This is a genomic window from Herbaspirillum rhizosphaerae (assembly GCF_046025915.1).
Classification (GTDB): Bacteria; Pseudomonadota; Gammaproteobacteria; order Burkholderiales; family Burkholderiaceae_D; genus Herbaspirillum; species Herbaspirillum rhizosphaerae_A.
Genome location: NZ_JAQQFR010000001.1, coordinates 340,751 through 539,610, shown reverse-complemented (window position 1 = coordinate 539,610; position 198,860 = coordinate 340,751). Strand labels below are relative to the sequence as shown.

Genomic DNA, 198,860 nt, shown 5'->3' with positions numbered 1-198,860 from the left:
ATCGCCAACAAATCGTTTTGTTTGTCAGCAGCAGATCCCCGCCTAGCTCGCTGCGCCTTGCTTTTTGCTGCGTCGCTTCGTCAGCGGGGAGGCGAACTATAGCAAAGGTTTTCAGATCCGTGCAACTATTTTTGCCAAATTATTTAAACTTTTTACACCACCTTGCCGCAAACCCGCATCAGCACTGAATTTCGAGCCTAAAAAAATTTTTAAACTTCAAATGCATTCAGCCCACCCCTTGCGGGGTGGGCTGAATTTTTGTTTCAGTGCAGCAATCAATTCATCATGAGCGCTGCAACAAAGGGCTCAAATTAGCTCGCCTTGACGGTCAGAGCACTCTTCACGTCCTTCACGCCGTCGATGGCAGCGGCAACTTGCAGAGCATGTTGCCCGGCTTCGGCATTAGGTACGGCACCAGCCAAGGTAACGATACCCTTCTTGGTAGTGACCTTGATCTTCAGGGCCGACACCTGGCTATCTTCCACAAAGGCGGCCTTCACCTTCGCAGTAATGACGGAGTCGTCTACATAGGCGCCAGCTTTTTGCGTCGAACTGGAAGTCGACGAATCAGTAGAAGCGTCGGCGGCATAGACAGCTGGCGCGGCAACAGCGGTCAGGAAAGCGGCAGTAACCAGCGTCGAGATCGTTTTAGTGGTTTGCATAATGATGTCCTTATAGTGAGAAAGAAAGACAACGCTTTAAGCGCTACCTACCCTCTCCTTCGCAAAGGCCATGCCAGATCAGAAAACTTCAATGAATTCAGAGGCTTATAAAAATTCGTCGCTACCGACCCGCAATAAACCCGCCCAAAACGCCGATTTTCGTCGCCTGAGAGCGACACTATCCAGCTCACTTCAACTAAGTCACTGATTTTTAAAGGCTTATTCTTGTCGCTCTGCGGCGACACCCTCGTCATCTCCGCGGAAAACACTGGGATCGAGGCCGTTTTTCTGTAGCAGACGGTAGAACTCGGTCCGGTTTCTGTCTGCCAGACGGGCCGCATCCGTGACGTTGCCGTCCGTCAATTTCAGCAGCTGAATCAGATAGTCCCGCTCAAACCGCTGCTTGGCGTCGGCATAGCGCAGTACCTCCAACGCCGGTACACGCAGGGCGCGTTGCACCAGTGCCGTCGAGATCAAGGGCGCCGTCGACAATGCGCAGACCTGCTCAACCACGTTATAAAGCTGCCGCACATTGCCGGGCCAGGAAGCCATCATCAGCACTTCCAGCGCATCGGGCGCAAAGCCATTGAGCTTTTTCTGATACTTTGCGGCAATCAACTGCAGGAAATGATTCGCCAGCAAAGCGATATCTTCCCGGCGCTCGGCCAATACCGGCAGCACCAGCGTCACGACATTCAGCCTGTAATAGAGATCTTCGCGAAACGAGCCGTCCGCCATGGCGACATCCAGATCGCGATGCGTCGCCGACAATATCCGCACATCCACCGGCACGGCGTCGTTGGCGCCGACCTGGCGCACCGTGCGTTCTTGCAGGACGCGCAGCAACTTCACCTGAAGCGGCAGCGGCATGTCGCCGATCTCGTCGAGAAACAAGGTGCCGCCATTCGCTGCCTGGAACAAACCCTTGCGATGCTCCACCGCACCTGTGAACGCGCCTTTGACGTGGCCGAACAGTTCCGACTCCAGCAACTGCTCCGGAATCGCCGCGCAATTGACCGCGATGAACGGCGCCTTGGCGCGGCGGCTGGCACGATGGATGGCGCGCGCCAGCAGTTCCTTGCCGGTGCCGCTTTCGCCGCGGATCAGAATACTGGCGTCCGACACGGCCACCAGGCGTGCTTCCGACAAGACCTCCGCCATACGCGGACTGCGACTGATCAATTCTTCGCGCCAGGCGTCGTCGCCGACCCCGGCTGCGTCGCCCGCAACCTCGTCGCAAGCAGTCAGGCTCAGCGCCTGCGCAATCTTGGCGAGCAGAATCTTGGCGTCGTAAGGTTTGGTGAGATACGCAAACGCACCGCGTGTGGTGGCATCGACTGCATCGGGAATGGTGCCGTGCGCCGTCAACAGGATCACCGGCAAGGCCGGATACTGCGCGCGGATTTCATCGAACAGCGCCAGACCGTCCTTGCCCGGCAAGCGGATATCGCTGATCACGAGCGCCGGCAGCTCGATCGCCATTTGTGCCTGCGCCGCTTCGGCGCTACCCACCGCCGTCACCCGATAGCCATTGGCTGTCAGGCGCAACGACAACAACCGCAGCAGATCCGGATCGTCATCGACCAGCAGCAAATAACGCGGGCTGCTCACGGGCTTGTCCATCTATTTAAGTTGACCTGGCAAGGTGCGCTCGATGTTCTTGAGCGCTTCAAGCTTTTCATTCAGCTGATCCATGCGGCGCTGGCTCTCTTTGGCCTGCTGCCCCGCCTTTTCGGCGCTGTCGCTCAAGCGGCGCATCTCTGCATAGTTGCTCACCAGCAGTTGTGCCAGCGGCTTCAGGGCCACCGCGTCGGAATCCGTGGCATTCAACACCGACCCAAGCTGCACCTGCGCGCGCGCCAGATCATTGGCGTCATGCGTCAGGCCGAGCACCATGGCTTTTTGCATCGCCAGCATGGCGCCGCCCTGACGCGCATTGAGCGCCTGCAATTCACGACCCAGCTCCTGCTGCGACAAGCGACGCAAAGTCTGGTGATAGATCAGCAAATCGTCCATGCCGCCTACCGTCGTGACCAGTTTGACGGTCGTAGTCGGCGCTTCCGGTGGCGCCGGCGTCGCACACGCCGCCAACAGCAAACTCAGAAGACTCAAAAGTAAAGGAAGTATTTTTGTTTTCATGGAAGTGACTCTAGCTTTCATCCGGCAGCTCAATACGGAAATGTGCCCCGCCGCCCTCACGCGACACCAGTTGAACATCGCCGTTATGCGCCAGTACATACTCGCGCACGATCGACAAACCGATGCCGTTACCGTGACGCGCGCCTTGCGGCTGGTTCAGGCCCTGATAGAAAGGATCGAAGATCCGGTGTGCATCGGTTGCCGCCACGCCCGGTCCCTGATCGACGCAATCGATACGTACGCGGCCTTCGCTGCCCGACAGCACAAACCGTATCGTCCCGCCCTGCGGACTGAAACGCACCGCGTTCGACAGCAGATTGGCCAGCACGATCGCAAACTTGTCCGGGTCAAGCACCGCCGTCCTGGCGGCGCCTTCAACCTCGACTTTAAGACCGCGCGCTACCCATTGCAGCCGCTGGTCGTCAATTACCTTATATATGAGCGCGCGCAGATCAACCGGCAGACGGTTGATGCGCTGGGCGTCAAACGCCACCTCGTTGTAGCGCAGCAGATCCTCGATCTGGTTCTGCAACGACAGCGTGTTCTGACGCAGGATGCGCGAAATCTCACGCTGGCTGTCAGTCAGTTTGCCGGCCACTTCGTCGTCCAGCAGCGCCGCGCCTTCGCACAAGGCCGCCAACGGCGTCTTCAGCTCATGCGAAACATGGCGCAGGAAGCGCGACTTTTCCGCCTCCAGATCCGCCAGCCGTTGCCTCAGCCAGTCAAGCTGCTGACCGAGCCTGCGCAAGTCGGCCGGTCCCTTGACCACAATCGGCTGATCGAAACGATTGTCGCCAAGTCGCCCGATCGCCGCCTCCATGCGCGCCAGCGGCCTCGACAGCCACATGCCGAACCAGAACGCCAGCAGCACTGCCAGCACGATGGCGCCGATGACCTGGAAAGTCAGCATCTTGCGTTGCTGCTCCAGATCGTTGGACAAGGCATTATTGCGTCGCTCCACCTCGCGCTTGCTCTCGGCCGCCAGTTGCTCGTTGAGGGCAGGCAAATGCGCAAAGGCTTGGAACAAAGCTTGCTGATCAAGCTTGCGTTGGTTTTGTGCCAGCTTCTGCGCGGCAGTTTGTGCGGCATTCTGCGCTGAGTTTTTGCCCGGCACGGGCGACACCGGCAGAGTGGCCCCCTGATCCGACTGCAATACTGCCCAGGCTGCCTCGCCATAGGTGTTCCAAGAGGCAAACAGATCGGCAGGCGCCTGCGGCAGCGCTTGCTGCAATTCGGCCAGCGACGACTTGGCCTGCTGCCATGCTTCGGCATAGCGATCGCGGAAAGCAGAATCCTCCAGCACCAGAAATTGCCGTGCGCTACGCTCCATGGCCACCGTGCGTTCCGCCAGACGTTGCGCCTGCTCCGTCAATCGCACGGCTTGCCCGGCCGTCTCGCGGCTGTGCGCTGACATGCGTTCCAAGGTAAACAAAGCGTGCACGGAAGTACCGCTCAGCAGCGCGGCAATCAGCAGGAATGCGGCCAGCAACAGCTGGCGAAACGACAATCCCGGCAAGACGCCGGTCGGTCGGGAAGCGGGAGAATGAGATACCGGTTGTTGTAAAACAGCCTGCTTTAACATGAAATCGTTCTCGCTAGGATAGAGCGCCATTGTAAACACCGGCGCCATCGAATCAGAAATCTATCTTATATTCTTTAGAAAATACTTGAAATCAATATCGCCATGCAACTAGGACTGTGAACGGCTACAGAGGTGCCGTACGCCGCCGCAAATTCGCCCTCGCCTGCAGCGTCGGCGGTTCCCGTATATCATGGCCGAGGCTTTTGTCCGGGCGGTTCGGCCTATGAAATCTCAAATTTTTCGCGCTTTTCCCGCGATTTTGAGGCTTTCATGCCAGCCCCCTACCTTCTTCCTCACCTGCTACCCGACTACCGCTCCAATGGAACCTTCGAAGTCCACGGCTACCGCCTCCGCCCCACATCATCACATCGTCATTGCCGGAGAAGGGCTGCCGGACGACAAACGCACGCTCGCCATTATCACGCTGCTGATTGCCGTCGGCCTGGCCACGCTGGACACGGCCATCGCTAATACAGCGCTGCCGGTCATGGCCAAGGATCTCAACACCACGCCTGCCGCCTCGGTCTGGATCGTCACCGCATACCAGCTGGCGATGATGGTGTCGCTGTTGCCGCTGGCCGCGCTGGGTGAAATCGTCGGCTACCGCCGTATCTACATCGCCGGACTCGCGCTCTTCACCGCGGCATCGCTGCTGTGCGCGGTGGCATGGTCGCTACCCTCGCTGACGGTCGCGCGCTTCCTGCAAGGATTGGGTGGCGCCGGCATCATGAGCGTCAACACGGCGCTGATCCGCTACATCTACCCGACCCGTTCGCTCGGACGCGGTGTCGGTATCAACACCCTGATCGTCGCCATCGCCTTCACCGTCGGCCCCAGCGTCGCGTCGGGGATTCTGGCGATCGCACCGTGGCCGTGGTTGTTCGCGGTCAATGTGCCGCTGGGCATCATCGGCTTGTTGATGGCGATCCCTGCGCTGCCGCACACACCAAAATCCACCCACCACTTTGATATCAAGAGCGCCTTGCTCAATGCTGCCGCCTTCGGCCTGCTGATCCTGGCTATCGGCGAAGGCGCGCATCAGGCCGACACCACCTTAGTGGCGATGGAATTCATCGCGGCGCTGGTGTGCGGTTACCTGCTGATGCGTCGCGAGGCTTCCCATCCTGCGCCGATGCTACCGGTCGATCTGTTCCGCCGACCGATGTTCGCGCTGTCGGCAGTCACGGCAGTGTGTTCGTTTGCAGCACAAGGCCTGGCATTCGTCTCGCTGCCCTTTTTCTTCCATCACGATCTCGGCCGCAGCCAAGTCGACATCGGTCTGCTGATGACGCCATGGCCGGTCGCCGTCGCCATCATGGCGCCGATCGCCGGACGTTTGTCCGATCGTTATCCGGCCGGAATGCTCGGCGGCTTCGGTCTGGCGCTGTTATGTATCGGCCTGGTGCTGATGACCCTGATGCCGGCCAACCCGAGCGTGTTCGATATCTCGTGGCGCATGCTGGTGTGCGGCATGGGCTTTGGTTTCTTCCAGTCACCCAATCTGAAAGCGTTGATGACCAGCGCCCCACCGGAGCGTAGCGGCGGCGCCAGCGGCATCGTCGCCACCGCGCGTCTGTTCGGACAAAGCATTGGCGCAGCGCTGGTGGCACTCTGCTTCAGCGTGTCGGCCCTGCACGGTTCGCGACTTGCACTCGGCCTCGGCGCCGGCTTTGCCGGCGCTGCCTGTCTGGCGAGTTTCCTGCGCTTGTTGACCACCAACCCGGCAGCTTCCTACGCCAAAAAATAGCCGACGCAAGTCATGCCGTTTCGTCACCGCGAACAAATTGCAAATCAGATTGCAACTTGTTCGCGGTTCGCATTTTTGCGTGCCGTTTTTTCTTCGCAATTGTATAAAGTCGCAACAAAATACTGTCACAAACACCAGCCACATTCCGAGCAGGTTCTGCTACGATAAGCACATGCAATCGCCGTGCTGAGTCGCCTCAAACCCACGATTCATGCACCTTTCACAGCAGCAACCTTTCTAACGCCTCCAACGGAGACCGGCAGTGTTGAAGCGTATTGCACCCGATCAACTTCGTCTTGGCATGTATGTCCAGGAGATCCCAGGCCCGTGGATGAATCATCCATTCTGGCGGGGTTCTTTCAAGCTGGAAAAATACGAAGATCTGAAGACGCTACGTTCTGCCAAGATCGATGAAATCCTGATCGATACAACCAAGGGCCGCGACATCATTGTCGAAGATGCGCCCAAGCCTGCCGTTGCTACCTCACCCACGACTACTCCGGCGCCTGAATCTGAAGCCGAAACAGTCAAACCGCGGCAAGCAAAAATTTCCGTTCAGGTCGGTGCCGAGCAAGAGCGTGTCCAAGCCGCACGTGTATTGACCGGCTCCAAAAAAGCCATCATGACCATGTTTAACGAAACCCGCATGGGCAAAGCGTTAGACGTCAGACAAGCGATGCCGGTAGTGCAGGAAATCACTGCCTCGGTATCGCGCAACCGCGGCGCACTGATCAGCCTCGCGCGGCTGAAAACCTCTGACGATTACACCTACATGCATTCGGTCGCCGTGTGCGCGCTGATGATTGCTCTCGGCCATCAGCTCGGCCTGTCGCCGGAAGAAACCCGGCAAGCAGGTCTGGCCGGCTTGCTGCACGACATCGGCAAAATGGCAGTCCCTACCGACATCCTCAACAAACCCGGCAAGCTGACCGACGACGAATTCAATTCCATCAAGAAGCATGCGCAAGCCGGCCACGCCATCCTGCGCGGCGTTGACGGCATCGGCGACGCCGCGCTCGACGTCTCGTTGCACCATCACGAAAAAATCGACGGCAGCGGCTATCCCTTCAACCTCAAGGGCAGCCAGATTTCATTGATGGCGAAGATGGGTGCAGTCTGCGACGTGTATGACGCAATTACCTCGAACCGGCCCTACAAGCCGGGCTGGGAACCGGGCCACTCGATCAAGCGCATGGCCAACAACCAGGGCCACTTCGAAGAAAGTGTCCTTGAGGCCTTCATCAAGAGCGTGGGAATTTTTCCGACCGGATCCTGTGTGCTGATGCACTCGGGGAAGGTAGGCATCGTCATCGATCAGCATCCCGGTTCGCTGCTGACGCCAAAAGTGAAAGTGTTTTTCTCGGCGACGACGATGTCGATGCTGCCGATCGAGATCGTCGACCTTGCCACCACTCGCAGCGGCGACAAGATCGCCTCGTATGCAGACCCGTCCAAGATGCCGAACCTGCCGAATCTGGAAACCATCTGGGCTTCCAGCGGATTGAATTAAGCTGCTTTAGCTACTGAATTAGTCACGCACGGCAAACGCACCCGCCGCCGCCAACTCCTCCAGCAATGCCACCGTCGCACAGCCCGAGACATCATAGGGGTTGAGCACGCCGGTACTCGAATACTTCAGCAGCAGCGAACGATTGACCTTGTCCAAACGTACCTTGCCCATCGTCCACGACGAATACTGGCGTACGCCGATTTCTTCATAGCACAGCAAGACCACGTCCTTGTGCCGCTTGTCCTGCAACAAGCGCGCATACAGATGATTGATCTGATCACGTCCGCCTTCCAGCGCCTGCACGAAAACATCATCGCTGTGGCACAGCACGCCGGTGACGCCATTGGCGGGATTGTGACGGCGCGCCGTCGCCAGGACGGTATCGACCAGCTCCTGGGTGATGGGTTCACAGGCACGGCTTGCGTAGATCAGACGAACCAGCATGATGCTTCCTTTCGGCTTGCAGATTAATGGCGAATTGATAACGGAAAAAATTGCTTCCGCTTATTTCCTGATCAGCGCCAGAAACTCGCGGCGCAGGTTGGCGTCGCGCAGGAAAGAACCGCGCATGACGCTGTTGATCATCTTCGACTCGGTATCCTTGACGCCGCGCCAGTGCATGCAGAAGTGATCCGCTTCCATCACGATGGCCAGACCATCCGGCTGCAACTTTTCCATCAGCAGATCGGCGACCTGCGACACGGCTTCTTCCTGGATCTGCGGACGGCTCATGATCCACTCGATCAGGCGTGCATACTTGGACAAGCCGATCAGGTTGGAGTGCTCGTTCGGCATCACGCCGACCCAGACTTTGCCCATGATCGGACACAGATGATGCGAGCAAGCGCTGCGCACCGTGATCGGGCCGACGATCATCAGTTCGTTCAGACGTTCGATATTCGGGAATTCCGTCACCGGCGGCGGTGCCTGATAGCGGCCTCGGAAGACTTCCTGTAAATACATCTTGGCCACGCGCTTGGCCGTATCCTGCGTGTTGTGATCGCTCTCGACGTCGATCACCAGGCTCTCGAGCACGCCGGCCAGCTTGGCCTGCACCTCAGCCTGCAGCGCTTCCAGCTCGCCGTCCTGAATGAATTCAGCAATATTGTCGTTGGCGTGAAAACGTACGCCGGCAGCTTTGATGCGTGCGCGGATGCGGGCCGAAACCAGCTCGTCATGCACGTTTTTTCGTGGTTGGTCTGTTGCCATTGTGGAATTGCGCGCGACGGCGCAGTGCGAATGATATTGCCGACATTATGCCCCGAAACCGCACATTCATTTGCGAGCCGTGGCAATGCTACATCCGCGATAGAAATCCGCCGCATATCGTCATGCGGAAACAGTCGTTAATTTTGCGTCACGCCGGTGCTATCGTCAGCGCTCGTACTGTCACTCTCCGTTGGAAACCCCATGTTCATCCTCACTTTCAAGCGCGCCCTCGGCGTGCTGCTGGCGCTCACCTTGTGCCTGTTCGCCGTCTTCTCAGCCGCCCATGCCGCCTCGCCCGCCGCTTCCTACCCCAAGGAATTCCGCATCGGCTATCAGAAAGGCAACAGCCTGGTCATCCTCAAAGCCAGCGGTGAGCTGGAAAAAGCGCTCGCGCCCAACGGCGTCACCGTCAAATGGTTCGAATTTCCCTTCGGCCCGCCGATGGTGGAAGCGCTCAACGCCGGCGACATCGATCTCGGCTTCGTCGGTTCTACACCGCCGGTTTTTGCCCAGGCCGGCGGTGCGCCCGAGATTCGCTATGTCGGTTACGCCGCTGCATATAAAGACAACTACGCCGTCGTAGTGCCAAAAGAGTCCACTGCACGCCGCATGAAAGACCTGCAAGGCAAGAAGATTGCCGTCGCCAAAGGATCCGCCGGACAATACCTGCTGCTCAAGGCGCTGGAGCAGGACGGCATGAAGCCGGACGACATCGTCTTCGCCTATCTGCAATACAGCGAAGCGCGCTCGGCCTTTGAGCGCGGGGACGTCGCCGCCTGGGTGGTGCCCGATCCGCGTCTGGCAGATATCGAACAGAACATCGGCGCCCGCCCTCTGGTGACCGCGTCCAAACTGACGCCGCAGTACAGTTTTTACGTCGCGCCGGCAAAGTTTGCCGCAAGCTATCCGGCCATTCTGCGCATCACACTCGACAAGCTCAACGACACCGAGCAATACGCCAAAGAACACGCCGACGAAACCGCACGCTTCCTCGAAAAAGACACGCGCGTACCGCTGAAAATCTGGCAGCTCGCCCTGACACGCCAGGCCTGGGGTGTCGCCTACCCGCTGCCGCCCAATATCGTCGAAGCGCAGCAGGAAGTCGCCAACACCTTCTTCCGCTACAAGCTGATTCCCAAGGCCGTGCAGGTCAAGGACGCCTCGGTCTCCGTCAAATAATTCGCTGGATAAATCTTCATGTCTACCTCCCCATCCAAACAGATGCACCTCGGCGCCTTCCTCATGTCGGTCGGCCACCATGCGGCCGGCTGGCGCTTTCCCGGCGTCGATCCGGCCAACACCATGAACTTCGCCTATTACAAGAAGCTGGCGCAGACGGCTGAAGCGGGTAAGTTCGACCTGATTTTCTTTGCTGACCGGCTGGCGATTTCCGACCGCTTCGATAATCGCTTCGACACGACCGTGCGCTACCTCGCACAAGCGCGGCCTGAACCGATCTCCTTGCTCGGCGCACTCGGTGCGATTACGGACAAGATCGGTCTGGCCGCCACCGCCTCCACGACCTACAACGAGCCGTTTTTTCTGGCGCGCGCCTTTGCCACGCTGGATCACCTCACCGGCGGCCGTATCGCGTGGAATATCGTCACCTCGACCAACGACGGCGAAGCGCTCAACTTCAGCAAGCAGGAACATCTGGAACACGAGACCCGCTACGGCCGCGCGCACGAATTCCTCGATGTCGTGACCAAATTATGGGATAGCTGGGAAGACGATGCGCTGGTGCTCGACAAGGAGAATGGCATCTACGCCGATCCCTCCAAGGTGCACTACCTGCATCACAAGGGCGACTGGTTCGGCGTGCGCGGTCCGCTCAATGTGACACGTCCGCCACAAGGGCATCCGGTATTGATTCAGGCGGGTTCGTCGGACACGGGACGAGACTTTGCTGCGCAGACGGCAGAGGTGATTTTTTCATCGCAGCCGCAGATCGCGGCTGCGCGTGAATTCCGCAACGACATCCACGCGCGCGTCCTCAAATACGGCCGTACACCCGACAGCATCAAGATCCTGCCCGGCGTCATGCCCATCATCGGCGCGACGCAGGCCGAAGCCGAAGAAAAACTACGCCATCTGGAAGATCTGGTACATCCGCTGGGCGGACTGGCGCTGCTGTCCGACAGCATGAACCATGATCTGTCCGTGTATTCGCTGGACGAACCGCTGCCTGAACTGGAAAATATTCGCGGCAATCAAAGCCGCTACAAGCTGGTGCAGGAAATGTCGAAGCGCGACAATCTGACCTTGCGCCAGCTCGGCAAACGCTTCGGCGGCAGCCGCTCGCACCGGGTGGTGGCCGGCACTGCCGAACAGATCGCCGACAACTTCGCCGAATGGTTCGGCAGCGGCGCCTGTGACGGCTTCAACCTGATGCCGGCTTACCTGCCCGAATCGCTGACCGATTTCGTCGAACAGGTCGTGCCGATCTTGCAGGAACGCGGCCTGTTCCGCCGCGAGTATGAAGGAGATACACTGCGCCAGCATCTGGGGCTGGCGCGTCCGCAGAATCGTTTTACTTAAGCCTTAGAACGTTTCCCAATCGCCGTCGCCGGCCGGTACGCCGGAAGTGCTCACCAATGCTGGCGTCCGCGCTGGTGCAGATGCGGGCGCTCGCGCAAGCTTGCGCGCCACCGGTGCTGCAATGCGTGGAGCAGAAGCAACCGCCGAAGCCACCGGTTTCGCCAGGCGCGGCGCACCGTGCGCAAAGTCTTGAGAACCAAGACGGAACACGCCCACCACCTGCGCCAGATTGGCTGACTGATCCTGCAAGGATTGCGCTGCAGCCGCAGCTTGCTCGACCAGCGCGGCGTTCTGCTGCGTCACTTCATCCATATGCGTAATGGCTTGATTGACCTGCTCGATGCCTGAGCTTTGCTCCTGGCTGGCGAAGCTGATTTCACCGACGATGTCGCTCACGCGCTTGACGCTGGCGACGACCTCGTCCATGGTACTGCCGGCCTGTTCGACCAGCTTGCTGCCCATGTCGACCTTTTCCACCGAGTCGTCAATCAGCGCCTTGATCTCTTTCGCCGCGCCGGCCGAACGCTGCGCCAGACTGCGTACTTCGCTGGCGACGACGGCAAAGCCACGGCCTTGTTCACCTGCACGGGCCGCTTCCACTGCAGCATTGAGCGCGAGAATATTGGTCTGGAAAGCGATGCCGTCAATCACGCTGATAATGTCGACGATCTTGCGCGACGATTCGCTGATCGAACCCATGGTTGTCACCACTTGCGCCACCACCGAGCCGCTATGCGTCGCGACGTCGGAGGCGGTCGCCGCCAGTTGATTGGCCTGGCGCGCGTTCTCGGCATTCTGCTTGACGGTAGAGGTCAACTGTTCCATCGTCGCGGCGGTCTCCTCCAGCGAACCGGCCTGCTGTTCCGTGCGGCTCGACAAGTCGAGGTTGCCGGTAGCGATTTCACTCGACGCGGTAGCGATGGTATCTGCACCGGTGCGCACTTCCGACACGATGTTGGTGAGGCTGCCATTCATCTCTTTCAACGCCATCAGCAACTGGCCGATCTCGTCCTGCGAGGTCACTTCGACGTGACTGCTGAGATCGCCTGCGGCGACACTCTGTGCTACCTGCACCGCGTGATTGACGGGACGCGTGATCGAACGCGTGATCCAGTACGCAAAACCGCAAGCCAGCAACACGGCCACGGCTGCCATGCTCAGCATGATGACGGTCTTGCTGTGATAGAGATCGCTGGCCTCGACGCTGCTCTTGGCCATCACGATGGAACCGCCCTTGATGAAGCCTTTGACGCGGTTGATATAATTCTGCTGATCCGTGCGCAAGGATGTCAGCAGCAACTGCGACGCATCCATGGTGGCGCCGGTGGAAGCCAGCTTGAGGAATTCCTTCTGGCCTTTTTCATACGTCTCGCGCAGTGCGGAGATCTCGCCGAAAGACTTGCGCCCCATATCGCTCGACAGCATTTGCTGGAGCGTGGCGAGATTGGCGTTGATGCCCTTTTCACCGTCTTCGATGCGCTGAATTTCCTTGAGCAAGGTATCGTGATCGTCGATCAGCAGGATGTTGCGCATGGCAATGGCGTTGTCGCTAATCTGCAGCACGATGTCGTTGGCGACCACCACTTGCGGATAGCGATTCTTCACGATCAGTTGCGTGCCGTCATGCAGCGCGCCCAGACTCTGGATGCCGAGGCCTGTAATGCCGATCAGCAGCAATACCACCAGGCCAAACGCCAGGCCAAGCCGCGCACCAAGTTTCAATTTCGTCATCTTCTTCCCCCCAAAAACAAACCGGCGCCGGGATGTCGGTCGGCGCCGGGTTGCACTACTACATTGACTGCGACTTAGAACGAGTGATGCATGCCTAAGGTCGTCACCATCTGACCGGAACCACCGGACACGCCGGTTGCACCGCCTGCCCCCGTACCGTTCATGACGGCAAACTTCGCATCGCCGCCTGCACGTTGGTACGCCACTTGCGCGTACAGCTCGGTGCGCTTCGACAAGGCATGCACGTTGCTCAGGCTGACCGTGTTCCAGCGTGCGCCTTCCAGCTTGGACAAGCTGTAGCCGACGTTCAGTGTGTCAGCCGTTGCGTAGCGCCATGCGGCACCCAGATCGAAGTTCTTTTGTTTCGGTGTCCGGCCGGTAGGCAAGGCGATCTTGACTTGCGTGTAGTCGGTGTTCAGACGCACGTTGCCGATGGTGTAACCGATACCGCCGGCCGTTGTCGTCAGGCTGTTGAAGACGGTCGCTGCAGTACCCAGGCCGACGCTCGACAGGAAAGCACCTGCATAGCCGGCGGCGCGATTGTTCAGCTTGGAATAAGCGAACGCTGCGCGCAACGGACCATTGGTGTAAGTAGCGCCGGTGCTAATGTTGCGACCGTTGCCGCTGTCGCCCGCCACTTCGCCGAAGCCGTACATCGCGCTCGCCTGAAAGCCCGACCAGGTCGGTGTGGTGTAGCGCACTGCATTGTCGGACTGGTAGGTGTTGGCCAGGCTGTCCAGGTTACCCGGGTGGAACAGGTACCAGTTGGTCAGTTGATAGCCATTGGACAGCTTGCCGACGTAGTCGAACACGATATCAGGCATGTGGCCCATCACCACCGCGCCGAAGTCGCCGGACAGGCCGACGGTGCTGTAGCGGTTGAACAGCTTGCCTGCTGTCGGCTGGCTGCCGGTGTCGGTGTAAAAGCCGGTTTCCAGCTGGAAGTTGGCCTTCAGGTTACCGCCCAAGTCTTCACTACCGCGGAAACCAATACGGTCCGGCTGCATAGTGCCCTGATCCAGGCGTGTAACGGAACCGCCGCCGAGGTTGTTGATGTATGCCACGCCTGCGTCCAGACTACCGTAGATCGTCACGTTGCTTTGGGCAAATGCGCTTGCCGCGAAGCCGGTGGCGGCGACGGCAAAGAGTACCTTCTTCATGAAAAACTCCCCTTCAATTAAGCACGGCTGACGCCGCGTTCACTGCTCTCATCTGCCCCGCGCCGATGAAAGGTGAATCCTTTAACCTGCCCAATGTCCTACTGCGAGGCCATGATCTGGCGTCGTCCGGTGCTCAAAATCCTCGTGTACCCAAGTACACTCCGGTTTTTGCGCTCCGGGCGCCACCAGCTGATGGCCTCTCGCTACGGACCTTGAACAGGTTCGCGGAGCGTTGAACCAGGCCTTTGTTTCACCCATGAATCAACGTTCCACAAAATGTTCTGGCTCAAAAAAATGCCCGGCGCTTGCGCGGGCATTTCTAAGCACTACATAGAGGTGTCGAGAAAGTATCGATAGCAAGGCGCGCCGACGCAGACAGTGCGAATGCACGGCAAGTTGGCGCAACACGGCTAGCGATGCTTTATCGGAAGCTCCTTATAAATCGAGTACCAGGCGGCGTCCTTTACAGCCGGAGACGCACACCATCATCATCTTGTTCGAGGCTTTTTCTGCCTTGCTCAGCACGCCGTCGCGATGTTCCGGCTCACCTTCCAACACCTTGGTTTCGCAGGCGCCGCAGACGCCTTCGCGGCAGCTGTGGTCGACATCGAGACCGGCATCCAGCAGCGCATCCAGCAAGGATTTACCAGCCGGTACCGTGACCGACTTTTTGCTGCGCGCCAGTTCGGCGACGTATTCATCGCCTTGCACAGCTTCAACGTTTTCGGCGGCGGCGAAACGCTCGATGTGCACGTTGGGCAGATCGAGTTCGGCGCAGATTGCTTCGAAGGCGTTGAGCATCGGCGTCGGGCCGCAGCAGTAGAAATGCGCGTCCTTCGGCTTGCTCGCGAGGAAGGCGCGCAGGTCCGGCGGGCCGCCTTTCTCGGCGTCGAAGTGGCTGTTTACGTCCGACTGTTGCAACAGCTCGTTGGCAAAAGCTGCCTCTGCACGTGAGCGCGCGCAATACAGCAGCTCGGCCGACTTGCCTTTGCCGCGCAGGTAATTGAGCATGCAAGAGATCGGCGTGATGCCGATACCGCCGGCGACCAGCACCGAATGCGCGGCGCTCTCGTCAACCGGGAAGTTGTTGCGCGGCGCGGAAATCGTCAACGTCGCTCCGACACGCAATTGCTCGTGCACATAGCGCGAACCACCACGGCTGTTACGGTCGTTGAGCACGCCGACCACATAGCGATGACGTTCGGCCGGCGCGTTCAACAAGGAATAACTGCGCACGATGCCGTTGGCCAGATGCAGGTCGATGTGCGAACCGGCTTCGAAGACAGGCAACTCCACGCCTTCAGGCGACATCAGCTCGACGCTGACGATGCCCTGCGCTTCAAAACGCATGGCCTGGACACGGACGGAAAGAAGAGAGCTGCTCATACTGAACCTATCGAATTTATTAATTCACTGCTTGCTGCAAATCGATGTCGAGCCGCGCGAATGCATCGATCTCGACCGTCAATTCTGGAAACACCAGGCCGCTGACTTCCACCAGCGTCGAACATGGGAAAGGACATGGCTGCGGCGCGGCGAAGAAATCGCGGCGCGCACGGCCGACTTCATCCTTGTCCGCGATGTCCTTCACATAAATCACCAGCTTGTAGATGCTGCCCAATGTGCCGCCGGCCGCTTCCACCAGATCGCGCACCTTGCCCAGCACCACCAGCGTCTGCTCATAAGTCGATAGAACGCTGTTGCGCGAAGCCGGATGCGCGGTCATGCCCGACATGGAAATCTCATTGCCGATCACCAGGCAATTCGACCACGTCGCCGTGGCCAGCTCGGCCACCTTGTCGGTCTTGATATGCTTCACGTTCTGCATCTGGACTGTGGTCATCGACTTATGCGGCCTTTGCTGATTTGCTTTCCTGCGCGGCTTCTTCCTTCGCCAGTTGTTCCTTGGCGAGGTTGCGCATGTGACGACGCAAGCGGACGATGCCCATGTCGTGCTGGTACAGCATTTCGCGCTGGTTGGCGTCCGGCTCCATCACTTCCAGCACGGCACGGTCTTGCTCCAGCACGTTCCAGTGACGCGCTTCCAGACGATTGCGATAAAGGAAGCGCCAGGTGTCTTTTTGCCAGCCGGTCAGCTTGCGGCAACGCCAGTGGAAGACGGCGGCGATGTTGTCGACGATAGGCGTATAGCTACCAACAATGACGAAGCTGCCGCCCGGGCCGCCGGTCTTCGGATACGGGATCGCCAGACGCATCCAGTGCAAATCGGTGTCGGCCCATTCGGTCCAGTCGAAGTTGACGTCGCGCTGGCCTTCTTTTTCGAACACGAAACCGATATCGGTTTCGCGGATGCCGAACGAGGCGGTGTTGTCGCCTTCAGCCATCGAGTGCGATTGCTTGTGCAGGAAAGTGCCATGCATCGGATCCATGACGTTATCCAGCACGTAGCGGTAGTCGCCCTTCCATTCGGTGTAGCACAGGAAGTTGGAATACTCGGGGCTGGTCAGTTCTTCCGGCAGACGCAGCGGCGGCGGTTCGGCGATATCGCTGCTGGCATTGAACAGGAAGATCGCGCCGCAGGCTTCGGTGACGTGATACGAACGGGTGGCTTTTGCCCCTTCCAGTTTGCAGCCAGGACTGCCGGGCACGCTCATGACGACGCCGTCAAAACGCACTTGCACGCCGTGGTAGCCGCAGGCGATGCGGTCGCCCATGGCGATACCCATCGACAGCGGTGCGCCGCGGTGCGGACAGTGATCTTCCAGCGCGTGCAGGGCGCCGTTGGCTTCACGCCAGAGGACAAACTTCTTGCCCAGACGGCGCAGCGACACAGGGCGCTCGGCGACGAATTCGGATGGGCAAATCGGGTACCACAAATCTTTCAATCCAACGGCGAGGACCGCATCGACCGGATCATTGGCTGTCGTTCTCATTGACTATTCTCCTGAGGGTAAGCGGACTGTCGGCTTAGGCAGCCAGACGCGCGATTTCCTGTTGATAATTTTCTTCCGTCCAGACGCCGTTGTTGTACGGGCAGCCGGGGCCGGTGCGATTCAGATGCGCGACCAGCGCCGCCAGCTCGGTGATGCCCGAACCATAGGCACGCTCGATGGAATCGCCCAGCAGATCTTCATACTGGGTCGGCGCACGACGACGCGCCTGATGGGGATTGAGATAAACCTCTGGGACTGTTGCAACCATTATTGGCCTCCATTCTTGACGCGCTCGCGGATACGCTCACGCACAGGTACAAAATCGTAAGTCGGGTAGCATTCCGTGCGGAACACACCCCAGGCGGAGCGTTCCAGCTCCACGTTCACCAGCGGCAGCAAGGCCGGCGGCAGTTCCAGCGTGACAATCTGACCCAGGCCCATGGCCACGGTCCACGACACCACGCGCGTGCCTTCGACGGGAAACCGATCCCACCAGCCGACCTTCTTCATGTGCGCCTGGATGTCTTCCAGATTCTTCGACTGATCGTGCTTGAGCAGCACGGTCAGCAGCATCAGCTCAGACTTGTTTTCGGAATCACTCATGGCTCAGCCCCTCAGACCGTTTCGGCTTCGAGCGGAATAGCCCAGGCGTCGTAGCCGTACACCCAATCCGCATTGCCGCCTTCACGCAGCCAGTTGTTGCCGCGCGAACCGATCTGGATTTTGCTGGTGCGTTCCAGGCGCAGTTCCTGATAGGTTTTCAGCGCCTCATCGATGCCGTCGACGGTCGTCACTTTTTCCAGGCAACGCGCCAGCACCACGGCGTCTTCAATCGCCATACCCGCGCCTTGCGCCATGAACGGCATCATCGGATGGCTGGCGTCGCCGAGCAATGTCATGTGGCCCTTGGACCAGTGCGGCAACGGATCGCGCTCGTACAGCGCGGTCTTCAATACTTCATCGCAGGCGTCCAGCAGTGCAGTGGCGTCGGGATGGAAACCGGCGTAGCTGTCGCGCAGTTCCTGCACGCTGCCCGGCGTGGTCCACGATTCGAGATGCCAGGTTTCTTGCGCGGTGGTGGCGAAGATGAAAATGTCCTTGCCGCAGTTGAGCGGGAAGGTGACGATCTGACTCTCCGGATTCGGGCCCCACCATTTGGTGAAGGCTTGCAGGTTCGGCACCTGCGCCACGCTGTCGGCCGGGATCACGGCGCGGAAGGCGACCACGCCGGTGAAGCGCGGGCTTTCCTTGCCGAACATGGCGCTGCGCACGGCGGAGTGGATGCCGTCGCCACCGATCAGCACGTCGACCTTGTCGGTGGTGCCGTCGGTGAAGCTCAGTGTGATGCCTTGTGCGTCTTCAACAATCGCTTCGGCACGCTTGGCGAATTGCACGCGTTCGGCCGGGAAGACTTCCGCCAACGCCGCCAGCAAGTCGGCGCGATGGATGGTCAGTTGCGGTGCGCCGTATTTCTTTTCGGCGGTGTCGCCCATTTCCAGACGCGAGGTTTCTTCGCCGCTGTCCCAGGTACGGCTGATACGATGGGTCGGGCGCGCAGCGGTGCGGCGTACAGCATCCGCGATGCCAAGGCCGTCGAGTGCACGCACGGCATTTGGTGTGAGATTGATGTCGGCGCCGACGCGCAGGAATTGCTTGGACTGCTCGTACACGACCACGTCATGGCCGGCGCGATACAGCGCTATGGCGGCAGTCAGACCACCAATGCCCGCGCCGAGAATACCGATTTTGAAAGAAGACATCTGGCTTGCTCCAATTACTTGTTACTTGTGTGTCGGTTGACGGTCGGTCAGAAATTTTCCTGTCGGCCCTTGCGCATTCTTTTGACGGCGAGTGTTGCCATCGATGCCGCCGTCGATCGCCCATTCGGCAAACACTGTCGGACCCGGTTCGAAATCACGCGGCTCCCAGTCGGCGTCGAGCTGGTCTTCATCGGCGTAGTACTCGATCAGGCCGCCGGCAGGGTTTTTGAAGTACCAGAAATACGCCGACGAGATCGGATGACGACCCGGGCCCAGTTGCGTGTCCCAGCCCTTGCGCGACATGTGCATGCCGCCGCCGAAAACTTCGTGAATATCGCGTACGGTGAAGGCAACGTGGTTCAGGCCCGAACGTGCTTCCGGCGGTTGCAGCAGGAAGATGTCGTGGTGGCCGCCGACGTCAGCGCAACGCAGGAAAGCGCCGCGTTCCGGATAGCGGTCGGACGGTACGAAGCCGAAGTTCTCGCAGTAGAATTTTTCGCAGGCCTTGACGTCCTTGACGAAGAACACGACGTGGCCGACTTCGATCGGCGAGGCGTGGTCGTACACGGGGCTGCGCTGGTTGATACGGTTCTTTTCATTCCAGGTGTTCATGGTCGCGCACTCGACTTGCACGTCGCGCTTTTGCGAAACCTGAAAGCGCACGGCCAGGCCGTTCGGATCGGTACAGCCGACGCGCTTGCCATCATTGATGTAGCCCGGCAGTTCCTTGATGCGTTCTGCGAATTTCGGCAGCACGTCTGCCGACGACACGCCCCACACCACTTCACGCAAGGTCGGACCGGCTTCGATGGCCGGCGGCAAGGTCGGATCAGCGCTGTTGCGCACGATTACGCGGCAACCGTTTTGCGATTCGAACACCAACGCCTCGGCGCTCTCTTGCGCCAGCGTCATGCCCCAGTCGAGGAAGAACTGACGGCAAGCGGGCATGTCGTCCGCGCCGTAGGTGATTTCGTCGATTCCTAATACATCCATTTCTTACTCCTTGTTGCCACCCGACGCATGCTTCACGGTCGCGGCGGCGATTAACGCAATTAACGCGTTTAACGCATTTAACTTAGCCGGCCCACGGCAGCGGGTTCTCATTCAATCCCCAATACATGCTCTTCTGCTCCATGTATTGCAGGATGCCGAGGCGGCCTTTCTCGCGTCCCAGTCCGCTGTCGCGCCAGCCGCCGAATGGCGTCGAAATCGAGAACTGCTTGTAGGTGTTGATCCACACATTGCCGGCTTGCACCGCACGGCCGAAACGCCATGCCTTCTTGTAGTCACGCGTCCAGATGCCGGCTGCCAATGCGTACACGCTGTCGTTGGCTTGTGCGATCAAATCTTCTTCATTGTCGAACGGCATCGCCACCAGCACCGGTCCAAAAATCTCTTCCTGGCAGATGCGCTGATCGTTGGTGACGCCTTCGATGATGGTCGGCGAGTAGTAGTAACCGCGCGCAAACTGATCGCCTGCAAGACGCGTACCACCGGTGCGGATACGGCCGCCATCAGCGACACCGATGGAGACGTAGGATTCGATGCCTTCGCGATGGCGCGCAGTGATCAGCGGGCCCATTTGCGTGCGTTCATCAGCCGGATCGCCGACGCGCAATGCTGCCGCGCCCGCGGCCAGACGTTCCATGAAACTGTCGTAAATGCTACGCGCCACGAACAGGCGCGAACCGGCGATACAGGATTCGCCCGAGCTGCTGAAAATGCCGTACAGCACACCGGCCACGGCGTGGTCGATGTCGGCGTCTTCGAACACCATGGTCGGCGACTTGCCGCCCAGTTCCAGCGAGACCGGCATCATCTTGTCGGCGGCGATATGGGCGATGTGCTTACCGGTGGTGGTGCCGCCGGTGAAGGACACGCGCTTGACCAGCGGATGCAGCGTGATGGCGTCGCCGATCACGGAGCCTTTGCCGGGCAGCACGCTGATGAGGCCTTTCGGCACACCGGCTTCTTCGCAGATCTTTGCCAGTTCCAGCGCCATCAGCGGCGTGACTTCGGCAGGCTTGACCACCACGGCATTGCCGGCGGCCAGTGCCGGCGCCATCTTTTGCGCTTCGCTGGCGATCGGCGAATTCCATGGTGTGATGGCCGCGACCACACCCATGGCTTCGTAGACGCTCATGGTCAGGTTGTCGCCGCGCATCGGGGTAATGGTTTCTTCCAATGTTTCGCAAGCAGCGGCGAAAAATTGAAACGTTGCAGCAGCGCTACCAACCAGATTGCGTGTCTCGGTGATCGGCTTGCCGTTGTCGAGACGCTGACGTTGCGCCAATGCTTCGCCGCGTTCGCGGATCAGTTGGGCGACGCGGTACAGGACGATGGCGCGCTCATGCGGTTTCTTTTGCGCCCAGCCGCTGGTGCGGAAGGCCTTGTCGGCGCCGACGATGGCTTCTTCGACATCGGCCACGCTGGCGGCATTCAGATACGCCACCGCTTCGCCGGTAGCCGGGTACAGCGTGGCGTAGCGATCGCCGCCGCCCAGACGCCATTCACCCGCGATACAGATTGGCAATGAGATCGGCGATGTTTCGTTGAGATTCAGTTCGGTCATGATTTGTGGTTCACATCACTTAAATGGACAGTGCATGTGCACGATTACCGAGCGCACGCACCACACTGAATACGGTCAGCGCCGAGGTCTTCGGATTGGCGGCCAACGGCTTGCCGCGCATGGTCAGCTCGAAGCCGCCGAACTCGCCCTTGGCTTCGACGTGATGCACGTTTTCCGTTACACCCGGGTCGGCGTACAGACGCACTTGCGTGTGATCGAGGCCGAGACCGGCCAGCGACAAGGTCGCAGCGACGTTGGCGTTCTTCGGATACAAACGCGCGGCTTCGCGTGCAGTGCCTTCAAAGATCACCGTCGCAACCGTGAGATTGGCGAGGTCGAAAGGACCGTCGGCCGGCGTGTCTTTCCATGCGTTAGGCGGCTTGCGGCCGGTGTAGACCACCGAGTCCAGACCGCCGACGCGTGCAGCCGATAAAGCGTCGATGGCACCGATGGCGCCCGACAGCAATTGCACCTGGGTCTTGCCTTCGCGTGCCGCGGCTTCCAGCTTTTCGACCAGACCGGGTTCCGACAGCGCGCCGATGGACACCACCATGCAGGGGATGCCGCGCAGCAGCGCCGGGATGATGTGCTCTTCAATCGCGTGATGGCCGGCGCATTCGATCAGCAGATCGGGGCGATCATCACCGAGACGGGTCTCGACGCGGGCCTTGGGAGCCAGCGACGACACCACGGTGCGGGCGTTCGCCATGTTCGCTTCCGGAACGATGACGACATCGAAGGCGACTTCCGGATCGCTTTTCAGCAGCTCCATCACGCCGACGCCGATGGCGCCACAACCGATCATCGAAACATGCAACATGGGTTTCTCCTCAGTCTCTTCAGACTGCTGCAGCTGTAACTGTAGCTGCGGCAGTTTTGGTCGTGGCGATGGAAGCGGCTGCGGCTTCAGCCGCGGCTTTTTCCGTCACCGGCGGGCCCGCAAAAGCGGTCTTGAAGCTACCGATGGTCAGCATGTCGATTTCCAACAGGAAAGGACCGGACTCGGACAAGGCGTTCTTCAGTGCGCCTTCGACATCGGCCAGGTTGCTGACGCGGGCGTGGCGCAGGCTCAGTGCTTGCGACAGTTGTGCGTAGTCCGGCGTATGCAGGTCGACATAGTGGCGGCGGCCACCGTATTGCACGTCCTGAATGTTCTTGATGACGCCGTAACCCTTGTCGTTCATCAGCACGATGATCATGTCGGCCTTCTCTTGCACGGCAGTCGCCAGCTCACCCAAGTTGAGGATGAAGCCGCCGTCGCCGGCCAGGGTGAAGGTCTTCTTGCCCGATGCGGTTACCGCTGCGCCGATGGCAGCGCCGATGCCCATTGCCAGACCCTGGCCGATACCGCCGCCGAGTGCGTGAACGCCGGCCAGCGGATCAAAAATACGCAGGTAGCGATTGCCCCAGGTGCTGTTCGACACCGTGACGTCGCGCACCCAGTTGAACTTGCGGCCGGCGGCTTTTTGTACTTGCTCCACCAGCGCGCTGTAAGGGCCCAGACCATCGATCAAACCGGCAACAGCGGTGTCGCGTGCCTTTTGCAGGTCGCCCATGAAAGCCGGATCGATCTGGATGGCGCTCTTGCGTTTTTCGAGACGATCGGCCAGCCCTTCCAGTGCCAATGCAGCATCACCGCAGACGAAGTGGTCGCTGTTGTAGCAGCGGCCTTCCGCCGATGGATCGGCGTCGATGCGGTACAGCGGACGCGGCAGTTTCAGTTCGTATTTCAGTGTTTCGTTACCGCGCAGGCGCGAACCGATCACGACGACAGCGTCGCAGGTCTGGTAAAAATTCTCGACCGGCTTGTGCAGGTTGAAGGCACCCAGCGAACGTGCGTCGTCTTCCGCGACGATGCCGCGGCCTTGCGTGCTGGTGACCACGCCGAAACCGAGGTCCAGCAGACGTTGCACTTGCTTGCTTGCCTTGCGCGCACCGCCGCCCAGCCACAGCAGCGGACGCTTGGCTTTGAGCAGACGCTCGGCCAGTTCATCGAGTGCGAGTTCGGAAGGCGCTTGCACGGCGATCGGCAAGGGACGCAGATCGGACGGCATCGGGATCAGTGCAGCCTGGATGTCGATAGGAATCTCGACGCTGACCGGGCCCATCGGCGGCGTCAGTGCGGTCTGCACGGCCAGCTTGATGGTGCTGACGGCGGTCTCGGTGCTGCGAATACGGAAAGCGGCCTTGGAGATCGCTTTGAGCATCGACAGTTGATCCGGCGCTTCGTGGATGTAGGCCAGGCTTTGATCGAGGTAAGGCGTTTCGATCTGGCCGGTCAGGTGCAGCAGCGGCGTGCCGGCGGTCAGTGCTTCGACCATGGCGCCGGCGGCGTTGCCGGCGGCGGTGCCGGTAGAGGTCAGGCAAACGCCCAGACCGCCGGTGGTGCGTGCATACGAGTCGGCCATGTTGGCGCCGCCGGCTTCGCCGCGTGCCGGGATGAAACGGATCTTGCCGCGCTCGCCGAAGGCGTCGAGGATAGGCATGTTATGGATCGAGATCACACCGAATGCCGCCTTGACGTTGCATTGCTCGAGAAAGGCGGCGATGGCGCAGCCGACGGTGACTTGTTCTACGGGTTGATTTTGCTTAGGCATGGCGGGAAAGTCCTCCTGAAACATCGATGTGGCTGCCTGTTGTGTACGAAGAAAGCGGCGTCGCGAGAAAAACGATCGCGCGGGCGGCTTCCTGTGGATGACCTAGACGGCCGAGTTGAATATTCTTTTTTTGCGCCAGCGCCTGGGTCCATTGTTCCCAGCTCAGGTCGCGATCCGCACCGGTGCGGGCTTCGAAGCGACGGCGCCATTGGCCGGATTCCACCAGACCGATGAGGATGCCGTTGACGCGAATTTTGTGTGTGCTGAATTCCGTGGCCAGCGAGCGCACCAGATTGTGGATGCCGGCGCGGGCGGCGGAAGTCGCCACCATATGCGGCTCCGGCTGGATCGCCAGCAGCGAGTTGACGCAGACCACAGCGGCTTCGCCATGCGCAGCGCTCATGCGTTGCAGTTGCGGCTGGAAGGCACGGGTCGGATAAATCACCGAGAAAAATTTAAGGCGCAGCTCTTCAGTCCAGGCTGCATCTTCCGTATCGGCGAAGGTCGACACACGACCCTGACCGGCATTGTTGACCAGCATAGCGACCGCACCGAGCTTCTCTTCCACGGCGGCGGCAAAGGCTTGCACCTGCTCTTGCGACAACACGTCGCAGACGGACGAAAACAATTTTGCGGCAGGGAAGCGCGCGCGCAGTTGCGCTTCCACCTGTTGCAGACGTTCCTGGTTGCGGCCGCAGAAGGCGACCGCTGCGCCGGCTTCGAGCAACAGCTCGACAGTTGCCAGGCCGATGCCCGAAGAGCCGCCCGTCACGACGGCGACTTTGCCTTCGAGTTGAATCATGCTCATTGCTGTTACTCCCGCCACATGTTGACGACCTTGCCGGATTTCTCAGGCGCATGGTCAAGCAGACGCGCCAGTTCGCCGGCGGTGTCGCGCACCTTGAGCACGATCTGGTCGAGCTGGTCGGTGTCGATATGCGGCGATGGAATCGTCGCGCCCATTGCGGCCACCACCTTGCCCGAGTGATCGCGCACCGGTGCGGCGATGGTGGAGATGCTGGTTTCGAAGAAACCTTCTTGCAGCACATAACCACGCATCTTGTCGTTCTGCACCATGTCGAACAGCTCGACCACGGTCTTCGGTGTATTGCTGGAGAAAACTTCCAGGTGTTCTTCCGGATACAGTTCGCGCAGTTCGGCCAGGGTCAGGTCTTCCAGCAGGACGCGGCCGAGCACGGTAGCGTGTGCAGGCAGACGGGTGCCGACGTTGACGTGGCTGGCGAAGGCGGTTTGCGTAACCGACTTGGCGACATAAACAATCGAGCGGCCATCGCGCACCACCAGGTTGCAGGAGTAGCCGATTTCGTCGCGCAGGCGCTCCAGCAGCGGGCGGCCGATTTCAGTCAGTTCCAGCGAGGCCAGGTATTCAAAGCCGAGTCGCAGCACGGCCATGCCGAGGCGATAGTCGCGGCCGCCGTCGTTACGTTCGACGAAGCCCATGCGTTCGAGCGTGGTCAGCAGGCGGAACACGGTGGAGCGCGGCACGTCGAGACGGCGCGCCAGTTCCGGCGCCGACAGGGTCTTGTCCTGACGGCTGAATTCACACAGCAGGCGCAGGCCGCGTTCCAGGCCTGGTACGAGGTACTTCTCTTGCGATTCGTCTTCTGGCAGCACAGGTTTGTTCATGATCTTTTTTAGTTAAGTTTATAAAGGTGACCGCTGAGTTGGTGACGTATGGCTGCTGCTACCGCTCCCGGTTGCTCGATGTAGCAGGCGTGGCCCGCATTGTCGATCACGTGGAACGGCAAATTCAAATTCCAGGCCAGTTCGCGGCTGTCGTCCGGCGTGGTGACCACGTCTTCAGCGCCACAGTAGACTGTTGCCGGCACGTCGCCGAGGCTGTCGCGCGGCGCATAAGCACGCAGATGGTCGCCGCACAGCATGTGCACCGCCTGCGTGTAACCGACCGGGTTGAGCCATTGGATATTCCAGCGCACCCAGGCGCGTTCCGCATCGCCGGCCTGCGCCGACAGCATGCGCGCCGGGCTGCGCTCGGCCATGCCTTCGACGCCGATGGTGCGCAGTACATCGAGACGCTCTTGCGCAATCTTCAGGCCGCGTTCGCGCTTGGCCTCGCTGCCGTAGCCTTGCGCCGGACTGATCAGCAGCAGGCGCGACGCACGCTTGTAGCCTTTGCCGACATAGGCCGATGCCATCATGGCGCCGAGCGAATGACCGACCAGCACGCAGTTGGTGATGCCCAGCGCTTCCAGGAACTGCTCCAGACGCTCGGCATAATCGGCGGCCGTCGGCTGCATGTGCGGCAGCGACGTCGAGCGGCCGTAACCCGGTGCATTCCAGGCGATCACCTGGGCATCTTGCTCAAGACGCAACGCGCATTGCAACCACGATGCCGCGCCCGAACTGATGCCGTGCAACAGCACGATGACCGGGCCGCGTCCGCAGGAGCGGTAGGACACAATCTTGCCGTTGCCGATATCGACGGTACTTTCGGAAAAGCGCCCTTCGAGCAGGCTCAGCGAGTCCCTGAGCGTTTCGGCGCAAGTGACGGAAGCGGGTGCGTGCGGAGTCATGGCTGGTCTCTTTGTGCTTGCTTAGCTTGCTTAACCGCGCTTGATCGAAGCCAGCGGATGTTCCGGCGGATAGGTCGGCGTGATCGGCTTCTTCGCGCCCAGCATCACGCACATCAGCGCGTCTTCATCGCCGATGTTGATTTCTTCGCGGTACACGCCCGGCGGAATCGAGACAACGTCGCGGTCAGTCAGGATGGTTTCGAAACGTTCGCCGTCTTTTTCCAGCACCAGCTTGAGTTTGCCGCGCAACACGAAGAACACTTCTTCGACGTCGATGTGCAGATGCGGAGGACCTTCGTGACCGGCCGGAATGATCATGGTCGAGAAGGTGAAATGTTCCGAAGGAATCACGTTGGTGTCGACTGCAACGCCGGTGCCGCCGGTACCGATGTAGCGCATTTGCGCGCGGCGGTATTTCGGATCGTAGTCAGCCTGAAACTTCAGCGCATCCCAGTCGTACTTGCGGGTGGACAGGCGTGCCACGCGCGATTCCATCCAGTCGCCGAAGCTGCTGCCTTCAGGTTGATCCCAGCTGCGCTTGACGTTGTTTTGCTCAGACATATCGGTCATTCTTTTCTCCTTGGTAGGTCAGGAAACGTAATCGGTTGTAATCGGTTTTGATTCAGTTCATCACGAAGCCGCCGTTGACGGCCATGACTTGCCCTGTGTAAAACCGGGATAAATCGGACAAGGCAAACACCACAGCGCCGCAGACGTCTTCCGGCAACTGGTCGCGCTGAATGGCGCGGCGGTCGTGGTAAGTCTGGTGGCGTTCTTTCGGTACGTATTCGGTGGCTTCGACCAGCGTCAGGCCGGGTGCGACGGCGTTGACGGTGATGTTGTCGCCGCCCAGTTCGCGCGCCAGCGAACGTGTCATGCCGATCACCGCGCTCTTGCTGGCGACATAGGCCAGCAGGTTGGTGGCACCCCACAGCGGCGTGTCGGACGACAGATTGACGACGCTGCCGCGGCCTGACTGGCGCAATGCCGGCAGGCAGGCGTTGGTCATGAGCCAGGTGCCGCGCACATTGACGTCCATGACCTTGTCCCACATCTCGATGGACAGTTGCTCGCTAGTCTTGCCGCCCGAATTGGTGATCGCTGCGTTGTTGACCAGACCGTCGAGACCGCCGAGCCATTGCGTTGCTTCTTTAGCGCAGGCGTCGATGGACAGCGGGTCGGCCAGGTCGACGATGAAGCCGGCGACTTTCAGGCCACGCTTTTGCAGGTCGGCGACCGCGCCTTGCAAGGTGTCTTGCAGGATGTCGGCCATGGCCACGCTGGCGCCGGCTTGCGCCACCGCAGTGGCGAAGGCCAGACCCAGGCCGCGTGCCGCCCCGGTGATCAGGATGCGGCGACCGGCCAGTAGCTGATGAGATAGTTGCGGTGAAGGGGTCATGTCTTGTTGTTCCATCAAACCGTGCTGGTGTGCACTTTAGGCAGGTAGTGCAGCACGCGGCGTTCAGCCCAGACCACAAAACCGTAAGTCACGATACCGATGAGCGTCAGCGCACAGATGGCGACGAACACAGCAGCCGTATTACCCTGGCCTTCGCCGTCGACCAGCAGATAGCCGAGGCCTTGGTTGCCACCGACCAGTTCGCCGACGGTCACGCCGATGACGGACAAAGTCGATGCGATGCGCAGACCGGAGAACAGCGCCGGCAAGGCCGAACGGAACTCCACCAGGTGGAAGATTTGCCAGCGGCCTGCGTTGAGCGTGCGCACCAGGTTGACCATGTCAGGATCGACCGTACGGATGGCCGACAACACGTTGATCATGATCGGGAAGAACACGATCAGCACGGCGACGATGATCTTCGGATAAATGGTGTAGCCCAGCCACATCACGAACAAGGGTGCAAACGCGACCTTCGGTGCAATCTGCAAGGCCAGGATGTAGGGCGACAGCATGGCTTCGGCGCGTGGCGACAAACCCAGTGCAACGCCGACCGCGAGACCCAGCAAGGCACCGAACAGGAAGCCGAACACCACTTCTATGGCGGTGATGCCGAAGTGCGTCAGGAGGTCATTGTGGTTCCACATGACCACCGATTCCTTGAGCACATGCGACAGGTTCGGCAGGATGTATTCCGGCATGCCGAGCCAGCCCGGGCCCCATTGCCATGCGGCCAGGAAGATGACCAGTACCACCAGGCTGCCGCACACGGTACGAGTGCGCTCGCTGAGCAGCTGGCGCTTTACTTTGGTAACTGGCATGGTGTTGTCAGGCGTGCTCATGTGGTTTGCAGTCGCAGTAGTAGAGGTATCCATTTATCTTGCTGTTCCAACGAATTGATTGGTGAAGAGTTCGTTGACCGGTGTGGCCTTGGTCACGATGCCTTCGCTGACATAAAACTTCTGCACGCTGTCCATGCGTGCGGCGTCGATCTGACCCAGTGTCTTCTGACCGGCGTAGACGTATTTGCGATACATCTCAAAGGTTGCTTCGATGCTGGCTTCCTTGCCTTTGTAGGCGGGCAGCGCGGCAACGTAGTCGTTGGCGGCGGCTTTCGGATCCTTCATGATGTCTTGCATGCCGCGCAGGGTGGCGCGCACCAGGCGCTTGAGCAATTCAGGCTTGTTCTTGATGGTGTCGTCGGAGGCCAGGATCGCTTGCGCCATGCTCTTGAAACCGCCGTTGTCGAGCAGATCCACCTTGGCGCCGGCATCGGTCGAGTTGACGACCCAGTCAGGCACGCCGGCAAATGCCGATGCCTTGCCTGCGGTGAAGACCTGCCACACGCCTGCAGGACCGGCAGCCTGGATCTGCACGTCGGTCTTGGACAGGCCGGCGGTGCGCAGCGAACCGAGGAAAGCGTAGTACGTGGTGTCGGTGTACGACATCACGGTGACGGTCTTGCCCTTGAGGTCTTTCAGCGACTTGATGTTTTCGTTGGCGTTGGCGGCGACCATGGTGATCGAACCTGCGCCGAGAACCGCGATGGCCTTGACCGGGATACCGTTGGCGCGCACCACGATCGGTGTGTCGCCGATCGCGCCGCCGATGACGGCATTGCCTGCACCGATTTGCTTGGCGACGTCGACGCCGCCCTTGGCGACGATGAAGTTGATCTTGAGGTTTTCGTCAGCGTAATAGCCCTTGTGCTGCGCCAGCACCCATGGTGCGAAGGCCGGGGAGTTCGGCGGCGCGGGCAGCAGGTAGGTCACTTCTTCAGGCGCGGCGTGGGCAATGCCCGGCACCAGCGCGGTAGTGGCCAGTGTCGTTGCAACGGCGGCGCTCAGGACCAGTTTGCTACAGAAAGAGGCGAGAAATTTTTTCATGCTTGCTTCACTCCTATTGTTCGGTGGTGATCAGGTTGAATGTCGGGATGTGTCGAGTGTGTCTACTGAATCAGTGCAGCTCTGCTGTCTCTTTACCGACTTTGAGCAACTCCATCAGGCGACCTTGCAGCGGGCCGATTTCCGGCAGCTTGCGGCGCTCCAGCGGGTTGTCGCGGAAAGGCAGGTTGACTTCGATCTCTTCGATGATGGTGCCTGGACGCTCGCTCATGACCAGCAGGCGGTCGGACAAGGCGATCGCTTCGACCAGATCGTGGGTGATGAAGAGCGCGGTCTTTTTCTTTTCGTAGAGCATCTTGGCCAGATCCTGCTGCAAGACCATCTTGGTCTGCGCATCCAGTGCCGAGAACGGCTCGTCCATCAGTAGCACTTGCGGATCAACCGCCAGCGTGCGGGCCAGCGCAGCGCGTTGGCGCATGCCGCCGGACAGTTGGTAGGGATAGTGCTCTTCAAAGCCCTTGAGGTGACACTTGGCCAGCAACTCATCGGCCACGCGCTTACGCTCGGCGGCGCTGACGCCGTCGATTTCCAGACCGAGGGAGACGTTGGCGCGGATATTGCGCCATGGCATGAGCAAGTCTTTTTGCAGCATGAAGGCGACGTTGCGAACCGGCTTGGTGACGCGCTGGCCGCCGACGATGACTTCACCGGAGGTCGGCAGGTACAAACCCGCTCCCATATTCAGCAGCGTGCTCTTGCCGCAACCGGAAGGGCCGATGATGGAAACCACTTCGCCGCTGCGAATCGACAAGTTGACGTTGGTGACCGCGGCGCGGGCCTGGGAAGTCTGGCGGTCGACGAAGCTTTTGCCGACGTTGCGAAATTCGATTTCGATCATGATGCCTCTTGGTTGGTTACTTATTACTTGTTGCTTTAGCGCCCTCGCGCCTAATTACATGACGTTTGTTGAAGCCGGCGACCGGTAGGTGGCGGGTGCGGCACAAACATCAGTTGTCTCATATATAAAACTACAAACCAAATGTGAGATATACGAATCAAATATAGCAGATATTCGGCAAAAAGATAGCTCTTTTTGTTTCATATATGGTTTGATGGTTTATATAAGAACTGTTTTTCACTTATTGCATAATGTGTGCCACGCCAAAATCACGGCTTCCATCGCATTTCTGTCTCATATTTCAGACACCTGTTCACCAAAGAAACGCGCTGGCGCGCTTTGGCGGTGCGGCTTGCACCAATTCCAGACGATCCGGCAGCCGACCGAATCGGAGAGAAATTACTAATGAGCAATTTTCTCTTGCCGCAGCCCTTTCAAAAGTCGCCCCAAAAATAGACGACACAAACCGTCTTGATATTTCTTGAGCTTCCTTCACGCTTCTTGAGATTGGTTTTCCCTGATTTACGAGGCGTTAACGCCCGCTTACAGACTTTGCCCCGATGATGGCCGCGAGGGCCTCTCGGTTGCGGGCCTATCTGTCAGCCAGCTATCGATTGTCTTCGGGGGAAAATCATGATTCAGCAGCGCATTGCTTATGTGGCGTATGGAGCGGGACTTCTGTGTTTACTGAGCGCGTGCAGCAGTCCGCCGCCAATGGTGCAGGGGCCGACCAGCGTGCGTCCGGCCTTTCCGGTCGCCAATGTAGAGAACAACGGCGCGATCTTCCGCGTGAGCAGCGCCCAGCTGTTTGAAGAATCGACCACCCACTATGTCGGCGACATCCTCAAGATCGACATCTCCGAATCGCTCACCGGCAGCAACAAGTCGACCACCAGCAACAGCCGCGACACCGCCTTGAAGCAAGTCGGCCCCGGCGCTGGTTCATCCATGAGCGGTTTGCTGGCATCGGTCTTCAATATCAATGCGACGGCGTCAGGCAGCGACTCGTTCAAGGGCACCGGTCAGACCGACAATTCCAACAGCATGACCGGCAGCCTGATGGTGTCGATCATTGAAGTGCTCCCCAATGGCAACTTGGTGGTTGCGGGCGAAAAGCGCATCGGGATGAACGGCTCGATCAATACCTTGCGCTTCTCGGGTGTGGTGCGGGCGCGGGATATTCGCGGGGGGAATGTGGTTTCTTCCAGCAATGTGGCGGATGCGCGCTTGGAGCAGGTTGGGGGCGGGACGGTGGCGGATGCGAATTCGCAGGGGTGGATGCAGCAGTTTTTCAGGAGTATTTTGACGTTTTGGTGATGGGTGGTGGTTTTTGGTTTTGTTCCGACTACCGTTTGTTGTAACTTGATCTTTTCTTGCCTCGATCAACCTTGCCGGGGGTGGCCCGGCAGCCACTCACTTTTCTTGCTTCGCCAAGAAAAGTAAGCAAAAGAAGGCGACCGCTGGGTCGTAGCCCTCTTCGAGGGTCCCCGGCGCCGGCAGGCTCAAATCGGGAAGGGAAAACAACTCGCTGCGCTCAGACATTTTTCCCTTCTTTTTCCGATTTGACCCCGCCGTCACCGGCTACTCTCAAGCGGACTTCGAGACGGACTCGCTTCGCATCGCCTGGGTACTGCGATGGTTTTACATTTCTCTGGCCTTATTTACTCTGTCGTTCCAACGAAAGTTGGAACCCAGAGTCGTGAAGACGGATGAGTAAGCGCAAACGTCACTGGATCCCAGCGTTCGCTGGGACGACGAAATAAAAAAATAGGATTGAAGTTGCAGCATCAGCAGCGCTTGAAGCTACGATGCCGAAGGCGAGCCACCCCAAGGCAAAGCGAAGCGAGCCGGTCTCGAAGTCCGCTTGAGAGTAGCCGGTGTCAGCGGGTGAAAATCGGATTAAGAAGGGAAAAATGTCTGAGCGTAGCGAGTTGTTTTCCCTTCCCGATTTTCACCCGCTGGCGCCGGGAACCCCGAAGGGGCTACGACCTAGCGGTCGCCTTCTTTTGCTTACTTTTCTTGGCGAAGCAAGAAAAGTGAGTGGCTGCCGGGCCACCCCCGGCAAGCTTGATCGAAGAAAGAACAATCTAAGCTACCAACACAAGCAAGGTAGGAACAACACACCGACAACCTCAAGACCCCCCAAACACCACCGGCGCCCCCGCCGAATTATTAGCCTCCACAACCGGATTGCTAATCAACAAAGCATCCACAACCGGCCCCAGCTTACTGCTGGTAGAAGACCACTTATCCTGAGCAATGGAGCCGATCTTGTAACTGGCGCTACCCACCACACGCCCATCCTTGCGCAAGGTCACCGACGCAAAGGTCAGATAGGGCGTGTAAGCATTGCTGAAAGTCCGCATGTCCCACTTGATGTAAGCGCTGTAGACCAGCGTCATCGGGCAACTGCCGGGTTGCGTGCCGGCGTCATACACGCGGCTCGGCACGCCGTGGCGTTGCAGCTCACCTTGCAGGCTCGGTACGAAGTCGCTCAAGGCGACGGCGCCGTTCCACTCGATGCAGACTTCCTTGATCGGCGCGTGCGCAAAGACAACAGGATTTTGTGGCGTGGCCGGGGTCATCGACGATACGCCGGTGATGGCCGAACCGAGCAGATTGGCCGCCTCGACAATCGGACTCGGTGACAGAATGACGCAACCGGAAAGGGAGGCGATACTGGCAGAAGCGATGAGAAGTTTGATCATGATGGCGACCGGTTCGACAATGATTGAAATTCATCATATCTGCCGATGTTCCCGAATTCGTCCGGTTTTACGCTGATTTACGCCAACACGGGCAATACTTTACATATGTACTTTTCTGTAGGCGACGCCTGCAAACAAACGATCCCCACAGCACGAATCCTGCAACAAAGGCACAATCACGGCGGTCATACGTTTTTTCCAGGAGATCGCATCATGCGCACTTTGCTGTCCACCATTGCCCTCGCCGCCTGCGCGTTGACGGCGTCGTATAACGCCGCCGCCGATACGCTCAAGAGCGAGGCGGAAGTTCGCCAGCTGACCGACAAAGTCATGGCCGCCGCCGGCAAGGGCCGAACCGACGATGCTTATTCTGCGATGACGCCGTATGCATTGGCGGACGTCAATACGCTTGATCGTGCTCGCGTCAGCGCGCGCAACTCGCGCATGCAACTGGAGCAGTTCATCGGGTCGTCGGTGGGTTACGAATTTATCCGCAGCGAAAAGGTGGGGGACTCGCTGCTCAAGCTGGTCTATATAGAGAAGGCGGAAAAACAGGCCATTCCCTGGCAGTTCATCTTTTACAAGACCGGTGCGGGCTGGGCCCTGAGCGCGTTCAGCAATAGCGATAACATCAATACCGTATTCAGTCGCTAAACCTGTTCCCGCCGCAAAGCCGGAACAAGTCCGCGAGCTACGTTATTGGAACGAGCGCAACGGACTCAGATCATCGCTGGTGATTTCCGTGGCAACACCGGCAATCTTGTCGGCAATCAGCCGGCTGGAACCGCACGCGGTAGTCCAGCCGTTGGAGCCGTGACCGGCATTCAGATAGAGATTGGAATAAGACGTGGCGCCGATCAGCGGTGCCCCGTCCGGCGTCATCGGGCGCAGGCCGGCCCAGTACTCGATCCTGCCAAGATCGGCGCCACGCGGGAATAGCAGCTTGAGCGACTTGATGGCGGTAGCGCAATCGCGCGGCGTCACCTTGGTATCCCAACTGCCGATCTCAGCCGTACCGGCGGCGCGGATGTTGGAGCCCATGCGGGTAATCGCCACTTTGTAATACTCATCCATCACACCGCTCTTGGGCGCTGCATCGGGATCGCTGACCGGCACGGTAATGGCGTAACCCTTGACCGGATACACTGGCAATTGCAAACCCAGCGGCTTGACCAACGCCACCGAAGCGCTGGCGCAGGCGACGACATAGGCGTCGGCCTTGAGCACGCCAGTCGCGGTACGCAAGCCGGTGACGGCGCCGCCGGCAAATTCAATCTGCTGCACCGTAGTGCCGAGGACGAAGTTCACACCTTGCGACTTCAGCCAGTCGGCCAGTGCGCGCGCGAACAAGGGACAATTGCCGGTTTCATCCTGCGGCAACAGCATGCCGCCGACCAATTGGTCACGCGCATCGCGCAGGGCGGGATCGAAGGCGACGCAACCATCTCCATCCAGCAACTCGTAGGCGACACCTGCTTCGGCCAGCACCTTGGCGGCGAGTCCGGCGTTGTCCATGCCTTCTTGCGTGCGGAACAATTGCAGGTTACCGACCGTAGTTTGTTCGTACTGAATGTCGAGACGCTCGCGGATCGCCTTCAACTGCGTGTGGCTGTAACGCGCCAGCCGGCCCATGCGCGCCTTGTTGACGGCATAGCGTTCGGCATTGCATTGGGACAGGAACTGACTCAGCCAGCGCCATTGGTGCGGATCCAGACGCGGTGTGAAACGCAGCGCCGCTTCCATGCCCAGCCAGCTTTGCACCGACCACTTGAGCGACTTGCCTTTCATGCCCGGGGCCGCCCACGGCGTGGCGTAGGACGGGCAGACGTGACCGGCGTTGCCGACGCTGGTCTCGGCAGCGACGTCGGGCTGGCGGTCGACCACTGTGACGGTATAGCCCTTTTCGTGCAGAAAATAGGCAGTGGTTACGCCGACGATGCCGGCGCCTAGGACGATGATGTGCATGATTGCTTCGCTTAGTACAGCTGATTAATTGTTTATAAAGTTAAGCCACCATCGATATGCCAGATTTGTCCCGTCACGTATGAAGCGGCGGGACTCAGCAAAAAGGCGATGACGTTGGCGATTTCTTCCGGCTGGCCGAGGCGGTGCATGGGGATGCGTTCCAGCGCGGCGGCCCAGGCGGCGGGGTCGATGGCGGATTTATTGGGGTCAGACTTCTGGACGTAGCCGGGCGCAACCGCGTTGACGGTGACGCCGGACGCCGCCAGCTGTACCGCCAGCGATTTCACCAGCGCTTCAATGCCGGCCTTGGCTGCGGCTGACGCCGGAAAGCCGGATTCACCCAGTCGGTAGACGTGCGCAACAAACGAGCTCACCGCCACCACGCGACTGGCGGGCGACGCTTGCAGAACATCCTTGCATGCCGTCACCAGCTGGAAGAATCCCCCCAGCAAGGCGTCGATGGAACGTGACCAATCCTGCGCCGTCAGTTCGCCGATGCGCTTGCGGTCGGCAAAGCCGGCGTTGGCGACCAGCGCGTCCAGACGACCGTAAGTATTAAGCGCGACGTCGCGCAAGGCGGCGGCAGTACTCACGTCGGCCATATCGCCGAAAGCCGTCACGCAATGCGCACCGCGCTCGCGGCAGGCCGCAGCGGTCTGTTGCAACTCCGGCGAATCGCTGCGCGCGTGCAGCACCATGCCCATATCGGCGGCGGCGGCCGCTTTTGCGGTGGCTGCGCCAATGCCGCGGGCGGCGCCGGTAATCAGGATCACGCGCTGCACAGTCTTGGATGGAGTCATTGGCGAAGAGGAAACTGAAGAAGAAACAGGTGGAAGGCGGATCAAGGCCGGAGGAAAAACAGTGGCGCTATTTTAACCAATAAGCCGCAAACCCTGTCAGGCGGCTGTCAAAAACCCGTCGCAACAGCGCTGCAGAAGCGCTGCACAACAGCTTCTGCTACATCCCCGAGGGTATTCTCCATTACAATTGCGGGGTTTTCGGGAAGGGGAAATTGGTCAGACCTACCGTCCATTTCACTTCAACCGGCACGCTGCCGGCAGGCTATTGGCACGCTTCATGCTGCCTTCACGGCAGATATTGAGGCATACAAGAATTCAGACACATTCACAGGACTTCCGCCGCGATTGCTCTCGCCATGCCCGCACAGGCGGCATGCGCAGGTTGGTTTTACGCAGGTTCTGACACTAAAGAGTAAAAAGGAAACACGATGTATCACTGGGACTTCGCCGCGCTATGGCAATTCCGTAATGTCATTGCAGTGGGCTTCGGCTACACGCTGGCTTACACCATCGCCTGCGTTTTGCTGGGACTGTTGATCGGCTTGCTGGTCGGTCTGGGCCGCTTGTCGACCAACCCGTTTATCTCCGGCCCGCTGCGCGCTTATGTCGAAGTATTCCGCTGTACACCAGTGCTGGTGCAACTGGTGTGGTTCTACTACGCCCTGCCGGTGCTGGTCGGCATTGAAATGTCCGCCGGCACCTCGGCCTTGCTGGCGCTGGCTTTGTATGGCGGTGCGTTCTATTCGGAAATCATCCGCGGCGGCATCGTCTCGATCGATATCGGCCAGAGCGAAGCCGGCTGTGCATTGGGCATGACGCGCTTCCAGCTGATGCGCCGCGTGATCCTGCCGCAGGCATTCAAGCGCATGACGCCGCCGCTGGTCAGCCAGTCCATCATGCAGTTGAAGAACACTTCGCTGCTGTCGGTGCTGGCAGTACCTGATCTGCTGTATCAAGGCCAGATCATCGCGCACGAGACCTATCGCCCGCTGGAAATCTACACCATGGTTGCGGTGATTTACTTCCTGATCCTGCTGCCTGCGACGATCTGGGCCAAGCGCCTGGAAAACCGCCTGAACGCGCAACAGGGAGTATGAGATGAGCAATCCAACAAACGAAGTCATGATTGAAATCAAGAATCTGAAGAAGGCTTTCGGCGAGCACGTCGTGCTCAAGGATATTTCGCTGCAGGTCAACAAGGGCAGCGTGGTCGCCATGATCGGGCCGTCCGGTTCCGGCAAGTCGACGCTGCTGCGTTGTATCAACCTGCTGACCGTGCCTGAGCAAGGCAGTATCCGCGTCGGTGCGCAGGATTTCAGCTTCGGCAAGGGAGACAAGGCATCGAAACCGCTGAAGGATCGCGAGCTGGCCAAGTTCCGCACCAACACCGGCATGGTGTTCCAGCATTTCAACCTGTTTCCGCACATGACCGCGCTGGAAAACGTCATGGAAGGCATGCTCACCGTGCTGCGCAAACCCAAGGCGGAAGCACGCGCTTATGCATTGGAACTGTTGCAGAAAGTCGGCCTGTCCGATCGCGCCGACATCTATCCTCAGCGTCTGTCCGGCGGCCAGAAGCAGCGCGTGGCGATTGCCCGCGCGCTGGCGATGCGTCCGAGCGTGATGCTGTTCGACGAAGCCACCTCGGCGCTCGATCCGGAACTGGTGGGCGAGGTGCTCAACGTGATCCGCTCGCTGGCGGCCGACGGCATGACCATGATTCTGGTCACGCATGAAATCGCCTTCGCCCGCGAAGTCGCCGATCAGGTCATCTTCATGCGCGACGGCGTCGTGGTCGAAGCCGGCCCGCCATCGCAAGTCATCGACAATCCACAACAGGCGGCGACGCAATCCTTCCTGACCCGCTTCAACGGCTAAGCAACACACCCCATGACCGCCCGCCTCGATCTGCTCGACGACACCGACCGCAAACTGATCTCGCTGTTGCAGCAATCGGCGCGGGAGAGTGTCGCCAACCTGGCGCGCAAGCTTGGCGTGGCGCGCACCACGGTCGTCGCGCGGCTGGCGCGGCTGGAAAAAAACGGCGTCATCGCCGGCTATACCGTCAAGCTCGGCCAGGAAGTATTGGATAGCGGCCTGCACGCCTACGTCGGCATCACGGTCGAAGCCAAGACCGCACGCGACGTCCTCAAACGCTTCAAGCGCATCCCCGAGATTGAACAGCTCTGCTCCGTCAGCGGCGAGTTCGACTACGTCGCCTGGCTACGCGCCGGCTCGGCGGAACAACTCGACAAACTGCTCGATGAGATCGGCGAGATTGACGGCGTGATCAAGACCACGACCTCGATTGTGTTGTCGCGCAAGATTGATCGCTGAGCCACCTATCTCGCGCTGTTATTACTCGTTACGGTTCAGGTAGCGGCAGCAATCCCATTTGGTCTGATGCCTTTTGATCCGATTTGTCAAAGGCAGGAGAGCGTTATCACTTTCCAATTCCTAACGCGACCAGATCCGCTGCGAGAATCATCCTAAAAATTCTCCATGTTCAGAGGCACGCGAAAGTGACTTCCGAATCGCTCTCCAGCCATCGCATATATTTGAGGAATCGTTGCCCCGATTATCTTGGTGCCTATCCAATTGCACGAAGCCGGCAGGTGTTTGAGAATTTTCCTATATAGCTCTGCCTTTACTGTCTTCATACTCCCCCCTTCCCTCTCTCCACACACCTGTCACTAGACCGAGTGCCTGTGGCTAAAGGTCGTACAGAAAAAGTGAGAATGAAGTGATGAAAATATCGTCTTTTTGCCGGCTGGTTTTGTCGACCTTGCTGTTGATGATGGCCCATAGCGCGTGGGCGCAATGTTCTGCGACGCAACCAAATTTTAACTTTGGCGCGGTTCGGTCAAGCGACAACGGGGCGAGAGGTGACATATTGGCGACCAACAATCAATCGATTACGTTTACCTGTAGTGCGGCAACGATAGCCGGCCCTGAAGGTACGGGGCAGCGAATTAGCGATATCGTGTTTCAGCTTTTCCCTCTCAATACACTGGCCGATGCCAGCGGCGTGTATGCGACAAACGTCAGTGGCGTCGGAATCCGATTTACCGAGACGAATACTGGTGCAGTTTTGCTTGGTCGTGGCGTGACAACCCCGGCAGGCGGAACAAACAGCTTTTGCTGGCGATATATGCCGCAAAACGGTGGATGCGCAACGCTTCCCCCCGGACTCTGTACATTGCCTGGATCATGCACGCTGAATCTGAAAGCGGAGCTGGTAAGAACCGGGAACGTGACAGGCGGAACCATGAGTGGAAATCAGTTATCAAGCTCTTACTACGCACCAGGGGCAACTGGCAGCTTTGAAACCGGCAAGGGAAGCGTTTCCGCTGTCGTGACCGTGTCAAAGACAACATGTCGTCTCATCCTCATCAATAACTCTGTTGATCTGGGTTCCGTGCGCTCAAGCGATCTGAATAACAACGCAAGGTCAGCGCCTGTTCCTTTCTCCATCGGCATCACGCGCTGTACAGACGTTCCGCGCAACGTCACCTATAGCATGAGGCCTGCCACAGATCAGATTGGGGGGCCCAGCGCTGGAAAAATGAAAAGCAGTACCCTGGCAGGCGTCGGCATTGAAGTAAAGGATGCAACCGGAACTCCCGTCAACTGGGATGTTGACAATCCGGTGCCGCCAGCCGTCAACGACTACGCTCGCGGTGCAGTACTGCGTTTTACTGCATCGATGTTCAAATACAGCAGTACAGCGCAAGCAGGATCCGTGGGAGGATTTATTGCGTTTTCCATCAACTACAACTAACAGCATTCCACCCATGCTTACAACCTCGACGCGGCGCTTCTTCGGCAGTGTCACGGTTTAGCAGGGGCCCATAGCTGCCCCATCGCAGAGTTACTAGCCCTCAGTTGCTGAGTCAGCGGCGTGATCAAAACCACGACCTCGATTGTTTTGTCGCGCAAGATTGATCGGTAATTCTGCAAAGCAGGGAAGCACATTACTCGCGCCAATCGCAACGGGCAGGCGAGGAATGAAAAAGAGCCAACAGCGGCTCTTTTTTGCTTCAAGGTCGAGCAGAGAGAATCTTCCCGTCTAGTCTGTGGCGGTACTCCTCCAGACGAGCACCTGACAGCTTCTACAAGCTTTCCGGCGCATTGCCCTTGATCCTTCAACGGGCGGTCAAACGCATGAGGTCACCGCTGGTCAGCCAATCCATCGTGCAACTGAAAACAGCCCTGCTCCTTCAGCAGCGAATTGGACCACCTCGCCTAGCTACGTGCCGGCTCGCCAGAACAGTTCGACAAACTGCTCGATGAGATCGCCGAGTCATTCGAAACGATTGGAAATAGTGCCTTTCATCGCATCAATGCCCTTGCTAAGGGCGAATTCTGATCGAATTCGGTCACCTTAATCTCCTTCGCCGATCCAATTTCTCAAAAAAAATTGATGTGACGACCTTGATCAGAACGTAGAAAACCGCTGCGATTTTAGGAATTCTCCCATGTTTTTGTGGGCAAAAAACATCGATACTCACCGCTTCATGTGCCCGTGGTACAGAATAAAACAGTCGATGCATTCTGGTAACTGATAAGACGAAAGCAAAAAATATGTCAAAGAAAACCGCTGTGCCATTTCTGGCACTCGTCAAAAGGCTGACAGCGATGGTTTTACTTGGCCTGTTCAGTCAGGCCGCCCATGCTGCATGCTCGGCAGACGTTAGTCGCGGAGAGCAGCAAATCGGATTTACTTTTCCGTCCAGCTTAATTAATGCCCCTCGTGACGCCCCCATAGGAACGGTATTAGCATCAGTAACGACAAATTCCGAGACTCGGTCCGGAGGAGCATGGTGTCAGCAAGGTCGTACTACGGTTACCCTTAGTACTCCCCTTACAAACGTGATCGCTCCAACATCAGCTGGGACGTCAGGGTTAGATGGCGTCTTCATTTTACTGAATCCAAATGGATCAAACTCCGGCCTTGGTTTCCGCATCGTGAATACCAGGAACAACACTTCAAACATAACCGGGTCTACTACCTTTACCTTCGGCGCATGTAGACAGCCCGGAACTTCAGCCGCCGGTGGTTCTAGCTACTGCTGGGGAGTATTCACTCCATTAGGGAAAAGGCTGGAAATCGTCAAAACTGCCAATGGCGGCGGCGCACCAAGGCTCTCGATAGGCGCTACCTTATTGACTGGTCAAGCCGAGGGGATAGAGTACGTTAGCTTTAATCTTTTGAACTCCTCGTTGTCCGTCGTTCCACAGACCTGCACAGTGACGCAGCCGGGCGCGGTCAATATGGGAGCCGTTCCGAGCAAAACCTTTAGCGGCGTCGGCTCGACCTCCGGCTGGGGGCCTGACTTTACGATTGGCGTCAATTGTTCCGGCGTCGCCGCCAAGGTATTCATGGTCTTGTCTGATGCGCAAAATAGCGCCAACACCACATCGACGCTCCCCTTGTCGTCTTCATCGACCGCAACGGGCGTGGGCTTTCAAATCCAGCGAAAGAACGGCAGCGGTCCAATTCGCTTTGGCCCGGATTCTTCGCTCGCCGGGACGACCAATCAGTTCTTTGTTTTTTACAGCGCTGGGAACGCAACCGGCCCTACGTCGCTCGTCTTTGCTGCGCGCTATATCCAAACCGATGCCACCATCAAACCCGGCACCGCTAACGGACTCGCGACATTTACGATGTCATATCAATAAATATCAGGGACATCAACAATCAATAAAAAGGCGCCGACATCGGCGCCTTTTTCTTTTGAGATTTATCTTGTTTGACTGACGCAGTCAGATCCTTCGATTGACTCTGGCTCCTTTAGTAGAGGACATTTCCAGGCGCAAGGAATAGAAACATGAATAGACAAACGTAGAATATTTTGAGAGTTTTCCCATATCGTGAGTTAGATCGAATACGTCACACTCTGTGGCTTGATACGAATGCCGGCACGGGATAGTGAGTCGCTATCTTCCAAGCCGACAGTCGATACATACAGAGAAAACTCAAAATGAAAAAATCGAAATCACACGGGAAAACAATTGCAGTTTTTGGTGCTTTACTGCTACTGGGTGCAGAAACGCAAGCGGGAAATTGCACGTACGACGGCGGTACGACATCGCAAGCGAGCTATGCATTTTCAGTGCCGTCAACAATTACAGTGACTGGTTCGGAAGCACCCGGAACGGTGCTGTGGACGTCGTCTCCGGTTAACGGTAACAAGATTGCGCAAGTCAGTTGTCCTGGTGGGGCGGGATCAGCAGGGCTGCAAGATTACTGGGGAACGACCTCGTCCTCTGTGGGCGGTTATAACGTGATGCCAACCAACGTCCCGGGTATTGGATCTGCGATATTGTGGAACCTAGGTTTGGCAAATGGAGTGCGCGGATATCCAAATAATCCTGACGGCCCGAGTCCCAATAACGCAAGTAACGCCGCCCAAGCCACGCTGATCTTCGTCAAGACCTCCAGTCCCTATTTTTCAGGTACCAGCAGTGCGACTGACCGTGCCGGTGATTTCACCACGTGGTACTTAGGCACCAACAGGCTGAGGTTCGCCAACTTCACGGTATCGAATACAACCACCTTTACCAAGTCTGGCGGTGGTGGTGGTGGTGGTGGTGGTGGTGGTGGTGGTGGTGGTGGTGGCGGCGGCAGCAGCGGTGCTACATGCATCATAGACCATGCATACGTCACTCTAGGAACCACTCCAGCCAGCACATTTTCCGGCCCCATTGGATCAAGAGGAAGAATCGTGCCAGTTGGGTTGAGCATTGTTTGCACCGGAAGGCCGACGAGGATGACGCTGTCGTTTGCCTCGGCAACGGGGGCTGTTGCCGGCATGGATGGCGTCGCGACCTTATCCAGCAGGACTAATTCAGCAAAGGGGGTAGGAGTACAGCTGCTTACCCCGGACAACACTACGCCCGTCAAATTCCAGCAGCAATATCCGGTGGACTTAATACCATATGGAAGCGGCGATTCCTACACCTACACGAACTATGCTGCGACCGTCATCAAGATAGCCAACTCGGTCAGTGGAGGCACGATCGACAGTCAAATGATCGCAACCATCACGTATAACTAACCAAAATAGACCGCATCGACCGGACGACCAAGGGCCGTACTGTGTACGGCCCTTGGTCACGAAAGAGGTAATCGGCGAGGCGAAATCCAGGCCGATTCTTCAGCTTCGCTGCCTGCGGTGTAAGCGATAGGAGCATCGTCAATGTCAAATTCCTTACGCACTATCTGCAAACCGCTGGCACTCCCACAGCGGATAGCACCATCGCGTTAACAAGCTTGACGATGTCATACCAATAAAAATGCTGGAGGGTGCTTTTTTCGACACGGCATGACGACGTATTTTGAGAGTTTTCCTAACGAATTTCGCGAGCGCTTTCACTAAGATAGCGACTTCCCTGCGTGGCCGAAGGCTCGCGTCCCGTTACAGTCGACGTTGTCGATGGCAATTACTCTTAAAAAAGGTCATGACCATGCCTGCTTATTTTGTTCGTCTGCTTAGCCTTGTCGGCGTCTTGTTCATTTTGCTGGGCGGCGCTGACGAGGCGCATGCGCAAGCTAAAGAACCCTGCGTATCTCAGGAATTGAACTTCCCCACTTCACCACTTCGCATACCGCCCAATGCCAAGGTTGGCGATGTCCTCTATGAGTCTACGTTGACTTTTCCTCTTGCTCCTGGAACGGCATGTCACGCCCGCTATTACGGCGGCTCTTCCCCTTACATGATGTGGACATCTTCGAATCTTCCTTACAGGTATGGAAATCGAACCTACAAAGATTCCTGCACAGAAGACTGTAGGACCAACAACCTCACAATTGACAGCAGGTTGACGCTGGAGATCCAAGACTCTCCCTCCATGCTCAGTTCCATGGACGGCCACGAAGCTATCCAATTTACGCTACCGGATGACCGGACCCGAGCTTTGATGGTAAAGGCACGTCTTCAGTTTATTATCCGGTACCTCCCTGTTGAGGGCCCGGCCATCGAGGCTCGTCCACATTGGATCGTGGCTCGGACTTACGTGAGCCATACTACCCATTCTACTTACGCGATCCCGTTTTACTTGAGCTACGGCGCGATGCAGATCATTACCCCTACCTGCAATATCCCCGTGGTACCGACCGTGATGTTGGATGCGGTGAGCGCCAACAGTTTCTCGGGCACGGGTTCCGTCTCGCGCGATGCACCCAAGCACTTCATGATCCCTCTGCAATGCGCCGGCAAGTCCGGTGCAGCGCAGATCGGAGTGTCGTTTTCATCAGCCTATCGGGATGCATCCGGTGCGCCGGGTGTGATCAAGACCGATCAGGGCGCAAATCGGGCGTCGGGTGTGGGACTGAAAATCGTCAACGAAACAACGCGCCAGCCTATCAGCTTCGACACGCTGGAGCCGGGGCCGACTCCATTTAAGACAACCGGCACCAATAACTTCCCATTCTCGGTGAATTACTTTCAGACCGGCGCCAAGATCACACCGGGCAACGTCACTGGCCGCGTAGAAGTATCGATCGCGTATCAATAGTGTTGACGTGGCGGCGCTGTCGGCAGCAATCTGTCGCCGATAGCGACCAGCATCCTCCTCGTTACTCAACACTCACTGTCCTTCCCGCCACGTAAAAACGCCGCCGCCCCGGGACATACCAGAACGGCGGCGTTCAAGACAAACCGGCGATTACAGCGGAATCTGCGGCGGCACGTCTTCCGGACGCACACCTGACAGCTTCTGCAGGTTTTCCAGCACGGTGGCCTTGATCTTGCCGGCCGCGCGTTCTTGCACGATCCATTTGTTGATGTATTCCAGCCAGGCCTTGTCGTCTTCCTTCGGCACACCAACGTTGGTCGAGGTCGCTTCCAGCGGCATCGGCACGATCATGGTGCCCAGGCTTGGGTTCTTCTTCAGCACGTTCAAGGCCAGCAGCCAGACCAGCACCTGTACGTCCACGCGGCCGGTTTGCAGGGCCAGGGTAGCGTCGTCGGCTTTTTCCAGACGCACGATGGTGGCCTTGGGGCAGACGCGGGTAATCATGGCGTCGTGCGACGAACCGATGTCGACGCCGATCTTGACTTCAGGCTTGTTGAGCTCTTCCCAGGTCTTCGGTGCGAAACCCTTCTTGGAAACAATGGTGAACGCGTTGTTGAACAGCGGCTCGGAGAAGCCGACGGTTTCGCGGCGTGCCGGTGTCGGGTTGAGGCCGAAGAAGACGTCGATCTTGCGGGTCTGCAGATCAAGCACCGAATTGCCCCAGGTGGTTTCCAGCACTTCCAGCTTGACGTTCAGGCTGGCAGCCAGGTTCTTGGCGAAGTCGACCATGAAGCCGACCCATTCGCCGCTGGCCAGATCCTTGTTGTAGTAAGGAGCCTGACCACGTACACCACCAATGCGCAGCACTTTGGTCCGCTTGATGCGGGCAAACGTGCTTTCACCGGCTGGCGCGCTTTGCGCGAAGGCGCCGGGCAGATAGCTGGCGGCGGCGAGGCCTGCCACGTTGGTGATGAAACGGCGACGATTTTGCATTTGCTTCTCTCCCTGATGATTTAAGTGGCACGGTGATGGCCGTTTGCTTTACTGGTTGGCAGTTGCAGCGCCCGGACTTCTGGCCCGGGGCATCCGGCAATTTTAATACTAAGCGGTATGCGATGTTCAGCTTATTGCACATTCCCGCTCTCCGGGAACGACGTCCGAAGCCCGACGCGCGGATGCTTTTTTGGCATATCCGTCAATTTACATTACTTACCACTACAAAATGACCAAAATATCGTCATATACGCATCAATTTTGGTCTTTTTATCGGTTTGATCGTTTCCTACAATGGATGCAAATGCCGTCACATCCTCATCACATCCATTCAATTCAGGGAGCATCGCCATGAAAATCGTCCTGCTCGGCACCGGCCACATCGGCTACGCCATCGCCCGTTTGCTGCACCTCCATGGCAGCGGCGACTATGAGGTCATTGCCGCCGACCGCGATGCCAAAGCACTGGCCGCGATGGAAGCGCTGGGCGTACGTACTGCGCTGATCGACTTCAACGATCACGATGCCTTGTGCAATCTGCTCTCGGGAAACGACGCCTGCCTCAACGCGCTGCCGTATCACATGGCGACGGCTGTGGCCAAGGCGGCCAAGCTGAGTGGCGTGCATTACTTTGACCTGACCGAAGACGTGCGCGCCACCAAGGCCATTGCCAAACTGGCCGCCGGCGCTGACACCGCTTTCATGCCGCAATGCGGATTGGCGCCGGGCTTTATCGGCATCGCGGCACATCATCTGGCCCGCGACTTTGACGAGATCCACGAGGTCAAGATGCGCGTCGGCGCGCTGCCTGAATTTCCAACCAACGAGTTGAAATACAACCTGACCTGGAGCGTCGACGGTCTCGTCAACGAATACTGCCATCCCTGCGAAGCCATCCGCGACGGCAAGATGCAAGACATCCAGCCGTTGGAAGGGCTGGAACACTTTTCGCTGGACGGCGTCGAGTATGAAGCCTTCAATACCTCGGGCGGACTCGGCACGCTGTGCAACACGCTGGCCGGCAAAGTACGCAATCTGGACTACAAATCGGTGCGTTATCCCGGCCATCGCAATCTGGTGAAATTCTTGCTGGAAGAATTGCGCCTGCGCGACGATCAGGAGCAGCTCAAGACCATACTGCGCAAGTCCGTACCGTCGACGATGCAAGACGTGGTGCTGGTGTTCGTGACGGTCAGCGGCATGCGGCGCGGCCAGTATGTGCAGGAAGTCTTCAGCCGCAAGATCTTCGCGCAGACGACCGCCGACGGCGTGCACGAGAGCGCAATCCAGATCACCACCGCAGCGGGCATCTGCGCCGCGCTGGACTTATTCCGCGAAGGGAAATTGCCTGCACGTGGCTTTATCCGGCAAGAACAGATTGCGCTACCGGACTTCCTCGCCAATCGCTACGGGCGTGCTTATGGTGGACAAGGCGGCGGCACGCGCACCGGTTCGCAACAACGGACGCAAGACGTGTCAAACTATCCGGCGAAGGAGACCATCGAGGCGGCGCTGGCTGTACTGGCAGTCTGATGGTCTGATCCATTTTTGATCAAACTGAGCCATCCCGGAGAAAGCCATGAGCACCAATCTGAACACCTTGCTGGAACAGACCAGCAGCGCCGACACCACGGCCCGCTTGTTTCAAATGCTGGACATCCCGGCCGGCACGCTGCAGCCCGCCGGGCCGACCGTGACGCGTCTGGAACTGGCGCAGGCGCTCAACATGCTGCTGTTCGACAAATTGCTGCACGAGGTGCCGGAAGGTGCCGCCTATGTCGGCGACGCGGTGCGCGACGGCCGCAAGATCTGTTTTGACCATGGCGCGCTGCGTACCGTACTGGGCGCACAAACTGGCGCCCTGCCGGCAGGCGAAGCGGCGTTCACCCGTATCTTTCTGCCGCTCGGTTACGAGCTGGCCGGCCTGTATCCGCTGGATCGCATCAAGATGACCGGACGCGTCTACGCGCATGCTGATGACGCCGAAGGGATCGCACAATTTTTCCTCAGCGAGTTGCATCCGGAGCGCTTCTCGGACGAGTTCCAACGCGTCGTCGCACGCGTACTGTCGACCTCGGTCGATCCGCTCGACGCGCGCAGCAAGGCATCCCTGGATCACCTGACGCAACACAAGACGCTGCCTTACGACGATGCTGCGGCGTTGCTGCCGGTACTGCTGGGATGCTTCGAGCGTCAGCATGCGCTACCGACATTGGCCGACTACGAGAGCCTGTTGCAAGAGTCCTCGGAAATGGCCTGGATCGCGACCGAAGGGAACGTCTTCAACCACGCCACTGACCGCGTCGCCGATGTCGAAAGCCTGGCGCAGTTGCAGCGCGACCTCGGCCGCCCGATGAAGGACAAGATCGAAGTCTCGCGCAATGGCCGCGTGCGCCAGACCGCCTTCCGCGCCACCACCGTCGTGCGTGAAATGGCCGACGAACACGGCCAGCCGGTGGCGCGCAAGGTGCCGGGATCGTTTTATGAATTTATTTCGCGCGACCACTTCGTCGACGAAAAGACACATCAGGAAAAGCTGGATCTGACCTTTGACAGCGGCAACGCGCAGGGGATTTTCAAAATGACAGCCGGCGCTGCCGCCGCTGAATGTTGACCACACTCGTCTAGAAACGGATTCACCATGGACATCGCCAGCCTCTACGCCGAACTCGGTGTCGACCTCTCCGCGCAATCGGGTCGCGACCTGCACAGCCGCTCGCCGCGTGACGGCGCCACGCTGGCGCTGCTGCGCAATCACAGCGACGCCGAAGTGCAGCAAACCATCGCCGCCACACGCGAAGCGGCATTGAGCTGGCGTACCGTGCCAGCGCCGGTGCGCGGCGAATTGGTGCGCCTGCTTGGCGAAGTCCTGCGCGAGAAGCGTGCAGCATTGGGCATGCTGGTGTCGCTGGAAGCCGGCAAGATCCGCTCCGAAGGCGTCGGCGAAGTGCAAGAGATGATCGACATCTGCGACTTCGCCGTCGGTCTGTCGCGCCAGTTGCACGGCCTGACCATCGCGTCCGAACGTACCGGCCATCGCATGATGGAAACCTGGCATCCATTGGGCGTCTGCGGCGTCATTACGGCATTCAACTTCCCGGTCGCGGTATGGGCGTGGAATGCTGCACTGGCGCTGGTATGCGGCAACAGCGTGGTGTGGAAGCCCTCCGAAAAAACACCGATCACCGCACTCGCGGTACAGGCTCTGATGCAGCAAGCCATTGCACGCATGGAGAAACAACGTCCCGGCACCGTGCCGTCGCAGTTGTGCACGCTGCTGATCGGCGGCGCCCATGTCGGTGCAGCGATTTCCGCTTCGCCTGACATTGCTTTGGTGAGCGCCACCGGTAGCGTCGCCATGGGACGCAAGGTCGCCGTCACAGTAGCGCAGCGTCTCGGGCGCAGCCTGCTGGAGCTGGGCGGCAACAACGCCATGATCGTCGCCCCGAGTGCAGACCTGAACCTGGCGTTGCGCGCCATCGTGTTCTCCGCCGTCGGTACAGCGGGTCAGCGCTGCACCAGCCTGCGCCGCGTCTTCATCCATCGCAGCCTGTACGCCAAACTTTGCGGCGACATCGAACGCATCTATGCAGGCATTGCCGTCGGCGATCCTTTGCTGACGGAGACGCTGGTCGGCCCGCTGATCGACGGCGGTGCTTACGACAACATGCAACAGGCCTTGGCACAGGCGCAAAAAGAAGGCGGCGCACTCAGCGGCGGCGAGCGTATAACCACGTTTGGCGGCGACAAGGCCTGGTACGTCAAACCCGCGCTGGTACGTATGCCGCGCCAAAGCGCCGTGATGCATCGGGAAACCTTCGCCCCCATCCTGTACGCCGTTGCCTATGACAACTTCGAAGACGCCATCGCGATGAACAACGCCGTACCGCAAGGCTTGTCGTCAGCCATCTTCACCAACGACATACGTGAGAGTGAGTTGTTCATGTCGGCCCAGGGCAGCGACTGCGGCCTGGCCAACGTCAACATCGGCACCAGCGGCGCGGAAATCGGCGGCGCTTTCGGTGGCGAGAAAGAGACCGGCGGCGGCCGCGAATCAGGTTCGGACGCGTGGAAAAATTACATGCGCCGCGCCACCAATACCATCAACTACAGCCGTGTGCTGCCGCTGGCGCAGGGCGTGCAGTTCGATATCGACTGAGCAAATTACCCGATGCTACGGTTGCCACTGTTGCGTCGGCATGCGCGAACTCGAGAAATGACGAGGCATCTCTCTTGATAATTTCAAACACAAGTAAAGTTTGATCAGGATGGTGTAATAGTTTTTCGCCCGGTTCTACACTGATTGTGTGACTAATCAGGGGGGGAACCATCATGCGCACACCAACGATTTCTGCGGCCGCAAAGACCGGCGCACGCGCCTTGCTCATCGCTGCCGCAGCCTGTTCGCTGAACGCCTGCGCCAACTACAGCCAGGTGATTTCCGAAGGCGATGACGGTTCCTACAATCTCACGGCGACCGGCATCAGCTACACCATGTCGATGCCGGCGCTGACGGCCGCCAGCCATGAAAAAGCGCTCTCCTGGTGCGCCGCCCAGGATGGCGATGTGCAATTGCGTCAGCAGACACGTGGCTGGAAACCGATCCAGGTAGAACTGAATTTCCGCTGCGTGGCGAAACAGATCGGCCAGCTGGATCAGTCTGCATCGCTGCAGACATCGGTGCCGACCTCACTGCCGATTATCAAATAGGTGTGCGAGCCCTGGGGTAGGGTATCGGTGTCAGCCAGCCATGATGATATGGCCGCCTGATCCGTGGAATTGATGCGCGTCTGACAAGCGATGTGATGTTTGAGATGATCGACGCCACACTGGTAGCGGCGCGCGCAATGGGCGCGCCGGATACGGTGGCTTTGCTGCCGGCGCGTCAGCCGACTTATTGGCTACCCTCAGTTGCCTTCGGCATAAGGCTGGACGTTGACGGCATTGCCGTCGGCGTCAAACTCTTCCGCCAAGGCGACCGACTGCACACCGAGCGTCAGTACGGCGTCGCAGGTGTCGTCCAGTTCCACTTGCAAATCTCGTGCGGCATCCAGCGGCTTTTCTGCCGTGGCGACGATTGCATCGCCTTCGCCGTACAAATTCACCCGCAACACCACATCGCCATCCGTATGGACAGGGCCCATGACGGCACGCGTCTGCGTTCCCGCCACGCCGCTTTCTTGCAGGCCGTGATCCAGTTCGGACATCATCTGCAGCATGAAGTATTCGGCGATGCCGCGCTCCTTGCCGCCGTGGAACAAATCCTGATACAAGAAATGCACATCGAAGTCTGTGCTGCGGCCGTCAGTCACCAGGCAACGCTGCACCAGCGGCACGACCTTTTCGCTCCAGGCCTGGAAACGCTGGGCGCGCACGGCAAAGTAGGCATCCATCGCGGCTTCGTCCTTGGGAATGACATAGAACGGATCGTCGGCTGTCTTGAGCGTAAAGCCGAGCAGGAAGCGCAATTCCACCGCCGTGTCTTCGGCGCCGAAACGATTGGCCGGCCAGGTGCTCATGCTGCGATTGATGGCCGCCGTTTCGGTGATCTTCTTGTCGGTCATGGCGGCGAAGGCATCGCGCACCATGGCTTCGAGATGGCTGTAGGTAATCGCGTCGATTTCGTCCAGATGGTAGGCATAGCTGACCAGCACGACCTTGGCGTCAGCGCTTTCCAGCTGGGCTTCCTTGATGCTGGCGGTCAACTCGGTGAAGGCATCGGCATCGCGGAAGTTCTGCTCGGCATCGAGACCGCCGATGGTGCGCACGAACATCGGGATGACGAAGGCGTTGACTTCATAGCTGCGCTCGTTGCGGGTGAAGAAGACGATCTCGGCGGCTTCTTCGATGATTTCGCGCAGGTAAGGATAGGCGTCGGCCTCTTGGTCGCGCGCGCGCTCGAGGGCTTCGTACAACACGTCGTCCTGTTGCTGGCGCAGGCTCTTGCCGATCATGCGGCGCAGGTCGCGTTGCTTGCCCGGCAACTCCGGCGAGGCTTCATCTTCCGTAGCCAGTTCAACCGCGAGGTTGGCAATCTTGTCGATCAGCGCTTCGTCGAGTTGGTATTCACCCGGATCGCCCGCGTCGAAGACCGGCGATGGCGACGGTGAGTTGGAAAGTGTGGGAGCTTTGCCGGAGGCCGGACGCTTGCTTTTGGACATGATTGGATGTGCTCGGAATAAGCAGAAAAACAGAAGAGGCGGACATTGTAACAAGTCCGCCTCTTTTACCGTCCCGTTCTGCCAAGCGCAGGGTATCGATCTCTCACTGAGTTCCTGCATTGGCCGTCGTCCTGACGAAAGTCAGGATCCAGCGTCGTCCCAACGGGCGTCAAGACACTGGGTCCCAGCGTTCGCCGGGACGACAACCAAAAAACACGGGATCAGACGACCGCCGCCTTCTTGCCTGAAGTCCGCGCCAGGAACACCAACCCCGCAGCAATCACCGACGCCACCGCCAGCGCATACAAACCGCCCTGGATCGAACCGGTCTTTTGCTCCAGATAGCCGAAGGTGGCCGGCGCAAAGAAGCCGCCGAGGTTGCCGATGGAATTGATCAGCGCGATCACCGCAGCGGCGATGCGTGCATCCAGATAGGCCTGCGGAATCGGCCAGAACAGCGAAGACGCCGCCTTGAAGCCGATACCGGCGAAACAGATCGCCACAAACGCCAACACCGGGCCGCCGGTGGTCGAGGCGAACATACCGGCGGCCGCGATGATCAGCGTCGCCGCCACCCAGGCTTGCTGGTGCTTGAAGCGCGTCGCCAGGCTGGCGAAGATGTACATCGCGATGATCGAGATGATCCACGGAATCGAGTTGAACAGGCCGACCTGGAAGTCGTTGAAATGGCCCATCTTCTTGATGATGCTCGGCAGCCAGAAGGTCGCGCCGTAGATGGTCAGCTGGATTGCGAAATAGATGAAGCAGAACAGCAGGATTTGCGGATCCTTGAGCAAGCTCCACGACGACACGTGTACCGGCTTGCTGGCCTGGCGTTCGCGCTGCTCATGCTGGATGATCGTAGCCAGACTGTCGCGCTCGGCGTCGCTGAGCCACTTGGCGTCTTTGGGCGTGGAGTCGAGGCGAGTCCAGACCACGAAGCACAGCGCCACCGAAGCCAGGCCTTCGATGATGAACATCCACTGCCAGCCGTGCAGGCCGCCGCCTTCGATCTGCAACAGCGCGCCGGAGATCGGGCCGGACAAGATCGATGCAATCGCCGAACCGCTCAGGAAGATCGCCATGGCTTTGCCACGCTCGCTATTGGGCAGCCACTGTGTGAAGTAATACACCACGCCCGGGAAGAAGCCGGCCTCGGCAACACCCAGCAAAAATCGCAGAACGTAGAACGAGGTCTCGTTATGCACGAAGGCCATCGAGGTCGCGACCACGCCCCAGGTCAGCATGATGCGCGTGAGCCAGGCCTTGGCGCCGAACTTTTGCAACAACATGTTGGACGGCACTTCAAAGATCGCGTAACCGATGAAGAACAAACCCGCACCCAACCCGAACGCCGCTGAGCCGATGCCAAGATCCGTCGCCAGATGCGAACGTACAAAACCGATGTTGACGCGGTCGATGTAGTTGGCGATGAACATGATCACAAACAGCGGCAGGATGCGCCACTTGACCTTGTCGATGGCGCTGGCCAGCGGCCCGCTTGCCGGGCCGTCGGGATTGGCGGCATAGGCTGCTATATTTTGCTCACTCACGATTGATCTCCTTGATGTTGTTGGCGCTGCAGGCTGCCGATGCAGCCTGCGCAATCTTTTTTCTTATCGTTCTTCCATGTCGGTGCGGCAGTTCTACAGGCAGCTCCAAGACTGCGCACGATGCCTTCGTATTAACGGACGAGGCAGGGTTTTTTATTGTCGAATTTCCAGCCCGGAATCAGGTATTGCATGGCGATGGCATCGTCCCGCGCGCCGAGTCCCTTGGACTTGTAAAGCGCGTTGGCGGCCATGACCTGCTCCATGTCGATCTCAACGCCGAGGCCCGGCGTCTTAGGCACGTCGACCATGCCGCCGACGATCTTGAGCGGATCGCGCGTCAGGCGCTGGCCGTCCTGCCAGATCCAGTGCGTATCGATCGCAGTGATCTTGCCCGGCGCGGCGGCGGCAACCTGCGTGAACATCGCGAGAGAAATGTCGAAGTGGTTGTTGGAATGCGAACCCCAGGTCAGGCCCCATTCGTTGCACATCTGCGCCACCCGCACCGAACCTTGCATGGTCCAGAAATGCGGATCGGCCAGCGGAATGTCGACCGATTGCAGCTGAATCGCGTGGCCCATCTCGCGCCAGTCGGTGGCGATCATGTTGGTGGCGGTCTGCAAACCGGTAGCGCGGCGGAACTCGGCCATCACTTCGCGGCCGGAGTAACCGTTTTCGGCGCCGCAAGGGTCTTCGGCATACGCCAGCACATCATGCTGATCGCGGCACAGACGGATCGCATCTTTCAGCAACCAGCCGCCGTTGGGATCCAGCGTGATGCGCGCCTGCGGGAAGCGCTCATGCAAGGCGGTGACGGCTTCGATTTCATCTTCGCCGCGCAGCACGCCACCCTTGAGCTTGAAATCGTTGAAGCCGTAGCGCTGATAAGCCGCTTCAGCCAGCCGCACGATGGCCTTGGAGTCCATGGCTTTTTCATGGCGCAGGCGCTGCCAGTCGTCGGCGGCGTCAGGTTCGCTGTGGTAGTCCAGATCGGTGGCACTGCGGTCGCCGACGTAGAACAGGTAACCGAGCATTTCCACCTTGTCGCGCTGCTGGCCTTCGCCGAGCAAGGCCGCGACTGGTACGCCGAGGAATTTGCCGAGCAGATCGAGCATTGCCGACTCCACTGCCGTCACGGCGTGGATGGTGATGCGCAAGTCGAAAGTCTGCAGCCCGCGTCCGCCAGAATCGCGGTCATTGAAGACTTGGCGCATGCGGTTGAGGATGGAATGATACGTGCCGATGGATTGGCCCTCGACCAGCGCGCGCGCGTCTTCCAGGGTCTGGCGGATGCGCTCGCCGCCCGGCACTTCACCGACGCCGGTGTTGCCGGCGCTGTCGGTCAGGATGACGATGTTGCGCGTGAAGTAAGGGCCGTGCGCGCCACTCAGGTTTAGCAGCATGCCGTCGCGCCCGGCAACCGGGATGACTTGCATGGTTGTGACGACAGGCGCGCCGGCGGCGGTGTTCTGAATTGACATGATGAGCTTCCCTGAGTTGATCCGAGGTAATTCAGGAACTGGCGCATCCGTTGAAAGCACCGTTGGTACCGCTACCAATTCCGATTGATGCTGATGGTAGCGGTACCGTTTTAACGTGTCAACCGGTTTACGAAGAGTTGATTTTCAGGAAATATTGCTTAAAGGAACTGCCGGCGATCTGAAAAACAGCCAGCTAGACGCTTTCGCGCTCAATGATGGTGAAGCCGATGTCATGCACGCGATCAGCCACTTGCAGGCCGTCGGCACGATCAATGATGAACTGCGCCGCCACCTTGCCGATGCCGGTGCCGTCAATGCGCACCGTCGTCAGTTGTGGGTGCAGGTCGCGTGAAAAACTCAGGTCGCCGAAACCCATCACCGCCAGTTGCCCCGGAATGGAAATGCCGCGCACCTGCGCCTCGATCATGACACCCATGGCGAGGACATCCGAGCTGCAAAATACGCCGTCAATGGCCGCGTCCTGGCCCAACAGATCGGATAGTCCGGTACGGCCGCTGCCCAAGGTCGTCGGCGCCGGCACCATGCACAGCGGGATTTCGGTCACACCGCCGGCAGCCATGCCCAGGCGCACCGCTTCATCCGAGAACGATTTGGCGCGGCGGCGGCTGCGTTCATCCACGCCGGCAATCACGGCCACGCGGCGGCGACCGGCAGCGTGCAAGTGACGTGCGACGGCGATACCGATGTTTTCATGCGAGAAGCCGACCAGCATGTCGATCGGCGTCGGCGTCAGATCCCAGGTTTCCACCACCGGGATGCCGCTGGCCAGCAAACGCTTGCGCGACTCCGGCGAGCGCATGATGCCGGTCAGCACCACGCCGTCGGGACGACGGCCGATGATGGCTTCGAGCAAGGCATCTTCACGCGAGTTTTCATAGCCGCTCTGGCCCAGCATCAGCTGATAGCCGGCGGCGGCCAGCGATTCGGTCAGCGACTGCACGGTTTCCAGAAAGATCGGCCCGACAATCGTCGGCACCACGGCGGCGACCAGGCGGCTCTTCTTCGAGGCCAGTCCGCCTGCAAGGAGATTGGGAACATAGCCGGTGCGCTCAACCGCTTCACGCACTTTTTTCAACACGGTTTCGGAAACCGCATCCGGTGTATTCAGCGCGCGCGAAGCCGTAATCGGCGCCACGCCCGCCAACTTGGCGACATCGCGCAAGGTCAGTCCGGCGCCTTTGCGACCTTTACGCACTTTTTCAAGGACAGGCTGGGGGTCAGTCATTGAGGCGTCAGGTGCGGGTGCTGAAATGATGGGATCGGCAGGATCGGTGGGAGGGGAAGGCTTCTTCATGGCGCGATTTTAGCATTGCCAAAATGGTACCGATACCACCCGGCATGCTCGCGCGACATTGCTCCGTCACCAAATTCGCGTAAGCTCGCGCTTGCCTATTGATGAACCAGCCAATCGAAAGCCCCTTTGCGACCCTCTCTGCTTTGCTCACTGGTAGCACTAGTCTGGATGACCGGCAGCAATGTCGATGCACAGACCATCGACCAACCCGACATCGATGTCCGCATGACCCGCGCCAAGGGCTATCCGCTCTTTGAAGTGACCGCAAAGATGACGGTCAACGCCAACGTGGCGCGCAGTTGGAAGGTGCTGACCGACTACAACCGGCTCGCGGAATTCGTCCCCAACCTGTCGCGCTCACAAGTCACTTCCAGCGAAGGCAATGAGCGCGTGGTCACCCAGAATGGCTTCGCCAAATTTCTGTTCATCCGGCAAAACATCGACCTGGTGCTGCACGTCACCGAACAGCCGATGCAGGTCATCGATATACGCCTGATCAGCGGCAACATGCGCGAATACCAGGCACGCTGGGAACTACAACCTCAGCAGCCGCAGCAACCGGGCGACGACGGCCACACCCGCATCTCTTACGCGGGAATCATCGCGCCCGATTTTTACGTGCCCACGCTTTTTGGTGCAGCGCTCATGAAAAGCGATCTACGCCACATGCTCAACGCCGTGAAAGCCGAAATAGAAAAAGGCAACGACGCAGAAAAAGAAAAGCGGCCCTGAGGCCGCTATCGTTACGCTACTACTATCGTTGAGAAATACTGATCAGCTCAGACTATCCCAAGTATCGAATACCCTCCTTCGCATACCGCGTCGTAGCAGCGTGTGCATTGCCCGCAAAACAAGTGCGAGCGTTTGACATGATGGCGGCGCAACACGAGTTGCAACGCCACGCCCTCGCAATGCGGACAAACCTCGCGCATCGTGCCCACAGGTGTCGGATCAGGCGCAAGGAACATGCCGTTCTCAAGTAGGACGCCATCCACCACATCGCGTGGATCAAGTTCCATCAAGGTAACGGCAAGACGTTCGCGGCGACGTTCAGGGCGGGGGGAAATACCAACGCCGAGTGATCCGGCATAGGCTCTTGCAGAGCGTTCTTCCAATACAGCAGATGTAGCAGGACTCATTACTGTGCTCCTCGGGTGGACAGTTAAGTACGCTGTTTTCGCTGGCTGTGATGACTAGCTGTTCTTCTGGTGGAATACCCAATCTAGTAAAGATGAAGGGCAAGCGCAAGGAGGGAATGAGAATAGTTTTTCGAGTCTTGATATGTTCACAACTATATCAATAAAGATTCTATGCCGCTTTCAAAACAGCGATTTTCATTGTCAACATACGACGATGGATATTGCACTGTCCATTTGTTTTATTGGGAGAGCCTTGAACCAATCTTTTCTGCGCGACATTATCTGGGGAGCGCGAACAATTTGCTTGCATTCGGTTTGTACAAGAGAATGTGATGACGACAAATCACGTCAAGCACATTGGACATCAACTGAGCATGCAACTGCTCCTCACTCGTACCTACCTCGTCCATGATTAAATTCCTACGCTCAGTCCTTCGAGCTTGCCTTTTGCCTGCGATATTTCTGGCTGCGTTGGCGGGCGCGAGTCTCGACGCCCATGCCGCTGATTTTACCTTTCTGCGTGTAGGTAACTTCACATGTCCGCAAGAAAACGTACGCATGCTGGAACATATCCTGGATGCCGAAACGCCGAAGGAGCGGGACGCCATGGTCATCGCCGCGGTGTTCTCGGGTTCATGCAGTGGTGCCTCAGCGGTGATGACTGAAATTGCCAATGTCGTACATCGACGGAGTCCTAAGGGCAACGACTATTCCTGCTTTCATCTGTACGATGAAGACGGTCCGCTGAACTGCACCCTCAATCAGTATGTGACGGATATTGAAACTGAGATTGCACAGCGCAGTGGTGATTACAGGATTCGGGGTGAAGGGTCGACCGGAGTCGCAGTAACTTGCCTTGAAGGCGGCACGGTTTCCATGCAGACGAGCCCTTCAGGATGGCTAAGGCTTTCTTTAATTTTTCCGAAACAAATTGAAATGCCTCCCGCCCTGCCCGTTGATCGGGATACCGCTCTACGCGAGGGATGTAGGGGTTTTGACTACCGCTGATGCTCGTCTGCCCGACGCTCTTGCAGAATCCAGATTCCCTGACCCTGCAAGAGCAATATCATCACCGCTCGATCGTACGATTCCAACGCGTGTTCCATACCGCGCGATTCTTGTTGACCTCATCCCAGTCGACGTTGCGTGAGTTCTTCACGTAGTCGTTCAGACGCTTCTGTTCCGCCGCCGCTGCGCCGGTCACTTGCACCTTGGTGTTGGTCGGATTGAAGCTGCCGTTTTCGAGTGCCTTGCCTTGTGCTTCCGGGCTCAGCAGATACGCGGCCAACTCTTGTGCCAGTTGCGGCTCGCTGTTGTTGGCGATCACGCATTGCGCCACCATCAAGACCACGCCGCCTTCTTTCGGGTGCACGTATTCGACCGGGATGCCCTTGCTCTTCAGGATCGTGACCTGGGTCGGCGTGTAAGGGAACAATGCCGCTTCGCCGGTTTGCGCCATTTCGGAAATCTTGGCGGAGCTGGCGATATATTCGACGACGTTGGGGCCGACGGTCTTCGGCCAGGCGGTGAAGCCGGGCTCGACGTTGCTGTCGGTGCCGCCCTTCAGTTTGTTGAAGGCGAGGAAGGCGTGCAGGCCGAAGGTCGATGACGACAGCGACTGGAACACGACCTTGCCTTTCAGCTTGGGATCGGCCATGTCCAGCCACGACGTCGGTGGCGCCCAGCCCTTGTCGGCGTAGACCTTGGTGTTGTAGGCCAGACCGGTCATGCTGATGGTGACGCCGGTAGCCATGTCGCCCTTGATGTGCGCTACCGGGAGGATGCCGGCGAGGTTGGGATTGGGCTTTTGCTTCTCGCACAGGCCCATGCCGATGGCGCGGTACATGACGCCGTCGTCGAGAAACATCAGGTGCATCTGCGGCTTGTCTTTGGCGGCTTGCGCCTTGGCCAGGATGTCGGAAGAGCCGCCCGGCACCACCACCACCTTGACGTTATTCTTTTGCTCGAAGGGACCGAACACGAATTGCGTGTAGGTCTTCTCCATGTTGCCGCCGTTCATGCCGATGTAGAGCGTCTTTGGATCGGCGGCGTGCGCCGCGTTGCTCATCGCCAGCAGCGAGAGTGCAGCAAGGCTTGATGCCACCGCGGTAGTACAGGTATGGCGGACGAAAGAAGATGAAAGCGAAATCATTGAATTTTCCTTTCTGGTTCGGAAGCGAGGTTGAAATCTGCAACGGGAAGAGTGGATTGAAAACGTCGGATCGAAAATGCATCGATGGGTATGTCGCTGCGGCCATGCATGACCAGATCGGCGAGCACTTCGCCCGCCGCCGGTCCGATCTGAAAACCGGCGCCGCAAAAACCGAAACCGTGGAACAGGCCGTCCTGCGTGCTGCTAGCCCCGAGGATCGGCTGGCGGTCGGGCAGGTAGCCTTCGACGCCGCTCCAGGTGCGGATGATGTGCACGTGACGCAAAGCCGGGAGCAAGTCGACGGCTTGCGGCAGCAGCGCGAGGATGGCGTCATGCGATGAGCGCGCGCGGTTTTCGTCCTGCGCATAGCCACGACCGCCGCCGAGCACCACGTTGCCGCGGCTGACCTGACGACAATAGATCGATCCGCCTTCCACGCCCAGGCTCCACGGCAGGAAGTGCGGAATTGGCTCGGTCACCGCCATGTTGGGATGGCCGCTGAACATCGGCACGGTTTCGCCGAAGGCTTCGGCCAGCTTGCCGGCCCAGGCGCCGGCGCAGTTGATCAGCGCAGCAGCGCGCACCTGCAGCGACTGGCGACCTTCGCCGGTATTCAGTTCAGCGCGTACCGAAAACGCCGTGCCATCGTAACCGGCTTCGCGCACCTCGCACCGTTCGATGATGTGCGCGCCGGCACGTTGTGCGGCCTGCGCAAAAGCGGGCGACACCAGACGCGGATTGGCCTGGCCGTCTTCCGGACAAAGCGAACCACCGACCACCGCACCGCCCAGCCATGGGCATTGCTGACGCAGACGTTCGCCGCTGATGAGTTCAATGCCGAGTCCAAAAGGTTTGCTGAGTTCGGCATAGGCTTCCAGCGCTTGCATGTCGGCAGCGCTGCGCGCCAGCTTGAAGTGGCCGCTGCGCACGTATTCGCCATCGATGCCGATGAGATCGCTCAGGCCTTCCCAGATGCGGTGCGCGCGCTGCGCAAGCGGTAGTTGCGATACCGAGCGGCCTTGTCGGCGGACGCCACCATAGTTGATGCCGCTGGAGCGCGAACCGCACAGGTCACGTTCCAGCAAGACGACCTTGCGTCCTGCCTTGGCGAGCGCGAGCGCGGCCGAGGTACCGACGATGCCACCGCCGATGATCAACACATCAGCGGACAGCCTTTTGGGGCCGGAGTTGATGTCGGTGGTCACGTGAGATGTCATTCGTCCTCCCCGGCCGCGAGGGCAACGTGGAAGACCGAAGCCGTCTGCTGCGTGGAAGGCGATGCCGAGACCGGCGCAGGCGCAGATTTCAACGCATGCATGCCGATCGGCACCGGCTTGATCGGTGCCTGTCCGCGCAAGCGGCCGACTTGCGCCAGCGGGATGCTGCAAGCCTGCGCCAGAATCTCGCCCGCCGCGCTGCTGCACATGCGGCCCTGGCAGCGGCCCATGCCGATGCGGGTGAGCGCCTTGAGGCGATTCATCTCTTGCGCGTTGTTGTCGCGCGCAGCCTGGCGTAATTCACCGGCGCTGATTTGCTCACAACGGCACACGATCAGTTTGTCATCCGCCAGTTCGGCCCATTTGTGCGGGAAAGGGAAAGCGCGTTCCAGTCCTTTGCGGAATGCGCCGATGCGCGCCAGGCGATGTTCCAGCTTGTCGGCGCGCGCGATGTCGATCTGCACGCCACGATCTTGCAGCAGTGCCAGCGCGGCGCGTTCACCGGCCAGCTCCGCCGCATCTGCACCCATGATGCCGGCGCCGTCGCCTGCGAGATAGACGCCGGGCACGCTGCTGCGTCCGGCGTTGTCGCGTTCAGGCAGATGGGCGCGCTGTACGGCGTCGAAGCCGAAGCGGCAGCCGAGCAGATCGGCCAGTTGTGTTTCGGAGCGCAACGCGTAACCAAATCCGAGCGCGTCGCATTCGATTGTCTGCTCGGGGCCGATGGCGGGTTCCTCCGCCGTCATGCTCTCGCGTCGCCAGACAACGGCGCGCACGTGTTCATCGTGTTTATTTTGTCCTTCGCCTTCAACCCGCAGCAAGCGCGCGTGCGTCTTCAGCGGAATCCGATGCGCCATGAGCCAGGCCATGTAATACATGCCCTTCATCAGCAACGCCGGCTGGCCGAGCATACCGGGCAGCGCAGCAATGCGGTCGGACAGACTGCTGCTGTCGAGCACAGCCATCACCTGCGCGCCGGCTTTGGCGTATTGATAAGCGACCAGATACAGCAGCGGCCCCGTACCGGCCAGCACCACGCGACGGCCGATGGCGCAGCCCTGAAATTTGAGCGCGACCTGCGCGCCGCCCAGGGTGTAGACGCCCGGCGTGGTCCAACCCGGCACCGGCAACACGCGATCGGTCGCGCCGGTGGCGACGATGATGTCTTGCCATGCGATGTTGTCGGCGGCCAGCGTGGTGGTGTCCATGATATCGAGCACATCCGGCTGCGCATTCCACACCAGTGTTTGCGGACGATAGTCGATCTGCTGCGCCAGCGCGGCGAAATCCTGATGGACGCTGTCGGCGCGGCCTGCTTCAAAACCGTAAAGTTTCTTTTTGTTGCGATAAAAGCCCGGCGGCGGCTGGCGATAAATCTGACCACCGGCGCGCGGTGCTTCGTCCAGCACGATGGGACGCAAACCGTGGGCGACCAGCGTCTGTGCCGCACGCACGCCTGCAGGGCCGGCGCCGACGATGACGGGGCGGAGTTTGTTCATGGCTGTTCTCCGCATTCTCCGCATTCTCCGGCTTCGGTCAGCAATTGCATGCCTTCACGGATAAAGGTCGAACAAGCGCGCAGTTTTTCACCACTGATGGTTTGCACCCAGCAGTCCTGGCAAGCGCCCATCATGCAAAAACCGGCGCGTGGTTTGCCGCTGAACTCGTTGTGGCGTACGTGACCGGCATTCAGCAAGATCGCCGTCAACACGGTGTCGCCTTCCAGGGCCGTCACCGGCCGGCCGTCCAGAACGAACGCAACCGGCGTGCGCGCCTGTTCGGCAACGCGGACAAACTGCGGGCGGATTGCGGTTGACTTCATGAGCGCCCCACCAATACACGATCCAGTCCGTAGACACGATCCAGAATGATCATCGCGCCCGCGGTGATCGCCACCATCAGCGCTGATACGGCAGCCATCATCGGATCGATGGACTCGGTGGCGTACATATACATGCGCACCGGCAGCGTAACGGTCGACGGCGAGGTGACGAAGATCGACATCGTCACTTCATCGAAGCTGTTGATGAAGGCCAGCAGCCAGCCGCCGGTGATGCCGGGCAAGATCATCGGCAGGGTTATACGCAGGAACACCGTGGTCTTGCTCGCCCCCAGCGACATCGCCGCGTGCTCCGCGCTGCGGTCAAAACCGATCAGCGCCGACATCACCAGCCGCATGGTGTAGGGCGTGACCACCAATGCGTGCGCCAGGATCAGCCAGCCGAAACTGCCGGCACCGCCGATCAGCGTGAACAGACGCAGCAGCGCCACGCCCAACACCAGATGCGGAATGATCAGCGGTGACAGGAACAAGCCCTGCAGCAAACCGCTCCAGCGGTTGGGATAACGGATCAGCGCCATGCCGGCCGGCACCGCGATGACGGTGGCGATGGTCGCGGAAGACAGTCCCAGCCACAGGCTGTTCCAGAACGAGCTGACGAAATCGGGATACTCGAACACGGCCTTGAACCAGCGCAGCGAGAGTTCCGGGCCATGGATGGTGAGGGTATTTTCCGGGGTGAAGGCGATCACGCACACCACCAGAATCGGCGCCAGCATGAAGCTGATCACCAGCGCATTGAACAGCAATGCAATCGGTCCGTTCTTGGTCATGTGCTCACCCCAATGCTTTCTTGTAACGAAGCTCGATCATGCGATTCCAACCGAGCATGATGGCAAGGTTCGCCAGCAGCAGCAGCAAGGCGATGGCGGCGCCGAGCGGCCAGTTGAGTTCGTGCAGGTATTCGTCATAGATCAGCGTGGCCATCATCTTGAGGCGGCGTCCACCCAGCAGGCCGGGAATCGCAAACGAACTGGCCGACAGGCCGAATACGATCAGGCTGCCCGACAGCATGCCCGGCATGATCTGCGGCAGGACAATACGGCGCAGCGCAGTGGTCGGCGAAGCATTGAGCGACAACGCGGCGTTGACGACGCCGGGATCAATCTTCTGCAGCGACGTCCAGACCGGAATCACCATGAACGGCAGCATCACGTGCACCAGCGCGATGACGATGGCGGTCTCGGTATAGAGCATCTTGAAGGGGCCGATGCCGAATGCCGACAACGCGCCGTTGACCAACCCTTCCGGCCCCAGCAGCATGCTCCAGCCGAAGGCGCGCACCACCACCGAGATCATCAGCGGCGCCAGCACCACCAACAACATGATGGAGCGCCACGGCTTGCGCATGCGATTGAGGATGTACGCTTCGGGCGTGCCAATGACGATACAGATCAGCGTCACCAGGCCGGAGATCCAGAAGGTGCGCCAGAAAATCTCGTAGTAATAGGGATCGGTCAGCACCGCACGGTAATGTTCCAGCGTGAAGGTGCCGGCCTTGGGCCCGGTATCGGCGTCGAAGGCGTTGAAAGACAGCAGCACGGTTAGCAACAGGGGCACCAGCAGCATCACACTGCACAACAGGATGGCCGGTGCTGACATGAACCATGGCAGGCTGCGATTGCTGATCGCCTTCTGGGCCACGGAAGATGGCGCAACGGAAGTAGTCGAAGCGGCGCTCATCAGGCAACCTCTGCCGCACTGATTGCGGTGGCTGCGGTAGTGCGGTTGGCAGAGACCAGTCGCAGGTTGTGATCGTTCCAGTCGATGCCGACGCTCTGTCCCGGTTCCAGCATATCGGCGCCGTCATTGGCGATCAACACGGTGAGTTCTCCCAGCGGCGTGACGATGCTGTACATCCACTGGCTGCCGAGGAAGAAGCGCTGGCTGACCTGGCCGTCGCAACGTCCCTTGCCCGCGGCGACGCATTTGATTTTTTCCGGACGCAGACCGAGCAACACCTGTGCGCCGGAACGCAGACCACTGTCGACCGCTTCCAATGTCAGCGTCATGCCGCCGGCGTCGATGTCTGCGTGGTCGCCGGCCTGGCGCAGCACGCTGCCTTCCAGCAAATTGGCTTTGCCGACGAAGGTCGAGATGAAACGATTGGCCGGATGCTCGTACACGCTGAGCGGACGATCGACTTGTGTTACGTGACCGGCTTCCATCACGACCACGCGATCGCTGATGGACATCGCTTCGCTCTGGTCATGCGTGACCATGATGGTGGTGGTGCCGACCTTGCGCTGGATATCACGCAGCTCGAATTGCATTTCTTCACGCAGTTTGGCGTCGAGGTTGGACAGCGGTTCGTCCAGCAACAGCACCGGTGGCTGGATCACCAGCGCGCGTGCAAGCGCGACGCGCTGACGCTGGCCGCCGGACATTTCGCGCGGATAGCGTTTGCCGTGTTTTTCAAGATGGACCAGAGCCAGCGCCTGTGCAACTTTGTCGCGGCGTTCGGCGGCGGGGATCTTGCGCATTTCGAGGCCGAAGGCGACGTTCTGCTCGACCGTCATGTGCGGAAATAAGGCATACGTCTGGAACACGATGCCGAGGCCGCGCGTGTTGGGCTTGGCGTGCGTGATGTCGCGACCGTCCAGTTCGATGCGGCCGCCGCTGACGCTTTCAAAGCCGGCGATCATCTGCAGGGTGGTGGTCTTGCCGCAACCGGAGGGGCCGAGCAGCGAAATGAATTCGCCCTTCTCCACGCTCAGGTTGAAAGACGATACCGCCTGGGTATCTCCGTAAAACTTGCTGACATTGGTCAGCGTGAGGAACGACATGGCAAGTCCTTTCCAGAATGATCGACCTTGATGCTCTCCGGCTACATTGAGCGGGTATCCGAATTGCTTAGGTAACGCATGAGTTATTGCAATCGTCATGCAATTTCCTTGCCAATTCTGCTATCGTATTTCATCAAACAGGATATTTTTATTACTTATTCCGTTGAGTGAAATACCTTGCTCAAGACGGCTGCAACCATTCCATTTATCGACATGAGCAACGAAACCACTCTTCCCGCCAACGGGGTGCAACGCACCTTTGCGGTTTTGCGCGCACTCGCGGCTGCACCAGCACAAGGCACACGCGTCACGCAAATCGCCAAGGACATCGGGCTGACACAAGGCACCACGCATCGCCTGCTGCAATCTCTGGTCAATGAAGGCATGGTCGAACAGGATGAGCGCAGCAAGCTGTACCGGCTCGGCATGGACTTGTTCAGCCTGGCGGCGCGCGCCGGCAACGGCTGGGATTTGCGCGCACTGTGCCGGCCGGTGTTGCTGCGGCTGTGCGGCAGCCTGGGCGATACCATGTTCCTGCTGGTGCGTTCGCGCTTCGATGCCGTCTGCGTGGATCGCGTCGACGGCCCCTTCCCTATCCGCGCTTTCACCGGCGACATCGGCGGACGGGTGGCGCTGGGCGTGGGACAAGGCGCATTGGCGATTCTTGCTTTTCTGCCGGAGGCGGAACGGGATGAAGTGATTCGCTACAACTTGCCGCGCATCCGCGAGTTCGGCGTATTTGACGAGGTCTATCTGCGGACTGAAATTGAACGCGTGCGCCAGAACGGCTACGCTGCGCGCAATGCCGGCCTGCTTGACGGCATGGCCGGACTGGCGGTGCCGATCTTCGATGGCAGCGGACAAATCGTGGCGGCGCTGAGTATCGGCACGCTGACGTCGCGTCTGAGCGATGACCGCCTGCCGACCGTAGTGCAGATTCTCAAACGTGAAGCCGATGCCCTGAGCAAGCGCATCAATCCTTTCGATCCGGCGTTGCGGCGGCCGATGCATGTCCCGAGCGTAGCTGGAGAATCCACATGAGTCAGGTGAGTAATTCACATCGTCCAGTCCTGCTGGTCAAATCGGGCGGCGTCGACGCCGTGGCGGAGTGGCAGAAAAATTTCGGCGAGTTTGCGCCTGACGTGGAGGTGCGCTGGTGGAATGATCCCGGCATCGACCCGCTCGCCGTGGAATATGTCCTGGTCTGGCAACCGGAAGCCGGACGCATTGCCGGCTATCCCAACCTGAAGGCGGTCATCAGCAGCGCCGCCGGCGTCGATCATATTCTGGCCGATCCGCGACTGCCTGCCACGGTGCCCATCATCCGCATGGTGACTGACGACACGGTGCAGCGCATGGCGGAGTTCACCGCGATGAGCAGCCTGATGCTGCTCAAGGATATGCCGCGCATGATCGCGCAACAGGCGCGGCGTGAATGGAGCGAGTTCGCTACGCCGCGCACTGCGGTGGAGACGCGCGTGGGCATCATGGGATTGGGTGCACTGGGCTTGGCGTGCGCGCAGATGCATGCACAACTTGGCTTCATCACCGCAGGCTGGGCACGCTCGCCGCGCAAGGCTGAACGTATCGAGTGCTATGCCGGTGAGGATCAGCTCGGCGCTTTTTTGGCGCGTACCAATATTCTGATCTGCCTGCTGCCGGACACCGAAGACACACGCGACATCATCAACGCCGATCTGTTGCGGCAACTGCCCGCTGGTGCGGCGATCATCAACGTCGGACGCGGCACGCATGTGCACACCGAAGACTTGCTGGCGGCGCTGGACTCGGGTCATGTTTCATCGGCCTTGCTGGACGTCTTTGCGGTCGAGCCACTGCCGGATGATTCACCCTTGTGGAATCACCCACGCATCATCGTCACGCCGCACGGTGCGGCGACGCCGTCACGCCGCGAACGTGCGCGCCAAGCGGCGACTGTGATCCATGCAGTGGAAAATGGCCTGCCCGCACCGCATCTGTACGATCGCGAGCGCGGATATTGATTTGCAGGATTATGACTTGACGGTGCGTTTGACCAGCAGCGAGATGCTGAAGCAAATCACAAAGTAGACCGCGCCGGCAAAGAACAGCAATTCGATGATGCGGCCATCGCGCTCGCCGATGGTGTAGGCGCGCCCGAAGAAATCGGCCAATGCGCTGACATAGACCAGCGAGGTATCCTGAAACAGAATGATGCCTTGCGTCAGCAGCAACGGCACCATGTTGCGGAAAGCCTGCGGCAGAATGACCAGACGCATGGTCTGGAGGTAAGTCAGCCCGAGTGCAAACGATGCCGCCAGCTGACCTCGCGCCACACTCTTGATACCGGCACGGATGATCTCGGAATAGTAAGCCGCCTCGAACAGCGAGAACGCCACCAGCGCCGAGGTCATGCGCAAATCATGGGAGGCCGACAGCTTGAACACCTTCTGCAGCAACTGCGGCACGATCAGGAAGAACCATAGCAATACCATCACCAAAGGTATCGAGCGAAACAGATTGACGTAACCCGTCGCGAACCATTGCAGCGGCTTCGACGGCGACAGCCGCATCATCGCCAGCAACGTGCCCCAGACGATGCCGAAGCAGATCGCCGTCGCGGTGATCTGCAAGGAGATCAGCATGCCGTGGCCGAGCACCTGGACGGCGGCCGGGGTGATTGCGCTGAAGTCGAATTGGTAGCTCATGTGTCGCGTCTCCTGAGATCCTTATTTGCTGCCGACAAAACCGGGCAAGGCGACACGCCCTTCCAGCCAGCGCATCAAGGTCATGACCGTGATGTTGATCAGCATGTAGGTCAGCGTCACGGCGATGAAGGCTTCATACGGCTGCGCGGTGTAGTCGACCAGCTGGCGCCCTTGCGCGGCCAGTTCCAGCAGACCGATGGTGGAAGCGACGGCAGAGTTCTTGAAGATGTTGAGAAACTCCGACGTCAGCGGCGGCAGGATGATGCGAAACGACATCGGCAACAATACGTAGCGATACGTCTGACCCAGCGTAAAACCCATCGCCAGACCGGCGTTCTTCTGTCCCGGTGGCAGAGCGCGAATTCCCGAACGCACCTGCTCGCACACGCGCGCTGCGGTGAAAAATCCCAGGCACAGCATCGCCGTCGTGAACTGCTGCGCCAGCGGACTCATGGACTTGATCGCATCACCCATACCGAACGGCAGAATCTCCGGCATGGCGAAATACCAGATGAAGATCTGCACCAGCAGCGGCACGTTGCGGAACAACTCGACATAGGTAGCCGCGATACCGCTGAGCCAGCGATTGGGCAAGGTGCGCATGATGCCAAGCAAGGTACCGAGTGTGAGCGCGATCAGCCATGCCGACAAACCCAGCGCCAGCGTGATCGACAGGCCCGACAGCAGCCAGTCGACGTAGGTCTGGTTGTCAGCAGCCTGATGGAGAAAAACGCTCCAGTTCCAGCGGTAGTCCATGATGTGTTTTCGGCTTCTCTGAAATCAAGTAAAAGTCAGGTGTTCAAGCTTGCGGTGGCTCGGGAAAAGGCAGCGACGTCTGGCCCTCGGCGCGCATGCCGAAGACATTCAGCGTCATCGCCACCAGCGCGTAATAGCCGAGCAGGCCGATCAGATTGACCACGATCTTGAGACCAAACAACTCCACCGCACGCGCATAGGTCGCGTCGGTGACGCGTTTGTGGTGATACAGCTCGGTGGCGAACGACCAGACCACGCGCTCGTCTTCTTTCTCAAACACAGGCGTCTGCCCGAGACGAATCTGCTCTGCAACTTCTGCCGACAAACCCGCATCGACGGCGATCGGCAGATGGATGGCCCACTCCGCCTGCGATTGCCATTCGCGCGCCGTCGCCAGAATCGCCAGCTCGGACAACCGCAGCGGCAGGCCGGTGTCGTAGCGGCAGTAAACACCCAGCTTCTGCGCTAGCTGGCCCAGCTCCGGGCTGTGGATCCAGCTCACGAACGGCCCGTTGAGATTGCCGCGCGGGCCGGACAGGATATCGTCCAACAGCGCTTTCTGTTCCGGCGTGGCGTGGGCCGGATCGAATACCGGCAGGCGTGCTTGCGTCATGTTCTTACTCCAACTCGTTGCGGGTCTTCAGTATAGGGGCTGCAGTCAGGCCGGATGTCGTACCGGCGTTCGCCGGAATGACGGTTTAAATTGCGAATGTTCTTCCGGCCTCAAACACCATCGTCGTCCTGACGAAAGTCAGGACCCAGCGTCGTACCGACATTCGTCAAGACACTGGATCCCGGCTTGCGCCGGGATGACGGCCAAGGGTTGGTTTGAGTAAGCGACCTATTCTCGCGGCACATCAGTCCATTGGTTTGTCGCTTGGATTGGCGTAGAGCTTCTTGACATCTTCCGGCATCGGGAAATTGAAGCTGACATTCTTCGGCGGAATCGGGAAGGTGAACCACTTGGCGTACATGCGGTTGATCTCGCCGCTCTTCATCAGGCCGCTCAGTGTGCCGTCGACCAATTGCTTGAATTGCGGATCGTCCTTGCGCACCATGAAGCCGTAAGGTTCAGCGCCGAACGGTGTGCCCGTCAGCAACCAGTCATTGGGCTTTTGCGCCGTAGTGCGCGCACCGGCCAGCAGGATGTCGTCCATCACATAGGCAGCGACGCGTCCCGATTGCAGGATCAGGAAAGCTTCGCCGTAATCCTTGGCGCTCTGAATCTGCATGTTCATCTTGCGGCGTTCATTGAGCGTACGCAGCAAACGTTCCGACGTGGTGCCGGCATTGGTCACGACTGCCTTGTTGGCGAGATCCGGGAAGTCTTTGATGCCGCTGTCCTTGCGCGTGAGGATGCGGCTGCTGGCGACAAAGAAAGTGGTGTTGAAAGAGACCTGCTGCCAGCGATCCTTGAGATTGCTGGTGACGCCGCACTCCAGATCGATGGTGCCGTTTTGCAGCAGCGGCGTGCGGTTTTGCGAGGTCACCGGAATCATGCGCACTTCCAGGTTGGGCATGTTCAGCCTGGCTTTGACGCTGTCGATGACCTTGTTGCAGAGGTCTTGCGAATAGCCGACGACCTTCTGGTTTTCATCGTAATAGGAGAACGGAATCGAGCTGGTGCGATGGCCGATGGCGATGACATTGCCCTCCTTGATCTTTTGCAGCGTCGGGCCAATACCGCTAGCGGCATCGGCGGCGTTGGCGCTATGGAGTCCGGTCAATGCGGATAGCAGTGCAAGCAGCGGTAGGGTGAATCGTTTCATGTCGTTTCCTCTCCTGATGAATTTGATAGGTGCGCCGGTATATCTTTAGATGGGTAGCGTCAAGCCAGTGCAGCATCGACTGCCGGCACCAGCCGTTCGACGATGCGATCAATATCTGCTGCGGTACTGATGAAAGGTGGTGCGATCAGGATGTGGTCACCCTGCCGGCCGTCGACGGTGCCGCCCATCGGATAGACCAGCAGGCCGCGCGCCATGGCCTCGCTCTTGACGCGGCTGTGAGTACGCTTAACCGGATCGAGCGGCTGCTTGCTGTCACGATCGGCAACCAGCTCCACACCGACGAACAAGCCACGGCCGCGCACATCGCCGACGTGTGGATGATTGGCGAAAGCGCTGCGCAGTGTGGCGCGCAACTGCTCGCCACGCGCCAGCACGTTGGGCAGCAACTGCTCTTCCTTGATGGTCTTTTGCACGGCGAGTGCGGCGGCGCAGGCGGTGGCATGGCCGATGTAGGTATGGCCGTGCTGGAAGAAGCCGCTGCCGCCGACCACCGCGTTGTAGATGCGGTCGCTGGAAATCATCGCGCCGATGGGCTGGTAGCCGGCGCCGAGACCTTTGGCGATGACGAGGATGTCGGGCACGATGCCATCTTCTTCGCAGGCATACAAATAGCCGGTGCGGCCCATGCCGGACATCACTTCATCGAGAATCAGCAGCACGCCGTACTTGTCGCAGACGGCGCGGATCTTCTTGAAGTAATCGCCGACCGGCGGCACAGCGCCGGCGGTGGCGCCGACCACGGTTTCGGCAACGAAGGCCGCAACCTCGTCGGCGCCCAGTTCCAGAATCTTTGCTTCCAGTTCGTCCGCCAGGCGCTGCGTGTATTGCGCGTCCGATTCCCCGCGCAGTTGATCCCGATAGGCATAGCAAGGTGCGACGTGATGCGACGGCACCAGCAAGGGCAGGAATGCTTCGCGACGCCAGGCATTGCCGCCGATGGCGAGTGCGCCGAGCGTATTGCCGTGATAGCTCTGGCGGCGCGCGATGAAATGGCGACGGCTCTTTTGTCCGGTTTCCACATGGTATTGGCGCGCCAGTTTGAGCGCGGCTTCAATCGCTTCCGAACCGCCGGACAGGAAGTAGACGTGATTGAGATCGCCGGGTGCTGAGGCGCTCAGATTGTCGGCCAGTTCTTCCGCTACGTCGGTGGTGAAGAACGAGGTGTGGGCATACGCCAGTTGGTTGATCTGCGTGCGGATCGCTTCGATCACGCGCGGATGGCCGTGGCCGAGGCAGGATACGGCTGCGCCGCCGCAGGCGTCGATGTAATGCTTGCCGTTGCTGTCGATCAGCTCCATGCCGATGCCGGCTTTAGCGACGGGCATGGTTTGTTTGGGATAACGATGGAAAACATGTGTCATGGAGCTGGCCTCAGGCAAAGATTCAACGTACGAAAGTTCGACAAGCAAACGATTCGCCGTGCAGGAATTCAAGTTGGGCCAACTATAGATTGAATAAAATGCTTTTGCAACGTTTGTTGCATAAATATTTTATAGTGCATTTTTTGGTGCATTGCGGCACATGCGCGCACCAAATCGGACAGCGAATGAATTTGTCGGGAAATACTCTGAAGCCGGATGATCTGACGGTGCTCGCGTTTATTGCAGAACGCACACCTTTCCTCTGTCATCCCAGCGCACGCTGGGATCCGGCGTCTTGGCGAAATACCGGATAAACGACAAACGCCACTAGGCCCCAGCGTGTGCTGGGACGACGGCGAGAAGGAAATTGAGGAGGTCTAACGTTGCAACAACTGTTGCAGAGTGATCCGGCAGAACAAGATTACTTGCTGCCGGCCTTCACATAGGCGCCGCTTTGGTACAACTCATCCTCGGCCTGCTCCAGCCGCTTGACGGCCTTGTCGTCGTCGAGGGAGATGACCAGCTCGATCAGGCTTTCAGCGACCGCAACAGCAGCGGCCATGGAAGGGAAGAACGAGGGACTCTCGTGTGAGAACAGGATAGTGTGATCGGCCTGCAGCGCCACCGGTGCGACGGCGCTGTCGGTCAGTGCAATCAGCTTGCTGCCGGCGCGCTTGGCGGCTTCGGCGACCTGTACGGCTTCGATGGAATACGGTGCGAAGCTGATCACGATGGTCGCATCCTGTGCCGTGACGGCGCGCAGTTCCATCGCCAGCGAACCGGCGGTGCCTTTGATCAGCGTCACGCTCGGCCGGAACAGGCGGTACAGGTATTCCAGCATGAAGGCCACCGAATACGCCGCGCGGAAACCGGCGATGTGCACATGGCGCGCCTTGGTCAGTGTCTTGGCGGCGCGCAGCAATTCGTCGGCGTTCTTCGGTTCGGAAGCGTCGAGATTGGCGCGCTGCGCCTGGAAGATTTCTTCAATCAGGATATCGCTGTTGTTGCGCTTGACCAGGCTCTGCGCCTTGTAGGCGTACGCCTTGGGCGTAACAGCCAGACGTTCGACAAACAGCGCGCGCAGCTCACCCCACCCCGGAAAACCCAGATATTGCGACAGCCGCACCAGCGTCGACGGTTGCACACCCGCACGCGTGGAGACGGCCCGCATGGTCGATACCGCAACCTCGCCCGGATTGTCCAGAAGGAAGGCCGCCCCGGCCTGGAACTGCGGCCGCATGTCGGCGTAATTGGCGCGGATCAGGGCGTCGAGTTCGATAAAAGTGGTAGGTGTATCAGCGCCGGAGGCGCTGCTGACCAAAGAGTCTGTCATGGCGAATTGGTGAAAACGTTACCGATACCGACAGGTTGATTCGGCAGGTGATTCGGCAAATGCGTCTGCAGGTTAAGTGATGTTGCATTGTTTCACAAATTGCAGGAAGGCAGGAATCTGCAACATCGGTTCCAAACCTCACCCCAAACCTGACAATAAGATGACAACAAGAATGGGAATTGTTATCATTTGCAAATTCGTCGAGAAAAATATAGAAATAATCCGACATTTTTTCCACACACCCAGCTCTCGATCTGATCGTTGCCAGGCACAGGACAACGATAAATCCGAGGGAATCCACACATGTCTTACCGCTCGTTCAACGCGCGGCCGACAGCCATTTCGGCTGCGGTCGCCACTGCCTTGTTTTGCTATGCCAATCTCGCCACAGCACAAGAAATGGCCGCCACCTTACCTGAGATCAACGTGACGGCCAGCACTGAACAGACCGCGACAGGTGTGGTCAGTGGTTTCGTCGCCAAGAAAACCCTGACCGGCAGCAAAACCGAGACCCCCCTGCTGGAAACCCCGCAGTCGGTGTCCGTCGTGACGCGTGACGAAATGAATACTCGTGGCGCACAAAACCTGGTCGACGCACTGGCCTATACACCTGGCGTCGGCGCCCCCTACCCTGATCCCAACGGCGACTGGCAATACATCCGCGGCTTCTTTGCCTCGCAGTATCTCGATGGTCTGCGCATCGTGTATTCCGGCGGCGGCGGTGCGGTCACCATGCGTACCGAAACCTGGGGTCTGGAGCGCGTGGAAGTATTGCGCGGCCCGGCATCGGTACTGTACGGAACCAACGCACCGGGTGGTATCGCCAACTCGGTCAGCAAGCGCCCTACGACTGAACCGATCCGTGAACTTCAGGTACAGGTCGGCAACTTCGACCGGAAACAAGCGGCCTTCGACATCGGTGGTGCGATTGATGAAGACGGCAAACTGAGCTATCGCCTTAACGGCCTGATCCGCGATGCCGGCACCAGCGTCGACGGCATCAAGAACAACCGCCGCTACTTTGCGCCTGCAATTACCTGGCGCCCATCCAGCGACACCAGTTTCACGCTGCTGGCGCATTACCTGAGCGAAGACCTGAGTCCACGAAATTTCATCCCGTCCAAGGGTACGCTGTTCCTGAATCCGCTCGGCCAGATCCCGCGCAACCGCAATCTTGGCGAACCGGATTACAACGTCTACACCCGTGAGCAACATGCCATCGGCTATGCCTTTGAGCATCGTTTCAACGATGCACTGACACTGCGCCAGAACTTCCGCTTCACCGACGTCAACGCATACTCACGCGCGATTTCCCCAACTAGTTTTGCCAACCTGCAAGCCGACAATCGCACGGTGCTGCGCTCCGCTTCGCAAGCATGGCGCCAGAGCCAGACCACCAATGTCGACACGCATCTGGAAGCGAAATTCGACACCGGCCCGGTCAAACACACCAGCCTGGTCGGCTTTGACTATTCGCAGTACGAAGAAGACACCCGCAGCGCCAGCGCGACGGCGGCGTCGATCGACATCTTCAATCCTGTTTACGGCACCCGCCCGACCTCGGCATGGACCTTCGCGACGCCAACGCTGCAAAAGCAGGAACGCCCGGGCGTCTACCTGCAAGATCAGGCCGCATTGGGCAACTGGCGTTTCACGCTGGCAGGCCGCTATGAGCAGGCACGCACCAGTACGCGTAACCAGACCAACCTGGCCACGACCGCCAAGCTCGAAGACAGCGCCTTCACCAAACGCCTGGCCGCCTTGTATCTGTTCGACAATGGCCTCGCACCGTACCTGAGCTATTCGGAATCGTTCGAGCCGATCAGCGGCACCGACTTCTTCGGCAAGCCGTTCATCCCGACCAAGGGTGTGTTGTACGAAGCCGGCCTGCGCTACCAGCCCAAGAATTTCAATGCCATGTTCTCCGGCGCGCTGTATCAGCAAAAGCAGAAGAACAACACCATGACCGACCCGGATCCGACGCACGTCTGCACCGGTGGAACATTGTGCTCCGTGCAGACCGGTGAATTGCGTACGCAAGGTGTGGAGTTGGAAGCCAAGCTGACGCTCGATAGCGGCGTCAACCTGACCGCGGCGTATGCCTACACTGCCGGTAAATACCTGAAGGCCAGCGCCCCGGCGCAGGACAAGGCGCCCACTTCGCTGGCGCCGCACACCGCCTCGGTATGGGCGGACTACGAACTGAAAAACGGCCCCTTGAATGGCCTGGGATTTGGTGCGGGTGCGCGTTACGTCGGCAAGATGTGGCTGGATTCCGCCAATACGCAAAAGCTTCCGTCATTCACGCTGGTCGACGCCATGCTGCGCTACGACTTGTCGAAGATGGACCCGAAGCTCAAAGGTGCACGCCTGGCCTTCAACATTCAGAACCTGTTTGATAAAGTTTATTACCCCGGCATCTGCTCTTCCAGTTACTGCTTGTACGGCGAAGGCCGCACTACGACGGCAACGCTGTCGTACGGCTGGTAAGACAACCGTACACGACATCATCACCATGTAAAGAAATGATCCTGAACCCTGCACTCCGTTACCGTCTCGCCGTCGCCTCACGCGCAGTGGCCGCCATTGGCGGCGGCTATGCGCTCTCAGCGATGGCCGCCGCCCTGCTCGCCATCTTGTTGCCGATGGCTCCCGCCGAAGCGGTGATCACCGCCACCTTGCTGTCCTTCATCGTGTTTTGCTGTGCCGTCCTGTGGGTGTTTGCGGCGCGCACGGCGTGGCGTGCGTGGGCCGGCATTGTGTTGCCGGGCGCGGTGCTGGGGCTGATTCTGGTGGTGACGCCGATGCTGCGGAGCATGGCATGAGAGAAGGTTTTCGCCAATCGATGGCATGGCTGCATACCTGGTCCGGACTGCTGGTGTGCTGGGTGTTGTTTCTGGTGTTCTGCGCGGGGACGGCATCTTATTTCCGTGAAGAGATCACGCTGTGGATGAAGCCCGAGCTGCATGCTTCACACAGCGCCGACATCAGTACCGCACAGGCAGCACAAGTCGCGCTGACGGCCTTGCAAGTCAAAGCGCCGGATGCATCGCGCTGGTTCATCACATTGCCGGCGGAACGCAGCACGGCCTTGCGCATCGGCTGGATCTCTCCACCACCGAAAGATGCGCCGCCAAAGACCCGCGGCAAGTTCACATCGCAAGTCATCGATCCGCTGACAGGCGAAAAAATGCCCGACGTGCGCGAGACGCGCGGCGGCGAATTCCTCTATCGCCTGCATTTTGATCTGCACTACATGCCGCCGCTGTGGGCGCGCTGGATCGTCGGCTTCTGCGCGATGTTCATGCTGGTGGCGATCGTCAGCGGCGTCATCACCCACAAGCGCATCTTCAAGGACTTCTTCACCTTCCGCCCAAAGAAGGGTCAACGCTCTTGGCTCGACGCGCATAACGCCACCGCCGTGCTGGCCCTGCCCTACCATCTGATGATCACCTACACCGGGCTGGTAACGCTGATGTTCATGTACATGCCCTGGGGCATACAAACGGCCTACAAGGGTAATCAGGACAGTTTCTTCGCGGATGTTTTCCCGAGCGCCAAGAACGGCAAGGCGGCCGGCAAACCGATGCCGCTGACGCCGCTACAACCGCTGTTGGCAGAGGCCGAACAACGCTGGCATGGCATGCGTGCGGTGGGTATCACCATCAATCACCCCGGCGATGCCAACGCGACCATCCAGATTCGCCGTGAAGAAGAAAAAGGCTTGAATTACATCCAGCCCAGCGTGCAATACAACGGTGTCACCGGCGCGCTGATGAGCGCCGACGGCGAAGACATCGGCGGCGCCAACGCCACACGCGGTGTGCTGTACGGCTTGCACATCGGCCACTTCGCCAATCCGCTGCTACGCGTATTGTTCTTTCTGTGCGGCCTGTCAGGCTGCGCCATGGTGGCAACCGGGGCGTTGCTGTGGGCCGTGAAGACACGCCAGAGTCATGCCAAGAAGCTGGTGCAAGGCGGCCACATCGGAGTCGGATTTGGGTTGCGACTGGTGGAAGCGCTCAACATCGGCGCCATCGCCGGCCTGCCGATCGCCTTCGCCACCTATTTCTGGGCCAACCGCTTATTACCGGTAGCGATGGAAAAACGTCCCAACGCCGAAATGAACTGGTTCTTCATCGCCTGGGGCATCGCCGCCGTGCTGGCGCAGATCCGCCCCGACCGCCGCATGTGGCAATGGCAATTGTGGGTCGGTGCCCTGCTCTTCATGGGCATCCCGGTGCTGAATGTATTCACGACGTCATCGCATCTGGGTGTAACGCTGTTCATGGCGCGAGGCCCGTGGCCAGTCGCCGGTTTCGATCTCACGGTGCTGGCGCTGGGCATCGGCCTGGCATTTGCAGCCTGGCATCTGGGACGCAAAAAGAAAGCGGCAAAGAAGATTGGCAAAACGCATTCGCACAACAATGCCGACAATGCGAATGACACCAAATTGCAGGAGGCGGCATGATGAACTTCCTCCCCCTGCCTTTTCTGGCGACACTGTCGCTTTCCTACAGCGCGTGGGTAGCGGTGAGCCAGGCGATGGATCGCCACTACGCCGACATCCACGGCCGTGGCACCGAGCCGAGCGCACTGCTGCGCAAACGCGGCCGCCGGCTCGGCATGCTGGCGCTGACGGTCGCCTTCATCGTCTGTGTGCGCGACAGCGGCTGGGGTATCGGCCCTGTAACCTGGCTCGGCACCATGACCATCGCCGCCCTGCTCCTCGTGCTGCAGCTTTGCTATGCGCCGCGTTCGCTGCTGCGAACGGGGAAGCCCGCATTGTTGCTGGCATTGGTACTGACCATACCGGCGCTGGTTATCTAAGCTGGGAACTACGTTGAAAGCACGCACCGTGTTTCCGGCTGTTGGAGATCAACTAAATTTCCTGATGCAGAATTTTCCGACGACAACTGTCAAGGATTACTTGACAGCTCAATGTGAGAGATTGGGATAGATCGCTGCATTACAACCATTCTCTCTTTCACGCAGGTGTCGCCGCGCCCGGATCAACGGCGCGCCTACCGGCAGGCGCCAATGTGTGGCAAGTACGCATCATTGAGCGAACAGCCACTGGAACCACAGGCTCCTTGTTGGATTGCTTTTTTACTAACACCCTAAGATGAAGTTGACGCATTCCTGTGTCTCCTCATCGGTCGCAAAGACCGACTTGTCCGTTATCGCGTAATCGATGACGGACTTTTTTCGTGGGGCCGCATATGCTTTCAACGCCGCCATCAGAATGAGCGAATGACTCTCACGGTGACGTAAGGCAGGCGCTCAGTGGCGGCGGAGGCCCGCGCGCTGTGCAGGCGATGCAAGGTGATCTGATTGACTTCCGCGTGGCTGCCGGCGATGTGGTCGGTGATCAGCCTGACAGCTTCATCTCCGGCGCGGGCGTCGATTTGCGCAAGGATGGCGGCATGTTCCTCGTAGGTCGACCCCACGCAATCGCCGTATACAAAATCAAGCCGCCGCACGATGCGGATACGATCGGTGAGACGGTCGAAGGCGCTGGCCATTTCCTGATTGCCGGTGGCGCGCACCAGCGTCTGATGAAAGCATTCGTCCAGTGCGGCGACCGCGCGGCCGTCGGTCAGGCGTTGTTCTGCCGACACGCACCAGTCCGCTTTCAGCGCGTTGATCTGCGCCATGTCGATGCTGCGTTTTTCTGCTTCCGGCGGCGCGCACAACCGGGTGACGGCATGCACTTCGATCAGCTGGCGCAACTCATACAAGTCGGCGAAGCGTTTGAAATCCATCGGTACGACTTCCCAGCCGCCGCGCACATATCCCTGCATCAGGCCGTCGCTTTGCAAGCGTTGCAAAGCCTCGCGCACCGGTGTGCGCGAGACCTTGAAGTAAGCCGCGACTTCGGTCTCGGTCACCTGGTCGCCGGGCAGGAGACGCATTTCAAAAATGTCTTCACGCAAACGCGCGTAGACATACTCCGGCAAAGAGGCCTTGACCGGCTCTTCGGCGACGCTGTCAGACTGCGTCAGTGACGGATCGGGTGAGGCATGCATGAGCGGCGTGGCCTTATCAATAGGAATGGGTCTACCAGGCGGCGACGCAGCCGTCGGTGCGCGGCTCGGTACCGCCGCACAGCACACCGTTGGCATCACGCCAGATGATCTGGCCGCGTCCGAAGCCGAGTTGATTGCCCGACCAGCTGACCTGATGGCCCAGACCCGCCGGCCCCAATCCACGGAACAAATGTTCGGCCGTGGTGTGTTCGATGCTGACCTTGTTGCCGCTTTCCCATTCCCAGCGCGGTGCATCCAGCGATGCTTGCGGATTGAGGCCGAAGTCAACCGTGTTCATCACCATCTGCACGTGGCCTTGCGGTTGCATGAAACCACCCATCACGCCGAACGGGCCGATAGCCTGATTGTCCTTGGTCAGGAAGCCGGGGATGATGGTGTGATACGGACGCTTGCCCGGTGCCAGGCAATTTGGGTGCGCAGCGTCGAGCGTGAAATTGTTGCCGCGGTTGTGCAGCGAAATACCGGTGCCCGGTACCACCAGACCCGAGCCGAAGCCCATGTAGTTGCTTTGAATGAAGGACACCATGTTGCCTTCGTTGTCGGCCGTGCACAGATACACGGTACCGCCGCGTGGCGGATCGCCTGCAACCGGCAAGGTGGCGTGCGTACCGATCAGCTTGCGGCGCTCGTCGGCATAAGCATCCGACAGCATATCCTTGACCGAGACGCGCATGTGGTCGATGTCGGCAATATGCGCCAGACCGTCGGCATAGGCCAGCTTGATCGCTTCGATCTGGCGGTGATAGGTTTGCAGCGTGTCGCGCTCGCTGAAGTCGAATCCCTTCAGCATGTTCAGCGCCAGCAAGGCCACCAGGCCATGGCCGTTCGGTGGAATTTCCCAGACGTCGTAACCGCGATAATTGGACGAGATCGGATCGACCCATTGCGGACGATAGTTGGCCAGATCCGACACGTCCATGTAACCGCCCGCAGCACGAATGAAGGCTGCGGTCTTCTCCGCCAGCGCGCCCTGATAGAAGCTGCGTGCGTTGTCGTCGGCAATCGATTGCAGCGTGGTGGCGTGTCCCTGCGAACGCCACATTTCACCGGCCTGCGGCGCGCGGCCGGAGCCGTCGAGCGCGCCGAAGGTATCGAACCACGATTTGAAATGCTCTTCTTTGAACTCGCGTGTGAAAGTCTTGTAGGCCTGTTGCCATGCAAACGCCACCACCGGCGAAATCGGGAAGCCATCCTGCGCCAGGCTGATGGCACCGGCCATCGAACGCGACAGAGGCATGCGGCCAAAGCGTTCAGCCATGGTGACCCAGGCCGACGGCGTGCCGGGCACGGTGACGGGCAGGGCGCCGTACTTCGGCACTTCCTTGTGACCGGCGGCGGTCAGTTTATCGAGCGACATCGCCATCGGCGCCGGACCACTGGCGTTCAATCCATGCAGTTGTCCCTTGTGCCAGATCAGCGCGAACGCGTCGCCGCCGATACCGTTGGCAGTTGGCTCCACCACGGTCAATGCAGCAGCGGCGGCGATGGCCGCATCGATGGCGTTGCCGCCCGCTTGCAGCACTTGCAGACCGGCTTGTGCAGCCAGCGGCTGCGAGGTCGCGACCATGCCGCGATTGGCGAAGACCGCGCTGCGGCGCGAGGCGTAAGGATAGTGATTGGCGTTGAAGGTTGGCATGGGATGCTTTCGTATTTTCTGGTCGTGACGAATGAAAAAGTTTAACGATACAAATGACAGGCAACGTATTCGCCCGGTGCAGTTTCGACGCGGGGCGGTGTTTCGGTTTTGCAGACATCCATGCAGGACGCGCAGCGCGGATGAAAATGGCAGCCGGTCGGCGGTGACGCCGGATTGGGAATACCACCTTTGAGCACGATGCGTTCACGCACCTGATCGGGATGCTCACGCGGGATCGCCGACAGCAATGCCTGTGTGTACGGATGCTTGGGCGCGCTGTAGACGCTCTCGCAGCTGCCGTATTCGACCATGCGGCCGAGATACATCACGCCGATACTGTCGCTGACATGACGGATCACGGCGAGATCGTGCGAAACAAACAGGTAGGTGAGGGCGAAGTCCTTTTGCAGTGCTTGCAAGAGATTCAGAATTTGTGCCTGGATCGATACATCCAGCGCCGATACAGCCTCATCGGCGACCACCAGTTTCGGACGCGTGATGATCGCGCGCGCAATGCCGACGCGCTGACGCTGGCCGCCGGAAAACTCATGCGGATGACGGCTGGCGTAGGCCTGATTCAAACCCACGACGTCGAGAATCTCGGCGACCTTGCGCTTGCGCGTGGCGCGGTCGAACAAGCCATGCACGATCAGCGGCTCTTCCAATACTTCGCCGATGGTCATGCGTGGATTGAGCGAGGCGAAGGGATCCTGAAACACCATCTGCATATTACGGCGCATGCTGCGCAGGGCAGAGGAGGGCATCGTGGAAATCTCTTCGCCCATGAAGTTGACGCTGCCGGCAGTTGGTTCGATCAGGCGCAGCACGCTGCGGCCGGTAGTCGACTTGCCGCAGCCGGATTCGCCGACCAGACCGAGGGTCCTTCCTTCCTCGATGGAGAACGAGACATCATCCACCGCCTTGACCGGCGGTGCGCCGCGCTTGCTGGAAGCAAAATGTTTTTTCAGTCCGGAAACCTGGAGCAGGGGAGCAGTCATCACAGCCTCTTCAATTCGGATACCAGCAACGCGCCAGATGGCCATCGCTCACTTTGTCCAGCGTCGGCGCATCGGTGATGCAGCGCTCTTGCGCCTTCGGACAACGCGCAGCAAAGCGGCAGCCGAACTCGACCGAACCCGGCAGCGGCACCGAGCCGGGAATCGCTTCCAACGGCTCGCCGGGCGTGGCATCGAGGGCAGGGCGGGCGCGCATCAGCGCCTGGGTATAGGGATGAGCGGGCGCGTCGAACAACTCGCGCACGCTACTTTGTTCGACCACCTGTCCGGCATACATGACGACCACGCGATCGCACATTTCCGCCACCACGCCGAGGTCGTGCGTGATCATCAAAATCGCCGTGCCGTGCTCACGCTTGAGCTCGCGCATCAGATCAAGAATCTGCGCCTGTATCGTCACGTCGAGCGCGGTAGTCGGCTCATCGCAAATCAGCAGGCCCGGATTGCACAGCAGCGCCATGGCGATCATCACACGCTGGCGCATGCCGCCGGACAGGCTGTGCGGGTAGTCGTTGACCAGTTGCTCGGCGCGCGGCAAACCCACCCGTTGCAGCATGGCGATGACTTGCGCATCGATCTGCTTGCGATTGAGATCACTATGCACGCGCAACATTTCGCGCAACTGATCTCCGATGCGATGCAGAGGGTTGAGCGAGGTCATCGGCTCCTGGAAGATCATCGCGATTTCTTTGCCGCGCATGCCACGCAAAGTTGCGTCGTCGGCTTCCAGCAGATTGTTGGCGGCGATGCCGTCGTTGTAATTAATGGTGCCGCTGAGCTGCGCCTTGCTGGCCAGAGGAAACAGCCGCAGGATCGACAGTGCGGTAACACTCTTGCCGCAGCCGGACTCACCGAGCAGACCGACGGTTTCATTTGCGCCGACGGAAAACGAGACCCCGTCAACAGGCGCGACACGCTTGCCGTTGCGGACGAATTCGACTTTGAGATTATTGACTTCCAACATGGCCGGTTCTCTTTAACGGTATAACTTGGGATCGAAGACTTCGCGGATGCCGTCGCCCAGCAAATTGAAACCCAGCACCACCGCAAAGATCGCCACGCCCGGCCACAGGGCCAGCGTGGGGTTGGTATTCAGATAGCCTTGTGCGATGTGCAGCATCGAGCCCCAGCTCGGGTCTTCCGGCTTGGCGCCGAGGCCGAGATAGGACAAGCCCGCTTCGGCGATGATTGCGGAACCCATGGCGAAGGTCGCTTGAATCACCAACGGCGCCATCGCGTTCGGCAGCACATAGCGCCACATGATGCGCATGTGACCAGCGCCGACAGAGCGCGCCGCCATGACGTAATCAAGATTGCGGATACTGAGTGCCTGACCGCGTGCAAGACGGATGAAGGCCGGCGCAAAGCCGATGCCGACCGCCACCATGGCGTTGTAGAAACCACCTCCCAGAGCTGCCGCCAAGGCCAGTGCAAGAATCAGTGAAGGGAAGGCCTGCAGCGCGTCAACGATGCGCATCACCACCCATTCATCCCAGAAGCCGCGGAAGTAGCCGCTGGCAATGCCGACCGGCACGCCGATGCAAAACGCCAGGCCGACCGCGATCAGCGCTGCTTGCAGCGAGATGCGCGCGCCGTACAGCATGCGTGAAAAGATATCGCGGCCCAGATCGTCGGTGCCCATCCAGTGCATCGCATCCGGACCGGCCAACAGATTGCCGTAGTCCTGATCGAAGATCGGATCATTGGTCGCCAGCAGCGGCGCGAAGATCGCGACCAGCACCAGCAGCAGAATGATGGCTGCACCAACCACGGCCAGACGGTTGCCGGCAAAGCGGCGCAAGCCGACGAAACGTTGCTGGCGCGGCAGGGCCTCGGCTTCTACACTGGCTCCTGCTGCTGCACCAGTTTTCTTTGCGATGGTTTGATCCATGTCTGTCCTCATTTCGCGATGCGCGGGTCGATGACGCTGTACAGCACATCCACCACCAGATTGACGATCACGACCATCAGTGCCGCCGCCAGCACACCGCCCTGCACCATGACGTAGTCGCGCTGGAAGATGGCGTCGACGATCATCTTGCCCATGCCGGGAATACCGAAAATGCTCTCGGTAATCACCAGGCCGCCGAGCAGACCCGACACCATCAGACCGCTGGCCGTCACCACCGGAATCAGCGCATTGCGCAGCGCGTGGCCGATCACGACTTGCCAATCCTTGAGACCTTTGGAGAAAGCGGTGCGGATGTAATCTTCATTGAGTACTTCGAGCAGGCTGCTGCGTACCATGCGCATCAGGATCGCCGATTCACGCAGCCCGGTGGCCAGCACCGGCATGCACATCGCCGCCAGATTGCCACGCCAGTCTTCCGTGAACGGCACGTAGCCCGAGGCCGGCAACCAGCCGAGTTTGACCGCGAACAGGATGATGAACATCATGCCCAGCCAGAAGTGCGGCACCGACATGCCGAACAGCGCCACCAGCGTGCTGAAATAATTGGCGATGCCGCGCGGACGCACCGCCGCCATGATGCCGGCCGGCACCGCGATCAGGATGCCGACGGCAAAACTGCCGAGCGCCAGTTCGATCGTCACCGGCAGGCGTTGCATCAATACGTCGATGACCGGCGTGCGGTCGATGAAAGAGCGGCCGAGATCGCCATGCAACACGCCGCCGAGCCAGCGTCCGTATTGCATGTACAGCGGGTCATCGAGACCGAGTTGTGCGCGCAATGCCAGCGCGGCTTCGGGTGTGGCTTCCTGGCCGAGGATCGCGGTCACCGGATCGCCCGGCAGAATCGCCAGCAGGGAAAAAATCACCATGCTGACCAGCAGCAGGGTGGGGATGACCAGCAGGATGCGCTTGAGTAGTGGGGACATGGGCAGCTTCAGCCGGAGCAGCACGCGCAGACCCTCGTCCGCACGGCACAGCAAACACATTGAGAACCGCGCAAGCGCGGACCGAAAAAACTGATGCAGTGCAAAGGAGCCTGACGCTTCGCTCTCACTGCCAACACAACACAACACCGCTGTCGTCCTGACGAAAGTCAGGACCCAGCGTCGTAGCAACGTTCGTCACGACACTGGGTTCCAGCATGCGCTGGGACGACGGCAAGAAAAGGAAGATAAAGCATCCCTCTCACCGCCAATTTACTTCGCCAGCGTCGCCGTGCGGATCACGCCATCCGGCACATACCGGAAACCCTTGACCGCTTTGGAGATGCCGAACAACACGTTGTCGTGGTTCAGATAGATGTAGGGCACGTCCTTCACCAGAATCTGCATGGCCTGATCGTAGACCGCCTTGCGCTTGGCTTCATTACCTTCCAGACGCGCTTGCTGCAACAGGTCATCGACTTCCTTGGTGCCGTACTTGGAGTAGTTCAGCGAACCGTTGGTGACCACGAAGTCATAGACGTTCTGATCCGGATCGGGACGACCGCTCCAACCGACGAACAAGCCTTCATAAGTGCCGGCTTTGCCCGACTCGATCTGGGTCGCCAGTTCGGCTTTTTCCAGCGTGACAGTGATACCCGCCGGACGCAGCATGCCCTGAATCATCTGACCGACTTGCGACTCATACGGTGTGGTCGGCAGCGTCAGCTTGAAGCTGAAACCGCCTTCTTTGCCCGCTGCCTTGAGCAGAGCCTTGGCGCGTGCAACATCGACCTTCGGCGGTGTGTCCGCGTCGCCGTGTGCAAACTGCGCCTTGCTGAACGGCGAATGGCTGGCGACGACGGCGCCGTTGTAGACCACCTTGGCGATGGCGTTGCGGTCGATCAGGATATCGACGGCTTCACGCACTTCCTTCTTGTCGAACGGCGGCTTGGACGTATTCAGATAGAAGCCGCGGAAACCCAGCGAAGGCTTGTTGATGACCGCGTACTTGGCGCCGGCTTCGATGTTGGTGATTTCCTTGTACGGAAAACGGTTGGTGATATCGACCTGGCCGCTGCGCAGATTGTTGAAGGCAACATTGACGTCGCTCATGATCTTGTACGTCACGCCGTCGGCTTTAGGCAGACCGGCTTGCCAGTAGTGCGGATTCTTTTCCAGCGTGATGGTGGCGCCTTTGAGTCGGCCCTTGTAGATGAAGGGGCCGGTGCCGACCGGATTGTTGACGTAGTCATCGCCGAATTTCTTCACCGCGTCCGGCGAAGACATCATGCCGGCGCGATCAGTGAGGATGGACATGAACGGTGCGAAAGGCGTCGTCAGTTCCAGCTTGACGGTGGAGTCGTCGACCACGGTGATTTGCTTGATGTATTTGAGCTCGTTGCGACGCAGAGAGCTTTTCTCCTGGCCGCGCAGCAGGTTGAATTCCACCGCCTTGGCATTGAACGGCGTGCCGTCCTGGAATTTCACGCCCTTTTGCAGATACAGCGTGTAAGTCTTCTGGTCGTCGGAGATCGTCCAGCGTTGCGCCAGCATCGGCACGATCTTGCCGTTTTCATCCAGATCCACCAGCTTGTCGAAAATGCTTTGATACACCATGCGCTCGGCGATCATCGACGATTGCGTCGGATCGAGCTTGCCCGGGTCGTCATCGAGCGAGATATTGATGGTGGCTGCCACGGCAGCATAGGAGGTTGCAGTCAGCAAACCGGCCGCAACCAGTTGCTTGAAAAGACGTTGAAGCGGGAGAAAAGACGGGTTCATCGTTGTTCCTTTAAATGTAGGCACCAATGTATACATCAAAGTAGACATGCATTTATCGTGCCATATCTTGGAAGGAAACGACATGGAAAAACGGAGACGAGCGGCTATTTCTGTTTTAAAAACAACGATTTACCGAAGGTGCTGCTGAGATTTTTGACCGCTGCACCGCACAAGAAAACCCTCTTAAAGGGCTAATTATTGCTTTGCAGCATGTGCAATCCCGGAAAGGAAAAACTGAAAAAAGGCCCGCGCATGGTGCATCGTCTGAGTCAGCAGGAACTGGTCGACACTGAAATGGTGCGGAGCATTTTTGCATGACGGCAATACAACCACGCGGCGGCGATGCTAAGGTAAGCATCCTCCGTTTTACGAAAGTCAGCGATGAACGACCCGAAAGCCGGCGACAAGAAAACAAGCACACCTGCGCATTCCGGATTTTCGGTGCGCATGCTGGAAGCTGAAGACATCGCCGCACTAACGCCGGTCTTGCGTGAACATGTGCGCGATCTGCATAGCGGCCAAGTGGTGGAAAGCGAAGTGAACGCCATCCAGAGCTACATGCAAGGCGCGGCAGATGAGTTTGGACGCACGCGCCGCTATCTGGTGGCATTCAATGCGGAAGGAACAGCGATCGGCTGCATGGCCCTGGCTGTACCCGAGGAACGCATGGCGCAGCATTTCGCCGGGATAACTGGAGCGCCGGGCACCACCTCTGTGGAATTGCTCAACGCCTTTGTCGCCACAGCCTACCTGCGAGGCCAAGGCATCGGTCGCATGTTGCTGGAAGCGATCTGCCGCATGGGCGCAGCAGATGGCGCTCACACTCTGCTGATCAATAGCGGCCCACGCTACCGCCACAGCTGGGCATTTTATGACCGTGTGTGCGACAGTAGCCACGGTTTCATCGATGACTATTACGGTGAAGGACGGCATGCGAAGACTTGGCTGAAAGATTTGCGAACCTTCGCTTAGCTAAACAGGTTGAAGGTTAAGTACTCACAAAATCTAATGCGATAAGTCCTACTTTGGTGAGCATTCTTGAAGCGGAAATTCCGGCAGATATGTTGGAGTGATACCTCAAGGTCTTTGTTTATGAAGGGGAAGACACGCAACTGGCGCTGAACTATTTAAACAGATTTTCGCATTTCATCTGGATTTCAGCGTCACGCTGACTATCAGATAAATTTCCAGCTGCACTTCTGATTAACACTTTCTTCTTCATCTTCAAATCCCAAACTCCTGGATAGCTATCATCTCTACAATTCATCTCCCCATCAGGAGATACATAGCGGCCATTTCTAGAAATTCTCGGTTGTCGCGTATAGCTGAAGCTATTTTTTTGGAGTGCTTTTAATGATGCGCCTTCGATATACGCTCCCGGTAACTTGATCAAATTCTTTCTGGAGCCCAGTTTGGCGATCGTAGCTAAATAGGTCAAAGGTCGAGTGCTCACAAAATCTAATGCGAGATATGTATTTGCATCAATATTCACATCCTTTAGCTCGCCAGAACCCTTAGGAGTTGAAAATAAAGTGATGGCTTTTTCGCCACATGATTCCAAGTCGCGCATTAGAACATATTGACTACTTGTGACAATGATTGCATTGCCGTCGCCACTCAATACTGGCTTATCTAACTTCTCATGAAAATGACACATTATCTCGATCGACTCATTTTTCTTTATTATCAGAACTAGAGAGTCTTGGCTAAGGGAGATATCTAGAATCGAAGATGAAACTTCTGTCGCATTAGCACTGAAAATTATTCCAATTAAAAAAAAACACACCGTTAAATTGATCATAAAATTATTTCCTTTATAAATCGCGTATGTTCCAGTCTTTGAGCATCAGCTATATATCCACCGTTGATAGCGTACGTCACTGCTCTAGAGATTTTTTTTTCAATCTCTTTCTGTTGTTTAGTATCTGCAACTCTATCGATATCTTTATCGATAGAACGTATCACTTTCGGGCGGGCAAAAGATCATGTACCAGCCCCCTGAGTCTATACAGTTGTAAGGACTAATCGTAACTTCCTGAGGAGTAACAATTTCAGCTGGTTTAAGCGTCATTAATTTCACGTTCCGCAATTTATATTGTTGATCGTCCCACCAGTTTTTAGAGAAATCATCTAAATTTATCCACCCGCGGTATGTCCAATAATCTGCATAATTGCTACGACCAGTTAATTGTTTAAATCCACGCCCTCGGAATTTTATTGCGTCTTCATCGCCGCAATTACCATTGACCCAACTATAGGACCCGGTAATTCTGATTCCTTTGCTGTTATATTTCTCTAGTCTGAACCATGGATCATTTTCACCGGCATCTTTGCCATACCAATGCCCGAGATCGGCTTCCGACTTTGCCGAAGCTGGGTTAATCTTTTCTCCGAAAATGCGTACAGCTTCTGCGGTGCCTGACATGCTTTTTTCTTGCATATCATTGAGAGATCCGGATTCCACCGCACCTTGGCCTAGGAAATGTGATTGCCTCAGAGGAGTGACTATTCGATACTTTCTCATTGCCGTATTTAATGCGATCCGATACTTTTCTCTAATTGAATCCTGTGTTTTCGGGTAAATACGAGCGAAGGTATTTTGGTCTAACCACCCGCACTTCCTAAACAGCTTAATAAACTCCGTCGGATGGAAATGCCACTGTGCGTCCAGATAGGCTTGCGGCAGCTTCTCAAAGGTGATCGCCTTGAGATGATTCTCAAAGCGTTTCCAGTCGTCGGGATGGTCTTTGAAACCGTATTCCATCTCATTGAGCCAGTGATAGCGCTGGCTGATGGTGGTCCTGTCCCATTCACTCGGAAACTTGCAGATGGTTCTGCGCAAGGCACGCGCAACGTCCTTGTCGCCCAGGCGTTTTGAGAGCTTGACGTCATCCTTGTTGCGGTCAGGATCGGGTTGATCGCCTTGGGCGCGGAGCAGTGCCTTGAGTTTCGGCGAGTCACAACGCTGATCACTCGGATTGCTGTCGTCGTCATAGCAATTCCAGCCAAACTGCGGCAAGAAATCGGCGTCGCTGAACTTGTAGGTGCCGGGGGCGTTGAGGTCAGCCCAGAGGACGGTCAACCATTCAAATGAGCTATTCTTACGGAAGTCATTATTCCGACTTTGCTTCGCAAAGTTGCATCGAAAATTCTGCTACATATGCCGGATCAAATGATTTCGCTGTTTTTTTTGCTACATTCAAGACATCGATGCCAAATTGGTTTTCTACCAAAACAAAGCGTTGGTCGGCACTAAAAGCGACTTTATATATGGCACCGCCATAGGTCTCGTTCATAATGGCGCGCTGATGCCTTCCTATTCTGTACACGGAAAGACGCATAACTTGAGGGTAGGTCGGATCAATCTTGTCAGGCAGTCCGTAAACAATTAAGAGAGAATTGTCTAGACTGAACAAACCTCCAGATATGTTGTGATCCATTTTTATGGATTTCTCTATGCCCTTATCAGATTTGACTAGCAAAGCACCCTTAGTATTTATTTTTGCTTTATGTGATCCATCACAAGACGTGACGATGATGCCTGCCATTGCCAATTCTGCCCACATGGAAAATATGAAAATAATTAAAAATCGCTTCATAGAATATCTCCCAATATTTTGTGAGCTTCCTGCGTTTCATGCCAACGCAGTGGAGGACTTTTCGTATCGTACGCATTTACAATTTTTGTCACAGCATACGAGGCTGATGCTGTGACCCCAGCATCAGCTGCTTTCGCTATTCGATTGCTTGCGCAAAAAAATCCTGCTGTGTCAGTACATGAATACGGATCGTTTCCAACAATCTCTGGATGTTCGATTTTTGGCCCAGGCCGAGTGAGGCCATGCTTATCTTTTGTGAACCATGTGTGATCGTAGTCATTTCCACTCAGCCATCCGCGAAAAATCCAATACATCGAGTAGTTGTACCTCCCGGTAAGTTGTTTAAATCCACGTCCTCTAAATTTGATACCATCCCCAACATCAGTATTGCCGAGACGTGTCATTCCTTCATATTTAGAAAAATAAGCAACGTCAGCAGGTGCAGCTGGAGGAGAACGAAGATTTCCATTGACCTCCGGCATTATCGAGACATGGTTAGTTTTAACGGCGGTGGCAATACCGATAGCGCTTTCCCGAACAATCATCATATAAAAGGATTCGATTGCGCATTGTCCAAAAAAATGAGAACTCCGAGTCGGAGTATTGAGTGCATATTTTCTTAAAACTATATTCATAGCCGACCGATAACGCTCTTTATATTCGCTACTAGTTTTTTCCAACGAAGCATATTTCTTTTCGTCATAGATTTGTGCCAACTCTTCCTTGCTCAACCACCCACACTTCCTAAACAACTGAATAAACTCCGTCGGATGGAAATGCCACTGTGCGTCCAGATAGGCTTGCGGCAGCTTCTCAAAGGTGATCGCCTTGAGATGGTTCTCGAAGCGTTTCCAGTCGTCGGGATGGTCTTTGAAACCGTATTCCATCTCATTGAGCCAGTGGTAACGCTGGCTGATGGTGGTCCTGTCCCATTCACTCGGAAACTTGCAGATGGTTCTGCGCAAGGCACGAGCAACGTCCTTGTCGCCCAAGCGTTTTGAGAGTTTGACGTCATCCTTGTTGCGATCCGGATCGGGCTGGTCACCTTGGGCGCGGAGCAGTGCCTTGAGTTTCGGCGAGTCACAACGCTGATCATTGGGATTGCTGTCGTCGTCATAGCAATTCCAGCCAAACTGCGGCAAGAAATCGGCGTCGCTGAATTTATAGGTGCCGGGGGCGTTGAGGTCGGTCCAGACTTCCTTACCATCTATCGTCTTGATCTTGCGCCAGTGTGCAGCGTTGTCCGGCAAGGGATCTTTGTCGATGGCGCTGCGTCCCAGATTGCGCCCGAAGCGCAGCAGCTCATACCAGCCGGAGGGACTGCTCTTGGCGGCAGGATGTGCCTTGACGACCATGTTGTGACGCTCGGTGGCTTCCTTGTAAAGATTGTATTCGGCGTCATGATCCTTGCGGGTATTGCCGTAGTCGCCTTTATTGCTGTAGCTGGTGAGTGCACAGCTACCCGGGGTAGCACCCTCGTCGCCGTAGTCGAGTTCTATCCATTGCGCGGTACCCAGCGTGCTGCCGGTGTCGTGACGTAGATGATCGGTGGGTGCGGCGCTACTGACCGGCGTGGTTGCGGGTAGATAGATATAGAGATTGCCAAACACGCTGTCGGTGCGGCCGTCCTTGGCGGGAGGCTGTTGCGGGTCTTGCCAGCGAGGTGCGCGACCAATGATTTTTTGGAGATTGGTGGTGTCGCAGCAGATTTCAAAATGCACTTGCTTCTTATGACCATAGACCAGGCCGGCTCCACCCAGCACGTCCTTGCGGTAGATCTTTTTACCTTCTTCCAGTCCACCGATGAATTTTTCTACGTGCATATAGACACTGTAGTACGTCACGCTCACCGGGTGGTTGCCATCGGCGCCGATTTCGGTGTTGTGCCTGAGGATGATGCAGCCGTTGTCGGTCCAGCCTTCGTCATAGTTTTGGCCGTGTTGCGGGTCGGCGGAATCGGGCGTGGGCCGGCTCAAAAAAATGATCTCGCCATCGGCAATAGCGCGCAGCGACAGGACATGACTGCCCTTGTCTTGTGCTTGCAGGTGCACGCCGTTGTGCCACATGAGGTGGTTGCTGACGGGGAAGGTGCCTTCGGCGGCGCCAGTGCCTCCCACCAGACGTGAAGCAGTGGGTAGCATGGCGGCTTCCAGCATGGCATCGTCGGTGCCGTAATGGGGGAGTTCTTCGGGCGGTAAAAGGAGCGGGGAACTGATGATCATCGGAGAATATCCTTGGTCTACAGAGAAGCTTTGAAGCTGCTTTTTGTTTTGAGGTGTGACTGCGGCAGCGCTGGCAGTGTTTGCGGTAACGACGCTGGGCCAGGACGTCCGTGGCTGCCCGCTTTCACGACACTGGTACCGGGCGTGCCGTCTTCAATGCCGGAGGCAGTGATACGGATATAAGAGCCGCCGCATTTGAGGAGAATTTCCTCCTTGGCGTTGATTTCTACTTTGCCATTGGCGCTGGTCATCATGACGTTCTTGTCTGCCGTCAGCGCCATGCCATCGCTTTGCGCCTGAATCTCGACTTTACCCTTGGCGGCAAACAGCTTCATGCCCAGCTTGTGCGCAATCAGAGAAATGGCTTCACCCGCAGCGACTGTAAATCGCTTCATGACGCTGATATCAGCATTGCCGCCTGCCGTGGCGATCAGATGCTCGCGCGCGGAAACCTGCACGTCCGTGCCCGATGCCAGGGCGATTCCAGCAGGTGCACTCATGACGATCCCAGCTTGCTTGAGTTGTTTTAAGGTGTCGTCGAGCATTGCCTTTTGTTCGGCATAGTCGGCGGCAATGGCTTGTGCAGATTTGGTGGCTTGGCTCAAAGCGTAAGTCTGCTCCAGAGAGGCTTCCAAATTGGCGATAGCCGCTTGCATATCGAGCTGCTGGCCCTGCGCTCCCGGCTGTGCATCGGCACTCATAAACACGCCTTTGCCGCCACGGATCGCCACGTGCGCATCAGTGCGCAATTCAACACCTTGACCGCGCTCCTTGCGCTGGCTGTCAACTAAATGCCCAAGGTTCAACTGGCTCTTGCCGGAATGCTCGGTACTGAGCTTGATGTGTTCCTGCCCCTTCCAGTCTTCCATGCGCAGCTTGTTGTTGCTTTGCGTACGGATGACATTGCGGCTGAGCCAGCGGTTCTCGGTGGTGATGTGATCCGGCTGACGGCTGTTGTGGTGCAGATGCGCAATGTAGGGTTTATTCGGATTGCCATCCATGAAAGCAATCGCGGCTTCCGTACCGTCAATGATCGGGAAGTGAAATCCGGTCTCGTTGGCTCCGGCGAACGGTTTGGCCAGACGCAGCGGCACGCTTTCGCCGCCCGGATTCCATTCGTCGAAGTCGAGATCGAAGCGCACGGTGTAGTGGCCGTGTTTGGTGATGTAGGCGTGTGGATATTTGTTCGGCGAGGTGACTCTTGCCGACAAAGTACCTGCGATCTTCGGCCAGTTAGCTTCGTCGAGCGGGATGCGGAAACGCCGGTCAGAGGGAATGGCGGTATAGCTGTTCTTGTAGGCGGCATCGCGTGCACCGCTGTGCGTGACGCTGACGATGACCTGGCCGTTGGGTGCATCGGGAAGAGATTGATCCATGCGCAGGATGCGTGCCGGACGCAGTTCAAGGATGTTGCTTTCGCCGGTATAGACAATCTGGCGGGCAATCGCTGCTTCGTGACGCAGTTGCGCTTCCCATTTAGCGTCTTTCTGATTCAGATGATGACTGCCGTAGACGTAGGGTTGACCGTAGGTGGTCTTGTCGGCACGGGCGATATTGGCTTCTTCCTTGAAGCGTTCCCAGGCATCAGCGGGATGGTAGTCGGCCACGCGGTATGAGGCGGGAACCGTTTGCGATTGTGTTTGCAAACTGAATACCGTTTCGGTATTGGCTTCCAGCCCGGCGGTTTCACGATACGGCACCTTGAGTTCCGGCTTGTAGATGTAGTGGTCGATGTCGTCGCCGAAAACGATGATGTCGCCGAATTTGCCAGGAATGAAATAGCTGTAGAGACCTTCTTGCTGCATGAGCAGATGAATGAAATCCCAGTCGCTCAGTTGGTATTGCAAACGAAAGGCGTGTTCGGGATAAGTGCGGCGGGTCTTGAACTGGAACTGGTTGCCGTTGAAATCGTGACGGCGCAGGATGGCTTCGATGATTTGCGGTGCGGTCTGTTTTTGGAAGACGCGGCTGGCTTTCGTTAAACGCAGACGCGCGACCAGTGGTTCGATAACGAACTCGTAGCTGTGGAAGTCAGCGGTCTGTTTGCGTTTGTTGAAATGAGTGATGCAGCCGGCGAAGGTGCGTCCCTCTGGTGTTCCGGTGACGTGGCCGAACGTCTCGATGATCGACGGCGTGATGTTGAAACTGGCCTCTTTGCCGAGATACTCCGCGCGATTTAACTCCTGCGGATGCGTGAGTTGCACAACGATGCGATATGGCGCACCAAGTGTCTCGACTGCTTCAAAAGACACCACCGACAACTGCACTGCAGTAGCAGTGCCTGGAACCTTCACATGGTATTGCTGCTGGCCCGCGAGGGACTTGAGAAGCTGCGTTGTTCTCGCGATTTCTTGTATCGATTCAGGCATATGCATCGTCTCCATGATGGCGTCATTGAATGTTCGCCATGCTAATTGGGTTTCGCTGAACCGAGCATTGCCGAGATTAAAAAAGACCACTAGCTAGAAGTAATTCGAATGATGAAGAATCGCTTTTGCATTCATTAAATTCTCGTGACGCGTTGCGATCTGAGAATGCAAACTCCAACTCCATCTGAGGAAGTGGTTCGAACGTAGGTTCGTCCTCAAGAGCTTGAGGACAGGCGTTAGGACAAAATGAAGTTGGAACCGCTGCCACTCTTACCGCCGTTGAGACGCTTAAGCTTTTGGTCGGCTTGATGGAAAAATCCCCCTCCCGACAATCTGCATATAGCCTACAGAAGCTCGCCTAAAACGACGCCTGCCTGCGCGCCAGCGCTTGTGCCGTGGCCTGCCGCCAACGCCAGCGTGAATACATGCGATTGAACAGTTGGGCGTATTCCTGTGCTTCGGCTTTATCCAGCGCGCTTGTCTGCGCCAACGCGCGGTAGCGGAGGATGACGGGGTCAGTGGGGCCGCTGCGGGATACGCGGTTCAGCTCAATGTGCAGAAACCGGCGGAACTGCGCCATATCAGCCGACACTCGCTGCGCTGTCACCGTCTGCGTCATCTTGCTCAAGCCGCCTTGCGCGCAATGGGACTGGCGAGTGCCACGCATTTGCGGGCGAGGATTTCGGTCGGGTCGAGTACCGGCACCTTCTTGCCACCAACGTCGAACTTCTCGTCCTGCGCGATCAGCAGCGGCAGCTCGGTGCAGCCGAGTACGATGACATCGGCGCCGTTGGCAACCAGATAGGTAATCGCGCGCTTGAGCTTTGCCCGTACCTCGTCGTTGACGAAGCCGGCCTTGACGCCTTGCGCACCGTAGATGACGTCCATGACGATGGCCTGATGGTCGGCGTCGGGGACGATCATGCTGAATTTGTTGTGCCCATTGCTGCGTGCGCTGTTCTGGTCGAGAGTCTGTTGATACACGCGGCTGGCGATGGTGCCGGACGTGGCCAGCAAGCCGATGCAGGTTTTGTCGCCGTGGCGCTTCTCGATGTAGTTGACGGTTTCGCTGAGCATGTTGACGATCGGGATCGACAAGTACGCCTGGATGCGTTCAACGAAGGCGTGCGCGGTATTGCACGGGATGGCGATCATGTCGGCGTTGTCGTTCTCCAGACGCTTGCAGGCGGCGTAGATGGCGACGGTGGGGTCGGCGCCTTCGGCGATCAGGTTCTCGGTACGGTCGGGGATTTTGGGGTTGTGTTCCACCACCAGTTTGATGTGATCCTGATCGCGCGTGGCGGGGGTGTTCTTGATCACCTTTTCGATGAAGTCGACCGTCGCTGCCGGGCCGACGCCGCCGACCACGCCGATCTTGAACGAGCGGCCGACCTGTTCGGCCTTGAAGCTCAATGCCGATTCCGCATAGATCTGGTTGGTGTCGATGATGGGAATGCCACGCGCGCTGAGCGCTTCGGCCACGGTCGAAATCTCGGTCATGCCGGGCACGATGACTTGCGCGCCCTGGTCGAGCAAATCCCTGCAGGCGCGATACAGCAGGTCGATCGATTCGCCGTCGAGGTAGCCGTTCTTGATGCCGGTGGTGCCGTACACCGCGCGCATCAGGCAAGCGTGCTGGATGGCGGCGGCGGGGTAGAGCAGTTGCACGTCAGGTTGTACATGAGCGCCGCAGAAATACTTCTCGAACAAGCCTTTCTTGCGCACATAGCTAGAGGTCAGGATGCCGATCTTTTGCAGCTTGGGCAGGCGTTGCGCCAGGTGATGGCGAATGGCTGCGACCATGTCGATCACAGGGATGCTGATCTCGGCCTGCACCTCGTCTAAGAAGGTGTGACTGATGAAACAAGGCAAAAGAACGGCGTTGCTCTTGCGCTGCTCAAACTCGCGCAGCATGTCGAAGACGTAGAGCTTGCGTGCATTGGTCTGGGCGTTTTCAGCGCCGGCCATGTCGATGTCGTCGAAAGCCTGCTGGCCGAACTGCACCTTGATGCGCTCCGATGGCCCGGCCTTGGCGGCAACCTTGGTCATCTTGGCGTAGAGGTCGGCGCTGCCGATGGCGCCAAGACCGCCGATGACGCCGACTGACATGGCTCGCTGGATTTGTTCGACTTTCATGATGGCTCTTCCGCAGATCCTGAGATGTTGTTCTATGTACCGAGGATAATCGTTACAGAAGGCTGCGCTATGCAAAGTAGTACGGTGGTTATGTCGCTGCTGCATAGTTTGTGGAAAAGACTGCCGGGCGGGACTTTTCACGCCCAGCGCTTGCTGTTATAGATGCGTTATTGCGTCACATGCTGGCGCGCCTCACACCGCACACCTCAGACTTGCAGCAAAGGAAAGCAGATGGACATCAAGTGGATCGAGGACTTCCTCAGCCTGGCGGCGACGCGCAACTTCTCGCGCTCTGCGGATCACCGCAACGTCACCCAGCCCGCCTTCAGCCGCCGCATCCGCGCACTGGAAGCTTGGATCGGCGCCGAGCTGGTGGATCGCAGCACCTATCCGCTGACACTGACGGTGGCCGGCAAGCTGTTCAACGACGCCGCCTCGGAAGCCATCAAGCTGCTCACCGATGCACGCAACCAGTTGCGCAGCGAACACACAGCACACAATATGCTGCGCGTGACCGCCGGGCATTCGCTGGCGCTGAGTTTCTTTCCGGAATGGCTGGACAAGCTCAACGACGCCTCCAACGAAAAACCCGGCACCCATTCCAGTTTCAGTGCCCGCATCACCGCCACGACGATCCATGACTCGGTGCTGGCGCTGACCGAGGGCGAATGCGATTTGCTGTTATGTTTTTATCATCCTCAACTGCCCATCTTGCTCAACCCGGACCAGTACGAATACGTGACCGTGGGCAGCGAGCGCGTGATCCCGGTATCGGCGCCCGACAAGAGCGGCGCGCCGCTGTTTCGCTTGCCCGGCAGCAAGACCAAGCCGACCCGGCTGCTGGCTTATCCGGCGACATCCTTCCTCGGCCGCGTGATGGAGCTGATCCTGGCCAATGCGCCGCAGGCACCCGGTCTGCTGACCAGCTATGAGTCGGACATGGCCGAGTTGCTCAAACGCATGGCGCTCAACGGTCACGGCCTGGCCTGGCTACCGCAGCGCTCGGTGGAGGACGAGCTGGACGAAGGCAAACTGGTGGCCGCCGGCGGCGATGCCTGGTCGCTGGAGCTGGAGATTCGCGTGTTCCGTTCCCTGCAAAACAAACGTCCGGCGTTGACCCGATTGTGGGAGACATTGCTTGCGTTGTCGGCATCAACATCGAAGCCCGCGTAAACATCGGCGCGCCCCCTCTGCTGACGCCACGCTGACCGTTCAAACAGAACGTGCTTTTTCCTCAAGTCCGGCGCTAACTCATCCGTTAATACAGGGATGCGCATCGGTTCGCTCTGATCTGCCCGCCACTGTCCGCGCCCGGCCACAAGCCGTACGCCATAAGTATCCAAAAAGCATCAAATTAGCATCACAGCCAGTGGCAGGCAAAGCGGCGAACTGCGCCCAACATGAGGGATAGGACAATGAAAAATCTAAAGATTGGTACGCGGCTAGGCATCGCATTTGCAGCATTGCTCATATTGATGAGCGTCATCACCGGCATCGGCGTCTGGCGCCTGCAGTCGGTCGGCAGTCTGACCGATTACATGGTCAACAATGCCTTGGCGAAGGAACGCCTGGTGAACGCATTCTACAAATCCATCGAACTCAACGTCGGCCGCATCGTTGCCGCCGCCAAGAATGCCGATCCGGTACAGCAGAAGTTCTATAAGGATCAGATCGTCGCCACTATCGCCAAAAACAATGGCTACGTGAAGCAGATGGAAGAGCAGATCCAGGATCCTGAAGGCAAGGCGCTCCTCAACGACATCAATGAAAATCGCAAGATCGTGATCGCCGACAACACCGCTGTCTTCAAGGAAAAAGACGCCGGCAACGAAGACGGCGCCCGCAAGATCGTTGAAGAAAAACTGCTGCCGGACAGCCAGCGCTACCTGGCCGCGATTGAAAAGCTGTCGGCTCGCCAGAGCGACGCCATCACCCAGCTGACGGCGCAGGTTGACGGCGTGTTCCGCACTGCGCGCACGCTGATGATCACCCTCGGCCTCATCGCGCTGATCGGCGGCATTGCACTGGCGATTTTCATCACGCGCTCGATCACCCGGCCTCTGGTCAAGGCGGTGGATGTCGCAAGCCGCGTGGCACAGGGCGACCTCGGTACACAGATCCGGGTGGAATCGCGCGATGAAACCGGACAGCTGATGGCCGCGCTCAAGGACATGAACGACAATCTGGTCAATATCGTCGGTCAGGTGCGTACCGGTACCGACACCATCGCCACCGCTTCGGCCGAAATCGCCAACGGCAACCTCGACCTGTCCTCCCGCACCGAGCAGCAGGCCGGTTCGCTGGAAGAAACCGCTGCCGCCATGGAGCAGCTGACTTCCACCGTCAAGCAGAATGCCGAAAACGCGCGCCAAGCCAACCAGTTGGCGGCGTCCGCCTCCGAAGTCGCGATCCAGGGCGGCAGCGTAGTCGGCCAGGTGATCGACACCATGGGCTCGATCAACGACTCGTCCAAGAAGATCGTCGACATCATCAGCGTGATTGACGGCATCGCCTTCCAGACCAACATCCTCGCGCTGAATGCAGCGGTGGAAGCCGCCCGTGCGGGTGAACAAGGTCGCGGCTTTGCGGTGGTCGCCTCGGAAGTGCGCAGTCTGGCGCAACGCTCGGCATCGGCCGCCAAGGAAATCAAGGAGCTGATTACCGACTCGGTGCAGAAGGTCGACAGCGGCAGCAAGCTGGTCGAAAACGCCGGTGCGACCATGGGCGAAGTGGTCGCCAGCGTCAAGCGCGTGACCGACATCGTGGCTGAAATCAGCGCTGCCAGCACCGAGCAAAGCACCGGCATCGAAGAGGTCAACCGCGCCATCGTACTGATGGACGAAAGCACCCAGCAGAACGCCGCGCTGGTCGAAGAAGCCGCCGCCGCCGCGCGCGCCATGCAGGATCAGGCCGCCAACCTGGCGCAGATCGTCGGCATCTTCAAACTGCGCTAAGCCTGCTTCTCTCTTTTTGCTGTCGTCCCAGCGAACGCTGGGACCCAGTGTCGGGAAGAACGCTGATACGACGCTGGGTCCTGACTTTTGTCAGGACGACAGTGATGCGGAGTTGCGGTAAATCAAGCGGCGCTAACCTGCCATCCTCTCTGGCCGGCTGCGGAAAATGCGTAGCGCAACTTGCGCAAATACATTTCCGCAGCCGCCGTCTCTCTCGCTACAATGTCTGCTCCCTGTTTTTGTGCAGACTTTGAGCGGACCGTATGACCACCATCGAAGATATCCAGCGCGCAGCAGCGCGGCTGCAAGGCCAGATCCTCAATACGCCGTGCGTGGAATCGCGCACGCTGTCCGACATCGTCGGCGCGCAAGTTTTCCTCAAGTTCGAGAACCTGCAATTCACATCATCCTTCAAGGAGCGCGGCGCTTGTAACAAGATGACCGACCTCGCCGCCGGCGGTACGCGTGGCGTCATCGCGATGTCGGCGGGCAACCATGCGCAAGGCGTCGCCTATCATGCGCAGCGTCTCGGCCTGCACGCGCTGATCGTGATGCCGCGCTTCACGCCGGGCGTCAAGATCGAACGTACACGCGGCTTCGGCGCTGAAGTGGTGCTGCACGGCGATACCTTGGAAGAAGCCCGCGCGCACGCCTTCGCACTGGCGCAAGAACGCGGCCTGACCTTTGTTCACCCTTACGACGACGAAGCCATCATCGCCGGGCAGGGCACGGTCGCGCTGGAAATGCTCGACGCCGTACCCGACCTCGACATGCTGGTGGTCGCCATCGGCGGCGGCGGTCTGCTGGCCGGCATGGCGGTTGCCGCACGCGCGCGCAAACCCGATATCGACATCGTCGGTGTGCAGGCCAAGCGCTTCCCCTCTATGGTCAACGCGATCCAGGGCACCACGCATGCACTTGGCACCAGCACCATCGCCGAAGGTATCGCCGTCGGCACGCCAGGCGTACTGACCCGTGAAATCATCGCGCGCGAAGTCAACGACTTGCTGCTGGTTGACGAAGGCGACATCGAGCAAGCCGTCTTGATGCTGCTGGAAATTGAAAAGACTCTGGTCGAAGGCGCAGGCGCTGCCGGTCTGGCGGCGATGATCCGTCATCCGGAACGCTTCCGCGGCAAACGCGTGGGCATGGTGCTGTCGGGCGGTAATATCGATCCGTTGCTGCTGGCCGCCATCATCGAACGCGGCATGGTGCGTGCAGGACGTCTGGCGCGCGTACGCGTGTCCGCGCGCGACGTGCCGGGCGTGCTGGCACGCATCACCGCCACCGTCGCCGAAGCCGGCGCCAACGTCGACGAAGTGCATCACCAGCGCGCCTTTACCTTGCTTGCTGCGCAGAACGTCGATATCGAACTGGTGTTGCAGACGCGTGGCCGCGATCATCTGGCGCAGGTGCTCAACGCCTTGCGGGAAGCGGGATTCGAGGCAGAAGAACAGCACTAAGAATAAAGCAGGGAACGATGTTGACTGTCGTCACGACACTGGATCCTGACTTTCGTCAGGACGACGGTAACTCAAGATTCGCAATGAAGCCGCAGAGCGTCACGCGTCACTGAATTAACTGACCGGCATTGAGGGAAGAGACATGGGTTTTTCGCTGGAGAATTTTGAATACCTGGCCTATTCGCGCCAGCATGAAGCCGCTGCGCGCGAGCTGATGGATTTGCTGTCAGGACTGGACAGCAACTACGGCCTGCCGGGTGAAAACTTCAGCGCCAAACCGCTCAGCAGCGTCTTGCCCAACGAGTTGAACGACCACGTCGTCACGCGCATTGCGGCGGCGATTTCCTGTTTGTTTGCGGATAGCGAATTCCAGTTTTCTCAGATCGGTTTCGGCCAGATGATACTGATGCATCGCTGGCTGTCGGGACTGTTCGCGGCCAGTCCTTTCCGCAATGCCGATCATGTGGTGCGCGCCTGGAACATTCGCGGCAAAGGCAACCTGCGCGAGGTCGAAATCGGCAACCGCGACCTGATCAAATTCTGCCTGCTGTATTCACCCGAGTCCGAGATCCCGATGGATCTGGACGCCTTCTGGGCGCACGACAAGGTGCTGGTCGCCAATCTGTGTCTGGCGCTGTTGTCGCCGCGCCTGCTGGCCACGCCGGTGGCGTATGAGAAGCGCGAACTGATCCTGCCATGGCTATCGAAGCGGCTGGAACAGATTGAAGATCTGGGACAACTGCCTGCCGGCATCCTGCATGACGTCTACATGCACTGCAGCTACGCGCGTCGCGCCGACAAGCACGACATCAAGAAGCCGATCAACGCGCTGCTAAAACGCAGCATCGCCGCCGCAGGACTGACGCCGCTCAATACGTCGGTTCAACTCAACGGCAAGGACAAACCGGTGCTGCTGGTGGTGGTTGAATGGTTCAGCGCGGCGCATTCCATCTATCGCACTCACTCGCGCACGCTGGAAGCAGCGCGTGAATTGTTCCACGTCGTCGGCATGGGCTACGGCAAGACCGTGGACGAGGCCGGCCGCGCGGTGTTTGACGAGTTCATCGAGATCCACGCCGGCGAGATCCAGCAGCAGCTCGCGCAGATCCGTAGCGTGGCCGAGCAAAAAGCGGTGCAGATCTTGTACATGCCAAGCGTGGGCATGTTTGCGCTGACCATGTTCCTCAGCACTCTGCGCATTGCGCCGGTACAGGCGATGGCGCTGGGTCACCCGGCGACGTCGCACTCGCCGGAGATGGATTACGTCGTGGTGGAAGACGACTACGTCGGCGACCCGACCTGCTTCAGCGAACAGCTGTTGCGCCTGCCCAGCGACGGCATGCCTTACCGCGCCTCGGCACTGGCGAACGAACTCAATCTGCCGAATACTATTCGCGACGCACCGGAAGTGGTGCAGATCGTCGTGGCGTCAACGACGATGAAACTCAATCCGGATTTTCTGCTGGCGTGCCAGCGCATCCTGCGCGAAGCGAAGAGCAAGGTGCATTTCCACTTCCTGATCGGGCAGGCGCAGGGCATGCTGATTTATCCGCAGGTCAAGCGCGTGATCGGCCAGTTTCTCGGCGACGCTGCGACGGTGTATCCGCATCAGCATTACAGCGCCTACATGCAGGTGATTGCGGGTTGCGACATGTTCATCAACCCTTTCCCCTTCGGCAATACCAATGGCATCATCGACACCGTCAGCGCAGGCCTGGTTGGCGTGTGCAAGACCGGGCGCGAAGTGCACGAGCACATCGATGAAGGCTTGTTCGGACGATTGAAATTTCCACAGTGGCTGGTGACGCCGACGGTGGAGGACTATGTACAGGCGACCATCCGGCTGGCCGACGATCACGCACTGCGCAATCAGTTGCGGCGTGAGTTGACCGGCGTCGATACAGTACAGACCATCTTCCAGGGACGGCCGGAGATCATGGGGCAGATGTTGCTGAAGGCGTTGAAGTCGAAGTCGACGTCGAAGGCGCCCTGAAACCGGGGCGTTTGAGCTTGCAAGTCAGTCGCGCTTGTCCGCTTCGCGGCGGCTGCGCTTGCACAGATACATGGCTTGATCAGCACGTGCCAGCAGCGTGGCGAAGTCGCAGGTTTCTTCCGGCTCCAGCGTGGCGATGCCGACGCTGACGGTCACCATGCAGTTCGGCCACTGCGCCGTCGTCAGCATGGTCTGAATCCGATCCACCACCAGTTGCGCGCCCGCCTGCGGCGTATTGGGCAGGATGATGGAAAACTCGTCGCCGCCGTAGCGCGCCACGAAGTCGCTGGCGCGTAGCGGCATGCGCAGCAACTCGCACAGCAGATTGAGGATGACGTCGCCGGCCGGATGGCCATAGACGTCGTTGTATTGCTTGAACTTGTCGACATCGATCATCAGCAGCGACAAGGCGGCACCGCTGCGAATATGGCGCGACCATTCTTCGTGCAGGCGACGGTCAAACCCGCGGCGATTGCCGACGCCGGTCAATGCATCGGTCAGCGTCTGGCGCTGCAACTGCTGCATGTCGCGATGCATTTCCAACTGTTCCATGAACTGCTGCGCCAACAGACGCAGGCCGTCGCGCTGATGCGGTGTCAGACGGCGCGGCACGCGGTCAAGTACGCATAGCGTGCCGATGAGTTCGCCGTGTTGATCGCTCAGTGGAATCGCTGCATAGAAGCGCGCCTCAGGCACGGTCTTCAACATGGCCAGATCGGCGCAACGGCTATCGAGGCGGAGGTCACCGATTTCGGTAATACGGTCGGGTGTGGTGACGGCGGTTTCGCAAAGGCTGAAGTCGGCGATACTGCACACCACGCTCGACTGTCCTGCAAAACGCCACCATTGGCGGCGATGATCGACACCGCTGTCGAGGGCGACGGCAGCTGTCATCGTCAAGGCACCGCGTTCGGAGCAATCGAATTCGCCCTGCAATTGCGAGATCATGGTGATCGGTGCGTCGCACAGCAGGCCGGCCAGCGAGGTGATGTTCCACAGCAGGCGGCCCAGACGTTCGTCGGGCTCGCTCATGGGATGGCCGGGAAGGCGCAACGACACGGTCGCTCCCGCACCGCCGCTGAGGCCGATGCCGAAACCATGTTTATCGCTGACGTCCGTCTGCACAGCTGCCATCGTCGCTTTTTCCCGTTGTTATTTAACTTTTATCCTGCGTTGGAAATACAGCTTCTGAAATACACCCCTGAAAAATCGCCCTCAATCAGAGAATGTAAAACGATCCGGCGCAACTGTACATCCCCAAAACGCGCTTCCGGCAGCTTTTATGTGAAAGCCTGAATAAAAACACAACGCATTGCGTCTCAAGCGTAATAACATCGACAACATTCGTGGCCATGTCGACAACAATCCGGCCGCAAAGCCGCATCCACGCCGGTTTTCAGACTTTGCGACCCTGGCCGGAAAAGTGCTCGTGATCGACGTGATGATCGGCAAAACAGACGACGATGACTTTGCTGTAGACCGGTAATGTTCTCCCTTAGAATGACGCACCATTTGCGGCCTGAAAACACCGCCTTCAGATTATTTTGCCGTTCTCACAATATCCGCCGCTGTGATCCGTCTTCACAGCATGGAACCGACGATGGCTCAAAACGATAAACACATCACCGACACCGTCCTGCGCGAGCGCGTACGGCTGCGCAACTTCATTCGCACGCGGGTACCCGATCCGAGCGAGGCGGAAGACATTTTGCAGGATGTGTTTTTCGAATTGGTGGAAGCCTGCCGTCTGCCCGAACCGATCGAACAGGTCGGCGCGTGGCTGTTTCGTGTGGCGCGCAACCGCATCATTGATCGGTTTCGCAAGAAGAAAGAGCAAGCCCTGCCGGATGCTTCCGCCGATGCGGAAGACGACGACGACGGCTGGCTCGAGCAGATGCTGCCTGATACCGACGCCGGCCCGGAAGCCGCTTATGCGCGCTCCATGCTGCTGGCCGAGTTGCAGGACGCGCTGGAAGAACTGCCTCCGGAACAACGCGAAGTCTTTATCGCGCATGAACTGGAGCGGCGCAGCTTTAAAGAACTGGCCGCTGAAAGCGGCGTGAGCATCAACACGCTGCTGGGGCGCAAACGCTATGCGGTACTGCATCTGCGGTCACGCCTGCAAACCCTATATGACGAGTTCAATTTGTAGTCGCGATCTGAAATTCACCATCTGCACTGCACCTTGAATTCCATCTTTAACCTGATTCAATCTGTACGGAGGAAAAAATGAACGGCCCCATGCACTGCAAACGTAAATTCTGGAAGATCCTGGTCTTCATCATCGCCGGCGTCGCCGCACTCGGCTTTGTCGTCATGTCCTTGTGGAACTGGCTGATGCCGTCCCTGTTCACCGGCGCGCACCAGATCGACTATATACAGGCACTGGGATTGTTCGTGCTGTGCAAGATCCTGTTCGGCGGCTTCCGCGGCCGTGGCGGTTGCCATGACCGGCGTCAGCGCTGGGAACAGATGAGTGAAGAAGAACGCAAGAAGTTCAAGGAAGGCATGCGCGGCTTTGGCCGATTCCGCGGCGGCTGGCATCGTGGCGACGTCGACACGAAAGATGTGCCGCCCAATCCACCGCAAACACCTGGCAGCGTCTAAGCCGTCCACATCAAATCAAAGCCGGTCGGCGGAAAGAACACCATGAACAAAAACTCAACGACCGGCTGCAAACAGCCTGCCGGCGTCATTGTGCCGGTGGTCAATTTAAAGCGTTGCGAAGGGAAGGGCGATTGTCTTGATGTCTGCCCCGAGAACGTCTTCACGATTCGCCGCATCGACGATGCGGACTACGCACCGCTCGGTTTGCTCAATAAACTGAAGCTGCGCGTACACGGCATGCAGGTCGCCTACACCCCCAACGCCGAGGCCTGCCGCGCTTGCGGATTATGCGTGACGGCTTGTCCGGAGAAGGCGATTACGCTGGCGCGCGCGGTGGCGTAAGACCAACTCCCGCACTCTCAGACACCGGACAAACCCTACGCATCGCCGATCGAAATCTGCGGTTCTTCCTTGTGTTTTTTCAGCTTGTCTGCCGCCTCGTCATGATGCGGCGGGCGGGTGTGATCGAGGCGGGTTTCGGTGGAGTCTTCGTATTCGTGGTCGGGATCGAAGGTTTCTTCCGCAGCGGGAGATTTCGGCGGAAGGGGAGCCGTGAAGCGGAACACCGGAGTCGAGGTCGGGCGAACGGTATCTTGATTGCGCATGATGTTCTCCTTCAGGCTTCCGGCTGCGCGCCCAGAGGGAAAGACAGGTAGACGCAGGCGGGCCTAACGAGGATCAGCTTACTCCTGTGAAGTGCGTCTGTCATGGAGCACGCGCCCATCTGCGGCCCCGCTTGCCGCAATGAAACAATCACTGTTCAAGGCTTGCCGACGGAGAGTTGCGGCTCGTCCTTGTGCTGCTTGTCTGCCGCCGTTTTGTCATGATGCGGCGGCTTGCTGTGATCGAGTTTGCTCTCGGTCGAGTCCTCATATTCGCGGTCTGGATTGGGTCGCGCGGAGGATGATGCATCGGACTTGCTCTGAGGGATTGGGGGATTAGGCATGGGGTGCTCCTTCCTTGGTGACATCTATCACTTTAGTCGACACGCGCTGCGACCGGCATCGGACAGTGTCGCAAGCTGGCGTAGGAAGAGGTCTGCAATTGCGTGAGCAGTGAGTAGGGTAGTTCCGCCGCCGTTGACGACGCTGGGACAACGGTAGGTGAAATCGAAGCCTGCAGGATTTACTACCGCCGTCGTCCTGACGAAAGTCAGGACCCAGTGTCGTCAGCTAGCGTACCTGCCATCCAGGACATACATAAAAGCAAAACGGCGACCCGCAAGCCGCCGTTTGCCATATCGCCAGACTAATGGCTAGCTCGTTGTCGCGACTACCAGCCGTTTTGCGCCGCCGCCTTGCGGTACGCCAGACCCGCCAGCGCCACGTCTTCCAGACCGATACCGATGGCTTTGTAGATTACGATATCGTCGTCTTTGCCGCCCTTGCGCTTATAGCCGATGCTGCCGTCAACAGCCTGGCCCAGCTCCCACACATTGGCCCAGTCGAAAGTACCCGGTGCGCATTGCACCAGATCGCCGGCTTCGGTTTGCGCCTGCGGCTTCCATTCCACCACCAGCGCTGCGGCGCGCTTGATGGCGACGTCGTCCAGCTCGCGCACGTTGGCCTTGCTGGCGCCGACGGCGGCGACGAACGCGCCCGGCTTCAACAGGTCACCCGAGAACAGTGGCGTGGTCGCGCGCGTCACGGTCACCAGCACGTCGGCCTGACGTGCGGCGTCGTCGATCTCCACCACGCGTGCGGGGATGCCGTAGGTCTTGGTGACTTCGTCCGCCAGTTCTTGCTGGCCGGAGAGACCAGCGATCAGGATTTCCTTGAACTTGCGCACCTGCAGGATCGCAGGGATATGCGAGCGCGCCTGCACGCCGGTGCCGATGATGGCCAGCGTGTCGACGTCCTTGCGCGCCAGTGCGTCGCAAGCCACGGCGGTGGCGGCAGCCGTGCGCAGGCCGGTCATGGTGTCGCCTTCGATGGTTGCCAGCGGGGCGCCGGTTTCGGTCGAGAACAGCGTGATCACAAACTTGAACGCGCCCTTGATCGTCGTGTAGACCTTGGCGCCGGCGATGCCTGCGTCGGGAATCACCGCGCCCATCATCGACAGCATCACGCCGTTGGAAGCGCTGGTGCGCACGCGCGCCTGCTGGGCGCCGCTACCGGCGGCGGCGAAGGCTTCGCGCATGGCTTGCACGGCGTCGGCGGTGGTGACGAGTTCGCTGACTTGTTGATTGGTAATGAGCTTCACGGTGGTCCTCTTCTATGTACTTGGGTGAGTTGATGCAAATTTTGTACTGACGGATCGCATGCAGGATCAGCGCACAGGATTAACGTACCCCATGCGCCGCACTCAGGCAGGCCCAGATGCGATCCAGATCCGGTCGTGCGTCATCGATGCGGCGATAGACGCGGATATCCATTTCGTCGCTCCACAGGCCCGTTGCGAGGGCCTCATTGTCATTGGGTGCGACCGCCAGGGTCAGCTTGCCTTCGGCGACTTCGCGCGTGACGGCGCTGGCCGGCAGCCAGGCAACGCCGTGGCCTTCCAGCACCATACTCTTCAAACCCTCGGCCAGGTCGGATTCAAAGCGGCGGAACACATGCACCGGGCGCGGGCTGGCGCTGAGCTGCTTCTCGACGATGCGGCTCAGCGACGAATAGGAAGAATAGCTCAGGAAAGGCACCGGCTCCGCAGGCGTGCCCGGCAGCGCGTACTTGGGCACGCCCTTGCGCACGGCTTTGACGTAGGGACGCAGCGGCTCTTTGCCGAGCGACAGCATCGCATAGCGTTCGCTGTCCAGATCGATGCCCTGCTGCGGATGGTGATAGCAGATCAGCAGATCGCAGTTGCGCTCGACCAGTGCCATTACGGCATCGTGCACATTGGTGGCCTGCACGGTGGTCGCCATGGGGCCGGTGGTCTTCTCGATTTCGGACAGCAGCTTGGGATACAAGGTCAGCAGCAAAGTGTGCGGCATGGCGAACTTCACCGTCGCCTGCGCACCGGCCAGCTGACCGCGCAGGATCAGGCGCGCCTGGGTCGACTGATTGAGCATCTCGCGCGCGATCGGCACAAAGGACTCGCCCGCCGGCGTCAGCGCACACGGGTACGTGGAGCGGTCAAACAGCTCCGCGCCAAGCCAGGCCTCCAGCGAACGGACGCGGCGACCGAACGCCGGTTGCGTCACATTGCGCAGCTTCGCCGAGCGGCTGAAGTTGAGCGTCTCCACCACCGACAAAAAGTCCTCGACCCATTTGATTTCCATTGTTCCCGCTCTTTTCCCTGAAGTTTCGCTTGAAGTGGCTTGAATTGGTTTGAATTCGCCGCAATGCCGGCGCGTTGACTGTGCGATGAAGACGCTTGGCGACGTGGCTTTTCCGGCATATCACTATACAAATACAGCATGGGAAAGTCCCATGCCGTTTCGGCATTGCCTTGATGATAAGGTTTTGTGCGACAGGATTCGGCTTGCCGCAAGCCCAACACCAATCACGCCGCCAATGACTTCCCCATTACACTGTCGTCCTGACGAAAGTCAGGACCCAGCGTCGCACCAGCAACTGCCGCCACCACAAATGCACGCCAATCCCGCATTGGAAGCCCTCCGCCCTGAATTACAATCGCCTCTCGTCCCATCCGACAACCCCACAACCCGCAATCGAGAAAACCGCATGCAAGACCTCAACCAGCTCATCGACGCCACCGACCAGATCGGCGCGACCGCCATGGTCATCCGTGCGCTGATCGTGTTCTGCTTCACGCTGATCTTCCTGCGCATCGCCGGCCGCCGCTCATTCGGCCAGCGCAGCGCGTTTGACCTGTGCATCACGGTGCTGCTCGGCGCCATCCTCAGCCGCGCCATCGTCGGCGCCTCGCCGATGCTGCCGACACTTGCCGCCGGCGCCGTACTGGTCCTGCTGCACCGCCTGATCGGCGTGCTGGTCACGCGCTGGTCATGGCTCGACGACCTCATCAGCGGCACCGAACGCCTGCTCGTCAAAGACGGCCGCAAAGACCACCACCAGATGCGCGCCGGCCTGATCAGCGACCGCGACATCGACGTCGCCCTGCGCAAGAAGGAAGACGGCGCCACGCTGGAGCACGTAGCGCGCGCGGTGCTGGAGAGGAATGGGGAGATCACCATTACGTTGCATACCGCTCGCAACCTCGCCTCCGATGCTGATCACCGTGCCGATCCGCACAAAGCGACGTGAAGCCGGATAGCCATGCGAGCAAGCACATGCCCCTGCTGATTTACACGCTGCTTTACAATCCTGCAAACGACGAATGGCCCTTGCGCCCTGTGAACGCAACGCCGACAACCAACACAAAGACACCACCCCGATGACCAGCCCGACTATCCTCCAGGCGACCGACCTGAGCTTCAACTACCCCGAGCGCGAACTGTTCAACAAGCTCACGCTCGCCATCCCCGCCGGCGTCACCATCATCCGCGGCGGCGACGGACGCGGCAAAACCAGCCTGATCCGCCTGCTGGCCGGCGAACAGAAAGCACACAGCGGCCAACTGGCCATCAACGGCATTCGCCTGGACGAACAAGCCGGGCAATACAAGCAACAGGTCTACTACGTCGACCCGCGTACGGAAGCATTCGACCAGATGACGGTGCCGGAATATTTTGCGTCGGTGCGGGCGCGTTTTCCCGGCTTTGACGATGCGGCGCTGCCGGAATTATTGGAAGGCTTGTCGCTGACGCCGCATGTGGAGAAGAAGCTGTTCATGCTGTCGACCGGCAGCAAGCGCAAGGTCTATCTGGCGGGAGCGTTTGCTGCGGGAGCGGTGGTGAATTTGCTGGATGATCCGTTTGCCAGCCTGGACAAGGGATCGATTAATTTTGTGTGTGAAGTGCTCGCACAGTTTGCAGAGGGTGGCGAGCAAGCCTGGATCGCAAGCTTTTATGAGACGCCGCCGGAAATCCCGACAACCAGCATCATCGATCTGGGCGACTAAGGCTAAGACTAAAACAAGTCAGCGACGCCGATAACTTTTATCGCCGTTGTCCGTATAACAAAACTGCCCTCCGCGCGGGCCAGTGCAATAGCGATGGCTGCGACAACTGCAGCCATCCTCATCATCCTTCGCAAGCGGCATCAGCCGCTGCTGGTTGGACATAGAACAGACCTTCTTCGACCCGCTGACAGAACCGTCATTACAAATAAAGTCAGCACCGGCACAGTGAGAGACGCCACCCTTTTTCCCTGAACAAGGCGTGTTGGTAGCGACGGCAGATTGATGAACCGCGATAAAAGCCAGCGCGAGAAAAAGCCAAACGGTCTTCATCCCGCCCCCTCCCTTTTTTATTATTGATTGCGCGCCGACTTGAGCAATACAGTCTCACGCTAGCCGGGAATATTCGGCTCCACCAGATTGGCCAGTTGCGCCAGCGACTCCTGCCAACCGAGATAACACATCTCCACCGGAATGAGCTCCGGAATCCCCGACTGCGTAATGCGCACTTCCGTGCCGGTCAAGACCGGCTTCAACTTCACCGTCACCAGCAATTCGCCAGGCAGATTCGGATCATCAAACTTGTCCGTGTAACGAATCAGTTCGCCCGGTACCAGCTCCTTATATTCGCCGCCGAAAGAGTGGCCGTTGCCGCTGGTGAAGTTTGAAAACGACATGCGGAAGGTACCGCCGACTTTGGCCTCCAGATGCTCCACCGTGCAGGTGAAACCGTAGGGCGGAAGCCACTTGGCGAGGGCAGCTGCGTCGGTGAAGGCGCGGTAGATTTTGTCGGGGGTGGTGCGGAGGATGCGGTGTAACTCTACGGTTCCTGTTGGCATGGTGTGTCTCCTTTGAGTCCGGCTTCTCTTAAGGGAAGTTTTAATTGTTGTGAATGAGCAGAGATTGTAAAAATCGCAATCAACTTGGTGTGTCCGCTTTGGGAGCAGAGCTCATATTTTATGACAGTTAAGTTCCATGCCAAAGCGCATCAGATTAAATGGCAACTCCTACAAGATGCTGACAGACCCATCATTGCAAATAAAGTCAGCACCGGCGTAGTTAGAGACTACGCCTTTTTACATTGTTGATTGTGCGCCGACTGGAGACAGGAATATTCTGCTCCATTAGATTGGCTAGTTGCTCCGGTGACTCCTGCTAACCTAGATCACATATCTCAACCAGCGTCATTTTGGGTCTGCACCAAAGATGCGGCTCCAATTAACTAAAATTGGTACTCCAATACTGTTTAGTTGCCACATCTCGATTAACGTCGCTCACAAAAACATCGACAAAGGCATTGAATCTGACCCGTTGTTCGTCGTTTAGTAAACTATACGTGATCCGAACAAAATGCTGAATGTCTAAGAACTGGAAATGTTTTTCTCGGTAAGTTATAAATGGTTTCAGTATGCCGAGGCTTGTGATGTCACGAGGAAGATTACAAATAAATGTAACAGGGCGGTCTTCCCATGTTTGTCCGATTGTGGCGTCGACAATGTCGTCAAGCCTTTTTTTATCTATTTGCTTTACTGTTACTTCATATAGGGTACCGATAGTCCCGTCTGTTAGAACTTCCCAAATATCTGCGGGTTTTTTTGACGTGGTATTTGTCCCAAAAACACTTTCTTCATAGCCTTCGACAGTGGCCACTTTTAGGTCATGCTCTCTCAAAAGGTTGAGAAGATGCCCAACGATGAATTGTGGAACGCTTCCGCCCTCAGGACAATCCGTAGTAAATTTGGCAAATTTTTCCCCCATTTCCAATGGCGCTGTATTTGTGTTTTGTTGCATTGGAACATAGAGGCTCTTCACGTATTGTCCATAAAGGTACAATTCATGAAAGTAGAGCAGTAAGAGATTAGTATAGTGGGTAGGGTTATCTCGCGCCTTATCTAACAATTTGAGATAATTGACAACGGCCATAGCGGCTGATTCAGGGCGGCGTCTTCTTGCCCAGTCGTAGTCCAATTTCTGAATGTTTTTTGCCACATTTAATGGATCTGATTTCCCACAAGGAATCAGCGCGTCTTGCAATGCATAAAAGATCCCTTGCTCAAAGATTGCTCGAGGATTGCAGTCATAGAAATCGATCAGCGGTGAGTATGTTGGATCGAGTTCCATACCAACAATCGCGGTAAGCACTACCCCTCGAAATCCTTTGCTTTTTATTGGAATAAGATCTGTAAGAACCCTTTGTGCTTCTGACAGAGTTGCCATCACTTCAGCGGGGGGGCTAAAGTCTCGCCCTTTAATGAGCCATTCGCTGACAAATTTTTTAGCTTTAATATTTCTTTGATCAGGCGTCACGCGTTCCCTCTAAAATTTGGTTAATAATTTCACGAACCAAACTAGGGCGCTTGCAACGGATTGAGATGAAAGTCACAACATCCAAGAATTCGATAACATCGAGCCTGCGCTCGTTATTTTCGATCTTGGAAATATCTGGTTGTTTTAGTCCGAGAGCATGCGCCAGTTCAGTCTGGGAAATTCCGGCCTCATTACGTGCCTTCACAAGTAATCCAATGAGCCTTTGGTGGCGTACGTCATGAATAGAGCTGAGGCGGGTGAATTTCATGGGGGCAAGCGTGCTACAATTAACTAAGTATTCCAAAATCGAATAATTTAATGACTGAAAAATTTACGGCTGTTTCTCTATTCACCGGTGCCGGTGGCATGGATATTGGTTTTCAAAAGGCTGGGTTTAATATTGTTTGGGCCAACGAATTAATGCCTCATGCCGCAGCAACATACGATTTGAATCATCGTGAAGGGGTCATGCATCGCGGAGATATAAATGACGTATTCAATGAACTCCCCAAACCCGGAACGATTGACTGCGTCATAGGAGGTCCGCCATGCCAGGGATTTTCGGTTGCTGGCAAAATGGACTTAGATGATGAAAGAAGCAAATTGGTCTTTTCTTACATGGATGTTGTTGAATATCTTAAGCCATCCGTTTTCGTAATGGAAAATGTTAAGGCTCTTGCTTCATTGGCAAAATTCAGTGCTATTCGTGATGAACTAATGCGGCGAGCTCAAGTTGCTGGATATTGTGCAAGTCTCTATCTCTTAAATGCAAAAGACTTTGGAGTTCCCCAATCTCGTGAGCGCGTTTTCTTTGTCGGATTTAGAAAATCTATGGGGATCGTATTCAATGCGGCCTATTTTGAAAAATATAAAAAAGATCCGCTTTCAGTTCGTGAAATCCTCACACATTTTGGGCCTGCAGGAACCGAGAAAAATCCACTTACTTGCAAAGCAAAAATCACCCTGGCGGAAAATCCTGTTATGCGTAAATCACCTTACGCTGGGATGTTGTTTAACGGACTTGGCCGCCCGATAAATACAGACGGAGTTTCTTGTACCCTCCCAGCAAGTATGGGTGGAAATAAAACGCCGATTATCGACGAGGCACACGTATTTGAAGGGAAAGAAAATTGGGTGGAAAACTATCATTCGTCGCTTAGAAATGGCGGCCTTCCGCTTGGAATGAATGATGCACCCAGCAGTCTACGAAGAATTACCGTGAAAGAAGCTGCTGCTATTCAAACATTCCCTTTAGACTATAAATTCTCTGGCCCGATAAGCTCTCAGTACACTCAAATAGGCAATGCAGTGCCCAGTGATCTAGCTAAAGCAGTTGCGTTTTCGGTGTCCGACGCCTTAAGCGGAGTTGTTGTTCCAAAAGGTGAGAAACAAGGAGAAATTGAATTTTCCTGAATTTGGAAAGATGATGTCTCTCACTTATCAGCAATAGAGTTTGTACGAATATCAAATATAAAAATGCCCCGATTTGTATCGGGGCATTCTTTGCTAGCGAAGATTCAGAGTCGTCTAACAGCTATGAAAATGGAACTCGTGAGAGTCTCCAAATTCTCTAGACCTCATCATCAAACATCAATATTCCCAGCCTGCAGCGCATTCAACTCAATAAACGCACGGCGCGGTTCAACATCATCGCCCATCAGCGTCATGAAAATCTGATCCGCGGCGATCGCGTCTTCGATTTGCACTTTCAACAGACGGCGGACAGTTGGGTCCATGGTGGTTTCCCACAGCTGTTCCGGATTCATTTCACCCAGACCTTTATAGCGCTGCTTGCTGACGCCGCGTTCGGCTTCTTCGCGTAGCCATGCCATGGCCTGGTGGAAGTCGTTGATGGCGCTTTCCTTGATCTTGTCGCCGGTGCCGCGGCGGATCAGTGCGCCGCGTCCGATGAGACCGCGGAAGGTTGCGGCTGCATTGGCCAACACTTGATAGTCGGGGCCGTTGACGAAGTCAGTGTCGATGGCGGTGACTTTGATGTTGCCGTGGTACATGCGCTGGATGCGCAGGATGTGCTTGTCGGTCAGCTCGTCGGAGCGGACGATGACGTCGATGCCCGGGTCGTTGATCGCGGTCTTCAGCGCGATGGCCGATTGCTCGGCTTCAGCAGCGGTGTTCAGCTGCAGGGTGACGCCGGTCATGATGGCGGACAGCGCGGTGGCGTCGATCATGCGCGTCAAGCGCATGATGATGGCGTTGGCGGTGTTGTACTGACGGACCAGTTCGGTCAGCGGTGCGCCGCTGATGGGTGCTGCGCCTTCGCTTGGGACGAGCTCTGCATCGTTCAAGGCGATCTGCATCATGTAGTGCGCTTCTTCGACGTCATCTTTCAGGTAGCGCTCGTCCTTGCCGGCCTTGACCTTGTAGAGCGGCGGTTGGGCGATGTAGATGTGACCGCGCTCGACCAGTTGCGGCATCTGGCGATAGAACAGGGTGAGCAGCAGGGTGCGGATGTGGGCGCCGTCGACGTCCGCATCGGTCATGATGATGATGCGGTGGTAGCGCAGTTTGTCGGCGTTGAATTCGTCCGGGCCGATGCTGGTGCCGAGGGTGGCGATCAGGGTGGTGATCTGCTCGGAGGAGAGCATCTTTTCGAAGCGCGCCTTTTCGACGTTGAGGACCTTACCGCGCAGTGGCAGGATGGCCTGGAATTTACGGTCGCGGCCTTGTTTGGCCGAGCCGCCCGCGGAGTCACCCTCGACGATGTAGAGTTCGCACAGCGCCGGATCCTTCTCCTGGCAGTCGGCCAGTTTGGCGGAGAGACCGAGGCCGTCCATGACGCCTTTGCGGCGGGTCAGTTCGCGTGCCTTGCGTGCGGCTTCGCGGGCGCGCGCGGCTTCGACGATCTTGCCGCAGATGATCTTGGCGTCGTTCGGTTTTTCTTGCAGGAAGTCGGTGAGGGTCTTGGCGACGATTTCTTCAACCGGGCCGCGGACTTCGCTCGATACCAGCTTGTCTTTGGTCTGCGAGCTGAACTTTGGCTCGGGGACTTTGACGGACAAGACGCAGGTGAGGCCTTCGCGCATGTCGTCGCCGGAGACTTCGACCTTGGCTTTTTTGGCGAAGTCGTTTTCTTCGATGTACTTGTTGATGACGCGGGTCATCGCGGCGCGCAGGCCGGTGAGGTGAGTGCCGCCGTCACGTTGCGGAATGTTGTTGGTGAAGCAGAGCACTTGCTCGTTGTAGGCGTCGTTCCATTGCATGGAGACGTCGACGCTGATATTGGTGTTCTGGTCCGACATGCGTTCGCCGGTGGCCTGGAAAATGGTCGGGTTGAGAACGCTCTTGTTCTTGTTGATGTATTCAACGAAGCCGCGGGTGCCGCCTTCGAAGGCGAAGTCTTCTTCCTTGCCGGTGCGCTGGTCGGTCAGGCGGATGTGCACGCCGTTGTTGAGGAAGGACAGTTCGCGGATGCGCTTGGCCAGGATTTCGTAGTGGAATTCAACGTGGGTGAAGATTTCTTCGTCGGCCCAGAAGTGGACTTCGGTGCCGCGCTTGTCGGTGTCGCCGAGGACTTTGATCGGAGAGACCTGGACGCCGTCGATGGTTTCGATCTGGCGGTCTTGCGGGATACCGCGCACGAATTCCATGCCGTACATTTTGCCGTCGCGACGGATAGTCAGGCGCAGCAGTTTGGACAGGCCGTTGACGCAAGAGACGCCCACGCCGTGCAGGCCGCCGGAAACCTTGTAGGAATTCTGGTCGAACTTGCCGCCGGCGTGCAGCTCGGTCATGACGATCTCGGCGGCGGAGCGCTTGGGATCGTGCTTGTCGTCCATCTTGATGCCGGTCGGGATGCCGCGGCCGTTGTCGGTGATCGAGATCGAGTTGTCGGAGTGAATCGTGACGTGGATTTCGGTGCAATGGCCGGCGAGCGATTCGTCGATGGAGTTATCCAGAACTTCGAAGACGAGGTGGTGCAGACCAGTGCCGTCAGAGGTGTCGCCGATGTACATGCCGGGACGTTTGCGGACCGCTTCCAGACCTTCCAGAATCTGGATGGAGGAGGCTCCATATTGATTTTGTTGCGGTTGATCGGTGTTGTCTGCTGGGACTTGGGACATGGCTACCTTCTGAAAAAACTAACGGAACTGCCTGACTAAATACTAAGAAACTACAAGGAAACTGCAAGCGAACTGCTGAAATCGGGGATGAAACCGAATTCTTAAAAGTGGCGAAGGGCCGTCTTACGCACGGCCCCTCGTCTACTTTCTGCTAACTGAAATCAAATGCGCATCGGCATGACGACGTATTTGAAATCGGCATTGTCGGGAATGGTGATCAATGCGGAGGAGTTGGCGTCGCCCAGGGCGATGTTGACGAAGTCACCCTTGAGGTTGTTCAACACGTCGAGCAGGTAGGTGACGTTGAAACCGATGTCGACGCTGTCGCCGCCGTAGTCGATTTCGAGTTCTTCAACCGCTTCTTCCTGGTCGGCATTGGTGGAGCTGATCTTGAGGCTGCCTGGTGCAATCACCCAACGCACGCCCTTGAACTTGTCGCTGGTCATGATCGCGGCACGTTGCAGCGAGCGCAGCAGCTGTTCGCGGCCGATGGTGAAGTTGTTCTTGTAGCCCTTCGGCACTACGCGGGTGTAGTCGGGGAACTTGCCTTCGACCAGCTTGGAGATCAGTTCGATATCGGCGAAAGTCAGCTTGACCTGGTTGTTGGCGATTTCCAGTTGGACTGGTTCGTCGCTTTCGTCCAGCAGGCGCTGCAGTTCGATGATGGTCTTGCGCGGGATGATGACTTCCTGGCGCGGGAATTCTTGCTCGGTCGCGACCTGGCAGAAAGCCAGACGGTGACCGTCGGTGGCAACGGCGATGACGTTCTTGCCTTCGACGACCAGCAGCAGGCCGTTGAGGTAGTAACGGATGTCTTGCTGCGCCATCGAGAAGTGGACCATGTTGAACAGGTGCTTCAGGGTCTTTTGCGGCAGCGTGACTTGCGCGTTGTAGTGCTCGGCCTGGGCGACGGTCGGGAATTCTTCGGCGGCCAGCGTTTGCAGAGCAAAACGCGACTTGCCGGATTGCACCGTCAGGCGCTTGTTGGACAGGGTAACCGTCACTTCGCCCGAATCGGGCAGGGCGCGCAGAATGTCGAGCAGTTTGCGCGCGGCGACGGTGGTGGCGGTGGCTTCGCTACCGGAGCCGACTTCGGCGTGCGTGGTGATCTGCACTTCGATGTCGGTCGACAGGAAAGACACTTTTTCGCCGTCCTTGCGAATGAGGATATTGGCCAGAATCGGCAATGTGTGCCGACGCTCGACAATACCACTCACTATTTGCAGTGGCCGGAGAAGCGTATCTCGTTGGGTTTTGACCAATTGCATAGTCTCTATATCCTTGGTAATTAGTGGTTTAAAGGATGCTGAAAGCCGCTTTCAAATTCTGTCTGCAATCCGGTCTGGTCCTCCGTCTGCGCTCAGTTTTGCCGTCGTTTCCGCAAAGTTGCTGCAATTTGAAAAGGGCTTCGTTGCGATAGCGCGGGCTTGCTGCTGCCTCTGTGCTGCTGCGCTACATCGTGCTGCGCGACGAATCCATCCTCGCTTACGGTATGCCCACCCCATGACATGACGATGACGACTGACTAACCGCCCACTGACCGCGCCATGCTTTTTTAGCAACAAAAGAGTCGCCGGGACAAACCGGACCAACTCTCTCATTGTATCAAATCAACCCTTGTTGAAGGGGCAAATTGGGGTTCTCAAATCAACCTTTCAGGGTCTGCTCAAGCACGTGGAGTTCGTGGTTGCATTCCGGATTTTTGGTGCGGTCGGCGGCGATCTTGCGTACCGCGTGCAGCACGGTGGTGTGGTCGCGGCCGCCGAAGAGGTCACCGATTTCCGGCAGGCTTTTTTGCGTCAGTTCCTTGGCCAGGTACATGGCGATCTGGCGCGGGCGGGCGATATTGGCCGGGCGCTTCTTGGAATACATGTCGGCGACTTTGATGTTGAAGAAGTCGGCGACGGTTTTTTGGATGTTTTCAACGGAGATCTGACGGTTTTGGACGGATAAGAGGTCTTTTAACGCATCTTTGACGACGTCGATGGTGATGTCCTTACCGTGGAATCGGGAGTACGCGAGGATCTTGCGCAAGGCGCCTTCGAGCTCGCGAACGTTGGAGCGCAGGTGCTTGGCGACGAAGAAGGCGACATCGTCGGACAGCTGGACACCTTCCAGGGTGGCCTTTTTCATCAGAATGGCGACGCGCATTTCCAGCTCGGGCGGCTCGATGGCGACGGTGAGGCCGGAATCGAAGCGCGAAATCAAGCGATCATCCATGCCGCTGATTTCCTTGGGATAGGTGTCGCTGGTGATGATGATCTGCTTTTTGGCGGCGATCAGGGCTTCAAAGGCGTAGAAGAACTCTTCCTGGGTGCGGCTTTTGCCGCCGAAGAATTGAATATCGTCGATCAGCAGCAGGTCGAGCGAGTGGTAATAGCGCTTGAAGTCATCGAAACCCTTGCGCTGATAGGCCGTGACCACGTCGCGTACGTATTGCTCGGCGTGGATGTAGCGGATCTTGGCGTTGGGGTTGTCGGCCAGCACCTGATTGCCGATGGCGTGGATGACGTGGGTCTTGCCCAGGCCGACGCCGCCATACAGGAACAGCGGGTTGTAGGACACGCCCGGGTTGTTGGCGACCTGCGTCGCAGCGGCGCGCGCGAGCTGGTTGGCTTTACCGGTGACGAGGTTGTCGAAGGTCAGCACCGAGTTAATGCGAGACAACTCCTGACGTGGAGTGACCGGCGGGGGTACCGGCTCGGCGAAAGATTGCTGGATACCGGTCGGATAGCCGTCAAGCATGGTGCCGTGGCTGTTGCCGCCATTGCTGTGCATGCCGGCGGCGCCCGCAGGCATCGGCGCTGCAGCTGCAGCGCGACGGGCTGCGCCGATACGCGGATCGAGGACGAACTCGACGTCGATCTGCATTTCCCAGTACTCGGAGGCAATAGTCGTGATGCGGCTGGCGAACTGGGTCTTGACCCAGTCGAGCTTGAAACGGTTGGGCGCGGCAATACGCAGGCGGCCATCTTCGTAATCAAGCGGAGCCAGCGGCTTGATCCAGGCGCTATATTGCTGCGGCGTCAGTTCCTGCTCCAGCTTTGCGGAGCAAGCCTGCCAAAAATTTTCCATGAATCTTCTTATCTAAATATGAGGGGCAAAGAGGCGTTGCAAATACGATATGCAATTGCGCAAAAAAAGCGTGCCGAGCTGACTTGGGGGAAGCCTGATGTCAACACTGCGCATCGCGCTATTTTACTCTGATGGGGAAAAGTTATCCACAGGCAGAGACTGCTTTTGACAGAGTAAAAATGTATATCGATCGCCGGCCAAAGCATTGACGGAAATATCGAAAACCGGTGATTGCGGGGCAAAAACGGGCTGCGGAGGGCGGTAGAAGGTGATAAACCTGCTGCCAGAGCCGTCAATACGGGGTTGTCGCGGCGCTGTGCTGCTTAGTTATTAATCAATCAAGCGGATGTGAATAACTCCTGGTAATGACTGTTACCAAGGACTTATTCACATTTATTCAGGCTTGATCCTGCTTATTCGACAACGGCGCCGTCGACAAAGACTTTGAGTTCGCCTTGCTGGAACTGGGTCCAGGTTTCGTTGGTGGTCAAAGGTTGCGTGACGATGACGGCGACGCGGTCTTTGGAGGTGGTGACTTCGGAGAAATCCACAGAAATATCCTGGTCAGACAAATGCGCCGAAGCAAACGGGTGCTGGCGGATGATGTAGTACAGATTGGTGGAGCAGTGCGAAAACAGGGCTGACCCATCCGACAACAGCATGTTAAATGGGCCATGTCCGGCGATATAGTGCGTAAGTTCGCGCAACTCTTGCGTCAGATCGGCCAAGGGCGGCAGGTTTTCGCCGAAGCGGTTGCGCAACTGCTGCAACAGGTAGCAAAACGCCAGTTCGCTGTCGGTGGTGCCGACGGGACGATAGGGGCCATTTAAGGTCGGGGTGAAATTCTTGAGGTCACCGTTGTGAGCGAACACCCAATAACGTCCCCACAGTTCACGCACAAAAGGATGGCAATTGGCCAGCGAGACGCGGCCTTGCGTGGCTTTGCGGATGTGGGCGATGACATGCTGGGATTTGATCGGGCAACTCTTGATCAACTCGGCGACCGGCGAGGTGATGGCGGATTGGTAGTCGACGAAGTGGCGCACGCCGGAGCCTTCAAAGAAGGCGATGCCCCAGCCGTCGCTGTGGTGATCCGTCAATCCGCCGCGATTTGCAAAACCGGTGAAACTGAAAACGATGTCGGTGGGGGTGTTGCAATTCATCCCGAGTAACTGGCACATGATGTCGGCGAAGCGGTGAGGCTGGAGTGAGTGTTGATGGAATACAGATAAAAGCGGACAAATTCGGACAAAACCTGCCTGCAGCGATCAATGAAACGATCAATGAATACGGGCAAGCCCTTACGTTATCACGCAGGCTCAGGTGGAGAAAGTGGAGAAAGCCGGAATCAAGGCAATTTCCTTTAAATACGGTAAAAATCGTCCGCAAATAAAAAAAAGCCCCACGAATTGGGACTCGTGGGGCTTAATCCTTCCTAAAGAGGGAGGAGGAGACGCGGTACGTGTTACTTAATCTTTACTATCAATCTTTACTCTGCTGCTCAGCTTATTCTTGTGCTGCTTGCAGCTTCTGGAGTTTTCTTATCTGTCGCTGGCGGCCAGGTTGCGCAGTTCTGCGGCAAAACTCGGCTGGGAGCGGCTGTAATCGTTGGCCATGCGGTTGAGCATCTTGACGCCATTGAAACGGTGCTGACGCACACGTTGTTCCAGCGACTTACGCGGCACGACCATGACGATGGCGGCGCGAACGATGCCCATAACCAGCGGCTTGAAAACCATCAGGAGGGTTACCAGCACGCCCAGGCCGAGCAACGGACGCATGAAAGCGACGGTTGTACCGATCAGCGATTGCGCAACCGGAACGGCGGCTTCAACTGGAAAGGCGATGGCTAAGACGGACATGATATTGATTTCCCTGATATCGAATGATTTTGTTCTCTTGTTGCATTGCAGTATATGCATCCTCGGCTCACATTGCCAATTTCATGTTTCCATATCAGATATAGAGATTGTGAATAGCGCCGTCCTGCATTATTCTCAAGATATGTAGTCACGCGTCTCGAAAGAATGCGAAGAAAACGCGGGCAAAAAAATCCCCGCAAAGCCGAAGCTTGCGGGGAAATCCTTCCTAAAGAGGGAGGAGGAGACGCCGTACAGTTTCTTGTGTTGCGCAATCCATACCGCCTCAAGACGTCGGTACAGGCATCAAAACACAAGACTGAATGGGGTGTTGCTCTACAGAAGCGGTGGAAAGCGTCGTTATAGCCAGATTGCCGGCGCGTTCCGAACTACATCACCGCACTGTAGTATTGCAAAATACTTAACAGCGACTGACTGGAATTAACCGCGGGAAGCGATGAAACGCAGTTCAGCAGCCAGGTTAGGCTGAGTCGATTCAAACTTGTTGGCCAGGCGATTCATTTGCGCTGCGCCGTCAACGATGTGTTGGTCAGCAGTCAGCAAAGCAGCTTGCGATTCGTGCGCCTGGACGAAGCGAACGAAGATGTTGCGCAGTGCAGTACCGATCTTGCCGGCAGCAGTGCCAGTGTTCTTTGCAGAGTAGTTAGCGGTCAATGTGGTCATGATGGACTCCTTGCGAAATGTGTTATGTTGCATTGCAGTGTAATGATCCATGACTCGCTTTGCCAATTTCGGTTTTGGATATCAGTTATCGGTTTTGTGAATATTGTTATTTTGATGTGCCCGTCTTTCCTTTTTCCATTGTTTATTTCGTCCATGTCCTTTACGTCCTTATTTACGTCCACATTAAGGTGCGGCTGATATGAGCTTTTTGACTCTAGACCTGAATCTGTTGCGCGTTTTTGACGCCGTAATGACAGAACAAAACCTCACGCGCGCCGCCAATTTGCTGGCGATGACGCAGCCGGCGGTGTCCAACGCTTTGCGCCGCCTGCGCGACACTCTGAATGACGAGCTGGTGATCCGCACCGCTCACGGCGTCAAACCTACGCCGCGCGCCGAAGAGCTGTGGCCGACCGTGCGCCGGGCCTTGTCGGAACTGGAAGCGGTGATCACGCCGGAAACCTTTGACGTATCGCGCGCGCAGAATACGTTCCGCATGGCGATGGTGGATGCGACTGCCGCGCTATGGCTGCCGTCGCTGGTGCGCACCATCATGCGCGACGCACCGCGCATCAAGATCCGCATGATGCCGCTGACCACCCGCGATCCTCGGGCGATGCTGTTGCGCGGTGATGTCGATCTGGCGGTGGGATTTTTCCCGGGGGTGACGGCGCAGCTGGCCGACGGCCTGAAAACCCAGATCAGCCATGAGCGTCTGTACACCGGTCAATATGTTTGCGTGATGCACAAGAACCATCCGCTGGCCGACAAGGAATTGACCCTCGATAATTATTGCTCGGCGGATCATTTACTGGTCAGCCTGTCAGGCAAGCCTCACGCGGTGATCGACGATGTCCTCGCCGGCATGGGACGTGAACGCAAGATTTTGCTGACGGTGAACCAGTTCTTTACGGCCGGTCGCATCGTCGCCAGTTCCGAACTCATCACCGTGCTGCCGCGCCATCTGATTGCGGCAACCGGCATGACGGAAGTGCTTGTAGTGAAAGAGCTTCCGTTCAAAACACCCGAAGAACATGTGGACATGCTGTGGCATGAACGTGATGCCCGCAGCCCGTCGCATAAGTGGTTGCGCGCACATTTAAGTGCAACAACTCATGATGAATTCGGTCGTATCAATATGAAGCGCTGACGATATCTTGATTTCCCTTGATGCGGCTGGCGCTGATCACACTCTTTAGGATGATTTATGCCACGAACATCAAGAATAATTGCAAAGACAGTCGGGCTTAGTCTCGCAGGTTTACTGACACTCATCATTTTGCTGATCGTCCTGATCATCAACTTTGACTGGAACCGCGCACGTCCCTGGATCAACCAGCGCGTCAGCGATGCAACAGGTCGCCACTTCGCCATTCAGGGCGATCTGATCGTCAAATGGCAAAAACCGGAATCACAGCAAACCAGTTGGGCCAGATGGGTTCCGTGGCCACATGTGAGTGCGGCCGACATCGTGCTCGGCAATCCGGACTGGGCGCCGGCCAACTCCAATATGGTCGCGATCAGACAACTGAACGTGACACTTAATCCATGGCCGCTGCTGCAACACAAAATCGTCTTGCCTTCGCTCGACGCAGACACGCCGCAAATTGCTCTGTTGCGCAACAAGGATGCGGTCAATAACTGGACCTTCAAATCGGATGGGCCGTCGACCTGGGAATTTCGCCCTGAAAAAATCGTGATTCGAAAAGGCAGCGTGCAGCTTGACGATGCCATCCAGAAGATCAACGCGAAGGCAGATATCGACACGCTGGATCCCGGCAAGGAAAAAATCTACGGCATTGGTTGGACGGTCAAAGGCAGTTTCAATAAAGCAGACATCCGCGGTGAAGGTAAGGCCGGCGGCGTGTTGTCGCTGCAAGATGAAAGCAAACCGTATCCTCTGGAAGCCGATGTGCGCATCGGCAAAACCCGCATCGCCGTCAAAGGCACACTGACCAAACCGCAAGAACTTGCAGCCCTCGATTTGCAGTTGAATCTGTCGGGCGACAGCATGGCGCATCTGTTTCCGCTGACGGGCGTGCTGTTGCCGGAGACGCCGCCATTTTCTACTTCCGGTCATTTGATCGGCAAACTGGATCCGAAGCAAAGTGACTGGATCTACGAAAAATTCAACGGCAAGGTCGGCTCCAGCGATATCGGCGGAACACTGGAATACCAATCGAAACAACCACGGCCGCTGCTTAAGGGCGAGATCGTTTCCAATCTCTTGCAGTTTGAAGATCTGGCGCCATTGATCGGCGCCGACTCCAATACCAAGAAGGCCGAACGCGGCGCGGAAGAACGCCAGCCGTCGAACAAGGTATTGCCGGTCAAGGAATTCAATACCGACGCCTGGGATGCACTGGATGCCGACGTCAAACTCACGGCACACAAAGTGGTGAAGGAAAAAGATCTGCCGATCACCGACATCCGCGCCGACCTGCACCTGAATAACAAGGTGCTGCAGCTGACGCCATTGAACTTTGGTATCGCGGGCGGCAATCTGACATCCAACATCAAACTTGACGGCAGTGCGCCGAAGATGAAGTCGGAGCTCAAGCTGTCGGCAAGACGCATCAAGATTCAGCAGCTGTTCCCCAATCTGGATGCGGCACAAACCAGCTTCGGTGAAATCAACGGCGATGCGGCATTGAGCGCAACCGGTAATTCCGTCGCGACCATGCTGGCTTCATCCAATGGTGAGTTGAAGACATTGATCAACCACGGCGCCATCAGCAAATTGTTGCTGGAAGAGATGGGTCTCAATATTGGTAACGTGGTGGTATCCAAACTATTCGGCGACAAGCAGGTGAAGCTCAATTGCCTGGCCAGCGATTTCGCTGTCACCAATGGCTTGATGCAGGCACGCACCTTTACGCTGGATACCGAGGACGCAATCATTAACATCACCGGCGACGTCAATCTGGCTCAGGAGCAACTTAATCTGACCATCAATCCGCGCAGCAAGGGCTTGCGGATCATTTCGCTGCGCTCGCCGTTGTTTGTGACCGGCCCGTTCAAGGATCCGAATATCGGCGTGGATAAAGGTGTGTTGGCGCTGAAGGCCGGTGGAGCAATCTTGCTGGGTGTGGTTGCACCGGTTGCGGCCATTCTTCCCTTGATCAACATCAGTGGAGAACAACAAACCGATTGCGCCAATCTGCTGCAGGAAGTCCAGAAAAAACCTACTGCGCCGCCACCTGGACAAACTTACAAAGGCAAGCCGGTAAAGGCCGCCAAGTGATTCCAGGGCTTTGTTGACGATCAATTTTTTAAATCCGGTTCGACAAAACCTTCTGTGGATAACATTGTGAATAAGTCTTGCGCGGTTTGGGGATAGTGCAAGACTTTTTTACAGCGCCAAAATCTATCCAACAACTGTTCTTTAGTCATACACGTGTTGCCAAGCGTTTATCATTTTCGTAAACGCTTGATTCGATTTCGGTTTACCGGGTTATCCACAGAAAAGGGTCCCTGTTAACTACTACTACTATTTATATATATAAACATCTATATAAAAACCAGAAAACCTTTTTTCTCTTCTTTCCCGATCTAAAACCTAAAAAACGAAAATCGATTCGGATAGTTGGAAAACGCTCTACCCATCATTTCAAAGAAATCGCATCAGGCACATCCAACACCAGGTCGGATTCTGCAACAGCGACACAAGGCAAGAGGTAACCCTCAGCTTTTTCTTCGCGGGTGAGTCCAGGCCAATCGATCTGATAACTGATTTGTCCGCTTTTTAACAAACACAGACAAGTCCGACATGTTCCATTACGGCAAGAACTCGGCATGCGGATGTACGCATGCTGTGCTGAAGTGAGCAAAGACAAAGCCGGCTTCGCGATAAATTCCAATCCTGAGGGCTCGATGAGCACCTTGTAGGCATTTTTTGGGTGTTGGTCGTCCATGGGCATCAATTGGTTTGTTTTTGCTGTGGCGACGTCTTGGAGGTCGTTCTCGAGGAAATCAAGGCGCCGTGATGAAAATGGAGCAGTTTCAGCATCGATCACTCGATCAATCACTCGATCAATCAGAAGATTCGTTCTGAAAAACCGATTTTCAGACCATTTTCAAGCTCACCTGTGGATAAGTCTCTGCATATCTCGTGTGCGAAATGGGGATAGGTCAAAAGTTCTTCACATGTCTATTTTCTATCCAACATCTGTTCTTTCGCTATACAAGACTTGCCAAGCGGTTATGAATTTCGTAAACCCCTGATTTGATGTTGGTTTACCGGGTTATCCACAGAAAAGTGTCCCTGTTAACTACTACTACTATTTATATATATAACCTATTAATTTAAAAACCAAATCACGTCATTTTCCGAAAACCCTCAAAAAAATTACTTCAAGACAAGCTCGTTCAAGACCAGACATCCTGCAACATGGCGAACACGGCACTGATAGCAGGTTCATTCTTACGTTTCTCAAGAGAAATAAAAGAGAGCTCGGTCGACAGATCAACTGCATCGGCAATCACCAGTCCATGCGCATGCGCCTGACTAAGGGCAATCGACTCGCGTGCGAGCGACAAGCCGACACCGGATTTCACCAGGTCCAACATTGAAGATTCCTGATCGACCAGAGCGACGGCATTGGGCGTGAGCTTGTATTGAGAAAAAACCCTGTTTAGCAGACGGTGATGCGCAGACTCCGGCGGCGTCCAGATCCAGGGGAGTTGCGCCAAGTCTTTCCATCCTTTGCCCGCCACCCGGCTTTTCCAACCTGCCGGTGCAATGACGTTGTAAGTAAAGTGCGTCAACGTCAGGCTGTGGAAGCCTTTGCCCGGCGAGCCAAGGAAAAAGCCGATATCTAGCTCCCCAGCTTTGACTTGCTGAAGCACTGATCCCGACATATGGTGTTGAAGACGTGTGGATAGTTGGGGATAACGCTCCACCAGCAGCTTGAGGAAGGCGCCAAGACGGATGAATTCCGGATCGAGGATGGTGCCGATGGCCAAGGTGCCGGTCAGATTGCCTGCGCTGGTATGCAAGGCATTGGCATGTTGATGGAATTCTTGCAGGGTGTGCAAAACCCGTTCCGCGACCGGGAGGAGTTTGCTGCCTTCATTGGTAAGTTTCATGCCGGCGCTGGTGCGTGTGAACAGCGTCAGATCGAGTCTTTCCTGCAGCAGTTTGATTTGCAGGCTGACAGCCGGTTGCGTGACGTGGAGGGTTTCTGCTGCGCGGGTCAGATTTCCTTCACGGGCAACGGCGATAAAAGCGCGTAATTGTGTGAAATCCATGGTTAATTTTAATTAAAAGTGCTCATCTACTAAATCTGTAGATTTTCAACAACTTGTTGATTATCAGTTATTTTTATATTGCTCTTGATAATAACTGATTGGATTCATTTCATTCGAGCCTATATTCTTCCAAAAACAAGTAAATAGGCCAATTTCAGCAATCTCCATACCAAAATATTCATTGATCACCAAAGGGATACTTATGACTGCCGCATCATCGACCATTCAGCATTACATCAACGGCCGCATCACCCCGTCCGAAAGCGGCCGTCAACAAGACGTCTTTAACCCGGCAACCGGCGAGGTATCGGGCAAGGTGGTGCTGGCATCGACAGCCGAAGTCAATGCTGCCGTCGCCGCCGCCAGCGCCGCAGCGCCGGCCTGGGCTGAGACAGCCCCGCTGAAGCGCGCACGCGTGCTGTTTAAGTTCAAGGAATTGATCGAGCAGCATCATGACGATCTGGCTGCGGCAATCACGCGTGAACATGGCAAAGTGTTTTCCGATGCCAAGGGTGAAGTGACGCGTGGTCTGGAAATCGTTGAATTCGCCTGCGGTGTCCCGCAATTGCTGAAGACACAGTTCACCGACAACATCGGTGGCGGCATCGACAACTGGAATCTGCGTCAGCCGCTGGGTGTGACTGCGGGTATTACGCCATTCAATTTTCCGGTGATGGTGCCGCTGTGGATGGCGCCAATGGCGATAGCAACCGGCAACAGCTTTATCCTGAAGCCGTCCGAACGTGATCCATCGCCGTCGTTGATGATGGCGGATCTGTTCAAGCGCGCCGGCCTGCCGGATGGCGTGTTCAATGTCGTCCAGGGCGACAAGGTTGCGGTCGATGCGCTGTTGCAGCATCCGGATGTGCAGGCGATCTCGTTCGTCGGTTCAACGCCGATTGCGGAATACATCTACAGCGAAGCCACCAAGCGTGCCGGCACCTATCCGTTACGTGCGCAAGCCTTGGGCGGCGCCAAGAATCATTTGGTGGTGATGCCGGATGCCAATCTGGAACAAGCGGTCGATGCATTGATCGGGGCTGCTTACGGTTCTGCCGGCGAGCGTTGCATGGCGATTTCGGTGGCGGTGGCAGTCGGCAGCGTGGCTGACAAGCTGGTCGAAGCACTGATCCCTCGCGTGAAGGCATTGAAGATCAAGAACGGCATGGAATCCGATGCCGAAATGGGTCCGCTGGTGACTGCTGCGCACAAAGCCAAGGTTGAAGGTTATATCGATGATGGCGTGAAGGCTGGCGCCAAGTTGTTGGTGGACGGTCGTGGTATTAGCGTGCCGGGTCATGAAAATGGCTTCTTCGTCGGTGGCACCTTGTTCGACAATGTCACGCCGGACATGAAGATCTACAAGGAAGAAATTTTCGGACCGGTGCTGTGCGTAGTGCGTGTGCCGGACTTTGCCGAAGCGGTGCGCCTGATCAATGCCCATGAATACGGCAACGGCGTGTCGCTGTTCACGGCCGACGGCAATACGGCGCATGAATTCTCGCGCCGCATCCAGGTCGGCATGGTCGGTATCAATGTACCGATTCCTGTGCCGATGGCCTGGCATTCTTTCGGCGGCTGGAAGCGTTCGCTGTTCGGCGATACGCATGCATATGGTGAAGAGGGCATCAAGTTCTACACACGATATAAGTCAATCATGCAGCGCTGGTCGGCTACTATCGGTAAGGGCGCGGAATTTACGATGCCGGTAGCGAAGTAATCGGAGACGATTGCAATCACTACTTACTGTCGTCCCAGCGAACGCTGGGATCCAGTGTCGTATTGCCGGTTATGCGTAAAGCTATACGACTGAAGCGATACGACGCTTGGTCCTGACTTTCGTCAGGACGACTGAGTTAAATGGTGTCAGATAAAAAATAACGGAGACAGAAGCATGGAGTCAGCAGGTAAATACGATTACATCATCGTTGGCGGCGGCACGGCTGGTTGTGTGCTGGCCAACCGGCTCAGCCAGGATCGCGGCGTGAAGGTGCTGCTGATCGAGGCGGGCGCCAAGGATGATTACCTGTGGATTCACATTCCGGTCGGCTATCTGTATTGCATCAACAATCCACGCACCGATTGGCTGTATCGCACGGAAGCGGATGTCGGTCTCAATGGCCGCAGTCTGATTTATCCGCGCGGCAAAGTATTGGGCGGCTGCTCGTCGATCAACGGCATGATTTACATGCGCGGTCAGGAACGTGACTACAACGAGTGGGCGCAACTGAGCGGCGACGACAGCTGGCGCTGGGATCAGGTGCTGCCGTTGTTCAAGAAGAGCGAAGATCACTATAGAGGCGGCGATCAGTTTCACGGGACAGGCGGTGAGTGGCGCGTGGAAAAGCAGCGTTTGTCGTGGGAAATCCTTGACGCTTTCCGCGATGCTGCTGCAGAAGTCGGTATTCCCAAAATCGATGACTTCAATCGTGGCGACAACGAAGGCAGCTCTTACTTCGATGTGAATCAAAAGCGCGGCATACGCTGGAATGCTTCCAAGGCATTTTTGAAACCAGCGATGAAAAGCGGCAATCTGGAAATCATGACTGGCTCGCACGTCAAACGGTTGCGCATCGAACAGGGTGAAAATGGGCCAGTCTGCGTCGGCGTTGAATTCACCGGCGGCGGCAAGGAATGGTATGCCGAATCGGCATGTGAAACGATTCTGGCTGCCGGCGCGGTCGGCTCGCCACACATCTTGCAGTTGTCGGGCATTGGACCGGCGAACTTGCTGCAGCAGCATCAGATTCCGGTAGTGAAAGATTTGGCGGGTGTCGGCGAAAACCTGCAAGATCATCTGCAGATCCGTACCGCATTCAAGGTCAAGGGCGTGAAGACCCTCAACATGATGGCCAACAACTGGTTCGGCAAAATGAAGATCGGTATGGAATACGCCTTGTTCCAGAGCGGGCCGATGTCAATGGCGCCGTCGCAGCTGGGCGTATTTGCGAAATCCGATGCATCACAAACCAGCGCCAATCTCGAATATCACGTGCAGCCTCTGTCACTGGAAAAATTCGGCGATCCGCTCCATCCTTTCCCGGCATTTACGGCGAGCGTCTGTAATTTGCGACCGACCTCGCGTGGACATATTCGCCTCGGTTCCGGCGACGGTGCGTTGGCGCCGAAGATCACTCTGAATTACCTCAGCACCGAACAAGACCGCAAGGTCGCGGCGGATTCGCTCAAACTCACGCGCAAGATCGCCGCAGCGCCGGCATTGCGAAAGTATCAACCGGATGAATGCAAGCCCGGGGTGGAATACCAGTCTGAGGAAGAGTTATACAAAGCCGCCGGCGAAATCGGCACAACCATCTTCCATCCGGTCGGCACCTGCAAGATGGGGCGCGCGGACGATGCACTGGCCGTGGTCGACAGCGAATTGCGCGTGCGCGGCGTCGCCGGACTGCGCGTGGTAGACGCTTCCGTGATGCCGACAATCACCTCCGGCAATACCAATTCTCCCACTGTGATGATTGCTGAAAAGACAGCAGAACTGATCAGAAAAGCTCGCAAAAACTAAATAGTTCCGGCTTTGCCCGATACGGTACTTATACGTATTGTAGTAATGGTACGACTCGGCTACTATGCGCCAGATATTAAAAAAATAAGACTCTCGCACAAGGCCTGAAAGACAGGTATTCAGGCCCTAAAAAGAGTAGTTGCCGATGTCAGAAGCGTCGCGTAACTTACTAGGCGGCCATGCAGTTATAAATACGCATGGTATTCACGGGAAGAATGAGAAGAGACACTATGACAGATGTCATTCTGGAGACAAAAAACCTGACGAAGGAATTCAAGGGTTTTACAGCAGTCAGCAAAGTTAACCTGCAAGTTCAGCGCGGGCATATCCATGCGCTGATCGGCCCGAATGGCGCCGGCAAGACGACTTGCTTCAATTTACTGACCAAATTCCTGGTGCCGACTTCGGGCCAGATTCTATTCAATGGCAAGGACATCACGATGCATGCGCCGGCGCAGATTGCACGCCAGGGCATTATTCGTTCCTTCCAGATTTCTGCCGTGTTTCCTCACCTGAGCGTGATGGAAAACGTGCGCATCGGCTTGCAACGCACTTTGGGTACTTCCTTCCATTTCTGGAAGAACGGCGATAGCCTGAAGCAACTCAATGATCGCGCCATGGTCTTGCTCGACGAAGTCGACCTGACCAGCTTTGCCGACACCATCACCGTCGATTTGCCCTATGGCCGCAAGCGCGCGCTGGAGATCGCAACGACGCTGGCGATGGAACCGGAACTGATGCTGCTCGATGAGCCGACTCAGGGTATGGGCCACGAAGACGTCGATCGCGTGACTGCGTTGATCAAGAAGGTCTCGGCCGGCCGCACCATTCTGATGGTCGAACATAATATGAACGTGATCTCCGGCATTTGCGACCGCATCAGCGTGTTGCAACGCGGTGCAGTGCTGGCCGAAGGCACGTATGACCAGGTATCGAAGAACCCGCAAGTGATGGAAGCCTATATGGGCACGACATCAGGCGCGCTGGAAGGAGCTCACTGATGAACACGGCAACCATGCAACAAGGCAGTGTGACATCGATGGGTAACGGTATACCTGCGCTGGCGATTTCCGACCTGCAAGCCTGGTATGGCGAATCGCACATCCTGCACAACGTCAACCTGACTGTGAACAAGGGCGAAGTGGTCACGTTGCTGGGCCGCAACGGCGCCGGTCGCACGACGACTTTGCGTTCCATCATGGGCCTGGTCGGTGCACGCAAGGGATCGATCAAGATCAACGGCAATGAAACCATCGCCATGCCGACCCACAAGATCGCGCATCAAGGCGTTGGCTATTGCCCGGAAGAGCGGGGCATCTTTTCGTCGTTGTCGGCGGAAGAAAACCTGATGCTGCCGCCGTTCGTGTCGAAGACCGACAAAGGCATGTCGATTGAAGAGATCTACGACATGTTCCCGAATCTGAAAGAGCGCCGCAACAGCCAGGGCACACGCTTGTCCGGCGGCGAACAGCAAATGCTGGCGGTGGCGCGCATCCTGCGCACCGGTGCACGCCTGTTGTTGCTCGACGAAATTTCCGAAGGCCTGGCACCGGTCATCGTGCAAGCACTCGCGCGCATGATCCTGATGCTCAAGTCCAAGGGTTACACCATCGTGATGGTGGAACAGAATTTCCGTTTTGCGGCGCCGCTGGCGGACCGTTTCTATGTGATGGAACACGGTCAGATCGTTGAGTCGTTTGCGGCTGCAGAATTGCAATCGAAGACGCAGAAGCTGAACGAATTGCTAGGCGTTTAAGTTCGGACGATTCTGACAGTTCGGCTTCTTATTGCAGCAACACGGATTCTGAAGAATCAGCTTAAAGAGTCACCTTAATCGGCAAGTCATAAAAATAATGCACCATGAGTTTCATCGGTGCAAAGGGTAGGCACGTAGTCGGTGGCGCAATGCGCAACCAATAAGTTACGTAACAACTTCAGCAACAACTTCAGGTAGCAAGCGAACGTTATAACAAAGGAGATGGAAATGAAATTGAAGACAATGTCACTCGCCGTATCGACTGCGGCAGCAGCGTTCGCTTTGGCAGCATCGGCGCCGGCTTCGGCGCAGATCTCCGGCGACGTGATCAAGATCGGTTTCATCACCGATATTTCCGGCGTCTATTCGGATATCGACGGCCAGGGCGGCGCAGAAGCGATCAAGTTCGCTATCGCCGACATGGGCGGTGCGATCAACGGCAAGAAGATCGAACTGGTCGTTGCCGATCACCAAAACAAGGCTGACGTTGCCGCCAGCAAATCGCGCGAATGGTTCGACCAACAGGGCGTTGACGTCCTGATCGGCGGCACCAATTCCGGTACAGCCCTGGCGATGGCGAAAGTTGCCAACGAAAAGAAAAAGGTCTTCATTGAAAACGGCGCCGGTTCGGCTCGCCTGACCAATGAAGAATGCTCGCCTTACACCGTTCACTACGCTTACGACACTGTTGCGCTGGCCAAGGGCACAGGCTCCGCAGTCGTCAAGCAAGGCGGCAAGAGCTGGTTCTTCCTGACAGCCGACTACGCGTTTGGTCATTCACTGGAAAGCGACACCAGCAACGTCGTCAAGGCATCGGGCGGTACGGTTGTGGGTTCGGTCAAGCATCCTCTGGGCGCATCTGACTTCTCGTCTTTCCTGCTGCAAGCACAAACTTCCAAGGCACAGATCATCGGCTTGGCAAACGCCGGTGGCGACTTCATCAATTCGGTGAAGGCAGCCAACGAATTCGGTATCACCAAGACAGCCAAGCTGGCCGGCCTGCTGGTGTTCATCAACGACGTGCACTCGCTGACGCCGAAGCTGACCCAGGGCATGTACCTGACTGACAGCTGGTACTGGGATACCAACGACGAGACCCGCAAGTTCGCCAAGCGCTACTTCGAAAAACAAAAGAAGATGCCTTCGAGCCTGCAAGCCGCAGACTACTCCGCCGCGCTGCAATACCTGCAAGCGGTGAAGGCTGCCGGTACGGATGATTCGGACAAGGTCATGGCGCAACTGCGCAAGACCAAGTTCAACGACGTGTTCCAGAAGAATGGTTACCTGCGCGCCGACGGCCGCGTGGTCCACGATATGTACTTGTACCAGGTCAAGACACCGGCCGAATCCAAGTACCCATGGGACTACTACAAGCTGGTGCAAACCATTCCTGGCGAACAGGCATGGACCACCAAGGCTGAATCCAAGTGCTCCGCCTGGAAATAAGTCTTCGGTAAATCTGGTTAATAAACGCAATTTGAGATCTGTCATTTCTGTTCAATCAGGAATGACAGATTTTTCATATTGCCCACGTTGCACTTGATAAGCCGGGCATGAGTTGAAACGCATGGTGCGTCCAGACGACATCCGGTCAATCAGAATGAATGAGTTTCTATGGAATTATTCGGCATACCCCTGCAAGCCTTGTTGAGCCAGCTGCTGCTGGGCCTCGTGAACGGCTCGTTCTACGCGATGCTGTCGCTGGGACTGGCGGTCATTTTCGGCCTGCTCAACGTGATCAACTTTGCACACGGCACCTTGTACATGCTCGGCGCGTTCGCTGCATGGATCGGGCTGACCTACTTCGGGATCAATTACTGGCTGATGCTGATTCTGGCGCCGCTGATCGTGGGCCTGTTCGGCATCATCATTGAAAAGACCATGCTGCGCTGGCTCTACAAGCTGGATCACCTGTACGGTCTGTTGCTGACGTTCGGTATCACGCTGATGGTCGAAGGCATCTTCCGTTCGATCTACGGCGTGTCGGGACAGCCGTATTCGGTCCCTGACGCGTTGCAAGGCGCAACCAACCTCGGATTCATGGTGCTGCCAAATTATCGCGCCTGGGTCGTTCTGGCGTCTGTGGTGGTGTGTTTCTCGACCTGGTTCGTGATCGAGAAGACGCGTCTGGGTGCTTACCTGCGTGCCGGTACCGAGAATCCAAAGCTGGTGGAAGCCTTCGGTATCAACGTGCCGCTGATGGTGACCCTGACCTACGGCTTCGGCGTGGCACTGGCAGCGTTTGCCGGCGTGCTGGCTGCACCGGTGATTCAGGTGTCGCCGCTGATGGGTTCCAATCTGATCATCGTCGTATTTGCGGTGGTGGTGATCGGCGGCATGGGTTCCATCCTCGGCTCCATCGTCACCGGTCTGGGCCTGGGCGTGGTCGAAGGTCTGACCCGCGTGTTCTATCCTGAATTGTCGGCAACCGTTGTGTTCATCATCATGGCCATCGTCCTGATGATTCGTCCTGCCGGTCTGTTCGGTAAAGAGAAATAAGGCGACGACATGACTAATGCGATGAATAATCCAATGAGCAAGAAACTCTTTTACGCCGTGTTGCTGATCCTGGCACTGGCGGCACCGTTCGGTCTGTATCCGGTGTTCCTGATGAAGATGCTGTGCTTCGCCTTGTTTGCCTGCGCCTTCAATTTGCTGATCGGTTACACCGGCTTGCTGTCCTTCGGTCACGCGGCGTTCTTCGGCGGCGCCGGTTATGTTGCCGGCCAGGCGATCAAGGCCTGGGGTCTGCCGACTGAAATCGGCCTGATCCTCGGCACCGCCACCGGCGCATTGATCGGTCTGGTGATGGGCCTGCTGGCGATTCGCCGTCAGGGCATCTACTTCACCATGATCACGCTGGCGCTGGCGCAGATGTTGTACTTCGTTGCGTTGCAAGCGCCGTTCACCGGCGGTGAAGACGGTCTGCAAGGCATCCCGCGCGGCAAGCTGCTGGGCTTTATCGATCTGTCGAGCGACATGACCTTGTACTACGTCGTGCTGGCGATCGCGATTGCCGGTTTTGCGCTGATCGTACGCACCATCAGCTCGCCGTTCGGCCAAGTGCTGAAAGCGATCAAGGAAAACGAACCGCGCGCCATCTCGCTGGGCTATGACGTTGACCGCTACAAGCTGCTGGCCTTCGTGCTGTCGGCTGCGCTGACAGGTCTGGCGGGCTCGACCAAGGCACTGGTGCTGGGCTTCGAAACGCTGACCGACGTGCACTGGAGCATGTCGGGCCTGGTCGTGCTGATGACGCTGGTTGGCGGTCTGGGTACCGTCATTGGTCCTATCGTCGGTGCGGTGATCATCATCATGCTGGAAAACAAGCTTGGCGATATCGGCAACTGGCTCGCCAGCGTGACGCATATCGAGTGGTTCAATACCTTGGGCGATTCGGTGACCATCGTGACCGGTTTCATCTTCATCGTCTGCGTGCTGGCTTTCCGCCGCGGCATCGTTGGTGAGATCCTGAACCTGATGGGCAAGCGTTCGCCGACTGCATCACACTAAGTTGCTCAGGCCGGCTTGCCGGTCGGGGTCACTGCTGTAATCACTGCCGCCGCACAGTTCAGACTGTCCGGCGGCAGTTTTCATTTCACGCCGGCCGGTTTGCTTGTACAGTGTCGCCACGCGCAATCATGCAGCAAATGTATTCCGGAGAATTGAATGGCAGTGCCCCAGACCGACGAGCAGATAGAGATTTTGAAGTGCCACGCCCAGATCGTTATGATCGAGGCGGTTGCCGGCTCGGGTAAAACCACGACGCTGGCGATGCTGGTGAAGCAGGCACTGACAAGAGGACTCGGTGCGCATCAGATTCAATGCCTGTGTTTTTCGGAAGGGGCCAACAAGCGCTTCCGCGAAAAACTGTACGAAGAGGGCGTGACCAGACCGGTGCCGCTGAATACCGTGGAAGCCTACGCGCGCGAGTGCCTGGCCCAACTGGGTGAGGGATTGGCCCTGGAAAGGACGCGCTACTATTCCTCGGATGAAGAACTGCGCCCGCATCTGGTCGCAGCTGCCAATAGCGTATTGGCGCGCTATGAAGGAAGAGCAGGGCGGGTCGACAATGGTTTCGATTTTTCCTTCGAAAAAAATAGCGCCAATGCCGAGGAAATGTTCTCGCTGCTATATCGCTTCAAGGCGAGTCTGGCCTCGCATCGCTTCCATGACGAAGAGCTCGATTACGACGATCTGGATCAGTTGGCGACACAGTTCGGCACCCAGATCGAAGCCGTTGAAATCGGCATCGCCTTTGAACGGCAGCGGCAAACCTATCCTGGTGAATACAAATGGCGCAGCGCTGCCGATCTGGTGCCGGATCTGGTTGAGTTGCTGAGCAGCCATCCGTCTGCGTTGGAGATCCTTCCTGTCAAAAGCTTGTATCTGATCGATGAATGGCACGACATCAATGCGGCTGAATTCCGGCTGCTTCAATTGTTGCTAAGGGGAAATAAGTTGGTTGCGGTCGGCGACCGTTATCAAATTATCAACTCTGCGCGTGGTGCGGATATCGTTTATTCGACCGCTGGTTTTGAGATGGCCTTCCCGAATGCACAGTATCTGCCGCTGGGAAAATCCTATCGTTTTGGGAGCTCGCTCTCCAAGTTGGCACAGCGCTTGACCGCGCGCAAGTGTGCCTCGCATGAAGATCTGTATACCGAAATCAAGCGGGTGACTTATGACCCGACGCAATCCGGCGATTGCGCCGCGAAGGTGACGCAACAGGTGCAAGCCCTGGTGAAGGCGAGGGCGGACACGCGCTACTCTGATATTGCGATCATCGTGCGTGAGCCAGATCAGACCATCGAGATTGAAAATCTGCTGCTCGATCAAAACATCCCGTACTACTGCGACGACATTGAGTCTTATCTTCACCGTCCCGAAATTCTCATGCTGCGTGGTCTGCTGCACATGGCGAGCAATTCGTTCGCGACACTGCAAGGCGACAAGGAAAGTATCAAGCGCATGGTCATGGGGTTTTCCCTGTATCTGCCGGTGGGGGAGTCGTCCGAAAACTGGGAACGCGGTTACTTCGCCGAAGGCACCTGGTTCGAAGAAGCGCAAAGGATGATTGCCGAGCAGCCGAACGCGCTCAAGGATTTTTTTGAAGCTGTGCTCTGCAAACCGCGCGATACCGACGACGACATGGTGCTGCGCTGGAAGCAGCGATTCACGGATGTCGTGGAAGAATTGCAAAAGCTCAATAAGGAGAACTCGGCCGCGGAGTTGCTCAACTTCGCCAATCGCCATCTGTCATTGGTCGACGCCACCAGCCGGGCCTTCATCAATCGCAGTCGGGCAACGTCGGCCGCCAAGTCGATCCAGACCTTCATCGCCTTTGCGTCACGTCACCCGGAGATGAACGCGGCGGACTTTCTCGCCGAGTTGCATCGCCGCCAGCAAAAAGTCAGCAAGAACCGGAGCGCGATTCAGTCGCGCCGACAATTGACGCTGACGACCATCCAGGCAGCAAAAGGGCGGCAGTGGCCACACGTGCTGGTGCCTTATCTGCAGCAGCATGAATTTCCACGGCTGCGCGATATCGCCGAAGAGGTGCGCCATTTTTATGTCGCCATGACCCGCGCCATCTCCAGTCTGTCCTTGTTTGAACCCGATGATGAACACGCGGAGCAACGCAGTGTTTTGATGAATCGCGTGCGCAAGTAAAGGCTCTCGCCTCGCAGCTGTTGGGCATGTTATAGGTCTGGAGAAGCCTGCTTCACAGGAGTAAAATGCTTGTCGCTCTGACAGTACCGCCGCTCGCTTCGCGGTAGATGCCGGGGCCGAACCGACAAGCAGTTCCCATCTCCCGTTTTAGCGAAAGCCTCCGATGTCGTTGTTTTCCCCGCGCTTACTCTCCGCGCAGACAGGCTGTCATGTCTGACTTCTTGCCTGTTCTCTTTTCCAATTATGTCATTCTCTGCATCGGCGCATTCATTGCCGGCTTGGTGGATGCAGTGGTCGGCGGTGGCGGCTTGGTCCTGATCCCGACGCTATTCTCTGTCTTTCCCAATGTCGCGCCGGCGACGCTGCTCGGCACCAACAAGGTGGCCGGTGTCATGGGCACCAGTGCGGCGGCGATCAATTTTGCCCGCAAGGTTCGTATCCATTGGGCGGCGGCAGCGCCCGCAGCGTTGGCTGCATTTGCCTTGTCCTTTATCGGTGCCTATCTGGTCACGCACGTGCCGACGGACTTGATGCGCAAGGCTTTGCCTTTCGTGCTGCTGGCGGTAGCGATTTATACCCTGAAGAAGAAAGACTTCGGCCAGCACCATACGCCGCTGTTGTCTGGCGGCAAGGAAAGACTCTATGCCATCCTGGTTGGTGCCGGAGTAGGTTTCTACGACGGTCTGTTCGGGCCGGGTACCGGCAGCTTCTTTGTATTCTTGTTCGTGCGTATCTTTGGCTATGACTTCCTGCGCGCATCGGCTGTATCGAAGGTGGTCAATATCGCCACCAATCTGGCAGCGCTAGTTTGGTTCTCCTACAGTGGTCACGTGATCTGGCAATTGGGTCTGTTAATGGCAGTGTTCAATATCGGTGGTTCTTTGGTTGGTACCCGATTGGCAATGAAACATGGCAGCAGCTTTGTCCGCAAACTTTTCTTGTTTGTCGTAAGCGCTTTGATTTTGAAGACAGGGTATGACGCGTTCTTAAAATGAACTCGGGATAGATTCCTGCGATTGTTTCACGTGAAACAATCACCGGAGAATATCAAACGACAAAAAGGGAAGCTAAGGCTTCCCTTTTTATTTGCTCAACAATTCTTTCGTCGACCGTCGATGGTTGTTGAGTATCTACATCGGCAACCCAAATTGTTTCACGTGAAACAAAAAGCGTAACTAAAAAGGGAATATCAGGGGGTAGGTCAGATACCCATCCGAAAAAGACTTTATAATCTCGCCTCTGTTCACCGTCTCCACGAGGCGCATTATGCTATTTCCCACACAATTTGATGTCATCGTTGTCGGTGGCGGTCACGCCGGAACCGAAGCCGCATTGGCATCCGCCCGCATGGGCCAAACGACATTGCTGTTGACGCACAACATCGAGACCCTCGGTCAGATGTCCTGCAATCCTTCCATCGGCGGCATCGGCAAAGGCCATCTGGTCAAGGAAGTCGACGCCATGGGCGGGGCGATGGCAATTGCGACTGACGAGGCGGGCATCCAATTCCGCATCCTCAATTCGTCCAAGGGCCCGGCTGTCCGCGCTACGCGCGCCCAGGCTGACCGCATCCTGTACAAGCAAGCAATCCGTTCGCGTCTGGAAAATCAGCCGAATCTGTGGCTGTTCCAACAGGCTGTGGACGATCTGATGGTCGAAGGCGATCGCGTGATCGGCGCGGTGACTCAGGCCGGAATCAAGTTTGCGGGCAGGGCGGTGGTGCTGACCGCGGGGACTTTCCTCGACGGGAAGATCCACGTCGGCCTCAATAACTACTCGGCCGGTCGTGCCGGTGACCCGCCGGCGATCTCCTTGTCGGCGCGACTGAAGGAACTCAAGCTGCCGCAAGGCCGCCTGAAAACCGGTACGCCGCCGCGCATCGATGGTCGCAGCATCGACTTTTCGGTACTGGAAGAACAGCCGGGCGACCTCGATCCTATCCCGGTGTTCTCGGTCATGGGCAATGTCGGTATGCATCCGGCGCAAATGCCGTGCTGGATTACCCATACCAACACCCAGACGCACGACATCATTCGCGCCGGTCTGGATCGCAGCCCCATGTACACCGGCGTGATCGAAGGTGTTGGTCCGCGCTATTGCCCGTCGATTGAAGACAAGATCCACCGCTTCTCGGGCAAGGATTCCCACCAGATCTATCTGGAACCGGAAGGCCTGACGACCAACGAGTTCTACCCCAACGGCATCTCCACCAGCTTGCCGTTCGACGTGCAACTGGCACTGGTGCGCTCGATGCGCGGCATGGAAAACGCCCACATCCTGCGCCCCGGCTATGCCATCGAATACGATTACTTCGATCCGCGCGGCCTGAAGTCGTCGCTGGAAACCCGGCAAATCCAGGGGCTATTCTTTGCCGGCCAGATCAATGGCACCACCGGCTACGAAGAAGCCGCCGCCCAAGGTATGCTGGCCGGCCTCAACGCCGCGCTGCAAACACAGGGCCGCGACTCCTGGACGCCGCGCCGCGACGAGGCCTATCTCGGTGTGCTGGTCGACGACCTGATTACTCAGGGCGTGCAAGAGCCTTACCGCATGTTCACCAGCCGCGCGGAATATCGCCTGAGTCTGCGTGAAGATAACGCTGACCTGCGCCTCACCGAAATCGGCCGCCAACTCGGCTGCGTCGGCGACGCGCAATGGGAAATGTTCGAGAAAAAGCGCGAAGCTGTTTCACGTGAAATGGTACGCCTGAAATCTACCTGGGTGAATCCACGCATCCTCGCAGACGCCGAAGCCGAACGTGTTCTGGGCAAAGCGATTGAGCGCGAATACAACCTGGTCGATTTGCTGCGCCGTCCAAACGTGACCTACGACAGCTTGATGACCATGACCGGCACCGAAGGTCAGGCGCTCGCCGGCCCCGGCGTCACCGATGACCCGGTGCGCGAACAGATCGAGATCCAGATCAAGTACGCCGGCTATATCGACCGCCAGGCCAAGGAAATCGGCCGCCAGGAACACAACGAAAGCATGAAGCTCCCGGCAGACCTCGACTACATGGACGTCAAAGCCCTGTCGATCGAAGTGCGCCAGAAGCTCAACAAGCACAAGCCGGAAACCCTCGGTCAGGCTTCGCGGATTTCTGGAGTAACCCCGGCGGCGCTGTCCTTGCTACTGGTTCATCTGAAAAAGGGCGGCCTGAAAAATGCTGCCGCTGATTCTGCCGACGCACCGGATACCGACAACCACAATCAGGCGGCTTGAGTATTTTGAACACGACGACAATTGACTCGAAACTGGCTGACACATTGAGCGCCGGTGCCGAAGCACTCGGCCTCGCGCTCAGCGCCGGTCAGCAACAGAAACTGCTAGCCTACCTCGCCCTCATGGCGAAGTGGAACCGCACCTACAACCTGACCGCGCTGCGTGATCCGGCGCAGATGATGACCCATCATTTGCTGGATTCGCTGGCCGTAGTCAAGGCCTTCGACGGTGCCACCAATGTGCTGGATGTCGGCGCAGGCGGTGGTTTGCCGGGTATTGTGCTGGCGATCTGGGCGGCCGAGGCACAGCCTGCCATGCGCGTTTCCATGATCGATACGGTGCACAAGAAAACTGCTTTTCTGACGCAAGCCAAGGCAGAGTTGCAATTAAGCAATGTATCCGTCTACACAGCGCGCGTCGAACAGTTGCAGGTTGAGCAATTGTTTGATGTGATCACTTCGCGCGCCTTTGCGGAACTCAATGACTTCGTTAACTGGTCGAATCATCTGTTGCAACCCGGTGGCCATTACATCGCTCTCAAAGGCGTGATGCCGCAGGATGAAATTTCCCGTCTTCCGGAGGGATGGAAAGTCGCCCGCACCGAAGCCTTGCAGGTTCCCGGTCTGGATGCCGAACGTCATCTGATCTTTATCGAAAGGTCCTGAATGTCTACCCAGCTTGCCCGCCGTTTGCTCTCTTCTCTAATGCTGGTCTGCGCCGCTACCGCGGCATTGCCGACGCTGGCTCAGGAAGTCGTCACCGTTCCTTCGGTGGATCTCAAACGCTACGTCGGCAAGTGGTATGAAATCGCGCGCTTTCCCAACAGCTTCCAGAAAAAATGTATCGGCAATGTGACTGCGGAATACCGTGCACGTGCAGACGGCGATATTGACGTCGTCAATCGCTGCAAGGTGGAAGGCGGCGTGCTCGATCAGGCCGACGGCCTGGCGCGCATCACCGAAGGCAGCAACAACACCAAGCTGCAAGTGCGCTTTGCCCCGGCATGGCTGGCATGGTTCCCGCTGGTATGGGGCGACTATTGGATCATCGATCTGGATCCTGACTATTCCGTCGCCACCGTCGGCACGCCGTCGCGCGATTATCTGTGGATCCTGTCGCGCAAACCGGCGCTGTCGACAGCAGAATATGAGGCGGCGGTGAACAACGCCACCAAGCAGGGATTCGATACATCAAAGCTGGTGAAGACACCGCAGCAGTAACAAAGCAACGCAATAAAACGAGGAGACATCATGCAGGCACTCTTTCATACCATGGGCATCACCGATGTCTGGCAACTGGTCGCGGCAACCATCGTGTTCCTGATGCTGCCGGGCCCGGGTACGTTCTGCGTGCTGACCTGTTCGGCCAAGCATGGCTTGCGCGGCGGCTTTGCGGCAATTGCCGGGCTGATGCTGGGCGACATTGTGCTGATGTTTCTGGCGGCGATCGGCGTGGCAGCATTGCTGCATGCGAACCCGGTGCTGTTCAAGGGAATGCAATACATCGGCGCGGCGTATCTTGCTTATCTCGGCGCGCGCCTGCTGTTTGCGAAAGAAGAGGGTGGATCTTCGGTAGTACCGTTTTCAAACATGGCAGATTTCCGCCGCGGCTTTTTCGTGACCTTGATGAATCCGAAAGCGATCGTGTTTTACATGGCATTTTTCCCGCTGTTCATCGAACCGGCAACACAGCAGGGCGCCGCGACTTTTCTCACCATGGGCGCGGTAATTTGCACTTGCACCCTGATCTATGGCAGTCTGCTGGTCCTGGTGGGAAATGCCGCCGCAAAACGCCTTGCGCACAATCGCACGATTGCTACATTGGCGTCGCGTGCGGCCGGTGTTTTCCTGATTGGCTTTGGCATCAAGCTAAGTACACACTGAGCACCAACTGAACAGCAGCGGACCATCAACTGAACATAATCTGCACCAGCATTGCATCAACCCTGAGCACCAACGGAACATTCACTAAAAAGAACCTATGGCTAAAATCTTTTGCGTTGCGAATCAAAAAGGCGGCGTCGGTAAAACCACCACAGCAGTCAATCTCGCCGCCGGTCTGGCGCAGCACAATCAGCGCGTGCTGCTCGCCGACCTCGATCCGCAAGGCAATGCGACCATGGGTTCCGGCATCAACAAGGCCGAGCTCCAGGGCTCGATCTATGAAGTGCTGCTCGGCATGTCCGACATCAAGAGCGTGCGCAAGCGTTCCGAAAGCGGCAACTTCGACGTGCTGCCGGCGAATCGCGAACTAGCCGGCGCCGAAGTTGAAATGGTCGAACTCGAGAACCGCGAAAAGCGCCTCAAAGATGCTTTTGCCGCCGTTGCCGATGACTACGATTTCATTCTCATCGATTGTCCGCCGGCACTGTCGCTGCTGACCCTCAACGGCCTGTGCTCGGCGCATGGCGTAGTGATCCCGATGCAATGCGAATACTATGCACTGGAAGGTTTGTCCGACCTCGTCAACACCATCAAGAAAGTACACGCCAAGCTCAATCCCGATCTCAAGATCATCGGCTTGCTGCGCGTGATGTTCGACCCGCGCATGACACTGTCGCAGCAGGTTTCCGATCAGCTCGAACAGCACTTCGGCGACAAGGTTTTCAAGACCGTCATCCCGCGCAATGTGCGTCTGGCGGAAGCGCCGTCCTACGGCATGCCGGGTGTGAATTTCGACGCTGCGTCGAAGGGCGCTCAGGCTTACATCGCGTTCGGTGCCGAAATGGTCGAACGCATCAAGACGTTGTAATCGTTATAAACGATATAAATAATTTTAGTAATCAGTAATTCAGAAACAGGTAGGTAACCAAGATGGCAACCAAAAAATCAAAAGGCCTCGGCCGCGGTCTCGACGCATTGCTCGGCGGATCTTCCGACATGACCGAAGACGAGCCGGTGATCGCTGGTTTGCCATCGGTGATGCCGGTCACGGATCTGCAAGCCGGCAAGTATCAGCCGCGCAGCCGCATGGATGAAGGCGCACTCAACGAACTCGCCGCATCGATCAAGGAACAAGGCCTGCTGCAACCTATCCTGATCCGCTCCATCGGCCAGAACAACGGCAAGGACATCTACGAAATCATCGCCGGCGAACGCCGCTTCCGCGCCGCCAAGATTGCCGGCCTGACCGAAGTGCCGGTGCTGGTGAAGAACGTCGACGATCAGACTACCGCCGCGATGGCGCTGATCGAAAACATGCAGCGCGAAGATCTGAATCCGCTGGAAGAAGCGCAGGGTATTCATCGCCTCATCACCGATTTCAACTTCACGCATGAGCAAGCTGCCGTGGCCGTCGGCCGTTCGCGCAGCGCGGTGTCGAACCTGCTGCGTTTGCTGAATCTGGCCAAGCCGGTGCAGACCATGCTGATGGCTGGTGATATCGACATGGGTCACGCGCGTGCTTTGCTGGCGGTCGATTCCGCCACGCAGATCAATCTCGCAAACCAGATCGTCGCCAAGCGCATGTCGGTGCGTGAAGCCGAAAAACTCGTCGTGCGTACGACGGCGGAACAAGCGGCATCGAACAAACCACGCGACGGCGGCAAGGAAAAATCGCGCGACATCGCACGCCTGGAAGAAGAACTGTCCGACATCCTCGCCACGCAAGTGTCGATCAAGACTGGTGCCAAAAATAAAGGCCAGCTCATCATCAGCTTCGCCGGCCTTGATGCACTCGATGGCGTGATCGCGCGTCTGCGTGGAGAAGCGGTAGAGCAGTAAAGTAGATGCAATAATGCAGACCGGCAGAGACGCCGGTCGCAATGGACTACAGAAAAGGAAGCGCCATGCCTTACCTGCAACTCGACGTCAACGGTACTTATCCGGCTGAGCAAAAGAAGCAGCTCGCCACGCGCATGGCAAAGACGTATGCCGAGATGATGAGCGTCGACATCCGCCGCATCAGCATTGTTGTCCGTGAATGCGGCGACGGCAGCGTCTGGCGCACCGTCGACAGCGGCGAGGTGGAGCCGGTCTCGGTGCTGATGTGTGACATCCGTCGCGGCCGCACGCCTGAGTTGCGCATGGAAGTCGCCAAGGCTTTGTGCAAGGATTGCATCGACGTACTGGGTCTGCGCGAAGATCGTCTCAATGTCGAATTCACGCAGCACACCGGCGACGAAATGTACCACCCGACCCTGGGCGGCTATAGTCCCGAATGGTCTGCCGGTGAAGCCGAGCCGGACTGATCTGACCTGACTTGCAGCGTGACTCTTTAGTCCGGCGCTGCGGTCATCCCATCTTCAGTATTCACTCCACCTGCAGAAAAATTGTCGCGGTACTGTTGGGCGCTGATTCCCAGTCGCCGCTGGAACACTACGCGCATGTGACTCGCATCTCGGAAGCCGCAACGGTAAGCTACCGTCTTCAGCGGCGCCGCTGAACTCTCCAGCATCACCCGCGCTGCATCGACGCGCGCGCTCTCGATAAACTCCGCCGGCGTCATCCGTGCATCGCGCGCAAACACACGCGCGAAATTGCGCGGGCTGCTGGAGACGACTTTCGCCAGTACGTCGACGCTGAGCTTATCCTGCAAATGTTCGCGCACATAATGCTGCACCTGGCCGACCAGCGACATCTCTTCGGCGTAAGGGGTGAGATAAGGACTGAACTGCGATTGTCCGCCGCTGCGCTGCATGAAGACGACCAGACGCTTGGCGACATTGAGCGTGACTTCCTGCCCCACGTCTTCCGCCAGCAGCGCCAGCGACAGATCGATGCCGGCAGTGACGCCGGCTGATGTCACCAACTTGCCGTCGCGCAGATAGATGCGATCGGCATCGACGTCGACGTCGGGAAAATCGCGCGCCAGTGCCGCCGCATCGTTCCAATGCGTGGTGACGCGCTTGCCATTCAACAGTCCCGCATGCGCGAGCAAGAACGCACCGTTGCAAATCGAACCGTGCCGGCCGGCACGTCCTGCCGCTTGCACCAGCCATTCGCTCAATGCGGCGTCGCGCGCATGCTGCGGCAAGGCCGGGCCGCCAGCTACCAGCAGCAGATCGACGGCATCCTTGGCTTCGCTGTAATGAAGATGCGGCACGATCTGCATACCGTTGGAGCAGGCGATGACATCGCGCGTGCTGCCGATCACCTGCAAGTGATAGTGCTGCTGCGGCAGCAGAAAACGATTGGCCTCCGCGAACACATCCAGCGGGCCGGAAACATCCAGCGCCTGAACGCCGGGAAACACCAGCAGGGCAACAGTAGGCATGGCAGTGAGCAGTAGGTGAAGGTATCGGAGCGGATCAACTGACGCCATCATAGCGCCGTCTCCGCTTACGGGCAGGCGCGCATATGTCCGTGGCAGAAAAACGCCTCAGGATGGCTGTCAACGCGTCCTCGCGGCACTGTCTTTGTTGTGCGCCGCCACCGATAATTTTCTCCATCGGAAACGTGCATCGTGTGCGTTCCTTTGCACCTTCTTCAGGAGAACACATGAACACTTCAACTACCACCGTGGCGACCGCCGACGCCGAGCGTGTCGGCCCGGCGTTTGCGGTCGACGGCATGCTTGCCGCACGCAACAAGACGCGTCAGGCGCTTCGCGATATCGCCGCGCGGGTCAAGCCGGGCATGGAGGAAGAAGATGCCGTCGCCATGGCCAGGCAAGTCCTGATCGACGCCGGCCTCACGTTGAGCTGGCACCCGACGCGCGTGCGCTTCGGCCGCAACACCATCAAGCCGATGCGGCAGGCGTCCGAGCCTGGCGTGGTGTTGCAGGAGAATGATATTTTCTTCATCGATATCGCACCGCGCCATGACGCATGGGAAGGCGATGGCGGCGCTGCTTTCGTTGTCGGTAATCAGGAGGATTACGCACGCTGCGCGCAAGATGCCGAAGCCGTATTTCACGCTGCACGACGCGCATGGAGCGAACAGCAATTGAGCGGCGAAGCGTTGTACGCCTTCGCGGAAAACGAAGCACGCCAGCGCGGTTGGGAATTGAATTTCGATTTGCCGGGACACCGCGTGTCGGATTTCCCGCACGCCGCAATCCACACAGGATCATTGGCGGAATTTGAAGGCGTGCCGTCGGCGATGCGCTGGATTCTGGAGATCCATTTGCGCCATCCTGACCACACCTACGGTGCCTTCTTTGAAGACCTGCTGCTGGAAGACAGTTACTACGTCTGATCACCGTGTTCGCTACGCACAGTGAATGATGCGTAGCGAATCGCGTTGTCAAATCAGGCTTCCTCGCCGAGGAAACCACCACTTTGATGCGACCACAGGCGCGCATACAGGCCATTGTGCGCCAGCAATTCCTGATGGCTGCCTTGTTCGACGATGCGGCCCTGATCGAGCACGATCAATCGGTCCATCGCGGCGATGGTCGACAGGCGGTGCGCGATGGCGACGACGGTCTTGCCTTCCATGAGGCGATACAGGCTTTCCTGAATTGCCGCTTCCACTTCCGAGTCGAGCGCGCTGGTGGCTTCGTCCAGCAGCAGGATAGGCGCATCCTTGAGCATCACGCGGGCGATCGCAATACGCTGGCGCTGTCCGCCGGACAGTTTCACACCACGCTCGCCGACATGCGCGTCATAGCCCTTGCGGCCATGCGCGTCAGCCAGATTGCCGATGAACTCATGCGCTTCGGCGCGGTGTGCAGCAGCGATCATGTCCTCGTCGCCGGCATCAGGACGGCCATACAGAATATTGTCGCGTACCGAGCGATGCAGCAGCGAGGTATCCTGCGTCACCATGCCGACTTGTGCGCGCAGGCTGTCCTGCGTGACGTGGGCGATATCCTGGCCGTCGATCAGTACTCGGCCTTGTTCGACATCGTAAAAGCGCAGCAGCAAATTGACGATGGTCGACTTGCCCGCACCGGAACGGCCGACCAGGCCGATCTTTTCGCCCGGCTGGATGTTCAGGTTCAGCTTGTCGATCACCTGACGCGCATCCGGGCCGGTGGCGCCGTACGCGAAGCTCACGTCTTCAAAACGCAATTCGCCGCGCTTCACTTGCAAGGGCTGCGCGTCCGGCAAATCTTTCACCTCATGCGCGCGTGACAGGGTGTTGATGCCGTCCTGCACGGTGCCGACGTGTTCAAACAGCGCTGCCATTTCCCACATCACCCAGTGCGCGATACCGTTCAGGCGCAGCGCCATCGCAGTTGCCGCCGCGACCGCGCCGATGCCGACCTGGCCTTGTGTCCACAACCACAACGCGACACCGGCCGTCGACAAAATCAGCACCATGTTCAGTGAGTGATTGACGATCTCAAAACCGCTGACCAGACGCATCTGGCGATTTACCGTCACCAGGAAATCCTGCATCGCGCTGCGTGCATAACCCGCCTCGCGACCAGCGTGCGAAAACAATTTGACGGTGGCGATGTTGGTGTACGCATCGGTGATGCGCCCGGTCATCGTCGAGCGTGCATCGGCCTGATTGCGCGCCACTTTCGACAGGCGCGGCACAAAGTAGCGCAGCGCCGCCATATACAACACCAGCCAGCCGAAGAAGGGCAGCAGCATCCACAGATCAAAGCCACCCACCACGGCGGCCATGGTGACGAAGTAGATCATCACGAACACCAGAATGTCGCCCATGATCATGCACACGTCGCGCACCGCGAGCGCAGTTTGCATCACCTTGGCGGCGACGCGGCCGGCGAATTCATCCTGATAGAAACTCATGCTTTGGTTGAGCATCAGGCGATGGAATTTCCAGCGCAGCATCATCGGAAAAGCGCCTGCCATCGTCTGATGCTTGAAGAAGGTCTGCAGCGCAATCAGCAACGGGCTGCCGACCAGCACCACGGCCAGCCATATCAGGCTGCTGCGTTCCTGCGTCCACAACTGCGACGGCTCGATGTGGCTGAGCCAGTCGACGATGCGGCCCATCATCGCAAACAGCAGCGCTTCAAACGCGCCGATGATCGCGGTCAGCGTCGTCATCGCAACAATGTAGCGGCGCAGACCCTTGGTACAGGCCCAGATGAAAGCAGTAAAGCCGCGTGGCGGCGGCTTGGGAATAGTGTCAGGGTAGGGGTGAACCAGTTTTTCAAACCATGCGAGCATGCAATCTCCAAAATATCGCCATGAGAACGTGTCCACGTTCCAGGCACCTGTGTGCACATGACAACGCATGCGGACAGCGTCGGTGCGGCGAAGAACAGAGATTTTAACCCGTTCACCAAAACAGGGCGGGTAGCTTGCTGCAGGCTGACGAACGCCGCCGGCCGGCAGGCGATTGTCCTTGGTTGCACTTGGTTGCATTTATTCCAAAGCCGAAATCGCCCGGATTGCTTATCATCGCAGATGATCTTGCACAGAACCCCTCCGGAACTCACATGACAGCCAACAAGAAAAAAGCCTTCGACCGCCGTGCCATCTGGCAGCTCATCAAACCATACTGGATCTCGGAAGAACGATGGAAGGCCTGGGGCCTGCTGGCGGTGATCATCGCGCTGGTACTGGTGATGGTTTACATCAACGTGCTCTTTACTGACTGGAATCGGACCATGTACGACTCCATTCAAAACAAAGACTACGTTGCTTTCAAGCGCCTGCTCTGGCAATTCTGTTATCTCGCTTTTCCGTACATTGTCGTCGCCACTGCACGTGTCTATCTGACGCAATCGTTGCAGATCCGCTGGCGCAGTTGGATGACGGATAAGTACATGGCGAAGTGGCTGGCGCATCAGGCCTACTACCGCATGGAGCAGGGCCACATTGCCGACAACCCCGATCAGCGTATTGCCGAAGATCTGCGTTCTCTGACATCAAGCACGATCAGTCTGGTGTTGGGCTTCATCTCCAGCGCCGTCACGCTGGTGTCGTTCGTCGGTATTCTGTGGGCCATCAGCGGCCCGGTGTCATTCGCTCTGATGAACCATGAGTTGATCATTCCCGGTTACATGGTGTGGTTCGCCATCGCCTATGCCGGCGTCGGTTCGTGGATCATCTGGTGGATCGGTAAGCCGCTGGTGGTGCAAAGTTTCAACCAGGAGCGTTTCGAGGCGAACTATCGTTTTGGCCTGATCCGCATTCGCGAACATGCAGAAGCGATCGCGTTGTATCGCGGCGAACGGCGCGAGCGCGGTGAACTCAACCTGCGTTTTGAAGACATCCGTCAAAACTGGTGGGCCATTATGCGCACCACCAAGAGCCTCAATATCGCGGTTAATTTCTATGCCCAGTTCGCCAACATTTTTCCATTACTGGTGGCGGCGCCGCGTTACTTTTCCGGGGCGATCACCTTGGGCGTGCTGATGCAGATCAGCAGTGCTTTCGGCCAGGTGCAGGACGCTTTATCCTGGTTCATCAACACCTTCACCACACTGGCCGACTGGAAGGCCAGCATCAACCGTCTGGCCGGTTTCAACCTCGCGGTCGAGCAGGCGCAGAAGCAGCCCGCCAGCATCTCGGTGGAACGCAACAACGTCGGCGCCATTCTGCTTGAAAAGGTCGACCTGGCTTTGCCTGATGGCAGCGCGTTGATCGCCGGCGTCAATGGGACGATTCATTTCGGTGATCGCATCCTCGTCAGCGGCCCCTCCGGTTGCGGCAAGTCGACACTGTTCCGCGCCATCGCCGGCATCTGGCCGTATGGCGGCGGCGATATCCAGATTCCGCACAAGTCCAAACTGATGTTCGTGCCGCAATCGAGTTACCTGCCGATCGGCACGCTGCGTTCGGCGTTGGCATATCCGGCGGACGAGGGCGCCTACACCGATCTGGCAATGCGTCACTATCTCGATCTGTGCCGGCTGTCGCACTTGAAAGACCAGCTCGACGTCTACAACAACTGGGGCAATCGCCTGTCGCCCGGTGAACAGCAGCGCCTGGCGTTTGCGCGCGTATTTCTCACGCGTCCGGAAGTCGTCTTCCTCGACGAAGCCAGTAGCGCCATGGACGGCGAAACTGAAGAGGCCTTGTACTCTCTGCTGCAGGAAGAACTGCCGCAGTCGGCCATCGTCAGCATCGCCCACCGCGAAACCGTGGCGCGCTATCACCAGCAGCGCTGGCATTTTTCCAATCGTGACAATGCTCCCGGTGACAGTGTCAGCCGTCTCAGCATCCAGCCGCTATAGCAACATCCATGACATTGCGCGACGCCGACGCATGGCATCGCGCAATGCTTACTTTGCATAACGGCCTGTGCGTGTCTGTGCAAGAATGTCTTTATTCCCGATACAAGCCCCGATAACTCTCTTAAAAACGCTCCCATGAACGATCCTATCGTGTACCTCAACGGCGAGATGACGCCGCTCTCCGAAGCCCGCATTCCTGTGCTTGACCGCGGCTTCATCTTTGGCGACGGCGTCTACGAAGTCATCCCGATGTATGCCCGCAAACCGTTCCGCGGCACGCACCACATTGCGCGCCTGTTCCGCAGCCTCGGTACCATCGGTATTACAAATCCGCATAGCGAAGCCGAATGGCTGGCGCTGATCGATCGCGTGGTGCAGGCCAACGATCTCAGTGACCAGATCGTCTACATCCAGGTCACGCGCGGTGTCGCCAAGCGCGGCCATGCTTTCCCGAAGGACCCGGTCACGCCGACCGTGTTCATGATGACCAGCCCGCTGGCGGTGCCGTCGGCTGAAGTGCGCGCCAAGGGCGTGGCGTGCGTGACGATGCAAGACAAGCGCTGGTTGAATTGCCAGATCAAGTCGACCTCGCTGCTGGGTAACGTGCTTGCCGCGCAATACGCCGCCGAGCACGAAGTCACCGAAGCGATCCAGTTCCGCGACGGTTTCCTCAGCGAAGCGTCGTCGTCCAACGTCTGGATCGTCAAGGACGGCAAGCTATCGGCGCCGCCGAAAGACAACCTGATCCTGGAAGGTATCCGCTACGGCCTGATCGAAGAATTGTGCAAGTCGCAAGGCATCGTGTTTGAAGCACGCCGCATCACGCAGGAAGAAGTTTTCGCCGCCGATGAAGTGCTGTTGTCCTCGGCCACCAAGGAAGTCTTGCCGGTAGTGACCATCGACGACAAGGCTGTCGGCAACGGCAAGCCGGGCCCGGTGTTCACCAAACTCTACGCGGCTTACCAGGATGCCAAAGCCGCGCTGTCATAAAGCGCTTTTGATGAGTCACTGACGCATGTCCGGCCTTTTATTGTCGATTGGCAAGACATGCGCAAACCGGCTGGTGCATGGCGTAAAATAGGCGCAGTTCCTCGCAGTCCCTATTGAAAGTCGAAAGCCGTACACCATGCCAGCTCCTACCGAAGAATCCCTGATCGAATATCCGAGCGACTTTCCCATCAAAGTCGTCGGCATCATGCACGATGAGTTCGCCAACACCATCGTTGACATGATCACGGAATACGATCCCACTTTCCACGCCGGCAAGGTCGAGATGCGTCCTTCGTCGCAGGGCAAATACCTGTCGCTGACCGTCACCGTGCGTGCGACCAGCCGCGAGCAGCTCGACAACCTGTATCGCGCCTTGTCAGGTCATGAGATGGTCAAGTTTGTGCTGTAAGCCATCAGCCATTCAGCAAGACGTAAAAAAACCGGTTCGCTCCCGCAAGAGTCGAACCGGTTTTTCTTTGTGCGAAGCGTGTTGCTTCAGCGCGCCAGCTTGAAGATACTGACCACCTGCGCCAGGCGGCCGGCCTGATCCTGCAGCGATTGTGCAGCGGCGGCGGCTTGTTCCACCAGCGCTGCATTTTGCTGCGTCGCCTCATCCATAAGCGTGATCGCCTGGCCGACTTCGTTGATACCTGCGCTTTGCTCCTGGCTGGCCGAGCTGATCTCGCCGACGATATCGGTGACGCGCTTGACGCTCGCAACGACTTCACTCATGGTTTCGCCGGCCTGCACGACGAGCTTGCTGCCAACGTCGACCTTCGATACGGAGTCGTCGATCAGCGTTTTGATTTCTTTTGCTGCGGCCGAAGATCGCTGCGCCAGGCTGCGCACTTCCGATGCCACCACCGCAAAGCCGCGGCCTTGTTCGCCGGCGCGTGCGGCTTCGACCGCCGCGTTCAACGCGAGAATATTGGTCTGGAAGGCGATGCCGTCAATCACGCTGATGATGTCCACAATCTTGCGGGAAGAGTCGTTGATCGAACCCATGGTGTCGACCACCTGGCCGACTACCGTGCCACCCTGAATCGCAACTTCCGAGGCCGACACGGCGAGCTGATTTGCCTGGCGCGCGTTGTCGGCATTCTGCTTCACAGTGGAGGTCAGTTCCTCCATCGCCGAGGCGGTTTCTTCCAGTGAACCGGCTTGTTGTTCGGTGCGCGACGACAGGTCGAGATTACCGCTGGCGATTTCGCTCGATGCGGTGCTGATGGTATCGGTACCCACACGCACCTGGCTGACGATATTGAGCAGGTTGTCGTTCATGGTCTTCAATGCGGTCAGCAACTGGCCGGTTTCATCTTTGCCGCTAGAGACGATGGTGGAGCTCAGGTCGCCCGATGCCACCGTTTCGGCAATGCCGACGGCCTGGGTCAGCGGACGCGTAATGCTGACCGTCAACAGCCATGCCAACACGCCGCCCAGCACCAGTTCAACCACACCGAGGATGATCAGCATGTTGCGGCTGGAAGAGTAATAGTTGCCGACAGCTTCCGCCGAATTGGTGATTTCCTGTCGTTGCAAGTCGCGGAACTTGGCGACTGCGCCGGTGTAAGAGGTATACAAGGGCGTGAATTTTTCAGCGGTCATTTTCTTGACCGCGTCGAGGTCGCCGGCTTTTTTCAATTTGAAAATATCGTTGCGGGCAACCTGATATATATCACGGGTCTTGTTGATCTCGGCCAACAGCGCAACTTCTTGCGGTGCGGTATTGATCTCCTCGATCTTCTTGCGCATCGGTGCGATACGTGCCGACTCAGCTGCAATCTGTGCCTGGAAGAACTGTTGTGCGTCAGGATCTTCCGTCTTGATCACCGCCAGGGTGCGGATGCCGCTTTCGCGTATCACGGCCAGCCATTCGTTCGCATTGCGTTCGTTGGTGATCGAGTCACCCGTCATAGAGACAACCGCCGCATTGATCTGCTGCAGGCGCCAGATGCTAATGCCCAGCATGACGACCATCAGCATCAGAATGGCGAAAAAGCCGATGCCGAGACGTATGCCGATTTTTAGATTTTTCATGTTCGATCTCCTAACGAAACTGGTGAAACTCAATACAAAAAATGCCCAGCCAGAAAATGACCTGGATAAGGATGGGTAAGACAACAACAAACAAGCGGTGACATCAGAGACAGCAATGCGGCAGCCGGCGCGAAGCGAGGCAAAGCACAACCTGTCTTGCGGTTAGCAATCGGTGCTGCGCATGCAAAGAGGAGAGGGTTTTATCAGCATCTTATTTGCTGCCAGTCGCAATGGCGGTAATCCGTGCGACGCCGTCGGCAAACAAACGCAGATGCTCGTCGGCAATTATCCTTGCCGCTCTATGGACATACGATAGAGTATTTCGATGGCTGGCTAGCAGGTGAACAGAGAGGTTTTCCCGCAGCATTTGCTTGTTTGTGCGGGATTGCGGGCGGGCAAGCGGGCAGCCGCGAGAGTGCGCCGGGCAGAATTCAGTTGGAGACTCGGCCGGGCCAGCGGCTGTGTGCTTTGAAAAGTGCGATTTCTTCTTCGAGCCAAGTGCGGAAATGCTGCACCTGCGGTTTTATCGCGACGTCGGGCACGGTGACGAAATAATAGGCGCGGTCGCTCAGCAGTGCGATGTCGAACAAGCGCACCAGCTCGCCGGCGGCGATTTCCTGTGACGCAATGGCATGGCGCGTCAGCGCGACACCGGCGCCGTCCGCAGCCGCGCGCAACGTCAGCGACGAGTCTTCCGTCACCAGTCCACCGGCCGGATCGGGCAGATCCAGCCCGGCCAGTGCAAACCACGGCAGCCAAGATTCCTGCAGACCATCCATGCGCAACAGCACGCAGTCGCGCAATTGCTGCGGCGAAGAGGGCAAGCGACCCTGGCGATAGTGCGGGCTGGCAACCGGGTAATAGAACTCTTCCAGGATTTTTTCCGACTTCAGGCCCGGATAATTGCCGACACCAAAGCGCAGGCCTACGTCGATGCCGTCGCGGGCCAGATCGTTGAGATGGCTGCTGGATTGCAACACCACTTCAATCCCGGGATGGCGGTCGACAAATTTCCACAGTCGCGGCGCCAGCCAGCGCGAGGCAAAGGAGGGCGGTGAAGACACCACCAGACGTTGCTGCCGGTTTTGCTCTTGCAATGCTGCGGTTGCGGTCGCGATTTCACCGAGCGACTTGCGGATGGCCGCGGCAAAACGCTGGCCGCTTTCGGTGATGGCGATGCGCTTGCCGTTGCGGGTGAACAACAGCAGTCCCAATTCTTCTTCCAGCGCGCGGATTTGGTGACTGATCGCGCCCGGCGTGACGTGGATTTCTTCCGCCGCCCGCGAAAAACTCTCATGCCGTGCTGCCGCTTCAAAAGCGCGCAGAGCAGCGAGGTTGGGCAGTTTGCGGAAATCAACCATGGGTGTGTTTCTTTGTGAGAAAAACTAGCAAGAATGGAGAATATATATCGTTTTGGTTTGCCCGTGGCGCTGACTAGAATAGCTCCATCGGTCAGGCATTTTATTCGTAAAAGCCCCGCAGAAAGCCGCTTTCGGCCGATCAGTTTCCCGCAAAAGGTAATCCAAAGAGGCCGCATCATGCAAAATATTTTCACTAGAAGGCAAATCCGGCTGCAAGCCGGCGACGTGACGTCGCTGCAGGTCACGCGTCCGATCTGCCTGAAAGTCGGCAGCGGCCGCGTGTGGATAACCATTGAAGGGGGCCGCACTGATTACTGGCTTTCCGGCGGACAAATCCTGGACATTCCCGGTCAGGGTCTGGTGGTCATCGAATCGGTCAACACGGCCAGCAAACTGCAAATCGGCCTGTGCCGTCGTCACTGGCTTGTGCGCCTGACCAAGGTGGCTAATGCCGTGGCACGTCGTTTCGGCAGCCGCAATCGTGCCGTTGTAACCGCAGGAAAAATCACCGAAGCGCCGGGAAGCTGCAGCCAGTAAGGCTTTTAACGGAAAATTGCTGCATGGACAATCCATGCGGCGCGGGCGGCAATCCGGGATTTTCGTTACACTTGCCGTCATGCGAACCGCTCCACAGATTATTCACCGTGGCGTCGAGGCTTACGAAACCAGCTTCAACGCCATGCGCGCCTACACCGACAGCCGCACCGCCGATTCCCCCGACCAGCTCTGGATTGTCGAACACCCGCCGGTGTTCACCCTCGGTCTGGGTGCCGACATGGCCCACGTGCTCAATCCCCACGCCATCCCCGTGATCCAGACCGACCGCGGCGGCGAAGTGACCTACCACGGCCCCGGCCAAGTGGTGATCTACCTGCTCATGGACTTGCGCCGCAACCATCCCGGCGCCCGCTTGTTCGCCCGCGAATTCGTGCAAAAGATCGAGCAGGCGGTGATCGACACGCTGGCGGCGTATAATCTGGCTGGTGAGCGCAAGCAGGGCGCGCCCGGCATCTATGTCAGTTCAGGGCCGTGGCAGGGTGCCAAGATCGCTGCGCTGGGATTGAAAATTCGCAGCAACGGTTGCACCTATCACGGCGTGTCGCTCAATGTAGCGATGGATCTGGCGCCGTTTTCCTGGATCAACCCTTGCGGCTACGAAGGCCTCGCCACCGTCGACATGCAGACGCTGGACGTCGCCGCTTCGCTGAGCGACGTGCAAACGAAGCTCGCCGACAAACTCGTTGAGCATTTTGCTTTTTCGCCATCCGCGTGAGATGGCATCAGACATCACTACTATGACTACCGACATCACAACAGCCGAAGTTTCGCTGCGTAACCCCACCGACAAGCAAAAGGGCGCCGGCAAAACGGCCTGGATCCCGATCAAGATCATGCCGGCGGAAAAGCTCAAGAAGCCTGACTGGATTCGCGTCAAGGCCGGCTCGCCGACCACCCGTTTTTACGAAATCAAAGACATTCTGCGCGCCAACAATCTGGTGACGGTGTGCGAAGAAGCATCCTGCCCCAACATCGGCGAATGCTTCGGCAAGGGCACGGCGACCTTCATGATCATGGGCGACAAGTGCACCCGCCGCTGCCCGTTCTGCGACGTCGGCCACGGCCGTCCCGATCCGCTTGATCCTAACGAGCCGGAAAACCTGGCCCGCACCATCGCCCAACTCAAGCTGAGCTACGTCGTCATCACCAGCGTCGACCGCGACGATCTGCGCGACGGCGGCGCCGGCCACTTCGCCGCCTGCATCCAGCGCGTGCGTGAGCTGTCGCCAGAGACGCGTATCGAAATCCTGACCCCGGACTTCCGTGGCCGTATGGATCGCGCGTTGGAAATCCTCAAGATGGCGCCGCCGGACGTCATGAACCATAACCTCGAAACCGCACCGCGCCTCTACAAGGAAGCGCGTCCGGGTTCCGACTACGAATACTCGCTGAACCTGCTGAAGCGCTTCAAGGATCTGCATCCGAATACCCCGACCAAGTCCGGCATCATGGTCGGCCTCGGCGAGACCGACGAAGAAGTCCTGCAAGTCATGCGCGACATGCGCGCCCACAACGTCGACATGCTCACCATCGGCCAATACCTGATGCCAAGCGGTGACCACTTGCCGGTACGCCGCTACGTACATCCCGACACCTTCAAGATGTACGAAGAAGAAGCCTACAAGATGGGCTTCGTGCACGCTGCGGTCGGCGCGATGGTGCGTTCGAGCTACCACGCGGATCAACAGGCGCATGGTTTGGTTGGTTAAGGTATTTTCGCCGGCAGCATCGGCATAAAAAAACGGCCTGGTTCTTCAATGAACCAGGCCGTTTTTTTATTGCGCTTCAAATTTCCAACCGCACTGCTTCGTGCGCTCAGTGTGCTTAGTGCGAGTTTCCATCCCACATCCACGCCCACAGTCCCGGCAAATGCAGCGGCTTGGAGCGATCCGTGATCGTGCGCGCCATGACTGCGCGCTGCAATGCCGCGCGGTCGTCGTAGAACGGTTTGGCGGCCACGGTCAGACCGGTTTCCTGCGCGCTGTCGAGCAGGATCTGCAGATACTCCTGCATGTGGCGCGAGGTGTAACGATTGAGATCGTGGAAGGTGACTTCCACAGGGATCACGCCATCCACCGTCGGCAGCTCGCCGTCAGCGATACGTTCGCGCACCTCCGACAACTGCCGCACGATATTCGAGCGGCGGCGCAGGCTGAAGTTGTAACCCCAGATCTTGCCGTCATTCAGGCTGACGTCGGTCATCAGTACATGGAAACCGTGCTGCTGATACGCGGCGAAAGTACGCTGATCAAAATTCCAGAATGGCGGTCGCAAAAACACCGGTGCCGCACCGGTAATGGAGGCGATATCGGCGCTACCATCCGTGAGCGATTGCTCCAGCTCCTGCGGGTTCAGATGCCGGTGATTGGTATGCCCCGGTGTGCTGGTATGGAAGCCCAGAATGTGGCCATCATCGTGTTCGCGCTGCATGATCTTGCGGCCAAGTTCGCTGCCGCCGGCACCATGCGCGCGGGTCTGCACAAAGAACACTGCCTTGATGCCGGGTTGGATAGCATTGTTGGCCAGATCATCGAGAATCGATTCCGTCGGATTGAAAAAGCTGGATGCGCTGGGGCCGTCGTCAAAGGTCAGCAAGAAACGAATCGGCGCCTGCACGTGCAGGCGCTGCTCGGTCAGCGGCGTCAGTGCGATCGGCGGCGAAATACAGCCACTCAGGCTGAGCGCGACAGCAAGTACTGACAATACTGAAAATACAGATGAAGCGGCGGAGAATCGTTTCAAGTTGCGGACCTGTCATTTAGGCATCGATGGTGTCGACAAATCCATGGAAAAGCCGCACTGAGGCCGCGCGATTATACCTGAGCAGTTCTCCGCAAACTCAATCACGACGTGCCGCCGGAAAGCCTTTGTCTCTGGCCAGCCACGCCACGATCAGCGTCGGTGCAAGCAATGCCAGCAAGGCCCATGGAAACGATCCCACGCCGACGGTATCGAGCAGCACGCCGCCGACAATGCCGCCGCCCGCGATCGCCAGGTTCCACACCGTCACGATCATCGATTGCGCCACGTCGGCCGCTTCACCGGCGTTCTTCGCCGACGCCGTCTGGAACAAGGTCGGCACGCCACCATATGCGAATCCCCACACCGCCACGCCGACATACACCATCGCCGGGACGTCTGTCCAGACACCCAATGCAACGGCAGCGAAGGCAAACAGCACGATACTGATCAGCACCAGCGTACGCAGCCAGCGATCAATCAGTGCACCGGTCACCCAGATCGATGCCAGCGCACTCACGCCAAAGATCAGCAGGATCATGCCGACCTTGTCTGCCATACCGACCGGCGCAAGAAAAGGTGCGATGTAGGTGTACAGGATGTTATGCGCCAGCACAAAGGCCAGCGTCACAAACAACACTAATCGCACGCCGGGCATCATGAACACATGCGCAATCGACAGATGCCTGCCGGTTTTCAGGCCGGGAAAATCAGGCACCTTCGCCAGCGCCCATACGATCAGGATCAGTGTCATCGCGCTCATGATGCCGAAGCTCAGACGCCAGCCCACACTCGCACCGAGGAAGGTCGCAGCCGGAATCCCCAGGGATAGCGCAATCGGGATGCCTGCCATCGTGACGGCGATCGCGCGACCCTGCAAATGCCCCGGCGCCATGCGCGCTGCATAGCCTGCCATCAGCGCCCATACCATGCCGGCAAACACGCCCGCGAAGAAGCGCGTCGTCAGCGTCAGCGGATAGCTGGTCGAGATCGCAGTGATCGTGTTGACGATCACGAAGCCGACGATCGCTGTCATCAGCAAAGGCTTGCGCCGCCAGCTCTGTGTCGTCGCCGTCAATGGAATCGCCGTGACCATGGAGCCGATCGCATACAGCGTGACCAGTTGGCCGATGAGCGACTCCGACACGCGCAGATCAGCGCTCATCTGCGGCAGCAAACCGGCCGGCATGGCTTCGGTGAGAATGGTGATGAAGGCCGCCATCGCGAGTGCCAGCAAGCCTGCAAGGGGCAGACGATTGGAAGAAGTAGCGGGTGAAGAGGCCGATGAGGAGGCTGACGGCAGTGGCGATGCGGCAATGGTAGTCATTGTCGCGTTTGCGGTTGTACTGGAATTCGGTGTCATGAAGTGCCAATCAAAAAGTGTCGGGAATGCGCACGCGGGGACAATTTCGCGTGCGTGGCATGGACACAAGATAGGGTGATTTGGCACCGCGGACAATCGGGCTGGAGTTCCCAATATAACGGACACAATGTCCGCAATAATTCAAGGCGTACTCAGCGCGCTTTGCGCGCCTCCGACAAATCCCCCAGCGTATTGGCCACCAGCAACCTGAACCAGCGATGCGCCGCATCGTTATGAAAACGCGCATGCCAGAACTGCTTGACCGTAAGATCGGGTAGCTTCACCGGTAACTCGAACATGCGGATGTCGGCCAGCTGCGCGAACAACTCCGCCAGTTCGCTCGGCACGCAGGCGATGTAATCCGATGTCGCCACCAGACCCGGTACCGTCAGCAGATACGGCACGCTAACGCCAACCTTGAGGCGTTCGCCCTGATGGCGCAATTCTTCATCAAGCAATTGATTGGTGAGGGACAGCGTGCCGGCCAGCACGTGTTCACTGCCGACGAATTGCTCCATCGACATCTTGATCGGTTGCTCTTTCGCCGACTTGCTTTTGCCAGTCGGTTTGCTGTCGATCTTGCGGCTGAGTTTGCCGCCCATTTTTCCACTGCGCACGATGCCGACCAGCGAGCGGCGGAACAGTGTTTGCTGGTACAGGTTGTCGCCCATTTTGCCGAGATAGCCGATGGCCAGATCGATGGCGCCATCCTGCAACGCCGAGGCGAGTTCCAGCGACGGTACCTGAATCGGCTTGAGCGTTGCATGCGGTGCATGTTCACGCAGCGCGCCTAATAATTTCGGCAACAACACGATCATGCCCATGTCGCTCAGGCAGACCGAGAACGTGCGCGTCGTCGTCTGCGCGTCGAAGGCTTTCACGTCCCAGATCTCGCGCTGGATCAATGCCAGCGTCGCGATGGCGCCTTGCGCGATGCGCTCGCCGGTCGGTGTGGGTGCCATCACTGAGCCGGCGCGTACGAACAGATCATCCTGAAAGCTCACACGCAGACGGCTGAGCGCATGGCTCACGGCGGGCTGCGTCAGGCCCAGTCTTTCTGCTGCGCGCGACACAGTTTTTTCTTCGAACAAGGCCTGTATGACATACAGGAAGTTCAGGTCGGGGGTATTCATGATATGAGTCGGTTATATAGTAATTGTACGAATCATTAAACGCATTCATAGCGGTCTCGCGCGTAGTATGCGCAGGATTTCAGTCAAAAAACAATTGGAAAAAATGTTCGTGGCAACGGCAACACATCGCTGCGAAACCATCTTCCTGCACGTGCGCCGGTTTATTAGTCGGCTGCATCCGTGCTATTAATTTCACTGCATGGTCTTCTCCAAACCGTCTCCCTAGAATAGGCGCCGACGCTGGATCAGCGAATCGCGGCGCACCACAACAAGACAAAAATTCTGGAGACGAAATGAAACATCAACGCAAGGCATGGCTTTGCCTGTCGCTGCTCGCGCCTGCGGCAGCCATGGCGCAAACCACATTGGGCGGCAGCAACGTGGTCTTTTACGGCAAGGTCGATCTGGCCATCGACATGACCAATTTTTCTTCGACGCCGACACGCGGCGCGAGCAGTTCGCGCAATCTGTCGAACGACATTTCGTATTGGGGTTTGCGCGGCAGTGAAGATCTCGGCGGCGACATGCGCGCCTACTTCAAACTGGAGTCCGGCTTTGCCGCCGACACCGGCTCCAGCACGGGCACCAACTCACAATTGTTCGATCGCGAATCCTACGTCGGTCTCGGCGGCAAGTGGGGTTCGATCCAGCTGGGCAGCCAGTGGACGCCATCCTTGTACCTGCAGGCGCGCAGCGATCCGTTCAGCCGCCAGGGCAATGGCAGCGGCATCATCATGACGCAGCAGTCGCCGTCGAACCCGCGCGGCTTCGTCGGTTCGGTGACGCAGCCCAATGCCATCCAGTACAACTCGCCCCTATTCGGCGGTGTGACCGCACACGTGCTGTACGGTCTGAGCGAACGCGTCGATGCACCGCGCACGGTCGGTTCCATGACCGACATCGGGCTCAACTATCTTAACGGCCCGCTGTTCATCGGCGCCAGCTACGAAGACCAGATCATGGCCACTACGCCGGCTGGCGGCGCACTCTCCAATCGCACGCTGGCGCTGGGCGGCAGCTACGATTTCAAGTTCATCAAACTGTTCGGCTACGCGATGAAGAACACGATCACCGGCAGCAGCCATGACGTCAAGGCTTACTATGCCGGCTTCAATCTGCCCATCGATCAGTCGACCATCAAGGCGACGTATTCGGGCCGCAAAATGGACAACGGCGGCAACGCCAGTTTCTTCGCGCTTGGCTACTACTACGACCTGTCAAAGCGCACCACGCTCTATACCTCCTTCGCGCATCTGAACAATGGTTCGGCCACCAACTTCGGACTATGGCCGGGACTGAAAACCTACTCGCCGCCACCGATTGCAGGAGGGGCAGGTTTGCCGGTGGCGGGACAGTCCGTCAACAATCTGGAGTTTGGCATTCGCCATACGTTCTGACATCCAGCCTGCGCCATCTCGCTTGGCGGCGTCGGCGACATCACATTCGAGTGCCGACGGCTATGCATCAGATTCATGTGATGCATGAAAGCCATTGAATGGCTTTATAAAACCGTCCGTCCTATGATGCGGAAAAACAGGTGAGGGAAGAGCGGTTGCCGCTCCCGCGCAGAGGTGTTTGCGCGGCAAGGCGGCATATTCATTTCTTCCCGCACGACAAAGACAAAACAACGACGCCGCTGCAACGCAGCCGGCGTGCGTACGGAGACAAACATGCCATTCACAGACAGCAGCGACGACGTCGCCGGCGAGGCGCGTCGCATTATCAGCAGCATCGGCGCCATCGATATGCGTAAGAGATCGATGCTGCTCGGCGCAACAGCCATGCTGGCGCTGCATCCCATTTCCAAAGCGTTCGCAGCGACTCAGCCCGAGCGCGCATACGCAACGTCATCAATGTCAGCAACATCCCAAGCAATCCCTATGGAGCACAACATGGAACAAAACAGATACATCGGTCCCGGCGGCATGGTCGTCGACGAACTGGGCAAAGGCCCGCGCGTCGTCTTCGTGCATGGCGGCGGCGCCGGCGGCGCAATGGCGTGGAAAGAGCAGGCGCCGCTGGCTGCCAACTGGCGCCTGATCATGCCGGCGCGTCCCGGTTACGGCGACAGCCCCTGGCTGGGCAGCGAAGATTTCGCACGCGACGCCGACCTGATTGCCGAACTGATCAAGCCCGGCGATCACGTCGTTGCGCATTCCTACGGTGCGGCCGTTGCCTTGCTGGCGGTTGCCAAAGACGTACGCAAGCCGGCCTCGCTGACCATCATCGAATCGGGCACCAGCGACATCGCCAAGGATGATCCTGCCGTCACCGCATTCCATTACGCTGCGTTGGGTCTGGCGGCGCATCCGCCTGTCGACGACGAAGAATATCTGCGCGCATTGTTTCGCATCATCCAGCCGGCGCAGCCCCTGCCACAACCGTTGCCGCCGCCATTGAAAGCCTTCGCCGCGCATCTGCGCCATTTCCGCTCACCGGCGGAAGCGATCGTGCCGGACCAGATTCTGCATGCGGCCTCATTCCGCAAGCTGCATGTTTCCGGCGATCACAACCCGGCGTATGAAGGCATCACACGCCGTCTGGCGGAACGTCTGGGCGGCGAGCATCTTGTCATCCGTGGTGGCGGCCACACCCCGCAACGCACCGGCGAACCGTTCAACAATGCGCTGAACAAGTTCTTGCTGGGCTAGCGCCAGCTCTAGCTCTAGCTCTAGCATCCCCACAGCACTCCAGGTGATCACATGAAACTTCGCGTCGGCTTTCTCTTTATTCTTTGCCTCAACCTGCTGGCATTGACGACGCTGCTTGCCATGACGCTGACCGTACCGGGCCGGGCGCACAGTGGCATGCTGACCGGTGTCGGCGCGGGGGTATTGCTGTTGGGCGTGCTGACGAGCTGGATGCTGATGGGGCGGGTCGGCCGCAATGCCGATCTGTTGCTGGTGGATATGCAGGCGCTTGGCGCCGGGCGACTCGGGCAATTGCAGGTGAAGGCCAAAGGGCAGGGTAGCGCGGGCGAGTTCGACCTGGCCATCATCACCCTGCGCCATCGCATGGCCGATGTCGTCACCAAAGTGCGCAACGGCACCGTCGGTTTCGCAATGACGTCAGGACTGCTGTCCACCGACAACAAGGCTTTGCTGGAACGCACCGACAAGCAAGGCGCATTGTTGCAGCAAACGGCCGCGTCAACCGAGCAGATCACGTCCAACGTGCGGCAGAACGCCGACAACGCGCACAAGGCCAACGAGCTGATCGCCACCGCCGCGCAAGCCGCTGCGCAAGGCGGTGAAGTGGTCCACAACGTCGAGACCAACATGGCCGACATCCGCGACAGCTCGCGCCGCATTGCAGACATCATCAACGTCGTCGACGGTATCGCGTTTCAGACCAACATTCTTGCGCTCAACGCCGCCGTTGAAGCGGCGCGTGCCGGAGAAACCGGGCGCGGCTTTGCCGTGGTGGCGACAGAGGTGCGCGTGCTGGCGCAACGCGTCGCCGCCGCCTCCAAAGAAATCCAGACGCTCATCACCGATTCCGTCAGCAAGGTGGAAAGCTGCGACAAGCAAGTGCTGCTGGCCGGCACCACCATGCGCAAGATCGTGTCGTCGGTTAGTAGCGCCGCGACCATCATGCAAGAGATCAGCAGCGCCAGCCGCGAGCAGAGCAGCGGCGTGGCTACCATCAACGACACTATCGCCCAGCTCGACCAGATGACGCAGGAGAACGCCAAGCTGGTCGACGAAATCTCTGCCGCCGCTGCCATTCTGCATCGCCAGGCAGTGACGCTGACCAATGTGGTATCGCACTTCGATCTCGGCTCGGACGAATTCGGCACGCGCGAAGATGCGATGACGCTGGTCGACTCCGCCATCGAGCACGCAGAGACGGAAGGCTTGCCCAGCCTGGTGAACAAAGTCAACGATCTCGTCGAGCGGCGGTTTGCGGATCGCGATCTGTATCTGGTGGTGGTCGGCCTGGCCGATGGCCAGATCGTCGCCCACGGCGGCAATCCACGCCTGGTCGGCGTCGACACGCGCAAGCATCGCGACCCCGGCGGCAAGCCATTCGGGCAAGAGATTGTCGACACCGCGAGAAACCACGGCACCGGCTGGGTCGATTTCAAATTCGCCCATCCCGTCACGCAAGAGATCAAGACCAAGTCGGCTTATGTACGGCGGCTGGGCGACTGTCTGGTGTCCTGTGGTTTCTATACGCGCTGAACTGGCAAGCCTGGATGGGCAGCATCAAAAGTACGGAACAAGCACTGAACAAGCACTGAATAATTTGATCGGGCGACCTACAAACCGGCAGCTCGTGCGAGCGTCTTGAGGCGGTTCTTCCCTGGTGCGGCGTGTGACTCTCTCCTCCACGCTGCACCATTTTTTTAGCCGCAGGCGCAAGGGCGATGGCAGCTCAACAATGAATCAAACAATGAATCAGATGCATGTGATGTATGCAATCCATTATATGGATTAATAGTGTGACGAGGTCTAACATGAACCTCAATAAAGCAGCTCAATAAAGATGGATTTTTCAGGAGACACAGGTGTTTGATTGCGACGTCCTCATCGTCGGCGGCGGTCCCGTCGGTTTGTTTCTGGCGGCTGAACTCGGCCAGCGCGGCATCAGCGTGCAGGTGTTCGACGCCAAGCCCGGCACGGCGCGCCATCCTGCCGCCAACGCCAACAGCGCGCGCACGATGGAGCATTTCCGCCGCATCGGCATCGCTGACGAAGTGCGCGCCGCAGGCTTGCCCGGCGACTACTCGCCCGACATTGCCTACTTCACCTCGATCGGTCAATACGAACTGGCGCGCCTGTCGCAGCCGAGTTCTGCCGACGCCGTCGAGTGGGCGAAGCAACACGATTTCACCTGGCCGACCGCCGAGCCGCCGCATCGCTGCTCACAGCTTTACGTTGAACCCATCCTGCTGAAAGCAGCGCTGCAACATCGCTGCTGCAACGTGCATTTTTCTGCCGTCGTGGAATCCTTCGAACAAGACGAACAAGGCGTCACCGCCATCGTCAACCTGGAGCAGACCGCCAATCGCGACGCACGCCAGCGCAAGGTGCGTGCGCGTTACCTGATCGGTTGCGACGGCCCGCGCAGCAGCGTGCGCAAGGCGCTCGGCATTCGCTATAGCGGCGTGGCCGGTGAGAAGCGCGGCTTCATGGGCGGTCAGATGGAAGCGGTGTATTTCCACGCGCCGGGTCTGTACAACGCCAGCCGCAAGCGGCCTGCATGGCAGTACTGGACCTTCAGTCCGACGCAGCGCGCACTGTTGATCGCGGTCGACGGTCGCGGCGATTTCATCATGAACGTACAGCCGCAAGACGACCAGCCGCTCGATCCGGATCTGGTGCGCAAGCGCATCGCCACCGCCATCGGTGCGGATATTCCTTTCGAGATCAAGAGCACCTCGTCGTGGACCGCCGGCTTTGCGCTGGTGGCGGAACGCTTCTCGCTCGGCCGCGTTTTTCTCGCCGGCGACTCCGCGCATCTTTTCACGCCGACCGGCGGCCTCGGCTACAACACCGGCATTGACGATGCCGCCAATCTCGCATGGAAGCTTGCCGCGCTGGTCAACGGCACCGGTGGCGCGGCGCTGGCAGAGAGCTATCACGCCGAACGTCATCCGGCGGCGTTACGCAATACCGCCTTCGCCCGTGAATTCGCCGACAGCATCGGCCACGTGCAGCTGCCTGCTGCCGCGTTTGTCGACGGCCCGCAAGGCGATGCCGCACGCGAAGCAGCAGGACGCTATCTTGTGTTCCACGCCTACCGCGAATTCATGATCCCCGGCGTTCATCTGGGCACACGCTACGAACAGTCGCCATTGCTGGTGGCCGAAGCAGGCAGCCCCGGTCTCGATGCGGCCAACTTGTATCTGCCGTGTGCACGGCCCGGCCATCGCGCGCCGCATGCCTGGCTGCGCGACGGCCGCTCTTTGTATGCACTGTTCGGCATGGGCTTCACGCTGCTCACGCTCAATGCCGACAACGCCACGCAGATCGATCCGGCCAAGCTCGCGGCGTATCTGCCCGGTCTGACTTGCGTCACCGTCGCCGAACGCGCCGTACGCGAGCTGTATCAGGCCGACTTCGTGCTGGTACGGCCCGACCAGCATGTGGCGTGGCGCGGCAATGTGCTGGACGCCGGTTTTGCCGCCGTCGCCGCGCATGCACTCGGACATGAAAGAGAATCTGCACCGGGGCATCTGACGGAGCCGGAGCGATTGGCGACATCGACACCTCGCAATCAATACGCCGGTGCGGGCGTTTGAATCTTCAAATCAGCAAGTTCAGGAAGTGAAGCACCAGGATTGTTCAACACAACTATTTAATACAACCAAACAAAAGATCCGCACAGCGGACTTCACCTGCAGGAGACAAGGAAAATGCACGCACAAGCAGTGTCGTCAGATGCCGTCATGAACGGCAGCAAGACATCGGGTTTGCAAATATTGACGCTGGTTTTATGTTTCATGGTGGTGGCCTGCGACGGCTTTGACCTCGCCGCCGTCGGCTATGTCGCACCGTTGTTGAAGAAGGCCTGGGCCTTGACGCCCGCACAGCTCGGGCCGATTTTCGGCGCCGGTTTGTTCGGCCTGACGGTCGGCAGTTTCGTCTTCGGTCCGTTGGCGGATCGTATCGGCCGCAAGCGCGTGATCGTGATGTCGATGCTGGTGTTCGGCATCGGCACGCTGGCCTGCGCCTACGCAGAGTCGGCCAGTACGCTGGTGGTGCTGCGCTTCCTCACGGGTGTCGGTCTGGGCGGCGCCATGCCGACCGCCATCACGCTGTCGTCGGAGTTCAGTCCCGAGCGCAACCGCGCCTTGCTGGTGACGCTGATGTTTTGCGGCTTCACGCTTGGGCTGGCTTGCGGCGGCGCCCTGGCGGCCTTGCTGATCCCGTCTTATGGCTGGCAGGGCGTGTTCATCTTTGGTGGCATCGTCCCGCTGGTGCTGACCCCGATCATCTGGATTTTCTTGCCGGAGTCGTTGCGCTTCATGGCCGGCAAAAAGAAATTCGAAGCCGAGTCGCGCAAGGTGCTGGAACGTCTGACCGGCGATCCGCATGCAACCCTGGCGGAAGCAATCCCGGACGAGCGCCGCAATAGCGCCGGCAAAAAGGACGGCATCCTCGCCACGCTGTTCAGCCGTCATTATCGCGCCGGCACGATGCTGCTGTGGCTGGCTTTCTTCTGCACGCTATGGGTGTATTACCAGATCAGCAGCTGGTTGCCGACCGTGATCACCGAAGGCGGCATCGCCGTCACCCAGGCGGCCACCATCGGCGCCATGATGCCGGTCGGCGGCACCATCGGTTCGCTCATCAATGCGCGTCTGATGGATCGCCACAATCCTTTCGCCGTATTGAGCGTGTCCTACCTGATCGCGGCGATTTCCATCGTCTGCATCGGCCCTGCGGTGCATCACGCAGGCTGGCTGTACGTCACCGTGTTCTTCACCGGTTTTGGTTTGTCCGGTGCGCAGACCGGCGCCAACGTGCTGGTTTCCAGCTTCTATTCAACCGTGGCCCGCGCCACCGGTGTGAGCTGGGCGCTGGCGGTGGGTCGCATCGGCTCCATCATCGGCTCGATGACCGGCGGTTTGCTATTGGCGGCCTTACCGTCTGCGCAGATGGCCTTCGTCGTGTTCGCGGTTCCCGCCGTCATCGCCGGTGTGTCGATGTTCAGCGCAGGACGGCTGTACCACGGCAAGGCCAAGCCGCTATAGGACCAATATCGATCCGATCCGATCCGATTTGATTCATCACTCATAAAACAAACGAGGGCAGGAGACATGAAACTGAACAAACTATCCACATGCTTGCTGAGCGCAGGCCTTGCATATCTGGCCTGTGCGGCAGTGCCGGCGATGGCGCAGACAGCCAGCATCACCAACACCACCAGCGTCACGGTGTACGGCATTCTCGACACCGGCGTGGAATACATCACCCACGCCAACGCCGCCGGCAACAGCGTATTGCGCATGCCCGGCATCACCGGTAGCATGCCGTCGCGCATCGGTTTTCGCGGCACCGAAGATCTGGGTGGCGGACTCGCGGCACAGTTCGTGCTGGAGAACGGCTTCAACGCCCGCGCCGGCGACATCAACCAGGGCGGCCGCCTGTTCGGCCGCCAGGCCTGGGTCGGCATCAACAGTCCCTATGGACTGGTGTCGTTCGGACGCCAGTACAACATGATGTTCTGGGCGATTCTCGATGCCGACATCATCGGCCCGGACATCTATGGCGGCGTCGGTTCCTTTGACGCTTACATTCCCAATGCGCGCAGCGACAACACCGTTTCCTACAAAGGCAAGTTCGACAGCGTGACCGTCGGCGCGACGTATTCTTTCGGCCGCGACGGCACGGGTACCGGCAATTCGCCGGGGCAGGGCACATGCGCCGGTGAAGTCGCGGGCGACACGCAAGCCTGCCGCGACTGGTCGGCGATGCTGCGCTACGACGGCGCCAACTTTGGCATCGCCACGGCCTACGATCGCCAGCAAGGCGGCACCGGCGCCGCAGCCAATTTCTATAACGGCGTTGCGCCGTTTGCATTGACGTCTTCCGGCGACAAGGATGCACGCACCCAGCTGAACGGTTATTTCAAGGCCGGCGATCTCAAGATCGGTGGCGGCTGGCTGGGCCGCAAGGTCACCGCGGCAATCGGCAACCGCGAAGTGAAATCCGATCAGTACTACCTCACGGCAGCCTATCTGTTCACGCCGCAGTTCACGCTGGACGGCGGCTACTACCGCATCATCAACAAGCAGCAGGACGCACGCGGCAGCATCAGCGTGGTGCGCGGCACCTACGCATTGTCCAAGCGTACCGCGGTCTATCTGCAGACCGCTTATCTGGCCAACAGCGCGCAGGCAGCTTACACCTTGAGCCAGGGCGGTGCCGGCGCGAGCCCTGGCAAGGGCATGAATCAGTGGGGCACGATGATCGGCATGCGCCACGCTTTTTGATGTGAGTCTTAAATTGTTTTAATGCCGCCGGCATGGTGCCGGCGGTGTGTCTGGAGAGTGAAAATGAGATACATCAGTTTTGAACAAGACGGCAAGGCCTTGCTCGGCGTACGCGACGGCAAACAGATTCGCGTGCTGGGCGAAGAAACCCTGGAGCAGTTGCTGGCGCGCGGCGTCGATCTGCAAACCTATGGCCGCGATACGGAAAGCAAGGGAACGGTCGAAGAAGCCGGCCTGAAACTCCTGCCGCCGCTGCGCCGTCCGACCAAGATCATCTGCGTCGGCCTGAACTTTGCCGACCACACCAAGGAAAGCAACTTCAAGCAGCCGGATTATCCGACCATCTTCCTGCGCCTGAACACCAGCCTGATCGCCCACAACCAGCCGATGATCCGTCCAACGGTGTCCGACAGCCTCGACTTCGAAGGTGAAATCGCCGTCGTGCTCGGCAAGGGCGGCAAGAACATCAGCAAGCAAGACGCGCTCAAGCACGTTGCCGGTTACGCCTTGTTCAACGACGGCTCGGTGCGCGAATACCAATTCAAGTCACCGCAATGGACGGTCGGTAAAAACTTCGACGGCACCGGTGCTTTCGGTCCCGATCTGATCACTGCCGACGAGCTTCCGCCAGGCGCCAAAGGCCTGCTGCTGGAAACACGCCTGAACGGCGAAGTGGTGCAATCGGCCAACACCGATACCATGGTGTTCGATGTCGAATCGCTGATCTCCATCCTGAGCGAAGCCTTCACGCTGGAAGCGGGCGACGTCATCGTTTCCGGCACCCCATCGGGTGTGGGCTGGGCCCGCACGCCGAAGCTGCTGATGAAGCACGGGGACGTCTGCGAAGTCACGGTGGAACGCATGGGTACGCTGACCAACAAGATCGTTGACGAAGCAGCACGCTGATCGGAAAAAAATAACAAGCGGCGCAGCGACGCCGCTGTTTGCAATGGCAGTTCACATTGCGTTTTGCGTGAGCAATAAGTAATAAGTAACAAGCAAGGAGACAGAGATGAGCAATCAGCCGCGCCCGGCAGGCGTCCATTCGATCGACCACTTTGCAATCAACGTGCCGTCGCTGGCGCAAGCCGATCACTTCTATCGCAATTTTGGCTTGGAAGTAAACGGCAGCTCGGATGAGCTGGAGCTGCGCGCGCAGGATGGTCACCGATGGGCGCGCGTGTTGCCCGCATCGGGCAAGTCGCTGGCTTATCTCTCCTTCAATTGCTACGCTGCCGACCTTGCACAGATTGAACGGCAGGCGCGCGCGGCAGGCGCTTCCTTCGATGTCGACGCCAAAAGTTTGCGTGGCGCAGCGAAAGAAGGCATCTGGTTCTACGACCTCGACGGCAATCTGCTGCAAGTCAAAGCCGGTGTGAAGACCACGCCGGACAGCAAGCTGCCGCTGGTTCAGGAACAGGCACCGGCCAACGCACGCGGCTCGGTCACGCGCGCCGAAGCGCCATTCATCCGGCCGCGCCGCATGTCGCACGTGCTGATGTTTTCGCCGGACGTGCCGCGCATCGTCGACTTCTACAATCGCGCGCTCGGCCTGCGGCTGTCCGACAAGTCCATCGACGTCATCGCCTTTACCCACGGTCCACATGGCAGCGATCATCACCTGGTGGCTTTCGCCAAAAGCAGCGCCAAGGGTTGGCATCACGTCGCCTGGGACGTGGCGCGCATCGACGACGTCGGCATCGGCGCGGCGCAAATGGCCAAAGCCGGTTACAAGGAGGGATGGGGCACCGGGCGTCATGTGCTGGGCTCCAACTACTTCCACTACGTGCGCGATCCGTGGGGCTCGTTTTCAGAATATTCGGCCGACATCGACTATGTGCCGGCGGGCGTCGACTGGCCGGCCGGCGATTTTTTGCCGGAAGATTCGCTCTACCTGTGGGGGCCGGACGTGCCGGAGTATTTCATCCGCAATACCGATAGCTGACCGGATCACAGCAAACTGTTTCGATGGCCACCTGCAAGGCGGCCATTTTCATTGCATAGCGGCTCGCAAGCGGATTACGCGTCGCATCATCTATACTCATCGGGTCGGTCTGCCGCAGCGGCATGCCGTCGACAGCGTTGTTCCCTTCACTCCGCCCCAGAGAGTCGTCATGCCCGTCTCCTATCTCAGAAGCCTCGCCGGAAAAAATCGCACATTGACCGGCAACCGGCATCTCGCTTTTGTCCTCTCGGCGATTGCGGGAGCGATCAATGCCGGCGGGTTTCTGGTGGTCGGGCAATTCACGTCCCACATGTCCGGCATCCTGTCGCTGATGGCGGAAGATATGGCCATCGGGGCAATCGGATTATTGATGGCGGGTGCGGCCAGCATGTTCTTCTTCATCGCCGGAGCAGCGTGTTCGGCGGTGATGATCAATTGGGCGCGCAAGCGGCGGCTGGAGGCGGAGTACGCCATGCCGCTGATTGCCGAGGCGATCCTGCTGCTGTTCTTCGCTCTGCTGGGCGGCAACATCACCAGCGTCGAATGGTTGTTCGTCCCGGTGACGGTGATGTTGCTGTGCTTCATCATGGGACTGCAAAATGCCATGATTACCAAACTCTCCCGCGCAGAAATTCGCACCACGCATGTCACCGGCATGATCACCGACATTGGTATCGAGCTGGGCAAAGCGCTCTATTGGAATAGCAACCGCCATCCCGATCAGCACGTGCATGCCGACATCGCCAAGCTGAAGAATCTGTCGATGCTGGTGTCCTTGTTTTTTGTCGGCGGCGTTGCGGGAGCGCTCGGCTTTCGCCACATCGGCTTCACCTTCACGCTGCCGTTGGCGCTGGCGCTGGTATTCGTGACGCTGGTGCCGGTGCTGGATGACTTGCGGCATGCAAGATATGCGCGACATGAAAGGAACAAACAGCAACGTTGATGCTCGCGTTTTTTCTTCTTTCGAATTCTGAATTGAATTGTTTGCTGCAGCATTGAAGCTGGTCGTATATCGTTGAACTACATATTGAATACACAGCTGTTCCCGTTCTTCGTTCATAAAATATGTCTCTAGAATGAAGATGATCATTCGTATCCTGATTACCGCACGTCAACTTGTTTGCAGGTAGCAATCTTCCCGGAAGGATATGAAATGAATGTGGCACATCTCAAGGTCTCCACCAGACTGACTGTGGGTTTCGGCGTCATCATCTTTTTCCTGGTCGTCATCATTGCCGTCGCGCTGATGAAAATGGCCAGCATCAACGAGCAGCTTACTTCCATCACTGACGTCAACAACGTCGAAGTGGCGCATCTCTCCAAGATGCGGGGAGCTGTCTACGAGCAATCATTGATAGCCCGCAATATTGCATTGGCGACTGATCCAGTTGTAATCAGCCAAAATACCGAGTTGCTGAAACAACAAATGGCTATCTATAGTGACGCAGAAGCCAAGCTAGACAAGATGTTCTCTGAATTGCCGGAGACCACCGACGCTGAAAAAAAATCCATTGCCATCATCAAAGAACAATCCGCCAAAGCAATGCCTGCCTTAACCCAGATTCTGGGGTTGGGTGCTGCAGGCAAGGCCGAGGAAATCAAGGCGGTATTGGCGGCAGGGTTGAGTGCGCAACAGATGCAACGCCGAACTACCTTGACTGAGCTTGCCCGCTTTGAGGACAAGCTCAACAGTGATGCCGCACTTGACGCGAAAGCCACGTATACGCACGCACGAAACATGATGTTAGTGCTCGGTGCTCTTGCGATCATCATCGGCGTTGCCGGTGGTGTATTGATTACCCGCAGCCTGTTGCGCCAACTCGGCGGCGAACCTGCTTATGTCTCATCGTTGGCGCTCAGTATTGCGAAAGGCGATCTGACCACGAAGATAGACGTCAGCGGCAGCAGGCCGGACAGTCTGATGATGTCGATGAAAAGCATGAACGACGGACTGCAGCAAATAGTGCGGGAAGTGCGTGCCGGCACGGATTCCATCAATACCGCCAGCAGCCAGATCGCTGCCGGTAATCTCGATCTGTCGTCCCGTACGGAAGAGCAAGCCGGATCGCTCGAAGAAACCGCCTCGGCGATGGAGCAACTGACCTCGACCGTCAAGCAGAATGCCGACAACGCGCGCGAAGCCAACCAATTGGCGGCGACGGCATCGAACGTCGCACTCGAAAGTGGCGGTATTGTGCAGCAGGTGGTCGATACCATGGCCGCGATCGATGAGTCATCGAAAAAAATTGTCGACATCATCAGCGTCATCGACGGCATCGCTTTTCAGACCAATATTCTGGCGTTGAATGCGGCGGTGGAAGCTGCACGCGCCGGTGAGCAAGGCCGCGGTTTTGCGGTGGTGGCATCAGAGGTACGCAGCCTGGCGCAACGCAGCTCGGCAGCCGCCAAGGAAATCAAGCTGCTCATTGATAACTCGGTGGACAAAGTCAGTTCCGGCAGCAAGCTGGTGAGCCAGGCGGGGCAAAGCATGGAAAATGTGGTGACCAGCGTCAGGCAGGTTGTCGATGTCATCGCCGGCATCACGGAGGCGAGCCGCGAACAAAGCCAGGGCATCGATGAAATCAATCACGCCATCACCCAGATGGATCAGGTTACCCAGCAGAACGCCGCACTGGTAGAGGAAGCCGCCGCCGCCGCGCAGTCCTTGCAAGAGCAGGCGCGCAAACTGAGCGGCGTGGTGGATGTGTTTGTGACGGCCTGATCGCGAAGCTCTGATCTTTATGGCAGCTCGTTTGCATGCCCCAATTTGCGGCGTGCACGCAGCAGTATGGCTCCACCTGCGGCGATCAGCGCCAGCAATATCGCCAGCGCAATGACGGTTGCGGCTTTATGCGTCGCCGCCCAATGCCGTGTCTTCTTCCACGCCTGCACATAGGGGAACCGTCCTGCCGCCTTGAAATCCGGCTCCACACAGTTCTGGCCGAAGTCCGCTGAAAACGGCACGGCTGCACCTTCCTTCACATAGCGGCGGTACAGCACCGGCGCCAGCTCCGCATCGTAGAAGACGAAGCTGGTGCCCTTGCACAGCACGGCAGCGAAGGCCTGCGAGCGCGGCGGCAAGGCGTCCGCTGATTTCATGATGTAGTCGGCGGCGATGTTGCGGTAGTGATAGCGCACGTTGGGTTTGCTCTCGCTGGCGGCGTAGCGCTTGCGTTCGTCATCGGTGATGAACTGTCCGGGCAAGTCGGCAGCGGCGCGTTGTTCGGGTGTTTTTTCTGCGGCGGGTTTTTTGCCGGTGTCGCCGGCCGGTTCTTGCACGATATTACGGCCGGGACCAAAGCCGAGCATGCCGTCCATGCCGGCGTAATCGGGCGCCTGTTCATAACCCATGATTTCCAGACCGCGCTGGCGTGCCAGTGTCGCGGCCTCGTACCAAGCCTTGGCGCGGGTCACGGCGAACCAGGCATGGCCCGCATCGTCGAGTGCATCGCCGTAGGCTTTGGCTGTCGCACGATAGCGCCAGTTTGCCAGCGTGCTCTTGCCGTCCGCGTAGTTCTGTTCCATCGGCGCGTAGCGCATGTCCTTGTCATCAGGGAAGTAGGGCAGCGCATCGGCCACACGTCCTTCGCGCACCAGACGGCGCGCCAGCAAACGGCGCAGGTAGTCGGAGATCTGCACGGGATGCGCGCTCAGCCATTCGTAATACTGCTTGTCTGGCGTCGTCGGGAAATTCTGCGGTGCCGCCGGCACCGGCGTGGCAGGAGCATGTGCATCGACATAGGTCTTCAGCTCATCCACCGTGAGCACGCGCTCGGCCAGGTACCACGTATCACCGCTGTAGTCGCTGTAGAGCGGATGGCTGAGACTCGCACCCCTGTCTCCGCTCTGGCTCGCCTTGGTGACGGTATACAACTGGTCAAAGGCTTCCACATATTGGCCGCGCGACAGTGTCAGCACACTTTGCTCCGCCTTGATCAGGCCGAGTGAAGCAGGTTCGACGCTGACGTCGGTTTGCGGAAAGGCTTTGGATGCCTCGGCATAGGCCTGCGCCGCTGCAGCAACGTCGCCCTTGCGCAGGGCGAGTTTGGCGCGCACCCAGCTGGCCAGCGCGCTGCGCTGTTTATCCGCCAGGGTCTGCGCCAATTCATAGTAGCCGCTGCGATAAGCGAGTGCGGCCACGCGGTCGGCGTCAGCAATGCGGGCGATGCCTTGCTTCTGCAATGCCGCCACCAGCGACGGCAGCACCGGATTGACCTTGATGCCCTTGCCACCCCGGGCGGCATCGGCGTAGCCATAGCCGTCGCCATAGGTATTGTATTCGGCCGGCTGGCTGGCGCCATCACCGCTCACGTCACCCACGCGCGCCAGCGCATAGCTGACCAGCAGACGCTGCGAGAGCGGATCGTCGATCAGCTTCTGCGCGCGCTCCGCATCGCTCAACGCCCAGGCCGCGATACTGCGTAGCGATTGCACGCCACTGTCGGAATTGTGGGCAGCCTGCTCGGCGTACAGATGGATGGCTTGTTTGAGGTCGGCGGCGGGGACGTCGTCAGCGCATGGCGCGGCATTGACGAAGTCGGTGTAGCCGCAGAGAGCGGTGCCGGTAGCGAGAAACATGCGCGCCTGTTCGCCATAGCTGGCCACTGCCAGACCGTTTGGATCAAGCGCGCCGGACGCTGCCCGGGTACGCGCCAGTGCATAGGCCTTGACCGCCTTCGCACGTTCTTCGGCAGGCTTGTTGCCTGCGCCGAACATTGCCCCGGCATAGCCTTGTCCGAGCATGTAAGCAGCCCACACAGCACGCTTGTCGCCATCCGCTTTGGGCAGGTCGAGCACCGCCTGGAAACGCTTCTGCGCGCGCGTCCCGGTGTCGCCTGCGGCGAGGTAATCCACGGCACCGGCTGCGTACAAGCGCACCGCTGGCGGCAGATCGCCACCCTGCGCATACGCTGCGTCGCCATCTTTGAGGGCGCGTATCGTCTTGAGTTGCGCGCGTTGCGCCGGCGTCATGAACGTCGCATCAACGGCGTCGGCTGCGGTGAGTTTGTCGGGCGGCGCGTAGGCGTTTTCGTTTTCGTTGGCTTGCAGTTTGTCGCTACTCTGCGCCAGATGCGAAGCTTCATAAGCAAAGGAGTTGGCCGGTGTCGCTTTCAGCGTGCCGGCGCGGTCGTCGAGCACTTGCAGCGGAAAATCCGGGCCGCAGGCGATCACGACAGCGGCGCCGAAAGGAAGCGCCAATGCGGTGGCAATACGAATGTGTTTGATGTTCACGTTAGCGTTCCACATGGAGTTGGATGTCTGGTTGCTGGCAGCGTACCCAGCCGATATTGCGTTGGTAGCCCGCGCGCAATAATCCCTCGCGCGTGCGCCGCAGATATTTGCCTTTGGCGTCCGCTTCGAGGGCGTAGCCGTTGATGCCGTCAGCGGCGTTGCATGCCGCGTCGATGCGCACTACCGGCGGCAGTGCACTGTCAGCATTGCCGGTATTGCGTAGCGTGAGGTCGTGCAGACCAGCTTGCGCGTTGGGCAGCACTTCAACCGTGAGGGACGACGACAATGGCTGGCGTGCCAGCACAGCTTGCCAGGTCGTCGGGCTCCAGTTGCGCACATCGTCTTCGGTCGGCAGGCGAAACCAGACTACGCCGATCAGTCCCGGTGACGGATCCTTGTCCAGTTGCGCCAGGAAAGCGCTCACCGCCGTCGGCGAGGCTGATAGTTCTTGCGACGTCTCACCGGAAGCCAGCAACGGCCGTTCGCTTTCCACCGCACTGATGCGACCGTTATCGTCCCAGCTGACACGTGTGCTGTAAGACGGCAGGGCAACGCGCCAGGGATGCGTCGTCTGCTTCGCATACGCTTTCAGCCAGGCATGCGCGCGCTCGGCATCGAACAGGCCCTGGCGTGGATTCATCACGGCATGCACCTGCAAGACGGATTCATCCGCCACGGCCAGCAGCTTGTTCAGCGCAGGACTGTTGAGCCAGGTCGGCAGCGCGGTAATCGACAGCGTCGTGTCACGATCCAGATGTTGCCGCAAGCCGGTCAGAAAGCCGGCATAAGCAGGCAGTTGCGAGGTCGGGCAGTCGTAGTCGATTTCCACTCCGGATACCGGGATGTTCTGTTGCCGCCAGCGCGTCAGCAGATCGGCCACACGGTTTTGCGTGGCAGCATCGAGACTGTCTGTCTGGCCGTCCAGCCGCACCACCATGACAATCGCATGCGTGGTTGTCCTGAGGGCCTGCCAGTCGGGGGCGGCGATTTTCCATTGGCGTTGCGCGGTCAGTTCCGCCGCCAGCACGCGCCAGCCGCCGACCAGTTGATCGCTGGCTTGCATGGCGTTGACAACGGACGGGCTCCATTGGCGCTGCCAGATATACGCCTGCTGCGGCAGAACCTCCGGCGGGCGTTGGCAGGCGGCGAGCAGGGCACCGCACAGCGGCAGAACAAGCAAAAGAAAAACGGAGCGCAGGCGCCGGTATCGGTAGCGATGTTGCAAGCCGAATGGTGAGCAGCGCATGTGTAGTGTGTGGGATTGCCGGTTTGAAATCGGATCTGGCGAAGCGTTATCCGCAGGGATGGTTCACTGGCTGCCATTCTAATTTATCCGTCTGACGCTGCGCTGAGCGAAGGCGGATTTATTCGTGGATGTTGCCTCGTCAATGCAGGCAAGGGGGCGATAGGAAGGAAAGATAAGCCGGGCTTCATCGCCTGATTTGTCGATCTGGCGATGAAGCGCGACGGGTATTGCGATATGGCAGAGACTTACACCGCGCCGCGCGTGTCCACGTACACCGCGTACAGCGAATGGCTGCTGGCCATGAACAGGCGGTTCTTCTTCGCTCCGCCGAACACCAGGTTCGGGCAGCGTTCCGGCAGGTGGATGTGGCCGATGGCTTTGCCTTGCGGTGTAAAAACGCGCACGCCGTCCAGCTCGGATGGATTGGCGTCAAGCGCGCCGTTGCTGCCCCAGCCACACCACAGGTTGCCGTCGATGTCGACCTTGAAGCCGTCAATGGCGCCCGGGCCGTTGGCGTCGACCGCCAGCGTGCGCGAACCCAGTTTGGTGCCGTTGTCGGTCAGTTGATACGCCCAGATCACGCGGTTCGGGGTGGCGCGCGATTCGACGATGTAGATGACTTTTTCATCGGGCGAGAAGGCGAGGCCATTGGGGCCGGCCAGCGCGTCGGTGATCAGGCTCAGCTTGCCGCTCTGGCCGTCGATGCGATAGACCGCATGCGGCAGTTCCGACGCCTGCTTGTCGCCTTCCCATTCGCCGGCAATGCCGAACGGCGGGTCGGTGAACCAGATCGATCCGTCCGATTTGCAGACGATGTCATTGGGCGAGTTGAAGCGCTTGCCATTGTAGTTATCGGCCAGCACGGTGATGCGGCCATCGTATTCGGTACGGGTGACGCGGCGTGTCAGATGTTCGCAGGCGATCAGGCGGCCCTGGCGATCGCGCGCCAGACCGTTGGTGAAGTTGGCCGGATTGCGGAATACCGACGTCGTGCCGGTGACTTCATCCCAGCGCATGATGCGGTTGTTGGGGATGTCGCTGAACAAGAGGTAGCGGCCGTCGCCAAACCAGACCGGACCTTCGACCCAGCGGAAACCGGTCGCCAGTTGCTCGACCGTCGAGCTGTACAGGCGGTATTTCAGGAAGCTCTTGTCCAGCACCTGCACATTGGGATCGGGATAGCGCTGGCTGGCCTTGAAGTCAAAACTTTGAGCCTTGGCGGTCAGGGCCGTGGTCGCCATCGCCAAGCCACCGAGCAATGTTGTACGACGAGTTGGGTTAAAACCGGCGATTTTCTTCTTCACTTCTTGATTCATCGTTGTCTCCATGTGGGAAAAGAATGCTGATATTTCCGCCAGTCAGGCAGGGCCCGGCAATCCGGAAAATCAGACTTGGTCCATATAGGCATGGGTTGCGACGGCGATGCCGGTGCGGCATGTCGCAAAGAGGGTGATGCTGTCTCCTGGGGTGGCAGGCCTTGGCGGTTAGCTGGCCTGTCCATACTTATATGTTGTCATACATCATATAAGTTGATGCGAAAATTGGCAACGCGAATTTTTTCGTCAGGGAATCAAACTGTAAAGGGAGTGGCAGGGCTTGACGATCAGGCGGAGCTTTCACCCTGACGTATCAGATCCGTTATCCAGTCCACCAGCAAGCACACGCGCCGCGATAGCTGCCGCTGATGCGGATAAAGGACGGACACCGCCATCGGCCAATTGGAGAGTGACATGCACAGCGTTCAAGTAATTCTCGGCGGGTGCGCCTTGTAGAGCACCGCGCTGCTTTGCCGCCCTCATTCCCGGCGGGAATAAGTCTTAGTCGGTCAGCCCGTCTTCTGCGCGGAGAGGCAAAAGCCAATAATGGCCTCACGCACAGAGCCTCTGTGCCTCACCAACAAGGATAGGCATCATGACAACGACATTCAACGTACCAAGCCGCAGCGAAGTCTCCCCGGCGAATCAGGCCATTTTCGACAACCTGCAAAAGATGCTCGGCTTCGTCCCGAATCTGTATGCCGGTTTCGCGCACTCCGAGCATGCGCTGGGCAACTACCTGGCGCTGCAAAGCGGCAAGAGTTCGCTGAGCGGTAAAGAACGCGAAGTCATCAACCTGGTTGTCAGCCAGTACAACAACTGTCTGTATTGCCTCTCCGCACACACCGTCGTCGGCAAGATGCAGGGCTTCACGGATGAGCAGATCATAGCCATTCGCAAAGGCGATGCAGCGTTCGACGCCAAATTGAATGCCCTGACCAAGCTGACACTGAGCATTGCCGCCAATAAAGGCCACGCCGATGCCGCGCTGCTCGATGCGTTCTATGCTGCCGGTTACAGCAAGGGCAGTCTGGTCGACGTGCTGATGGTAATCGGCGACAAGACCATCAGCAATTATCTGCATGCTGCGACCGATATCCCTGTTGATTTCCCGATCGCCCCTGTCTTGTCAGCTTAATTGGCAATCTAAGAAAGCGCGCGCCGATCTCGGTATGGGTATCGGCGCGCCGGAAGAGACCGGACGCGATCACGCCGGCAACACCCGTAACGGCAAGCATCGCCGCCATGTGCACGCTGACTGCCGCCAGTGCCAGCAACAGCGAGCCGGAGGCGGTGATCTCCCGTGCTGGGGAATTGCTCAGGCACAGAGGAACGAGCGCCGGCACCAGCATCAGTCCGGCACCGTGCAGTGTCGACATCATGCAAGACCAGAGCGCCAGTCCCGCATGCGTGGCCGGTCTCCGGACCAGCTTATTCTTGCGTCCGGAGAGCCGACGCGCGGTGACCCATACCAGCATCGCCAGCAATACGCCTGCCGCGGTTTTCCAAGTGATGTCATCCATCCCGACACCCAGCGCCACCGCACCCGCCACCAGCGCTACCGATACGGCATGCCCGAGAGCAAGCGGCACCAGCGCGCGCAGCGTTCGCATCCGATCACGTGATCGCCATCCCCACGCTGCGGCAAATATCCAGCCCGTGCAGGGATTCAATCCATGCAGGGCGCCCGCGCCTGCAACCGCCAGCCATGGCCAGAGTGTCGACATGACATGCTCGGGCGGTCAGGTGCGCGCGTGGCAACAAGCGCCACTCACCGCAGTCTGTTTGGTCGGGCTCTCTCTTGTCGCGTAGCGGTCGTGATGGCGCACCCATGCCATCCGATGAGGCGTATCGCCTTCATCGCGGCCTTTGGGCACGAGATCGATCATGCTGTAAGCGCCGATCATGACTTCCACGCCGCGGCCGAAGGTGGAATAAGTATGGAACACTGCGCCGCTGTCATCCTTGTAAAACACGCTGATGCCCGGCGCCTCGCCGGCCGGAAAGAAGCGCGTGCCGTAGTTGTAATAGACCTCGCCTTTGGCTTGTTCTTCCGGTGTGAAGCTGACTGCAAAGTCGAAGTTGAAATCACTGTCATGCGACGACGCCCACGGAAATTGCCAGTCCATGCGTTGGCGAAACCGTTCGATCTCGGCCAGCGGCGCGCGTGAGATGGCGACCGGCGTGATGTCGCGCTGCTTCAGATGGACGTTCATGCCGTCGGCGTGGTCCGCCATGAAAGAGCAGCTCGGGCAGCCCTGTTCCCAACCGGGGCCGAACATGAAGTGCTGCACCAGCAATTGGCTGCGGCCGTCGAACAGTTCGGCAAGTGTGCGCTTGCCCGCAGGTGTGTCGAAGATGTAATCCTTGGTGACCCGTTCCCACGGCAATGCGCGACGCTCACGGGCGATTTCATCGCGCAGGCGCGTCAGCTCTTTTTCGCGCGCCAGCAGTGCCTTGCGCGCACTCAGCCATTGTTCTGCAGAGACGACGGGGTGGTTTGGGATAACGGCTTTGTCGACGATGGTGTTCATGATGTTCTCCCTGGCTCGAAGAGCCGATAAGGTTGTCAGCTAAATGAAAAACGAGATTGCAAGGGACGTGCACGATCCTGCCGTGAGGCTGATGAAATCGTTGTTGATGGATGAAATAAAAAGGGCGTCAGCAGAGCATGTCTGCGCGCGCAGAGCCTGCGGTCAGGAGTCGCTTGCCTTCGGCCGACGCACGGCGCGCACTTTGCCGCTCAGGCCGCCGCCGCAATAGAACAGATCTGCGCCGTCCGATTCCAGTCCGCTGACGCCGGTGCCGGCTGGCATTTCCAGTCGCTCCAGCACGGCGCCGGTATCGGGATTGATGCGGCGCAGTTCGCTTTCTTCGGCTTCCCATGTGCCGTGCCACAGTTCGCCGTCGACCCAGGTAACGCCGGTGACGAAGCGGTTGGAATCGATGGTGCGGATGATGGCACCGGTGGCCGGATTGATGCGATGGATCTTGCGATCGCGATGCTGGCCCACCCACAGGCTGCCTTCGGCCCAGGTCAGTCCCGAGTCGTTGCCATTCCCCGGGGCGGGGATTGAGGTCAGTACCTCGCCGGTAGCCGGATCGATCTTGTCGATACGTTGTTCGGCGATCTGATACAGATAGGTGCCGTCGAAGGCGGTGCCGGCGTCACAGGGATGCGTGAGCGTGCGCGTGGGTTCTCCGCTGGCAGGATCGAAGGCGATCAATGCGGCACCGGTGGCGGCCCAGACTTGCTTGCCGTCATGGGTCACGCCGGCTACGCGGTCGGTGCCGGGGAAGGGGCCGTATTCGCGCACAATGTCGGCGGGTTGGGTTGCTACTTCGGCTTGGCGATTATTCCGGGTCATCATCAGCTCCTTCAGGTTCTTGTCTGTGTCGTCTATCGTGGTGTGCGCCGTTTATCGGTGCTGCAAAACAACGTAGGACAAACTTTATTCCATTGGCAGCGTAGCGGGGAGTAACAAGATTGTCGTGAATTCTGCCAGCGGTGGCGATAACCAGCGCTGCGTTCGCGCCCGTCCGATCGAGCGCACGCGGCCTTCGGCTTCCAGCTCGGCCAGTGCGCGCTGCACCGTGCGCTGGCTGGCATCAAGCGCCAGCGCCAGCGCGGATGTCGACCATGCAGCACCATCGGAGAGCAGCGCCACCAGCGATGCCTGTTCGCCATCAATCGGCGGCAGCAATACCGCCACGGAACGGCCATCGCGCGGCTTGAGAAGGAAGCCGCGCGGCGTTGCCTCGATCTGCGCCAGTGTTGCGACAAGCGCGCGCAGACGGCCGATTTCGACGCGCAGGCGCGCCCGGTGCGACTCATCGGGATCATGGGTGCGAAAGGCGCAGGCGATCAAGGCCTCACGCCCGACTTCTTGCGGCCAGGCTTCTGCCAGCGCACGCGCCAGCGAGAATAGTATCGGCCGCCGTGCCAGCGATTGCCAGGCGGCACCAACACCTATGCCAATACCGGCACCGATGCCGCGACGGCAGGCATCGACGACCAAGGTATGGGAAGCAGGGCCCAGCAGCGCGGTAACCTCGTCCAGACGCAAGGCTTGCTCGCCATCCGCACAGAGACGCCGGGCAGCGGGGCGATCCAGTGTGGCTTGTACATCGGCGACTTCCGCCAGCAACGCAGGGACGCGTGCCTGATGGGCTGCCTCGTGTGCGCGGGCAAGTGCCTGCCGTGCCGGTTCCATGCGCAAGGATCGCAAGGCCAGTTCCGCTATCGTCAATTCGGCGACGGCAGCTAGCGACGCTGACAGGCCGCGCGTATCGAGTTGCGCCAGTGCGGTTTCAGCTTCTTCCAGACGCCCCAGCAGCAGCAGCCGGCGTGCCGCGATCAATCGCGCCTGCAAAGCATTGGCGCGGTCGGCATGTGCTTCCAGCGTTGCCAGCGCCGCCGTGAGTGCACGCGATGAACCGCCGATATCACGCTCTGCCAGAGCCACTTCAGCCTCGGCGACGACGCAGCGGGCGCGCGCCAGTGCTTCATGTGCACCGAAGCCCCGCGCGGCGCGGCGTAACAACTCGCGTGCACGCAACAGTTCACCCAGCTGGGCCATGGCGATGCCGCGCAAGGCCAGCGCAGGCGGGTCATCGCGCAGGGCGACGTGTTTGAGAGCGCCAAGCGCATCGCCGGCGGCGAGCGCACGCGCAGAGGCGGCGATCAGGGAATCCATGGCGAGAGAATACACCGCAGCGTTACGCGCGCGGAGGCATCCCCAATCTTATGTGTGCTGCATGCAGCATGTTTCACTGCTTGCCGAGAAAATGCGCATCCAGACGAGCGCCGGATACGGCACCGGCAAAACCATCGAAGCGGCCTTCTGCCAGCGTTTGCGCAGCGAGCATGAAGCCTCCCCACGCTGACCGCGCCAATGCCCCGCCGACACTGACGCGGCGAACACCCATATTGGCAAGCTCTTGCAAAGTGAAAGGCGACACACTTCCGATCAGCACATTGACCGGCTTTGGCGACACGGCCGCGACCACTGCTTTTATCTGTTCACGCGTCTGAATACCGGGTGCATAAAGACAGTCGGCTCCTGCATCGGCATAGGCCTTCAAGCGCGCCAAGGTATCGTCCAGATCAGGCACGCCAACAATAAAATTCTCGGCGCGACCAACCAGCAAGGTATCTCCGCCGTGTTCATCGATAGCGCGTCGTGCCGCAGCGATCCTGCTGACGGCGACATCAATCGACATCAGGGGAGTCGCTGGATCGCCGGTCGAATCCTCGATGGACAGGCCGGCAACCCCGGTGGCAATCGCCAACGCCACACTGTGCGCGACTTCGTCCGGCGTCGATCCAAAACCGTTTTCAAAATCCGCATTCACCGGCAAATCGGTCGCCGCGACCATCTGCGCCAGATGCGCGAGGATGTCGTCGCGCACCACATGGTTGTCGGCTCGGCCGGTCGACCACGCAAATCCGGAACTGGTCGTCGCCAGGGCTTTAAACCCCAGGCTCGCCAGATAGTGTGCGCTTCCCGTATCCCAGGGATTGGGCAGGATGAAACATCCCGAAGCATGCAGTGCACGGAAAGCGGCTCGCCGTTCGGCGATGGTTGATGGCATGGCAAGCTCCTGTCAGACAAGAAATAAATAAGAAATGAAATGACGACTTTTCAATTGAGACTTTTGCACTTTTTGATTCTTCCGCCGAAAGCGTAAGGGAGCATGTCACTTCCTTCGACCACCCTTGAGTTCGCTACCCGATTCAAGCACGCTTTTGATGAGGGGGCGGTTTTTTCGTACTGACAGCGCGCACATGTAATAGTCGATGGTCACGGGAGCATCTCTCAGCTTGATGGCTCTGGTTCCGGGGATCGAGGTATATTCAATCTCCGACACGAAGCCGATGCCAAGCCCCTCTGCAATGGCATGCATGATGGCTTCCCGACTGTTGAGCTCCATCACGCAATGAATCGGGATGCCTTGTTTTTTACACGCGTTTTCCAGTAACTCCCGGGTCTTGGATCCGGACTCGCGCATGATGACTGCTTCGTGCTGGATCTGTTTCAACGCTACCGAGGTTTTGCCGGCCCAGGCATGATCGTCTCTGACAACGGCGACGATAGGATAGGTGCGATAAGGTGTGACGTACAAGCGCTTGTCCGGATCGACATAGGCCAGGATGGCAACATCGATTGTGAAGTTATACAGCCGGGAAAGGGTTTCCTTTTCCGAGTTGATCGAGATTGCGAACTCAATACCCGGATGTTTGCGCATCAGATCGTAAGTCAGATTCATGACCACCGGGGGAGATACGGCGCCGATGCGCAGCAGGCCCGTCTTTTGAGAGTGCAGGCTTTGAAGCAATTGAACAGCCTCATCCTCCTGTCCAAAAATTCCCTCCGTGATTTCGTACAAGCGTCGTCCGGCATCCGTCAATTCGACGTGGCGACCGCTGCGATATAACAACTCCACTGCAAAGCGGTCTTCCAATGCCTTGACCTGTTCGCTGACGGTCGGTTGGCCAATCTGCAGATACGCCGCAGCAGCAGTAAAGCTGCGCGTTTTTGCGACTGCATGAAATGACCGTATCCACTTATGGTACTGGTACATAACAATCCCCCCAAGAACAGTTGGTCGTCCATGTTAATCAGCGTGCTGATGCTGGAAGCGGTGAATGATTTCTGGTTCTTTTCTGGTTCTTTTCTGATTCTTTTTTTAGGCCCCAGAGCGTTGCGGATACGTCCGGATCGTTGCAAGCGATGTCACCTTACTTCAGTGCGGCAAAGCAGGCAACCGCAATGAATGGCATTTCTTCTGTTATCGGTTGAACCGATAGAAACAGCATAATAATCGATTTGTCCATTACGACCGACGCGCTGACAATCGCTCCAAATAAAACGATAACCATCAAGGAGACAAGCATGACTCAGCGATTCTTTAATCCTGTCGCAACGCATTTTGGTCCGGGTAGCCTGGCGGAACTCCCGCACATCGTCGGGAGCGCCAAGGTGGTGGTGGTGGCTTTTCCCGAGGCGCGTGCATTGGGATTGATCCAGAAAATCGAGCAGCTGCTGGGCGACCAATTAGCTTATGTGATCGAGGACGTGAGTCCGAATCCGGATGTTGCGCGCCTGGCAGGCATGTACAACCGTTTCTGGCAGAACGAGGATGCATGCGACACCGTCGTGGCATTGGGTGGGGGCAGTGCGATTGATACCGCCAAGGCGCTGATCGTAGGCACCAAAAGTGGACATTTCGACGAACTGTTGGCTTTGCTTGCAGACGGAAAGTCCTTTACTCCCCACCGCGTCAAGACACTCATTGCCATCCCGACCACCGCCGGCACCGGTAGTGAAGTTACCCCCTGGGCCACTATCTGGGATGCGGAAAAGCAGAAAAAATATTCATTGCATCTCGATTGCACCTGGCCTAAGGCAGCGATTGTCGATCCTGATCTGATGCTCAGTCTGCCGCGCAGCGTCACTATCTCTACGGGCTTGGATGCCTTGTCGCATGCGTTTGAGTCGATCTGGAACGTCAATGCCAATCCGGTCTCGGATGCGTTTGCCATTTCGGCAATTAACGACATCATGACGTGCCTGCCGTTGCTGCTGAAGGATCTCAATAACGAAGCGCTGCGTTCTTCCATGGCGCTGGCAGCGATGAAAGCCGGCCTGGCATTTTCCAATACCAAAACGGCTTTGGCGCATTCCATTTCTTATGAGATGACTTTGCGTTACGGGCTGCCGCACGGCATCGCCTGCTCATTCACGCTGCCGCTCGTGCTGAAGATGGCGTGGGGCGAAACGCCCGAACGGGACATGGTGTTGCAAAAGGTGTTCGATTGCAATTCCCAGACGGCCGTCGAACGCCTGCGCCATTTCTTGCACCAGCTTGATGTCGGAACCGAGTTTTCCGACTACGGCGTTTCTTCGCCTGAAGCACTGGAAATGGTGCGGGGCGCAATGCAGGGCGCACGCGGGAAAAACTTCATCGGCGCAAAAACCATCGCGGCCTTGCCCTGAGCAATTTCCTTTCCCCGGTTGCTTCCAGCCCCGGTGGATCCAAAACACGGTCGTAGAACGCTTTGCTGTGGAGACACTAAAGAAGCCGCAGCAGGCGTGTCAGTTTTGTAAGTCAAGCCATATCCATATTTCCGGTTTGGAGGAACGGAAAAAGAAAAATCGCAGGACCTGAAGACATTAAATAAAAAATTACCTTTTCCAACTAGACAGGAAGGAGGTTTCCGGGCGTTGCAACTCGGTTATCCTCTTAAAAGGAGACATGCAATGAGTTATGTACATACGTCGTCATCAACTACGTTCGTAGCGAGCAGTACAAGCTTTCGCCGTGCGCAATGGCGGATGCTGCTCGCCGCGATGCTGTGCTATCTGTTCTTCTACACCGGCAGGCAGACCTTCGGTTTTGCCATTCCGGGTATTCAAAAAGAATTTGGATTCTCGAAAGAAATCCTGGGCTGGGTGTCGAGCGCAATGCTCTGGTCCTATGCCATCGGCCAAGCCATCAACGGTAATCTGGCCGACAAATATGGTGGCCGCCGCATCATGAGTCTGGGCGCTGTTCTGTCTTGCTTTGCCAACTGGGTGGTCAGCTTTTCCAGCGGTTTTGTCAGCCTCATCTTTCCATGGGCGGTGAACGGTTACTTTCAGGCTTTGGGATGGGCGCCGGGCAGTCGTCTGCTGGCTAACTGGTGGGGTATCGGAGAGCGTGGAAAAGTCTACGGCTTCTACGTCTTCGCAGCAGGTTGCGCATCCATACTGTCTTACGTCACATCGATCGTCGTCCTTGACGTTTTTCATCTCGACTGGCGGTGGATTTTCCGGATCCCGGTCTTGCTGATGCTGGCCGGCGGCATCTTCTTTTACCTGGTAGCGCGCGAACGTCCCGAAGACATGGGATTCAAGCCTCTGGACACCGGCGTTGCCGATGAAAACGACAAAGCGCATGCCGTTCTGGATGATCAGACGGAGTCGTCCTGGACCCGCTACAAGGCCGTGCTGAAAAACTGGCGCCTGATTGTCGCCGCGCTTTCCCTGGGTTTTCAGAACGCAGCGCGCTATGGTCTGATCGTCTGGGTACCAGTGCACTTTTTCGGCTCGAACTGGGTCAAGTCTCCTGAGGCGTTCATTAATCCAAAATGGATCACCATCGCGCTTCCGGTCGGGATGGCTATCGGCGCCCTGAGCAACGGCTGGATCTCCGACAAGCTGTTTGGATCAAAGCGCTACAAGGCGATCATGCTCTATATGGTCTTGGGTGCGGTGACGAGTTTGTGGATGTTCACCATCCCCGGCAATTCGGTCATCGGTGTCTTCGCCTTGTTCCTGTGTGGTTTCTTCGTGTATGGACCGGCATCGTCGTTCTGGGCCTTATGTCCGGATCTGGTCGGTGCGCGCCGTGCAGGTACGGCGACAGGCATCATGAATTTCTCGTCCTATCTGTTCGCCGGTCTCGGTGAACCGCTCATCGGGAGAATTCTGGATACCTCCGGCGACACAGCGCTGGTCTTTCCAATCGTCGCAGTGAGCTGTGCCATCAGTGCACTGGTTGCCTTGTTTATCAAGCGCTGACCGTACAAGCAGCATTCAAGCGGCATTTGCGCCGTATTTCAAGAGGATGTGTGCGACCGGCGATGACCTGAGGTCATCGCCCGGGGACACCCTTGCGTCTACCGCCGGGCCTCTCCCGATTACCAAACGAACCGAAAGGATGAAGTATGTTGACCCCTCAACATTTGCAAGTGAATGGACGCAACTACCCGTGGATGAAGAAGCCCGTCGTCGTCGTTTGCGTGGATGGTTGTGAACAGGAATACATCAACCAGGCCATTCAGGCCGGCGTCACGCCATTTCTGAAAAAAATGGCGGCGCAAGGATCGGTGCTCACCGGCGATTGCGTAGTACCCAGCTTTACCAATCCAAACAATCTATCAATCGTCACCGGTGTGCCGCCCGCCGTACATGGCATCTGCGGTAACTATTTCCTGGATCGTGAAGCCAATCAGGAAGTCATGATGAACGACGCCAAGTATCTGCGCGCCGGCACGATCTTCGCGGCTTTCTCCGAGGCCGGCGCCAAGGTAGCGGTGATTACCGCCAAGGACAAATTGCGTAGCCTGCTGGGCCACAAGATGCGCGGGATTTGTTTTTCCGCAGAGAAGGCCGATCAGGCAACATTGGAAGATAACGGTGTTGATAATCTGCTCGAATTAGTCGGTATGCCGCTACCGTCGGTGTACAGCGCTGAATTATCGGAGTTTGTTTTTGCCGCCGGCGTCAAGCTGTTGGCCAGTCAGCGTCCTGACATCATGTACCTCTCAACGACAGACTATATCCAGCATAAATTTGCGCCCGGCACACCGGGCGCCAACGCTTTTTACGCAATGATGGATCACTACCTGACCCAGCTCGATGCGCTCGGCGCGGTGATCGGACTGACGGCCGATCATGGCATGAACGCCAAGACCGACAGCGCGGGCAAGCCTAATGTCATCTATCTGCAAGACGTCCTGGATGCCAGGGTCGGCGTTGGCAAGACGCGGGTGATCTTGCCGATCACGGATCCCTATGTTGTGCATCATGGCGCCCTTGGGTCTTACGCTACCGTGTATCTGAGCGAGGGTGTGGCATTGCCGGATGTGGCGCGCAAGATCAGCGCACTGAGCGGAGTCGAGGTGGTGTTGACGCGTGCTGAAGCCGCTGCGCGCTTTGAGTTGCCGGAAGACCGTATCGGCGATCTGGTAGTCGTCAGCGAGCGCTTGACGGTGATCGGCACGTCCACCACGCGTCATGATTTGTCGGAACTCCATCTGCCGCTGCGTTCGCACGGCGGCATCTCCGAACAACGTGTGCCGCTGATGTTCAATCGCAAGCTGGCCCCGATTCCATCGGATCATCGCCTGCGTAATTTTGATGTGTTCTATCTGGCCATGCAGGCGGCTGCCTGATGGGTTTATGGATTTATGGGCTTATGGCCCTATGACCTGCCGGCAGCAGCGACGTACCCAACCTTAATGAGAAATCAACAATTGATCGGGAGATGAAATGTCAATGTTATCTGAACTGAACAAGCTTAAAGACGGTGTGCCTTTGCATCAAAAAATGCGCGTAGGTGGAAAATTGATCGGCAATGACCGTGTCATCGAAGTGCGCAATCCCTACAGCGGAAAATTGGTCGGGACGATTCCGAAAGCGACCGTCGGCGATATCCGTGAAGCCTTTGGCATGGCGCGCCGGTACAAATCGAAACTGACACGTTTTGAGCGCTCCAACATCATGTTGCGTGCTTCCGAGCTATTGCGTGCCAATGCCGATGCCATATCGGATTTGATCACTGCAGAATCGGGGCTATGCAAAAAGGACACGCTCTATGAAGTCGGACGCGCCTGCGACGTGTTCGTGTTTGCCGCTAATCAGGCGTTGGTAGATGACGGCCAGGTTTTTTCATGCGACCTGACACCCCACGGCAAGCAGCGCAAAGTCTACACAATGAAGGAGCCTCTGCTAGGGGCGATTTCCGCTATTACGCCATTCAACCATCCATTAAACCAGGTCGCACACAAGGTGGCGCCGTCCATCGCGACGAACAACAGAATGGTGCTCAAGCCCACCGAGAAGACGCCGTTTTCCGCGCTGCTACTGGCCGATATTTTGTACGAGGCGGGGTTGCCGCCGGAAATGTTTTCCGTCGTAACGGGAGATCCCAAGGAAATCGCCGATGAGATGCTGACCAATGCTGATATCGATCTGGTCACTTTCACCGGTGGCGTGCCGATCGGCAAATACATTGCCGGCAAGGCGGTCTACAAGCGTCAGGTGCTGGAACTGGGCGGCAACGATCCCATCATTGTCATGGAAGATGCCGATATAGAGGAAGCCGCCACACTGGCGGTGTCCGGTTCATACAAGAACTCCGGGCAGCGCTGTACGGCGATCAAGCGCATGATCGTGCATCAGGCGGTTGCAGACGAATTTGTCGATAAGCTCGTCGCCAAAACGCGGGCCATAAAATTCGGCAATCCGATGGATGTGAATAACGACATGGGAACTGTGATCGATGAGCGCGCGGCGAAGGAATTCGAAGCCAAGGTGAAGGACGCTGAACGTTGCGGCGCCAAACTGCTGTATGGCAATGAACGAGATGGCGCCGTGTACTCGCCGACGGTGTTGGATCATGTACCTGCCGATTGCATGCTGGTCGCGCAAGAAACGTTCGGTCCTGTATCGCCGGTAATACGCTGTACCGATATTTCTGATGCGATCCGAATTTCCAATTCGACGCCTTATGGCTTGTCCTCTTCGGTATGTACCAATCGAATGGACTACATCACTCGTTTCATTCGCGAGTTGGAGTTGGGCAGCGTCAATGTGCGGGAAGTGCCGGGCTATCGTCTCGAACTCACGCCCTTCGGCGGCATCAAGGATTCGGGACTCGGTTACAAAGAAGGAGTGTTGGAGGCGATGAAGAGTTTCAGCAATACAAAGACGTATTCGTTGCCCTGGTTGTAGGCTGGGTTGTGATTGAAGGCTCCCGTTCCGGGAGCTTTTTTTATTGTTGCTCTTGCATAGAGGCGTGAACCAGACGGTTCTTTCATCCGCTCTTACTTCTCCACGCCCCAGATACGCCGTCCGGAGTGATCAAGCTCCGTGAGATAGAGGCGTAGATCGAATTCATATTGATGATAATTCGGCTCCATATAAGTGCACAGCTTATAGAAAGGCTTGTCGTGCTCTTTCTCTTTGATATGCGCTAGCTCATGGACGGCGATCATGCGCAGAAACTCAATCGGTGCTTCTTTGAAGAGCGTGGCGACGCGAATTTCGTGTTTGGCTTTTAACTTCCCGCCTTGAATACGCGAGATCGACGTATGCAAGCCGAGCGCGTGATTGATGACGTGGATCTTGCTGTCGTATTCCACCTTGTTGATCGGTTCTGCGTTGCGCAGGAACTCGGTCTTCAGCTCCTGAACGTACTGATACAGCGCCTTGTCAGTTCGCAGCTCATGCGCCTTCGGATAGCGTTTGAGCAGCACTTCACCCAGGCGATTTTGCGCGAGAAGTTGCGACACTTGTTCGCGGGTTTGTTCTGAATAAGCGCTCAGGTACTTCAGCGATGACATGAAGACGGGGAAGGAATCAGTAAGAGATAGTCAGGGCCCGAGCTGCGCTCAGGATGGCGCGAAATATACCACAGCCGGATTGGCCGTCAGGCAGACAAGACAAGTCCAATAGCGGTTCTGTCATGCGGGTGTGTTGAGCGTACTTTGCAAAGCTCAGTGTTCATCCAAGGTATCAAGTGCATCCGCAAACTTGCGCATGAGACGTACCAGATCGTCCATCTCGGTTTGCTCCCAGGAGGCGAAAATTTTTCTGCCCATGCGCTCGCGTGCGGCGTCGACCAGATCGGTCATTCCCTTGCCTTTGGCGGTGACCGATGCCATGCGGATCCGGCGATCGGCAGCGCTGCTTTCTCTGTTCACCAATCCCAGTTCTTCCAGCTTCGCGACCTGACGGCTGACGGTGGTGTAGTCACGTCCGACGCGATCTGCGATCTCGACCACGCCGATGGGGCCGAGCTTTTCTATCCCGACGAGCAGAGGAAATAGCGCCCGATCCAGAGGAATACCTGCCTCCTTGATCATCGCCTCATCCCGCTGAGGCCGGTTCATTGCACTGGCGATGCTAATCAACGATCCATGCAGAATCTTGAGTTGCGACGATATATGTGTATCTTGCACATTTTTATTTGTTGACATACACTCTCCTAAATTATGTGCATTTTACACTTATGAGGCCGATAATGCTGATGAACAATGAAACTGATGTATTGATCTGCGGAGCGGGTCCGACGGGTCTGACGCTGGCGCTTGTCCTGGCGCAACGGGGTATCCCTTTCCGGGTCATCGAAAAAATGGAGGCTCCCTTTCATGGCTCGCGAGGAAAAGGCTTGCAGCCTCGCACTCTGGAGATCTTTGAGGATTTGGGCATCCTTGAAGAGATCATGGCGGCAGGCGGCCCCTATCCGCCGCAGCGTGAGTATCAGGAAGACGGCAGCTGGCGTGATTCTCCGACAGCTGAGCAAAGGCCGCCGACGCCTTCAGAACCCTATCTGATGCCTTGGATGGTGCCGCAGTTTCTGACCGAAGCGGTGATGCGGACCAAGCTTGGCGAACTCGGGCATCAGGTGGAATTCGGTTGCGAGCTGACTGGACTGGAACCAGAGCAGCAAAGCGTCAACGCGCGAATCACTGGCCAACGCGGCGAGCAACTGCTGCGCGCACGTTATGTCGTCGCTGCGGATGGCGGGCGCAGCTTCGTGCGCAATCTGCTGGAGATCGACTTCCCCGGCAAGACGCTGGGGGCGAGAGCGATGGTCGCGGATGTCTCTTTGCAAGGCTTGAACAGAGACGTCTGGCATCGCTTCAGTGGTTGGGCGAAGGAGCGGCAGATTAGCTTGTGCCCGCTGGCCGGGACCGATCTGTTCCAGGTGCAGGCAGCGCTGGCAGGAGACGAAGAGCCCGATCTCTCTGCCGATGGTTTGACAAGCATGGTGCGGGAACGTACCGGCCGCACGGACATCACGGTGGGCGCCGTCCGCTGGGCATCGACATTCCAGATGCATGCGCGACTGGCGCAACAATATCGCGCCGGCCGCATCCTGCTGGCCGGAGACGCGGCGCATGTTCACCCGCCGACCGGAGGGCAGGGTCTCAATACCAGCGTTCAGGACGCCTACAATCTGGCGTGGAAATTGGCTGCCGTGCTTAAGGGGGCAGAAGAAACACTCCTCGATACCTACGAAGAAGAACGGCGTCCGATCGCCGAATCCATGCTGGGTTTGTCGACCAGATTGCTGGAAGAAGCCAAGCGCGGAGAGATGCGTCGCGGACGGGAAGTTCAGCAACTCGACCTTGGCTATCCGTGGTCAACGCTGGCATTGGAAGCACCTGCGCGTCAGCACGGGGTGCTAGCAGGAGCGCGCGCACCGGACGCTCCTGTCGCAACGACCTCCGGGACGCGGCTACGTCTCTTCGAGTTATTGCGTGGCACACATTGGACCTTGATCGGATTCCACGCACCGGCCATTCACTTCCCGGAGGCTAAGGATCTGCAAGTGCATCTCTTCGGGCCCGGAGGAAATTTGGTGGACTGTGACGGCCACTTCCACAATGCATATGGGCTTGGGCAAGGAGAGTGGATGCTGGTGCGGCCCGATGGTTATATCGGCGCGATTGTGTCGTCGGACAATCTGGAGGCACTAAATAATTACCTGCAACGCGTGGGTGTATCACTGCGTGAGGTGCAGTAGTAGACACCAGTAGCACGCACTCTTAGGCGATGATCATCAGATGGCATCCTTCCACAACGATCGTCTCATGCCTTAGGGAAACAAGCGTTGCAACTCAGGAAAACCCTCATAGCCAGCCCCGGTCTTTTGGCTAAAACTCCGCTGTAGGTTCCGCAAAAAGGCTCCTCTCACACCAAGTGTGGGAGACCACGTGGAGCAGAAGTTTGACGTTCGTCACAGCAGGTCATCTCAAAACTATTCGAATGGCGGGGTTAGCAATGAATTACTTTAGAAATCTCAGGATCGGGACGCAATTGAGTCTCGGCTTCGGCACGCTGATCGTGCTGATGCTGGTGCTTATCTTGTTTGCACTTTCGCGCATGAATTCCATCTCGGTGGCGGAGAAGTATCAGGATCAGGTGCGCTCCACCAAGCTGGAGCCCCTCTACGTAGCGCGTGAGGCGTTGGATCAGACCGGACTGGCCGCACGCAATGCTTTCATTTTTCAGGATGAGGGAGACGCGAAGAAAGAACTCATCATTCTCGATGAACAGAAAGCTGTTTATCTCGCCGCGCTCAAACAACTGGAGCCGGTGTTTGCCGGCAATGCGCAATTCGATAAGGTCAAGGCCGGGCTGCTGGCGATGGCAAATGAACTGACGCGTCCGCGCAAGTATCGTGAAGCCGGCCAAATGGCTGAATACGGCACCTTTCTGGTCAAGGAGTGCAGTCCGCTGCGTCGTCAGATCGTGCAGGATATCGATACCTTGCTGAAGTTTGAGCAGAGGGAAAACAAAGAAGCCAGCGCGATCGCCGACGGTCTCTTTGACAGTTCGCTGCGCCTGATCCTGGTGTGGACGGCAGTTATCCTGGGGGTATCGGTGCTGACTGCGTGGCTGATCCGCAAGAGCCTGCTGAAACAGCTGGGTGGCGAGCCTGCATATGCGGTCAAGATCGCCGGGCGCATCGCGCATGGTGAACTGTCGACTTCCGTCGACACGCATCATGAAGATGATTCCAGCCTGCTGTTCGAGATCCGCGTCATGCGCGACAAGCTGGCCTCGCTGGTACAGCAGGTTCGTATTGGCACCCACACCATTGCCGGCGCCTCAGCTGAAATTGCTTCAGGCAATCTCAATCTGTCGGAGCGTACCGAGCAACAGGCCGACACCCTGGAAAAGACAGTAGCTGCGATGGAGGAGCTGATTCGCACCGTGCGTCAGAATGCCGAGAACGCACAGCAGGCCAAGCAGCTGGCGGACTCTGCATCGATGATCGCCACTAAGGGTGGTGACGTGGTGGGGCAGGTGGTCTCGACGATGGGTGTGATTGACGATGCGTCCAGAAAGATCGTAGACATCATCAGCGTGATCGACGGCATCGCGTTTCAGACAAATATTCTCGCGCTCAACGCTGCGGTAGAGGCTGCCCGTGCAGGTGAACAGGGACGTGGCTTTGCGGTGGTGGCTTCTGAAGTGCGTTCGCTGGCCCAACGCTCGGCATCTGCCGCCAAGGAGATCAAGGAACTGATCAATCATTCCGTGAGCAGCGTCGCCGACGGCAGCCGCCTGGTGCAGGAAGCCGGCGGGACGATGGAAGAAGTGGTTGCCAGCGTCAGGCGCGTGACCGAAATTGTGGCTGAGATCAGCACCGCCAATCACGCTCAGTCACACGGTATCAACGCCGTCAACGAAGCAATTTCACTGCTGGATCAGAACACTCAGCAAAACGCCGCACTCGTCGAAGAAGCTGCTGCCGCCTCGCAGTCAATGAGTCAACAGGCTGAACACCTGACGGAACTGGTCGGCACTTTCAAGCTGAGTCAGGCGCAGATGGAGGGAAGTGTGGGGGAGATCGATATCACACCGGCCTATGTGCAACTGCAGGCTGCATGAGCAAATTGTCAGGAAGCAAATAAGCAGATAAGAAGACGGCCCGCATGTCGGGCTGTTCTTCTATGTGACATCGAATGGACGCCGTCTTTGATTCAATGGTGGTCCCGGTGGATGGCGCAACTGGCCATGCCGATCACGGCCATGTAGACAAACAGCTCGCAGAGCTTCGCCATGACCGAGCGAGCAGCCTTCTCAAGACGCCGGTAGCTTGAATTACTGTTGAGACGGTGCACTCCGGTTGGTATCCAGAAAAAATATTTTCATGAGACTGCATCCAAAGCACGCGCTCTCGCGTAGTACAAATATCAGACCGACTGGCTGATGCTATTTACTACTTAAGGAGTTCACCATGAATTACCTGTTCTCACGCTCTTCGGCATCTGTTGCCCGCCTTCCCGCAATCGT

At 58.0% G+C, this 198,860-nt stretch carries 176 protein-coding genes and 2 pseudogenes; 79 read left to right on the top strand and 99 right to left on the bottom strand.

What is annotated here, in order from left to right; all coding sequences use genetic code 11:
- Positions 1 to 311 precede the first annotated feature (311 nt).
- The 4 genes from PQR63_RS02485 to PQR63_RS02470 all read right to left on the bottom strand — a co-directional run bounded on the left by PQR63_RS02485 (position 312) and on the right by PQR63_RS02470 (position 4,383).
- Positions 312 to 662 carry a BON domain-containing protein gene (locus PQR63_RS02485; RefSeq protein WP_408165336.1) on the bottom strand — a complete coding sequence of 117 codons (351 nt, stop codon included), beginning with the start codon at positions 660 to 662 and terminating at the stop codon, positions 312 to 314.
- Positions 663 to 881: 219 nt separating this feature from the next.
- Complete coding sequence (locus tag PQR63_RS02480) at positions 882 to 2,285, bottom strand: sigma 54-interacting transcriptional regulator (protein ID WP_408165334.1); 1,404 nt, start codon at positions 2,283 to 2,285, stop codon at positions 882 to 884.
- Positions 2,286 to 2,801 carry a hypothetical protein gene (locus PQR63_RS02475; RefSeq protein WP_408165333.1) on the bottom strand — a complete coding sequence of 172 codons (516 nt, stop codon included), beginning with the start codon at positions 2,799 to 2,801 and terminating at the stop codon, positions 2,286 to 2,288.
- Between the two features lie 10 nt (positions 2,802 to 2,811).
- Positions 2,812 to 4,383 carry a sensor histidine kinase gene (locus tag PQR63_RS02470; RefSeq protein ID WP_408165378.1) on the bottom strand — a complete coding sequence of 524 codons (1,572 nt, stop codon included), beginning with the start codon at positions 4,381 to 4,383 and terminating at the stop codon, positions 2,812 to 2,814.
- 319 nt (positions 4,384 to 4,702) lie between these two features.
- Between PQR63_RS02470 and PQR63_RS02465 the strand changes: the two genes are divergently transcribed.
- Positions 4,703 to 6,130 carry an MFS transporter gene (locus PQR63_RS02465; RefSeq protein WP_408165331.1) on the top strand — a complete coding sequence of 476 codons (1,428 nt, stop codon included), beginning with the start codon at positions 4,703 to 4,705 and terminating at the stop codon, positions 6,128 to 6,130.
- Positions 6,131 to 6,392: 262 nt separating this feature from the next.
- A complete protein-coding gene (locus PQR63_RS02460; protein ID WP_408165330.1) occupies positions 6,393 to 7,640 on the top strand; it encodes a cyclic di-GMP phosphodiesterase in 1,248 nt (415 codons plus the stop codon).
- 18 nt (positions 7,641 to 7,658) lie between these two features.
- On the opposite strand, the gene PQR63_RS02455 is transcribed toward PQR63_RS02460, so the two are convergent.
- Entirely contained in the window at positions 7,659 to 8,084 is a 426-nt protein-coding gene (locus tag PQR63_RS02455; RefSeq protein ID WP_408165328.1) for a BLUF domain-containing protein, read from the bottom strand.
- Positions 8,085 to 8,144: 60 nt separating this feature from the next.
- On the bottom strand, positions 8,145 to 8,849 hold the full coding sequence (gene folE / locus PQR63_RS02450; RefSeq protein WP_408165327.1) for a GTP cyclohydrolase I: 705 nt from the start codon (positions 8,847 to 8,849) through the stop codon (positions 8,145 to 8,147).
- A 201-nt stretch (positions 8,850 to 9,050) separates the two neighbouring features.
- On the opposite strand from folE, the gene PQR63_RS02445 reads away from it, so the two are divergent.
- Positions 9,051 to 10,028, top strand: coding sequence for an aliphatic sulfonate ABC transporter substrate-binding protein (locus PQR63_RS02445; RefSeq protein WP_408165325.1), 978 nt, complete (start codon positions 9,051 to 9,053; stop codon positions 10,026 to 10,028).
- An 18-nt stretch (positions 10,029 to 10,046) separates the two neighbouring features.
- Positions 10,047 to 11,387 carry an LLM class flavin-dependent oxidoreductase gene (locus tag PQR63_RS02440; RefSeq protein WP_408165323.1) on the top strand — a complete coding sequence of 447 codons (1,341 nt, stop codon included), beginning with the start codon at positions 10,047 to 10,049 and terminating at the stop codon, positions 11,385 to 11,387.
- Between the two features lie 3 nt (positions 11,388 to 11,390).
- On the opposite strand, the gene PQR63_RS02435 is transcribed toward PQR63_RS02440, so the two are convergent.
- The 20 genes from PQR63_RS02435 to PQR63_RS02340 form a co-directional block, all read right to left on the bottom strand.
- Positions 11,391 to 13,118, bottom strand: a complete 1,728-nt coding sequence (locus PQR63_RS02435; protein ID WP_408165321.1) for a methyl-accepting chemotaxis protein — start codon at positions 13,116 to 13,118, stop codon at positions 11,391 to 11,393.
- Between the two features lie 74 nt (positions 13,119 to 13,192).
- Positions 13,193 to 14,278: a porin gene (locus tag PQR63_RS02430; RefSeq protein WP_408165320.1), complete on the bottom strand. Its 1,086-nt coding sequence runs from the start codon at positions 14,276 to 14,278 to the stop codon at positions 13,193 to 13,195.
- 435 nt (positions 14,279 to 14,713) lie between these two features.
- Positions 14,714 to 15,664, bottom strand: a complete 951-nt coding sequence (locus PQR63_RS02425; protein WP_408165318.1) for a PDR/VanB family oxidoreductase — start codon at positions 15,662 to 15,664, stop codon at positions 14,714 to 14,716.
- Between the two features lie 19 nt (positions 15,665 to 15,683).
- Positions 15,684 to 16,121, bottom strand: a complete 438-nt coding sequence (locus tag PQR63_RS02420; protein WP_408165317.1) for a RidA family protein — start codon at positions 16,119 to 16,121, stop codon at positions 15,684 to 15,686.
- Between the two features lie 4 nt (positions 16,122 to 16,125).
- Positions 16,126 to 17,172 (bottom strand): Rieske 2Fe-2S domain-containing protein, encoded by a 1,047-nt coding sequence (locus tag PQR63_RS02415; RefSeq protein WP_408165316.1) that lies wholly within the window; start codon positions 17,170 to 17,172, stop codon positions 16,126 to 16,128.
- 34 nt (positions 17,173 to 17,206) lie between these two features.
- Complete coding sequence (locus PQR63_RS02410; protein ID WP_408165314.1) at positions 17,207 to 17,440, bottom strand: recombinase-like helix-turn-helix domain-containing protein; 234 nt, start codon at positions 17,438 to 17,440, stop codon at positions 17,207 to 17,209.
- A complete protein-coding gene (locus PQR63_RS02405; protein ID WP_408165312.1) occupies positions 17,440 to 17,775 on the bottom strand; it encodes a hypothetical protein in 336 nt (111 codons plus the stop codon). The genes PQR63_RS02410 and PQR63_RS02405 overlap by 1 nt, the downstream gene beginning before the upstream one ends.
- A gap of 11 nt (positions 17,776 to 17,786) precedes the next feature.
- A complete protein-coding gene (locus tag PQR63_RS02400; RefSeq protein WP_408165310.1) occupies positions 17,787 to 18,932 on the bottom strand; it encodes an FAD-dependent monooxygenase in 1,146 nt (381 codons plus the stop codon).
- 21 nt (positions 18,933 to 18,953) lie between these two features.
- On the bottom strand, positions 18,954 to 19,925 hold the full coding sequence (locus tag PQR63_RS02395) for a VOC family protein (RefSeq protein ID WP_408165308.1): 972 nt from the start codon (positions 19,923 to 19,925) through the stop codon (positions 18,954 to 18,956).
- An 82-nt stretch (positions 19,926 to 20,007) separates the two neighbouring features.
- On the bottom strand, positions 20,008 to 21,504 hold the full coding sequence (locus tag PQR63_RS02390; protein WP_408165306.1) for an aldehyde dehydrogenase: 1,497 nt from the start codon (positions 21,502 to 21,504) through the stop codon (positions 20,008 to 20,010).
- Between the two features lie 19 nt (positions 21,505 to 21,523).
- On the bottom strand, positions 21,524 to 22,324 hold the full coding sequence (locus PQR63_RS02385) for an aspartate dehydrogenase (RefSeq protein WP_408165304.1): 801 nt from the start codon (positions 22,322 to 22,324) through the stop codon (positions 21,524 to 21,526).
- Between the two features lie 19 nt (positions 22,325 to 22,343).
- Positions 22,344 to 24,101 (bottom strand): thiamine pyrophosphate-binding protein, encoded by a 1,758-nt coding sequence (locus PQR63_RS02380; protein WP_408165303.1) that lies wholly within the window; start codon positions 24,099 to 24,101, stop codon positions 22,344 to 22,346.
- Positions 24,094 to 24,909: an SDR family oxidoreductase gene (locus PQR63_RS02375; protein WP_408165301.1), complete on the bottom strand. Its 816-nt coding sequence runs from the start codon at positions 24,907 to 24,909 to the stop codon at positions 24,094 to 24,096. Before PQR63_RS02375 ends, PQR63_RS02380 begins: the two co-directional genes overlap by 8 nt.
- A 5-nt stretch (positions 24,910 to 24,914) precedes the next feature.
- Complete coding sequence (locus tag PQR63_RS02370; protein WP_408165299.1) at positions 24,915 to 25,748, bottom strand: IclR family transcriptional regulator; 834 nt, start codon at positions 25,746 to 25,748, stop codon at positions 24,915 to 24,917.
- 8 nt (positions 25,749 to 25,756) lie between these two features.
- Positions 25,757 to 26,656 carry an alpha/beta fold hydrolase gene (locus tag PQR63_RS02365; RefSeq protein ID WP_408165297.1) on the bottom strand — a complete coding sequence of 300 codons (900 nt, stop codon included), beginning with the start codon at positions 26,654 to 26,656 and terminating at the stop codon, positions 25,757 to 25,759.
- A 30-nt stretch (positions 26,657 to 26,686) separates the two neighbouring features.
- Positions 26,687 to 27,226: a cupin domain-containing protein gene (locus tag PQR63_RS02360; RefSeq protein ID WP_408165295.1), complete on the bottom strand. Its 540-nt coding sequence runs from the start codon at positions 27,224 to 27,226 to the stop codon at positions 26,687 to 26,689.
- A 52-nt stretch (positions 27,227 to 27,278) separates the two neighbouring features.
- Complete coding sequence (locus tag PQR63_RS02355) at positions 27,279 to 28,055, bottom strand: SDR family oxidoreductase (protein ID WP_408165293.1); 777 nt, start codon at positions 28,053 to 28,055, stop codon at positions 27,279 to 27,281.
- A 14-nt stretch (positions 28,056 to 28,069) separates the two neighbouring features.
- Positions 28,070 to 28,930: an ABC transporter permease gene (locus tag PQR63_RS02350; RefSeq protein ID WP_408165291.1), complete on the bottom strand. Its 861-nt coding sequence runs from the start codon at positions 28,928 to 28,930 to the stop codon at positions 28,070 to 28,072.
- Positions 28,931 to 29,941: an ABC transporter substrate-binding protein gene (locus PQR63_RS02345; protein ID WP_408165289.1), complete on the bottom strand. Its 1,011-nt coding sequence runs from the start codon at positions 29,939 to 29,941 to the stop codon at positions 28,931 to 28,933.
- A 70-nt stretch (positions 29,942 to 30,011) separates the two neighbouring features.
- Entirely contained in the window at positions 30,012 to 30,797 is a 786-nt protein-coding gene (locus PQR63_RS02340) for an ABC transporter ATP-binding protein (RefSeq protein WP_050480030.1), read from the bottom strand.
- Between the two features lie 633 nt (positions 30,798 to 31,430).
- On the opposite strand from PQR63_RS02340, the gene PQR63_RS02335 reads away from it, so the two are divergent.
- Complete coding sequence (locus PQR63_RS02335; RefSeq protein WP_408165287.1) at positions 31,431 to 32,114, top strand: flagellar basal body L-ring protein FlgH; 684 nt, start codon at positions 31,431 to 31,433, stop codon at positions 32,112 to 32,114.
- A gap of 815 nt (positions 32,115 to 32,929) precedes the next feature.
- Here the strand turns inward: PQR63_RS02335 and PQR63_RS02330 are convergent.
- Positions 32,930 to 33,505: a cell division protein FtsI gene (locus PQR63_RS02330; protein ID WP_408165285.1), complete on the bottom strand. Its 576-nt coding sequence runs from the start codon at positions 33,503 to 33,505 to the stop codon at positions 32,930 to 32,932.
- 213 nt (positions 33,506 to 33,718) lie between these two features.
- Here PQR63_RS02330 and PQR63_RS02325 point away from each other — a divergent pair, with 213 nt between their 5' ends.
- Complete coding sequence (locus tag PQR63_RS02325; protein ID WP_408165283.1) at positions 33,719 to 34,159, top strand: hypothetical protein; 441 nt, start codon at positions 33,719 to 33,721, stop codon at positions 34,157 to 34,159.
- A 42-nt stretch (positions 34,160 to 34,201) separates the two neighbouring features.
- Here the strand turns inward: PQR63_RS02325 and PQR63_RS02320 are convergent, their stop codons facing one another.
- Positions 34,202 to 35,470: a D-amino acid dehydrogenase gene (locus tag PQR63_RS02320; protein WP_408165281.1), complete on the bottom strand. Its 1,269-nt coding sequence runs from the start codon at positions 35,468 to 35,470 to the stop codon at positions 34,202 to 34,204.
- A 32-nt stretch (positions 35,471 to 35,502) separates the two neighbouring features.
- On the bottom strand, positions 35,503 to 36,270 hold the full coding sequence (locus PQR63_RS02315) for an SDR family NAD(P)-dependent oxidoreductase (RefSeq protein ID WP_408165279.1): 768 nt from the start codon (positions 36,268 to 36,270) through the stop codon (positions 35,503 to 35,505).
- A 428-nt stretch (positions 36,271 to 36,698) separates the two neighbouring features.
- Between PQR63_RS02315 and PQR63_RS02310 the strand changes: the two genes are divergently transcribed.
- The 7 genes from PQR63_RS02310 (at position 36,699) to PQR63_RS02280 (ending at position 44,790) form a co-directional block, all read left to right on the top strand.
- The gene (locus PQR63_RS02310; protein ID WP_408165278.1) at positions 36,699 to 37,367 is read left to right on the top strand and encodes an amino acid ABC transporter permease; all 669 of its coding nucleotides are present in this window, start codon (positions 36,699 to 36,701) and stop codon (positions 37,365 to 37,367) included.
- 1 nt (position 37,368) lies between these two features.
- Positions 37,369 to 38,148, top strand: coding sequence for an amino acid ABC transporter ATP-binding protein (locus PQR63_RS02305; protein ID WP_408165277.1), 780 nt, complete (start codon positions 37,369 to 37,371; stop codon positions 38,146 to 38,148).
- 12 nt (positions 38,149 to 38,160) lie between these two features.
- Positions 38,161 to 38,607, top strand: coding sequence for an Lrp/AsnC family transcriptional regulator (locus PQR63_RS02300; RefSeq protein ID WP_408165276.1), 447 nt, complete (start codon positions 38,161 to 38,163; stop codon positions 38,605 to 38,607).
- Between the two features lie 409 nt (positions 38,608 to 39,016).
- The gene (locus PQR63_RS02295) at positions 39,017 to 40,051 is read left to right on the top strand and encodes a fimbrial protein (protein WP_408165274.1); all 1,035 of its coding nucleotides are present in this window, start codon (positions 39,017 to 39,019) and stop codon (positions 40,049 to 40,051) included.
- Positions 40,052 to 40,854: 803 nt separating this feature from the next.
- Positions 40,855 to 41,952, top strand: coding sequence for a fimbrial protein (locus tag PQR63_RS02290; RefSeq protein WP_408165272.1), 1,098 nt, complete (start codon positions 40,855 to 40,857; stop codon positions 41,950 to 41,952).
- A gap of 302 nt (positions 41,953 to 42,254) precedes the next feature.
- Positions 42,255 to 43,331, top strand: coding sequence for a fimbrial protein (locus PQR63_RS02285; RefSeq protein ID WP_408165270.1), 1,077 nt, complete (start codon positions 42,255 to 42,257; stop codon positions 43,329 to 43,331).
- Between the two features lie 958 nt (positions 43,332 to 44,289).
- Positions 44,290 to 44,790, top strand: a complete 501-nt coding sequence (locus PQR63_RS02280; protein ID WP_408165268.1) for a fimbrial protein — start codon at positions 44,290 to 44,292, stop codon at positions 44,788 to 44,790.
- A 150-nt stretch (positions 44,791 to 44,940) separates the two neighbouring features.
- Here the strand turns inward: PQR63_RS02280 and PQR63_RS02275 are convergent, their stop codons facing one another.
- Both PQR63_RS02275 and PQR63_RS02270 read right to left on the bottom strand, forming a co-directional pair.
- The gene (locus PQR63_RS02275; protein WP_408165266.1) at positions 44,941 to 45,783 is read right to left on the bottom strand and encodes a transporter substrate-binding domain-containing protein; all 843 of its coding nucleotides are present in this window, start codon (positions 45,781 to 45,783) and stop codon (positions 44,941 to 44,943) included.
- A gap of 212 nt (positions 45,784 to 45,995) precedes the next feature.
- The gene (locus PQR63_RS02270; protein WP_408165264.1) at positions 45,996 to 46,136 is read right to left on the bottom strand and encodes a hypothetical protein; all 141 of its coding nucleotides are present in this window, start codon (positions 46,134 to 46,136) and stop codon (positions 45,996 to 45,998) included.
- Between PQR63_RS02270 and PQR63_RS02265 the strand changes: the two genes are divergently transcribed.
- From PQR63_RS02265 to PQR63_RS02250, 4 genes are all read left to right on the top strand, one after another.
- Entirely contained in the window at positions 46,135 to 47,316 is a 1,182-nt protein-coding gene (locus PQR63_RS02265; protein ID WP_408165263.1) for a saccharopine dehydrogenase family protein, read from the top strand. The genes PQR63_RS02270 and PQR63_RS02265 overlap by 2 nt on opposite strands.
- A gap of 46 nt (positions 47,317 to 47,362) precedes the next feature.
- A complete protein-coding gene (locus PQR63_RS02260) occupies positions 47,363 to 48,397 on the top strand; it encodes a DUF1338 domain-containing protein (RefSeq protein ID WP_408165261.1) in 1,035 nt (344 codons plus the stop codon).
- Positions 48,398 to 48,424: 27 nt separating this feature from the next.
- On the top strand, positions 48,425 to 49,942 hold the full coding sequence (gene amaB, locus PQR63_RS02255) for an L-piperidine-6-carboxylate dehydrogenase (RefSeq protein ID WP_408165259.1): 1,518 nt from the start codon (positions 48,425 to 48,427) through the stop codon (positions 49,940 to 49,942).
- Between the two features lie 173 nt (positions 49,943 to 50,115).
- Positions 50,116 to 50,493 (top strand): hypothetical protein, encoded by a 378-nt coding sequence (locus PQR63_RS02250; RefSeq protein WP_408165257.1) that lies wholly within the window; start codon positions 50,116 to 50,118, stop codon positions 50,491 to 50,493.
- Positions 50,494 to 50,690: 197 nt separating this feature from the next.
- On the opposite strand, the gene PQR63_RS02245 is transcribed toward PQR63_RS02250, so the two are convergent.
- The 4 genes from PQR63_RS02245 to PQR63_RS02230 form a co-directional block, all read right to left on the bottom strand.
- Positions 50,691 to 51,944: a DUF2863 family protein gene (locus PQR63_RS02245; RefSeq protein ID WP_408165256.1), complete on the bottom strand. Its 1,254-nt coding sequence runs from the start codon at positions 51,942 to 51,944 to the stop codon at positions 50,691 to 50,693.
- Between the two features lie 221 nt (positions 51,945 to 52,165).
- Positions 52,166 to 53,497: an MFS transporter gene (locus PQR63_RS02240; protein WP_408165254.1), complete on the bottom strand. Its 1,332-nt coding sequence runs from the start codon at positions 53,495 to 53,497 to the stop codon at positions 52,166 to 52,168.
- A gap of 131 nt (positions 53,498 to 53,628) precedes the next feature.
- On the bottom strand, positions 53,629 to 54,975 hold the full coding sequence (gudD, locus tag PQR63_RS02235; RefSeq protein ID WP_408165253.1) for a glucarate dehydratase: 1,347 nt from the start codon (positions 54,973 to 54,975) through the stop codon (positions 53,629 to 53,631).
- A gap of 193 nt (positions 54,976 to 55,168) precedes the next feature.
- The gene (locus PQR63_RS02230; RefSeq protein WP_408165376.1) at positions 55,169 to 56,221 is read right to left on the bottom strand and encodes a LacI family DNA-binding transcriptional regulator; all 1,053 of its coding nucleotides are present in this window, start codon (positions 56,219 to 56,221) and stop codon (positions 55,169 to 55,171) included.
- 237 nt (positions 56,222 to 56,458) lie between these two features.
- Between PQR63_RS02230 and PQR63_RS02225 the strand changes: the two genes are divergently transcribed.
- Positions 56,459 to 57,022 (top strand): SRPBCC family protein, encoded by a 564-nt coding sequence (locus PQR63_RS02225; RefSeq protein WP_408165251.1) that lies wholly within the window; start codon positions 56,459 to 56,461, stop codon positions 57,020 to 57,022.
- A gap of 47 nt (positions 57,023 to 57,069) precedes the next feature.
- Here the strand turns inward: PQR63_RS02225 and PQR63_RS02220 are convergent, their stop codons facing one another.
- Positions 57,070 to 57,429, bottom strand: a complete 360-nt coding sequence (locus tag PQR63_RS02220) for a hypothetical protein (protein WP_408165249.1) — start codon at positions 57,427 to 57,429, stop codon at positions 57,070 to 57,072.
- Between the two features lie 558 nt (positions 57,430 to 57,987).
- On the opposite strand from PQR63_RS02220, the gene PQR63_RS02215 reads away from it, so the two are divergent.
- Entirely contained in the window at positions 57,988 to 58,437 is a 450-nt protein-coding gene (locus PQR63_RS02215) for a hypothetical protein (RefSeq protein ID WP_408165247.1), read from the top strand.
- 61 nt (positions 58,438 to 58,498) lie between these two features.
- Here the strand turns inward: PQR63_RS02215 and PQR63_RS02210 are convergent, their stop codons facing one another.
- From PQR63_RS02210 to PQR63_RS02180, 7 genes are read right to left on the bottom strand one after another with little or no spacing between them, the layout of a single operon-like run.
- On the bottom strand, positions 58,499 to 59,581 hold the full coding sequence (locus tag PQR63_RS02210) for an extracellular solute-binding protein (protein WP_408165245.1): 1,083 nt from the start codon (positions 59,579 to 59,581) through the stop codon (positions 58,499 to 58,501).
- On the bottom strand, positions 59,578 to 60,798 hold the full coding sequence (locus PQR63_RS02205) for an NAD(P)/FAD-dependent oxidoreductase (protein WP_408165243.1): 1,221 nt from the start codon (positions 60,796 to 60,798) through the stop codon (positions 59,578 to 59,580). Before PQR63_RS02205 ends, PQR63_RS02210 begins: the two co-directional genes overlap by 4 nt.
- On the bottom strand, positions 60,795 to 62,297 hold the full coding sequence (locus PQR63_RS02200) for an FAD-dependent oxidoreductase (protein ID WP_408165242.1): 1,503 nt from the start codon (positions 62,295 to 62,297) through the stop codon (positions 60,795 to 60,797). The genes PQR63_RS02205 and PQR63_RS02200 overlap by 4 nt, the downstream gene beginning before the upstream one ends.
- Positions 62,294 to 62,620 (bottom strand): (2Fe-2S)-binding protein, encoded by a 327-nt coding sequence (locus tag PQR63_RS02195; RefSeq protein WP_408165240.1) that lies wholly within the window; start codon positions 62,618 to 62,620, stop codon positions 62,294 to 62,296. Before PQR63_RS02195 ends, PQR63_RS02200 begins: the two co-directional genes overlap by 4 nt.
- Positions 62,617 to 63,411 (bottom strand): ABC transporter permease, encoded by a 795-nt coding sequence (locus PQR63_RS02190; RefSeq protein WP_408165238.1) that lies wholly within the window; start codon positions 63,409 to 63,411, stop codon positions 62,617 to 62,619. The genes PQR63_RS02195 and PQR63_RS02190 overlap by 4 nt, the downstream gene beginning before the upstream one ends.
- A 4-nt stretch (positions 63,412 to 63,415) precedes the next feature.
- The gene (locus PQR63_RS02185; protein WP_408165236.1) at positions 63,416 to 64,321 is read right to left on the bottom strand and encodes an ABC transporter permease; all 906 of its coding nucleotides are present in this window, start codon (positions 64,319 to 64,321) and stop codon (positions 63,416 to 63,418) included.
- A complete protein-coding gene (locus PQR63_RS02180; RefSeq protein ID WP_408165234.1) occupies positions 64,321 to 65,424 on the bottom strand; it encodes an ABC transporter ATP-binding protein in 1,104 nt (367 codons plus the stop codon). Before PQR63_RS02180 ends, PQR63_RS02185 begins: the two co-directional genes overlap by 1 nt.
- Before the next feature lie 213 nt (positions 65,425 to 65,637).
- Here PQR63_RS02180 and PQR63_RS02175 point away from each other — a divergent pair, with 213 nt between their 5' ends.
- Both PQR63_RS02175 and PQR63_RS02170 read left to right on the top strand, forming a co-directional pair.
- The gene (locus tag PQR63_RS02175; protein ID WP_408165374.1) at positions 65,638 to 66,465 is read left to right on the top strand and encodes an IclR family transcriptional regulator; all 828 of its coding nucleotides are present in this window, start codon (positions 65,638 to 65,640) and stop codon (positions 66,463 to 66,465) included.
- Entirely contained in the window at positions 66,462 to 67,427 is a 966-nt protein-coding gene (locus PQR63_RS02170) for a 2-hydroxyacid dehydrogenase (RefSeq protein WP_408165232.1), read from the top strand. Before PQR63_RS02175 ends, PQR63_RS02170 begins: the two co-directional genes overlap by 4 nt.
- A 9-nt stretch (positions 67,428 to 67,436) precedes the next feature.
- Here the strand turns inward: PQR63_RS02170 and gltK are convergent, their stop codons facing one another.
- From gltK to PQR63_RS02140, 6 genes are all read right to left on the bottom strand, one after another.
- Positions 67,437 to 68,111, bottom strand: coding sequence for a glutamate/aspartate ABC transporter permease GltK (gene gltK / locus PQR63_RS02165; protein WP_408165230.1), 675 nt, complete (start codon positions 68,109 to 68,111; stop codon positions 67,437 to 67,439).
- A 21-nt stretch (positions 68,112 to 68,132) separates the two neighbouring features.
- A complete protein-coding gene (locus tag PQR63_RS02160) occupies positions 68,133 to 68,867 on the bottom strand; it encodes an amino acid ABC transporter permease (RefSeq protein WP_408165228.1) in 735 nt (244 codons plus the stop codon).
- A gap of 43 nt (positions 68,868 to 68,910) precedes the next feature.
- Positions 68,911 to 69,480 (bottom strand): carboxymuconolactone decarboxylase family protein, encoded by a 570-nt coding sequence (locus PQR63_RS02155; protein ID WP_408165226.1) that lies wholly within the window; start codon positions 69,478 to 69,480, stop codon positions 68,911 to 68,913.
- 244 nt (positions 69,481 to 69,724) lie between these two features.
- Positions 69,725 to 70,636 carry a glutamate/aspartate ABC transporter substrate-binding protein gene (locus PQR63_RS02150; protein WP_408165225.1) on the bottom strand — a complete coding sequence of 304 codons (912 nt, stop codon included), beginning with the start codon at positions 70,634 to 70,636 and terminating at the stop codon, positions 69,725 to 69,727.
- A gap of 59 nt (positions 70,637 to 70,695) precedes the next feature.
- Positions 70,696 to 72,018, bottom strand: coding sequence for an aspartate aminotransferase family protein (locus PQR63_RS02145; protein ID WP_408165223.1), 1,323 nt, complete (start codon positions 72,016 to 72,018; stop codon positions 70,696 to 70,698).
- Positions 72,019 to 72,439: 421 nt separating this feature from the next.
- Positions 72,440 to 73,351, bottom strand: a complete 912-nt coding sequence (locus PQR63_RS02140) for a MurR/RpiR family transcriptional regulator (RefSeq protein WP_408165221.1) — start codon at positions 73,349 to 73,351, stop codon at positions 72,440 to 72,442.
- A 303-nt stretch (positions 73,352 to 73,654) separates the two neighbouring features.
- Between PQR63_RS02140 and PQR63_RS02135 the strand changes: the two genes are divergently transcribed.
- Genes PQR63_RS02135 through PQR63_RS02120 form a run of 4 tightly spaced genes read left to right on the top strand, consistent with a single transcriptional unit; the run spans position 73,655 to position 78,181 of the window.
- Complete coding sequence (locus tag PQR63_RS02135; RefSeq protein WP_408165219.1) at positions 73,655 to 75,841, top strand: TonB-dependent siderophore receptor; 2,187 nt, start codon at positions 73,655 to 73,657, stop codon at positions 75,839 to 75,841.
- A 35-nt stretch (positions 75,842 to 75,876) separates the two neighbouring features.
- Complete coding sequence (locus tag PQR63_RS02130; protein ID WP_408165217.1) at positions 75,877 to 76,176, top strand: DUF3649 domain-containing protein; 300 nt, start codon at positions 75,877 to 75,879, stop codon at positions 76,174 to 76,176.
- A complete protein-coding gene (locus PQR63_RS02125; RefSeq protein ID WP_408165215.1) occupies positions 76,173 to 77,822 on the top strand; it encodes a PepSY-associated TM helix domain-containing protein in 1,650 nt (549 codons plus the stop codon). Before PQR63_RS02130 ends, PQR63_RS02125 begins: the two co-directional genes overlap by 4 nt.
- Positions 77,822 to 78,181 (top strand): DUF3325 domain-containing protein, encoded by a 360-nt coding sequence (locus PQR63_RS02120; RefSeq protein ID WP_408165213.1) that lies wholly within the window; start codon positions 77,822 to 77,824, stop codon positions 78,179 to 78,181. The genes PQR63_RS02125 and PQR63_RS02120 overlap by 1 nt, the downstream gene beginning before the upstream one ends.
- 410 nt (positions 78,182 to 78,591) lie before the next feature.
- On the opposite strand, the gene PQR63_RS02115 is transcribed toward PQR63_RS02120, so the two are convergent.
- From PQR63_RS02115 to PQR63_RS02085, 7 genes are all read right to left on the bottom strand, one after another.
- Positions 78,592 to 79,380: a GntR family transcriptional regulator gene (locus PQR63_RS02115; RefSeq protein WP_408165211.1), complete on the bottom strand. Its 789-nt coding sequence runs from the start codon at positions 79,378 to 79,380 to the stop codon at positions 78,592 to 78,594.
- A gap of 31 nt (positions 79,381 to 79,411) precedes the next feature.
- On the bottom strand, positions 79,412 to 81,037 hold the full coding sequence (locus PQR63_RS02110; RefSeq protein WP_408165209.1) for a gamma-glutamyltransferase family protein: 1,626 nt from the start codon (positions 81,035 to 81,037) through the stop codon (positions 79,412 to 79,414).
- A 41-nt stretch (positions 81,038 to 81,078) separates the two neighbouring features.
- Positions 81,079 to 82,035, bottom strand: a complete 957-nt coding sequence (locus PQR63_RS02105) for an ABC transporter ATP-binding protein (RefSeq protein ID WP_408165207.1) — start codon at positions 82,033 to 82,035, stop codon at positions 81,079 to 81,081.
- A 10-nt stretch (positions 82,036 to 82,045) separates the two neighbouring features.
- Positions 82,046 to 83,017: an ABC transporter ATP-binding protein gene (locus PQR63_RS02100; RefSeq protein ID WP_408165205.1), complete on the bottom strand. Its 972-nt coding sequence runs from the start codon at positions 83,015 to 83,017 to the stop codon at positions 82,046 to 82,048.
- 12 nt (positions 83,018 to 83,029) lie between these two features.
- Positions 83,030 to 83,944 carry an ABC transporter permease gene (locus PQR63_RS02095; protein WP_408165203.1) on the bottom strand — a complete coding sequence of 305 codons (915 nt, stop codon included), beginning with the start codon at positions 83,942 to 83,944 and terminating at the stop codon, positions 83,030 to 83,032.
- Positions 83,945 to 83,952: 8 nt separating this feature from the next.
- Positions 83,953 to 84,891: an ABC transporter permease gene (locus PQR63_RS02090; RefSeq protein ID WP_408165201.1), complete on the bottom strand. Its 939-nt coding sequence runs from the start codon at positions 84,889 to 84,891 to the stop codon at positions 83,953 to 83,955.
- A 270-nt stretch (positions 84,892 to 85,161) separates the two neighbouring features.
- Complete coding sequence (locus PQR63_RS02085; protein WP_408165199.1) at positions 85,162 to 86,670, bottom strand: ABC transporter substrate-binding protein; 1,509 nt, start codon at positions 86,668 to 86,670, stop codon at positions 85,162 to 85,164.
- A 381-nt stretch (positions 86,671 to 87,051) separates the two neighbouring features.
- Here PQR63_RS02085 and PQR63_RS02080 point away from each other — a divergent pair, with 381 nt between their 5' ends.
- A complete protein-coding gene (locus PQR63_RS02080; RefSeq protein ID WP_408165197.1) occupies positions 87,052 to 87,642 on the top strand; it encodes a GNAT family N-acetyltransferase in 591 nt (196 codons plus the stop codon).
- Positions 87,643 to 87,793: 151 nt separating this feature from the next.
- Here the strand turns inward: PQR63_RS02080 and PQR63_RS02075 are convergent, their stop codons facing one another.
- The 7 genes from PQR63_RS02075 to cuyB form a co-directional block, all read right to left on the bottom strand.
- The gene (locus tag PQR63_RS02075) at positions 87,794 to 88,471 is read right to left on the bottom strand and encodes a hypothetical protein (protein ID WP_408165195.1); all 678 of its coding nucleotides are present in this window, start codon (positions 88,469 to 88,471) and stop codon (positions 87,794 to 87,796) included.
- A gap of 144 nt (positions 88,472 to 88,615) precedes the next feature.
- Positions 88,616 to 89,752, bottom strand: a complete 1,137-nt coding sequence (locus tag PQR63_RS02070; protein WP_408165193.1) for a hypothetical protein — start codon at positions 89,750 to 89,752, stop codon at positions 88,616 to 88,618.
- A gap of 31 nt (positions 89,753 to 89,783) precedes the next feature.
- Positions 89,784 to 90,269 carry a hypothetical protein gene (locus PQR63_RS02065; protein WP_408165191.1) on the bottom strand — a complete coding sequence of 162 codons (486 nt, stop codon included), beginning with the start codon at positions 90,267 to 90,269 and terminating at the stop codon, positions 89,784 to 89,786.
- Positions 90,266 to 92,491, bottom strand: coding sequence for a hypothetical protein (locus PQR63_RS02060; RefSeq protein ID WP_408165189.1), 2,226 nt, complete (start codon positions 92,489 to 92,491; stop codon positions 90,266 to 90,268). The genes PQR63_RS02065 and PQR63_RS02060 overlap by 4 nt, the downstream gene beginning before the upstream one ends.
- A 17-nt stretch (positions 92,492 to 92,508) precedes the next feature.
- Positions 92,509 to 94,866 (bottom strand): type VI secretion system Vgr family protein, encoded by a 2,358-nt coding sequence (locus PQR63_RS02055; RefSeq protein ID WP_408165372.1) that lies wholly within the window; start codon positions 94,864 to 94,866, stop codon positions 92,509 to 92,511.
- Between the two features lie 352 nt (positions 94,867 to 95,218).
- Complete coding sequence (locus tag PQR63_RS02050; protein ID WP_408165187.1) at positions 95,219 to 95,488, bottom strand: hypothetical protein; 270 nt, start codon at positions 95,486 to 95,488, stop codon at positions 95,219 to 95,221.
- Positions 95,485 to 96,996, bottom strand: coding sequence for a cysteate racemase (gene cuyB, locus PQR63_RS02045; RefSeq protein WP_408165185.1), 1,512 nt, complete (start codon positions 96,994 to 96,996; stop codon positions 95,485 to 95,487). Before cuyB ends, PQR63_RS02050 begins: the two co-directional genes overlap by 4 nt.
- A gap of 231 nt (positions 96,997 to 97,227) precedes the next feature.
- Here cuyB and PQR63_RS02040 point away from each other — a divergent pair, with 231 nt between their 5' ends.
- From PQR63_RS02040 to PQR63_RS02025, 4 genes are all read left to right on the top strand, one after another.
- Positions 97,228 to 98,169, top strand: coding sequence for a LysR substrate-binding domain-containing protein (locus tag PQR63_RS02040; protein ID WP_408165184.1), 942 nt, complete (start codon positions 97,228 to 97,230; stop codon positions 98,167 to 98,169).
- Between the two features lie 242 nt (positions 98,170 to 98,411).
- The gene (locus PQR63_RS02035; RefSeq protein WP_408165182.1) at positions 98,412 to 99,950 is read left to right on the top strand and encodes a methyl-accepting chemotaxis protein; all 1,539 of its coding nucleotides are present in this window, start codon (positions 98,412 to 98,414) and stop codon (positions 99,948 to 99,950) included.
- 263 nt (positions 99,951 to 100,213) lie between these two features.
- Positions 100,214 to 101,413: a threonine ammonia-lyase gene (locus PQR63_RS02030; protein WP_094566017.1), complete on the top strand. Its 1,200-nt coding sequence runs from the start codon at positions 100,214 to 100,216 to the stop codon at positions 101,411 to 101,413.
- Between the two features lie 142 nt (positions 101,414 to 101,555).
- Complete coding sequence (locus PQR63_RS02025) at positions 101,556 to 103,406, top strand: peptide transporter (protein ID WP_408165180.1); 1,851 nt, start codon at positions 101,556 to 101,558, stop codon at positions 103,404 to 103,406.
- Positions 103,407 to 103,430: 24 nt separating this feature from the next.
- Here the strand turns inward: PQR63_RS02025 and PQR63_RS02020 are convergent, their stop codons facing one another.
- A complete protein-coding gene (locus PQR63_RS02020) occupies positions 103,431 to 104,540 on the bottom strand; it encodes a GGDEF domain-containing protein (RefSeq protein ID WP_408165179.1) in 1,110 nt (369 codons plus the stop codon).
- A 178-nt stretch (positions 104,541 to 104,718) separates the two neighbouring features.
- On the opposite strand from PQR63_RS02020, the gene PQR63_RS02015 reads away from it, so the two are divergent.
- The 4 genes from PQR63_RS02015 (at position 104,719) to PQR63_RS02000 (ending at position 106,355) form a co-directional block, all read left to right on the top strand.
- Positions 104,719 to 104,892 carry a hypothetical protein gene (locus PQR63_RS02015; protein WP_408165177.1) on the top strand — a complete coding sequence of 58 codons (174 nt, stop codon included), beginning with the start codon at positions 104,719 to 104,721 and terminating at the stop codon, positions 104,890 to 104,892.
- A 102-nt stretch (positions 104,893 to 104,994) separates the two neighbouring features.
- Positions 104,995 to 105,558 carry an RNA polymerase sigma factor gene (locus PQR63_RS02010; RefSeq protein WP_094566014.1) on the top strand — a complete coding sequence of 188 codons (564 nt, stop codon included), beginning with the start codon at positions 104,995 to 104,997 and terminating at the stop codon, positions 105,556 to 105,558.
- Between the two features lie 77 nt (positions 105,559 to 105,635).
- The gene (locus PQR63_RS02005) at positions 105,636 to 106,013 is read left to right on the top strand and encodes a hypothetical protein (protein WP_408165175.1); all 378 of its coding nucleotides are present in this window, start codon (positions 105,636 to 105,638) and stop codon (positions 106,011 to 106,013) included.
- A 42-nt stretch (positions 106,014 to 106,055) separates the two neighbouring features.
- On the top strand, positions 106,056 to 106,355 hold the full coding sequence (locus PQR63_RS02000) for a 4Fe-4S dicluster domain-containing protein (RefSeq protein ID WP_408165173.1): 300 nt from the start codon (positions 106,056 to 106,058) through the stop codon (positions 106,353 to 106,355).
- Between the two features lie 35 nt (positions 106,356 to 106,390).
- Here PQR63_RS02000 and PQR63_RS01995 read toward each other — a convergent pair whose 3' ends face one another.
- From PQR63_RS01995 to PQR63_RS01980, 4 genes are all read right to left on the bottom strand, one after another.
- Positions 106,391 to 106,618 carry a hypothetical protein gene (locus PQR63_RS01995; RefSeq protein ID WP_408165171.1) on the bottom strand — a complete coding sequence of 76 codons (228 nt, stop codon included), beginning with the start codon at positions 106,616 to 106,618 and terminating at the stop codon, positions 106,391 to 106,393.
- Positions 106,619 to 106,773: 155 nt separating this feature from the next.
- Positions 106,774 to 106,959: a hypothetical protein gene (locus PQR63_RS01990; RefSeq protein WP_408165170.1), complete on the bottom strand. Its 186-nt coding sequence runs from the start codon at positions 106,957 to 106,959 to the stop codon at positions 106,774 to 106,776.
- A gap of 326 nt (positions 106,960 to 107,285) precedes the next feature.
- Positions 107,286 to 108,215, bottom strand: coding sequence for an ornithine cyclodeaminase family protein (locus tag PQR63_RS01985; protein WP_408165168.1), 930 nt, complete (start codon positions 108,213 to 108,215; stop codon positions 107,286 to 107,288).
- Between the two features lie 79 nt (positions 108,216 to 108,294).
- The gene (locus PQR63_RS01980) at positions 108,295 to 109,233 is read right to left on the bottom strand and encodes a LysR family transcriptional regulator (RefSeq protein WP_408165166.1); all 939 of its coding nucleotides are present in this window, start codon (positions 109,231 to 109,233) and stop codon (positions 108,295 to 108,297) included.
- Between the two features lie 235 nt (positions 109,234 to 109,468).
- Here PQR63_RS01980 and PQR63_RS01975 point away from each other — a divergent pair, with 235 nt between their 5' ends.
- Both PQR63_RS01975 and PQR63_RS01970 read left to right on the top strand, forming a co-directional pair.
- Complete coding sequence (locus tag PQR63_RS01975) at positions 109,469 to 110,182, top strand: DUF421 domain-containing protein (protein ID WP_408165164.1); 714 nt, start codon at positions 109,469 to 109,471, stop codon at positions 110,180 to 110,182.
- Between the two features lie 130 nt (positions 110,183 to 110,312).
- Complete coding sequence (locus PQR63_RS01970; RefSeq protein WP_408165370.1) at positions 110,313 to 110,939, top strand: ABC transporter ATP-binding protein; 627 nt, start codon at positions 110,313 to 110,315, stop codon at positions 110,937 to 110,939.
- Between the two features lie 18 nt (positions 110,940 to 110,957).
- On the opposite strand, the gene PQR63_RS01965 is transcribed toward PQR63_RS01970, so the two are convergent.
- The 5 genes and pseudogenes from PQR63_RS01965 to PQR63_RS01950 form a co-directional block, all read right to left on the bottom strand.
- Entirely contained in the window at positions 110,958 to 111,269 is a 312-nt protein-coding gene (locus PQR63_RS01965; RefSeq protein WP_408165162.1) for a YdcA family protein, read from the bottom strand.
- A gap of 59 nt (positions 111,270 to 111,328) precedes the next feature.
- On the bottom strand, positions 111,329 to 111,775 hold the full coding sequence (locus tag PQR63_RS01960) for an SRPBCC family protein (protein ID WP_408165161.1): 447 nt from the start codon (positions 111,773 to 111,775) through the stop codon (positions 111,329 to 111,331).
- Between the two features lie 168 nt (positions 111,776 to 111,943).
- Positions 111,944 to 112,009, bottom strand: a pseudogene (locus PQR63_RS23625) (hypothetical protein); the annotation flags it as partial.
- A gap of 145 nt (positions 112,010 to 112,154) precedes the next feature.
- Complete coding sequence (locus PQR63_RS01955) at positions 112,155 to 113,243, bottom strand: hypothetical protein (RefSeq protein WP_408165160.1); 1,089 nt, start codon at positions 113,241 to 113,243, stop codon at positions 112,155 to 112,157.
- Entirely contained in the window at positions 113,233 to 113,511 is a 279-nt protein-coding gene (locus PQR63_RS01950; protein WP_408165158.1) for a helix-turn-helix domain-containing protein, read from the bottom strand. Before PQR63_RS01950 ends, PQR63_RS01955 begins: the two co-directional genes overlap by 11 nt.
- A 50-nt stretch (positions 113,512 to 113,561) precedes the next feature.
- Between PQR63_RS01950 and PQR63_RS01945 the strand changes: the two genes are divergently transcribed.
- Positions 113,562 to 114,656: a DNA cytosine methyltransferase gene (locus PQR63_RS01945; RefSeq protein WP_408165156.1), complete on the top strand. Its 1,095-nt coding sequence runs from the start codon at positions 113,562 to 113,564 to the stop codon at positions 114,654 to 114,656.
- Positions 114,657 to 114,826: 170 nt separating this feature from the next.
- Here the strand turns inward: PQR63_RS01945 and gyrB are convergent, their stop codons facing one another.
- The 6 genes from gyrB to PQR63_RS01915 all read right to left on the bottom strand — a co-directional run bounded on the left by gyrB (position 114,827) and on the right by PQR63_RS01915 (position 122,943).
- Positions 114,827 to 117,325, bottom strand: a complete 2,499-nt coding sequence (gene gyrB / locus PQR63_RS01940; RefSeq protein WP_408165154.1) for a DNA topoisomerase (ATP-hydrolyzing) subunit B — start codon at positions 117,323 to 117,325, stop codon at positions 114,827 to 114,829.
- Positions 117,326 to 117,486: 161 nt separating this feature from the next.
- On the bottom strand, positions 117,487 to 118,593 hold the full coding sequence (gene dnaN, locus PQR63_RS01935; protein WP_408165152.1) for a DNA polymerase III subunit beta: 1,107 nt from the start codon (positions 118,591 to 118,593) through the stop codon (positions 117,487 to 117,489).
- A gap of 379 nt (positions 118,594 to 118,972) precedes the next feature.
- Positions 118,973 to 120,400: a chromosomal replication initiator protein DnaA gene (gene dnaA / locus PQR63_RS01930; RefSeq protein ID WP_408165151.1), complete on the bottom strand. Its 1,428-nt coding sequence runs from the start codon at positions 120,398 to 120,400 to the stop codon at positions 118,973 to 118,975.
- A gap of 413 nt (positions 120,401 to 120,813) precedes the next feature.
- The gene (locus PQR63_RS01925) at positions 120,814 to 121,581 is read right to left on the bottom strand and encodes a class II glutamine amidotransferase (protein WP_408165149.1); all 768 of its coding nucleotides are present in this window, start codon (positions 121,579 to 121,581) and stop codon (positions 120,814 to 120,816) included.
- Between the two features lie 360 nt (positions 121,582 to 121,941).
- On the bottom strand, positions 121,942 to 122,262 hold the full coding sequence (locus PQR63_RS01920) for a hypothetical protein (RefSeq protein WP_408165147.1): 321 nt from the start codon (positions 122,260 to 122,262) through the stop codon (positions 121,942 to 121,944).
- A 438-nt stretch (positions 122,263 to 122,700) separates the two neighbouring features.
- A complete protein-coding gene (locus PQR63_RS01915; protein WP_198361751.1) occupies positions 122,701 to 122,943 on the bottom strand; it encodes a hypothetical protein in 243 nt (80 codons plus the stop codon).
- Positions 122,944 to 123,142: 199 nt separating this feature from the next.
- Between PQR63_RS01915 and PQR63_RS01910 the strand changes: the two genes are divergently transcribed.
- Positions 123,143 to 124,093, top strand: a complete 951-nt coding sequence (locus tag PQR63_RS01910) for a LysR family transcriptional regulator (protein ID WP_094565996.1) — start codon at positions 123,143 to 123,145, stop codon at positions 124,091 to 124,093.
- Between the two features lie 57 nt (positions 124,094 to 124,150).
- The gene (locus tag PQR63_RS01905) at positions 124,151 to 126,187 is read left to right on the top strand and encodes an AsmA family protein (RefSeq protein WP_408165145.1); all 2,037 of its coding nucleotides are present in this window, start codon (positions 124,151 to 124,153) and stop codon (positions 126,185 to 126,187) included.
- Between the two features lie 361 nt (positions 126,188 to 126,548).
- Here PQR63_RS01905 and PQR63_RS01900 read toward each other — a convergent pair whose 3' ends face one another.
- A complete protein-coding gene (locus PQR63_RS01900) occupies positions 126,549 to 126,857 on the bottom strand; it encodes a 2Fe-2S iron-sulfur cluster-binding protein (RefSeq protein ID WP_408165368.1) in 309 nt (102 codons plus the stop codon).
- Positions 126,858 to 127,311: 454 nt separating this feature from the next.
- Positions 127,312 to 128,193, bottom strand: a complete 882-nt coding sequence (locus PQR63_RS01895; protein ID WP_408165143.1) for a LysR family transcriptional regulator — start codon at positions 128,191 to 128,193, stop codon at positions 127,312 to 127,314.
- 202 nt (positions 128,194 to 128,395) lie between these two features.
- On the opposite strand from PQR63_RS01895, the gene PQR63_RS01890 reads away from it, so the two are divergent.
- The 16 genes from PQR63_RS01890 to PQR63_RS01815 all read left to right on the top strand — a co-directional run bounded on the left by PQR63_RS01890 (position 128,396) and on the right by PQR63_RS01815 (position 146,556).
- On the top strand, positions 128,396 to 129,913 hold the full coding sequence (locus PQR63_RS01890; RefSeq protein WP_408165141.1) for a CoA-acylating methylmalonate-semialdehyde dehydrogenase: 1,518 nt from the start codon (positions 128,396 to 128,398) through the stop codon (positions 129,911 to 129,913).
- Between the two features lie 174 nt (positions 129,914 to 130,087).
- On the top strand, positions 130,088 to 131,716 hold the full coding sequence (locus PQR63_RS01885; RefSeq protein ID WP_408165140.1) for a GMC family oxidoreductase: 1,629 nt from the start codon (positions 130,088 to 130,090) through the stop codon (positions 131,714 to 131,716).
- Between the two features lie 230 nt (positions 131,717 to 131,946).
- On the top strand, positions 131,947 to 132,717 hold the full coding sequence (locus PQR63_RS01880) for an ABC transporter ATP-binding protein (protein ID WP_408165138.1): 771 nt from the start codon (positions 131,947 to 131,949) through the stop codon (positions 132,715 to 132,717).
- Positions 132,717 to 133,472, top strand: coding sequence for an ABC transporter ATP-binding protein (locus PQR63_RS01875; protein WP_408165136.1), 756 nt, complete (start codon positions 132,717 to 132,719; stop codon positions 133,470 to 133,472). Before PQR63_RS01880 ends, PQR63_RS01875 begins: the two co-directional genes overlap by 1 nt.
- 228 nt (positions 133,473 to 133,700) lie before the next feature.
- Positions 133,701 to 134,918: an ABC transporter substrate-binding protein gene (locus PQR63_RS01870; RefSeq protein WP_408165134.1), complete on the top strand. Its 1,218-nt coding sequence runs from the start codon at positions 133,701 to 133,703 to the stop codon at positions 134,916 to 134,918.
- Positions 134,919 to 135,086: 168 nt separating this feature from the next.
- Complete coding sequence (locus PQR63_RS01865) at positions 135,087 to 135,971, top strand: branched-chain amino acid ABC transporter permease (RefSeq protein ID WP_050479122.1); 885 nt, start codon at positions 135,087 to 135,089, stop codon at positions 135,969 to 135,971.
- 33 nt (positions 135,972 to 136,004) lie between these two features.
- On the top strand, positions 136,005 to 136,985 hold the full coding sequence (locus PQR63_RS01860; protein ID WP_408165132.1) for a branched-chain amino acid ABC transporter permease: 981 nt from the start codon (positions 136,005 to 136,007) through the stop codon (positions 136,983 to 136,985).
- 156 nt (positions 136,986 to 137,141) lie between these two features.
- Complete coding sequence (locus PQR63_RS01855; RefSeq protein ID WP_408165130.1) at positions 137,142 to 139,145, top strand: 3'-5' exonuclease; 2,004 nt, start codon at positions 137,142 to 137,144, stop codon at positions 139,143 to 139,145.
- 209 nt (positions 139,146 to 139,354) lie between these two features.
- Positions 139,355 to 140,140 carry a sulfite exporter TauE/SafE family protein gene (locus PQR63_RS01850; protein ID WP_408165128.1) on the top strand — a complete coding sequence of 262 codons (786 nt, stop codon included), beginning with the start codon at positions 139,355 to 139,357 and terminating at the stop codon, positions 140,138 to 140,140.
- A gap of 271 nt (positions 140,141 to 140,411) precedes the next feature.
- Entirely contained in the window at positions 140,412 to 142,367 is a 1,956-nt protein-coding gene (mnmG, locus tag PQR63_RS01845; RefSeq protein WP_408165126.1) for a tRNA uridine-5-carboxymethylaminomethyl(34) synthesis enzyme MnmG, read from the top strand.
- Between the two features lie 5 nt (positions 142,368 to 142,372).
- A complete protein-coding gene (gene rsmG, locus PQR63_RS01840; protein ID WP_408165366.1) occupies positions 142,373 to 143,032 on the top strand; it encodes a 16S rRNA (guanine(527)-N(7))-methyltransferase RsmG in 660 nt (219 codons plus the stop codon).
- Positions 143,033 to 143,587 carry a lipocalin family protein gene (locus PQR63_RS01835; RefSeq protein ID WP_408165124.1) on the top strand — a complete coding sequence of 185 codons (555 nt, stop codon included), beginning with the start codon at positions 143,033 to 143,035 and terminating at the stop codon, positions 143,585 to 143,587.
- Between the two features lie 30 nt (positions 143,588 to 143,617).
- The gene (leuE, locus tag PQR63_RS01830; protein ID WP_408165122.1) at positions 143,618 to 144,250 is read left to right on the top strand and encodes a leucine efflux protein LeuE; all 633 of its coding nucleotides are present in this window, start codon (positions 143,618 to 143,620) and stop codon (positions 144,248 to 144,250) included.
- Between the two features lie 97 nt (positions 144,251 to 144,347).
- Complete coding sequence (locus tag PQR63_RS01825) at positions 144,348 to 145,118, top strand: ParA family protein (protein ID WP_408165120.1); 771 nt, start codon at positions 144,348 to 144,350, stop codon at positions 145,116 to 145,118.
- 62 nt (positions 145,119 to 145,180) lie between these two features.
- A complete protein-coding gene (locus PQR63_RS01820; RefSeq protein ID WP_408165118.1) occupies positions 145,181 to 146,089 on the top strand; it encodes a ParB/RepB/Spo0J family partition protein in 909 nt (302 codons plus the stop codon).
- A gap of 65 nt (positions 146,090 to 146,154) precedes the next feature.
- Positions 146,155 to 146,556, top strand: a complete 402-nt coding sequence (locus PQR63_RS01815; RefSeq protein ID WP_408165116.1) for a tautomerase family protein — start codon at positions 146,155 to 146,157, stop codon at positions 146,554 to 146,556.
- 26 nt (positions 146,557 to 146,582) lie between these two features.
- Here the strand turns inward: PQR63_RS01815 and PQR63_RS01810 are convergent, their stop codons facing one another.
- The gene (locus PQR63_RS01810; RefSeq protein ID WP_408165115.1) at positions 146,583 to 147,581 is read right to left on the bottom strand and encodes a GlxA family transcriptional regulator; all 999 of its coding nucleotides are present in this window, start codon (positions 147,579 to 147,581) and stop codon (positions 146,583 to 146,585) included.
- A 224-nt stretch (positions 147,582 to 147,805) separates the two neighbouring features.
- On the opposite strand from PQR63_RS01810, the gene PQR63_RS01805 reads away from it, so the two are divergent.
- Positions 147,806 to 148,504 (top strand): M24 family metallopeptidase, encoded by a 699-nt coding sequence (locus PQR63_RS01805; protein ID WP_408165113.1) that lies wholly within the window; start codon positions 147,806 to 147,808, stop codon positions 148,502 to 148,504.
- A 53-nt stretch (positions 148,505 to 148,557) separates the two neighbouring features.
- On the opposite strand, the gene PQR63_RS01800 is transcribed toward PQR63_RS01805, so the two are convergent.
- Positions 148,558 to 150,399, bottom strand: a complete 1,842-nt coding sequence (locus tag PQR63_RS01800) for an ABC transporter ATP-binding protein (protein ID WP_408165111.1) — start codon at positions 150,397 to 150,399, stop codon at positions 148,558 to 148,560.
- A 272-nt stretch (positions 150,400 to 150,671) separates the two neighbouring features.
- On the opposite strand from PQR63_RS01800, the gene PQR63_RS01795 reads away from it, so the two are divergent.
- From PQR63_RS01795 to PQR63_RS01785, 3 genes are all read left to right on the top strand, one after another.
- Entirely contained in the window at positions 150,672 to 152,414 is a 1,743-nt protein-coding gene (locus tag PQR63_RS01795) for an ABC transporter ATP-binding protein/permease (protein WP_408165109.1), read from the top strand.
- A 135-nt stretch (positions 152,415 to 152,549) separates the two neighbouring features.
- Positions 152,550 to 153,404: a D-amino acid aminotransferase gene (locus PQR63_RS01790; RefSeq protein WP_408165107.1), complete on the top strand. Its 855-nt coding sequence runs from the start codon at positions 152,550 to 152,552 to the stop codon at positions 153,402 to 153,404.
- 136 nt (positions 153,405 to 153,540) lie between these two features.
- Positions 153,541 to 153,813 (top strand): HP0495 family protein, encoded by a 273-nt coding sequence (locus PQR63_RS01785; RefSeq protein WP_094565970.1) that lies wholly within the window; start codon positions 153,541 to 153,543, stop codon positions 153,811 to 153,813.
- 86 nt (positions 153,814 to 153,899) lie between these two features.
- Here the strand turns inward: PQR63_RS01785 and PQR63_RS01780 are convergent, their stop codons facing one another.
- The gene (locus PQR63_RS01780) at positions 153,900 to 155,441 is read right to left on the bottom strand and encodes a methyl-accepting chemotaxis protein (protein ID WP_408165105.1); all 1,542 of its coding nucleotides are present in this window, start codon (positions 155,439 to 155,441) and stop codon (positions 153,900 to 153,902) included.
- A 431-nt stretch (positions 155,442 to 155,872) separates the two neighbouring features.
- Complete coding sequence (gene gcvA / locus PQR63_RS01775) at positions 155,873 to 156,802, bottom strand: transcriptional regulator GcvA (protein ID WP_408165103.1); 930 nt, start codon at positions 156,800 to 156,802, stop codon at positions 155,873 to 155,875.
- 177 nt (positions 156,803 to 156,979) lie between these two features.
- On the opposite strand from gcvA, the gene PQR63_RS01770 reads away from it, so the two are divergent.
- The 3 genes from PQR63_RS01770 (at position 156,980) to lipA (ending at position 159,069) form a co-directional block, all read left to right on the top strand.
- A complete protein-coding gene (locus tag PQR63_RS01770; RefSeq protein ID WP_408165101.1) occupies positions 156,980 to 157,339 on the top strand; it encodes a DUF2917 domain-containing protein in 360 nt (119 codons plus the stop codon).
- A 79-nt stretch (positions 157,340 to 157,418) separates the two neighbouring features.
- Positions 157,419 to 158,075 carry a lipoyl(octanoyl) transferase LipB gene (lipB, locus tag PQR63_RS01765; protein ID WP_094565966.1) on the top strand — a complete coding sequence of 219 codons (657 nt, stop codon included), beginning with the start codon at positions 157,419 to 157,421 and terminating at the stop codon, positions 158,073 to 158,075.
- A 22-nt stretch (positions 158,076 to 158,097) separates the two neighbouring features.
- Positions 158,098 to 159,069 carry a lipoyl synthase gene (gene lipA / locus PQR63_RS01760; RefSeq protein WP_408165099.1) on the top strand — a complete coding sequence of 324 codons (972 nt, stop codon included), beginning with the start codon at positions 158,098 to 158,100 and terminating at the stop codon, positions 159,067 to 159,069.
- Positions 159,070 to 159,184: 115 nt separating this feature from the next.
- Here lipA and PQR63_RS01755 read toward each other — a convergent pair whose 3' ends face one another.
- The 3 genes from PQR63_RS01755 to PQR63_RS01745 all read right to left on the bottom strand — a co-directional run bounded on the left by PQR63_RS01755 (position 159,185) and on the right by PQR63_RS01745 (position 162,595).
- A complete protein-coding gene (locus PQR63_RS01755) occupies positions 159,185 to 160,102 on the bottom strand; it encodes a polysaccharide deacetylase family protein (RefSeq protein ID WP_408165097.1) in 918 nt (305 codons plus the stop codon).
- Between the two features lie 97 nt (positions 160,103 to 160,199).
- Positions 160,200 to 161,426: an MFS transporter gene (locus PQR63_RS01750; RefSeq protein ID WP_408165095.1), complete on the bottom strand. Its 1,227-nt coding sequence runs from the start codon at positions 161,424 to 161,426 to the stop codon at positions 160,200 to 160,202.
- Between the two features lie 188 nt (positions 161,427 to 161,614).
- A complete protein-coding gene (locus PQR63_RS01745) occupies positions 161,615 to 162,595 on the bottom strand; it encodes a LysR family transcriptional regulator (RefSeq protein WP_408165093.1) in 981 nt (326 codons plus the stop codon).
- 293 nt (positions 162,596 to 162,888) lie between these two features.
- Between PQR63_RS01745 and PQR63_RS01740 the strand changes: the two genes are divergently transcribed.
- From PQR63_RS01740 to PQR63_RS01695, 10 genes and pseudogenes are all read left to right on the top strand, one after another.
- A complete protein-coding gene (locus PQR63_RS01740; RefSeq protein ID WP_408165092.1) occupies positions 162,889 to 163,992 on the top strand; it encodes a porin in 1,104 nt (367 codons plus the stop codon).
- Positions 163,993 to 164,265: 273 nt separating this feature from the next.
- A complete protein-coding gene (locus PQR63_RS01735; protein WP_408165090.1) occupies positions 164,266 to 165,246 on the top strand; it encodes an alpha/beta fold hydrolase in 981 nt (326 codons plus the stop codon).
- Positions 165,247 to 165,297: 51 nt separating this feature from the next.
- Positions 165,298 to 166,779 carry a methyl-accepting chemotaxis protein gene (locus PQR63_RS01730; protein ID WP_408165088.1) on the top strand — a complete coding sequence of 494 codons (1,482 nt, stop codon included), beginning with the start codon at positions 165,298 to 165,300 and terminating at the stop codon, positions 166,777 to 166,779.
- A 326-nt stretch (positions 166,780 to 167,105) separates the two neighbouring features.
- On the top strand, positions 167,106 to 168,842 hold the full coding sequence (locus tag PQR63_RS01725; protein WP_408165086.1) for an FAD-dependent monooxygenase: 1,737 nt from the start codon (positions 167,106 to 167,108) through the stop codon (positions 168,840 to 168,842).
- Positions 168,843 to 168,956: 114 nt separating this feature from the next.
- Complete coding sequence (locus PQR63_RS01720) at positions 168,957 to 170,297, top strand: MFS transporter (RefSeq protein ID WP_408165084.1); 1,341 nt, start codon at positions 168,957 to 168,959, stop codon at positions 170,295 to 170,297.
- Positions 170,298 to 170,363: 66 nt separating this feature from the next.
- Complete coding sequence (locus PQR63_RS01715; protein WP_408165082.1) at positions 170,364 to 171,539, top strand: porin; 1,176 nt, start codon at positions 170,364 to 170,366, stop codon at positions 171,537 to 171,539.
- Between the two features lie 63 nt (positions 171,540 to 171,602).
- On the top strand, positions 171,603 to 172,445 hold the full coding sequence (locus tag PQR63_RS01710) for a fumarylacetoacetate hydrolase family protein (RefSeq protein ID WP_408165080.1): 843 nt from the start codon (positions 171,603 to 171,605) through the stop codon (positions 172,443 to 172,445).
- Between the two features lie 106 nt (positions 172,446 to 172,551).
- Positions 172,552 to 173,484, top strand: a complete 933-nt coding sequence (locus PQR63_RS01705; RefSeq protein WP_408165078.1) for a VOC family protein — start codon at positions 172,552 to 172,554, stop codon at positions 173,482 to 173,484.
- Between the two features lie 169 nt (positions 173,485 to 173,653).
- A pseudogene (locus tag PQR63_RS01700) lies at positions 173,654 to 174,382 on the top strand (YoaK family protein); the annotation flags it as partial.
- Positions 174,383 to 174,637: 255 nt separating this feature from the next.
- A complete protein-coding gene (locus PQR63_RS01695) occupies positions 174,638 to 176,206 on the top strand; it encodes a methyl-accepting chemotaxis protein (protein ID WP_408165076.1) in 1,569 nt (522 codons plus the stop codon).
- A gap of 17 nt (positions 176,207 to 176,223) precedes the next feature.
- Here the strand turns inward: PQR63_RS01695 and PQR63_RS01690 are convergent, their stop codons facing one another.
- The 3 genes from PQR63_RS01690 to PQR63_RS01680 all read right to left on the bottom strand — a co-directional run bounded on the left by PQR63_RS01690 (position 176,224) and on the right by PQR63_RS01680 (position 181,278).
- The gene (locus tag PQR63_RS01690) at positions 176,224 to 178,716 is read right to left on the bottom strand and encodes a hypothetical protein (RefSeq protein WP_408165075.1); all 2,493 of its coding nucleotides are present in this window, start codon (positions 178,714 to 178,716) and stop codon (positions 176,224 to 176,226) included.
- Position 178,717: 1 nt separating this feature from the next.
- Positions 178,718 to 179,962 (bottom strand): DUF3142 domain-containing protein, encoded by a 1,245-nt coding sequence (locus PQR63_RS01685; protein WP_408165074.1) that lies wholly within the window; start codon positions 179,960 to 179,962, stop codon positions 178,718 to 178,720.
- Positions 179,963 to 180,207: 245 nt separating this feature from the next.
- The gene (locus tag PQR63_RS01680; protein ID WP_408165072.1) at positions 180,208 to 181,278 is read right to left on the bottom strand and encodes an SMP-30/gluconolactonase/LRE family protein; all 1,071 of its coding nucleotides are present in this window, start codon (positions 181,276 to 181,278) and stop codon (positions 180,208 to 180,210) included.
- A gap of 595 nt (positions 181,279 to 181,873) precedes the next feature.
- On the opposite strand from PQR63_RS01680, the gene PQR63_RS01675 reads away from it, so the two are divergent.
- The gene (locus tag PQR63_RS01675) at positions 181,874 to 182,416 is read left to right on the top strand and encodes a carboxymuconolactone decarboxylase family protein (RefSeq protein ID WP_408165070.1); all 543 of its coding nucleotides are present in this window, start codon (positions 181,874 to 181,876) and stop codon (positions 182,414 to 182,416) included.
- On the opposite strand, the gene PQR63_RS01670 is transcribed toward PQR63_RS01675, so the two are convergent.
- The 6 genes from PQR63_RS01670 to PQR63_RS01645 all read right to left on the bottom strand — a co-directional run bounded on the left by PQR63_RS01670 (position 182,346) and on the right by PQR63_RS01645 (position 187,863).
- Positions 182,346 to 183,005, bottom strand: coding sequence for a hypothetical protein (locus PQR63_RS01670; RefSeq protein ID WP_408165068.1), 660 nt, complete (start codon positions 183,003 to 183,005; stop codon positions 182,346 to 182,348). The two genes, PQR63_RS01675 and PQR63_RS01670, sit on opposite strands and share 71 nt — an antisense overlap.
- Positions 183,006 to 183,020: 15 nt before the next feature.
- Positions 183,021 to 183,812, bottom strand: coding sequence for a DUF899 domain-containing protein (locus tag PQR63_RS01665; protein ID WP_408165066.1), 792 nt, complete (start codon positions 183,810 to 183,812; stop codon positions 183,021 to 183,023).
- Between the two features lie 162 nt (positions 183,813 to 183,974).
- Positions 183,975 to 184,646: a Vgb family protein gene (locus PQR63_RS01660; RefSeq protein WP_408165364.1), complete on the bottom strand. Its 672-nt coding sequence runs from the start codon at positions 184,644 to 184,646 to the stop codon at positions 183,975 to 183,977.
- A gap of 84 nt (positions 184,647 to 184,730) precedes the next feature.
- Positions 184,731 to 185,975, bottom strand: a complete 1,245-nt coding sequence (locus PQR63_RS01655; RefSeq protein WP_408165064.1) for a helix-turn-helix domain-containing protein — start codon at positions 185,973 to 185,975, stop codon at positions 184,731 to 184,733.
- A 73-nt stretch (positions 185,976 to 186,048) separates the two neighbouring features.
- Positions 186,049 to 186,873, bottom strand: a complete 825-nt coding sequence (locus tag PQR63_RS01650; protein ID WP_408165063.1) for an isocitrate lyase/PEP mutase family protein — start codon at positions 186,871 to 186,873, stop codon at positions 186,049 to 186,051.
- Positions 186,874 to 186,978: 105 nt separating this feature from the next.
- A complete protein-coding gene (locus PQR63_RS01645; protein WP_408165061.1) occupies positions 186,979 to 187,863 on the bottom strand; it encodes a LysR substrate-binding domain-containing protein in 885 nt (294 codons plus the stop codon).
- A gap of 311 nt (positions 187,864 to 188,174) precedes the next feature.
- Between PQR63_RS01645 and psrA the strand changes: the two genes are divergently transcribed.
- The 4 genes from psrA to phnY all read left to right on the top strand — a co-directional run bounded on the left by psrA (position 188,175) and on the right by phnY (position 193,781).
- The gene (gene psrA / locus PQR63_RS01640) at positions 188,175 to 189,278 is read left to right on the top strand and encodes an iron-containing alcohol dehydrogenase PsrA (RefSeq protein WP_408165059.1); all 1,104 of its coding nucleotides are present in this window, start codon (positions 188,175 to 188,177) and stop codon (positions 189,276 to 189,278) included.
- A 264-nt stretch (positions 189,279 to 189,542) separates the two neighbouring features.
- Positions 189,543 to 190,844, top strand: coding sequence for an MFS transporter (locus PQR63_RS01635; protein ID WP_408165057.1), 1,302 nt, complete (start codon positions 189,543 to 189,545; stop codon positions 190,842 to 190,844).
- 146 nt (positions 190,845 to 190,990) lie between these two features.
- Positions 190,991 to 192,220: a phosphonoacetate hydrolase gene (phnA, locus tag PQR63_RS01630; protein ID WP_408165056.1), complete on the top strand. Its 1,230-nt coding sequence runs from the start codon at positions 190,991 to 190,993 to the stop codon at positions 192,218 to 192,220.
- A 154-nt stretch (positions 192,221 to 192,374) separates the two neighbouring features.
- The gene (gene phnY, locus PQR63_RS01625; protein WP_408165363.1) at positions 192,375 to 193,781 is read left to right on the top strand and encodes a phosphonoacetaldehyde dehydrogenase; all 1,407 of its coding nucleotides are present in this window, start codon (positions 192,375 to 192,377) and stop codon (positions 193,779 to 193,781) included.
- A 92-nt stretch (positions 193,782 to 193,873) separates the two neighbouring features.
- Here the strand turns inward: phnY and PQR63_RS01620 are convergent, their stop codons facing one another.
- Positions 193,874 to 194,392 (bottom strand): YgjP-like metallopeptidase domain-containing protein, encoded by a 519-nt coding sequence (locus PQR63_RS01620; protein ID WP_408165054.1) that lies wholly within the window; start codon positions 194,390 to 194,392, stop codon positions 193,874 to 193,876.
- A gap of 153 nt (positions 194,393 to 194,545) precedes the next feature.
- Entirely contained in the window at positions 194,546 to 195,028 is a 483-nt protein-coding gene (locus tag PQR63_RS01615; RefSeq protein WP_408165052.1) for a MarR family winged helix-turn-helix transcriptional regulator, read from the bottom strand.
- Positions 195,029 to 195,060: 32 nt separating this feature from the next.
- Here PQR63_RS01615 and PQR63_RS01610 point away from each other — a divergent pair, with 32 nt between their 5' ends.
- Positions 195,061 to 196,581 carry an FAD-dependent oxidoreductase gene (locus PQR63_RS01610; protein WP_408165050.1) on the top strand — a complete coding sequence of 507 codons (1,521 nt, stop codon included), beginning with the start codon at positions 195,061 to 195,063 and terminating at the stop codon, positions 196,579 to 196,581.
- Between the two features lie 257 nt (positions 196,582 to 196,838).
- On the top strand, positions 196,839 to 198,455 hold the full coding sequence (locus PQR63_RS01605) for a methyl-accepting chemotaxis protein (RefSeq protein WP_408165048.1): 1,617 nt from the start codon (positions 196,839 to 196,841) through the stop codon (positions 198,453 to 198,455).
- The last annotated feature ends 405 nt before the right edge of the window (positions 198,456 to 198,860 follow it).

Bases quoted from the DNA above. Each gene is read 5' to 3' on its own strand.
- PQR63_RS02485 (WP_408165336.1), bottom strand. From the start codon at position 662: ATGCAAACCACTAAAACGATCTCGACGCTGGTTACTGCCGCTTTCCTG.
- PQR63_RS02480 (WP_408165334.1), bottom strand. From the start codon at position 2,285: ATGGACAAGCCCGTGAGCAGCCCGCGTTATTTGCTGCTGGTCGATGAC.
- PQR63_RS02475 (WP_408165333.1), bottom strand. From the start codon at position 2,801: ATGAAAACAAAAATACTTCCTTTACTTTTGAGTCTTCTGAGTTTGCTG.
- PQR63_RS02470 (WP_408165378.1), bottom strand. From the start codon at position 4,383: ATGTTAAAGCAGGCTGTTTTACAACAACCGGTATCTCATTCTCCCGCT.
- PQR63_RS02465 (WP_408165331.1), top strand. From the start codon at position 4,703: ATGGAACCTTCGAAGTCCACGGCTACCGCCTCCGCCCCACATCATCAC.
- PQR63_RS02455 (WP_408165328.1), bottom strand. From the start codon at position 8,084: ATGCTGGTTCGTCTGATCTACGCAAGCCGTGCCTGTGAACCCATCACC.
- folE (WP_408165327.1), bottom strand. From the start codon at position 8,849: ATGGCAACAGACCAACCACGAAAAAACGTGCATGACGAGCTGGTTTCG.
- PQR63_RS02445 (WP_408165325.1), top strand. From the start codon at position 9,051: ATGTTCATCCTCACTTTCAAGCGCGCCCTCGGCGTGCTGCTGGCGCTC.
- PQR63_RS02440 (WP_408165323.1), top strand. From the start codon at position 10,047: ATGTCTACCTCCCCATCCAAACAGATGCACCTCGGCGCCTTCCTCATG.
- PQR63_RS02435 (WP_408165321.1), bottom strand. From the start codon at position 13,118: ATGACGAAATTGAAACTTGGTGCGCGGCTTGGCCTGGCGTTTGGCCTG.
- PQR63_RS02430 (WP_408165320.1), bottom strand. From the start codon at position 14,278: ATGAAGAAGGTACTCTTTGCCGTCGCCGCCACCGGCTTCGCGGCAAGC.
- PQR63_RS02425 (WP_408165318.1), bottom strand. From the start codon at position 15,664: ATGAGCAGCTCTCTTCTTTCCGTCCGTGTCCAGGCCATGCGTTTTGAA.
- PQR63_RS02420 (WP_408165317.1), bottom strand. From the start codon at position 16,121: ATGACCACAGTCCAGATGCAGAACGTGAAGCATATCAAGACCGACAAG.
- PQR63_RS02415 (WP_408165316.1), bottom strand. From the start codon at position 17,172: ATGAGAACGACAGCCAATGATCCGGTCGATGCGGTCCTCGCCGTTGGA.
- PQR63_RS02410 (WP_408165314.1), bottom strand. From the start codon at position 17,440: ATGGTTGCAACAGTCCCAGAGGTTTATCTCAATCCCCATCAGGCGCGT.
- PQR63_RS02405 (WP_408165312.1), bottom strand. From the start codon at position 17,775: ATGAGTGATTCCGAAAACAAGTCTGAGCTGATGCTGCTGACCGTGCTG.
- PQR63_RS02400 (WP_408165310.1), bottom strand. From the start codon at position 18,932: ATGTCTTCTTTCAAAATCGGTATTCTCGGCGCGGGCATTGGTGGTCTG.
- PQR63_RS02395 (WP_408165308.1), bottom strand. From the start codon at position 19,925: ATGGATGTATTAGGAATCGACGAAATCACCTACGGCGCGGACGACATG.
- PQR63_RS02390 (WP_408165306.1), bottom strand. From the start codon at position 21,504: ATGACCGAACTGAATCTCAACGAAACATCGCCGATCTCATTGCCAATC.
- PQR63_RS02385 (WP_408165304.1), bottom strand. From the start codon at position 22,324: ATGTTGCATGTTTCGATGATCGGTTGTGGCGCCATCGGCGTCGGCGTG.
- PQR63_RS02380 (WP_408165303.1), bottom strand. From the start codon at position 24,101: ATGCCTAAGCAAAATCAACCCGTAGAACAAGTCACCGTCGGCTGCGCC.
- PQR63_RS02375 (WP_408165301.1), bottom strand. From the start codon at position 24,909: ATGAGCATGATTCAACTCGAAGGCAAAGTCGCCGTCGTGACGGGCGGC.
- PQR63_RS02370 (WP_408165299.1), bottom strand. From the start codon at position 25,748: ATGAACAAACCTGTGCTGCCAGAAGACGAATCGCAAGAGAAGTACCTC.
- PQR63_RS02365 (WP_408165297.1), bottom strand. From the start codon at position 26,656: ATGACTCCGCACGCACCCGCTTCCGTCACTTGCGCCGAAACGCTCAGG.
- PQR63_RS02360 (WP_408165295.1), bottom strand. From the start codon at position 27,226: ATGACCGATATGTCTGAGCAAAACAACGTCAAGCGCAGCTGGGATCAA.
- PQR63_RS02355 (WP_408165293.1), bottom strand. From the start codon at position 28,055: ATGACCCCTTCACCGCAACTATCTCATCAGCTACTGGCCGGTCGCCGC.
- PQR63_RS02350 (WP_408165291.1), bottom strand. From the start codon at position 28,930: ATGGATACCTCTACTACTGCGACTGCAAACCACATGAGCACGCCTGAC.
- PQR63_RS02345 (WP_408165289.1), bottom strand. From the start codon at position 29,941: ATGAAAAAATTTCTCGCCTCTTTCTGTAGCAAACTGGTCCTGAGCGCC.
- PQR63_RS02340 (WP_050480030.1), bottom strand. From the start codon at position 30,797: ATGATCGAAATCGAATTTCGCAACGTCGGCAAAAGCTTCGTCGACCGC.
- PQR63_RS02335 (WP_408165287.1), top strand. From the start codon at position 31,431: ATGATTCAGCAGCGCATTGCTTATGTGGCGTATGGAGCGGGACTTCTG.
- PQR63_RS02330 (WP_408165285.1), bottom strand. From the start codon at position 33,505: ATGATCAAACTTCTCATCGCTTCTGCCAGTATCGCCTCCCTTTCCGGT.
- PQR63_RS02325 (WP_408165283.1), top strand. From the start codon at position 33,719: ATGCGCACTTTGCTGTCCACCATTGCCCTCGCCGCCTGCGCGTTGACG.
- PQR63_RS02320 (WP_408165281.1), bottom strand. From the start codon at position 35,470: ATGCACATCATCGTCCTAGGCGCCGGCATCGTCGGCGTAACCACTGCC.
- PQR63_RS02315 (WP_408165279.1), bottom strand. From the start codon at position 36,270: ATGACTCCATCCAAGACTGTGCAGCGCGTGATCCTGATTACCGGCGCC.
- PQR63_RS02310 (WP_408165278.1), top strand. From the start codon at position 36,699: ATGTATCACTGGGACTTCGCCGCGCTATGGCAATTCCGTAATGTCATT.
- PQR63_RS02305 (WP_408165277.1), top strand. From the start codon at position 37,369: ATGAGCAATCCAACAAACGAAGTCATGATTGAAATCAAGAATCTGAAG.
- PQR63_RS02300 (WP_408165276.1), top strand. From the start codon at position 38,161: ATGACCGCCCGCCTCGATCTGCTCGACGACACCGACCGCAAACTGATC.
- PQR63_RS02295 (WP_408165274.1), top strand. From the start codon at position 39,017: ATGAAAATATCGTCTTTTTGCCGGCTGGTTTTGTCGACCTTGCTGTTG.
- PQR63_RS02290 (WP_408165272.1), top strand. From the start codon at position 40,855: ATGTCAAAGAAAACCGCTGTGCCATTTCTGGCACTCGTCAAAAGGCTG.
- PQR63_RS02285 (WP_408165270.1), top strand. From the start codon at position 42,255: ATGAAAAAATCGAAATCACACGGGAAAACAATTGCAGTTTTTGGTGCT.
- PQR63_RS02275 (WP_408165266.1), bottom strand. From the start codon at position 45,783: ATGCAAAATCGTCGCCGTTTCATCACCAACGTGGCAGGCCTCGCCGCC.
- PQR63_RS02265 (WP_408165263.1), top strand. From the start codon at position 46,135: ATGAAAATCGTCCTGCTCGGCACCGGCCACATCGGCTACGCCATCGCC.
- PQR63_RS02270 (WP_408165264.1), bottom strand. From the start codon at position 46,136: ATGGCGATGCTCCCTGAATTGAATGGATGTGATGAGGATGTGACGGCA.
- PQR63_RS02260 (WP_408165261.1), top strand. From the start codon at position 47,363: ATGAGCACCAATCTGAACACCTTGCTGGAACAGACCAGCAGCGCCGAC.
- amaB (WP_408165259.1), top strand. From the start codon at position 48,425: ATGGACATCGCCAGCCTCTACGCCGAACTCGGTGTCGACCTCTCCGCG.
- PQR63_RS02250 (WP_408165257.1), top strand. From the start codon at position 50,116: ATGCGCACACCAACGATTTCTGCGGCCGCAAAGACCGGCGCACGCGCC.
- PQR63_RS02245 (WP_408165256.1), bottom strand. From the start codon at position 51,944: ATGTCCAAAAGCAAGCGTCCGGCCTCCGGCAAAGCTCCCACACTTTCC.
- gudD (WP_408165253.1), bottom strand. From the start codon at position 54,975: ATGTCAATTCAGAACACCGCCGCCGGCGCGCCTGTCGTCACAACCATG.
- PQR63_RS02230 (WP_408165376.1), bottom strand. From the start codon at position 56,221: ATGACTGACCCCCAGCCTGTCCTTGAAAAAGTGCGTAAAGGTCGCAAA.
- PQR63_RS02225 (WP_408165251.1), top strand. From the start codon at position 56,459: ATGACCGGCAGCAATGTCGATGCACAGACCATCGACCAACCCGACATC.
- PQR63_RS02220 (WP_408165249.1), bottom strand. From the start codon at position 57,429: ATGAGTCCTGCTACATCTGCTGTATTGGAAGAACGCTCTGCAAGAGCC.
- PQR63_RS02215 (WP_408165247.1), top strand. From the start codon at position 57,988: ATGCTGGAACATATCCTGGATGCCGAAACGCCGAAGGAGCGGGACGCC.
- PQR63_RS02210 (WP_408165245.1), bottom strand. From the start codon at position 59,581: ATGATTTCGCTTTCATCTTCTTTCGTCCGCCATACCTGTACTACCGCG.
- PQR63_RS02205 (WP_408165243.1), bottom strand. From the start codon at position 60,798: ATGACATCTCACGTGACCACCGACATCAACTCCGGCCCCAAAAGGCTG.
- PQR63_RS02200 (WP_408165242.1), bottom strand. From the start codon at position 62,297: ATGAACAAACTCCGCCCCGTCATCGTCGGCGCCGGCCCTGCAGGCGTG.
- PQR63_RS02195 (WP_408165240.1), bottom strand. From the start codon at position 62,620: ATGAAGTCAACCGCAATCCGCCCGCAGTTTGTCCGCGTTGCCGAACAG.
- PQR63_RS02190 (WP_408165238.1), bottom strand. From the start codon at position 63,411: ATGACCAAGAACGGACCGATTGCATTGCTGTTCAATGCGCTGGTGATC.
- PQR63_RS02185 (WP_408165236.1), bottom strand. From the start codon at position 64,321: ATGAGCGCCGCTTCGACTACTTCCGTTGCGCCATCTTCCGTGGCCCAG.
- PQR63_RS02180 (WP_408165234.1), bottom strand. From the start codon at position 65,424: ATGTCGTTCCTCACGCTGACCAATGTCAGCAAGTTTTACGGAGATACC.
- PQR63_RS02175 (WP_408165374.1), top strand. From the start codon at position 65,638: ATGAGCAACGAAACCACTCTTCCCGCCAACGGGGTGCAACGCACCTTT.
- PQR63_RS02170 (WP_408165232.1), top strand. From the start codon at position 66,462: ATGAGTCAGGTGAGTAATTCACATCGTCCAGTCCTGCTGGTCAAATCG.
- gltK (WP_408165230.1), bottom strand. From the start codon at position 68,111: ATGAGCTACCAATTCGACTTCAGCGCAATCACCCCGGCCGCCGTCCAG.
- PQR63_RS02160 (WP_408165228.1), bottom strand. From the start codon at position 68,867: ATGGACTACCGCTGGAACTGGAGCGTTTTTCTCCATCAGGCTGCTGAC.
- PQR63_RS02155 (WP_408165226.1), bottom strand. From the start codon at position 69,480: ATGACGCAAGCACGCCTGCCGGTATTCGATCCGGCCCACGCCACGCCG.
- PQR63_RS02150 (WP_408165225.1), bottom strand. From the start codon at position 70,636: ATGAAACGATTCACCCTACCGCTGCTTGCACTGCTATCCGCATTGACC.
- PQR63_RS02145 (WP_408165223.1), bottom strand. From the start codon at position 72,018: ATGACACATGTTTTCCATCGTTATCCCAAACAAACCATGCCCGTCGCT.
- PQR63_RS02140 (WP_408165221.1), bottom strand. From the start codon at position 73,351: ATGACAGACTCTTTGGTCAGCAGCGCCTCCGGCGCTGATACACCTACC.
- PQR63_RS02135 (WP_408165219.1), top strand. From the start codon at position 73,655: ATGTCTTACCGCTCGTTCAACGCGCGGCCGACAGCCATTTCGGCTGCG.
- PQR63_RS02130 (WP_408165217.1), top strand. From the start codon at position 75,877: ATGATCCTGAACCCTGCACTCCGTTACCGTCTCGCCGTCGCCTCACGC.
- PQR63_RS02125 (WP_408165215.1), top strand. From the start codon at position 76,173: ATGAGAGAAGGTTTTCGCCAATCGATGGCATGGCTGCATACCTGGTCC.
- PQR63_RS02120 (WP_408165213.1), top strand. From the start codon at position 77,822: ATGAACTTCCTCCCCCTGCCTTTTCTGGCGACACTGTCGCTTTCCTAC.
- PQR63_RS02115 (WP_408165211.1), bottom strand. From the start codon at position 79,380: ATGCATGCCTCACCCGATCCGTCACTGACGCAGTCTGACAGCGTCGCC.
- PQR63_RS02110 (WP_408165209.1), bottom strand. From the start codon at position 81,037: ATGCCAACCTTCAACGCCAATCACTATCCTTACGCCTCGCGCCGCAGC.
- PQR63_RS02105 (WP_408165207.1), bottom strand. From the start codon at position 82,035: ATGACTGCTCCCCTGCTCCAGGTTTCCGGACTGAAAAAACATTTTGCT.
- PQR63_RS02100 (WP_408165205.1), bottom strand. From the start codon at position 83,017: ATGTTGGAAGTCAATAATCTCAAAGTCGAATTCGTCCGCAACGGCAAG.
- PQR63_RS02095 (WP_408165203.1), bottom strand. From the start codon at position 83,944: ATGGATCAAACCATCGCAAAGAAAACTGGTGCAGCAGCAGGAGCCAGT.
- PQR63_RS02090 (WP_408165201.1), bottom strand. From the start codon at position 84,891: ATGTCCCCACTACTCAAGCGCATCCTGCTGGTCATCCCCACCCTGCTG.
- PQR63_RS02085 (WP_408165199.1), bottom strand. From the start codon at position 86,670: ATGAACCCGTCTTTTCTCCCGCTTCAACGTCTTTTCAAGCAACTGGTT.
- PQR63_RS02080 (WP_408165197.1), top strand. From the start codon at position 87,052: ATGAACGACCCGAAAGCCGGCGACAAGAAAACAAGCACACCTGCGCAT.
- PQR63_RS02075 (WP_408165195.1), bottom strand. From the start codon at position 88,471: ATGATCAATTTAACGGTGTGTTTTTTTTTAATTGGAATAATTTTCAGT.
- PQR63_RS02065 (WP_408165191.1), bottom strand. From the start codon at position 90,269: ATGAAGCGATTTTTAATTATTTTCATATTTTCCATGTGGGCAGAATTG.
- PQR63_RS02060 (WP_408165189.1), bottom strand. From the start codon at position 92,491: ATGATCATCAGTTCCCCGCTCCTTTTACCGCCCGAAGAACTCCCCCAT.
- PQR63_RS02055 (WP_408165372.1), bottom strand. From the start codon at position 94,866: ATGCATATGCCTGAATCGATACAAGAAATCGCGAGAACAACGCAGCTT.
- cuyB (WP_408165185.1), bottom strand. From the start codon at position 96,996: ATGAAAGTCGAACAAATCCAGCGAGCCATGTCAGTCGGCGTCATCGGC.
- PQR63_RS02040 (WP_408165184.1), top strand. From the start codon at position 97,228: ATGGACATCAAGTGGATCGAGGACTTCCTCAGCCTGGCGGCGACGCGC.
- PQR63_RS02035 (WP_408165182.1), top strand. From the start codon at position 98,412: ATGAAAAATCTAAAGATTGGTACGCGGCTAGGCATCGCATTTGCAGCA.
- PQR63_RS02030 (WP_094566017.1), top strand. From the start codon at position 100,214: ATGACCACCATCGAAGATATCCAGCGCGCAGCAGCGCGGCTGCAAGGC.
- PQR63_RS02025 (WP_408165180.1), top strand. From the start codon at position 101,556: ATGGGTTTTTCGCTGGAGAATTTTGAATACCTGGCCTATTCGCGCCAG.
- PQR63_RS02020 (WP_408165179.1), bottom strand. From the start codon at position 104,540: ATGGCAGCTGTGCAGACGGACGTCAGCGATAAACATGGTTTCGGCATC.
- PQR63_RS02010 (WP_094566014.1), top strand. From the start codon at position 104,995: ATGGAACCGACGATGGCTCAAAACGATAAACACATCACCGACACCGTC.
- PQR63_RS02005 (WP_408165175.1), top strand. From the start codon at position 105,636: ATGAACGGCCCCATGCACTGCAAACGTAAATTCTGGAAGATCCTGGTC.
- PQR63_RS02000 (WP_408165173.1), top strand. From the start codon at position 106,056: ATGAACAAAAACTCAACGACCGGCTGCAAACAGCCTGCCGGCGTCATT.
- PQR63_RS01995 (WP_408165171.1), bottom strand. From the start codon at position 106,618: ATGCGCAATCAAGATACCGTTCGCCCGACCTCGACTCCGGTGTTCCGC.
- PQR63_RS01990 (WP_408165170.1), bottom strand. From the start codon at position 106,959: ATGCCTAATCCCCCAATCCCTCAGAGCAAGTCCGATGCATCATCCTCC.
- PQR63_RS01980 (WP_408165166.1), bottom strand. From the start codon at position 109,233: ATGGAAATCAAATGGGTCGAGGACTTTTTGTCGGTGGTGGAGACGCTC.
- PQR63_RS01975 (WP_408165164.1), top strand. From the start codon at position 109,469: ATGACTTCCCCATTACACTGTCGTCCTGACGAAAGTCAGGACCCAGCG.
- PQR63_RS01970 (WP_408165370.1), top strand. From the start codon at position 110,313: ATGACCAGCCCGACTATCCTCCAGGCGACCGACCTGAGCTTCAACTAC.
- PQR63_RS01965 (WP_408165162.1), bottom strand. From the start codon at position 111,269: ATGAAGACCGTTTGGCTTTTTCTCGCGCTGGCTTTTATCGCGGTTCAT.
- PQR63_RS01960 (WP_408165161.1), bottom strand. From the start codon at position 111,775: ATGCCAACAGGAACCGTAGAGTTACACCGCATCCTCCGCACCACCCCC.
- PQR63_RS01950 (WP_408165158.1), bottom strand. From the start codon at position 113,511: ATGAAATTCACCCGCCTCAGCTCTATTCATGACGTACGCCACCAAAGG.
- PQR63_RS01945 (WP_408165156.1), top strand. From the start codon at position 113,562: ATGACTGAAAAATTTACGGCTGTTTCTCTATTCACCGGTGCCGGTGGC.
- gyrB (WP_408165154.1), bottom strand. From the start codon at position 117,325: ATGTCCCAAGTCCCAGCAGACAACACCGATCAACCGCAACAAAATCAA.
- dnaN (WP_408165152.1), bottom strand. From the start codon at position 118,593: ATGCAATTGGTCAAAACCCAACGAGATACGCTTCTCCGGCCACTGCAA.
- dnaA (WP_408165151.1), bottom strand. From the start codon at position 120,400: ATGGAAAATTTTTGGCAGGCTTGCTCCGCAAAGCTGGAGCAGGAACTG.
- PQR63_RS01925 (WP_408165149.1), bottom strand. From the start codon at position 121,581: ATGTGCCAGTTACTCGGGATGAATTGCAACACCCCCACCGACATCGTT.
- PQR63_RS01920 (WP_408165147.1), bottom strand. From the start codon at position 122,262: ATGTCCGTCTTAGCCATCGCCTTTCCAGTTGAAGCCGCCGTTCCGGTT.
- PQR63_RS01915 (WP_198361751.1), bottom strand. From the start codon at position 122,943: ATGACCACATTGACCGCTAACTACTCTGCAAAGAACACTGGCACTGCT.
- PQR63_RS01910 (WP_094565996.1), top strand. From the start codon at position 123,143: ATGAGCTTTTTGACTCTAGACCTGAATCTGTTGCGCGTTTTTGACGCC.
- PQR63_RS01905 (WP_408165145.1), top strand. From the start codon at position 124,151: ATGCCACGAACATCAAGAATAATTGCAAAGACAGTCGGGCTTAGTCTC.
- PQR63_RS01900 (WP_408165368.1), bottom strand. From the start codon at position 126,857: ATGGACGACCAACACCCAAAAAATGCCTACAAGGTGCTCATCGAGCCC.
- PQR63_RS01895 (WP_408165143.1), bottom strand. From the start codon at position 128,193: ATGGATTTCACACAATTACGCGCTTTTATCGCCGTTGCCCGTGAAGGA.
- PQR63_RS01890 (WP_408165141.1), top strand. From the start codon at position 128,396: ATGACTGCCGCATCATCGACCATTCAGCATTACATCAACGGCCGCATC.
- PQR63_RS01885 (WP_408165140.1), top strand. From the start codon at position 130,088: ATGGAGTCAGCAGGTAAATACGATTACATCATCGTTGGCGGCGGCACG.
- PQR63_RS01880 (WP_408165138.1), top strand. From the start codon at position 131,947: ATGACAGATGTCATTCTGGAGACAAAAAACCTGACGAAGGAATTCAAG.
- PQR63_RS01875 (WP_408165136.1), top strand. From the start codon at position 132,717: ATGAACACGGCAACCATGCAACAAGGCAGTGTGACATCGATGGGTAAC.
- PQR63_RS01870 (WP_408165134.1), top strand. From the start codon at position 133,701: ATGAAATTGAAGACAATGTCACTCGCCGTATCGACTGCGGCAGCAGCG.
- PQR63_RS01865 (WP_050479122.1), top strand. From the start codon at position 135,087: ATGGAATTATTCGGCATACCCCTGCAAGCCTTGTTGAGCCAGCTGCTG.
- PQR63_RS01860 (WP_408165132.1), top strand. From the start codon at position 136,005: ATGAGCAAGAAACTCTTTTACGCCGTGTTGCTGATCCTGGCACTGGCG.
- PQR63_RS01855 (WP_408165130.1), top strand. From the start codon at position 137,142: ATGGCAGTGCCCCAGACCGACGAGCAGATAGAGATTTTGAAGTGCCAC.
- PQR63_RS01850 (WP_408165128.1), top strand. From the start codon at position 139,355: ATGTCTGACTTCTTGCCTGTTCTCTTTTCCAATTATGTCATTCTCTGC.
- mnmG (WP_408165126.1), top strand. From the start codon at position 140,412: ATGCTATTTCCCACACAATTTGATGTCATCGTTGTCGGTGGCGGTCAC.
- PQR63_RS01835 (WP_408165124.1), top strand. From the start codon at position 143,033: ATGTCTACCCAGCTTGCCCGCCGTTTGCTCTCTTCTCTAATGCTGGTC.
- leuE (WP_408165122.1), top strand. From the start codon at position 143,618: ATGCAGGCACTCTTTCATACCATGGGCATCACCGATGTCTGGCAACTG.
- PQR63_RS01825 (WP_408165120.1), top strand. From the start codon at position 144,348: ATGGCTAAAATCTTTTGCGTTGCGAATCAAAAAGGCGGCGTCGGTAAA.
- PQR63_RS01820 (WP_408165118.1), top strand. From the start codon at position 145,181: ATGGCAACCAAAAAATCAAAAGGCCTCGGCCGCGGTCTCGACGCATTG.
- PQR63_RS01815 (WP_408165116.1), top strand. From the start codon at position 146,155: ATGCCTTACCTGCAACTCGACGTCAACGGTACTTATCCGGCTGAGCAA.
- PQR63_RS01810 (WP_408165115.1), bottom strand. From the start codon at position 147,581: ATGCCTACTGTTGCCCTGCTGGTGTTTCCCGGCGTTCAGGCGCTGGAT.
- PQR63_RS01805 (WP_408165113.1), top strand. From the start codon at position 147,806: ATGAACACTTCAACTACCACCGTGGCGACCGCCGACGCCGAGCGTGTC.
- PQR63_RS01800 (WP_408165111.1), bottom strand. From the start codon at position 150,399: ATGCTCGCATGGTTTGAAAAACTGGTTCACCCCTACCCTGACACTATT.
- PQR63_RS01795 (WP_408165109.1), top strand. From the start codon at position 150,672: ATGACAGCCAACAAGAAAAAAGCCTTCGACCGCCGTGCCATCTGGCAG.
- PQR63_RS01790 (WP_408165107.1), top strand. From the start codon at position 152,550: ATGAACGATCCTATCGTGTACCTCAACGGCGAGATGACGCCGCTCTCC.
- PQR63_RS01785 (WP_094565970.1), top strand. From the start codon at position 153,541: ATGCCAGCTCCTACCGAAGAATCCCTGATCGAATATCCGAGCGACTTT.
- PQR63_RS01780 (WP_408165105.1), bottom strand. From the start codon at position 155,441: ATGAAAAATCTAAAAATCGGCATACGTCTCGGCATCGGCTTTTTCGCC.
- gcvA (WP_408165103.1), bottom strand. From the start codon at position 156,802: ATGGTTGATTTCCGCAAACTGCCCAACCTCGCTGCTCTGCGCGCTTTT.
- PQR63_RS01770 (WP_408165101.1), top strand. From the start codon at position 156,980: ATGCAAAATATTTTCACTAGAAGGCAAATCCGGCTGCAAGCCGGCGAC.
- lipB (WP_094565966.1), top strand. From the start codon at position 157,419: ATGCGAACCGCTCCACAGATTATTCACCGTGGCGTCGAGGCTTACGAA.
- lipA (WP_408165099.1), top strand. From the start codon at position 158,098: ATGACTACCGACATCACAACAGCCGAAGTTTCGCTGCGTAACCCCACC.
- PQR63_RS01750 (WP_408165095.1), bottom strand. From the start codon at position 161,426: ATGACTACCATTGCCGCATCGCCACTGCCGTCAGCCTCCTCATCGGCC.
- PQR63_RS01745 (WP_408165093.1), bottom strand. From the start codon at position 162,595: ATGAATACCCCCGACCTGAACTTCCTGTATGTCATACAGGCCTTGTTC.
- PQR63_RS01740 (WP_408165092.1), top strand. From the start codon at position 162,889: ATGAAACATCAACGCAAGGCATGGCTTTGCCTGTCGCTGCTCGCGCCT.
- PQR63_RS01735 (WP_408165090.1), top strand. From the start codon at position 164,266: ATGCCATTCACAGACAGCAGCGACGACGTCGCCGGCGAGGCGCGTCGC.
- PQR63_RS01730 (WP_408165088.1), top strand. From the start codon at position 165,298: ATGAAACTTCGCGTCGGCTTTCTCTTTATTCTTTGCCTCAACCTGCTG.
- PQR63_RS01720 (WP_408165084.1), top strand. From the start codon at position 168,957: ATGCACGCACAAGCAGTGTCGTCAGATGCCGTCATGAACGGCAGCAAG.
- PQR63_RS01715 (WP_408165082.1), top strand. From the start codon at position 170,364: ATGAAACTGAACAAACTATCCACATGCTTGCTGAGCGCAGGCCTTGCA.
- PQR63_RS01710 (WP_408165080.1), top strand. From the start codon at position 171,603: ATGAGATACATCAGTTTTGAACAAGACGGCAAGGCCTTGCTCGGCGTA.
- PQR63_RS01705 (WP_408165078.1), top strand. From the start codon at position 172,552: ATGAGCAATCAGCCGCGCCCGGCAGGCGTCCATTCGATCGACCACTTT.
- PQR63_RS01695 (WP_408165076.1), top strand. From the start codon at position 174,638: ATGAATGTGGCACATCTCAAGGTCTCCACCAGACTGACTGTGGGTTTC.
- PQR63_RS01685 (WP_408165074.1), bottom strand. From the start codon at position 179,962: ATGCGCTGCTCACCATTCGGCTTGCAACATCGCTACCGATACCGGCGC.
- PQR63_RS01680 (WP_408165072.1), bottom strand. From the start codon at position 181,278: ATGAATCAAGAAGTGAAGAAGAAAATCGCCGGTTTTAACCCAACTCGT.
- PQR63_RS01675 (WP_408165070.1), top strand. From the start codon at position 181,874: ATGACAACGACATTCAACGTACCAAGCCGCAGCGAAGTCTCCCCGGCG.
- PQR63_RS01670 (WP_408165068.1), bottom strand. From the start codon at position 183,005: ATGTCGACACTCTGGCCATGGCTGGCGGTTGCAGGCGCGGGCGCCCTG.
- PQR63_RS01665 (WP_408165066.1), bottom strand. From the start codon at position 183,812: ATGAACACCATCGTCGACAAAGCCGTTATCCCAAACCACCCCGTCGTC.
- PQR63_RS01660 (WP_408165364.1), bottom strand. From the start codon at position 184,646: ATGACCCGGAATAATCGCCAAGCCGAAGTAGCAACCCAACCCGCCGAC.
- PQR63_RS01655 (WP_408165064.1), bottom strand. From the start codon at position 185,975: ATGGATTCCCTGATCGCCGCCTCTGCGCGTGCGCTCGCCGCCGGCGAT.
- PQR63_RS01650 (WP_408165063.1), bottom strand. From the start codon at position 186,873: ATGCCATCAACCATCGCCGAACGGCGAGCCGCTTTCCGTGCACTGCAT.
- PQR63_RS01645 (WP_408165061.1), bottom strand. From the start codon at position 187,863: ATGTACCAGTACCATAAGTGGATACGGTCATTTCATGCAGTCGCAAAA.
- psrA (WP_408165059.1), top strand. From the start codon at position 188,175: ATGACTCAGCGATTCTTTAATCCTGTCGCAACGCATTTTGGTCCGGGT.
- PQR63_RS01635 (WP_408165057.1), top strand. From the start codon at position 189,543: ATGAGTTATGTACATACGTCGTCATCAACTACGTTCGTAGCGAGCAGT.
- phnA (WP_408165056.1), top strand. From the start codon at position 190,991: ATGTTGACCCCTCAACATTTGCAAGTGAATGGACGCAACTACCCGTGG.
- phnY (WP_408165363.1), top strand. From the start codon at position 192,375: ATGCGCGTAGGTGGAAAATTGATCGGCAATGACCGTGTCATCGAAGTG.
- PQR63_RS01620 (WP_408165054.1), bottom strand. From the start codon at position 194,392: ATGTCATCGCTGAAGTACCTGAGCGCTTATTCAGAACAAACCCGCGAA.
- PQR63_RS01615 (WP_408165052.1), bottom strand. From the start codon at position 195,028: ATGTCAACAAATAAAAATGTGCAAGATACACATATATCGTCGCAACTC.
- PQR63_RS01610 (WP_408165050.1), top strand. From the start codon at position 195,061: ATGAGGCCGATAATGCTGATGAACAATGAAACTGATGTATTGATCTGC.
- PQR63_RS01605 (WP_408165048.1), top strand. From the start codon at position 196,839: ATGAATTACTTTAGAAATCTCAGGATCGGGACGCAATTGAGTCTCGGC.